At 68.7% G+C, this 225,141-nt stretch carries 215 protein-coding genes, 5 tRNA genes and 1 pseudogene (1 of these 221 only partly in view); 118 read left to right on the top strand and 103 right to left on the bottom strand.

What is annotated here, in order from left to right; genetic code table 11:
• On the top strand, positions 1–760 hold the 3' portion of the coding sequence (locus ABZ420_RS10540; RefSeq protein WP_357119908.1) for a DUF58 domain-containing protein. The gene continues 515 nt to the left of window position 1, outside the view; only the last 760 of its 1,275 coding nucleotides appear in the window; its start codon lies off the left edge, out of view; its stop codon occupies positions 758–760.
• Positions 757–1,218: a hypothetical protein gene (locus tag ABZ420_RS10535; protein WP_357119905.1), complete on the top strand. Its 462-nt coding sequence runs from the start codon at positions 757–759 to the stop codon at positions 1,216–1,218. Before ABZ420_RS10540 ends, ABZ420_RS10535 begins: the two co-directional genes overlap by 4 nt.
• A gap of 99 nt (positions 1,219–1,317) precedes the next feature.
• Here the strand turns inward: ABZ420_RS10535 and ABZ420_RS10530 are convergent, their stop codons facing one another.
• Both ABZ420_RS10530 and kstD read right to left on the bottom strand, forming a co-directional pair.
• On the bottom strand, positions 1,318–2,184 hold the full coding sequence (locus tag ABZ420_RS10530; RefSeq protein ID WP_357119901.1) for a MaoC/PaaZ C-terminal domain-containing protein: 867 nt from the start codon (positions 2,182–2,184) through the stop codon (positions 1,318–1,320).
• 242 nt (positions 2,185–2,426) lie between these two features.
• Positions 2,427–4,133: a 3-oxosteroid 1-dehydrogenase gene (kstD, locus tag ABZ420_RS10525; RefSeq protein ID WP_357119898.1), complete on the bottom strand. Its 1,707-nt coding sequence runs from the start codon at positions 4,131–4,133 to the stop codon at positions 2,427–2,429.
• Between the two features lie 105 nt (positions 4,134–4,238).
• Here kstD and ABZ420_RS10520 point away from each other — a divergent pair, with 105 nt between their 5' ends.
• The 4 genes from ABZ420_RS10520 to dmpG are packed head-to-tail and all read left to right on the top strand — an operon-like array spanning position 4,239 to position 8,617.
• The gene (locus ABZ420_RS10520) at positions 4,239–5,861 is read left to right on the top strand and encodes an FAD-binding protein (protein WP_357119895.1); all 1,623 of its coding nucleotides are present in this window, start codon (positions 4,239–4,241) and stop codon (positions 5,859–5,861) included.
• 1 nt (position 5,862) lies between these two features.
• Entirely contained in the window at positions 5,863–6,648 is a 786-nt protein-coding gene (locus ABZ420_RS10515) for a 2-keto-4-pentenoate hydratase (RefSeq protein WP_357119892.1), read from the top strand.
• 10 nt (positions 6,649–6,658) lie between these two features.
• Positions 6,659–7,567 carry an acetaldehyde dehydrogenase (acetylating) gene (locus ABZ420_RS10510; RefSeq protein ID WP_357038259.1) on the top strand — a complete coding sequence of 303 codons (909 nt, stop codon included), beginning with the start codon at positions 6,659–6,661 and terminating at the stop codon, positions 7,565–7,567.
• Positions 7,568–7,579: 12 nt separating this feature from the next.
• Positions 7,580–8,617 carry a 4-hydroxy-2-oxovalerate aldolase gene (gene dmpG, locus ABZ420_RS10505; protein WP_040864579.1) on the top strand — a complete coding sequence of 346 codons (1,038 nt, stop codon included), beginning with the start codon at positions 7,580–7,582 and terminating at the stop codon, positions 8,615–8,617.
• 160 nt (positions 8,618–8,777) lie between these two features.
• Here dmpG and ABZ420_RS10500 read toward each other — a convergent pair whose 3' ends face one another.
• Positions 8,778–9,341, bottom strand: a complete 564-nt coding sequence (locus ABZ420_RS10500; protein ID WP_357119889.1) for a YdeI/OmpD-associated family protein — start codon at positions 9,339–9,341, stop codon at positions 8,778–8,780.
• Between the two features lie 279 nt (positions 9,342–9,620).
• On the opposite strand from ABZ420_RS10500, the gene ABZ420_RS10495 reads away from it, so the two are divergent.
• Positions 9,621–10,478, top strand: a complete 858-nt coding sequence (locus ABZ420_RS10495; RefSeq protein ID WP_357119886.1) for a 3-hydroxyacyl-CoA dehydrogenase — start codon at positions 9,621–9,623, stop codon at positions 10,476–10,478.
• A gap of 63 nt (positions 10,479–10,541) precedes the next feature.
• Here ABZ420_RS10495 and ABZ420_RS10490 read toward each other — a convergent pair whose 3' ends face one another.
• The 6 genes from ABZ420_RS10490 to hsaA form a co-directional block, all read right to left on the bottom strand.
• Complete coding sequence (locus ABZ420_RS10490) at positions 10,542–10,946, bottom strand: type II toxin-antitoxin system VapC family toxin (protein ID WP_357119883.1); 405 nt, start codon at positions 10,944–10,946, stop codon at positions 10,542–10,544.
• A complete protein-coding gene (locus ABZ420_RS10485) occupies positions 10,943–11,218 on the bottom strand; it encodes a type II toxin-antitoxin system prevent-host-death family antitoxin (protein ID WP_357119880.1) in 276 nt (91 codons plus the stop codon). The genes ABZ420_RS10490 and ABZ420_RS10485 overlap by 4 nt, the downstream gene beginning before the upstream one ends.
• Positions 11,219–11,293: 75 nt before the next feature.
• On the bottom strand, positions 11,294–11,866 hold the full coding sequence (gene hsaB / locus ABZ420_RS10480; RefSeq protein WP_040864689.1) for a 3-hydroxy-9,10-secoandrosta-1,3,5(10)-triene-9,17-dione monooxygenase reductase subunit: 573 nt from the start codon (positions 11,864–11,866) through the stop codon (positions 11,294–11,296).
• Between the two features lie 20 nt (positions 11,867–11,886).
• Positions 11,887–12,792, bottom strand: a complete 906-nt coding sequence (hsaC, locus tag ABZ420_RS10475) for an iron-dependent extradiol dioxygenase HsaC (protein ID WP_357119877.1) — start codon at positions 12,790–12,792, stop codon at positions 11,887–11,889.
• Positions 12,792–13,670 (bottom strand): 4,5:9,10-diseco-3-hydroxy-5,9,17-trioxoandrosta-1(10),2-diene-4-oate hydrolase, encoded by an 879-nt coding sequence (gene hsaD / locus ABZ420_RS10470; RefSeq protein WP_062968805.1) that lies wholly within the window; start codon positions 13,668–13,670, stop codon positions 12,792–12,794. The genes hsaC and hsaD overlap by 1 nt, the downstream gene beginning before the upstream one ends.
• Positions 13,671–13,679: 9 nt before the next feature.
• Complete coding sequence (gene hsaA, locus ABZ420_RS10465; RefSeq protein WP_040864585.1) at positions 13,680–14,843, bottom strand: 3-hydroxy-9,10-secoandrosta-1,3,5(10)-triene-9,17-dione monooxygenase oxygenase subunit; 1,164 nt, start codon at positions 14,841–14,843, stop codon at positions 13,680–13,682.
• A gap of 198 nt (positions 14,844–15,041) precedes the next feature.
• On the opposite strand from hsaA, the gene ABZ420_RS10460 reads away from it, so the two are divergent.
• The 3 genes from ABZ420_RS10460 to ABZ420_RS10450 all read left to right on the top strand — a co-directional run bounded on the left by ABZ420_RS10460 (position 15,042) and on the right by ABZ420_RS10450 (position 17,633).
• Entirely contained in the window at positions 15,042–16,313 is a 1,272-nt protein-coding gene (locus tag ABZ420_RS10460; RefSeq protein WP_357119874.1) for a Rieske 2Fe-2S domain-containing protein, read from the top strand.
• Positions 16,313–16,645: a hypothetical protein gene (locus tag ABZ420_RS10455; protein ID WP_040864587.1), complete on the top strand. Its 333-nt coding sequence runs from the start codon at positions 16,313–16,315 to the stop codon at positions 16,643–16,645. The genes ABZ420_RS10460 and ABZ420_RS10455 overlap by 1 nt, the downstream gene beginning before the upstream one ends.
• A 169-nt stretch (positions 16,646–16,814) precedes the next feature.
• Entirely contained in the window at positions 16,815–17,633 is an 819-nt protein-coding gene (locus ABZ420_RS10450) for an MBL fold metallo-hydrolase (protein WP_357119871.1), read from the top strand.
• Positions 17,634–17,639: 6 nt separating this feature from the next.
• Here the strand turns inward: ABZ420_RS10450 and ABZ420_RS10445 are convergent, their stop codons facing one another.
• Entirely contained in the window at positions 17,640–18,050 is a 411-nt protein-coding gene (locus ABZ420_RS10445; protein WP_357119868.1) for a cupin domain-containing protein, read from the bottom strand.
• Between the two features lie 7 nt (positions 18,051–18,057).
• Positions 18,058–19,128: a saccharopine dehydrogenase NADP-binding domain-containing protein gene (locus tag ABZ420_RS10440; protein WP_357119865.1), complete on the bottom strand. Its 1,071-nt coding sequence runs from the start codon at positions 19,126–19,128 to the stop codon at positions 18,058–18,060.
• 96 nt (positions 19,129–19,224) lie between these two features.
• On the opposite strand from ABZ420_RS10440, the gene ABZ420_RS10435 reads away from it, so the two are divergent.
• A complete protein-coding gene (locus tag ABZ420_RS10435) occupies positions 19,225–20,142 on the top strand; it encodes an AraC family transcriptional regulator (protein WP_357119862.1) in 918 nt (305 codons plus the stop codon).
• Positions 20,143–20,196: 54 nt separating this feature from the next.
• On the opposite strand, the gene ABZ420_RS10430 is transcribed toward ABZ420_RS10435, so the two are convergent.
• The 4 genes from ABZ420_RS10430 to ABZ420_RS10415 form a co-directional block, all read right to left on the bottom strand.
• Positions 20,197–20,949 (bottom strand): DUF427 domain-containing protein, encoded by a 753-nt coding sequence (locus ABZ420_RS10430; RefSeq protein ID WP_357119859.1) that lies wholly within the window; start codon positions 20,947–20,949, stop codon positions 20,197–20,199.
• Positions 20,950–21,041: 92 nt separating this feature from the next.
• Positions 21,042–22,289 carry an MFS transporter gene (locus tag ABZ420_RS10425; RefSeq protein WP_357119856.1) on the bottom strand — a complete coding sequence of 416 codons (1,248 nt, stop codon included), beginning with the start codon at positions 22,287–22,289 and terminating at the stop codon, positions 21,042–21,044.
• Positions 22,289–22,744 carry a MarR family transcriptional regulator gene (locus ABZ420_RS10420; protein ID WP_357119853.1) on the bottom strand — a complete coding sequence of 152 codons (456 nt, stop codon included), beginning with the start codon at positions 22,742–22,744 and terminating at the stop codon, positions 22,289–22,291. Before ABZ420_RS10420 ends, ABZ420_RS10425 begins: the two co-directional genes overlap by 1 nt.
• A gap of 172 nt (positions 22,745–22,916) precedes the next feature.
• Positions 22,917–23,381, bottom strand: coding sequence for a cupin domain-containing protein (locus ABZ420_RS10415; protein WP_357119850.1), 465 nt, complete (start codon positions 23,379–23,381; stop codon positions 22,917–22,919).
• Between the two features lie 77 nt (positions 23,382–23,458).
• Here ABZ420_RS10415 and ABZ420_RS10410 point away from each other — a divergent pair, with 77 nt between their 5' ends.
• Positions 23,459–24,052 carry a helix-turn-helix domain-containing protein gene (locus tag ABZ420_RS10410; RefSeq protein WP_357119847.1) on the top strand — a complete coding sequence of 198 codons (594 nt, stop codon included), beginning with the start codon at positions 23,459–23,461 and terminating at the stop codon, positions 24,050–24,052.
• A 1-nt stretch (position 24,053) separates the two neighbouring features.
• Here ABZ420_RS10410 and ABZ420_RS10405 read toward each other — a convergent pair whose 3' ends face one another.
• The 6 genes from ABZ420_RS10405 to ABZ420_RS10380 form a co-directional block, all read right to left on the bottom strand.
• Positions 24,054–25,451: an FAD-binding oxidoreductase gene (locus ABZ420_RS10405; RefSeq protein WP_357119844.1), complete on the bottom strand. Its 1,398-nt coding sequence runs from the start codon at positions 25,449–25,451 to the stop codon at positions 24,054–24,056.
• A 212-nt stretch (positions 25,452–25,663) separates the two neighbouring features.
• Positions 25,664–26,719, bottom strand: coding sequence for an acyl-CoA dehydrogenase family protein (locus tag ABZ420_RS10400; protein ID WP_357119841.1), 1,056 nt, complete (start codon positions 26,717–26,719; stop codon positions 25,664–25,666).
• 220 nt (positions 26,720–26,939) lie between these two features.
• Positions 26,940–27,968: an acyl-CoA dehydrogenase family protein gene (locus ABZ420_RS10395; protein WP_357119838.1), complete on the bottom strand. Its 1,029-nt coding sequence runs from the start codon at positions 27,966–27,968 to the stop codon at positions 26,940–26,942.
• A complete protein-coding gene (locus ABZ420_RS10390) occupies positions 27,965–29,107 on the bottom strand; it encodes an acyl-CoA dehydrogenase family protein (protein ID WP_357119835.1) in 1,143 nt (380 codons plus the stop codon). Before ABZ420_RS10390 ends, ABZ420_RS10395 begins: the two co-directional genes overlap by 4 nt.
• Positions 29,107–30,012: an enoyl-CoA hydratase gene (locus tag ABZ420_RS10385; RefSeq protein ID WP_051174824.1), complete on the bottom strand. Its 906-nt coding sequence runs from the start codon at positions 30,010–30,012 to the stop codon at positions 29,107–29,109. The genes ABZ420_RS10390 and ABZ420_RS10385 overlap by 1 nt, the downstream gene beginning before the upstream one ends.
• Complete coding sequence (locus tag ABZ420_RS10380) at positions 30,012–31,565, bottom strand: FadD3 family acyl-CoA ligase (RefSeq protein WP_357119830.1); 1,554 nt, start codon at positions 31,563–31,565, stop codon at positions 30,012–30,014. The genes ABZ420_RS10385 and ABZ420_RS10380 overlap by 1 nt, the downstream gene beginning before the upstream one ends.
• A gap of 75 nt (positions 31,566–31,640) precedes the next feature.
• Here ABZ420_RS10380 and ABZ420_RS10375 point away from each other — a divergent pair, with 75 nt between their 5' ends.
• The 5 genes from ABZ420_RS10375 to ABZ420_RS10355 all read left to right on the top strand — a co-directional run bounded on the left by ABZ420_RS10375 (position 31,641) and on the right by ABZ420_RS10355 (position 36,475).
• On the top strand, positions 31,641–32,858 hold the full coding sequence (locus ABZ420_RS10375; protein ID WP_357119827.1) for an acyl-CoA dehydrogenase family protein: 1,218 nt from the start codon (positions 31,641–31,643) through the stop codon (positions 32,856–32,858).
• Positions 32,855–33,652, top strand: coding sequence for an SDR family oxidoreductase (locus ABZ420_RS10370; RefSeq protein ID WP_357119824.1), 798 nt, complete (start codon positions 32,855–32,857; stop codon positions 33,650–33,652). Before ABZ420_RS10375 ends, ABZ420_RS10370 begins: the two co-directional genes overlap by 4 nt.
• Positions 33,653–33,851: 199 nt before the next feature.
• Entirely contained in the window at positions 33,852–34,625 is a 774-nt protein-coding gene (locus tag ABZ420_RS10365; RefSeq protein ID WP_357119821.1) for a hypothetical protein, read from the top strand.
• 37 nt (positions 34,626–34,662) lie between these two features.
• Positions 34,663–35,271, top strand: a complete 609-nt coding sequence (locus ABZ420_RS10360) for a TetR/AcrR family transcriptional regulator (RefSeq protein ID WP_040864602.1) — start codon at positions 34,663–34,665, stop codon at positions 35,269–35,271.
• Between the two features lie 49 nt (positions 35,272–35,320).
• A complete protein-coding gene (locus ABZ420_RS10355; RefSeq protein WP_040864694.1) occupies positions 35,321–36,475 on the top strand; it encodes an acetyl-CoA C-acetyltransferase in 1,155 nt (384 codons plus the stop codon).
• A 77-nt stretch (positions 36,476–36,552) separates the two neighbouring features.
• On the opposite strand, the gene ABZ420_RS10350 is transcribed toward ABZ420_RS10355, so the two are convergent.
• The 7 genes from ABZ420_RS10350 to ABZ420_RS10320 form a co-directional block, all read right to left on the bottom strand.
• Positions 36,553–36,969: a hypothetical protein gene (locus tag ABZ420_RS10350; protein ID WP_357119817.1), complete on the bottom strand. Its 417-nt coding sequence runs from the start codon at positions 36,967–36,969 to the stop codon at positions 36,553–36,555.
• 152 nt (positions 36,970–37,121) lie between these two features.
• Complete coding sequence (locus ABZ420_RS10345) at positions 37,122–37,901, bottom strand: ESX secretion-associated protein EspG (protein WP_357119814.1); 780 nt, start codon at positions 37,899–37,901, stop codon at positions 37,122–37,124.
• A complete protein-coding gene (locus ABZ420_RS10340) occupies positions 37,894–39,192 on the bottom strand; it encodes a hypothetical protein (RefSeq protein WP_357119811.1) in 1,299 nt (432 codons plus the stop codon). Before ABZ420_RS10340 ends, ABZ420_RS10345 begins: the two co-directional genes overlap by 8 nt.
• The gene (locus ABZ420_RS10335; RefSeq protein WP_357119808.1) at positions 39,189–39,569 is read right to left on the bottom strand and encodes a hypothetical protein; all 381 of its coding nucleotides are present in this window, start codon (positions 39,567–39,569) and stop codon (positions 39,189–39,191) included. The genes ABZ420_RS10340 and ABZ420_RS10335 overlap by 4 nt, the downstream gene beginning before the upstream one ends.
• A 9-nt stretch (positions 39,570–39,578) precedes the next feature.
• Entirely contained in the window at positions 39,579–40,190 is a 612-nt protein-coding gene (locus tag ABZ420_RS10330; protein WP_357119805.1) for a DUF3558 domain-containing protein, read from the bottom strand.
• 332 nt (positions 40,191–40,522) lie between these two features.
• Positions 40,523–40,873, bottom strand: a complete 351-nt coding sequence (locus ABZ420_RS10325; protein WP_245676341.1) for a DUF4254 domain-containing protein — start codon at positions 40,871–40,873, stop codon at positions 40,523–40,525.
• A gap of 139 nt (positions 40,874–41,012) precedes the next feature.
• A complete protein-coding gene (locus ABZ420_RS10320) occupies positions 41,013–41,534 on the bottom strand; it encodes a DNA-directed RNA polymerase subunit beta (protein WP_357119801.1) in 522 nt (173 codons plus the stop codon).
• 255 nt (positions 41,535–41,789) lie between these two features.
• Here ABZ420_RS10320 and ABZ420_RS10315 point away from each other — a divergent pair, with 255 nt between their 5' ends.
• The 4 genes from ABZ420_RS10315 to ABZ420_RS10300 all read left to right on the top strand — a co-directional run bounded on the left by ABZ420_RS10315 (position 41,790) and on the right by ABZ420_RS10300 (position 44,323).
• Positions 41,790–42,671: a helix-turn-helix transcriptional regulator gene (locus ABZ420_RS10315; protein ID WP_357119798.1), complete on the top strand. Its 882-nt coding sequence runs from the start codon at positions 41,790–41,792 to the stop codon at positions 42,669–42,671.
• Complete coding sequence (locus ABZ420_RS10310; protein WP_357119795.1) at positions 42,668–42,874, top strand: DUF397 domain-containing protein; 207 nt, start codon at positions 42,668–42,670, stop codon at positions 42,872–42,874. Before ABZ420_RS10315 ends, ABZ420_RS10310 begins: the two co-directional genes overlap by 4 nt.
• A 48-nt stretch (positions 42,875–42,922) precedes the next feature.
• Positions 42,923–43,114 carry a DUF397 domain-containing protein gene (locus tag ABZ420_RS10305; RefSeq protein ID WP_357119991.1) on the top strand — a complete coding sequence of 64 codons (192 nt, stop codon included), beginning with the start codon at positions 42,923–42,925 and terminating at the stop codon, positions 43,112–43,114.
• 390 nt (positions 43,115–43,504) lie between these two features.
• A complete protein-coding gene (locus ABZ420_RS10300; protein ID WP_357119792.1) occupies positions 43,505–44,323 on the top strand; it encodes an alpha/beta hydrolase in 819 nt (272 codons plus the stop codon).
• 453 nt (positions 44,324–44,776) lie between these two features.
• On the opposite strand, the gene ABZ420_RS10295 is transcribed toward ABZ420_RS10300, so the two are convergent.
• From ABZ420_RS10295 to ABZ420_RS10275, 5 genes are all read right to left on the bottom strand, one after another.
• Positions 44,777–45,241, bottom strand: coding sequence for a YbhB/YbcL family Raf kinase inhibitor-like protein (locus ABZ420_RS10295; protein WP_357119789.1), 465 nt, complete (start codon positions 45,239–45,241; stop codon positions 44,777–44,779).
• A 391-nt stretch (positions 45,242–45,632) separates the two neighbouring features.
• Entirely contained in the window at positions 45,633–46,727 is a 1,095-nt protein-coding gene (locus ABZ420_RS10290; protein ID WP_357119786.1) for a nitronate monooxygenase, read from the bottom strand.
• Positions 46,724–47,482, bottom strand: coding sequence for a CoA-transferase (locus tag ABZ420_RS10285; RefSeq protein ID WP_357119783.1), 759 nt, complete (start codon positions 47,480–47,482; stop codon positions 46,724–46,726). Before ABZ420_RS10285 ends, ABZ420_RS10290 begins: the two co-directional genes overlap by 4 nt.
• On the bottom strand, positions 47,482–48,357 hold the full coding sequence (locus ABZ420_RS10280; protein WP_357119780.1) for a CoA-transferase: 876 nt from the start codon (positions 48,355–48,357) through the stop codon (positions 47,482–47,484). Before ABZ420_RS10280 ends, ABZ420_RS10285 begins: the two co-directional genes overlap by 1 nt.
• A gap of 12 nt (positions 48,358–48,369) precedes the next feature.
• Positions 48,370–49,134 carry an enoyl-CoA hydratase family protein gene (locus ABZ420_RS10275; RefSeq protein WP_039794869.1) on the bottom strand — a complete coding sequence of 255 codons (765 nt, stop codon included), beginning with the start codon at positions 49,132–49,134 and terminating at the stop codon, positions 48,370–48,372.
• Between the two features lie 62 nt (positions 49,135–49,196).
• Between ABZ420_RS10275 and ABZ420_RS10270 the strand changes: the two genes are divergently transcribed.
• The 5 genes from ABZ420_RS10270 to ABZ420_RS10250 all read left to right on the top strand — a co-directional run bounded on the left by ABZ420_RS10270 (position 49,197) and on the right by ABZ420_RS10250 (position 54,016).
• A complete protein-coding gene (locus ABZ420_RS10270) occupies positions 49,197–49,979 on the top strand; it encodes an SDR family oxidoreductase (protein WP_357119777.1) in 783 nt (260 codons plus the stop codon).
• Between the two features lie 239 nt (positions 49,980–50,218).
• Complete coding sequence (locus ABZ420_RS10265; protein WP_357119774.1) at positions 50,219–51,130, top strand: SDR family oxidoreductase; 912 nt, start codon at positions 50,219–50,221, stop codon at positions 51,128–51,130.
• A gap of 133 nt (positions 51,131–51,263) precedes the next feature.
• Positions 51,264–52,484, top strand: coding sequence for a hypothetical protein (locus ABZ420_RS10260; protein WP_357119771.1), 1,221 nt, complete (start codon positions 51,264–51,266; stop codon positions 52,482–52,484).
• Positions 52,485–52,493: 9 nt separating this feature from the next.
• A complete protein-coding gene (locus tag ABZ420_RS10255) occupies positions 52,494–53,009 on the top strand; it encodes an ImmA/IrrE family metallo-endopeptidase (protein WP_357119768.1) in 516 nt (171 codons plus the stop codon).
• Positions 53,006–54,016, top strand: a complete 1,011-nt coding sequence (locus ABZ420_RS10250) for a hypothetical protein (protein ID WP_357119766.1) — start codon at positions 53,006–53,008, stop codon at positions 54,014–54,016. Before ABZ420_RS10255 ends, ABZ420_RS10250 begins: the two co-directional genes overlap by 4 nt.
• Positions 54,017–54,308: 292 nt before the next feature.
• Here ABZ420_RS10250 and ABZ420_RS10245 read toward each other — a convergent pair whose 3' ends face one another.
• Both ABZ420_RS10245 and ABZ420_RS10240 read right to left on the bottom strand, forming a co-directional pair.
• On the bottom strand, positions 54,309–54,725 hold the full coding sequence (locus ABZ420_RS10245; RefSeq protein WP_011207048.1) for a helix-turn-helix domain-containing protein: 417 nt from the start codon (positions 54,723–54,725) through the stop codon (positions 54,309–54,311).
• Positions 54,726–55,084: 359 nt separating this feature from the next.
• Positions 55,085–56,248, bottom strand: coding sequence for a steroid 3-ketoacyl-CoA thiolase (locus ABZ420_RS10240; protein ID WP_357119763.1), 1,164 nt, complete (start codon positions 56,246–56,248; stop codon positions 55,085–55,087).
• Positions 56,249–56,350: 102 nt separating this feature from the next.
• Here ABZ420_RS10240 and ABZ420_RS10235 point away from each other — a divergent pair, with 102 nt between their 5' ends.
• The gene (locus tag ABZ420_RS10235) at positions 56,351–57,652 is read left to right on the top strand and encodes a cytochrome P450 (RefSeq protein ID WP_357119760.1); all 1,302 of its coding nucleotides are present in this window, start codon (positions 56,351–56,353) and stop codon (positions 57,650–57,652) included.
• Positions 57,653–57,706: 54 nt separating this feature from the next.
• Here the strand turns inward: ABZ420_RS10235 and ABZ420_RS10230 are convergent, their stop codons facing one another.
• From ABZ420_RS10230 to ABZ420_RS10210, 5 genes are read right to left on the bottom strand one after another with little or no spacing between them, the layout of a single operon-like run.
• Positions 57,707–58,126 (bottom strand): nuclear transport factor 2 family protein, encoded by a 420-nt coding sequence (locus ABZ420_RS10230; RefSeq protein WP_357119757.1) that lies wholly within the window; start codon positions 58,124–58,126, stop codon positions 57,707–57,709.
• Between the two features lie 25 nt (positions 58,127–58,151).
• Entirely contained in the window at positions 58,152–59,036 is an 885-nt protein-coding gene (locus ABZ420_RS10225; protein WP_357119988.1) for a TIGR03619 family F420-dependent LLM class oxidoreductase, read from the bottom strand.
• A gap of 5 nt (positions 59,037–59,041) precedes the next feature.
• Positions 59,042–60,208, bottom strand: coding sequence for a thiolase domain-containing protein (locus tag ABZ420_RS10220; protein ID WP_062968724.1), 1,167 nt, complete (start codon positions 60,206–60,208; stop codon positions 59,042–59,044).
• Complete coding sequence (locus tag ABZ420_RS10215) at positions 60,205–61,236, bottom strand: thiolase domain-containing protein (protein ID WP_062968722.1); 1,032 nt, start codon at positions 61,234–61,236, stop codon at positions 60,205–60,207. Before ABZ420_RS10215 ends, ABZ420_RS10220 begins: the two co-directional genes overlap by 4 nt.
• Positions 61,237–61,248: 12 nt before the next feature.
• Positions 61,249–62,199 carry an OB-fold domain-containing protein gene (locus tag ABZ420_RS10210; RefSeq protein ID WP_357119753.1) on the bottom strand — a complete coding sequence of 317 codons (951 nt, stop codon included), beginning with the start codon at positions 62,197–62,199 and terminating at the stop codon, positions 61,249–61,251.
• 130 nt (positions 62,200–62,329) lie between these two features.
• Here ABZ420_RS10210 and ABZ420_RS10205 point away from each other — a divergent pair, with 130 nt between their 5' ends.
• Both ABZ420_RS10205 and ABZ420_RS10200 read left to right on the top strand, forming a co-directional pair.
• The gene (locus ABZ420_RS10205; protein ID WP_357119750.1) at positions 62,330–63,367 is read left to right on the top strand and encodes an LLM class F420-dependent oxidoreductase; all 1,038 of its coding nucleotides are present in this window, start codon (positions 62,330–62,332) and stop codon (positions 63,365–63,367) included.
• Between the two features lie 82 nt (positions 63,368–63,449).
• Positions 63,450–64,988, top strand: coding sequence for an acyl-CoA synthetase (locus ABZ420_RS10200; protein WP_357119747.1), 1,539 nt, complete (start codon positions 63,450–63,452; stop codon positions 64,986–64,988).
• Positions 64,989–65,095: 107 nt separating this feature from the next.
• On the opposite strand, the gene ABZ420_RS10195 is transcribed toward ABZ420_RS10200, so the two are convergent.
• On the bottom strand, positions 65,096–66,094 hold the full coding sequence (locus tag ABZ420_RS10195; protein WP_357119744.1) for a sigma-70 family RNA polymerase sigma factor: 999 nt from the start codon (positions 66,092–66,094) through the stop codon (positions 65,096–65,098).
• A 184-nt stretch (positions 66,095–66,278) separates the two neighbouring features.
• Here ABZ420_RS10195 and ABZ420_RS10190 point away from each other — a divergent pair, with 184 nt between their 5' ends.
• The gene (locus ABZ420_RS10190; protein ID WP_357119741.1) at positions 66,279–66,698 is read left to right on the top strand and encodes a VOC family protein; all 420 of its coding nucleotides are present in this window, start codon (positions 66,279–66,281) and stop codon (positions 66,696–66,698) included.
• A gap of 64 nt (positions 66,699–66,762) precedes the next feature.
• Here ABZ420_RS10190 and ABZ420_RS10185 read toward each other — a convergent pair whose 3' ends face one another.
• Positions 66,763–67,545, bottom strand: a complete 783-nt coding sequence (locus ABZ420_RS10185; RefSeq protein WP_062968700.1) for a crotonase/enoyl-CoA hydratase family protein — start codon at positions 67,543–67,545, stop codon at positions 66,763–66,765.
• Positions 67,546–67,605: 60 nt separating this feature from the next.
• On the opposite strand from ABZ420_RS10185, the gene ABZ420_RS10180 reads away from it, so the two are divergent.
• On the top strand, positions 67,606–69,255 hold the full coding sequence (locus tag ABZ420_RS10180) for an acyl-CoA synthetase (RefSeq protein ID WP_357119738.1): 1,650 nt from the start codon (positions 67,606–67,608) through the stop codon (positions 69,253–69,255).
• A 68-nt stretch (positions 69,256–69,323) separates the two neighbouring features.
• Here the strand turns inward: ABZ420_RS10180 and ABZ420_RS10175 are convergent, their stop codons facing one another.
• The 3 genes from ABZ420_RS10175 to ABZ420_RS10165 all read right to left on the bottom strand — a co-directional run bounded on the left by ABZ420_RS10175 (position 69,324) and on the right by ABZ420_RS10165 (position 71,436).
• A complete protein-coding gene (locus tag ABZ420_RS10175; protein ID WP_357119735.1) occupies positions 69,324–69,677 on the bottom strand; it encodes a hypothetical protein in 354 nt (117 codons plus the stop codon).
• Positions 69,674–70,138, bottom strand: a complete 465-nt coding sequence (locus tag ABZ420_RS10170; RefSeq protein WP_357119732.1) for a hypothetical protein — start codon at positions 70,136–70,138, stop codon at positions 69,674–69,676. Before ABZ420_RS10170 ends, ABZ420_RS10175 begins: the two co-directional genes overlap by 4 nt.
• A gap of 110 nt (positions 70,139–70,248) precedes the next feature.
• Complete coding sequence (locus ABZ420_RS10165; protein ID WP_357119730.1) at positions 70,249–71,436, bottom strand: FAD-dependent monooxygenase; 1,188 nt, start codon at positions 71,434–71,436, stop codon at positions 70,249–70,251.
• Positions 71,437–71,537: 101 nt separating this feature from the next.
• Between ABZ420_RS10165 and ABZ420_RS10160 the strand changes: the two genes are divergently transcribed.
• Together ABZ420_RS10160 and ABZ420_RS10155 are read left to right on the top strand one after the other, a co-directional pair.
• Entirely contained in the window at positions 71,538–72,125 is a 588-nt protein-coding gene (locus tag ABZ420_RS10160) for a TetR family transcriptional regulator (RefSeq protein WP_357119727.1), read from the top strand.
• Positions 72,126–72,145: 20 nt separating this feature from the next.
• Positions 72,146–72,307 (top strand): hypothetical protein, encoded by a 162-nt coding sequence (locus ABZ420_RS10155; protein WP_357119724.1) that lies wholly within the window; start codon positions 72,146–72,148, stop codon positions 72,305–72,307.
• Positions 72,308–72,368: 61 nt separating this feature from the next.
• On the opposite strand, the gene ABZ420_RS10150 is transcribed toward ABZ420_RS10155, so the two are convergent.
• Both ABZ420_RS10150 and ABZ420_RS10145 read right to left on the bottom strand, forming a co-directional pair.
• Entirely contained in the window at positions 72,369–73,463 is a 1,095-nt protein-coding gene (locus ABZ420_RS10150; RefSeq protein ID WP_357119721.1) for an acyl-CoA dehydrogenase family protein, read from the bottom strand.
• Between the two features lie 19 nt (positions 73,464–73,482).
• Complete coding sequence (locus ABZ420_RS10145) at positions 73,483–74,676, bottom strand: acyl-CoA dehydrogenase family protein (protein ID WP_357119718.1); 1,194 nt, start codon at positions 74,674–74,676, stop codon at positions 73,483–73,485.
• A gap of 175 nt (positions 74,677–74,851) precedes the next feature.
• Here ABZ420_RS10145 and ABZ420_RS10140 point away from each other — a divergent pair, with 175 nt between their 5' ends.
• The 12 genes from ABZ420_RS10140 to ABZ420_RS10085 all read left to right on the top strand — a co-directional run bounded on the left by ABZ420_RS10140 (position 74,852) and on the right by ABZ420_RS10085 (position 86,752).
• Complete coding sequence (locus tag ABZ420_RS10140; protein WP_040864641.1) at positions 74,852–75,040, top strand: ferredoxin; 189 nt, start codon at positions 74,852–74,854, stop codon at positions 75,038–75,040.
• Positions 75,041–75,083: 43 nt separating this feature from the next.
• Positions 75,084–75,986, top strand: a complete 903-nt coding sequence (locus ABZ420_RS10135) for a 3-oxoacyl-ACP reductase (RefSeq protein WP_062968685.1) — start codon at positions 75,084–75,086, stop codon at positions 75,984–75,986.
• A gap of 290 nt (positions 75,987–76,276) precedes the next feature.
• Complete coding sequence (locus tag ABZ420_RS10130; protein ID WP_357119715.1) at positions 76,277–77,041, top strand: ABC transporter permease; 765 nt, start codon at positions 76,277–76,279, stop codon at positions 77,039–77,041.
• A 4-nt stretch (positions 77,042–77,045) separates the two neighbouring features.
• A complete protein-coding gene (locus tag ABZ420_RS10125; protein WP_357119712.1) occupies positions 77,046–77,897 on the top strand; it encodes an ABC transporter permease in 852 nt (283 codons plus the stop codon).
• Positions 77,898–77,901: 4 nt separating this feature from the next.
• Positions 77,902–79,116 (top strand): MCE family protein, encoded by a 1,215-nt coding sequence (locus tag ABZ420_RS10120; RefSeq protein ID WP_357119709.1) that lies wholly within the window; start codon positions 77,902–77,904, stop codon positions 79,114–79,116.
• Positions 79,113–80,141, top strand: a complete 1,029-nt coding sequence (locus ABZ420_RS10115) for an MCE family protein (RefSeq protein ID WP_084498718.1) — start codon at positions 79,113–79,115, stop codon at positions 80,139–80,141. Before ABZ420_RS10120 ends, ABZ420_RS10115 begins: the two co-directional genes overlap by 4 nt.
• Positions 80,138–81,199 carry an MCE family protein gene (locus ABZ420_RS10110; RefSeq protein ID WP_357119706.1) on the top strand — a complete coding sequence of 354 codons (1,062 nt, stop codon included), beginning with the start codon at positions 80,138–80,140 and terminating at the stop codon, positions 81,197–81,199. Before ABZ420_RS10115 ends, ABZ420_RS10110 begins: the two co-directional genes overlap by 4 nt.
• 79 nt (positions 81,200–81,278) lie before the next feature.
• Positions 81,279–82,550, top strand: coding sequence for an MCE family protein (locus ABZ420_RS10105; protein ID WP_357119703.1), 1,272 nt, complete (start codon positions 81,279–81,281; stop codon positions 82,548–82,550).
• The gene (locus tag ABZ420_RS10100) at positions 82,547–83,800 is read left to right on the top strand and encodes an MCE family protein (RefSeq protein ID WP_357119700.1); all 1,254 of its coding nucleotides are present in this window, start codon (positions 82,547–82,549) and stop codon (positions 83,798–83,800) included. Before ABZ420_RS10105 ends, ABZ420_RS10100 begins: the two co-directional genes overlap by 4 nt.
• Complete coding sequence (locus ABZ420_RS10095; protein WP_357119697.1) at positions 83,797–85,221, top strand: MlaD family protein; 1,425 nt, start codon at positions 83,797–83,799, stop codon at positions 85,219–85,221. Before ABZ420_RS10100 ends, ABZ420_RS10095 begins: the two co-directional genes overlap by 4 nt.
• Positions 85,218–86,249, top strand: coding sequence for a hypothetical protein (locus ABZ420_RS10090; RefSeq protein WP_357119695.1), 1,032 nt, complete (start codon positions 85,218–85,220; stop codon positions 86,247–86,249). The genes ABZ420_RS10095 and ABZ420_RS10090 overlap by 4 nt, the downstream gene beginning before the upstream one ends.
• A complete protein-coding gene (locus ABZ420_RS10085) occupies positions 86,246–86,752 on the top strand; it encodes a h domain protein (RefSeq protein ID WP_357119692.1) in 507 nt (168 codons plus the stop codon). The genes ABZ420_RS10090 and ABZ420_RS10085 overlap by 4 nt, the downstream gene beginning before the upstream one ends.
• A gap of 20 nt (positions 86,753–86,772) precedes the next feature.
• Here ABZ420_RS10085 and ABZ420_RS10080 read toward each other — a convergent pair whose 3' ends face one another.
• The 4 genes from ABZ420_RS10080 to ABZ420_RS10065 form a co-directional block, all read right to left on the bottom strand.
• Positions 86,773–88,230 carry a HAMP domain-containing sensor histidine kinase gene (locus ABZ420_RS10080; protein ID WP_357119689.1) on the bottom strand — a complete coding sequence of 486 codons (1,458 nt, stop codon included), beginning with the start codon at positions 88,228–88,230 and terminating at the stop codon, positions 86,773–86,775.
• Positions 88,227–88,958: a response regulator transcription factor gene (locus ABZ420_RS10075; RefSeq protein ID WP_357119686.1), complete on the bottom strand. Its 732-nt coding sequence runs from the start codon at positions 88,956–88,958 to the stop codon at positions 88,227–88,229. The genes ABZ420_RS10080 and ABZ420_RS10075 overlap by 4 nt, the downstream gene beginning before the upstream one ends.
• A gap of 67 nt (positions 88,959–89,025) precedes the next feature.
• The gene (locus ABZ420_RS10070; RefSeq protein ID WP_357119985.1) at positions 89,026–90,576 is read right to left on the bottom strand and encodes a trehalose-6-phosphate synthase; all 1,551 of its coding nucleotides are present in this window, start codon (positions 90,574–90,576) and stop codon (positions 89,026–89,028) included.
• Positions 90,577–90,660: 84 nt separating this feature from the next.
• Entirely contained in the window at positions 90,661–90,831 is a 171-nt protein-coding gene (locus ABZ420_RS10065) for a hypothetical protein (RefSeq protein WP_168434172.1), read from the bottom strand.
• 189 nt (positions 90,832–91,020) lie between these two features.
• Between ABZ420_RS10065 and ABZ420_RS10060 the strand changes: the two genes are divergently transcribed.
• The 3 genes from ABZ420_RS10060 to ABZ420_RS10050 all read left to right on the top strand — a co-directional run bounded on the left by ABZ420_RS10060 (position 91,021) and on the right by ABZ420_RS10050 (position 92,509).
• Positions 91,021–91,839, top strand: a complete 819-nt coding sequence (locus ABZ420_RS10060; protein WP_062968666.1) for an alpha/beta hydrolase — start codon at positions 91,021–91,023, stop codon at positions 91,837–91,839.
• Between the two features lie 169 nt (positions 91,840–92,008).
• Positions 92,009–92,251 (top strand): MbtH family protein, encoded by a 243-nt coding sequence (locus ABZ420_RS10055; RefSeq protein ID WP_011207082.1) that lies wholly within the window; start codon positions 92,009–92,011, stop codon positions 92,249–92,251.
• Between the two features lie 183 nt (positions 92,252–92,434).
• Positions 92,435–92,509, top strand: a tRNA-Thr gene (locus ABZ420_RS10050).
• 186 nt (positions 92,510–92,695) lie between these two features.
• Here ABZ420_RS10050 and ABZ420_RS10045 read toward each other — a convergent pair.
• Complete coding sequence (locus ABZ420_RS10045) at positions 92,696–92,860, bottom strand: hypothetical protein (protein WP_157106552.1); 165 nt, start codon at positions 92,858–92,860, stop codon at positions 92,696–92,698.
• A gap of 145 nt (positions 92,861–93,005) precedes the next feature.
• Here ABZ420_RS10045 and ABZ420_RS10040 point away from each other — a divergent pair, with 145 nt between their 5' ends.
• Both ABZ420_RS10040 and ABZ420_RS10035 read left to right on the top strand, forming a co-directional pair.
• Complete coding sequence (locus tag ABZ420_RS10040; protein ID WP_357119683.1) at positions 93,006–94,193, top strand: helix-turn-helix transcriptional regulator; 1,188 nt, start codon at positions 93,006–93,008, stop codon at positions 94,191–94,193.
• A 507-nt stretch (positions 94,194–94,700) separates the two neighbouring features.
• Positions 94,701–96,410, top strand: a complete 1,710-nt coding sequence (locus ABZ420_RS10035; protein ID WP_357119680.1) for a glycoside hydrolase domain-containing protein — start codon at positions 94,701–94,703, stop codon at positions 96,408–96,410.
• A 29-nt stretch (positions 96,411–96,439) separates the two neighbouring features.
• Here the strand turns inward: ABZ420_RS10035 and ABZ420_RS10030 are convergent, their stop codons facing one another.
• On the bottom strand, positions 96,440–96,865 hold the full coding sequence (locus ABZ420_RS10030; protein WP_357119677.1) for an HIT family protein: 426 nt from the start codon (positions 96,863–96,865) through the stop codon (positions 96,440–96,442).
• Positions 96,866–96,915: 50 nt separating this feature from the next.
• Complete coding sequence (locus ABZ420_RS10025; protein WP_040864711.1) at positions 96,916–97,293, bottom strand: PH domain-containing protein; 378 nt, start codon at positions 97,291–97,293, stop codon at positions 96,916–96,918.
• Positions 97,294–97,424: 131 nt separating this feature from the next.
• On the opposite strand from ABZ420_RS10025, the gene purD reads away from it, so the two are divergent.
• Positions 97,425–98,696, top strand: coding sequence for a phosphoribosylamine--glycine ligase (purD, locus tag ABZ420_RS10020; RefSeq protein WP_357119674.1), 1,272 nt, complete (start codon positions 97,425–97,427; stop codon positions 98,694–98,696).
• A gap of 203 nt (positions 98,697–98,899) precedes the next feature.
• Here the strand turns inward: purD and ABZ420_RS10015 are convergent, their stop codons facing one another.
• Positions 98,900–99,886 carry a M23 family metallopeptidase gene (locus ABZ420_RS10015; RefSeq protein WP_357119671.1) on the bottom strand — a complete coding sequence of 329 codons (987 nt, stop codon included), beginning with the start codon at positions 99,884–99,886 and terminating at the stop codon, positions 98,900–98,902.
• A 54-nt stretch (positions 99,887–99,940) separates the two neighbouring features.
• Here ABZ420_RS10015 and ABZ420_RS10010 point away from each other — a divergent pair, with 54 nt between their 5' ends.
• The 4 genes from ABZ420_RS10010 to ABZ420_RS09995 all read left to right on the top strand — a co-directional run bounded on the left by ABZ420_RS10010 (position 99,941) and on the right by ABZ420_RS09995 (position 104,099).
• Positions 99,941–101,110 (top strand): pyridoxal phosphate-dependent aminotransferase, encoded by a 1,170-nt coding sequence (locus ABZ420_RS10010; RefSeq protein ID WP_357119668.1) that lies wholly within the window; start codon positions 99,941–99,943, stop codon positions 101,108–101,110.
• A 127-nt stretch (positions 101,111–101,237) separates the two neighbouring features.
• Positions 101,238–101,936: a TetR family transcriptional regulator gene (locus ABZ420_RS10005; RefSeq protein ID WP_245548814.1), complete on the top strand. Its 699-nt coding sequence runs from the start codon at positions 101,238–101,240 to the stop codon at positions 101,934–101,936.
• Between the two features lie 6 nt (positions 101,937–101,942).
• On the top strand, positions 101,943–103,364 hold the full coding sequence (purB, locus tag ABZ420_RS10000; protein ID WP_357119665.1) for an adenylosuccinate lyase: 1,422 nt from the start codon (positions 101,943–101,945) through the stop codon (positions 103,362–103,364).
• A 312-nt stretch (positions 103,365–103,676) separates the two neighbouring features.
• On the top strand, positions 103,677–104,099 hold the full coding sequence (locus ABZ420_RS09995; protein ID WP_040864716.1) for an HIT family protein: 423 nt from the start codon (positions 103,677–103,679) through the stop codon (positions 104,097–104,099).
• A gap of 38 nt (positions 104,100–104,137) precedes the next feature.
• Here the strand turns inward: ABZ420_RS09995 and ABZ420_RS09990 are convergent, their stop codons facing one another.
• A complete protein-coding gene (locus ABZ420_RS09990; RefSeq protein ID WP_357119662.1) occupies positions 104,138–105,226 on the bottom strand; it encodes an alkene reductase in 1,089 nt (362 codons plus the stop codon).
• A gap of 46 nt (positions 105,227–105,272) precedes the next feature.
• On the opposite strand from ABZ420_RS09990, the gene ABZ420_RS09985 reads away from it, so the two are divergent.
• The 3 genes from ABZ420_RS09985 (at position 105,273) to ABZ420_RS09975 (ending at position 108,670) form a co-directional block, all read left to right on the top strand.
• Positions 105,273–105,644 carry a MerR family transcriptional regulator gene (locus ABZ420_RS09985; RefSeq protein ID WP_357119659.1) on the top strand — a complete coding sequence of 124 codons (372 nt, stop codon included), beginning with the start codon at positions 105,273–105,275 and terminating at the stop codon, positions 105,642–105,644.
• Positions 105,645–105,654: 10 nt separating this feature from the next.
• Positions 105,655–107,826: a S9 family peptidase gene (locus ABZ420_RS09980; protein WP_357119656.1), complete on the top strand. Its 2,172-nt coding sequence runs from the start codon at positions 105,655–105,657 to the stop codon at positions 107,824–107,826.
• A gap of 142 nt (positions 107,827–107,968) precedes the next feature.
• On the top strand, positions 107,969–108,670 hold the full coding sequence (locus tag ABZ420_RS09975; RefSeq protein ID WP_357119653.1) for a DUF2334 domain-containing protein: 702 nt from the start codon (positions 107,969–107,971) through the stop codon (positions 108,668–108,670).
• A gap of 120 nt (positions 108,671–108,790) precedes the next feature.
• Here the strand turns inward: ABZ420_RS09975 and ABZ420_RS09970 are convergent, their stop codons facing one another.
• Entirely contained in the window at positions 108,791–110,182 is a 1,392-nt protein-coding gene (locus ABZ420_RS09970) for a glutamate decarboxylase (protein WP_357119651.1), read from the bottom strand.
• A gap of 204 nt (positions 110,183–110,386) precedes the next feature.
• Between ABZ420_RS09970 and ABZ420_RS09965 the strand changes: the two genes are divergently transcribed.
• A complete protein-coding gene (locus tag ABZ420_RS09965; RefSeq protein ID WP_357119648.1) occupies positions 110,387–111,742 on the top strand; it encodes a dipeptidase in 1,356 nt (451 codons plus the stop codon).
• 2 nt (positions 111,743–111,744) lie between these two features.
• Here the strand turns inward: ABZ420_RS09965 and ABZ420_RS09960 are convergent, their stop codons facing one another.
• A complete protein-coding gene (locus ABZ420_RS09960) occupies positions 111,745–112,389 on the bottom strand; it encodes an MBL fold metallo-hydrolase (protein WP_062968640.1) in 645 nt (214 codons plus the stop codon).
• A gap of 131 nt (positions 112,390–112,520) precedes the next feature.
• Here ABZ420_RS09960 and purS point away from each other — a divergent pair, with 131 nt between their 5' ends.
• Positions 112,521–112,757, top strand: coding sequence for a phosphoribosylformylglycinamidine synthase subunit PurS (gene purS, locus ABZ420_RS09955; RefSeq protein ID WP_040864762.1), 237 nt, complete (start codon positions 112,521–112,523; stop codon positions 112,755–112,757).
• Positions 112,754–113,431 (top strand): phosphoribosylformylglycinamidine synthase subunit PurQ, encoded by a 678-nt coding sequence (purQ, locus tag ABZ420_RS09950; RefSeq protein WP_040864722.1) that lies wholly within the window; start codon positions 112,754–112,756, stop codon positions 113,429–113,431. The genes purS and purQ overlap by 4 nt, the downstream gene beginning before the upstream one ends.
• 196 nt (positions 113,432–113,627) lie before the next feature.
• Here purQ and ABZ420_RS09945 read toward each other — a convergent pair whose 3' ends face one another.
• Entirely contained in the window at positions 113,628–113,804 is a 177-nt protein-coding gene (locus ABZ420_RS09945; protein ID WP_357119644.1) for a hypothetical protein, read from the bottom strand.
• A 507-nt stretch (positions 113,805–114,311) separates the two neighbouring features.
• On the opposite strand from ABZ420_RS09945, the gene ABZ420_RS09940 reads away from it, so the two are divergent.
• The gene (locus ABZ420_RS09940) at positions 114,312–114,743 is read left to right on the top strand and encodes a MarR family transcriptional regulator (RefSeq protein ID WP_063049273.1); all 432 of its coding nucleotides are present in this window, start codon (positions 114,312–114,314) and stop codon (positions 114,741–114,743) included.
• Between the two features lie 237 nt (positions 114,744–114,980).
• Positions 114,981–116,279: a M18 family aminopeptidase gene (locus ABZ420_RS09935; RefSeq protein ID WP_357119639.1), complete on the top strand. Its 1,299-nt coding sequence runs from the start codon at positions 114,981–114,983 to the stop codon at positions 116,277–116,279.
• On the opposite strand, the gene ABZ420_RS09930 is transcribed toward ABZ420_RS09935, so the two are convergent.
• A complete protein-coding gene (locus ABZ420_RS09930) occupies positions 116,228–117,541 on the bottom strand; it encodes a glycosyltransferase 87 family protein (RefSeq protein WP_357119636.1) in 1,314 nt (437 codons plus the stop codon). The two genes, ABZ420_RS09935 and ABZ420_RS09930, sit on opposite strands and share 52 nt — an antisense overlap.
• Before the next feature lie 129 nt (positions 117,542–117,670).
• On the opposite strand from ABZ420_RS09930, the gene purL reads away from it, so the two are divergent.
• Positions 117,671–119,965, top strand: coding sequence for a phosphoribosylformylglycinamidine synthase subunit PurL (gene purL / locus ABZ420_RS09925; RefSeq protein ID WP_357119633.1), 2,295 nt, complete (start codon positions 117,671–117,673; stop codon positions 119,963–119,965).
• Positions 119,966–120,026: 61 nt separating this feature from the next.
• Here the strand turns inward: purL and ABZ420_RS09920 are convergent, their stop codons facing one another.
• Positions 120,027–120,323, bottom strand: coding sequence for a YiaA/YiaB family inner membrane protein (locus tag ABZ420_RS09920; protein WP_357119631.1), 297 nt, complete (start codon positions 120,321–120,323; stop codon positions 120,027–120,029).
• A gap of 184 nt (positions 120,324–120,507) precedes the next feature.
• Here ABZ420_RS09920 and ABZ420_RS09915 point away from each other — a divergent pair, with 184 nt between their 5' ends.
• The 3 genes from ABZ420_RS09915 to ABZ420_RS09905 are packed head-to-tail and all read left to right on the top strand — an operon-like array spanning position 120,508 to position 123,336.
• Complete coding sequence (locus ABZ420_RS09915; protein WP_357119628.1) at positions 120,508–122,241, top strand: alpha/beta hydrolase; 1,734 nt, start codon at positions 120,508–120,510, stop codon at positions 122,239–122,241.
• Between the two features lie 44 nt (positions 122,242–122,285).
• Complete coding sequence (locus tag ABZ420_RS09910; RefSeq protein WP_357119625.1) at positions 122,286–122,894, top strand: CPBP family intramembrane glutamic endopeptidase; 609 nt, start codon at positions 122,286–122,288, stop codon at positions 122,892–122,894.
• A 49-nt stretch (positions 122,895–122,943) separates the two neighbouring features.
• Positions 122,944–123,336 (top strand): sterol carrier family protein, encoded by a 393-nt coding sequence (locus ABZ420_RS09905; protein ID WP_357119622.1) that lies wholly within the window; start codon positions 122,944–122,946, stop codon positions 123,334–123,336.
• A gap of 181 nt (positions 123,337–123,517) precedes the next feature.
• Here ABZ420_RS09905 and ABZ420_RS09900 read toward each other — a convergent pair whose 3' ends face one another.
• Positions 123,518–124,786 carry an ABC transporter permease gene (locus ABZ420_RS09900; protein ID WP_357119982.1) on the bottom strand — a complete coding sequence of 423 codons (1,269 nt, stop codon included), beginning with the start codon at positions 124,784–124,786 and terminating at the stop codon, positions 123,518–123,520.
• A 216-nt stretch (positions 124,787–125,002) separates the two neighbouring features.
• On the opposite strand from ABZ420_RS09900, the gene purF reads away from it, so the two are divergent.
• The 6 genes from purF (at position 125,003) to purM (ending at position 133,616) form a co-directional block, all read left to right on the top strand.
• Entirely contained in the window at positions 125,003–126,595 is a 1,593-nt protein-coding gene (purF, locus tag ABZ420_RS09895) for an amidophosphoribosyltransferase (protein ID WP_357119620.1), read from the top strand.
• Between the two features lie 451 nt (positions 126,596–127,046).
• Positions 127,047–128,582 carry an ABC transporter substrate-binding protein gene (locus tag ABZ420_RS09890; protein ID WP_357119979.1) on the top strand — a complete coding sequence of 512 codons (1,536 nt, stop codon included), beginning with the start codon at positions 127,047–127,049 and terminating at the stop codon, positions 128,580–128,582.
• A gap of 122 nt (positions 128,583–128,704) precedes the next feature.
• A complete protein-coding gene (locus tag ABZ420_RS09885; protein WP_357119976.1) occupies positions 128,705–129,718 on the top strand; it encodes an ABC transporter permease in 1,014 nt (337 codons plus the stop codon).
• Positions 129,719–129,753: 35 nt separating this feature from the next.
• Positions 129,754–130,728 (top strand): ABC transporter permease, encoded by a 975-nt coding sequence (locus ABZ420_RS09880; RefSeq protein ID WP_245659803.1) that lies wholly within the window; start codon positions 129,754–129,756, stop codon positions 130,726–130,728.
• Positions 130,721–132,409, top strand: coding sequence for an ABC transporter ATP-binding protein (locus tag ABZ420_RS09875; RefSeq protein ID WP_357119617.1), 1,689 nt, complete (start codon positions 130,721–130,723; stop codon positions 132,407–132,409). The genes ABZ420_RS09880 and ABZ420_RS09875 overlap by 8 nt, the downstream gene beginning before the upstream one ends.
• A gap of 130 nt (positions 132,410–132,539) precedes the next feature.
• Positions 132,540–133,616 (top strand): phosphoribosylformylglycinamidine cyclo-ligase, encoded by a 1,077-nt coding sequence (gene purM / locus ABZ420_RS09870; protein ID WP_040864733.1) that lies wholly within the window; start codon positions 132,540–132,542, stop codon positions 133,614–133,616.
• Between the two features lie 148 nt (positions 133,617–133,764).
• Here purM and ABZ420_RS09865 read toward each other — a convergent pair whose 3' ends face one another.
• From ABZ420_RS09865 to ABZ420_RS09850, 4 genes are all read right to left on the bottom strand, one after another.
• A complete protein-coding gene (locus ABZ420_RS09865; protein WP_062968610.1) occupies positions 133,765–133,971 on the bottom strand; it encodes a DUF3073 domain-containing protein in 207 nt (68 codons plus the stop codon).
• Positions 133,972–134,146: 175 nt separating this feature from the next.
• Positions 134,147–135,100, bottom strand: a complete 954-nt coding sequence (locus ABZ420_RS09860; RefSeq protein WP_357119614.1) for an asparaginase — start codon at positions 135,098–135,100, stop codon at positions 134,147–134,149.
• Positions 135,097–135,816: an MOSC domain-containing protein gene (locus tag ABZ420_RS09855; protein ID WP_357119611.1), complete on the bottom strand. Its 720-nt coding sequence runs from the start codon at positions 135,814–135,816 to the stop codon at positions 135,097–135,099. Before ABZ420_RS09855 ends, ABZ420_RS09860 begins: the two co-directional genes overlap by 4 nt.
• A 101-nt stretch (positions 135,817–135,917) precedes the next feature.
• The gene (locus ABZ420_RS09850) at positions 135,918–137,081 is read right to left on the bottom strand and encodes a folate-binding protein (RefSeq protein WP_357119972.1); all 1,164 of its coding nucleotides are present in this window, start codon (positions 137,079–137,081) and stop codon (positions 135,918–135,920) included.
• A 134-nt stretch (positions 137,082–137,215) separates the two neighbouring features.
• Here ABZ420_RS09850 and ABZ420_RS09845 point away from each other — a divergent pair, with 134 nt between their 5' ends.
• The 5 genes from ABZ420_RS09845 (at position 137,216) to cydC (ending at position 144,536) form a co-directional block, all read left to right on the top strand.
• Entirely contained in the window at positions 137,216–138,136 is a 921-nt protein-coding gene (locus ABZ420_RS09845; protein ID WP_357119608.1) for an aminodeoxychorismate lyase, read from the top strand.
• 239 nt (positions 138,137–138,375) lie between these two features.
• Positions 138,376–139,869, top strand: coding sequence for a cytochrome ubiquinol oxidase subunit I (locus ABZ420_RS09840; RefSeq protein ID WP_357119606.1), 1,494 nt, complete (start codon positions 138,376–138,378; stop codon positions 139,867–139,869).
• Between the two features lie 9 nt (positions 139,870–139,878).
• Positions 139,879–140,910, top strand: coding sequence for a cytochrome d ubiquinol oxidase subunit II (cydB, locus tag ABZ420_RS09835; RefSeq protein WP_357119603.1), 1,032 nt, complete (start codon positions 139,879–139,881; stop codon positions 140,908–140,910).
• A gap of 4 nt (positions 140,911–140,914) precedes the next feature.
• Positions 140,915–142,675, top strand: a complete 1,761-nt coding sequence (gene cydD, locus ABZ420_RS09830; protein ID WP_357119600.1) for a thiol reductant ABC exporter subunit CydD — start codon at positions 140,915–140,917, stop codon at positions 142,673–142,675.
• Between the two features lie 76 nt (positions 142,676–142,751).
• Positions 142,752–144,536 (top strand): thiol reductant ABC exporter subunit CydC, encoded by a 1,785-nt coding sequence (gene cydC, locus ABZ420_RS09825; RefSeq protein WP_357119597.1) that lies wholly within the window; start codon positions 142,752–142,754, stop codon positions 144,534–144,536.
• A gap of 364 nt (positions 144,537–144,900) precedes the next feature.
• Here the strand turns inward: cydC and ABZ420_RS09820 are convergent, their stop codons facing one another.
• From ABZ420_RS09820 to ABZ420_RS09795, 6 genes are all read right to left on the bottom strand, one after another.
• Entirely contained in the window at positions 144,901–145,608 is a 708-nt protein-coding gene (locus tag ABZ420_RS09820) for an FABP family protein (RefSeq protein WP_062968593.1), read from the bottom strand.
• A gap of 189 nt (positions 145,609–145,797) precedes the next feature.
• On the bottom strand, positions 145,798–146,103 hold the full coding sequence (locus ABZ420_RS09815) for a DUF1416 domain-containing protein (protein ID WP_357119593.1): 306 nt from the start codon (positions 146,101–146,103) through the stop codon (positions 145,798–145,800).
• Between the two features lie 5 nt (positions 146,104–146,108).
• Positions 146,109–146,942, bottom strand: a complete 834-nt coding sequence (locus ABZ420_RS09810; protein WP_357038626.1) for a sulfurtransferase — start codon at positions 146,940–146,942, stop codon at positions 146,109–146,111.
• A gap of 29 nt (positions 146,943–146,971) precedes the next feature.
• Complete coding sequence (locus ABZ420_RS09805) at positions 146,972–147,466, bottom strand: DUF4395 domain-containing protein (RefSeq protein WP_357119590.1); 495 nt, start codon at positions 147,464–147,466, stop codon at positions 146,972–146,974.
• Between the two features lie 287 nt (positions 147,467–147,753).
• Complete coding sequence (locus tag ABZ420_RS09800) at positions 147,754–148,191, bottom strand: thioredoxin family protein (protein WP_357119587.1); 438 nt, start codon at positions 148,189–148,191, stop codon at positions 147,754–147,756.
• A complete protein-coding gene (locus ABZ420_RS09795; RefSeq protein WP_357119584.1) occupies positions 148,188–148,988 on the bottom strand; it encodes an LmeA family phospholipid-binding protein in 801 nt (266 codons plus the stop codon). Before ABZ420_RS09795 ends, ABZ420_RS09800 begins: the two co-directional genes overlap by 4 nt.
• Positions 148,989–149,282: 294 nt before the next feature.
• Between ABZ420_RS09795 and ABZ420_RS09790 the strand changes: the two genes are divergently transcribed.
• The 6 genes from ABZ420_RS09790 (at position 149,283) to pstB (ending at position 155,191) form a co-directional block, all read left to right on the top strand.
• On the top strand, positions 149,283–150,047 hold the full coding sequence (locus ABZ420_RS09790) for a response regulator transcription factor (protein WP_040864770.1): 765 nt from the start codon (positions 149,283–149,285) through the stop codon (positions 150,045–150,047).
• A 103-nt stretch (positions 150,048–150,150) separates the two neighbouring features.
• Positions 150,151–151,071 carry a mycothiol synthase gene (gene mshD / locus ABZ420_RS09785; protein ID WP_357119581.1) on the top strand — a complete coding sequence of 307 codons (921 nt, stop codon included), beginning with the start codon at positions 150,151–150,153 and terminating at the stop codon, positions 151,069–151,071.
• A 241-nt stretch (positions 151,072–151,312) separates the two neighbouring features.
• Entirely contained in the window at positions 151,313–152,425 is a 1,113-nt protein-coding gene (gene pstS, locus ABZ420_RS09780; RefSeq protein ID WP_357119578.1) for a phosphate ABC transporter substrate-binding protein PstS, read from the top strand.
• Positions 152,426–152,516: 91 nt separating this feature from the next.
• Entirely contained in the window at positions 152,517–153,491 is a 975-nt protein-coding gene (gene pstC / locus ABZ420_RS09775) for a phosphate ABC transporter permease subunit PstC (protein ID WP_062968580.1), read from the top strand.
• Positions 153,491–154,393 (top strand): phosphate ABC transporter permease PstA, encoded by a 903-nt coding sequence (gene pstA / locus ABZ420_RS09770; RefSeq protein WP_062968578.1) that lies wholly within the window; start codon positions 153,491–153,493, stop codon positions 154,391–154,393. Before pstC ends, pstA begins: the two co-directional genes overlap by 1 nt.
• Before the next feature lie 21 nt (positions 154,394–154,414).
• Positions 154,415–155,191, top strand: a complete 777-nt coding sequence (gene pstB, locus ABZ420_RS09765) for a phosphate ABC transporter ATP-binding protein PstB (RefSeq protein WP_195078185.1) — start codon at positions 154,415–154,417, stop codon at positions 155,189–155,191.
• A gap of 863 nt (positions 155,192–156,054) precedes the next feature.
• Here the strand turns inward: pstB and ABZ420_RS09760 are convergent.
• The 8 genes from ABZ420_RS09760 to ABZ420_RS09725 all read right to left on the bottom strand — a co-directional run bounded on the left by ABZ420_RS09760 (position 156,055) and on the right by ABZ420_RS09725 (position 165,233).
• The gene (locus ABZ420_RS09760) at positions 156,055–157,455 is read right to left on the bottom strand and encodes a hypothetical protein (protein ID WP_357119574.1); all 1,401 of its coding nucleotides are present in this window, start codon (positions 157,453–157,455) and stop codon (positions 156,055–156,057) included.
• 125 nt (positions 157,456–157,580) lie between these two features.
• Positions 157,581–157,874 carry a type VII secretion target gene (locus tag ABZ420_RS09755; protein WP_357119571.1) on the bottom strand — a complete coding sequence of 98 codons (294 nt, stop codon included), beginning with the start codon at positions 157,872–157,874 and terminating at the stop codon, positions 157,581–157,583.
• 119 nt (positions 157,875–157,993) lie between these two features.
• Positions 157,994–158,656 (bottom strand): phosphate signaling complex protein PhoU, encoded by a 663-nt coding sequence (phoU, locus tag ABZ420_RS09750; RefSeq protein ID WP_040864752.1) that lies wholly within the window; start codon positions 158,654–158,656, stop codon positions 157,994–157,996.
• Between the two features lie 313 nt (positions 158,657–158,969).
• Positions 158,970–159,224: a hypothetical protein gene (locus ABZ420_RS09745; RefSeq protein ID WP_357119568.1), complete on the bottom strand. Its 255-nt coding sequence runs from the start codon at positions 159,222–159,224 to the stop codon at positions 158,970–158,972.
• Positions 159,225–159,332: 108 nt separating this feature from the next.
• Positions 159,333–161,654: an LCP family protein gene (locus ABZ420_RS09740; RefSeq protein ID WP_357119565.1), complete on the bottom strand. Its 2,322-nt coding sequence runs from the start codon at positions 161,652–161,654 to the stop codon at positions 159,333–159,335.
• A gap of 161 nt (positions 161,655–161,815) precedes the next feature.
• Positions 161,816–162,943 carry a tRNA dihydrouridine synthase DusB gene (gene dusB, locus ABZ420_RS09735; RefSeq protein WP_357038998.1) on the bottom strand — a complete coding sequence of 376 codons (1,128 nt, stop codon included), beginning with the start codon at positions 162,941–162,943 and terminating at the stop codon, positions 161,816–161,818.
• A gap of 148 nt (positions 162,944–163,091) precedes the next feature.
• The gene (locus ABZ420_RS09730) at positions 163,092–164,063 is read right to left on the bottom strand and encodes an acyl-ACP desaturase (protein ID WP_357119562.1); all 972 of its coding nucleotides are present in this window, start codon (positions 164,061–164,063) and stop codon (positions 163,092–163,094) included.
• Between the two features lie 1,097 nt (positions 164,064–165,160).
• Positions 165,161–165,233 (bottom strand) — tRNA-Lys (locus ABZ420_RS09725).
• 854 nt (positions 165,234–166,087) lie between these two features.
• Here ABZ420_RS09725 and ABZ420_RS09720 point away from each other — a divergent pair.
• From ABZ420_RS09720 to ABZ420_RS09690, 7 genes are all read left to right on the top strand, one after another.
• On the top strand, positions 166,088–166,753 hold the full coding sequence (locus tag ABZ420_RS09720) for a TetR family transcriptional regulator (protein WP_357119559.1): 666 nt from the start codon (positions 166,088–166,090) through the stop codon (positions 166,751–166,753).
• A 94-nt stretch (positions 166,754–166,847) separates the two neighbouring features.
• Positions 166,848–166,920 (top strand) — tRNA-Glu (locus ABZ420_RS09715).
• A 29-nt stretch (positions 166,921–166,949) separates the two neighbouring features.
• Positions 166,950–167,023, top strand: a tRNA-Asp gene (locus ABZ420_RS09710).
• Between the two features lie 58 nt (positions 167,024–167,081).
• Positions 167,082–167,155, top strand: a tRNA-Phe gene (locus tag ABZ420_RS09705).
• A gap of 426 nt (positions 167,156–167,581) precedes the next feature.
• The gene (locus ABZ420_RS09700) at positions 167,582–168,262 is read left to right on the top strand and encodes a GAP family protein (RefSeq protein ID WP_357119556.1); all 681 of its coding nucleotides are present in this window, start codon (positions 167,582–167,584) and stop codon (positions 168,260–168,262) included.
• Between the two features lie 74 nt (positions 168,263–168,336).
• Entirely contained in the window at positions 168,337–168,519 is a 183-nt protein-coding gene (locus tag ABZ420_RS09695) for a hypothetical protein (protein ID WP_040864775.1), read from the top strand.
• 213 nt (positions 168,520–168,732) lie between these two features.
• On the top strand, positions 168,733–169,452 hold the full coding sequence (locus ABZ420_RS09690) for a polyprenol monophosphomannose synthase (protein WP_357038667.1): 720 nt from the start codon (positions 168,733–168,735) through the stop codon (positions 169,450–169,452).
• Positions 169,453–169,686: 234 nt separating this feature from the next.
• Here the strand turns inward: ABZ420_RS09690 and ABZ420_RS09685 are convergent, their stop codons facing one another.
• Positions 169,687–171,099: an HAD-IB family hydrolase gene (locus ABZ420_RS09685; protein WP_357119553.1), complete on the bottom strand. Its 1,413-nt coding sequence runs from the start codon at positions 171,097–171,099 to the stop codon at positions 169,687–169,689.
• 39 nt (positions 171,100–171,138) lie between these two features.
• Positions 171,139–173,607, bottom strand: coding sequence for a glycerol-3-phosphate 1-O-acyltransferase (locus ABZ420_RS09680; RefSeq protein WP_357119550.1), 2,469 nt, complete (start codon positions 173,605–173,607; stop codon positions 171,139–171,141).
• 281 nt (positions 173,608–173,888) lie between these two features.
• Between ABZ420_RS09680 and nbtS the strand changes: the two genes are divergently transcribed.
• Positions 173,889–175,199: a nocobactin biosynthesis salicylate synthase NbtS gene (nbtS, locus tag ABZ420_RS09675; RefSeq protein ID WP_357119547.1), complete on the top strand. Its 1,311-nt coding sequence runs from the start codon at positions 173,889–173,891 to the stop codon at positions 175,197–175,199.
• A gap of 54 nt (positions 175,200–175,253) precedes the next feature.
• Here nbtS and ABZ420_RS09670 read toward each other — a convergent pair whose 3' ends face one another.
• Entirely contained in the window at positions 175,254–176,870 is a 1,617-nt protein-coding gene (locus ABZ420_RS09670; protein WP_357119544.1) for an AMP-binding protein, read from the bottom strand.
• A 134-nt stretch (positions 176,871–177,004) separates the two neighbouring features.
• Between ABZ420_RS09670 and ABZ420_RS09665 the strand changes: the two genes are divergently transcribed.
• From ABZ420_RS09665 to ABZ420_RS09655, 3 genes are all read left to right on the top strand, one after another.
• The gene (locus tag ABZ420_RS09665; RefSeq protein ID WP_357119542.1) at positions 177,005–177,883 is read left to right on the top strand and encodes an oxidoreductase; all 879 of its coding nucleotides are present in this window, start codon (positions 177,005–177,007) and stop codon (positions 177,881–177,883) included.
• Between the two features lie 114 nt (positions 177,884–177,997).
• Complete coding sequence (locus tag ABZ420_RS09660; RefSeq protein WP_062968555.1) at positions 177,998–178,468, top strand: carboxymuconolactone decarboxylase family protein; 471 nt, start codon at positions 177,998–178,000, stop codon at positions 178,466–178,468.
• A 235-nt stretch (positions 178,469–178,703) separates the two neighbouring features.
• The gene (locus ABZ420_RS09655) at positions 178,704–179,795 is read left to right on the top strand and encodes a 3-deoxy-7-phosphoheptulonate synthase (protein WP_062968553.1); all 1,092 of its coding nucleotides are present in this window, start codon (positions 178,704–178,706) and stop codon (positions 179,793–179,795) included.
• 72 nt (positions 179,796–179,867) lie between these two features.
• Here the strand turns inward: ABZ420_RS09655 and ABZ420_RS09650 are convergent, their stop codons facing one another.
• On the bottom strand, positions 179,868–180,479 hold the full coding sequence (locus tag ABZ420_RS09650) for a GNAT family N-acetyltransferase (protein WP_357119538.1): 612 nt from the start codon (positions 180,477–180,479) through the stop codon (positions 179,868–179,870).
• Between the two features lie 100 nt (positions 180,480–180,579).
• Between ABZ420_RS09650 and ABZ420_RS09645 the strand changes: the two genes are divergently transcribed.
• The 3 genes from ABZ420_RS09645 (at position 180,580) to ABZ420_RS09635 (ending at position 183,361) form a co-directional block, all read left to right on the top strand.
• Positions 180,580–181,491, top strand: coding sequence for a sigma-70 family RNA polymerase sigma factor (locus tag ABZ420_RS09645; RefSeq protein ID WP_357119536.1), 912 nt, complete (start codon positions 180,580–180,582; stop codon positions 181,489–181,491).
• Between the two features lie 79 nt (positions 181,492–181,570).
• Positions 181,571–182,737, top strand: a complete 1,167-nt coding sequence (locus ABZ420_RS09640) for a pyridoxal phosphate-dependent aminotransferase (RefSeq protein WP_357119533.1) — start codon at positions 181,571–181,573, stop codon at positions 182,735–182,737.
• A 51-nt stretch (positions 182,738–182,788) separates the two neighbouring features.
• Positions 182,789–183,361: a dihydrofolate reductase family protein gene (locus ABZ420_RS09635; protein ID WP_357119530.1), complete on the top strand. Its 573-nt coding sequence runs from the start codon at positions 182,789–182,791 to the stop codon at positions 183,359–183,361.
• 35 nt (positions 183,362–183,396) lie between these two features.
• Here ABZ420_RS09635 and ABZ420_RS09630 read toward each other — a convergent pair whose 3' ends face one another.
• Positions 183,397–184,041 (bottom strand): LysE family translocator, encoded by a 645-nt coding sequence (locus tag ABZ420_RS09630; RefSeq protein WP_040864787.1) that lies wholly within the window; start codon positions 184,039–184,041, stop codon positions 183,397–183,399.
• Positions 184,042–184,639: 598 nt separating this feature from the next.
• On the opposite strand from ABZ420_RS09630, the gene ABZ420_RS09625 reads away from it, so the two are divergent.
• From ABZ420_RS09625 to ABZ420_RS09605, 5 genes are all read left to right on the top strand, one after another.
• On the top strand, positions 184,640–186,706 hold the full coding sequence (locus ABZ420_RS09625) for an acyltransferase family protein (RefSeq protein WP_357119969.1): 2,067 nt from the start codon (positions 184,640–184,642) through the stop codon (positions 186,704–186,706).
• A gap of 154 nt (positions 186,707–186,860) precedes the next feature.
• A complete protein-coding gene (locus ABZ420_RS09620) occupies positions 186,861–188,519 on the top strand; it encodes a DNA repair helicase XPB (RefSeq protein WP_357119527.1) in 1,659 nt (552 codons plus the stop codon).
• 41 nt (positions 188,520–188,560) lie between these two features.
• Entirely contained in the window at positions 188,561–189,229 is a 669-nt protein-coding gene (locus ABZ420_RS09615; RefSeq protein ID WP_357119524.1) for a DUF3239 domain-containing protein, read from the top strand.
• A gap of 53 nt (positions 189,230–189,282) precedes the next feature.
• Positions 189,283–189,921, top strand: coding sequence for a LysE family translocator (locus tag ABZ420_RS09610; RefSeq protein ID WP_357119521.1), 639 nt, complete (start codon positions 189,283–189,285; stop codon positions 189,919–189,921).
• A gap of 73 nt (positions 189,922–189,994) precedes the next feature.
• Complete coding sequence (locus ABZ420_RS09605; RefSeq protein WP_357119518.1) at positions 189,995–191,404, top strand: M1 family metallopeptidase; 1,410 nt, start codon at positions 189,995–189,997, stop codon at positions 191,402–191,404.
• Between the two features lie 4 nt (positions 191,405–191,408).
• Here the strand turns inward: ABZ420_RS09605 and ABZ420_RS09600 are convergent, their stop codons facing one another.
• Positions 191,409–192,236 (bottom strand): hypothetical protein, encoded by an 828-nt coding sequence (locus ABZ420_RS09600; RefSeq protein WP_357119515.1) that lies wholly within the window; start codon positions 192,234–192,236, stop codon positions 191,409–191,411.
• 293 nt (positions 192,237–192,529) lie between these two features.
• On the opposite strand from ABZ420_RS09600, the gene ABZ420_RS09595 reads away from it, so the two are divergent.
• Positions 192,530–193,054, top strand: a complete 525-nt coding sequence (locus tag ABZ420_RS09595) for a hypothetical protein (RefSeq protein WP_357119512.1) — start codon at positions 192,530–192,532, stop codon at positions 193,052–193,054.
• A gap of 6 nt (positions 193,055–193,060) precedes the next feature.
• Here the strand turns inward: ABZ420_RS09595 and ABZ420_RS09590 are convergent, their stop codons facing one another.
• Positions 193,061–195,355: a helicase-associated domain-containing protein gene (locus tag ABZ420_RS09590; protein ID WP_357119510.1), complete on the bottom strand. Its 2,295-nt coding sequence runs from the start codon at positions 195,353–195,355 to the stop codon at positions 193,061–193,063.
• A 95-nt stretch (positions 195,356–195,450) separates the two neighbouring features.
• On the opposite strand from ABZ420_RS09590, the gene ABZ420_RS09585 reads away from it, so the two are divergent.
• Positions 195,451–195,639: a hypothetical protein gene (locus ABZ420_RS09585; protein WP_040864798.1), complete on the top strand. Its 189-nt coding sequence runs from the start codon at positions 195,451–195,453 to the stop codon at positions 195,637–195,639.
• An 83-nt stretch (positions 195,640–195,722) separates the two neighbouring features.
• Here ABZ420_RS09585 and ABZ420_RS09580 read toward each other — a convergent pair whose 3' ends face one another.
• Complete coding sequence (locus ABZ420_RS09580; RefSeq protein WP_357119508.1) at positions 195,723–196,352, bottom strand: resuscitation-promoting factor Rpf1 domain-containing protein; 630 nt, start codon at positions 196,350–196,352, stop codon at positions 195,723–195,725.
• Between the two features lie 410 nt (positions 196,353–196,762).
• A complete protein-coding gene (locus ABZ420_RS09575) occupies positions 196,763–197,005 on the bottom strand; it encodes a hypothetical protein (protein ID WP_357119506.1) in 243 nt (80 codons plus the stop codon).
• Positions 197,006–197,189: 184 nt separating this feature from the next.
• Here ABZ420_RS09575 and ABZ420_RS09570 point away from each other — a divergent pair, with 184 nt between their 5' ends.
• Both ABZ420_RS09570 and ABZ420_RS09565 read left to right on the top strand, forming a co-directional pair.
• Positions 197,190–197,609: a cold-shock protein gene (locus ABZ420_RS09570; RefSeq protein WP_357119966.1), complete on the top strand. Its 420-nt coding sequence runs from the start codon at positions 197,190–197,192 to the stop codon at positions 197,607–197,609.
• Between the two features lie 243 nt (positions 197,610–197,852).
• A complete protein-coding gene (locus ABZ420_RS09565; protein ID WP_357119504.1) occupies positions 197,853–198,080 on the top strand; it encodes a hypothetical protein in 228 nt (75 codons plus the stop codon).
• Between the two features lie 111 nt (positions 198,081–198,191).
• Here ABZ420_RS09565 and ABZ420_RS09560 read toward each other — a convergent pair whose 3' ends face one another.
• The 3 genes from ABZ420_RS09560 to ABZ420_RS09550 all read right to left on the bottom strand — a co-directional run bounded on the left by ABZ420_RS09560 (position 198,192) and on the right by ABZ420_RS09550 (position 201,550).
• The gene (locus ABZ420_RS09560) at positions 198,192–198,773 is read right to left on the bottom strand and encodes a DUF2771 domain-containing protein (RefSeq protein WP_357119502.1); all 582 of its coding nucleotides are present in this window, start codon (positions 198,771–198,773) and stop codon (positions 198,192–198,194) included.
• Positions 198,770–200,683: an MFS transporter gene (locus ABZ420_RS09555; protein WP_357119500.1), complete on the bottom strand. Its 1,914-nt coding sequence runs from the start codon at positions 200,681–200,683 to the stop codon at positions 198,770–198,772. The genes ABZ420_RS09560 and ABZ420_RS09555 overlap by 4 nt, the downstream gene beginning before the upstream one ends.
• Positions 200,684–200,776: 93 nt before the next feature.
• On the bottom strand, positions 200,777–201,550 hold the full coding sequence (locus ABZ420_RS09550) for a glutaminyl-peptide cyclotransferase (RefSeq protein WP_357119498.1): 774 nt from the start codon (positions 201,548–201,550) through the stop codon (positions 200,777–200,779).
• Between the two features lie 47 nt (positions 201,551–201,597).
• Between ABZ420_RS09550 and ABZ420_RS09545 the strand changes: the two are divergent.
• Together ABZ420_RS09545 and ABZ420_RS09540 are read left to right on the top strand one after the other, a co-directional pair.
• Positions 201,598–202,308: pseudogene (locus tag ABZ420_RS09545) on the top strand (DUF3027 domain-containing protein); the annotation flags it as partial.
• An 878-nt stretch (positions 202,309–203,186) separates the two neighbouring features.
• A complete protein-coding gene (locus ABZ420_RS09540; RefSeq protein WP_357119496.1) occupies positions 203,187–206,306 on the top strand; it encodes an ATP-binding protein in 3,120 nt (1,039 codons plus the stop codon).
• 8 nt (positions 206,307–206,314) lie between these two features.
• On the opposite strand, the gene ABZ420_RS09535 is transcribed toward ABZ420_RS09540, so the two are convergent.
• The gene (locus ABZ420_RS09535; RefSeq protein WP_210749991.1) at positions 206,315–206,932 is read right to left on the bottom strand and encodes a TetR/AcrR family transcriptional regulator; all 618 of its coding nucleotides are present in this window, start codon (positions 206,930–206,932) and stop codon (positions 206,315–206,317) included.
• Positions 206,933–207,058: 126 nt separating this feature from the next.
• Between ABZ420_RS09535 and ABZ420_RS09530 the strand changes: the two genes are divergently transcribed.
• On the top strand, positions 207,059–209,119 hold the full coding sequence (locus ABZ420_RS09530) for a neutral/alkaline ceramidase (RefSeq protein ID WP_357119494.1): 2,061 nt from the start codon (positions 207,059–207,061) through the stop codon (positions 209,117–209,119).
• Between the two features lie 9 nt (positions 209,120–209,128).
• Here ABZ420_RS09530 and ABZ420_RS09525 read toward each other — a convergent pair whose 3' ends face one another.
• Positions 209,129–209,368 carry a DUF2530 domain-containing protein gene (locus ABZ420_RS09525; protein ID WP_357119491.1) on the bottom strand — a complete coding sequence of 80 codons (240 nt, stop codon included), beginning with the start codon at positions 209,366–209,368 and terminating at the stop codon, positions 209,129–209,131.
• A gap of 115 nt (positions 209,369–209,483) precedes the next feature.
• Between ABZ420_RS09525 and ABZ420_RS09520 the strand changes: the two genes are divergently transcribed.
• Entirely contained in the window at positions 209,484–209,921 is a 438-nt protein-coding gene (locus ABZ420_RS09520) for a MarR family transcriptional regulator (RefSeq protein ID WP_357119488.1), read from the top strand.
• 41 nt (positions 209,922–209,962) lie between these two features.
• On the opposite strand, the gene ABZ420_RS09515 is transcribed toward ABZ420_RS09520, so the two are convergent.
• The 3 genes from ABZ420_RS09515 to ABZ420_RS09505 all read right to left on the bottom strand — a co-directional run bounded on the left by ABZ420_RS09515 (position 209,963) and on the right by ABZ420_RS09505 (position 212,015).
• A complete protein-coding gene (locus ABZ420_RS09515; RefSeq protein ID WP_157172645.1) occupies positions 209,963–210,202 on the bottom strand; it encodes a hypothetical protein in 240 nt (79 codons plus the stop codon).
• Positions 210,203–210,367: 165 nt separating this feature from the next.
• Complete coding sequence (locus ABZ420_RS09510; protein ID WP_357119484.1) at positions 210,368–210,769, bottom strand: YccF domain-containing protein; 402 nt, start codon at positions 210,767–210,769, stop codon at positions 210,368–210,370.
• A gap of 43 nt (positions 210,770–210,812) precedes the next feature.
• Positions 210,813–212,015 carry a GNAT family N-acetyltransferase gene (locus tag ABZ420_RS09505; protein WP_357119481.1) on the bottom strand — a complete coding sequence of 401 codons (1,203 nt, stop codon included), beginning with the start codon at positions 212,013–212,015 and terminating at the stop codon, positions 210,813–210,815.
• A gap of 113 nt (positions 212,016–212,128) precedes the next feature.
• Here ABZ420_RS09505 and ABZ420_RS09500 point away from each other — a divergent pair, with 113 nt between their 5' ends.
• Both ABZ420_RS09500 and ABZ420_RS09495 read left to right on the top strand, forming a co-directional pair.
• The gene (locus ABZ420_RS09500; protein WP_357119478.1) at positions 212,129–212,932 is read left to right on the top strand and encodes an RNA methyltransferase; all 804 of its coding nucleotides are present in this window, start codon (positions 212,129–212,131) and stop codon (positions 212,930–212,932) included.
• Positions 212,929–213,219 (top strand): DUF2537 domain-containing protein, encoded by a 291-nt coding sequence (locus ABZ420_RS09495; protein WP_357119476.1) that lies wholly within the window; start codon positions 212,929–212,931, stop codon positions 213,217–213,219. Before ABZ420_RS09500 ends, ABZ420_RS09495 begins: the two co-directional genes overlap by 4 nt.
• Here ABZ420_RS09495 and ABZ420_RS09490 read toward each other — a convergent pair.
• The 3 genes from ABZ420_RS09490 to serC form a co-directional block, all read right to left on the bottom strand.
• Positions 213,216–213,959 (bottom strand): hypothetical protein, encoded by a 744-nt coding sequence (locus ABZ420_RS09490; protein WP_357119473.1) that lies wholly within the window; start codon positions 213,957–213,959, stop codon positions 213,216–213,218. The two genes, ABZ420_RS09495 and ABZ420_RS09490, sit on opposite strands and share 4 nt — an antisense overlap.
• Before the next feature lie 293 nt (positions 213,960–214,252).
• Complete coding sequence (gene sepH / locus ABZ420_RS09485; RefSeq protein ID WP_357119470.1) at positions 214,253–215,293, bottom strand: septation protein SepH; 1,041 nt, start codon at positions 215,291–215,293, stop codon at positions 214,253–214,255.
• Positions 215,294–215,503: 210 nt separating this feature from the next.
• Entirely contained in the window at positions 215,504–216,628 is a 1,125-nt protein-coding gene (gene serC / locus ABZ420_RS09480) for a phosphoserine transaminase (protein WP_357038769.1), read from the bottom strand.
• A gap of 64 nt (positions 216,629–216,692) precedes the next feature.
• Here serC and ABZ420_RS09475 point away from each other — a divergent pair, with 64 nt between their 5' ends.
• On the top strand, positions 216,693–217,331 hold the full coding sequence (locus ABZ420_RS09475; RefSeq protein ID WP_357119466.1) for a hypothetical protein: 639 nt from the start codon (positions 216,693–216,695) through the stop codon (positions 217,329–217,331).
• Between the two features lie 24 nt (positions 217,332–217,355).
• Here the strand turns inward: ABZ420_RS09475 and ABZ420_RS09470 are convergent, their stop codons facing one another.
• Positions 217,356–218,228 (bottom strand): polysaccharide deacetylase family protein, encoded by an 873-nt coding sequence (locus tag ABZ420_RS09470; RefSeq protein ID WP_357119460.1) that lies wholly within the window; start codon positions 218,226–218,228, stop codon positions 217,356–217,358.
• Between the two features lie 104 nt (positions 218,229–218,332).
• Positions 218,333–219,481 (bottom strand): citrate synthase 2, encoded by a 1,149-nt coding sequence (locus tag ABZ420_RS09465; protein WP_357119457.1) that lies wholly within the window; start codon positions 219,479–219,481, stop codon positions 218,333–218,335.
• Positions 219,482–219,602: 121 nt separating this feature from the next.
• On the opposite strand from ABZ420_RS09465, the gene pdxH reads away from it, so the two are divergent.
• The 4 genes from pdxH (at position 219,603) to ABZ420_RS09445 (ending at position 223,536) form a co-directional block, all read left to right on the top strand.
• Positions 219,603–220,295 (top strand): pyridoxamine 5'-phosphate oxidase, encoded by a 693-nt coding sequence (pdxH, locus tag ABZ420_RS09460; RefSeq protein WP_357119454.1) that lies wholly within the window; start codon positions 219,603–219,605, stop codon positions 220,293–220,295.
• A 68-nt stretch (positions 220,296–220,363) separates the two neighbouring features.
• Positions 220,364–221,644, top strand: a complete 1,281-nt coding sequence (locus ABZ420_RS09455) for an MFS transporter (protein WP_357119451.1) — start codon at positions 220,364–220,366, stop codon at positions 221,642–221,644.
• 181 nt (positions 221,645–221,825) lie between these two features.
• Entirely contained in the window at positions 221,826–223,139 is a 1,314-nt protein-coding gene (locus ABZ420_RS09450) for a citrate synthase (protein WP_083864068.1), read from the top strand.
• 37 nt (positions 223,140–223,176) lie between these two features.
• Positions 223,177–223,536 carry an FKBP-type peptidyl-prolyl cis-trans isomerase gene (locus ABZ420_RS09445; protein WP_357119448.1) on the top strand — a complete coding sequence of 120 codons (360 nt, stop codon included), beginning with the start codon at positions 223,177–223,179 and terminating at the stop codon, positions 223,534–223,536.
• Positions 223,537–223,624: 88 nt separating this feature from the next.
• On the opposite strand, the gene ABZ420_RS09440 is transcribed toward ABZ420_RS09445, so the two are convergent.
• On the bottom strand, positions 223,625–224,794 hold the full coding sequence (locus ABZ420_RS09440) for a hypothetical protein (RefSeq protein WP_357119445.1): 1,170 nt from the start codon (positions 224,792–224,794) through the stop codon (positions 223,625–223,627).
• Positions 224,795–225,141 lie beyond the last annotated feature (347 nt).

Here is a 225,141-nt window from a genome sequence, read left to right as displayed (position 1 = left end):
GCGGATGCGCCTGCCGCGCACCGAACTTCCCGAGCGGCTCGGCACCCACCTGACCCGCAGGCACGGGCCCGGCGTGGAGTACGCCGACATCCGCGCCTACGCGCCCGGCGACCAGTTGCGCATCGTGAACTGGCCGGTGAGCGCGCGGCGTGGTCGGCTGTACGTCACCGAACGGCTGACCAACCGTTCCGCGGACGTCGTGGTGCTGGTGGACACCTCACAGCAGGCGCCGGGACCGGCCACCGACTCGCTGGAGCTGTCGGTGCGCGGCGCGGCGCAGGTGGTGCAGTCGACCTTGCAGGCCGGCGACCGGACCGCGGTGGTCTGCCTCGGACAGGCGCCGCGCTGGCTGCGCCCGGACATCGGACGCCGTCAGTTCTACCGCATCGTCGACACCGTGCTCGACGTCGGCGACGAGCACATTCCGACCACCGGCACCCTCGCGCCGCACGCGGCCGTGCCGCTCGGTGCGATCGTGGTGGCCTTCTCCACGCTGCTGGACACCCAGTTCGCGCTCGCGCTGATCGACCTGCGCAAGCGCGGACACGTGGTGGTCGTGGTGGACGTGCTGCGCGGCACGCCGTTCCGGGACGATCTCGACCCGATCCTGGCCAAGATGTGGCAGCTCGAGCGCGCGGCCATGTACCGGGACATGGGCACCGTCGGCGTCGATATCGTGGCCTGGCCGGAAGACGCGCGCCTGGACCAGATCGTGCGGGCGCTTCCCGAGCACCGCAGGACCGTGCGGGTGCGCCGATGACCAAATTCCTCGCCGTTCTCTCCGGCGTGCTGCTGGCGACGTCGGTGGCGCTGCTGGAGCCGTGGGTCGGCGTTCCCGCCCTCGTCGTCGTCGGGCTCGGCTGGTGGCTGCGGCCGCTGGCGGTCTGCGCGGTGCTGCTCGCGCTCGGCGTGCTGGTCATCGCCGACGCGGGTGTGCTCGCCTCCGCCGCGACGGGATTGGTGGCCACGACCTACCTGCTCAACGCCGCCACGGTAACCGCGCCGCACGGCGTGGTGCCCACCACGATCCCGTCGGTGGCCGGGGCGGTCGGCTTCACGGCGGCCGCTGTCCTCGCCGCCCTCGTCCCCCTGCGCCTGGCCTGGGCGCCGCTGGCCGCGCCGGTACTCGTGCTGGTGCTGTACGCCCTGGTGATCCAGGGCGTCGCCGCCCGCCGCGGGCGTGGCGATCGGGAACTACCGGCGTCGGGCGAAGTCTGACGCGCCGACCGACCGTACTGGGTCGGACCTGCCGTCGGCCGTGCGAATACTCTCGCAGCGCCGAGACACCGCGGCCAGAGGTTCCGGCGGAACTCCGCGTCAGGCGGACCGGAACCGCAGCTTGACATCACCGAGCACGGGGGCGTCGTCGCGTTCCACCACGGTCGCGGCGATGGTCAATTCGTCGTCCTGCCGCCAGATCCGGGTGCGGATCGTCTCGCCCGGGTAGAGCACGCCTGCGAACCGGGCGCGGAATCCGATGACGCGGCTGGCGTCGGAGTCGAGCACGGTGTCGGTCGCGGTCTTGCAGACGATGCCGTAGCTGCACAATCCGTGCAGGATGGGCGCGGGAAACCCGGCCGCGCGGGCGAATTCCGGGTCGGAGTGCAGCGGGTTGCGGTCGCCGGACATCCGGTAGAGCAGCGCCTGCTGCGGCAGCGTCGGCGTGGTGACGTCGAAATCCGGTGCCCGGTCGGGCAATTCCGACTTGGTGCTGGGTCCGCGCTCGCCGCCGAAACCACCCTCACCCTTGGCGAAGATCGAGGAGCGCTCGGTCCACAGCGGCGCTCCGTCGGAACCGGTGACCGTGTGCTCCTGGACGATGACCGCCGCCGAGCCCTTGTCCCAGACCTCGGCGATCCGGCTGACCTTGGTCGCCTTGCCCGCGGCCGGGATCGGCCGGTGTACTTCGACCTCCTGGTGACCGTGCACCACCTTCGCCAGGTCGATCTCGATGCCGGGGAAGCTCACCCGCGGCGGCTCGGTCTCGTGCACCGTCGCCGCCACGGTGGCGAAGGTCGGCAGCACCTGCGGTTCCCGATCGTCGAGATAGCGCAGCTCGGCGGGGTCGGTCCAGCGCGTGCCCGCACCGAGGCCCAGCTGGTAGAGCTGCACGTCCGAGGGGGTCCAGGCGAACTCCCGGCTCGGCAGCTGCGCGCCGAGCGCGATCTTCGGGTCGATGGGCATCAGTTCTCCTTGTGCATGATTGTGGATGGATCCGGCCCGCCCGCGCGGCGAACGGTGCCGCGCCGGAACTCGGCGGCGCCCGGGGCCGATCCTGCGCTCCCGGACACCGGCCCGCCAGTGCGTCGTCCGTTCCGCGGGACCGTTCAGCGGCTACGCATCGGCCTGTGGATGGATCGCGGGGCGGGCCGAGCGCATTCCGGCGGGCACTGCCTGTGAGCCGTGGTTCGTACCGCGTTCTCGTCTCACGCCCCCGCGGTGGCGGCGGGCTGGTCCTTCTTGCGCTCGACGATATCCAGCACGGCGAGGTAGCCGAAGGCGATCGCGGGGCCGATGGTGGCGCCGGGCCCGGCGTAGGTGTGGCCCATCACCGGTGTGGAGCAGTTGCCGGAGGCGTACAACCCCTCGATGGCGCTGCCGTCCTCGCGCAGCACCCGCCCGGCGGTGTCGGCCACCAGCCCGCCCTTGGTGCCGAGATCGCCCGGCACGATCTTGGCGGCGTAGTACGGGCCCTCCACCAGTGCCGCCAGGCACGGGTTGGGCCGCACGGTCGGATCGCCGTAGTACCGGTCGTAGTGGCTGTCGCCACGGCCGAAATCCTCGTCCTTTCCGGTCTCGGCGAAGCCGTTGAACCGTGTGACGGTCGCGGCCAACCGGTCGGCGGGCACGCCGATCTTGCCCGCCAGTTCCTCGATGCTGTCGGCCTTGACGATGAAGTCGTTTTCCATCCACCGGGATGGAAAACGCTGACCGGGCTGTAGCCCGGCGAAGATGTAGCGGTTCCGGTAGCGCTGGTCGAACACCAGCCACGCGGGGATGTTCTCGCCCGGTCCCTCACCCTGCCCGTACTCGCCGCCGTACATGGTGTGCACTGCCTCGACGTAAGGAGCGGACTCATTCCCGAATCGCTTGCCGTCGGCGTTCACCATGATGCTGCCGGGCAGATTCCGTTCGGCCAGCGCGAACCACGGTTTGCCGCCCTTGAAGATGGTCGGCCCCCACCAAGCGTCCTCCATGAAACCGATGGCCGCGCCCGCCGCCATGCCCGCTTGGATGCCGTCGCCGGTATTGGCGGCCGCGCCGGTGGTCCACTCGGTGGTGATGGGCTGGCGCTGGTATTTGGTGCGCATTTCCGCGTTGTGCTCGAAACCGCCGCTGCCGAGGACGACGCCGTAGCGGGCGGTGAAGGTGACCGGCTCGCCTTCGTGCAGCGCGTGGACGCCGGTGACGACGCCATCGGTCACGACGAGGTCGGTCATCGGGGTGTTCAGCAGAAGCGGCACGTTCGCGTCCATGAGCCCCTTGCGCATGCCCGCGATGATGGCCTGCCCCATGCCGACGATGTGCTTGCGGGTGAACTTGGCCCAGTAGGTGCGCGCGCCGACGCGCATCGCCCGGAGCATGCCCTTCGGATGACGCCGGATCAGATTGAGCCGGACGAAGTCGGCCTGCATGACCACTACGTTCAGCGGAGCCTTCGCGTACGGCGGCTCCAGGTTGAACCGCTCGTCGCCCAGGATCTTCGTGTCGAACGGCCTGGGCTCGCACGAGCGGCCCTCGGGCCGCCCGCCCGGCGCCTCCGGATGGTAGTCGGAGTAGCCGGGCACCCAAGTCATCTTCAGCGGCGAGTGATCGAGCACGAAGTCCAGCGCTTCGGCGCCGCGATCGATGTAGGTGTCGATCCGTTCGGAGGGCACGACGTCGCCGATGATGCTGTGCAGGTAGGTGCGTGCGTCCTCGCGGTCGTCGGGCCGACCGGACGCGCGCAGCGCCTTGTTGCCCGGGATCCACACGCCGCCGCCGGAGCGCGCGGTCGACCCGCCGTAGTGCGCGGCCTTTTCGATGACCACCACGCTCAGGCCGTTGTGGGCCGCGGTGAGGGCGGCGGTCATGCCGGCGGCGCCGCTGCCGACCACCACCACGTCGTATTCCCGATCAGTCATGTAGAACACGTTATAGAATGGACGCGCCATTGGTCTATGTTGTGTGGCAGAAGACTTGCTCGACGTTCCGTTTGTCGAGGAAACTTGTTTCAGTTTCAGACCGGAGTTAAGAACATGGGCCTCGAATGGGACCTGGCCACCGACGTTGTGGTGGTCGGATACGGCGCCGCGGGTGCGGCGGCCGCGCTGGAAGCGACCGCGGCGGGCGCGCAGGTGCTCGTGCTCGAGCGGTTCGCCGGAGGTGGGACGTCGGCGCTGTCCGGCGGCATCATCTACGCGGGCGGCGGCACCTCGGTGCAGCGGGAGGCGGGGGTCGAAGACACCCCGGAGGCGATGTACGCCTACCTCGAGCGCGAGGTCGGCGACGCGGTGACCCAGGAGACGCTGCGCAAGTTCGTCGACGAGAGTCCGCAACTGATCGAGTGGCTGAAGTCGCACGGCGTCCCGTTCGAAGCCTCGCTGTGCCCGTACAAGACCTCCTACCCCAACGACCGCTACTACCTCTACTACTCCGGCAGCGAGATCTCCGGCGCGTTCCGGGACATCCCGGCCGCCCAGCGCGGCCATCGGGTGAAGGGCAGAGGCACCTCGGGCAAGAAGCTCACCGGACCGCTCGCCGCCGCGGCGTCCCGCGCCGGCGTCCGGGTGGAAACCCTCACCCGGGTGACCCGATTGATCACCGACGCGGCGGGCGCGGTGATCGGCGTCGAGTGCAACACGCTGCGTGACGCGCCCGGCCGGGTCCGCGACCGCTACACCCGCATGGCGAAGGTCGCGGCCAAGCCGGGCATCTACTACCCGCCGCTGCGGCGAGCGCTGGAACAGCGGATGGACCGGCTGGAACGCCGCTACGGCAGCACCATTCGCGTTCTCGCGCGGCGCGGGGTGGTGCTCAGCGCGGGCGGATTCATCGCCAATCGCGACATGGTGCGGCAGTACGCGCCCGCCTTCCACGGTGGTCTCGCCCTCGGCACCACCGCCGACGACGGCAGCGGCATCCTGATGGCCCAGCAGGCCGGCGCGGCGGTGGACCACATGGACAACGTCTCCGCCTGGCGCTTCCTGCTCCCGCCCAGTGCCTTCACCGGCGCGCTGCTGGTGGACGCCGCCGGTCGCCGGGTGATCGACGAGACGCGCTACGGCGCCGCGGTGGGCAACGCGCTGATCACCGAGCACGACGGCAAGGGCTGGCTGCTGGCCGACGACCCGCTGATGCGCACCGCGATCGGGCAGATCGGCAAGCAGGGCGCCTGGTTCCAGCGCGGACAGTTCGAGACGATGCGGCGCACCGCGATTCGCGGCGCCACCTTGGAAGAGGCCGCCGCGAAGGCGGGCATCGACCCCGCCGGGCTGCGCGCGACGGTCGAGGCGCACAACACCGCGATCGAGACCGGAGCCCCCGATCCGGTCGGCAAGCCCGCGGAGTTCACCGAACCGGTCCGCACCGGCCCGTTCTGGCTGTTGGATGTGGGCATCAAACCGAGCCTGACCAACCCGTGCCCCATGCTCACCCTCGGCGGCGTCGTCGTGGACGAGCGCACCGGCGCGGTCAAGACGGCCGAGGGCGACGACATCCCAGGACTTTTCGCGGCCGGACGCACCGCGATCGGTGTCTGCTCCAGGTCCTACGTCAGCGGGCTGTCGCTGTCGGACTGCATCTTCTCCGGCCGCAGGGCAGGCCGGTCCGCCGCGGGCGAGCAGGTCTCGGCGCTCGAAAAAGCAACGGAAGGGAACTAGCGTGCTGTCCGACGCGGTACGAACCGAACTGGCCGATGAACTCGAGCGCGCCGAGCGCGAACGGGTGGCGATCGATCCGCTGATCGCCCGCCACCCCGATATCGATGTGGTCGACGCCTACGAGATCCAGCTGATCAACATCCGGCGCAGGCTCGACGCGGGCGCGCGCGTGGTCGGGCACAAAGTGGGCCTGTCCTCGAAGGCCATGCAGCAGATGATGGGCGTGGACGAACCCGATTACGGGCATCTTCTCGCGGAAATGGAAGTCTACGAAGACGTTCCGGTCGAGGCGGGCCGCTACCTGTTTCCGCGGGTGGAGGTGGAGGTCGGGTTCGTGCTCGGCGCCGACCTGCCCGGCGCGGAATGCACCGAAGCGGACGTGCTCGCCGCCACGGTCGCCTTCGCACCCGCGATCGAACTGATCGACTCGCGGATCAAGGACTGGAACATCGGCTTGGCCGACACCATCTCCGACAACGCGTCCTCCGCCGGTTTCGTGCTCGGCGCCGAGCGCGTCGCGCCGGAGGACATCGACATCAAGGCCATCGACGCGGTGCTCACCCGCAACGGCGAGGTGGTCGCCGAGGGCCGCAGCGACGCCGTACTCGGCGACCCGGTGATCGCGGTGGCCTGGCTGGCGCGCAAGGTCGCGAGCTTCGGCGTCCGGTTGAAGGCCGGTGACATCGTGCTGCCCGGCTCGTGCACGCGCGCGATCGACGCCCGTCCGGGCGAGGAGTTCCACGCCGAGTTCGCCGGACTCGGCTCTGTCCGTCTGCAATTCACCTAGGGAGGCTGTCGTGTCCAACGGGACCGTCACCGCCGCGATCGTCGGGTCCGGCAACATCAGCACCGATCTGCTCTACAAACTGCTGCGCTCGGAGAAGATCCAGCCGCGCTGGATGATCGGAATCGACCCGGACAGCGAGGGTCTGAAGCGGGCGCGCGGGCTCGGGCTGGAAACCTCGCACGAGGGCGTGGACTGGCTGCTCGGGCAATCCGAGCTGCCCGATCTGATCTTCGAGGCGACCTCGGCGTACGTGCATCGCGCCGCCGCCCCGCGCTACGCCGAAGCCGGGATCCGCGCCGTCGACCTCACTCCCGCCGCCGTCGGCCCCGCCGTCGTGCCGCCGGTGAACCTGGGCGCGAATCTCGACGCGCCGAACGTCAACATGATCACCTGCGGCGGCCAGGCGACGATCCCGATCGTCGCCGCGGTGTCGCGCGTCGTCCCGGTGCCGTACGCGGAGATCGTCGCGTCGGTGTCGTCGGTCTCCGCGGGGCCCGGCACGCGGGCGAACATCGATGAGTTCACCAAGACCACCAGCCGCGGTGTCGAGACCATCGGCGGAGCGCAGCGCGGCAAGGCCATCATCATCCTGAATCCGGCCGAGCCGCCGATGATCATGCGCGACACCATCTTCTGCGCCATCCCCGACGACGCCGACACCGACGCGGTCGCCGACTCTATCCACCGGATGGTCGCCGACATCCAGCAGTACGTCCCCGGCTACCGGCTGCTCAACGAGCCGCAGTTCGACGAGCCCTCGGTGGTCTCCGGCGGGATGGCCAAGGTGTCGGTGTTCGTCGAGGTGGAGGGCGCGGGCGACTTCCTGCCCCCGTACGCGGGCAACCTCGACATCATGACCGCCGCCGCGACGCAGGTCGGCGAGGTCATCGCCGAACAGATCGTCACGGCCCGGGTGTAAGGAGCTTTCGACATGGCCTACTCAGCAGAACTCGACATCCGCGTCACCGACACCTCGCTGCGCGACGGATCCCACCACAAGCGCCACCAGTTCACCGCCACCGAGGTCCGTGACATCGTGGCCGCGCTCGACGGCGCGGGCGTCCCGGTCATCGAGGTGACCCACGGCGACGGCCTCGGCGGCTCGTCGTTCAACTACGGCTTCTCCAAGACGCCGGAGCAGGAACTGGTCACCATCGCGGCCGAGACGGCGAAGCGGGCGAAGATCGCCGTGCTGATGCTGCCCGGCGTCGGGGTGAAGGAAGACATCAAGATCTCGCAGGACAACGGCGCGTCCATCTGCCGCATCGCCACCCACTGCACCGAAGCCGACGTGTCGATCCAGCACTTCGGCCTGGCGCGCGAACTCGGGCTGGAGACCGTCGGGTTCCTGATGATGTCGCACACCCAGCCGCCGGAGGTGCTGGCCAAGCAGGCACGCATCATGGCCGACGCCGGATGCCAGTGCGTCTACATCGTCGATTCGGCCGGAGCGCTTGTGCTGGAACAGGTTTCCGACCGGGTCGCGGCCGTGGTCACCGAACTCGGCGACGACGCGCAGGTCGGCTTCCACGGCCACGAGAACCTCGACCTGGCCGTCGCCAACTCGGTCTACGCCATTCGCGCGGGCGCCACCCAGATCGACGGCAGCGCACGCCGTTTCGGCGCGGGTGCGGGCAACACGCCGGTCGAGGCGCTGGTCGGGGTGTGCGACAAGCTGGGCGTCAAGACCGGCATCGATTTCTTCGCGATCGCCGACGCCGCCGAAGACGTCGTCCGCCCCGCCATGCCGCAGGAATGCCTGCTCGACCGCCAGGCCTTGATGATGGGCTACGCGGGCGTCTATTCCAGCTTCCTCAAGCACGCCGAACGCCAAGCCGAGCGCTACGGCGTCTCGGCCGCCGAAATGCTCGTCCGCGCGGGCAAGCGCAAGCTCGTCGGCGGCCAAGAGGATCAGCTCATCGATATCGCGCTGGAATTGCAGCGTGAGAAGGCGACCGTCTCCGCCTGACCGGTTGGACAACGCGGGCCGCGAACGGGAACTACCGTTCGCGGCCCGGGAAATCGTGCGAACTGACCACGGCCCCGGTTCCGCTGTTCTGGCGGCGCTCCGACGGCCTCGGCGGCATGCGCGGTCGTCTCCGCCGTGGCGCGCGTCGCGGCGAGGGCGGTTATCCGCTCAGCTCCGCCACGATCCGGCGCAGTTGGGTGGCGCGCTCGGCGGACGTCCGCGCCTTCATCAGCCGCAGGAACACCGCGTACCGCGCAGTGCGGTCGAGCTGATCGAAACGGGCGCGTGCGCGGGTGTTCTCGGTGAGAACGGCGGTCAGATCGCCGGGGCAGGTGGCGGTGCGCTGGGGCGCGTAGGCGGCCTGCCAGCGGCCATCGGACCGGGCGGCGGCGATGGCGGCCAACCCGGATGAACGCATGCGTCCGGCGGCGATCAGCGTTTCGGCCTTCGCGACGTTGACTTGCGACCAAGGGCTCTTCGAACGCCGCGGCGAGTATCGCTGAAGGTAGTGGTCGGCGTCGAGGCCGCGGCGGTGACTGTCGATCCAGCCGAAGCAGAGCGCGCCGTCGAGCGCCTCGCCATTGCTGATCGTCCTGTCCGCCGCCCCCTTCTTGGCGATCTTCAACCAGACGTCGGCCGCCCGGTGGTGATTGGCTGCGAGCCACTCCTCCCATTGCGCGATGTCGGCGCAAACCAGGATTCCTGCTTCATCCAACTGACCCACGGGGCCCTCCCAAGATGCGGTGCTGTCGTTACACCTCATCCTCCAACCCGAAGTGCTCATCAATTGAGCACTTCTCAGCGGCGAAATGATCGATTATGCGGCGAAACCCGCCCTCGAGCAGTTGCCCAGCGCCAGGGTGAGCGGTTGCGAAGGCGTCGCGCCGTAGCAAGTCTTCGATCACGCCGAGATCACCGCCGGTACGTTGAACCCGTGGTGGCGGTGATCGTGAGGTCGCCCAGATCGTCGCGCCTTCTTCGCGACAGTCGAGAGGAGAAACGAATGACCATCGATATCGGCAAGGTGACCGTGCTCGGCACCGGGGTACTGGGCTCTCAGATCGCCTTTCAGATCGCCTTTCGCGGTTTCGAGGTGACCGCCTACGACATCGACGACAAGGCGCTGGCAGCGGCTCGGGAGCGACTCGACAAGCTCGCGGCGGTCTACCGCGAGCAGGTGACAGGCGGCGGGGGCGGCAAGGCGGAGCAGACGGCGGCAGGCATCGCGCTGACTTCCGATCTGGCTCGGGCGGTGCAGGACGCAGACCTGGTCATCGAGGCCATTCCCGAGGTGCTGAGCATCAAGCAGCAGACGTATGAGGAGCTCGGCCGGGTCGCGCCGGAGCGCACCATCTTCGCCACCAACTCCTCCACATTGCTGCCCAGCGCCATGAAAGACTTCACCGGCCGCCCGGACCGGTTCCTCGCGCTGCACTTCGCGAATCAGGTGTGGCACTTCAACACGGCCGAAATCATGGGCACGGCCGACACCGACCCGACGGTGTACCGAGCCGTGGTCGACTTCGCCTCGAAGATCGGCATGGTGCCGATCGAAATCCACAAGGAGAAGGCCGGTTACGTCCTGAACTCGCTACTGGTGCCGTTGCTCAACGCGGGCATGAACTTGGCGGCGGGCGGCTACGCCGATCCCGAAGCGGTGGACAAGACCTGGCAGATCGGCACCGGCGCACCGGCCGGGCCGTTCCGCATCCTCGACATCATCGGTTTGACCACGCCGTACAACATCCTGGTGAACAACGAGGACGAGGACTCCCAGCGGCTGGCCCAGTGGTTGAAGGAGAACTACATCGACAAGGGCAAGCTCGGCATCGCCACCGGCGAGGGCTTCTACAAGTACTGACCGGCGAGGACGACTGCGCCACCCAGCTCGGTCGGCCTCGTGGCCGATCGAGCACTTCACGTGCTAGACCGCGACGATCTCGAGCATGCTCTCCAGCCCGCGGAAATCTGCGCTGTTGCGGGTGTACAGCGGTAGCCCACGTGCTGACGCGATCGCCGCTATGAGCAAATCCATCCGGCGGGGCCGTGGGTCACGTTTCGCGGCAAGAGTGAGTGCGACCAGGGTGCCGTAGCGTGTCGCGGCGTCTTCATCGAAGGGCAATGGATCGAAATCCACGATGGCGGCACCGAGTTGCTCGGATCGTGCGGCCCGGGTTGCGGCGTCTTTCGCCATGGCAACGCCCTGGTGCAATTCGGCCAGCGTGATCGCCGTGATCTCGGGTAACTCCGGCAAAGAAGCAGGATCGAGCGCATACAGGTCGATGTAGGTGCAGGTGTCCAATACCCCCGATGCGTGCCGCTCGGTCATGAACGTGAGCCCCAAGCATCGTCGTCGCCGACTCGATCTTCCGTTCCGAAGAAGTCGTCGGCTTCCTGTCGCATTCGGGTGTAATCGACCCGCGGCAGTTTGCGATGCCGTTCGACGAGTTCTTCGGCGGTACGGCGGCGCTGTCGGCCGACCGGCCGGACCTCGGCAACCTCGACGCCATTGCGGGTTACGCGGAAGGTTTCCCCGGCCTCGACCGCATTCATCACCGCCGCTGAATTATTGCGGAACTCGCGCTGCGTGATCACCTTCATAACGACATTGTAGCCACGAGTAGCACATGGGGCTACGCACTGTGGCCGGTGACCGCAGGCTCCTGATGGCTGCTACTACAACCAGGTGTCCAACGTCGTCGTCGTGAGGAAGTGCTCCAAGTCCGCGCGCCACGGGGCCGGGGTGGTCTTCTCCGGTTCGATGGCGGTGTACTGGCCGCGGTAGAACAGCAGGGGGCGGCCGGTGGTGGTCGTTTCGGAGAGGGCCTGGACCCGGCCGATCACGATGTAGTGGTCGCCGCCGTCCACCACGCTGTCGACGGTGCACTCGATGGTGGCGAGGGCCTCGTCCAGGACCGGGAGGTCGCGGTCGGAGGTGTGCCACGCCGCGCCGGCGAACTTGTCGGGTTCGCGGGAGCCGAAGCGTGCGCACAGTTCGCGCTGCTGTTCGGCCAGGACGTTCACGCAGAAACGCCCGGTTTTCTCGATCGCCGCCCAGGACCGGGACGCCTTGGTGGGGCAGAACAGCACCAGGGGCGGTTCGAGGGAGAGGGCGGCGAACGATTGGCAGGCGAAGCCGACCGGGGCCTGATCGCCGTCGAAGGTGGTGATCACGGTGATCCCGGTGCAGAACTGCCCCAGCACATTCCGGAACTGCCGTGGATCGATACCGGATCCGTCCGCGGTCATCGTTTCGCTCGCCCTCTCGGTCACTGCTGCCGCTGTCCGACGGTGAAGTCGTGGCCCCACAGGCTCACCGCGGTGGATTCCCGCGCGATCCAGTCGTGGTCGTCCACTTCCAGGCCCTCACAACCGAATTCGACGTCGAACCCGCCAGGCGTCTTCATGTAGAAGGAGAGCATCTTGTCGTTGACGTGCCGTCCGAGCGTCGCCGACATCTTGACCTTCTTGCGCAGCGCGCGGTCCAAGGCCAGCCCCACGTCGTCGGCGTTCTCCACCTCGATCATCAGGTGCACGATGCCGCTCGGCGTCGGCATCGGCAGGAAGGCCAGCGAGTGGTGGCGCGGGTTGCAGCCGAAGAAACGCAGCCAGGCCGGCTCGCCGTCGGCCGGGCGCCCGACCATCTGCGGTGGCAGCCGCATCGAGTCGCGCAGCCGGAAGCCGAGCACATCGCGGTAGAACTCCAGCGCCGCCTTGTCGTCCTTGGTGCTGAGCACCACGTGCCCGAGCCCTTGCTCCTCGGTGACGAACTTGTGCCCGTAGGGGCTGACCACCCGGCGATGCTCCAGCGCCGCGCCGTGGAAGGCCTCCAATGTGTTGCCGGAGGGGTCGTCGAACCGGATCAGCTCGTACACCCGGCGATCGGCCAGTTCGGCGGCGGTGCCCTCCTTGAAGGGCACGCCCGCCGCGTCCAGCCGGTTGCGGATGTCTTGCAGCTCTTCGGCATTGGCGGTTTCCCAGCCCGAGATCTGCAACCGGTCCTTCTCGCCGGGCACGATCACCAGCCGGGCCGGGAACTCGTCCATGCGCAAGTACAGCGCGCCGGGGTGGGCGCCTTTGCCCTCGACCATGCCGAGGACCTTCAGGCCGTACTCCCGCCAGGCGGCCATGTCGGTCGCCTCGATGCGCAGATATCCCAGTGAACGGATGCCCATCACTTCTCCTTGACGCCCGCGAGGAAATCGATCGCGAGCCGGTTGAATTCGTGGAACTTCTCCAGCTGTGCCCAGTGTCCGCATCCGCCGAAAACATGCAACTGCGCCCTGGGGATCACCTTGGTCGCCACCAGCGCCCCGTCGAGCGGGTTGACCCGGTCTTCGCGACCCCAGATCAGCAACACCGGCTGGCGCAGCTTGTAGGCGTCGCGCCAGAGCATGCCCTTCTCGAAGTCCGCGCTCGCGAACGATTTGCCCATCGCCCGGGTCGCGGCCAGCGCTTCGGGCGTGCTCGCCGAGGCGAACCGCTCGTCGATCAACTCCTCGGTGATCAGCGACTGGTCGAAGACCATGATGCGCAGGAACGCCTCCAGGTTCTGCCTGGTCGGCTCGTAATTGAACTTGGAAAGCAGCTTCACGCCCTCGGTCGGGTCGGGCGCGAACAGATTGGTGCTCAGCCCGCCCGGACCCATCAGGATCAGCTTGCCTGCCCGATCCGGGTAGTCCAGCGCGAACCGGACCGCCGCGCCGCCGCCGAGCGAGTTGCCCAGCAGGTGCACCCGCGTGGTGATCTCCAGGTGGTCGAGCAGATCCTTCAGGGCCGAGGCGCTGTGCACGAAGTACTGCGGATGCTCGGTCGGCTTGTCCGAGCGGCCGTAGCCGGGCTGGTCCACCGCGATCACGTGGAAGTGCTCGGCCAGTACGGGGATGTTGCGCGCGAAGTTCGACCACGAGGACGCGCCGGGCCCGCCGCCGTGCAGCAGGACGATCGTCGGCCCGTTGCCCACGCCCGCTTCGTGATAGTGCAGCCGCAGGTCGGGCCGCACCTGCGCGTAGCGCGAGGTCGATTCGGCGGTGAGTTCCGCGGTAGAGGTCACGCCGTCCTCCTAGACCATGCCGTCGGTGACGGGCAGGCCGAATTCGTGGGTGCCGTACATCAGGTACGCGCGCTCGGGATCGTTGGCCGCGTGCACCCGGCCCGCGTGCGCGTCGCGCCAGAACCGTTGCAACGGAGTGCCGTTCGACAGCGCGGTGGCCCCGGAGCTCTCGAACAGCTTGTCGATCGCCGCGATCGAACGACCGGTCGCGCGTACCTGGTCGCGCCTGGCCCGCACGCGCAGGTCGAACGGAATCTCCTCGCCCGCCACCAGCAGCGCGTACTCGTCGGCGACGTTGCCCGACAGCTGCCGCCACGCGGCGTCGATATCGCTGGCCGCCTCCGCGATGCGCACCTTGGCGAACGGATCCTCCTTGGCCTTCTCGCCCGCGTAGGCCGCGCGCACCCGCTTGCCCTGGTGCTCGACGTGCGCCGCGTAGGCCCCGTAGGCCATGCCGACGATCGGGGTGGAGATGGTGGTGGGATGGATGGTGCCCCAAGGCATTTTGTAGACCGGGTCCGGATTCTGTTCCAGGCCGGGCGACTTCAGCTCGCTCATGGCACGGAAGCTGAGGAACCGGTGCGACGGCACGAAGACGTCCTTCACCACGACGGTGTTGGAACCGGTGCCGCGCAGGCCGACGACGTTCCACACGTCATCGATGCGGTAGTCGTCGCGCGGGATGAGGAAGCTGCCGAAATCCACCGGCTTGCCGTCCTTGATCACCGGGCCGCCGAGCACCGCCCAGGTGGCGTGATCGCAGCCCGACGACCAGGCCCACGCGCCGTTGACCAGGTAGCCGCCGTCGACGACCGTGCCCGCGCCCATCGGTGCGTAGGAGGAGGAGATCCGCACTTCGGTGTCCTCGCCCCAGACGTCTTCCTGCGCCTGCTGCGCGAACAGCGCGAGGTGCCAGTTGTGCACGCCCACAATGCCCGCCACCCAGCCGGTGGACCCGCACGCACTGGCGATCTTGCGCACGGTGTCGTAGAAGACCACCGGATCGGCGGCGTGACCGCCCCACTGCTTGGGCTGGAGCAACCGGAAGAAGCCGGTCTCCTGCAACGCCTTCATGCTTTCGTCGGGGATGCGCCGCAGGTCCTCGGCCTCCTGTGCGCGTTCGCGCAACGTCGGCAACAGCGCTTCGACCCGTTCGGTCACTTCTTGCGTCATCTCGGGACCTGCTCCTGCCTGGTCGGTTGATGTCCGAAATCTCATTTGCCTCTGAGACTAGAACAGGTTCCTATTTATGTCGAGAACCGGTGTTCACCCCCACCCGGACATGCGCTCATGCAGGAAGTGAGGTGAATCGCTGGCGTCGAGGGCGTCAGTTTTGTAACGTGTTCTAGTACAGAAGGAGGAGGAATCGCGATGGCAGTTACCCCACCGCCGCCGAGCGACGGGCCCGGAGGCGGCAGCGTGCGTCACCACGGAGGGACCCGGGAGGCGGCTCAATCGACGCGGAGCGGTGCGAAGGTCCGGGAGCTGGATGTCGGCACCGCACCGACCCGGTATGCGCGGGGATGGCATTGCCTGGGTCTGGCCAAGACGTACCGGGACGGCAAGCCGCACGCGGTGAACGTCTTCGGCACCAAGCTCGTCGTCTGGGCCGACAGCAACGGTGAACTGCGGGTGCTCGACGCCTACTGCAGGCACATGGGCGGCGACCTGAGCATGGGCGAGGTCAAGGGCGACGACATCGCCTGTCCGTTCCACGACTGGCGCTGGTCGGGCACCAACGGCAAGTGCACCGCGATTCCGTACGCGCGCCGGGTGCCACCGCTGGCGCGCACCAGGAAGTGGACCACGCTGGAGCGCAACGGGCAGCTGTTCGTCTGGCACGACCACGAGGGCAGCCAGCCGCCGCCGGAGATCACGATTCCGCACATCGAGGGCCCTTACACCGACGCGGACGGCAACCCCACCGAGCAGCTCGACAGCGGGTGGACCGACTGGACCTGGAACTCGATGCTGATCGAGGGCGCCAACTGCCGCGAGATCATCGACAACGTGGTCGACATGGCCCACTTTTTCTACATCCATTTCGCCTTCCCGACGTACTTCAAGAACGTCTTCGAGGGCCACATCGCCACCCAGTTCCTGGAGACCAAAGGCAGGCCGGACATCGGCATGGCCTCCAAGTACGGGGGTGACACGCTGCTCAAGTCCGAGGCTTCCTACTTCGGACCCTCATACATGATCAACCCGCTGATCAACATCTACAGCGGTTACGAGGTGAAGAGCGTCCTGATCAACTGCCACTACCCGGTCACCCAGGACTCCTTCGTCCTGCAATGGGGCATCACGCTGGAGAAGCCCAAGGGCGTCGAGGGTGAGATGGCGACCAAGCTGGCGGAGAAGATGACCGAGGGCATCAGCGTCGGCTTCCTGCAGGACGTCGAGATCTGGAAGCACAAGTCCAAGGTCGAGAATCCGCTGCTGTGCGAGGAGGACGGGCCGGTCTACCAGCTGCGACGCTGGTACGACCAGTTCTACGTCGACCTGGCCGACGTCACCGAGAAGATGACCCAGCGTTTCGAGTTCGAGGTGGACACCACCAAGGCGAACGAGGCATGGGAGGCCGAGGTCGCCGAGAACCTGCGGCGCAAGCGCGAGTCCGAGGAAGCCGAGGCAAGCGTCTGATGTCGGCCACCTGGGCGAAGGCACCCGATTTCGCCGACCAGCCCGCTCGGCGAGCCGAAGTGCGCGCCCAGACGGTGGTCGACCAGCAGCGTTACCTGGAGGACGGCCTGACCCCGCTGCGGTGTCAGGCCTGCCGGAGTCAGGTGCTGGTGCGCAAGAGCAGCCCGCACCAGACCTCGGTGCAGTGGACCGGCGATCCGGCCGAGCGCTGCCCGGTTTTCGCCGAACTCAGTGCGAGCGGTCACGGGCCGGGCCGCCCCGACTCGTGTCCGAACCTCGAGCGCACCATCGCCTGGGCCGTGGACGAGGGCGTGCTCGAAATCCCCGAGTAGGCGGGGTATTCCGGGGCGGTCGGCGCGGATCGGTTTGCCGCCGATCGCCGTGGCGGTGACCGTGCTGTCGCGGGCGAGTCGTGCTCGGGCTACGTTGACGGGAACAAAAAGGACCTTCGTGCCGGAACGGACCGCGTCCGATCCGGCGCCGTAGGAGGGAGTTTCCGCGATGCTGGTACGGCATCTGGACTGCGCGACCATGTGCCCGGTCGGCGGGCGCGCGCTGCTGGGCAGCGGTGGGCTGCTGACCGGTGGGCTGGTCGGCCATTGCCTGCTCGTCGAATCCGATGACGGTCTGGTGCTGGTGGACACCGGATTCGGCATGGCCGACGTGCTCGACCGCGGCCGGCTCGGTGCAGGCACCGCGCAATTGCTGCGACCCCGGCTGCGTCCGGAACTAACCGCGCTGCACCAGATCCGCGGGCTCGGCTATCGGCGCGAGGATGTCCGGCACATCGTGCTGACCCATCTCGATATCGATCACGCCGGCGGGCTGTCCGACTTCCCCGGCGCGACGGTGCACGTCTTCGCCGACGAACTCGACGCGGCGATCCAGCGACCCACCCTCGGGGAGAAACTGCGTTACCAGCCGCGCCAGTGGGAGCACGGCCCGCGCTGGCTGGCCCACGAAACCGGCGCGGACACCTGGTTCGGCTTCACCGCCGTCCCGGTGCTCGAGGACATCATGTTGATTCCGCTGGTCGGGCACACCCGCGGGCACAGCGGCGTCGCGGTCCGGCAGAGCGACGGCTGGTTGCTGCACTGTGGTGACGCCTATTTCCACCACCGGCAGCTGGCGGCGGGAAGGTCGCGCCCGCCGGTCGGGCTCGGCGTCTTCGAGATCCTCGCGAGCACGCTGGGCCGCGAGCGGGTGGAGAATCTGGAGCGGCTGCGCACGCTGCGCGCCGACCACGGTGACCGGGTGCGGATGTTCAGTGCCCACGACCCGCACGAACTCGCCCAATTCGCCACCGTGCCGGTGCGCTGAACCCGCTCAGTCCAGCCGGAAGTCCGCGAAGTCGAATCCCGGCGCGACGATGCAGCTGACCAGCACGTATTCCGCGCCGGCCGGTCGCGCCGACTGACTGACGCCACCCGGCACCACGGCCTGGAGCGCCTGGCCGCGCTCCAGGTCGGGGCCGAGGATCACCACCTCGCCGCCGATATCCAGCGCCAGCGGCCCGCCGCGATGCCAGAGCCACAGCTCGTCGGAGCGCACGGTGTGCGGGGCCGACTGCTCGCCCGGCAGCAGCAGGAAATGGATCGCCGTGGCGGCGGCGCGCGGGCCCGGGTAGCCCTCCGGTGTGAATTCCACCGGGCTGCGCCAGGTTTCGCGATACCAGCCGCCCTCCGGGTGCGGCGCGAGATCGAGTGCGACGGCGAGCGGCGGCCGGTTGTCGGTCATCGTTCGACTATGCCCGATCACCGGCGCGATCGGTTTCCTCGATACGCCAGGTGATGCCGAAAGGAGCGAGCGCGTCGAGGAAATCGGTCGCGTCGAACGCCTCGGCGGCCGCGAGCGCCCCCGGTGCGGCGGCGCCCTCGGTCAGCCGGACGGCTGTCTCCACCGCCATCAGCGCCGAATCGCGGTAGGAGTCGACGCCGCTGAGCACGCCCCGGACGCGATTTCCGTCCGCGCCGAACGCGTCGACGACGAGGTCGTAGCGCAGGTCCACGCTGGGCGAGTCGGGTAGCGCGTCGATGAGTTCGGCGGTGAACCCGCTGAGCGTGTCGAGGATCGAGGTGGCGAGGACGCCTTCGACGTAGGAGACGTCCGAGTGCCGGGGGATGGTGAGGACGGGGGGCTGCGGGAATTTCGCGACCGCGGTCGGCTCGGTGTGGCCGGGGAAGGTGATTTTGTCGTGGCGTGCGGTAGCGCCGGTGCGCAGTTCGCCATCGGCGTAGTGCCAGCCGCCGCCGCGGAACCAGTCCAAGCTGGCGAAGACCGTCTTGGCGCTGCCTTTCGAACCGTTGCCGCCGCTGTTGCTCAGGTGGCTCAGCACCACCTCGGCCGGGCCGGTCACCCGGCGCGTGGTGAGGTGGGCGAGCAGATCGCCAGGCAGATTGCTGTCGGTGATGCCGGACACCACGGTGACGCCCGCCGCCGCCGCGCGCGGGCCGAACTCGTCGAAGACCCGCTTCAGGAACAGTTGCTCGCCGGACATGTCGGTGTAGTGGGCACCGGCCTCGATGGCCGCGGCGAGCACCGCCGAGCCGTGCTCCACGTAGGCGGGCAAGCTGCTGATCACCACGTCGGCTCCGGTGAACGCGGCGACGAGGGCCGCATGGTCGGTCAGATCGGCCACCCGGACATCGGCGCCGGGCGGATTCACCGCATCGGCGGCGGCGCGGATGCGATCGGCATCCCGGCCGACCAGGATCGGAGCGAGGTCGCGGCGGCGCAGTTCCTCGAGCAGGTAGCCGCCGGTGTGTCCGGTGACGCCGTAGACGGCGATGACGGGGGAGGCTTTGGTCGATGTCATGAGAACGAATCTATTGCCATCAGTCGAGTAGACCAATGCTTATAAAGCGCAATAAAATGTCTGAAACACTCACAATAAGAGTGTTACGGTTTACAAATGGACATCCTCAGCGAAGCCATCGCGGCCATCCGCACCGGCAGCCCCACCTCCGGCCTGTTCATCCGGCACGCGCCGTGGGGCCGCCGGTATCCCGTGGTGCCCGGCGCGGGTTTCCATGTGGTCTTGCAGGGCTCCTGCTGGGTGGTGCCGACCGACGGCGAGCCGATGGCGCTCGGTGCAGGGGACGTGTTGTTCATGCCGCGCGGGGCCGACCACGACCTGGTGGACAGCTTGGACAGCCCGGTCACCGAGACCGCGCTGCCCGGCGAGCCCAGGGAGATCGTGGGGCCCGGCGTCCGGACCGCGCTGCTGTGCGGCGCCTATGAGCTCGGACGCGGGCGCAGCCACCCCATCCTCGACGAGCTGCCCGAGTTCATTCATCTGCCCGCGCGTCCGGGGCGTCATCCGGCGCTGCGCGGCGCCGTCGACCTGCTGGCCGCGGAGATCGCCGAGCCGCGTCCGGGCAGCGACGCGGCCGTGCCCGCGATCCTCGAGACGTTGCTGCTGTTCATTCTGCGCGCCTGGTTCGACGAGCAGGCCGACGTGCGATCGTCCGGCTGGGCAGGCGCTTTCGCCGACCCCGCGGTGGCCGCGGTGCTGCGCGCCGTGCACGAGCAGCCCGCGCGAGCATGGACCGTGACGGATCTCGGTGACATCGCTGGCGTCTCCCGCGCGACCCTCGCTCGCCGCTTCACCGCGACGGTCGGCGAACCGCCGTTGGCCTACGTCACCCGCTGGCGCATGCTCACCGCCGCCCGTCTGCTCCGCGACACCGACAGCAGTCTCGGCGCCGTGGCTCGCCGGGTCGGTTACACCTCGGAGTTCGCCTTCGCGAAGGCTTTCAAGCGCGAATACGGCGTGGCCCCGGGTCAGTACCGCCGCGCGGGCGACAACACGCCACTGGTCGCGGTCTGATCCGGCGCGCATGCCCCGCAGGGCGCGAACGAGCCGGGTGGGCTGTCGCCGAACTCAGCTGAACGGCGAGCGGGGGCGTTCCTGGAGTTCGCCGTCCACGTAGATGTCGACCTTCTCGTTGTAGAAGCAGACCAGTCCGGCGACCTTCTGGCTCTCCGGAAGCGGCGTGCGGTAGCCCCACACGTAGTCGGGATACTCCTTGCCCTCGACGCGGACGGTCCAGTAGTCGGCGGTGCCCTTGTACGGGCAGCTGGTGTGGGTGGCCGACGGGTACAGCAAGTCCATGCGGACATCGGTCATCGGCAGGTAATACCGCGCGGGCAAACCGGTTTCGAAGAGGATGCGCGGCGCACGGGAGTCGGCGACGGTGACGCCGTCGATCTCCACCCGCACATGCCGTGAGCCGGCCAGGATGTCGACGCGCGAGTACGGGTTGCGCGGATGGACGTAGATCGGCTCGTCCTCCTCGAACCACTCGTCCATCGCGTTCCACTCCAACCGCACCAGATCGCGCAATTCGGTGAGCGGCGAGTCGTGATATCGCAGCGCAGCGCCGCCCGCCGTGGTGCCGTCGACCATGACGTCGTAGACGGTCGCGTCGCCGCGGCTGGCGGAGTGCTGGGTATGCCCGTTCGGTTCCAGCTTCGCGCGCAGATCCGCGACCGGCAGATAGTAGGCGGGATAGTGCGGGTTCTCCCACACGAGCACCGGCCGCGCGCTGTCGGCCACGAGATGACCGCCCAGATAGACGCGCACCCGCTTCTGACTGGTCTCGACGCTGACGCGGCCCCGCTTCGCTTCGGTCATATTTCTCGACCGTACTCCTCACACCGGCAGGCGCCAGGGGTGGAAACGCCGGAGGCAGCCACGCTGGTGGCTGCCTCCGGCGGGGTATCGGGTCAGTCGTCGCCGACCGTGATGGCCTGGGCTTCCTCGACGCTGTGCGGTGCGGGATCGTGGTCGTCGAGGTGGGCCAAGGCGGTGCGCCCTGCCATCAGCACGACCACCGCGGCGGCGGTACATGCCGCGCCCACCCAGAACGGCAGTGCGATGCTGTGCTCGCCGAGCTTGCCCGCGAGGTAGGGCGCGGCGGCGCCGCCCGCGAAGCGGACGAAGCTGTAGGCCGCCGAAGCGGTGGACCGCTCGACCGGCGCCGAGATCATCACGGCCTCGGTGATCAGCGTGTTGTTCACGCCGAGGAACAGGCCCGCCAGCACGGTGCCGATGATCAGCACCGGCTTGTGCTCGGCGAAGACGGCCATCATCGCCAGATCCGCCGCGAACAACCCCAGCGAGAGTCCCATCATCGGCAGCGAACCGAACCGGCGCTGCAACCGGGGAGCCAGGAACACCGACGCGATCGCCAGCAGCACTCCCCAGCCGCAGAAGATGAAGCCGATCGCGTAGGTGCCCATGTCCAGCGGGAACGGGGTGTAGGCGAGCAGCGTGAAGAAGCCGAAGTTGTACAGCAGGGCGGTGATGCTCACGATCAGCAGACCGCGGTGACGCAACGCGCGGAACGGCGCGGCGATCGAGGTGCGGTGCGCAGGCTTGGGGCCTTCCGGCAGCAGGACGACGATGCTGACCAGCGCGACGGCCATCAGCGCCGAGACGCCGAAGAACGGTCCGCGCCAGCTGATTCCGCCGAGCACGCCGCCGACCAGGGGGCCGGTCGCGATGCCGATGCCCAGCGCCGCCTCGTACAGGATGATCGCGCGGGCCACGCCGCCGCTGGCCGCGCCGACGATGGTGGCCAGCGCCGTGGCGATGAACAGCGCGTTGCCCAGACCCCAGCCCGCGCGGAAGCCGACGATCTGCGCCACCGTGTCGGACATGCCGGCCAGCGCGGCGAACACGATGATGATCGCCAGGCCCGCCAGCAGCGTCTTCTTGGCGCCGAAGCGACTGGACACCACGCCGGTGATCAGCATGGCCACGCCCGTGACCAGCATGTAGCTGGTGAACAGCAGCGACACCTGGGAAGGTGAGGCGTGCAGTTGTTCGCCGATCGGTTTGAGAATGGGATCGACCAGGCCGATGCCCATGAACGCGATCACGCTCGCGAACGCGACCGCCCAGACGGCTTTCGGTTGCTTGGTGTCGCCCGCGGTAGGTGCCGCGGCGCGGGTGGGAGCCAAAGTGCTCATCAATGTCCCCTCGAGATCGGATCGTGCTGTCGCGTAGCCGTTTTCAAGGCCTCCAGCAAGTCGTGTAATTCGGTGTCCAGCCGCGCCAGGCGTTCGGCGTCGAAGCCGGGAAGATGTCCGCCGATCGCGACGGCGAATGCTCGGCGGAATTCGGCCAGACGGGCCCGCCCGGCCGGGGTGAGTTCGACGATCACGGCCCGGAAGTCCTCCGGGTCCTTGCGCCGGCTCGCGAAACCTTCCGCGACCAGCTTGCCGATCAGCGCCGTTGCCGCCGGCTGTGAACATCGGTCGATCCTGGCGAATTCGCTGACCCGCAGCGCTCCGTGTTCGTCGAGCACCGCCAGTGCCCGCAACATCGCGCGCGGCAGGTCGTCGCCGCTGATCACCCCGGCCAGCCGAGTGAGCCTGCCCGCGGTGACGAGAAGGTCGACGACGATGTCATCCGCTGCGTTCACCTGAGCTTGCTGCACAGGAAATATTATTACATAGGCTAACTATCTATTGGCGGTGAAGTCGGCCACATGATCCGAAGCGGGGCCCCGGTGGAGCGACCGGCTCCATCGGGGGCTATCGCACGCGAGCCGGACTGGGGTCAAAGCTGTTGTCCGACAGGCCCGATCGACCGGATCAATCCGTTTCCTCGTAGCGGATGTCGTATTTCGCCGCGATCGGATTGATCTTCACCGGGTCCAGCGCTCCATTGGTCAGCGCCGACGCACCGGCTTCGAAGAGGTCTTCCAGGTAGCACTCCCAGCCGCCGGGTGAGGAGATCTGGAGTACCCGTGGCGGTGGCTGTGACCCGCAGCGCAGGGCGTGGGGCACGCCGTGCGGCAGCAGTACGAACATGCCTCGGGTCGCGGAGAGCGTCCGATCGTCGAATTCGACGTCGAGTGTGCCTTCGAGTACATAGATGCACTCGTCGGCGACGTGGTGGGTGTGTCGGGGGATGTCGCGCGCGAGGGTCACCTCCAGCAAGGAGAACCTGCCTTCGGTGTCGGCGGTGGTGGCTTTCACCGCGAAGGCGGGCGGCAACGGCGCCCGGCCGGCCCGTGCCTCGCCTGGGTTCAGGACGCGGAAACGATTGTGGGACATGAACTGCTACCCTTCGATGAGATGAAACGGAATCGGATTCCGCTTCCGGTTGAAGGGTAAACATGAAGGGATCGCCGGTGTCAAGGCCACCATCGCCCCGTCCGCGGCGCGCGGACGCCGCGCTCAACCGCGCCCGCATCCTGGCCGCGGCTCGCACGCTGTTCGCCGAGCGCGGCAGTGCGGTGCAACTGCCCGAGATCGCTCGCGCCGCTGAGGTCGGTATCGGTACCGTCTACCGTCATTTCCCCACCCAGGCCGACCTCATCGAGGCAGCGGCCGCGCAGCGCTTCGCCGAGATCGAGGAATTCGCCCGCACCGAATGCCTGCGTGCCGAGCCGGGCGAAGGGCTCGCCCGCTACCTGCGCCACGTAGGCGAGGTGCTGACCGCCGACCGGGGCTTGTCGGCGGCCATCGAGGCGGCGCGGCAGTCGGCGGGCAGCGCGCCGCGCGGCGAATCGCGCAGCAGGCTCGAGGAGGTGATCGGCGAACTCGTCGAGCGGGATCGGGCGGCCGGGATGGTGCGCGACGACTGCACGGTGACGGACGTCTACATGATCGTCGGCGCGATGTCCGCGACCATCGGCAGCGGTAGCGGTGATTGGCGGCGGCTCGTGGAGATCGTTCTGGACGGCCTGCGCCCCGGGGCGGCCGGTAGACGCTCGAACGAGTGAGTCAGCCGGGGGCTATGTTGGCGTTGCGGTGGAAGACGTTGCCCGGGTCGTAGGCGGCCTTGATGCGGGCCAGCTTCGCGTATTTGACGCTTCCGTAGGATTCCCGGACCCGGTCGCGGTCCGTGTCAGCCATGAAGTTCACATACCCGCCGCGGTTGGAAGCCATCGGGCGCAACGCTTCCCACGTTCTGCGCACCCAGTCCCGGTCGAGGGCCAGCGTCTCGGCGTCGGGAGCCATCGCGGTGATATTGCACCCGTAGTGCGGGGTGCGCGCGCCGCCGAATGCCGTGTCGTCCTCGCCGACGGTGCTGAACGCGCCGCTGAGCGGAAAGATCGGCATGAACGACAGCGGCGCGGTCTTCTCGACGGCGTTCGCGGTCAGGACCGCGATCACGTCGTTCGAGAAATCGCCGAGGTCGAGTGCCTTCTCGTACCCACGCAAGCCCCACGGCGCCGCGCCGTCGAGCATCCGTTGCAGCCCGGCGTACGGGACGGGGCCGAGGAATTCGAACAGCGGCGGCAGTGCTTCGCGGATCGGCGCCACCGCGGCGGTGTGCTCCTCGGCTGTGCCGAAACCCGCGACGATCAGGGCGTGTCCCGCTCGGCCGTGGTATCGCTCCGGAACGAAAGGCGCAGGCGGCGCCGACATCGCCAGCGCTATCAACGCGCCCGACCGACGCGGCAGAGTGGGGATGAACTCCCGGATCAGGCGCAGAGCATCCGTCCCGTCCGGCATGTCCCAGAAGAGCAGGCCGAGGTGCACTTCCGGCCCGACGTGATGCAGGCGGTATTCGAATTCGGTGACGACGCCGAAATTGCCGCCGCCCCCGCGCAATGCCCAGAACAAATCCGCGTTCTCGTTCTCGGACGCCCGCAGCACCTGGCCGTCGGCGATAACCACCTGCGCCGAGACGAGGTTGTCGATGGCCAGTCCGGCCATGCGGGTCAGCCAGCCCATGCCGCCGCCGAGGGTGAGGCCGCCGACGCCGGTGTCGCTGACCACCCCGCCGGTCACCGCCAGCCCGTATGCCTGGGTCGCGGCGTCCAGATCCGCCATCGTCGCTCCGCCGCCGACCCGGGCGCGCTCGGCCTCCGGATTCACCACGACGCCCTTCAGCGCGCTGAGGTTGATCATCAGGCCGCCCTCGCCGACCGCGGTCCCGCTGTAGGAGTGGGCGCCGCCGCGAACGGAGATCTCCAGCCCGCGCTCCCGGCCGAAGGCCAGCGCCGCGGCCACGTCACCGGGCGACACGCACTGGGCTATCACCGCGGGGTGCCGGTCGATGTCGGCGTTCCAGATGGCGCGAGCCCGGTCGTACCCGGTATCGCCGGGGCCGAACACCGGCCCGTCCATCGTGGAACGTAGTGCCTCGAGATCGGAATTCACTGTTCGCGTCATGGCATCCTCCCAGCTGGTGGGCCCCGACGACTTGTTGGGTGACGAGTCGGCAGTTCGACTCGTGACGGCACCGATCCCGATCCGCGGTGCCACTGGAAAACGCATCCCCGCCTATGCGCGTGTGGCGCGTGTCACATCTTAGTTCATCGGCTCAGCCGCCGACAGCCACTCGGGACAGGGCGCGCCGTCGACCCGGCGCGCCCTGTCCCGGCTCAGGCGAGCTGCTCCACCGGACGGTGCGCGGCGCCGAACAGTTGCGCGTCCCCGTGGGCACGCTTGAAGAACAGATGCGCGTCGTGTTCCCAGGTGATCGCGATGCCGCCGTGCAGTTGGACGGTCTCGGCCGCGATCGCGGTGAGCGCCTCCGAGCAGTGCACGCGGGCGGCCCAGACGTCTTCGGCGGCCGACGGGCTGTCCGCCGCCACCGCCGCGGTCGCCGCGATGGACGCGGACCGGGCCGATTCCAGCAGCACGTACATGTCCGCCATCCGGTGCTTGAGGGCCTGGAAGCTGCCGATCACCCGGCCGAACTGCACCCTGGACTTGGCGTATTCCACCGTCATCTCGAGGCAGCGGTCGGCGGCCCCGACCTGCTCGGCGGTCAGCGCCGCCCACGCGACACGGCGCAGCCGGGCGACGGCCGCCGCCTGGTCGCCCGAGCCGAGCCGTCGGGCGGGCACGTCGGCGAAATCGACTTCGGCCAGCTTGCGGGTGGGGTCCATGGTGGGCGCGGATCGCCGGGTGACACCCGGCGCGGCGGGCTCGACCTCGAACAGGCCGGTCCGGGTGACGACGACGAGGGTGTCCGCCGACATCCCGTCGAGCACGTAGTGCGCGGTCCCGGTGAGGACGCCGCCCGTCTCACGCACGCCCGGTTCGTCCCAGCCGCGCTCGTCCGCCCAGCAGACCGCGATCGTGCGCGTGCCCTCCGCCGCCTCGGGCAGTAGCCGCGCGCAGGCTTCGGCGTCGCCCGACAGCAGCACGGCCTGCGCGCCGAGCACGGCCGAGCCGAGCATCGGCACGCCGGCGAGCGTGCGCCCCAATTCGCCCACCACCAGCGAGGATTCGACCAAACCCGCGCCGAAGCCGCCGAACTCCTCGGGGATCGCCAGCGCGGCGACGCCGATCTGCTCGCACAGCAGCCGCCACAGGGCCGGGTCGTAGCCGAGTTCGGTGTCCATCGCGGCGCGCACCGCCGCCGACCCGGCGTGCTTGGTCAGCAGCGCCCGCACCGAGGCGAGGAATTCCTGGTGTTCGGCGGTGCTCATCGGTGTCCTTTCGCGCATGAGCGGGAGCCCTGCGTGGTGACGCTTCGCTGCCTCCTCCGGGCCTGACCGCTCATGCTGTGGTTGTCGGTCGCATGAGCGGGGCCCTGCGTGGTTACGCTGCGCTGCCTCCTCCGGGCCTGACCGCTCATGCTGTGGTTGTTGGTCGCATGAGCGGGGCCCTGCGTGGTTACGCTGCGCTGCCGCCTCCGGGCCTGACCGCTCATGCGATGCCTCGCGCGGCGCGATCGAAGTCGGTGTCCTCCCGCAGCGCCCGTGCGATCCGGGCACGGTGCAGATCCGGTGTGCCCCAGGCCGAACGCAGGGCGGTCACCTTGGTCAGCCACAGGGAGAGGTCGTACTCGGCGGTGTAACCGATCGCGCCGTGCACCTGGAGGGCGGCGCGAGCCGCGCGGTAGGCGGCATCGCCGCAGGCGATCACGGCGGCCGACACGTCCCGGCTCCGGGTGGTTCCGGCCATGGTCAGCGCGGCCCGGTGGAGCAGTGGTTCGGCCAAGTCCAGCGCGATCAGCACGTCCGCGAGTTTCTGCTTCACGGCCTGGAACTCGCCGATCGGCTTACCGAACTGCTTGCGTTGCTTGGCGTATTCGGTCGACGCGTGCAGCAGCGCCTTTCCGGCGCCGAGCAGCTGAGCCGCGCAGGCCAGCGCGCCGGTGTCGAAGCCCGTGGCGGCGGCCGCGCGGACCTGATCGCCCTCGGCGACGGTCTCGGCCGCGGCGACCGTGAACAAGCGGCGGGCGGGATCGACCGATCGCACCAGGCCGGTGCGGTTCCCGGTGGACAGCTGATTCTCGCCGGCCAGCAGGACCACCTCGGCGGTGTCGGCGTCCAGGGCGACGCCGGGGCCCGGCGGCGCGAAGGCGACGGTGCCGAGCGCCGCGCCCTCGGCGAAGCCGGGCAACCACCGTGCCGCCAGATCCTGGTCGGGAAGCGCTTGCAGCAGGGCCGGAATCGCCGCGGCGGTCTCCACCAGCGGTCCGGGCACGGCTGCGCGCCCGAGTTCCTGGAAAGCCACGACCAGATCGATCGGCTCGGCGCCGATGCCGCCGTGCTGCTCCGCGACGGCCAGTCCGAGCACACCGGCATCGGCCAGCTGCCGGATCAGCGCGCGACCCGGCCCGCTGTCGCCCGATGCCCACGCGCGCACGGCGGAGGGCGCGCGGCCCGCATCCAGCAGTTTTCGCAGGCTGGCACCGAAATCGAGTTGTTCGGGGCTGAGCGCGAATCTCATCGGCTGCTTCCTCTCGGTAGTCCGAGCAGCCGCTCGGCGATGATGTTGCGCTGGATCTCATTGGTGCCCGCGTAGATCGGGCCGGACAGCGCGAACAGATATCCGTCGGTCCACGGCCCGGAACGTTCCGCGGACGCGCCGAGCACGTCGAGCGCGGTTTCGTGCATGGCGATGTCCAGCTCGGACCAGAAGACCTTCGTGATCGAGGATTCCGCGCCCAGCTTGCCGCCCTCGTCGAGGCGGGTGACCGTGCCGAAGGTGTGCAGCCGGTAGGCCTCGCTGCCGATCCAGGCGTCCACCACGGCGTCACGTTGCGCGGTGTTGCCCTCGTCGCCCGCCTCGCGCCACAGATCGATCAGCCGCTGGGCGGTGGCGCTGAACCGGCCGGGGCTGCGCAGCGAGAGGCCGCGTTCGTTGCTGGAGGTGCTCATCGCCACCCGCCAGCCCTCGCCGGGTGCGCCGATCACGTCGCGGTCGGGCACGAACACGTCGTCGAGGAAGATCTCCGCGAAGCCGGGTTCACCGTCCAGCTGCGGGATCGGGCGCACCGAGACGCCGTCGGCGGTCAGCGGGAACATCACGTAGGTGAGTCCCTTGTGCCGCTCGGCCTCGGGATCGCTGCGGAACAGCCCGAACGCCCAGTCCGCGAAGGAGGCGCGCGAACTCCAGGTCTTCTGGCCGCTCAGCAGCCAGCCGCCGCTGGTGCGCCGGGCCGTCGAGCGGATACCGGCCAGGTCGCTGCCCGCTTCCGGCTCCGACCAGGCCTGCGCCCAGATGTCGTCGCCGCGCGCCATCCGCGGCATGATCCGCTCCAGCTGTTCGGGCGTGCCGTGTTCGAACAGCGTCGGGGCCAGCAGGAATATGCCGTTCTGGCTGACCCGCCCCGGCGCGCCCGCCGCGTAGTACTCCTGCTCGAACAGCACCCATTCCAGCAGCGAGGCGTCGCGCCCGCCGAACTCCTCCGGCCAGGCGACCACCGAGAGCCGGGCGTCGGCGAGGGTGCGCTCCCAGGCGCGGTGCGCCTCGAATCCGGCCTTCGTGTCCATCGAGGCCAGCGGTTTCGCGGGTTTGTTCGCGGCGAGGAATTCGCGGACCTCCCGCTGGAATTCCTGGGTCGCCTGGTCGAGATCCAGATCCACTACGTCGTTCCGTTCTGTTCTGCGGTGCCCGCCGACGCCTTCATCGACTTGGCGTTCATGCCGCCGAGGGAGTCGGCGCCGACCTCGGCGTTGTGCGCGTGCGCGAAGTGGTGCAGCCCGAAGACCGAGTCCATGCCCGACCGCATGCCCATCAGGTCCTCGGCCTGGTTGACCGCCTTCTTCGTGAGCGCGAGACCGAACTGCGGCATGGTGGCGATCTTCTCGGCCAGCGCCAGCGTCTCGGTCTCCAGCTCGGCGCGGGGCACCACCCGGTTGACCATGCCCCATTCCTTGGCCTGCGCGGCGCCGAACCGGTCGCCGGTGAACAGGAATTCCTTGGCCGCGCGTGGACCCATCACCCACGGGTGCGCGAAGTACTCGACGCCCGGAATGCCCATGCGGACCACGGGATCGGAGAAGAACGCGTCGTCGGAGGCGATGATCAGATCGCACACCCAGGCCAGCATGAGCCCGCCCGCGATGCAGGCGCCCTGCACCATGGCGATGGTCGGCTTCGGAATCTCCCGCCAGCGCCTGCACATGCCGAGGTAGACCTCGAGCTCCCGGGCGAAGCGCTGATCGCCACCGGCGCGGTCCACGTGGTCCCACCACAGCGCCGCTTTGTTCTGGTACCGCACATGGTGATCGCGGCCCGGCGTGCCGATGTCGTGGCCGGCGCTGAAGTGTTTCCCGTTGCCCGCCAGCACGATCACGCCGACCTCGGGGTCCTCGACGGCGCGCTCGAAGGCGGCGTCGATGGCATATGTCATCACCGAGTTCTGCGCGTTGCGGTAGTCCGGCCGGTTCAGCGTGACGATCGCGACGCGACCGCGCCGCTCATAGGTGACGACTTCACCTTCGTCCGGGATCGCCGGACCCTCGTTCGGGGTTGCCGGTTCCGACATTACGACTTCTCCTCACGTAGTTGACGCTTGAGCACTTTCCCGGCGGCGCTGTAGGGCAGCTGGTCGCGGAATTCGACGACTCGCGGCACCTTGAAGTTGGCCAGCACGGTCGCCGCGTGGGCGCGCACCTGCTCCTCGGTGAGCGCCGAGCCGGGTTTGCGCACCACGTACGCCTTGCCCACCTCGCCCATCCTCGTGTCGGGCACGCCCACCACCGCCGACTCGGCCACGCCGTCCAGCCGGGCCAGCGCCTGTTCGACCTCGGCGGGATAGACGTTGAAGCCGCCGGAGATGTACATGTCCTTGAGCCGGTCGGTGATCTTCAGGTACCCGCGCTCGTCGATCGTGCCGATGTCGCCGGTGTGCAGCCAGCCGTCGGCGTCGATCGTCTGCGCGGTGCTGTCCGGGTCGTCCAGGTAACCGAGCATCACGTTCGGCCCGCGCAGCAGGACCTCGCCCGCCTCGCCGAGGCGCAGCTCGAAATCCGCGATCGGCCTGCCGCAGGTGTTCGCGATGGTCTCGGCGTCGTCATCGACCCGGCACATGGTGCCGAAGCCGGCGCTCTCGGACAGGCCGTAGGCGGTGATGACGACGTCGAAGGCCAGCTCCGAGCGCATCCGCTCGATCAGCACCACCGGCACCGTCGCCGCGCCGGTGACGGCCACCCGCAGCGAACTCAGGTCGAATTCGGCGCGGCGCGGGAAATCCAGGATCGTCTGGTAGATCGTCGGCGGGCCGGGCAGCACGGTGACCCGCTCCGCGCCGATCAGCCGCATCGTCTCCGGTACGTCGAAGGTGGCCTGCGGAATGATCGTGGCCCCCGTGACCAAGCAGGCGAGAATGCCCGCCTTGTATCCGAAGTTGTGGAAGAACGGGTTCACCACCAGATACCGGTCGTCGCCGCGCAAGGTGGCGCATTCGGCCCAGGCCCGCACCACCGACAGCGCCTGCCGGTGGGCGACCAGGGTGCCCTTGCTGCGGCCGGTGGTGCCGGAGGTGAACAGGATGTCGGAGATGTCGTCGGGACGCACCGACTCGGCGCGCTGCTCGGCTTCGGCCACCGTCACCGGCGCGGCGACGGTCGCGAGTTCCGACCAGTCCAGCGCGGCGATGTCGGTGTTCTCGGTGCCCGGCTCGACCGGGATCACCACCACGGTATCGATGGCCAGGTCGGGCGCGGTCGCGCGCAGTTCGGCGAGCCGGTCGCGGCCGAGGAACGGCCCCGCGATGAACAGCGCCTTCGCGTCCACTCGTCCGAGCACGTCGGCGGCCTCGTCGGCCACGTAGCGGGTGTTCAGGGGTACCAGCGCCGCTCCGGCGTAGTGCGCTGCCAGCGCGGCGACCACCCAGTGGTGCGTATTGGGCGCCCACATGGCCACGCGGTCGCCCACCCGCACGCCACGCGCGATCAGCGCCCGCGCCACTTCCTGGACCGCCTCCAGCAATTGGGTCCAGTCCAGCCGGACCTCGCCGTCGGCGATCGCCGGGGCGTCGCCGAAGGTCCGAGCGGCGTGGTGCAGTGCCATCGGTGTCGTCTGTGCAGGGGTTGTCACGGTTGTCCTCACCGTCCGCGAGTCACTTATGCGAGTGCTCTACAAAGCAAGTGCTTGGTAGGTTATCCTACCGGCGTGGGTGCGATCCAGACCTCAGAATCCGACACCGCCGCTGCGGACGGGCGGTTTTCCGCTGCGCAGGACGAGCGATTCGCCGCCGAAGTGCGCGAGTGGCTGGAGGAGAACCTCAACGGAGACTTCCGCGAGCTGCGCGGCCTCGGCGGTCCCGGCCGCGAACACGAGGCGTTCGACGAACGCCTCGCCTGGGACCGGCACCTGGCCGCGGCCGGGTGGACCTGCCTGGGCTGGCCGAAGGAGTACGGCGGCCGCGAGGCCACGGTGCGCCAGCAGGTGATCTTCCACGAGGAGTACGCCAAGGCGAACGCGCCCGCGCGGGTGTCGCACGTCGGCGAGGAACTGCTCGGCCCGACCCTGCTCGCGTTCGGCACCCAGGCGCAGAAGGACCGGTTCCTACCGGGCATCCGCAATGTCAGCGAACTGTGGTGCCAGGGCTATTCGGAACCGGGCGCGGGCTCCGACCTGGCCGCGATCACCACCGCCGCGCACCTGGACGGCGACGAGTGGTCGATCAACGGGCAGAAGATCTGGACCTCGCTCGCGCACGTCGCGGACTGGTGCTTCGTCGTCGCCCGCACCGAGCGCGGGTCCGCCAGGCACAAGGGCCTGTCCTACCTGCTGGTCCCGATGAAGCAGCCGGGCATCGACGTGCGCCCGATCATCCAGCTGACCGGCACGTCGGAATTCAACGAAGTCTTCTTCGACAACGCCCGCACCGCGGCCGACCTGGTGGTCGGCGAGCCGGGTGACGGGTGGCGCATCGCCATGGGCACGCTCACCTTCGAGCGCGGCATCTCCACCTTGGGCCAGCAGATCCGGTTCGCCCGGGAGCTGGCCGACATCGAGGCATTGGCCCGCCGCACCGGCGCGGCCGACGACCCGCTGATCGCCGACCGGATCGATCGCGCCTGGGTCGGGCTGCGAGTGCTGCGCGCGCACGCCATGCGCACGATGGAAGGCGCGGGCGTGGACGACGGCGCGGGCCAGGCCTCGGTGGCGAAACTGCTCTGGGCCAATTGGCATCGCGGGCTCGGCGAGCTGGCGATGGCCGTGCTCGGCGCCCGCGGCCTGGTGGCGGGCGAGGACGATCTCAACGAATGGCAGCGGCTGTATCTGTTCACCCGCGCCGACACCATCTACGGAGGTTCGAACGAAGTGCAGCGCAACATCATCGCCGAGCGCGTGCTCGGCCTACCCCGCGAGGCGCGCCCATGAGCGGCCCGCTGTCGGTCGCCCCCGCGCCCGTCGCCGGGCACGGCCTGCTGACCGGGCGCGCCGCCGTGATCACCGCGGCCGCGGGCACCGGCATCGGCTCGGCCACCGCGCGCAGGCTGCTGGCCGAGGGCGCGGACGTGGTGGTCTCCGACTGGCACGAGCGGCGTCTGACGGAGACCGCGACCGAGCTGGCCGGCGAGTTCCCGGACCGGCGGGTCGCCTCGATCCCGTGCGACGTGCAGAGTACCGAACAGGTGAACGCGCTGGTCCGCGGTGCCGCCGAAGCGCTCGGCCGGATCGACGTCATGGTCAACAACGCCGGGCTCGGCGGGGAGACGCCCGTGGTCGACATGACCGACGAGCAGTGGGACCGAGTCCTCGACATCACCCTCAACGGCACCTTTCGCTGCACCCGCGCCGCGCTCGGCTACTTCCGCGACGCGGGTCACGGCGGCGTCATCGTGAACAACGCCAGCGTGCTGGGCTGGCGCGCGCAGCACGGTCAGGCGCACTACGCCGCGGCGAAAGCGGGCGTCATGGCGTTGACCCGATGCAGCGCGATCGAGGCCGCCGAACTCGGCGTGCGGATCAACGCGGTGGCCCCGAGCATCGCCAGGCACGCTTTCCTGGACAAGGTCAGCTCCACCGAGCTGCTCGACCACCTGTCGGAGCGGGAGGCGTTCGGCCGCGCGGCCGAGCCGTGGGAGGTCGCCGCGACGATCGCCATGCTGGCCAGCGACTACACCACCTACCTGACCGGCGAGGTGGTCTCGATCAGCAGCCAACGCGCCTGAGCCGCAGCGATTCCCGGGCTCGTCCGCGCCGCGCCGGGCGGACGAGCCGGCCCGGCGACCACCGAGCAGCCGGTCTCCCGCCGTCGCGGGCGAGTCCTCCCGCGCCGTATTGCGATCGCCTTCTCGCATCGCGCACGCCACCCGAAATGAGCGGCTGATCAGGTAGAAAAGGGCAAGCCGCGAGGGGTCGGGGTGTGCCATGCTGGATGAGATCGGATCCGCGCTCGACAAGGGGGCGATGGCTATGGGCCTGGATCGCCCACCTGCCCGCGAACAACTGGAACTCGATGTGGTGCGCGAAGTCGTGCTGGCCAGGCGACGGCTCGACAGCCTCGTCCTCTCGGCGCTCACCCTCGGCGCCGAACTCATCGAGCACACTTCCGCGAGGGCCGTCGCCACGGCCGCCATGCGCATTCTCGCGCAGCACGCCGTCGACGAGGGGGAGGTCGCCCGCGACCCGCGCCGCGCCTTGCGCGCCGATCTGGCGCGCGATCGCGAGCGTGCCCGGCGCATCGGCCTCAGCGCCGACGGTACGGAGACCGAGCAGGAGCGGCGCAGGCAGCGCCAGACCGCCCTGCTGTGCGAGGTGCGCTCGGATCTGCTCGCGGTGGTCGCGAAATGCCGGAAATTCCGCTTCGACCAGGTGACTTTCGCCGACGAGATCGCGCAGGGCCTGTGCGCGGCCACCGACAAGCTGGTGGTCGAGGCCGATATGGACGCCTACCACGCCTGGCAGCGCGGCATGGTGCTCAAGCTGAGCGAGGAACCCGTGCGCGGCGGCCCGCCACGGGTGATGGCCACGGTGGACGCCGGTCCGGATCGCGGTCAGCTCACCGTGGAATGGGACAGTTGCGAACGCCGTCTCGCGCTCGTCGCGCGAATGGCGCGGGCGGGCGTCTCGCCCGTGACCATCTGCGATCGCCTGCTGGCCGATCTGTCGGTCTCCTCGCCACTGCGCTACTCGGAGCGGTGAGCTCGACCAAGCAAATGCTTGGTTGTATGATGGCCGTGTGCCCGCAACAGACGCCTCTAAATCAGCTCGGCGCAGTGAGTTGCTCGCCCTGGCGGCCGAATTGTTCGCCGAGCGGGGATTGCGCGCCACCACGGTGCGCGACATCGCCGACGCGGCCGGAATCCTCTCGGGGAGCCTCTATCACCACTTCGATTCCAAAGAGTCGATGGTGGACGAGATCCTGCGCGGGTTCCTCGACGAGCTGTTCGGCCGCTATCGCGAGATCGTCGCCTCCGGCCTGAGCGCGCGAGACACCTTGGAAGCCTTGGTGCTCGCCTCCTACGAGTCGTTCGACCGCTGGCACGCCGCGGTGGCGATCTACCAGACCGAGGCGAAGCGACTGCGCGACTCGGAGCGGTTCACCTACATCGCCGACTACAACCGCGAATTCCGCGAGCTGTGGCACCGGGTGCTCACCAACGGTGTGCGGGACGGCGCCTTCCGGCCGGAACTCGACGTCGAACTGGCCTACCGCTTCCTGCGTGACACGGTCTGGGTCGCGGTGCGGTGGTACCGGCCGGGTGGGCCGATCACCGTCGAAAACCTCGCAAAGCAGTACCTGACCATCGTGCTCGACGGACTCACCGTCCCCGAGCGCACCACGTAGGAGTCCTTACATGTCAGCACCTTCCGCGTCCCGTCGTCCGTATGCCCCGCTGCGGGACGCCTACGTGATCGATGCGGTACGCACCCCCGTCGGCAAGCGCGGTGGCGCGCTGGCGAGCGTGCATCCGGCCGATCTGGGTGCGGCCGCGCTGCGCGGCCTGCTGGACCGCACCCCGATCGACCCGGGCGTCGTGGACGACGTCATCGTCGGTTGCGTCGACAATGTCGGCCCGCAGGCGGGCAATATCGGCCGCACCATGTGGTTGGCCGCCGGATATCCCGAAGAGGTTCCCGGCGTCACCGTGGACCGGCAGTGCGGATCCAGCCAGCAGGCCATCAATTTCGGCGCGCAGGCCATCATGAGCGGTACCGCCGAGGTGATCGTCGCCGGCGGCGTGCAGAACATGAGCGCGATCCCGATCTCCGCGGCCATGCTGGCGGGCAAGGAGTACGGCTTCGACACCCCGTTCGTCGGCGCGCAGGGCTGGGACCACCGCTACGGCACCGGTGAGGTGACACAGTTCCGCGCCGCCCAGCTGATCGCCGAGAAGTGGGGCATCAGCAGGGAAGAGATGGAGCGCTGGGCGCTGCGCAGCCACGAGCGGGCCCGCGACGCGATCAAGAACGGCCGCTTCGACAACGAGATCGTGCCGGTCGGCGACTTCTGGATCGACCAGGGTCCGCGCGAGACCAGCCTGGAGAAGATGGCTTCGCTGCCGCCCCTGGCCGAGGGCAGCCCGCTCACCGCCGCGGTGGCCAGCCAGATCTCCGACGGCGCCAGCGCCACCCTGCTCGCTTCGGAGTGGGCGGTGCAGGAGTACGGCTTGACCCCGCGAGCGCGCATCCACCATGTGAGCGCGCGCGGCGCGGACCCGATCTTCATGCTCACCGCCCCGATTCCGGCGACCAAGTGGGCGCTGGAGAAGACCGGCCTCACCATCGACGACATCGACGTGATCGAGATCAACGAGGCGTTCGCGCCGGTGGTGCTGTCCTGGCTGAAGGAGACCGGCGCGGACCCCGAGAAGGTGAACGTCAACGGCGGCGCCATCGCGCTGGGCCACCCGCTCGGTGCGACCGGTGCGAAACTGTTCGCCACGCTGCTCAACGAACTCGAGCGGATCGAGGGCCGTTACGGCCTGCTCACCATTTGTGAGGGCGGCGGCACCGCCAACGCGACCATCATCGAGCGCCTGCCCCGCTGACCGTCACCGAGCGGCACGTCGGCGAATTCGTGACGCCCGACGTGCCGCTCGGCATGCGCATCGTGGGTGCCGGGGGCTCAGTCGGATTGCACCTCATGGTCCGAGTGTCCTTGTGACGAAACGTCATTGATCACGCTCTGGCTCGCGGGGCCTCCGGTGGATTCGCTCCCTTCGTCTCCGCGGGCGTCCGGTTTCGCGTACGAGTCGGTCTCGTCGCCGCGGGCGGTCGGCTTGCCCTCGCTGCCCTTACCCTTGCCTTTTCCCTTGCCCTTCCCCTCGGACTTCCCTTTCCCTTTGCCCTTTCCCTTGCCTTCGCCTTCGTCGGCGCCACTCGCGTCGGAGGGTTGACCCTGCTCTTCGTCCTGCGCCAGGTAGGCGACCGGATCGCCGCCGATCGTCTCGCTCGTCGCGGGCTGCGCGACAAAACCCATCGTCAACGTGCCCGCGGCGACCGCCGCTGCCGTCACGATGGCCCGAACGGTTGTCTTTCCCACTGCCAAACCTCCCTGGTGATCGGTTTCGTCGGTGGAGCAGCGCGAAGTTAGCACCGGGAATGAGCCGCGCTTCCGGGCTCGCCGCGCCCGAATGCCCTCGTGACGAGGCCGACATCCCGCTGTGACGAATGCCGAGATGTCCGGACAATCCGCTATCGCTGCGACCGCAGGTATTCGTCGTGTTCGCGATCTTCGCGGTAGTAGCGCTGGGTCAGAGTGGTGAGCCGGTTGATCTCGGCCGCCATCGCGGAAGGTTCCAGCGGTTTGGCGACGATGGGGTCGCCGGTCTTGACGTAGTAGCGACCGTCCGCGTAATCCATCCACCAGAAGCCGCGTCCGAAGCTCGGGCGCGCGTCGAGGGCCGGACCAGCGAGCACCGTGATCTCACCGAGGCCGAGGCGTTCGCGTTTGAAGATTCGGTCCAGTTGCGCGACGACGCCGACCTCATACGGCTTGCGCACCGGCCGATCCCGGTCGGCGCTCACTTCTTCCCGCCGCGCTTCGATCGGCGGATGTGTGCCCGCAGGCATCTTGGGCAGCGCGGCCACCGCTTTCGCGGCCACTCGTTGCGCGGCGCAGAAACTCACGATCACGTCACCGCCGGTGTCCGGCGCGGTACCGGGAAGCTGGACCAGGGTGGCGCCGACCTGCCCGCGTACGGCCCCGTGGAAACGGAAGACGATCGACATGTCCGGGCCGCCTATCCCTTTGGACTCGACGCGCGCCTCCGGTTCCAGCAATACGTCGAGCGCCCGTTCCAGTTCGACGGCGTATCGCCCGAGTAGCGCGTCCACCGCCTCCTCGCGCTGACGCTTCAGATCGGCGAAATCCATCTCCTCCGGCCGGTATTGCAGCGGGTAGGGCAGGCGGTCGCGACCGTAGGCTGCCCAGAGGATTTCGAATTCCTGCCCGGTGAAGCGCCAGTCAGCCATTCGGGTTGTCTCCGATGACCGGAGGGACGGACTTCGGCAAGGAGTCCAGACCGATGAGTTCCTCGCCGTTGTTCTGGTTGATCAGGTAGTCCTTGACGCCGGAGGTCTCCCGCTCGTCGTCCTTGCCGCGAGTCCCCATTCCGGGGGCCATGCCGGTCGTGCCGGCCGCGCCGGATCGAGCCGCCTGGCTGCCGGTTGCCGTGGCGGCCGGAAGGGCGTTCGGCTGCTGTGGACCGGCGGGAACGTTGCGGCCCGGCACCGGCGCGGCGGTGGAATTCGGCGTACCGGGACTGCTCGGGCTGCCGGATCGCCGGGGAGTGCTCGGGCTCGTGGTGCCGGGTCGGCCCGGTGCGGCGGTAGTGATGTTCGGGCTCGGTGTGGTGGTGCTGCTCGGCGTCGTCGACGGGGTGGTCGAGGTAGTCGGTTGCACGCTGGTCGGCTGGTCCAACCCAGCCGGGGTGACCGACTGAGGCGTGGTGTCTGCGGGGTCGGTCCGGGGCGAATCCTGCGGGTCACCCTCGGACGGTTCGGTGGACTCCGGCTCCGCGCCTGCGGGATCGACCGAGTCGGAAGACTCTTGTGGCGCGGTGGAATTCGAGCTACCAGGTGACGACGGACCTGGCTGCCCGCTATCCGCCACGATCTGCGGAGCGGTCGGCAGGACAGGCACGCCGTGGTCGGTTTGAGTGGCGACCTGCCCGTACACCGTGCGAAGGATCCGCCGCGCTTCCTGCGTGGCCTCCTCCTCGGTGTAATCACCCGCCTTCATGACGCCGTCCTGCGGCAACGTCTTACCCATCAGGTCCGGGCGTTCGGTGGCCTGCGGCATCAGCGCCTGCGTCTGCTCGAGACCGGTATGCATCTCCGACAGCTTGAAACTCACCAGACAAGCGGCATCGGCCAGGTTCCCCGACTGATTGCGGTAGTTCGTGACCGCCTCGGCCGCCGCCTTGCCGGATTGCCCCGTCCACCCCGGATTCGTGCCGTCACCGGTCACGGTGCGGCTGAACTGCTCGTTGAACGCCTGAATCGCCCCGGTCAGGTTCATCCCGATGTTCAGCCAAGCCTCGGACGCCTCCCGCACCGTCCCCGGCCGCATCGCGTTCACGGCATCGACCATCTGCGCCAACGTCATACTGTCGTAGTTGTCTGGCCCGGGAATCCGCGGCGGCTCGTATTCCCCCTGAAACGACGTGCCCAACCGACCGGTGAAGTCGTAGATCGTGTCGCGCTCCCGATTCCACTGCTCCTGCGCGGTGATGATCCGGTTCCGGTACTCGTCGTAGGTCATGGTTGGGCGTCCAGACCGGTGAGCTGGTCGGCCCTGGACTGATCCAGCTCCACGAAGTTCGCGATTGCTTTGGCGACAACCTCTTTCACGATCTTCACCGCGTCGATGTGCTGCATGAGGACGGCGTCCAGAGATTGTTCCGTACCGCTCGACTTCAGCCTGAACTTCTCTTGTAGCGCAACCCCGGACGGGAACGGGCCGAACCCGGTGACATCGATGAGCCGGTCAGCCATCCGCATGATTCCGTCGAGGCGGTCGAGGTAGTTATCACACGCTGTATCCAAACCTTTGCCGACATCAGGATGCAGCATCAACTCGCCCGCGTTCGCCTGGTCCAGTAGTCCGCGCCATTCCGCCGGATCGACCCCTATGGCCATCACCCCTCCTCAGTTCGCGGGCAGGTACCGCACCAGGTCGTCGGCGTGACGACCAGCCTCCTGGCAAGGCTCGCCTTGCTTTCCGATCGAATAGCGCGTCGTAACCTTGAAAATGACTGTTCCGTGCGCATTTTCGACCGCGACACTGCATTTGAGTCGCTTGCTGTCACCGACGTCCAGGTATTGCAGGGCGCGGTGCGAGCCCACCGTCAAGGGCGTGAACGATTCCTTGTCCTGGCGTTGGCGAACTTCGTCCAGAGCGAAGGCTCCGGACAGTACGCCGAGGTCATACCAGCGTGCTGCTGCCTGCCAGCCACAAACCTTCCACCCGGTGAAGTCCACTCCGGCGACATCTTTCTCTCTGGTCGCTTGATTGAGACCGGTGCCGGAAATGGCTGATTCAGGCAACGTGCACGGATCCCACAGAGCCGCGTCGGGGTCACCGGTCTTCGACGTCGACGTCGAGGCGGCGGCCACGGGGGTGGTTGCCGTTGGCGTGGGTATGTCCGTGGCGTCATTGCATCCCACGGCAACAAGAGTGGCACCGAGCGCGAGCGCGGCACCACGCAGAAACTTCCCCCAGCTCGTCATCGGTTCCTCACCGCCGGTGCCGTAACGCATCGACGGGGGCCGGACCGGCTTATCCGCCCCCTGCAAGCTGGGATCGACGCTACTGGCCGGTCCCCACGGGTGCAACCAGGTCGGTGCTGATTCACGCCATCGCAATTGTGAAGTTGTGCAACGCACCTCACCAGCCGCGATCGCGTGGAACGGTGAGAGACTCATGCCCTCAGCGCGGTCTACGACTTGGCCGGGCAACCGTCTCCGATGCGGGTATCGCAGCAGGCGGCATCAGCTCCAACCTGCGCGATAGGCGAGTTCCCCGATACGACTCCGCGTGAGTTCGGTGGTTTGTGTCCGGGCTCGGCCGACCAGCTGGGAGCCGTACCGTGCTACGGCCCGCCCGGCAGGCGGCGTTGTCCCGTCCCCACTTCGTCCTTCAAGTCTTCGTAGCCGACCGCCAGTTCGGCCAGGCGTTCCCATGCGTCGCCGAGGACCCAATTCGAGCTGCTTGCCAACGCCGCGTAAGCGAGTGCGGTGTACTCGGCGAGGCGGTCTACCACCGAGCCGACCGTCTCGGTGTGGACGCGGGCCGCGCCGAGAGAGGGTCGTAGCTGGGCAGTGACCCAGCGGTCGATGTCGCGGACCAGTCGGGCGCGGCATTGATCGATCGACTCGGCTTGCGCCAGTCCGGCGGAGAGGCGGCTTTCGTGTAGTGCGGTGAGGTCTCGAGCTGCGGTCAAGAGGGGATGGTCGTCTCGAGCGTCGCCGCGACAGGCGGCCAACAGGCGGTGTTTGGGGGGTAGAGGTTCCGGTGTCATCGCGCGCCGCCGGGGGAGGGCCGGTCCATCCGCGGATGGGCGATATGGCGAAGCGAGAAGGTCACGCGCTCAAACCCTTTCCGGATTCGCCGTTCGCCACCGTGTGCCGGTTTCGCGGGTGTCGAGTGGACGCTCCGAGTGCCAGCCGCCGGATCGACGCCAGGACCAACTGGCCGGACGGACGGTACGCGGAGCGCGGAGGTTCGATCCAATGGCGGAACAAGGCACATCGGTCGGTGGGGGAAGGGAGCGCGATCTCACCGCCCGCACGCACTATCGAGACGTCGAGGCGGAACATTTCCGCGAACAGGCTGTCGTCGTTCGGCAGATCGGGACGCACCAAGTAACTCCACCGTTGGGAACGCGGATGGGACATGATCGGGCCGATATCGTGCCCACGGCGCTGTAAGTCGATCTTCACGAGTTGCCCCAGGTGGGCGGGCGTCATCAGCGCCCAGACGATTCCGGCCCGAATCACGATGCGGCCCAACTCGGGTGGGTCGACGATCGCGGGCAGGCCGCACACCTGCCGGTAATACCGGCAGCGGGACACAGGCGTGTCCCCGAACTCCGATTGGTTCATTTCCAGACCTCTGCGCGAGTCGGTGAGCTAGGGTGCGCCCAGCCCTGGAAGTCGGCAGAACCCAGGGGCGGGGGCGTGGTGGGAGATCGGGGTGGCCCCCTACTGGGCGCGAAGTCAGCAAAACACCTTTGACCTGCGCGGAGTTCGAAGTCTGGGTTTCCCAGCCGAACTCGGCCGAAGGTCCAGAGCAAATCCCGTGCCGGGTCGTAGTCGTCACCCGGTACGGGTCGAATTCGCATGAGGAAGGGGACCACTGTGACCGATACCGGCTCGACCCTGCCGAGGCGCCAGTTGGGGCGTTATCTGCGGGAGGCGCGGACGGAGCTGGACATGTCGCTCGAACGAATGGCGGATCTGACAGATCTGAGTTCGTCAGGGCTGCAACGACTCGAAACCGGCCAACCGACGCGGATGAAAGTGCGTGACTTGCATGCGATTTGCGAAGTGCTCGGCCTGTCCGAAGAGATGGCCGCAGCGATGATCGGACTATTGCGGCAGAGTGCGGAGCCGAACTGGTGGCACGAATACGGCAATCTGATTCCCGCAACCTTTGATGTATATGTCGGACTCGAGACGGCAGCACAGAAGTTGACCACCTACCAGCCCTCCCTAGTGCCGGGTCTGCTTCAGACAGCTGATTACGCCGCAGCGCTGATCCAGGCTGGTACGCCAGAAGAAAGCCGCGCCGAACTGAGGCGGCGCGTGGAACTGCGGATGAAACGCCAGACGATCGTCACAAGGAAACGGCGGCCGATCGTGCTGGAGGTCCTGCTGCATGAGTGCGCTCTTCGAAGCACCGTCGGGGACCACCGTGTCATGGCGGCGCAGCTTCATTACCTGGCCGAGATCGGAAAGATGCTGAACGTGACCATACGAGTGCTGCCGTTCGGCGCGGGTGCACCGGTAGGTCATCCCGTAGGGCAATACGCGATCCTCGAGTTCGGGGACGCTTCAGATGGCAGGTCGGTGGAACCTCCGGTTGTGTACTTGGAGACCTTCACCGGTTGCATGTATCTCGAAAAGCCAGAAGACATCCGGCGGTACGATCGAGTGCACGATTGTCTCCGGCGGGCCTCGTTGGACGAGGCTTCTAGTAGAAGCCTGCTCCGGCAGGTGGCGAAGGAGTTACAGGCATGACTGCTGACCTATCCAAGGCCGATTGGTTCAAGAGCAGCCACAGTGCGACTCAAGCGGATTGTGTCGAGGTCGCCTTCCTCGCAGACGGTCTCGTCGGGGTGCGGGATTCGAAGAACACAGCCGGCCCGGCGCTTGTGTTCCCGCCTCGCGCATGGGACACGTTCACCGAGAGCTTCGTCTCTGGTGAGACTGGCCGGCGCTAGGCGTCACTTTCCTGTCAGTGAACGAAGGGGTCGAGTGTGAAAGCGGAGATGGTCGAGGCCCGGTGGTTCAAGAGCAGCCACAGCGGCACCCATTCTGATTGCGTCGAAGTCGCTTTCCTGGTTAGACACCAGATTGGCGTGCGGGACTCCAAGAATCCGACCGGACCCGCGCTCGTCTTCGGGACCAACGATTGGGATGCCTTCACTGCGGCGGTCCGGTCTGGGGAGTTCGCTTCATAGCAAGCTTGAACGGATAGACCTGGACGGACTTCGGTCAGCGGAGCGATGCCTCAGAATCCGGGCGGTTCTGGGGCATCGGCTTCTGCGGGCGCGGTAGCGCGGCTCACGGCACGGCAGTTGACGACTCCTAGCGGTGTCCGTTGGGGTCGCGCATGTAGGCCCCTCGTCCCCTCGGGAATGTGATCCGTCGACGTCTGCCGTTTGAGGCCGTTCGCGGCGAAGTACCGAGTCCTTCCGCGCGTTCCGGCGGCGGGTGCACGGATCTTCGCGCTCGCATGGGCAGTGCGTTCCGATGCCCACTTTGTCCCTGCGACCAGGACGAACATCATGTCAGTGGCCGTGTCAGGTCAGTATCAGTCCGGTATCAGCCGGTCTGGCGACAGTACTCACATGAACAGCGCAGCGAACATCAGCAGCACAGCGAACGACTCGACCTGGACCGGCAGGGTGCCGGTGGACGACACGGCCCTTGCCGTGACCGACACCGGCGGCCCCGGCCGTCCCATCGTCTACCTGAACGGCGCCTACGCCAGCCAGCAGCCCTGGCGGCCCGTGATCGCCGAACTCGGCAGCGGCTACCGGCACATCACCTTCGACGAGCGGGCTCGCGGCAAGTCGAAGCGGTCGGCGGATTACTCCTTCGAGGCGTCCCTGCGGGATGTCGATGCCGTGCTCGCGGCGCGGGGCGTGGACCGGCCGCTGCTCGTGGGCTGGTCCTACGGCGGAATCCTCGCGTGGCACTGGGCCGACCGGAACCCGGATCGCATCCTGGGTGTGGTGACCGTGGACTCCGCGCCATACGGCTTGACCGGCGAGGAGGGCCGGGAACGGATCCGGAAGCTCTTCCACAAGATGCGGTTCGTGCTGCCGCTGGCGCGCCCGTTCGGCTTGGCCGCGCGGATGACCGCGGCCCAGCACGCCGAGGTCGGCATCGATGCCAACGAGGTCGCCGCCGCCAGCGTGCCGGTTCTCGAGCGCCTGACCTGCCCGGTGCGCTTCGTCCTGGCCACGGGCAACAGCCTCGGGAGCGAGGACGGGGAGATGGAACAGGTGCGGGCCTCACTCGATCCGGTGCTCGCGCACAACCCGAACGTGAAGGTGAGTGCGAAGGTCGCGAGCAACCACTCGCACATTCTGCGCAAGGACTTCCGAGCCGTCGCCGAAGCCGTACGGGAGACCGCGGCCGCCCACATTCAGCAGGTCCATTGAGCCATGACTGCCGAGCGTACGATCCGGCCGGGCGGCGGCGTCGAGCCGCAGCCCGCCACCATCCATCCGCCGATCGACAATTTCGACAGGCGTCACGCGAGCCGGATGCAGACGAACCGCGGGATCGCCGCCTGCTGTAGCGGCGGCCTCGTTGCCATCCCGGTCGAGTGGCCCGACCTGCTCACCGGAGGCCGCTCCATCGACACGGTGACCTGTTCGAGGCGCGGGGTGATTTCAACGAAACCGAAACCTGGTACCACCCCGCCCTCGACACCGACCGTGCATACATCCTGGGCAGATTCGACCCCTTGCTCGAGAAACGCGGGGACCTCGATGACGCCGAATTCGAAGTTCTACGTATCCGGAAATATTCGTAACATTCGACTGTTCTTCGAAAGCGCTCCGTGTCAAGGGTTCGACGGCCAATGGGTGTCGGAACCGGGATGTGGGCTGCTACCCGTCGACGGTGTAGGTGCCGATGAGTCGGCCGTCTCCCATGCTGGCGTCGACGATGGCGGATCTGGCGTCGGCCGGTGCGGTCTGGGAGTCGACCCGTACGGGGTGGGAGAGGGCGTACACGATGAAGCGGTAGTGGTGGGTGCCGGTTCCCGCGGGTGGGCACGGGCCGAAGTATTCGGCTCGGTCGGCGCTGTTCAAGCTGACCACCCCGCCCGCGGGCGTCTGCCCCTCTTCTGTGGACGTGGTGGCCGGTGGGATATTGCTGACCACCCAGTGGGTGAACAGGCCGCTGGGGGCGTCGGGATCGTCCACGATGAGGGCGAGACCGGCGGCCTGCTGGGGAGCTGTCCAGGCCAGCGGGGGCGATTCGTTTCTGCCCTCGCAGGTGTAGACCGCCGGGATCGGATCGCCGTGGTTGAAAGCGGTACTACGCACCGAGATCTCGGTCTTCGCGGGCATCGCGGCCTCCGCTCGGGTCGAGGATGGGAGTCGAGTCCTGCGATTCGCCTGTCCCGGTCCGTGTGGACGAGTCCGGCGCGCTACGGCGGCGGATACCAGGCGAACCCGGTATGTCGTTGTCAGTCCAGCGTAAGCCGACGAGGCCCGACCGACCAGGCTCGGCCGCAAACACGCCGTTACCGGCGGGCGGACTTCCGGCGAGGCCGTCTTCCATGCTCTCGCGCCGGATCGATCGCCCTGCTCGAACTCAGTACTCGTTCCGCGTGAGCATGAATCGCCCGGGTGGCTGCCGTTCGCAAGGTCGAGGCACGCGCCGTTGTTTCCGGTCGGTTCGAGATGAGTCGTCAGGCGGATAGCAGATGACGGCGGCCGCCATCGCGGCCGCCGTTCATCAGTCCGACCCCGTCGCCGCCGCATGTTTCGTTCCGGCGAGCGCCGCGATCGTCTCGATCCGCCCCACCGCGTCGGTGACGATCCTGTCGATCAACTCCTTGCACGTCGGCAGGTCGTCGATGATCCCGGTCACCTGACCCGCGGCGAGCACGCCCGCCTGGGTATTGCCCTCGACCAATCCGGCGCGCAACAGCATCGGCGTGTTCGCGGCCATCACGACCTGGGACCAGCTGAGGTCTTTGGTCTTTCGCATGGCCAGGCCGTCGCGAATCATGGTCGACCACTTCATGCCGGTCATGCTCTTGAACCGGGCCGCGTTGCCCACGGCGGCGGTGAGCCCGCGCCAGCGGCCCGAATGCTCCAGCCGCTGCACCAATTCGGTGTTCAGCACGCGGTGCGGCATGCCGTCGACCTTGAGTGACACCACCGTGTCCTGGAGCTGTCGCCGCAGGTACTCCTGCTTGACCGCGTCGGGAACGGTGCTCTCCTGGGTGAGCAGGAACCGGGTGCCCATCGCGACACCCGCCGCGCCGTAGGCCAGGGCGGCGGCCAGGCCGCGCCCGTCGAAGAACCCGCCCGCCGCGACGACGGGGATGTCCACCGCGTCCAGCACGGAGGGCAGCAGCAGGGTGGTGGCGACCGGGCCGGTGTGCCCGCCGCCCTCTCCACCCTGCACGATCACCGCGTCCGCGCCCCAGGACGCCACTTTGACCGCGTGCTTGGCCGCGCCGATGGACGGGATGACCACCACGCCCGCGTCTTTCAACTTCGCGATCAGATCCTGCTTGGGCGCGAGCGCGAATGACGCGACCGCCACCTTCTCCCGGATCAGCAGATCGATCCGCTCGGGCGCGTCCGCCGCGTCGGCGCGGATATTCACGCCGAACGGCTTCGCGGTGTGCGATTTGGTCTTCGCGATGGCCGCCTCGAGCTCGGCGAAGGTCATGGTGGCGGAGGCGAGGATGCCGAGCCCGCCCGCTTCGGCGGTGGCCGACACCAGGCTCGGGCCCGCGACCCAGCCCATGCCGGTCTGCACGATCGGGTGTTCGATGCCGACCAGATCGGTCAGCGCGGTGCGCAGGCGCGGGCTCATGACGGGACCTCGGTTTCGCGAATCTTCTCGGGGTCGAGCACCTCCCGGATCAGCCGCAGCTCCTCGGCGCTGGGCTGCCTGGTCTCGCCCGCCTCGGCGAGACCGGCGATCTCGAACGAGGTGTTCTCGGCGACCTCGTCGGCGGTGACGCCGGGATGCAGGCTGCGGGCGCGCATGGTGTGGCCGGGGCCCTCGAAATCGAAGACGCCCAGATTGGTCACCACGCGGTGCAGGTGGTGGAAGCGGTACGCCGGGTTGGCGGCGTCGACCTTGTCGTAGCCCACACCGGAGACGATGTCGACACTGTCTGTGAAGACGCGATTCGTGTGCCGCGCGACCCAGTAGCTGGTGGCGTGGTTGATCGTGTTGCCCGGCGCGCCGCGCACACCGAACATCTGCCGGGTCGGCTGCTGGAGCGAGCCGAACGCCGAAAGGTTCTGGTTGCCGAACCGGTCGATCTGGTTGGCGCCCATCACCACGTGCCGCCGGCCGGAGGCCACCACGTCGAAGACCCTACGGAACGGAATCCAGCCTTCGATCGGTGCCTTTCCACCCAGCGGGGGCGTGTCGGCGAACAGCAGCGCCTCGCCGTCGGACAGCAGCAGATCCGGTTCGGTGGTGAGTTTGGCCAGGCGCGCGCCGATGATCGACATCGGCGACATCGGGCTGGCCATGATCTCCCCTGCGCCGCTGAAGATCTCGGCGCAGGCGACGGCGCAGATCTCGGCGCGGGTGACGGTTTCGGTGCTGGTCATCACGCCTCCTCGGCGAATCGGCGGACGGCGGCCTGGTACTGCTCCTCGGAGCCGGCCAGGTAGGTGTCGACGAACCGCTGCCACGCCTCCGGCGTCTTCGCGGATTCGACATAGTGCTTCTGGAACTTCTCGTCCCGGCCGTAGTCGTCTCCGGCCAGGGTGAAGTGCGCGCCACCCGGCGCCTCGACAACGCCGTCCACCATCATGCGGTTGAGCAGCAGCGCTTGCAGCGGAACGGTTTTCACCAGCTCATCGGTCTCCACCACGCGCTCGACCGAGACGTAGCGGCGCTGCGCGGCCAGGCAGAACAGGTCGTCGAAATACGGGTCGACGCCGGTGTAGGCGGCGTTGCCGTGCGCGTCGCCCAGGTTCAGGTGCACCAGCGCGGCATCGAGATTCAGCGCGGGCATGGCGATCAGAGTCTCGGGCGCGCCGTCGACGGGGTAGGGCGATTCGACCGTCTTCAGCTCGCCCTCCCAGAAGTTCGGCACATCGGAGCCGAGTCCGGCGCGGATCGGCAGGAACGGCAGTCGCGCCGCGGCCGCCTCCAGCCCGCACTTGAGCATGCCCTCGTCCATCTCGCGGGCGGTCAACGCGCCGGAGGTGCGCGCCTTGGCGAACCACGGGTCGTAGAACGGCGGCGAATCCAGCGACACGAAGCCGTAGTACGCCTTGCGAACCTTCCCCGCCGAGCACAGCAGCCCGAGGTCGGGCCCGCCATAGCCGACCACGGTCAGATCCGTGATGTCCGAACGCAGGATGGCTCGCACCAGCGCCATCGGCTTGCGCCGTGACCCCCAGCCGCCGATGCCGATGGTCATCCCGCTGCGCAGCTCGCCGACGACCTCGTCGAGCGACATCCGCTTGTCTCGCATGGAAATTCCTCTCTACTGCCCGCTCTTGCGCGCCGCGAGATCGTCGTCGAACCGGGCGCGGATCTCGTCGGCGACGCCGGCGAGGTTGAGTTCGAAGGTGAATCCCTGCTCGTATCGGTAACTGCGGTGCACGTCCTGCACGTCGATGCCGTTCAGGGCCCGCTTTGCCGCCCGGATCACCCGGCCGTCCTTGGCCGCGATGTTCTTGGCCAGCTCCAAGGCGGCGGCGTCGAGTTCGGCGCGCGGCACCACCTGGTAGACCGAGCCGTAGTGGTGCAACTGCTGTGCGGTGATGGTGCTCGCGGTATAGAACAGCGCCCGCATCAGGTGCTGGGGTACCAGCCGTGCGAGGTGGGTCGCCGCGCCGAGGGCGCCGCGGTCGACCTCGGGCAGCCCGAAGGTGGCGTCGTCGGAGGCGATCACCACATCCGCGTTGCCCACCAGTCCGATGCCGCCGCCGAGGCAGAAGCCCTGGACCACCGCGATCACCGGCACCTGGCACTCGTACACCGCGGCGAACGCCTCGAAGCAGCCGTGATTGGCGTCGATCAGCGCCTGGTGGCCCGGCTTGCTCTGGATCTCCTTGATGTCCACGCCCGCGTTGAACCCGCGGTTCTCCGCGCGCAGCACCACCACCTTGGTGTCCGGATCCCGCCCCGCCGCGCGCACTTCGTCGGCGATGGCGAACCAGCCGTCGGTAGGGATGGCGTTGACCGGCGGATAGTCCACCGTGACCACGCTGATGCCGGTCGATTCGGAGTGGCGGTTGATCCCCATGGCACTTCCCGTCGTGTGTGAACGCATTGGCAAAGCAAGCAGTTGCTTGGTAGGTTAGCACGGTGGCACTCGAAATCGATCTGGCCGAGCGCGTCGTTCTGGTGACCGGCGGCGTGCGCGGCGTCGGCGCGGGCGTGAGCAAGGCGTTCCTGGCCGCGGGCGCGACCGTCGTGGCGTGTGCGCGGCGACCGGCGGACGCGCCCGTCGAAGTCGACGGGCGTGCGATCGAGTACATGCCTTGCGATGTGCGGGACGCGGACGCGGTGCGCGCGCTGGTCGAGGGGATCGTCGAGCGCCACGGCCGCCTCGACCATCTGGTCAACAACGCGGGTGGCGCTCCCTTCGCGCTCGCCGCCGACGCGAGCAAGAACTTCCACACCAAGATCGTCGAGCTGAACCTGATCGCTCCGCTGCTGATGGCGCAGGCCGCCAACGCGGTGATGCAGCGGCAGGACGAGGGCGGCTCGATCGTGAACGTGTCGAGCGTCAGCGGGCACCGTCCGTCGCCGGGCACCGCGGCCTACGGCGCGGCCAAGGCGGGCATGGACAGCCTCACCGGCTCGCTCGCCGTCGAGTGGGCCCCGAAAGTACGGGTGAACTCGCTGGTGGTGGGCCCGGTGAACACCGAACTGAGTCAGCTGCACTACGGCGATCAGGACGGCGTCGACGCGGTGGGCCGAACCATCCCGCTGGGCCGCATGGCCCGCCCCGACGACGTCGGCCGCTGCGCGGTGTTCCTGGCCTCGCCGCTGGCCGCCTACGTCAGCGGCGCGACTCTGCTGGTGCACGGCGGGGGTGAGCGGCCCGCCTTCCTCGCCGCCTCCACCGCCGACCAGCAGTCCTGAACACACCGGAGGGGGAGCAGTCATGAGCGGTCGGTCGCGGCAGCGGAGCGGGACGATGGAGAGCCCCGCTCATAGCGGAAAGGGTCACCGAGCGCGAGCGGCCGGGCCGGGAGCCGGGAGCGGAGCGTAACCACGGAGGGCCCCGCTCATGCCGAAATCGGAAGCAGCATGAGCGGTCAGGCCCATCGGCAGCGGAGCTGACCACGAGGAGCCCCGCTCACATCGGAAAGGGACACAGTATGGACACCGAGCAGATCTGCGCGGGGCGCGTCGTCATCGTCACCGGCGCGGGCCGGGGCATCGGCCGGGCGCACGCCCTCGCCTTCGCCGCGGCGGGCGCCCGCGTGGTGGTCAACGACATCGGTTCGACGCTGGACGGTGCGGCCACCGCGGAAACACCCGCCGCTCAGGTGGTCGCGGAGATCGAGGCGCTCGGCGGCCAGGCCGTGGCCAACGGAGACGACGTCGCCGACTGGGAAGGCGCCCGCAATCTCGTCCGCCAGGCCGTCGACACCTTCGGCAGGCTGGATGTGCTGGTCAACAACGCCGGTTTCGTGCGCGACCGGATGTTGGTCAACCTGAGCGAGGACGAGTGGGACGCGGTGGTCCGCGTGCACTTGAAGGGGCATTTCGCTACCATGCGGCACGCGATCGAGTACTGGCGCGCGGAGGCCAAGGCGGGCCGTCCGGTCGAGGGCCGGATCATCAACACCAGCTCCGGAGCGGGCCTGCAAGGCAGTGTCGGGCAGAGCAATTACGGCGCCGCCAAGGCGGGCATCGCGGGCCTGACGCTGACCGCGGCGGCCGAATTCGCGCGCTATGGCGTGACGGTGAACGCCATCGCCCCGTCCGCGCGCACCAGGATGACCGAGACGGTTTTCGCGGACATGATGGCCAGACCGGAGGACGGCTTCGACGCGATGGCGCCGGAGAACGTGTCTCCGCTGGTGGTGTGGCTGGGCAGCACCCAGTCGGCGGCGGTGACGGGACGGGTCTTCGAGGTCGAGGGCGGCAAGGTGGCGCTGGCCGACGGCTGGCGGCACGGGGTGGCCGTGGACCGCGGCGCGCGCTGGGATCCTGCCGAACTCGGCCCCGTCGTGGCCGATCTGATCATCAAAGCGACTCCGCCGGAGCCGGTGTACGGGGCCTGATCGGCTTTGCCCTTCCGAGGCGCGTTCGCGGAACGGGGTCTAATATGGGCACCCATCCGTTCGGAAAGTCCCGTGTGAGAGTGGCGACCGGGCACAGAACTGCGCTTCGACTGATGAGGGGAAGGCTCGGCGCATGGCAGGAGGTCGCGCATTCCGTGCGCTGGCAGCAGCCTGCGCCGTCGCGGGTTGCGCGCTGCTCGGCAGCCCGGCCGTCGCCGCCGCGCAGCCTTCCTGCGCCTCGTGCGTCGCGGACCCCGCCCCGCCGCCCTATGACAGCGGTGGTCCCTGGTATTCGCTGACCGTGCCCGGGCAGGAGGCGGAGATCAGCGCGGCTCCCGCCCAGCCGACCGCTGAAATCGGTTCGGCCACAGCGGGTTCGGCGGCGGCTGGTGTCGCCGCCGGTTCCGCCGGGTTGGGTGTGGTGCTGGGTTCCGGCTCGGCCGGTCTGGGGGTGGTGCTGGGTTCTGGTTCCGCCGGTCTCGCGCTCGCCCTGGGTTCCGGTTCGGCCGGTCTCGGCGTAGTGCTCGGCACCGGGTCGGCGGCTCTCGGTTCCGCTGCGGCCGGTTCCGGCTCATCGGTCCTCGGTACCGGTTCGGCCGCACTGGCGACGGGCTCCGCCGCACTGGGTGCCGGTTCTGTCTTGCTGGGCGGTACGGGCTCCGCCGCATTGGGTGCGGGCTCGGCGGTTGTGGGTGGTACCGGTTCGGCTGTGTTGGGTACAGGTTCTGCCGCGTTGGGTGCGGGCTCGGCGGTTGTGGGTGGTACCGGTTCGGCTGTGTTGGGTACGGGTTCCGCCGCGTTGGGTACGGGTTCCGCCGTCCTCGGCGGCACCGGTTCCGCCGCGGTCGGCTCGGCAGGGCTCGGATCCGCAGGTGTCGGTTCCGCCGCGACCGGTTCGGCCGCAACGGGTTCCGCCGCGTTGGGTTCGGCTGCCGTCGGATCCGCGAGTCCCCTACTGCTGTTGTTGATTCCGCTCCCGCAGGCGACCGCTCCGCCCGCCCCCGCTCTGCCGCCGGTGACCGTTCCTCCGGCGCCCGCCTCGGTGACACCGGGGACTTCGCCGATTCCGATTGGCGTGTCAACACTTCCGCCGCTCGCCGCGCGGCCACCCGATCTCGCCGCCCCGGCGCTCGATCTCGCCGCGCCTCCGCAGGCGCAGCAGCCCGCGACTCCGGCGGTCCTCCCGACCGGCTCCACCGACGCCCTTCCCGCGACGAAACTGCTGCCGGTGATCGGCGGCCTGATCGCGCTCGGCCTCGCGGGAGCGGGCTCCGGCGTGATCAGTTTCCAGAGCGCGGCGGCCGCGCAGGCCAGGATCGACGCCGCCCGTGCCCAGTTCTTCCCGAGGCCGTGAGGGCAGCCCATGAGCGTGAGCCGCATACGGGGTGACCTGCGGTCCTACCGCCGAGTCGCCGCCGCCGTCGACGCGGTGTGCGCGGTGGCGGCCGACTTCGACGCGACCACCCTCGACGAAGTCGTTCACGCGATCGCGGGCGAGCGGCGTCGTGAGATCGAAATCGCCAGTGCTCGATTGGGTCCCGGCGTCTGCGGGCAGCGCCGTCTCTATCCGGACCGCGACGTGATCGTGCTCGCCGAGACACTGCCGAGCCGCGAGCACACCCTCGCGCACGAACTTGGTCACATCGTCTTCGACCATGAAGGCGCGCCCGCGCCGGAAGTGACGCTGGAGGCCGGCGACGACCTGATCGCCTACATGCTCAGCGAGCGCGCGCATCAGCGGATCGTCGACGACGGCGCCGACGAACTCGCCGAATGGGAGGCCGAGACGTTCGCCGCCATGCTGATGACCCGATTGCGCGTGTTCAACAGCCGGGGCGCGGGCGTCTCGGTTCTCCGATTCGACGAGGCGCTCGGATGACCCTGTGGTCGACGGCTCTGCTGGTCTGGATGGCCGCCGGCGCTCGGGTGGGTCGCGTTCTGGTCAAGCCCGCGACCACGGCCCGGGTGGCCATCGTCGTCGCGGTCGCCGCTGTCGCGCTCGCCGCGACCGTCGCGGTGCCCGAGATCGCTGTCGCGCTGGACAATCTCGCCCCGGGCGGCGTGCCCGCGGGCCGACTGTCGGACGGCGTCGTCACCGCGAGCTGGATCGCCTTCACCACGGCCACCTCGATGGTCGCCTCGGCCGCCTGGCCGGTGGTGTCGCGGCGCAACCTGCGGAAGGTCGCCCTGGTCGTCTACGGCGTCGGCCTTTCCGCGGTGATGGTCACGCTGACCTGGTCTTACACCTTCGGGTGGTCGGCGGTGGCCGCGGGGAGCGTGTTCGTCGTCGTCACCGGTCTGCGCACTCTGGACTGGACCGCGCTGGGTCGCGGTATCGCGCTCTACACCGCGGGCACGGCGGTGGTCGCGCTGCTCGCGGCAGGTCGGGTCCTGCGCGCGTTCCAGCACGCACCCCCGGCCGCGCCCGGTACTCCCGCCTGGGCATGGCCGCTCTGGGGCCTCGCGAGCCTGCTCATCGCGCTCGGCGCGGTGTGGATCGTGGTGGAACTCTGGGTACGCGCGCGGGTGCTGCTGCGCAGGATCCGCGCGCTGCACCGGACCATGGTCGGACGCTTCCCCGAGGTGGTCGCCCACGAACAGAGCGGATTCTCCACGCAGCTCAAAGCTTCCGACCAGGTGGCGCAGATCATCGACGCGTTGTACCTACAGTCCGGCGGCGGTCTCGTGCTGGCGGAACTGGCGTCGCCGCCTGCCTCGGTGGCGGACCGGGCCGCCCGGGTCGCGCGGTGGGCGCACGACCCGGCGGGGGAGACCCTTGTAGACGCACGGTGGATTGCTCCGCCCGAAGGCATTAGTCCCCGCGGCTGGGTCCAGGCCGTAGCACGGGCCTATCGGGTGAGCGCATCCGCACCCGCGCGAAATTGATCGACTTCACGCGAATCCGATCAATCTGACGCAAATGAGCGCGACCGATCGGACTATTCGGACAGACCGGTTGGATCGGAAATCTCCTTCAGGGCGAAGCGCGGCCGACGAACCACCCCCGAATGTACTTATCCGACGCCCGATCCGAACCGCAGCACTAACCGACGCGCGTCCGTGCCCCAATTTCTCGGGGCACGGACGCGCGCCGGTTGTGTGCTGTGCCCGCTTTACGCGCGCATAACACAGCACAGTGCGACCCTGAGGGTCGCACTGTGCTGCCGTGCAAGAGAACCTATTCGGTGCCGTCCGGAGGAATTTCGGGCAAGCCCTCGCTTGCCCGCAACTTCTCCGCCATAGACGTGAGCAGATTCTGTGATTCTTCGGACAAGTCGAACGCTCTACTCGACAGCCGTCGCAGTCCATAGCCCTGCAGCTGGGACAGCAGCTCCAGATCGTGATCGATCTTGGCGGCATAGATGTCGTTGAAGAAGTAGTCCGGCTTGACTTTGAAGAACTTCGCCAGGGCGGCCACCGTCTCATCCGACGGGTTCGTCCGTTGTCCCGACCGCAACTGCGACAGGTACGGTTTCGAGATCGGATGTCCGGAGGCCGTCAGCGCCGCCGCCACCTCCGCGTTGGTGTGCGGCTTACGCCCCGGGGGATGCACGGTTTCGAACAGCTTGTTCAGCCGCGCCGCGAAATCAGCCATTGTGAGCCGCCCAATTCCCTTCGCTGTACTAACAGTCGTTATCTCGGATACGTATCATTGATATTAGCGGCTCAGTAACTGAAAACCTACGCCTGATTCCGGATTTCCTTGAAGCTTCTAGGTCGGATGGCGGCGAAGGGGCTGGGACGGTCGGGTTTGCGGGTCACCCCAAGGCCTCTCGAGAACCCGCGGTACGAACCGGTTCTGGCCCGTCGCTGCGGTCTCGGGAGAGGGGGTCTTGATAGCCGCAAGATAGCTGACATCTCATGAACTGGGCGGTACATGGGTTTGTGTGGCGTACGACACGTTTGCGCCCGTGGGGGATGAACGTTCAACCAACGCACGCGAAATGGTTGAAGTCACAAACGTTCGATGATCGTTCCTGTCGCGAGTGCGCCACCGGCACACATGAGAACCATTGCGGTACTGCGATCGGAGCGCTCCAGTTCGTGCAAAGCCGTTGTGATGAGACGCGATCCGGTGGAGCCCACCGGATGTCCGAGGGCGATGGCACCGCCGTTGACATTAACCCGGTCCATGTCGGGCTGGTGTACAGAGGCCCACGAAAGTGCGACCGACGCGAACGCTTCATTGATCTCGAAAAGGTCGATGTCGCCGATATTCATGCCGGACCGCTCCAGCAGCCTGCTGCACGCCTGGACCGGGCCGTCGAGGTGGAACTCCGGCTCCGCGCCGACCACCGCTTGGGTGACGATCCGCGCTCGCGGCCGCAATCCGGCTCGCTGCGCGGCCTTTTCGTCCATCAGCAGCACGGCGGCGGCGCCGTCGGAGATCTGCGAGGACGATCCGGCGGTGTGCACGCCGCCCTCCAGCACCGGCTTCAGCTTCGCCAGGCCCTCGACGGTGGTCTCGCGCAGGCCCTGATCTCGCGACACGTCGAGCTTTTCGCCGGTGGGATTGCCTTCCTTGTCGACGGCGGGCGCGGTGACGGTGAGCACCTCGCGATCGAACCGGCCTTCCGCCCATGCCTGCCGGGCCAGGCGCTGCGAGCGCGCGCCGAACGCGTCCACATCCGCGCGAGTGATACCGCGCCGCTTGGCGATTCGTTCGGCTGCCTCGAACTGATTGGGCAGGTCGATGTTCCACGACGCGGGCCTGCGCGGCCCGGCGTTCTCGCCGACGTTGGCGCCCAGCGGAACCCGGCTCATCGCCTCCACGCCGCAGGCCATGCCGATCTCGATGGCGTCGGCCGCGATCAGGCCCGCGATCAGATGGTTGGCCTGCTGGGCCGATCCGCACTGGGTGTCGATCGTGGTGGCGCCGACCTGCCACGGCAGGCCCGCGTGCAGCCAGGCGACCCGGGTGACGTTGTTGGACTGCTCGCCGGCCTGGGTGACGCAGCCGCCGATGACCTGTTCGACCAGTGCCGGGTCCAGATGTGCGCGCTCGAGCAGCCCACGCTGGGCCGCGCCCAGCAGTTCGGCCGCGTGCAGCCCTGACAGCCAGCCGCCGCGCTTGCCGATCGGGGTGCGTGCGGCCTCGACGATCACGGGTGTGCCCATGTCCAACCTCTCTTTATGGGACAGAAAACTGAAACGCGTTCATAGCACTTGCCAGGGGCGGATCTGTCCGGTTTCTTTCCTCATTCTCGCGCCTGTGCTTCAATGATTATAGAACGTGTTTCAGTTTGTCGAAGGAGACATCTGGTGGTAGACACTCGGAACGCCCGGCCGAATCTCCCGGACGGGTTCGACGTCACGGACCCGGACATCTACGCCGAGCGTGTTCCGGTCCAAGAGTTCGCCGAGCTGCGCCGGACGGCGCCGATCTGGTGGAACCCGCAGTCGCCGGACGTCAGCGGCTTCCACGACGAGGGCTTCTGGGTGGTGAGCAAGCACGCCGACGTCAAGGAGGTCTCGCGGCGCAGCGATGTGTTCTCCAGCTACGAGAACACCGCGATCCCGCGGTTCAACGACGACATCGCCCGGGAGCAGATCGAACTGCAGCGGATCGTCCTGTTGAACATGGACGCGCCCGAGCACACCAAGCTGCGCAAGATCATCTCGCGCGGCTTCACCCCGCGCGCCATCAACGGCCTGCGCGCGGAGCTGTCGGCTCGCGCGGAATCCATCGTGAAGGCGGCGGCCGAGGCGGGCTCCGGTGACTTCGTCACCCAGATCGCGTGCGAACTGCCGCTGCAGGCCATCGCCGAGTTGATCGGCGTCCCGCAGGAAGACCGGATGAAGGTCTTCACCTGGTCGAACGACATGACCGGCTACGACGACCCGGAGAGCACCGCCGACCCGGTCGCGGCGTCCGCCGAGATCCTGGGTTACGCCTACCAGATGGCGGCCTCCCGCAAGCAGTGCCCGGCCGACGACCTCGTCACCACGCTGATCGAGGCCGATGTCGACGGTGACAAGCTCAGCGAGGAGGAATTCGGCTTCTTCGTGATCATGCTCGCGGTCGCGGGCAACGAGACCACCCGCAACGCCATCTCGCACGGCATGATGGCGTTCCTGGAGAACCCGGACCAGTGGGAGCTGTTCAAGAAGGAGCGCCCGGCCACGGCCGCAGACGAGATCATCCGGTGGGCCACGCCGGTCACCTCGTTCCAGCGGACCGCGCTGGAGGACACCGAACTCGGCGGCGTGCAGATCAAGAAGGGCCAGCGGGTGGTCATGCTCTACCGCTCGGCCAACTTCGACGAGGACGTCTTCGACCACCCGGAGAAGTTCGACATCATGCGCACGGACAACCCGCACCTCGCCTTCGGCGGCACCGGCGCGCACTTCTGCATCGGGGCGAACCTCGCCCGGCTGGAGATCGATCTGATCTTCAACGCCATCGCCGATCACCTGCCCGACATCAGCAAGGTCGCCGACGGGAAGCGGCTGCGTTCGGGCTGGCTGAACGGGATCAAGGAGTTCCCGGTCGACTACAAGACCTGCCCGGTCGCGCACTGAGACACGCGAAAGGACCCTCGCACCAGCACGGTGCGAGGGCCCTTTCGTATGACCTCAGCCGACCGGACGCGCGGTCTTCATGGCGCGATCGACCTCCCAGAACGCGCGCAGCGCGGTGATCTTGCCGTCGTCGTCGACACGGTAGGTGAATACGCCGTCGGCGTCGATCAGGTGACCGCCGATGGTGCTGCGGATGGTGCCGGTGAAGGCGACTTCGTTGCCGCAGGCGAACGAGTCGCCGAACAGGAACTCGATCAGCTCGGTCTTCGCGATCGCCATATCCCAGAACGCGGCGATGGCGTCGGTGCCGCGGTGGCCCCTGCCCTCCGGATCGAAGCCGGACGGGCCGATCGGGTCCTCCACGATGCCGTCGGCGGCGAACAGCGCGACCCAGGCCTGCTTGTCCCGCGCTCGCACGGCGGCCTGTGAGGCCAGGCCGGCAGCCCTGGCCGGATGCTCGGTTGCGGTGGTCATACGGCCTCCCTCGGCCAGCGGGTCGTCATCGTTCGGTGAGGACGGGTTCGGCGATGTACTGTTCGGCGAATTTGCGCAGCGAGTCCTGCTTGGCGGACAGTTCACCGTCGAATCCGATGCCGTCGGCCAGCCAGGGCACCACGATCGCGTCGGTGACGCCCGCGTCGGCCAGGTCCTGATAGCCGGAGCGGCCGAACCGGTCGACGCACACCGCCTGGATCTCGAACGGCTCGCCGGATCGGCCGAACTCGACGCGCAGCGCGTCGAGCTTGCCGATGGTGCCGCGCAGCTCCTCGTAGGTCATCATCGCCGAGGTCCAGCCGTCGCCCACCCGCGCAGCGCGCCGCAGTGCCGCGTCGGTGTGCCCGCCGATGTAGAACGGCACCGGCTCGCTCGGCGCCGGGCTGATCTGCAACGGATCGAAGTCGAAGAACTCGCCGTGGAACTCGGCCATGCCACCGGCCAGTACCAGTTTGATGACCTCGATCATCTCGTCCACCCGGGCGCCGCGCCGCGCGAAGGGCACCCCGCACCACTCGAATTCCTCTGGTGCCCAGCCGATTCCGACTCCGAAGCCGAAGCGGTTACCCGACAGGTTGGCCACCGAGCCGACCTGCCGGGCCAGCAGCAGCGGATTGCGGGAACCCAGCTTGAGCACGTTCGTGTAGAAGCGGATACGGCTGGTGACGGCCGCCATGGCGGTCGCGCCGATGAGCGGGTCGACCCACGGCGTGTCCGGGCCCCAGAATCTGCTGCCGTCGGCGGTGTAGGGGTACTTCGCCGCCGCCGACTTCATGTAGAACAGCGAGTCCGGCAGCGCGATCGACGAGAACCCGCACTCTTCTGCGGTTTTCGCGAGTTCGGTCAGCTGGTCCAGTGGACTCAGCGCGATGCCGACGGTGAACTTCAGGGGCGTCACCGCCGCTCCGATCCGACCACCCACATCGAGAAGTACTGCGACCCGCCGCCGTAGGCGTGGCCGAGCGCTTTACGCGCGCCCTCGACCTGATAGTCCCCGGCCCGCTGCATGACCTGCTTGGCGGCCTCGGCGAACCGGATCAGCCCGGAGGCGCCGATCGGGTTGGACGAGAGCACGCCGCCGGACGGATTGACCGGAAGAGCGCCGCCGATCTCGGTCTCGCCCTTGTCGGTGAGCTTCCACCCGTCGCCCTGCGGCGCGAAGCCGAGGTTCTCCAGCCACATCGGCTCGAACCAGGAGAACGGGACGTAGATCTCGGCCACGTCGATCTCTTCGAGCGGGTTGGTGATACCCGCCGTCTCCCACAGCGCGGCGGCCGCGTCCCGGCCCGCCTGGGGATTGACCTGGTCGCGCCCGGCGAAGGTGGTCGGCTCGGTGCGCATCGCGGTGGCGTGCACCCAGGCGACCTTGCGGCCGGTGGCCTCGACCGCTTCGGCGGCCTCCGCGTCACCGAGCACGATCGCGCACGCGCCGTCGGAGGAGGGGCAGGTCTCGTCGAAGCGGATCGGATCCCACAGCATCTGCGAGGCGAGCACCGATTCCATCGTGATGTCGGGCTGCTTCAGATGCGCGAGCGGATTCTTGGCGCCGTTGCGGCGATCCTTCGCCGCGACCATGGCGCCGATATGGCCCGGTGCGTTGGAGCGCCGGATGTAGGAGCGCACGTGCGGAGCGAAATACCCGCCCGCACCCGCGCCGACCGGCATGGTGAACGGGACCGGAATCGACAACGCCCACATGGCGTTCGACTCCGACTGCTTCTCCCACGCCACCGCGAGTACGCGCTTGTGCACGCCCGCCTGCACCAGATTGGTCGCGACGATGCCGGTGGAGCCGCCCACCGAACCGGCGGTGTGCACCCGCAGCAGCGGCTTTCCGGTGGCGCCGAGCGCGTCCGCCATGAACAGCTCGGGCATCATGACGCCCTCGAAGCCGTCCGGCGCCTTGCCGACCACGACCGCGTCGATATCGGCGATGGTGAGACCGGCGTCGGCGAGCGCACGATCGATGGCCTCGCGGCACATCCCCGCCATGGACACGTCGGTCCGTTTCGTCACGTGATGGGTTTGTCCGGTGCCGAGCACCGCCGTTGGCAAGGTCATCGGGTCTCCAAGACGGTCACAAGGTTCTGCTGAAGCGCGGGGCCGCTGGTGGCATGGGCCAACGCGCGATTCGCCGAGCCCGCGATGATCGCCTCGGCCGCGAAGCCGATGCGCTCCAGGCCCGCGGCGAACATCGGGTGGGCCGCGAGCGCGCCGCCGGACGGATTCACCTTCGTGCCGTTCTTCAGCCCGATCGCCTCGGCGAGGATCAGCTGCTGATGACTGAACGGCGCGTGCAACTCGGCGATGTCGAAATCGCTGACGTCACCGCCGGTGACCGCCTTGGCCGCGGCCGCCGTCGACGGCGAGACGGTGAGGTCGCGCGCACCGAGCACGGGAGTATCGATTCGATGCGCCATGCCGGTGATCCACGCGGGGCGCTCGCACAGTTCGCGAGCGCGGTCGCCGACGGCGAGCACGATCGCGGCCGCGCCGTCGGTGATCGGCGCGATGTCGTGCGCGCGCAGCGGATCGGCGACATAGGGCTGGTCGAGCAGGCTGTCCGCGTCACCGGACGCCCCGGCGGCCACGGCCGCCATGTCCCGTTCGGTCCAGCGTCCCGCGTCAAGGCCGGCGCGCGCTTGCAGGCCCGCGATGGACCATGCGTCCGGCCACAGCGGCGCGACGACGTACGGGTCCAGCTGCATGGTGAGCACCTGGCGCAGCGTGCCCGCGGAGGACTTGCCGAAGCCGTACACCAGCGCTGTCTTCGCCTGTCCCGAGCGCAGTTTCACCCACGCCTCGTACAGCGCCCAGGCCGCGTCCATCTCCACGTGCGATTCGTTGATCGGCGGCACCGCGCCGATGGCGTCGATCGCGGAGATGAACGAGAAGGCCCGTCCGGCAAGGTAATCGGACGAGCCCGAGCACCAGAAGTCGATATCGGACTTGGTGATGCCGAGCCGGTCGTAGAGCTGCTGGAAGCAGGGCACCAGCATCTCGACACCGTTGGTGGTGCCGAAGGTCTCCGGCACGTGCGGCGCGTGGGCGAAACCCACGACCGCGATGTCGGTGGCGTTGTCAGTCAACGTGCGCCTCTCTCAGAGGTGATGGGAGTAGGTCTCGTATTCGGCGTCCGGCTCGCCGGTGGGACGGAAGTGGTCCACGTTCTCCAGGCCGTAGCCCCACTCCTCGCGCGGCTTCCAGACCGCCTCCACCCGCATGCCCATACGCACCTCGCTCGCGTCGCAGCCGAGCACCAGGTGCAGCACCGGGATGTCCGCGCCGTCCAGCAGCACATAGGCCGCGACGTACGGCGGCTTGATCCGCTGCCCGAGGAACGGCACGTTGACGATGCAGAAGGTGGTCACCGTGCCGCGGTCGGACAACTCGATGTACTCGTCGGTCGGCCTGCCGTCGGTCGGGTTCGCGCCGCGCGGCGGGAAGTAGACCTTGCCCTCGGCGTCGGTGCGCGCGCCGATCAGCTTGCCTTCGGCGAGTCCGCGCAGGTAGACGGTCTCCTGCGGCGAGGCGGTGTGCTTGTAGGACAGATCGACCGGCGTGACGAGCATGGTGACCGGATCGGCCCCGGCGGACGCGACCGGCGCTGCGGGCTTCTCGCCCGGCTCGAAGCAGACGATGTCGCGAATGCTGCCCTCGGTCTGCTCGGCCCACCGGGCGGTGACCCGCAAGCCTTTCCGAATGTCCTCGGGCCCGGCCACGTCGACCGCGTGCAGCAGCGTCGTGTCCGCGCCGTCCAATCGGATCAGCGCCCAGGCGAAGGGGCGGTCGAACGGCTGGCCGGGCAGCGGCTCGCGCACCCAGGTCCAGGATTCGACGGTGCCGGTGTCGGCGACGTCGACGAATTCGGTCAGCGGTTCGGCGGTGATCGGATCGTATTCCGGCGGTGGCACGATCACCCGTCCGTCCGAGCCGCGCGCGCCGACGATCTTGTGATCGCGCAACCGGGTCAAGAATGTCCCGATGGTGGAGCCGACGGAGCGGGTGTAGTCGAAACGCACCCGTAGGGGCGCGCTGAGTACATCGGGCACGGCCGCTGTGTTCAACGCCGTGCCGCTACCACCAGCGATTGCCGTGGATGCAGTATTCCCCTGAGTCACGATATCGAGTAGAACAGGTTCTAACTCTGGTGGCAAGCAGTTGACTGGAAAGGGGTCCGGCGTGAAGTTCGGATTGCAACTCGGGTACTGGATGGCCCAGCCGCCCGCGAACGCGGGGGAGTTGGTGGCGGCGGCCGAGGAAGCCGGGTTCGACGCCGTGTTCGCCGCCGAATCGTGGGGGTCGGACGCCTTCGGCCCGCTCACCTGGTGGGGCTCGTCGACGCGGCGGGTGCGCCTCGGCACGTCGGTGGTGCAGATGTCGGCGCGTACGCCCGCGGCGACGGCCATGCACGCGCTCACCCTCGATCACCTCAGCGGTGGCCGCGCAATTCTTGGCCTGGGCGTCTCGGGTCCGCAAGTGGTGGAAGGCTGGTACGGCCAGCCGTTCGCCAAGCCGTTGCAGCGCACCCGCGAGTACGTCGGGATCGTGCGTCAGGTGCTGGCCAGGCAGGCGCCGGTCACCAGCGACGGCCCGCACTACCCGCTGCCCTATACCGGGCCGGGCTCGATCGGGCTCGGTAAGCCGCTGAAGCCGATCGTGCATCCGCTACGTGCGGATCTGCCGATCTGGCTGGGCGCCGAGGGGCCGAAGAACGTCGCGCTCACCGCCGAGATCGCCGACGGCTGGCTGGCCATCTATTACGCGCCACGGCTGGCCGGGATGTACAACGACTGGCTCGACGAGGGCTTCGCGCGGGCGGGGGCGCGGCGTAACCGGGACGATTTCGAGATCGCCGCCAGTTGTCAGGTGGTGATCACCGACGACCCGGCGAGTGAGCTGGAGCGGATGCGCTGGATCATGGCGCTCTACATCGGCGGCATGGGCGCGCCCGAGCTGAACTTCCACGCCCAGGTGTACCGGCGGATGGGATACGAGCGCGAGGTCGACGAGATCGGCAGGCTGTTCCAGTCCGGCAAGAAGGCCGAGGCGGCGGCGGTGGTGCCGGACGAGCTGATTCTGGACACCGCGATCATCGGCGACGAGGAGCATGTCCGCAAGCAGCTGCGGGTCTGGGAGTCCGCGGGCGTCACCATGATGCTGGTGTCGGTTCCCGATGTCGCGCAATTGCATCGGCTCGCCCCCCTTGTCGAACAGTAGAACACGTTCTAGATTCAATGGGGTGACTGCCTCACCCGCCCCGTCGGCTCCGCCTCCTCACCAATCCCCCGCGCAGGAGTCAGTGAAAATTCTCGGTCTGTGGAACATCGCCGAAGCCGAGCCCGATCGGATCGCGATGGTCGATCCCTTGGGTCGGGAGGTGACGTATCGCGAATTGGCCACGCTCGCCAATCGCTACGCCACCGGCCTGCGTGGGCTCGGCCTGCAAACCGGTGACGTGCTGGTGAGCATGGTGCACAACTGCGTGGAGGCGATCGCGGCGTATTTCGCGGCCTACCAGTCCGATTTGTACATCGTCGCGGTGAACTGGCATCTCACCGGTCCGGAGGTCGCCTACATCCTGGCCGACAGCGAGGCGAAGGCGTTCATCGCCAGCGATCGCTTCGCCGCCGCCGCCCAGGCCGCCGCCGACGAGGCGGGGCTGCCCGCGACGGCGCGCTTCGCGGTGGGCGAGATCGAGGGTTTCAAGTCGGTGGCCTGGCTCGGCGCCGCGGACACCGGGCGTCCGTCCGACCGCAGCACGGGCGCGCCCATGCTCTACACCTCCGGAACCACCGGGCGGCCCAAGGGAGTACGGCGGCCGCTCACCGGCGCGGACCCCGATGTCGTCCCGCCGCACACCACCGCGTTCTTCGGCCTGTTCGAGCTCGCGCCCTACGACGACCACGTGCACATCTGCGGCTCGCCGCTGTACCACACGGCGGTACTGAACTTCGCCACCATCTCGATCCAGCTGGGCCACAAGCTCGTTCTGATGGATCGCTGGGACGCCGAGGACATGCTGCGGCTGATCGACAAGCACCGGGTGACGCACAGCCACATGGTGCCCACCCAGTTCCACCGCCTGCTGGCCCTGCCGGAGGAGGTGCGCGCCAAGTACGACGTGTCCTCGCTGCGCAGCATGGTGCACGGCGCGGCGCCCTGCCCGCAGGAGACCAAGCGGCAGATGCTCGAGTGGTGGGGTCCGACGGTCACCGAGTACTACGCGGCCACCGAGGGCGGCGGTACGGTGATCAACGGCGCCGAGTGGCTGCGCAAGCCGGGCTCGGTCGGCAAGGCGTGGCCGTGGTCGGTGATCAAGGTGCTCAGCGAGGAAGACGGCTCCGAGGTGCCTGCGGGCGAGACCGGCCTGGTCTACATGCGGATGGGCGCTTCGAGTTTCGAATACCACCACGACAAGGCCAAGACCGACGACTCGCGCGTCGGTGACCTGTTCACCGTCGGGGATATCGGGCACCTCGACGAGGACGGCTACCTCTACCTGCACGACCGGCGCTCGGACCTCATCCTGTCCGGCGGCGTGAACATCTACCCGGCGGAGGTCGAGAACGTCTTGATCACCCACCCGAAGGTCGTCGACGTGGCGGTTTTCGGTGTGCCGCATCCGGATTGGGGTCAGGAGGTGAAGGCGGTCGTGCAGCCGGCCGCCGGAGCGGAGGGCGGCGACGCGCTCACCGAGGAACTGCTGGCCTTCGCCGCTACGCAATTGGCGAAGTACAAGATGCCCAAGTCGATCGACTATCTGCCCGAACTGCCGCGCGACCCGAACGGGAAGCTCTACAAGCGCAAACTGCGTGAACGGTACATCCCCGCGTCCTGAGGAGATGAGGCGGCCGTGTAGCCGGTCCGCTGGGGCTGCGGCCCGGCCGCGCGACGACGCCGAAAGCGAATGCGCCCTTCACGAAGGGCGCATTCGCGCGTTCGGGGTCAGATATTCTCGCGCAGTTCGGGTGCGAGGCCGAAGAGCGGGAACAGCTTCTCGGTATCGAGGAAGAAATTCAGCCCCGCGATGGTGTCGCCGTCGAGTTCCAGCACGGTGATCGACCACGGCACCCACACGCCCGGCTCGTCGCCGGGCTTGTAGTGGCCGAAGGCGGGCAAGCCGTTGGCGCCTTCCAGGCGGACCAGTCGCGAATCGCGGCAAGCGCTTCCGTGGCCGAGCATGAACGCGGCCACGTTCTCCGGACCCGAGATCCACAGCTCGATCGGCGGCATGGACAGTGCCACATCCGCTTTCAACAGGGTGGTGAGGGTGTCCATGTCGTAGGACTCGAACGCCTTGACGAAGTTGTCCACCAGCCTGCGCTGATCCTCGTCGGACTCGTCGAAGGTGTCGGTGGCCGCGGGCTGGACCTTGGACATGGTCGCGCGCGCCCGTTGCAGCGCGCTGTTGACCGACGCGGGCGACATGGTGAGCGCCTCGGCGGTCTCGTTGGCGGAGAAACGCAACACCTCGCGCATGATCAGGATCGCGCGCTGGGTGGCGGGCAGATGCTGGCAGGCCGCGACGAAGGCCAGGCGCAGGGTGTCCTTCGCGCTGGCGTGGTCGGCCGGATCGGCGCCGAAGGCCAGCGCGTTCGGGATGGGCTCGATCCACACGTAGTCCGGCTGCGGTGCGGGCAGCGGTGAATCCGGCCGCGACGGGCCGGACAGGTCCATCGGCCTGGCCCGGCGCTGCGGCCCGTCGAGCATGTCGAGGCAGACGTTCGTGGTGATCTTGTACAGCCAGGAGCGGAGGCTGGCGCGGCCCTCGAACGAGTCGTAGGACCTCCACGCCCTGGTCAGGGTCTCCTGCACCGCGTCCTCCGCTTCGAAGGAGGAACCGAGCATGCGGTAGGCGTACGCGCACAGCTCTCTGCGATGGGTCTCGAACGCGGCGAGCACCTCGGGAGCGAGGCCGGCGGAGGAGCCGGGCGAGTCGTTCATGGGTGTCACCATGCCACAGGCCACCGACACAGAACAGGACCGCGAACTCGAGGGCAGCGCCGATCAAGATCGATAAACCTGTCCGGCGTGTGGGATGCGACACGGACGCTTCCGCGATGAGTTCGCCGTCCGGGGCACGTCCTATCCAATGACACGAAATGGACTTGCTCGAGAGGAAGAGGCCATGAGCAGCAAGATGATCTTCATCAATCTCCCCGTCACCGATCTACGCCGGTCGACGGCGTTCTACGAGGCGCTGGGCTGGAAGGTCAACCAGGAGTTCACCGATGACAACGCGGCCTGCATCGTGATCGATGACAACATCTGCCTGATGCTGCTCATCGAGGACTTCTTCACCACGTTCAGCAAGCGGCCGGTGGCCGACACCAAGGCGGCGATCGGCGCCGCGTACGCGCTGGCACTCGGGAGCGCCGCGGAGGTCGACAGCCTGACCGAAGCCGCTGTCGCGGCGGGCGCGACCGAAGAGGTGAACGAGGACAAGCGGGCGCAGGAGGCGCAGGTAGGCATGCACGGCCGCACCTTCATCGACCCGGACGGCCACCAGTGGGAGCCGTTCTGGATGGACTACCCGGGCGGCAACTGAGCCCGGCGAGGGGTCGCCCCCGGATGCGGGTGCGCATCCGGGGGTGTGGGCTCCGCCGGGATTCTCAGTTTCCGGTGAAAGAGGGCTTGCGCTTCTCCGCGAACGCCCGCGGCCCTTCCTTGGCATCCGCCGAGCGGAACACCGACATGCCGAGCTCGGCGTCGATCTCGAAGGCGTCCTCTTCCGGCATGGCCTCCGTCTCCCGGATGGTGCGCAGGATGGCCTGCACGGCGAGGGGCCCGTTGGCGGCGATCTGCCCCGCGATCTCCAGTGCCTTGTCCAGTGCGGTGCCGTCCGGGACGACGTGCCCGATCAGGCCGATCTCCTTGGCCTCGGCGGCGGTGAGGTGCCGGCCGGTGAGCAGGATTTCCGCGGCGACGGTGTAGGGGATCTGGCGGACCAGCCGCACCGCCGAGCCGCCCAGCGGGAACAGGCCCCACCGTGCCTCGGACACACCGAATTTCGCGCTCTCCCCGGCCACCCGGATGTCGGTGCCCTGCAGGATCTCGGTACCGCCCGCGATGGCCGGGCCCTCGACCGCCGCGATCAGCGGCTTGGTCAGCCTGCGGCCCTTGAGCAGCGCCTCCAGCTTGGCCGGATTCCAGCCGCCGCCCTCGATGGTGTCGCCGGGGTGCTCGGAGGTCATGCCCTTGAGATCGGCGCCCGCGCAGAACGCCCCGCCCGCGCCGGTCAGGATCGCGACCCGGATCTCCGGATCCTCGTCCACCTGATTCCAGGCGTCTTTCATGATCGCCATCATCTCCCCCGACAGCGCGTTGCGCGCCTCGGGCCGGTTCATGGTGACGATGAGGACATGGTCGCGCTTCTCGACGAGACAGTGCGGCATCGCTGATTCTCCTGACTTCTAGCCTTGTCAGAAACAGTAACACGTTCTATTTTTATGGCTGTGAGCCACAACATAGCGGACCTTGTCGAACATGCCGTCGACCTGATGCCCGACCGCGTCGCGCTGGCCGACGACGGCCGCGAGGTCACCTACGCCCAGTTGGAGGAGCGGGCCAATAAACTCGCTCACTACCTGCAAGAACAGGGAGTCCGGCCGGGTGACAAGGTGGGTATCTACTCACGCAACACGATCGAGGCCGTCGAGGCCATGGTCGCGATCTTCAAGGCGCGGGCCGTGATGATCAACGTGAACTTCCGATATGTCGAGAACGAGTTGCAATACATCTTCGACAACTCGGACATGGTCGCGCTGATCCATGAGCGGCGCTACAGCGACAAGGTCGCTGCCGTCCGGGCGAAGACGCCGCAACTGCGCACGGTCGTCGTCGTCGACGACGATACGACCGGCACGATCGCCACCGCAGCCGATTCGGTGGATTACGAGACGGTGCTCGCGCAGTCATCGGGCGAGCGCGACTTCGGCGAACGTTCCCCGGACGACCTGTACATGGTCTACACCGGCGGAACCACCGGCATGCCCAAAGGCGTGATGTGGCGTCAGGAGGACGTCTGGCGCGTGCTCGGCGCGGGCATCAACTTCATCACCGGCGAATACGTCCAGGACGAGTGGGAATTGGCGAAGGTCGGCGCGGGCAGCCCGCCGATGGTGCGGTTCCCGATCCCGCCGATGATCCACGGCGGCGCGCAGTGGGCCACGTTCCACAGCCTGTTCGGCGGCGGTAAAGCCGTGATGATCCCGGAGTTCTCCGGGCACGGCGTGTGGCGGGCGATCGACAAGCACAAGATCAACCTGATCTTCATCACCGGTGACGCGATGGCGCGCCCGATGCTCGACGCGCTCATCGAAGGCAACCCGGAGACCGGTCAGCCCTACGACCTTTCCAGCCTGTACGTGATGGCCAGCAGCGCGGCGCTGTTCTCGCCCTCGCTCAAGGACCAGTTCCTCGAGTTGCTGCCCAACCGGATGATCTCCGATTCGATCGGCTCCTCGGAGACCGGTTTCGGCGGTATCGCCATCGTGGCCAAGGGCGCGACGCACACCGGTGGGCCGCGGGTGAAGATCGACGCTTCCACCGATGTGCTCGACGAGAACGGCAATCCGGTGCGGCCGGGCTCCGGCGAGGTCGGCATCCTGGCCCGCCGCGGGCACATCCCGCTCGGCTACTACAAGGACGAGGCGAAGACCGCCGCGACCTTCAAGGAGTTCAACGGGATCCGCTACGCCATCCCCGGCGACTACGCGCGCGTCGAGGAGGACGGCACGGTCACCATGCTCGGCCGCGGCTCGGTCAGCATCAACAGCGGCGGCGAGAAGATCTACCCCGAGGAGGTCGAGGGCGCGCTCAAGACGCACCCCGAGATCTTCGACGCGCTGGTGGTGGGCATCGAGGACGAGCGCTGGGGCCAGCGGGTGGTCGCGGTCGTGCAATGCCGCGGCGCGTCCCGTCCCACCCTGGAGGAGCTGCGCCCGATGCTCACCCAGGAGATCGCGCCCTACAAACAGCCCCGCAGCCTGTGGTTCGTCGACGAGATCAAGCGCTCCCCGGCGGGCAAGCCCGACTACCGCTGGGCCAAGGAGCAAACCCAGTCCCGCCCCGCCGACGACCACGCGGTGGCGAGCGCGAAGTAGGAACCCGGCCTCATGGTCGGCCACCGTTCCTGGGACGGTGGCCGACCATGTAGGCATCCGCCCGGCTATCAGCGCCGCCGATCGGTCTGCCGGGGATGCCCGGTACCGGCGAGTGTCAGGTACGGCGTCCGGTTGGCGTCATCGATCGCGTACCAGATCCGGCCGCCTCCGGTGATCTCGTACTGCCATTGCTCCAATTCCGCGCCACCGAGTTTGACCGATTTGAGCTCATATTTCAGGCGGTGCTGCCGGGACGGATTCGCCGTGCTGCGAGGGTCGCTGGTGATATCGACCCACGCGCGGTCGAGATTTCCGGGTGCCTGAGCGAGTAGCTCGGCCCACCCTCGCGCGGCATTCAGGCTGTGCACGACCACGCGCCAGGGATTGGGTCGCGGTATCTCATCGCCACGGTGCAGCTTCATCCCGCTGTTCCGGGCCGGGAGACCTCGGTGAATTCCTCCGGGTCGAACGGCCCGGCCAGTCGGCGCGCGAGTTCCGGCTGGGCGTAGATCTCGGCGGTACTGCGCCAGGCGATCAGATCGCGGGCGAACGGGATGAACAGTCCGGTATCGGCCCCTGCGATCAACTGATCCAGCAGTTCGGTCACTGCCTCGGTGCGACCGGTCTCGGGCAACCATTTCAGCCACGGGAGTTCTTCGGCGAAGACCTCCTCCGCGAGAGATCGGTTCGACCGGGCGATGATGGCGAGGGTGCGGGCGAGCAGTCGCGTCGCCGTCTCCTTGGCCTCGAATCGCTCGGAGCGGGACAGCACCAGATTCTCCGCGTCCCGGCGCTCCAGGATGACGTCGGCGTCGTCCAACGCGGGAAACACCGACGTCTGTTTACGGATCAAGTCGCTGAACGGAAAGCTTTTCGAGGTCACGGGGACCATCCTACGCCGAGTTCTGAATTAGTTCAGTTGTCCCGGACCTGATGGCCGGTACGCATTCCTGTGCGACTGTCGGAGCGGCGGCCGATTCGGCTCGCGGGACCTCAGCGGTTGGCGAGTTCGGCCAGCTGGTAGGCGAGGCGGTGGCGGAAGGTGGGGATGTGGGACAGGGTGGTGAGGATCAGGTTGCGCGCGGTGCGGGCGGGGCGGCGGCGCAGGGTCGCCATCTTGGTCATGCGGTCGGTGAACGAGACGACGCCGAGGGCCACGGGGCGGCGGGTGGTCTCGTACTCGTTCAGTAGGGTGTCGGGCTCGCCCGCGAGGACTCGCGCCAGCAACGGGCCGAGGGTGGCGGCGTCCTGGATGCCGGTGTTCATGCCCTGCCCCCCTGCCGGGCTGTGCACGTGGGCGGCGTCGCCCGCGAGCAGGATGCGGCCGCTGCGGTAGTGGTCGGCGACCCGGTGGTGCACGCGGAAGCGTGAGCTCCACAGCACCTCGCGAACCCGCACCGCGCCGCCGGGGCCGCGGGCGTCCAGGAGGGCCTGGATCTGTGCCGCGGTCGAGTGCTCGGGGGCGGTTTCCAGGGTGGCGACCACGCGGTAGCGGTTCGGCTCGGCCTCGTCGGGCAGCGGCGCGACCACGGTGACACCCTCCGGTGAAAGGTGCAGAGCCACCTCGTCGCGCGCGATCGGCCAGTCCATCCGCACATCGGCGAGAACGAAGGACTCCGGGTACGACGCGCCGGTGAATCCGATGCCCGCTTGCTCGCGGACGACGCTGTGCATGCCGTCGGTGCCGACGACGTAGTCGGCGCGGATGCTGCCCGCGGTGCCCGCGGTGTCGGTGTATTCGACCGTGACGCCGTCGCCATCCTGGGCGACCCGGCTGACCTGGTATGGCCGCCGCACGTCACCGCCCGCCTTCCGTAGCCGCTTCAGCAGCACCGCCTCGGTGGTGTCCTGCGGCGTCATCAGGGTGTAGGGGTAGCGCGTCGGGAGACCGTCGAAGTCGATGGTGGCCAAGGTCTTGCCGCCGTCGTGGACGGTGAAGCGCGCGACGATGTCGCCCGTCGCGACCAACTCGTCGGCGATGCCGAGTTCCTCGAGCACCTCGAGCGTTCTGGCGTGCACGACCGCCGCGCGGGAGGTGTTCGCGCCTTCGCTCTGCCGGTCGAGCAGGACGAAATCCACACCCGCGTCGGCCAGCGTGATGGCGGCGGTCAGCCCGGCGGGTCCCGCGCCGACGATCACGACGGAAGTGGTGGCGGGCAACGGGTTCGGTGTGGCGTTCATCGGAACTCCTCATGTCAACGTTTGTAGGCCAACGTTTGTTGGCATAACCGTAGCCCCGCTCGGGCTAGGAAGTCAACAGTTGTTGGCCTACACTTGTTGGCATGACCGTAGAGCCTGATCAAGCACCCATTCGCCGCTCGGACGCGACGCGTGCGGCGATTCTGGACGCGGCCCGCGCACGGTTCGCCGCCGAGGGATTCCGCAAGGCGACCATTCGCGCCATCGCCGCCGAAGCGGATATCGACCCATCGATGGTCATGCGGTACTTCGGCAGCAAAGACGGACTCTTCGCGGCCGCTGTCGACGTCAGGTTGGACCTGCCCGACCTCGGCTCCGCGGAGCCCGACAGCCTGGGCGAGCTGCTGGTGCGCCGCTTCTTCGAGATCTGGGAAGAGCAGCCGAACAAGGAGGTGCTGCTGACGCTGCTGCGCTCATCGATCACCGACGAGGCGGTGGCCGACCGCGTCCGCGCCATCTTCGCCGAGCAGATCTTGCCCGCCGTCCTGCGTTTCGGCGATCCCGCCGACGCCCCCCGCCGTGGGGGCCTGATCGTCACCCAGATGCTCGGCCTCGCCCTGTGCCGCTACGTCCTGCGCCTTCCCCCGGTCGTCGCCCTGACCCGCGACCAGATCATCGCCGAGGTGGGCCCCACCCTCCAGCGCTACCTGACGTCGATCCCGGCCGGCTGAAAGCGCGGTACGTTCGACTCATGGCCGACCTCGATCCCCGCTACTCCGCGCCGCGGCGAGACGGCTACGCCCGCGTTCAGGACACCGGCACGAATGCGATCGACCCGCGCCGCGCAGCTTTCGAAGACGCGGCCGAGCGTGTGTTGCGGGTCAGCGGCGAGCTGAACCGGCGACTGGTCTGAGCGCAACGCGATTCGGCCCGCAGGGCATGGTGCCGTGCGGGCCGAATGCGCTCGGGCGCGGTTACGTGGCCAGCAGCGCGCCGAGGGCGCGCAGGTGGTCGGTGCTCGCGCCGAGGGCGAACTCGTTGTGTTTGGCGGCGGTGAAGTAGTTGTGCGCGATGTGGTCGCGGTCGATGCCGACGCCGCCGTGCACGTGGACAACGGTGTGGGCGACGCGGTGGCCCGCGTCGGCGGCCCAGAACTTGGCGATGTGCACCGCCTCGGCGGCGGGCAGGTCCTCCGACAGCAACCACGCCGCCTGGGTGACCGCCAGGCGCAGGCCCTGCACGTCGATGTAGGCGTCGGCGAGCCGCTGGGCGACGGCCTGGAAGCTACCGACCGCCTTGCCGAACTGCTCCCGCTCCCTCGCGTACTCGGCGACCAGCTCGAGCGCCCGTTCCAGGGTGCCGAGCTGTAGTGTGCTCAGGCCGAGCCAGGCACGGGTGAGGATCCAGTCCAGGATCTCCGCGCCGTCGGCGAGGGCGCCGATCAGTTCGGCGGGCGTATCGGTGAACTCGACCGCGAACTCCGGGCTGCGGTCGACCACCTGTTGCGCGCTCACCGTCGCCGCCGCGGGATCGACCAGGAACACCGCGGTGGTTCCGGAGACCGTGGCGGGCACCAGGATCCGCTCGGCCCGGTTCGCGAAGGGCACGGTGGTCTTGGCGCCGGTCAGCCGCCAGCCGTCGGGGGTCTCGACCGCGCTGGTGGTCGGCGCGGCGGGTTCCCAGTTGCGCTCCTCGGCCAGCGCCACCGTGAGGATGACGCTGCCCGCGCCCGCCCGCGTGGCCAGATCCTGTTGCGCCGCATCGCCGAACCGTGCCAGCGCACCCGCGCCGAGCACGATCGACCACAGGTACGGCACGGCCGCGAGGTGCTTGCCCAGCTCGCGCAGGACGGCGGTCTGCTCGAGTGAGCCGAGGTCGCTGCCGCCGACCGATTCGGGCAGCGCCGCCGCGAGCACACCGGTCTCGGCCAGCGAACTCCACAGCGGCCGGTCGAATCGCTCTTCGGCAGTATCGAGTTCGCGCAACCGGTCCGCGGTGACCAGTTTCCCGCACACCTCGCCGGTCAGCCGGCCGAGATCGAGTTGGGCTTCGGTGGGGGTGAAATCCATGGTGGTCTCTCAGCTTTCGTCAGCGCGCGGCGGCAGGCTGCTTCAGGGCGGTCATGGCGATGATGTCGCGCTGCACCTCGTTGGTGCCGCCGCCGAAGGTGAGGATGAGCGCGGCGCGGTGCATCCGCTCCAGGCGGCCGCGCAATTGCGCGCCGGGGGAGTCCTGGCGCAGGTAGGCCTGCGGGCCGAGCACCTCCATGAGCGACCGGTAGGCCTCGGTGGCCAGCTCGGTGCCGTACACCTTGCAGGCGGAGGCGTCCCACGGGCGCGGAGCCGCGTCGCCGCCCGCGTCGGCCCGGCTGGCGATCTCCCAGTTCAGCAGCTTGAGGTATTCCACCTTGGCGTGCACCTTGGCCAGGATGAGCTGCACCCATTCGCGGTCGATCACGCGGGAGCCGTCGCTCGCCTTGGTCTCGCGCGCCCATTCGACGGTCTGGCGCAGCGCCAGCGCCAGCGGCGCGGCCGAGGTGAGCGCGACGCGCTCGTGGTTGAGCTGGTTGGTGATCAGCGCCCAGCCGCCGTTCTCCTGGCCCACCAGCGCGCTCGCGGGCACGCGAACGTCCTGGTAGTAGGTGGCGCTGGTGTCCGGCCCCGCCATGGTGTGCACCGGCGTCCACGAGAAGCCCTCGGCGGTGGTCGGCACGATGAGCATGCTGATGCCCTTGTGCTTCTTGGCGGTCGGATCGGTGCGCACGGCCAGCCAGACATAGTCGGCGTAGGCGATCAGGCTGGTCCACATCTTCTGGCCGTTGATCACGTAGTCGTCGCCGTCGCGCACCGCGGTGGTGCGCAGGCTGGCCAGGTCGGTGCCCGCGCCCGGCTCGGAGTAGCCGATGGAGAAGTGCAGTTCACCGGCCGCGATCTTGGGCAGGAAGAACTTCTTCTGTTCCGCACTGCCGTAGTGCATGATCGTGGGCGCGACGGAGTTGATGGTCAGGAACGGCACCGGCGCGCCCGCGATCGCCGCCTCGTCGGTGAAGATCAGCTGGTCCATGGTGGGGCGGTCCTGGCCGCCGTATTCCTCGGGCCAGCCCAGCGCCAGCCAGCCGTCGTGGCCCATCTGCTGTACGACCTCGCGGTACACATTGCCCTGCCCGTACTCGCCGGTCTGCGCGCTCAGGGCCTCCCTGCGCTCAGGGGTGATGAGTCGCGCGAAGTAGTCGCGCAACTCCGCGCGCAGCTGCTCCTGTTGCGGCGTGTACGCAATGCGCATGGCGAAACCTCTCGGCGGGGTGGGTTAGGACGAGCCTTCGTCGGATCGGGTTTCCCCGATCATTGCATATGGACTGAAACATGTTCCAGTATTGATACCGAATCCCCCCGATGACGCCCCGGTGGAGCGGATCGGCTTGTTAGGCTTCGGCCAGAGTGGTGGTAAAGGAGTTGTCATGAAGATCAGTGTCGATCCAGACCAGTGCGAAGCGAATGGAATCTGTGTCGGAATCGCCCCCGACGTGTTCGAACTCGATGACGAGGACGTCCTGCACATCGCGAACGCGGACGTGCCCCCCGATCGGCTCGCCGACGTCGAGGACGCCGTCGCGCAATGTCCGAAGGCGGCGTTGCGGTTGCAGTGAGCGATGCTTGCCGTAAGTTGGAACACGTTCTAGAGTCGGCCGCGTGAGCAATGATCTGAGCCTTGCGGGCCGTGTAGCGATCGTGACCGGCGGCGGCGCCGGACTTGGGCGGGCCGAAGCGCTCGCGCTGGCCGGAGCCGGTGCGTCGGTGGTGGTCAACGACCTCGCGGAGTCGGAGGCGGTCGCGAGCACGCTCGGTGAGATCCGGGCGCTGGGCGCCAAGGCGGAGTTCGTCGCGGGCAGTATCGCCGAACGCGCGACCGCCGACGCGCTGATCCGCACCGCCGAGGAGTCGTTCGGATCGGTCGACATCGTGGTCAACAACGCGGGCATCACCCGCGACCGGATGCTGTTCAACATGTCCGACGAGGACTTCGACGCGGTGCTCGCGGTGCATCTGCGCGGCCATTTCCTGCTCTCGCGCAACGCCGCCGCCTATTGGCGCGGCAAGTCGAAGCAGGCGGGCGCGCCGGTCTACGGCAGGCTGATCAACACCTCCTCGGAGGCCGGATTGCTCGGCCCGGAGGGGCAGGCCAACTACGGGGCCGCGAAGGCGGGCATCACCGCGCTGACCCTCTCGGCCGCGCGGGCCCTGTCTCGCTTCGGTGTGCGCGCCAACGCGATCGCGCCGCGGGCGCGCACCGCGATGACGGAGGCGGTGTTCAGCCCCGCCCCGGAGGGCGAGGCCGACCCGCTGTCGCCCGATCACGTGGCCCGGCTGGTCGCCTACCTGGCCTCGCCTGCGGCCGAGGCGGTCAACGGACAGCTGTTCGTCGTCTACGGGGGAATGGTGGCGCTCATGGCGGCGCCGGTTGTCGAACGCCGGTTCGACGCGGCCGCGGGGGAGTGGTCGGCCCAGGATCTGGCCGACACGCTGGGCGGCTACTTCGCCGATCGCCCGGATGGGCGCACCTTCTCGGCGTCTTCGCTGGCAGAGCTGGGGTGAGCCGCGGCGGCTCGCCGCGGACCCACTACTGATCAGCTGTCCAACTGTTGATCATGGGATCGGCGCTTGGTAGACATAGGGACGGGTTATGTCCTACCTCACAAAGGTGGGATCATCACCCGATGACACCGGTTCCAAATTTATATGCCGAATTTTCGGGAAATTGCACTTCAAAAGTATGAAAAGTGCTACCGGCAACACGGTGAACGTGTTCTAATCGTTCCGGCGGTGCGGCCACGGTGGATTCGCGCCGTGGGCTGTGTACGCCGGTTGAGCAAGGAGGATCGCGGATGAACGAGGTCCTTGCCGTGCCGTTGCGGGCCGTCGGTGGATTCTTCGAACTCACCGCCGATGTCGCACGCGCCAGCGTGCGCAGGCCCTTTCAATGGCGGGAGTTCATCGACCAGTCCTGGTTCATCGCGCGAGTTTCGATCGTGCCGACATTGCTGGTGGCCATTCCGTTCACCGTTCTTGTCAGCTTCACGTTGAACATTCTGTTGCGGGAGATCGGCGCGGCCGACCTCAGCGGGGCGGGCGCGGCATTCGGGGCGGTGACCCAGGTGGGGCCGATCGTCACCGTGCTCATCGTCGCGGGGGCGGGCGCCACCGCGATCTGCGCCGATCTGGGCGCGCGCACCATTCGCGAGGAAATCGACGCCATGCGGGTGCTGGGCATCAATCCGGTACAGCGCTTGGTGGTGCCGCGGGTGCTCGCGTCGATGTTCGTAGCGCTGATGCTCAACAGCCTGGTGTGCACCATCGGCATCGTCGGCGGATTTCTGTTCTCGGTGTATCTGCAAGATGTGAACCCCGGCGCGTTCGTCAATGGCATCACGCTGCTCACCCATCTGCCCGAGCTGATCATTTCGGAGGTGAAAGCCGGATTGTTCGGGCTGATCGCCGGCCTGGTCGCCTGCTATCTGGGCTTGAATGTCAAAGGCGGACCCAAGAGTGTCGGTGATGCGGTGAATCAGACCGTAGTCTTCGCTTTTATGGCCCTGTTCGTCGTGAACGTGGTGGTCACCGCCGTCGGCATCAAGTTCACGGTGCGGTGACGCGATGGCCTTCGTAATCGAATCCCGCTTTCCCCGCACGGTCCGGCGAATGCGCAGGGTGTCGGACTCGCTCGATTCGGTCGGCAAGCACGCGGTGTTCTATGCCCAGGCGCTCGGGTCCCTGCCGCGCGCGCTGGTGCACTATCGCACCGAGACCATCCGGCTGATCGCCGAGATCAGCATGGGTACCGGCGCGCTGGCGGTGATCGGCGGCACGGTGGTGATCGTCGGGTTCCTCACCCTGTTCGCGGGCGGCACCATCGCCGTGCAGGGCTACAGCTCCCTGGGCAATATCGGCGTCGAGGCGCTGACCGGCTTCTTCGCGGCGTTCATCAACGTCCGCATCGCGGCGCCGGTGATCTCCGGTATCGGCCTCGCGGCCACCATCGGGGCGGGCTCGACCGCGCAACTGGGCGCGATGCGGGTCGCCGAGGAGATCGACGCGCTGGAGTCGATGGCGATCCGGCCGGTGCCCTACCTGGTCGGCACCCGCGTGCTGGCCGGGATGATCGCGATCGTCCCGCTCTACGCGCTCGCGGTGATCGCGTCGTTCCTGGCCAGCCGGTTCGCCACGGTCGTCATCTACGGCCAGTCGGCGGGTGTCTACGACCACTACTTCTCCACGTTCCTCATCCCGACCGACATCCTGTGGTCGTTCGCCCAGGCGATTCTCATGTCGTTGGCGATCATGATGATCCACACCTACTACGGCTACAACGCCGCGGGCGGCCCGGTCGGCGTGGGTGTCGCGGTGGGCAACGCGGTGCGGACCTCACTGGTCGCGGTCGTCACGGTGACCCTGCTGGTCTCGCTGGCCATCTACGGCACCTCCGGCAACTTCCACCTCTCCGGATAGCGACATGGCGGAATCGAAGCAAACGGAAAGCCGCCTGGGGCGGGCGCTGCGCGGCGGGCTCGGCCTGAAGCTGGCCGGTATCACGATGGTGCTCGCGCTGGTCGCGGTCGTCGCGGTCGCGATGATCATGTTCGTCGGCGGGTTCACGCCCACGGCCACCGTGACGGTGGACGCGCCGCGCAGCGGCCTGGTCCTGGACCCGGACGCCAAGGTGAAGGTGCGCGGGGTGGAGATCGGCCGCGTCGCGTCCGTCGACCACACCACCGAGGGCGCGAGGCTGAAACTGGCCCTCGACCCGGACCTGTTGAAACTGGTCCCCTCCAACGCGGACGTCGACATCCGGTCGACCACGGTGTTCGGCGCGAAGTACATCAACTTCATCGTTCCGCGGCAGCCGTCGTCCACCCCGCTGCGGCCGGGCGCGACCGTGACCGCGCAGCGGGTGACCGTCGAGTTCAACACCCTGTTCCAGCACCTCTCGGACGTGCTGGCCAAGATCGAGCCGGAGAAGCTGAACGCGACGCTGTCCGCGCTCGGCACGGCGCTGCAGGGCCGTGGGCAGAAACTCGGCGAACTGCTCACGCAGAGCGACGCCTACCTGCGCGACATCAACCCGTATCTGCCGACGCTGCAACAGGATCTGGCGAAGACCGGCGAGGTCACCGACCTGTACGCGGACACGGTGAACGACCTGCTGCGCACGGTGGACAACTTCACGGTCACCAGCACGACCCTGGCCCAGGAGCAGGACAGCCTGGACAACGTTCTGGTGAACCTCACCGGTCTGGCGGACACCACCGGATCGGTGTTGCGCGAGAACGAGAATCAGCTCGGCACCGCGCTGGATCTGCTGCGCCCGACCACCGGGCTGCTCGACGAGTACGCACCCGCGCTGTACTGCCTGATCGGCGGCCTCGGCAAGGCGCTGCCCATGGGTGAGGCGGTCTTCGGCGGGTTGCAGGAAGGCGTCGCGCTGAACACCGGCTTCATGTACGGCGCGAAGCCGTACACCTACCCGGAGGATCTGCCCAAGGTGAACGCGACCGGCGGCCCGCGATGCGGCGGCCTGCTGGACCGGGTGCCGGGCAGCCACTCGGACTATGTCGTCACCGATACCTCGGAAGGCCACGTGTACACACCGTCGACGACGCTGAGTGTGAATCCGCCGAAGATCTTCCAGCTCCTGTTCGCCGGACTACCGGGGGTGCCGCGCCCGTGAGGAATACCGCGACCACCGTCAAACTGGCGATCTTCACGCTGGTCATGGCGCTGATCTTCGCCGGTCTGGCGGTTGTGTTCAGCCAGATGCGGTTCGCCAGGGAGAACGGCTACCACGCCGTGTTCACCAGTTCCTCGGGCGTGTTGCCCGGAGCGAAGGTGCGCATCGCCGGCGTGCCGGTCGGCTCGGTCACCTCGGTGAAGGTGGGCAAGGACTACCTGGCGCACGTCGAGTTCGACGTCGACCGCAAGTACCGGCTGCTCACCAGCACCCGGGCGGCGATCAAGTACGAGAACCTGGTCGGCGACCGCTATCTCGAGCTGACCGAGGGGCCCGGCTCGAACCGCGTCCTGCAGCCCGGCGGCACCATCGTCAAGGAACAGACCGCGCCCGCACTCGATCTGGACATGCTGCTCGGCGGTTTCCGGCCGCTGCTGCGCGGTCTCGACCCCGGCCAGGTGAACGACCTGACCAACGCGCTGCTGCAGATCTTCCAGGGCCAGGGCGGCACGCTGGTGTCCCTGCTCAACAGCGGCGGTTCGTTCGCCAAGACGCTCGCCGACCGGGACGCGCTGATCGGCAGCGTGATCAACAACCTGAACGCGGTGCTGCAGACCATCGATCAGCGTGGCGACCAGTTCGCCACCACGATCGCCGAACTACAGCGCCTGATCAGCGGACTGGCGGCCGACAAGGACCAGATCGGTGACGCGATCCCGCGAATCGCCGGGGCCACCGGCGACCTGACCGACCTGCTCGCCCAGGCCCGCCCCGATCTGCGCGGCACCATCGAGCAGACCGGACGACTGGCCACGAACCTCGACGCCGGGTCGGACACGGTGCAGTGGGTCCTGGAACGGCTGCCGTCGACCTATCGCCAGCTGATCCGCATCGGCTCCTACGGCTCCTTCCTCCAGCTCTACGTCTGCTCGACGAACTTCCTGGTGGACGGCCCGAACGGACAGACGATGAAGATCAACATGCCCGGGGCGCAGACGACCGGAAGGTGTGCGGACAACCGATGAAAGAGCAGCGATCATCCGCCATCACCATCGGCATCGTCGGCCTCGTGCTCGCGGTGGCGGTTGCGCTGTCGGCATTGCAATTCGACCGCCTGCCGTTCATACGTTCCGGCGCGACCTACACCGCCTACTTCGCCGACGCGGGCGGCCTGCTCCCCGGTGACGCGGTGCAGGTCGCGGGCGTGCGGTCCGGACGGGTGGAGGAGGTCGGCCTCGACGGCGCGAAAGTGCTCGTCCGGTTCACCCTCTCCGAGTCGATCGTGCTGGGCGAGAAGACCTCGGCGGCGATCAAGACCAACACGGTGCTCGGACGCAAATCGCTGGAGGTGACGCCGTCCGGCCCCGGCGCGCTGCACACCGACGACACCATCCCGCTGGAGCGCACCACATCGCCGTACTCGCTCAACGAGGCGCTGAGCGACCTGGCGGGAACAGTGCACGACTTGGACCTGGACCGGGTCGACCAGACCCTCGACGCGCTCTCGGCGACCTTCGCCGACACCCCCGCGCCGTTGCGCTCGGCGCTCGACGGCGTCACCGCGCTGTCCCGCAGCATCAACGCGCGCGACCAGGCGCTGACCGACCTGCTGAAGCGGGCGCAGAACGTGACGAAGATCCTCGCCGACCGCGGCAACCAGATCAACGCGCTGATCCTGGACGGCAACGAGCTGCTCGGCGAGCTGGATCGGCGACGCACCGCGCTCGGGCAGCTGATCGTCTACGTCAACGGACTCGCGCAGCAGCTGTCCGGCCTGGTCGCCGACAACGAGGCACAGCTGAAACCGGCCCTCGACAAACTCAATTCGGTGCTGGCGCTGTTGCAGCGCAACAAACAGAACCTCGCCGACGCGCTGGACGGTCTCGGCCCGTTCGCCGCCGCACTCGGTGAGCAGGTCGGCAGCGGCCCTTACTTCCAGGCGTACGTGATCAATGCCGCGAGCAAGACGCTGCAACCGCTGGTGGACGCGCTGGTGTGGCCGCAGCACCTGCCGAACGATCTGCAGAGCTACCTCACGCCGTCCCCGTCGATCGAACCCGCGATTCAGGAGCCGCCGCGATGAGTGGGCACTACCCGTCCATCCTGTACCCGTCTCGAGCCGTCGATGGCTCGGCACCGGCGGGGGAGTCGCGTCCGGGGGGATGCGCATGCTGAACGTCGTACGGAAACTGCCTCGCTGGGCGCTGGTGCTGGCCGGAGTGGTCGTCGCGGCGCTCGTGGTCGCGGTCGCGTGGACCGGCATAACCAGGATCGGAACCACCAAGGTCACCGCGTATTTCCCGTCCACCTCGGGCCTGTACGCGGGTGACGACGTGCGGGTGCTCGGCGTCAAGGTCGGCAGGATCGACTCGATCGAGCCCGGCGCCGACCGGGTGAAGGTGACCATGACCCTCGATCGCGGAATCGACGTCCCCGCCGACCCGAAGGCGGTGATCATCTCGCCGTCGCTGGTCTCGGCGCGTTTCATCCAGATCGCGCCCGCCTACACCGGCGGCCCGAAGCTGAAGGACGGCAGCGTGATCCCGATCGAGCACACCGCGGTGCCGGTCGAGTGGGACGACATCAAGGCCGAGCTGTCCAAGCTGGCCACCGCCCTCGGTCCGGTCGGTGACGACAAACAGGGGTCCTTCGGCCGCTTCGTCGACACCGCCGCCGACAACCTCGACGGCAACGGGCAGCGGTTCCGCGACACCCTGCGGGAACTGTCGGCCACTTTGAGCACGCTCTCCGACGGGCGCACCGACCTGTTCGGCACGGTGCGCAACCTGCAGAAGTTCGTCGATCTGCTGTCGGCGAGCAACGAGCAGATCGTGCAGTTCGGCGGACGGCTGGCGTCGGTGTCCTCGGTGCTGGCCGGGGTCTCGGCCGATCTCGGCGCGGGACTGGACAATCTGGACGCCGCGATCGTCGACGTGCGCCGGTTCATCGACGGCAGCGGCGCCGAACTCACCGAAGGCGTCCAACGGCTGGCCGACGCCACCCAGGTGCTGGTCGACAAACGGCCCGAACTGGAACGCGTACTGCACTCCGGCCCGACCGCGCTGGTGAACTTCTACCAGATCTACAAGCCGGCCCAAGGCACCCTGACCGGCGCGATCGCGCTGAACAACCCGGCCGACCCGCTCGGGTTCCTGTGCGGCTCGGTCCGCGCGCTGGAGACCAACGACGCCGACCGCAGCGCCGACCTCTGCGCGCAGTACCTCGCGCCGGTGATCAACAGCCTGAGCATGAACTACGTGCCGATCATGACGAACCCGGCCAGCGGCGTGACCGCGTTCCCCGACCAGCTGGTCTACACCGATCCCAGCCTGGCCGATCGGGTGCGGAGCCAGACTCCCGCGCAGCCGCAGCCCGCTCCGGTGAGCGTGCCCAGCGGTCTCGCCGGACTGGCCATTCCGGGAGGAGTGCGATGACGCCGACGCGGCGATTGCACCGCACCGCCACGGTCGCGGTGGGGCTGGCGGTGGCGCTCGGCGTCTCCGGCTGTGAGTGGGACGGACTGAATTCGCTGCCGATGCCCGGCACCGAGGGCACCGCGCCCGGTTCCTACGAAGTGCGTGTCCAGATGCCGAACGTGACCACGCTGACCCGGAATTCCCCCGTCCGGGTGCACGACGTGGCGGTCGGCACGGTGTCGAAGATCGAGGTGGAGGACTGGCACGCGCTGGTCACCGTCAAGTTGAACCCGGACGTGCAGCTGCCCGCGAACGCCGTCGCCAAGATCGGGCAGACCAGTTTGCTCGGGTCCAACCATCTCGAGCTCGCCGAGCCGACGGATCAGGCTCCCGAAGGCCGGTTGCGGGCGGGCGATGTCATCCCGCTGGCGCGGGCCGGGACCTACCCGACCACCGAGCAGGTGCTGTCCTCGCTGTCGGTGGTGCTCAACGGCGGCGGCGTCGCGCAGCTGGAGACCATCACCCACGAACTCAATTCGGCGCTCACCGGGCGCGAGGAGGCCATCCGGGACCTGCTGCCGCAGCTGAACGAGCTCACCACGAACCTGGACCGCCAGACCGGCGACATCATCGCGGCGATGAGCGGGCTGGACCGGCTCGGCGGTCAGCTCGCCGAGCAGCGTGACGTGGTGGCGGCGGCCATCGAGCAGATCCATCCGGCGTTGACCGTGCTCGCCGACCGCCGCGCGAACATCACCAGGGCGCTCACCGCGCTCGGCGAGCTGAGCGACGTCGTCCGGCGCATCGTCGACGCCAGCGGCGAGGACCTGAAGGCCAACCTGCGCAGCCTCGTTCCCGCGCTGAAATCGCTGTCGGACACCGGCGGTGACCTGACCGAGGCGCTGAAGATCCTGGCCACCTTCCCGTTCCCGATGAAGAACCTGGACCACGCCATCAAGGGCGACTACCTGAACCTGTTCATGACCGTGGACATCACCGGCAAGCGGCTGGATTCGAACTTCCTCACCGGCACCCCGCTGGGCGGACGGTTCGGCGGCGTGGAAGGCGCTCTCGGCAGCTTCGCGCCGGGCACGGCCGCGCAGAACGGCGACCCGGCCACCGGGCCGTTGCAGGCGCCGCCGCCCGCCGCGAGCCAGCCCGCCCCGACCATCCCGGGACTGCCGCCGATCCCCGGCCTGCCCGCCATTCCCGGATTGACCGTGCCCATGCCGGGCAACTCCGCGCCGCAAGGGGGTCCGGGCCAGTGACGCTCACCCGGTTCGTCCGTACCCAGCTGATCATCTTCTCCGTGCTGACGGTGATCGGCCTGGTGGTCATGGGCGGCACATACGTGAAGGTGCCCGCGATGTTCGGCATCGGGCGCTACGAGGTCACGGTGAAACTGGCCGCGACCGGCGGCCTCTACCCGACGGCCAATGTCGCCTATCGCGGCACGAACGTCGGCGTGGTGAAGGAGGTGCGGCTCACACCGGTCGGGGTGGACGCGAAACTGTCCATCGCCAGCGACTACAAGATTCCCTCCGACGTCGACGCGTGGGTCCGCAGTGTCTCCGCGGTCGGCGAACAGTACGTGGACCTGGTCCCCGTCGAGCACCGCACGGGCGGGAACCTGCGTGACGGCAGCGTGATACCGGTGGAGCGCACCAAGCTGCCGCAAGAGGTCGGCGCGCTGCTGGACCAGGCCGACCGGTTGCTGTCGAGCGTGGCGGACACCCGGCTGCGGCAGGTCATCGATGAGGCGTTCCTCGCCTTCAACGGCGCCGGACCGGACCTGCAACGATTCATCGACTCCGCGTCGCTGCTGGTGCAGGAGGCGCAGGCGAACGCCGAACCGACGAAGCAGTTGCTCGACCAGATCGGGCCGCTGCTGGACACCCAGACCCGTTCGGACACGGCGATCCGTTCCTGGACCGCCGATCTGGCGACCGTCACCGACCAGCTGCGCGGTCACGACCCCGCGCTGCGCGGTGTCTTGCGCGAGGGCCCGTCCGCGATGCAGCGGGTGACCAACCTGTTCGAGGATCTGCGTCCGACGCTGCCGCTGCTGCTGTCGAACCTGGTCAGCGTCGGCCAGGTCGCGGTCACCTACCACGCGGGACTCGAGCAGATCCTGGTGGTTTACCCGCCGCTGGTCGCCGCGCTGCTCACCGCGGTACGCGGCCCGCTCGAATACGGAGCCCTGGTCGACTTCATGGCGTTGGTCAACGACCCGCCCGCCTGCACGACCGGCTTCCTCCCGCCCGACCAGCGCCGCTCGCCGAGCGAACTCGACACCCCGCCCACGCCTTCCGGCCTGTACTGCAAGGTGCCGCAGGACGCTCCCGAAGCGGTGCGCGGCATCCGGAACACACCGTGCGCCGAAGTGCCCGGTGTGCGCGCCCCGACGCCGGAGATGTGCCGGACCGGGTACGTTCCGTTGGGTGACAACCCGCCGTTCGGGCCGCCGCGGCCGGTCGCGCCCGCGGCAGCGCCCGCCGATGAGCCGCCCGTCGTGGCGCCGGCGAGTTACGGCGGCGGCACACCGGCCGCCGCCCGAGCGTACGACCCGGACAGCGGCGTCTACATCGGCCCCGACGGGCGGACATACCGACAGGGCGATATCGGACCGAGCGGTTCGGGCACGGTACCGTCGAGCTGGCAGGCGATGCTCGAGGAGCAGCAACGATGAGTGAGAGCAACGGAGAAGGTCACCGCACGCGGCGTCGTGCGGTGCGCTCGGCCGGGCCGCCGGTCGAGGAGAACGCGACCCCCACCGACGCGACGACCGCGACCGATGCAGAGACCTCGACCGCGACCAACGCGAAGACCGAGGCCGCCACCGACGTGCAGACCAGGGCTGCCACCGACGTGAAGGCCACGGCCGCCGACGACGTGAAGGCCACGGCCGCCGACGACGTGAAGGCCACGGCCGCCGACGACGCGAAAGCCGCTCCCGACGCCGACGCGAAGACTGTGTCTGCCACCGACGCGAAAGCCACAAGCGCCGCCGACCGGAAGGCCCCGCCCGCCGGAGTCTCCGCCGGCCCGTCGGCCGGAACCGCCGTCGCGGAGAACGAGCCGAGTACGGTCGACGCCGACTCCAGCGCCCCGAGCGCACCGGTACCGGCCACCGGCGACTCGACCGCCGACGCGGACAAGGCGACGGTCACCATGACGAAAGCCGCTGCCGAGTCGCCGTCCACCGAGCAGCAGCCCACCTCGGGCAAGAACCGCGGCCTCCCGCGCATTCTCGCGATGGCCGCCGCCGCCCTGCTCGTCGTCGCGCTCGTCTGCGGCGCGACCCTCTCGGTGCTCGCGATGCGCTCGGCGCACGAACGCGACGAGCGCCGCGCCGAATACGTGGAAACCGCCCGGCAGGCGATCGTCAATCTGACCACCATCCGCGCCGATTCCGCCAAGCAGGACATCGACCGGATCCTGTCGCTGGCCTCGGGTGAGTTCAAGACCGAGTTCGACGGGCGGGTCGACCCGTTCACCAGCATCGTGCAGCAGGCCAAAGTGGTATCCAGCGGCGAGATCGTGGAGGCCGCGCTGGAGAGCGACGACGATCGCTCCGGGCGGGTGCTGGTCGCCGCCAAGCAGACGCTCACCAACGCGGGCCAGGCCGAGCCGCAGACCAGGTATTACCGGTTCCGGGTCACCGTGTCCCGCGGCGATTCCGGGCTGACCGTTTCCAATGTGGAGTTCGTGGCATGACCGGTGGACGCAGCATGAACGGAATTCGGGCCAAGATCCTGTTCGCGGTACTCGGTGTCGTGGTCGCCGCGGCCGCGGTGATCGGCGGCGTCAACGGTTACCGCTACTGGGACGACCGGCAGGCCGAGCAGTCGCGCGAGGACGCGGTCGCGACGGCGGGACGCACCCTCGAGGCCATGTTCACCTACAACCCGCAGACCGTGGACACCGAACTGCGCAAGTCCGCCGACAACCTGACCGGTGACTTCCGCGACGACTATCTGACGCTGATCGACAAGCAGATCGCGCCGGGAGCCAAGGAGAAGCAGCTCACCGTCACCGCGACCACCCAGGCGGGCGGTGTCATCTCCGCGGACCGTTCGCACGCGCAGGTGCTGTTGTTCCTCAATCAGGTGATGACGAGCAAGGACACCCCGCAGGGCACCACCACCGGCAGTCGCGTGCGCGTCACTTTGACGAAGTCGGACTCGCACTGGTTGGTCTCGGCGGTCACCCCCGTCTGAGACCGGCGAATTCACCAGGGTCACTCCGGCAGTCGGCGCGGCAGCCGCACGGTGAACGTCGTGCCCGCCTCGGGCGAACTGCGCACGCCGACCTCGCCGCCGTGCGCGGTCACCAGCGCCTGCACGATGGACAAGCCGAGCCCGGTGCCGCCGCTGGTTCGCGCGCGGGAGGTATCGGTGCGGTAGAAGCGCTCGAAGACGCGTTCGGCCTCCTCCTGGGGCAGGCCGGGCCCCGTATCGGCCACCTCCAGCCGCACGTCGTCGGCGCCGGGAGCCAGCCGCACGGTCACCTTCGCGTCGGGCGCGGTGTGCGTGACGGCGTTGTTCAGCAGGTTGCCCAAGACCTGGCGCAGCCGCGCCTCGTCGCCGATCACCTCGAGCGTTCCCTCGCCCGGTTCGATCTTCAGTTCGATGGTGCGGACGGGACCGTCGGCATGCCCGGCGGCGACCACGGCGCGTGCGTTGTGCACGGCGTCGCTGGCGACGGCGAGCAGGTCCACCGGGCCGAGTTCCAGCGGGCGCTGGGCATCCAGCCGCGCGAGCATCAGCAGGTCTTCCACCAGCACCCCCATCCGCTGGGATTCGCGCTCGATGCGGTCCATGAACGCGGCGGGATCGTCGGTGGCGCCCTGGCGATACAGTTCGGCGAACCCGCGGATGGTCGTCAACGGCGTGCGCAGCTCGTGGCTGGCGTCGGCGATGAAACGGCGCATGCGCTCCTCGGACTTGCGTGCCGCTTCCTCGGACGCGGCGGTCGCGGTGAACGCGCGCTGGATCTGCGCCAGCATGCCGTTCAGCGACCTGGACAGCCGGTCGACCTCGGTGTTGGTATCGCGCACCGGCACGCGGCGGTGCAGGTCACCGCGGGCGATGGCCGCGGCGGTGCTCTCCACCCGGCGCAGCGGACGCAGGCTGCGCCGCACCAGGAAATACGCGAGCATCGCCAGCACGGCCAGGACTATCGCCCCGACGATCAGCTCGAGCATCACGAGCCGGTGCACGGTGTCGGTGTTCTGGGTGAGCGGCAGCGCGACCGTTGTCGTGCCCTCCGGTGTGCTCAGCGTCAGCACACGCCACCGGATCGGCCCTCCGTTGACGGAGCCGACGGTGTACGGGCCGGACGGTGGGGTCGCGGGCAGGTCGGGTTCGGAGTCGACGGCGAACGCCGGGACGAGGAACAGGCGCCCGTCGGTGCGCATCGAGCGCACGTAGAACTGGCTCGGGGCGTGGCGCGGCTCGGGCGGCAGCACCGGTGGCGGAGGCGGGCGCCTGGACCATTCCATCGCGCCCGCGCGCAACTGCTGGTCGGTCCGGTTGGTCAACTGGCCTTCCAGGGCCGAGGTGACCACCATGCCGGAGACCAGCAGGCCGAGCCCGGCGGTGAGCACCAGCAGGATCGTCAAGGTCCCGCGCAAGGGAATCGCGGATAAGAAGCCGGAGACCTTCGCACGCACCACGACGATCCGGCTCGGGCTCATGAACCGCTCTTGCGATGGGGCGCGCGCATCACGTAACCGACGCCGCGCAAGGTGTGGATCAGCCGCGTATTGCCGGTGTCGACCTTCTTGCGCAGGTAGGAAACGTAGGTCTCCACCACGCCGACCTCGCCGCCGAAGTCGTAGCGCCAGACGTGGTCGAGGATGCGCGGCTTGCTCAGCACGGTGCCCGCGTTGACCATGAAGTAACGCAGCAGCGTGAACTCGGTGGGCGACAGCGCGACCGGTTCACCCGCCTTCCACACCTCATGGGTGTCGTCGTCGAGCTCGATGTCCTCGAAGCGCAGACGCGAACTCTCCCGCTGCGGGGCCGCGTGACCCGCGCGACGCAGGATGACGCGCAGCCGGGCCACCACTTCTTCCAGGCTGAACGGCTTGGTGACGTAGTCGTCGGCGCCGAGGGTGAGGCCGGTGATCTTGTCCTGCACGTCGTCGCGCGCGGTCAGGAACAGCACGGGCGCGTCGACCCCGTCGGCGCGCAGCCTGCGCAGCAGACCGAAGCCGTCCATGCCGGGCATCATCACGTCCACGATGAGGGCCTGGGGACGGAAGGAGCGCGCCTTGTCCAGCGCTTGGGCGCCGTCGGCCGCGCTGTCCACTTCGAAGCCCTGGTAGCGCAGGCTCACCGCGAGCAGTTCGACGATCATCGGCTCGTCGTCGACCACCAGGACCCTGGCCTCGGGTGTCTGCTGCACGGGGGCACCACTCATGGCTAAATGGTCCGGGATCCGGCTGCGAAGTTCCTGGACCGAAGCTGGGTGATTCCTGTGAACGGTCTCAGCGCGGGTCGCGGTCCTCGGGGTAGACGTCGTCGTCGGTCAGCAGCGCGCTGCCCGCGACCTGGTCCTGGGCCAAGGCGTCGAGGAAGGCGCGCGCCCAGCGATCCACGTCGTGGGCGAGCACCTGCCTGCGCATCGAACGCATCCGCCTGCGCTTGACGTCGCGCTCGTCCTCGACAGCCGCGACGATGGCGTCCTTCACGTCGTCGAGATCGTGCGGGTTGCACAGGTACGCCTGCCGCAGCTCGGCCGCCGCGCCGGTGAACTCGCTCAGCACCAGGGCGCCGTTGAGCCCGCTGTGGCACGCGACGTACTCCTTGGCGACCAGGTTCATGCCGTCGCGCAGCGGCGTCACCAGCATCACGTCGGCGGCCACGAAGAACGCGACCAGCTCGTCGCGCGGGATCGGACGGTGCAGGTAGTGCACCACCGGGTAGCCGACCCGGGCGAACTCGCCGTTGATCCGGCCGACCTGGCGTTCGATGTCGCCGCGCATCTGGATGTAGCTCTCGACCCGTTCGCGACTGGGTGTGGCCAGCTGGATCATGACCGTGTCGGCGGGGTTGATCCGGCCCTCGATGAGCAGCTCCTCGAGCGCGTTGAGGCGGATGTCGATGCCCTTGGTGTAGTCCAGCCGGTCCACGCCGAGCAGGATGGTCTTCGGGTTGCCCAGCTCGGCCCGGATCTTGGCGGCGCGTTCGCGCACCGACCTGCGCCTGGAATGCTCGTCAAGTTCGGCGGAGGCGATCGAGATGGGGAACGCGCCCACCCGCACCGTGCGGAACCCCACCTGGACGACGCCGAGCTTGGAGCGCACGCCGATCGAGCCGCGCGAGGTCGGCTGTCCGGCCAGCCTGCGGGCCAGATAGAGGAAGTTCTGCGCGCCGCCGGGCAGGTGGAAGCCGATGAGGTCGGCGCCGAGCAGGCCCTCCACGATCTCCGTGCGCCACGGCATCTGCATGAACAGCTCGACCGGCGGGAACGGAATGTGCAGGAAGAATCCGATGGTCAGATCCGGGCGCAGCATGCGCAGCATCTTGGGCACCAGCTGGAGCTGGTAGTCCTGCACCCACACGGTCGCGCCCTCGGCGGCGACCTTGGCGGTGGCCTCGGCGAAGCGCCGGTTCACGGTGACATAGGCGCTCCACCATTTGCGGTCGTAGACCGGCCGCACGATCACGTCGTGGTAGAGCGGCCACAGCGTGCCGTTGGAGAAGCCCTCGTAGTAGTCGGCCACCTCGTCCGCCGACAGCGGGACCGGATGCAGTTCGAGGCCGTCCTCGATGATCGGCTCCACGTCGACATTGGGGACCCCCGCCCAGCCGACCCACGCCCCCTTGTTGTTGCGCAGGACCGATTCGAGCGCGGTCACCAGACCGCCCGGGCTGCGCTTCCATCGGGTGCTGCCGTCGGGCAGTCGTTCGAGGTCGACAGGGAGACGGTTGGCGACGACGACGAAACCGGAGCCCGCCCCGGAGCTGTTGTTCTCCCTCGCGGCGTCAGCAGTCGAAGTGTCTCTGACTTGCTCGGAGTCGTCGGACGGTTTCATCTGGTCCACTCACGCATCCTTTGCGCGTTGCTTCATCCCGCTGGAGTTGTGTAGTCGACGTCGCCGTTGGCGTCGAGAACGAGACTATTCGCCTCGCGCGTTCGGTCCAATACCCAACATGGACAACAACATCCGGCACTCATCGGCGTCCTCGGCGTAGGCCGCGACCACCCGCTGCGCCTGACGCGCGGTTTCGTCGGCGAGCGGTTCCAGATCGTCGTCCGCAATGTCGTTCGCGCTGCCCTTCACGGCCATCGTCAAGTCCTCCCGGCTCAGTGCGCTCTTACCCTGCGAAAAGCCAATGGTATGCGACGCTGGAGGGTGCGTCCGCCGGGGCGCTGACCGAAAGGCGGCACGCGCCGCCGGGGCACCCCGGTCGACGCGTCCGCCCCGCCGGTCCCTATACCGTGGGAACCAGCACCAACTCTCCACGAAAGGGTCGACATGCCGCTGGCCACGGTGAACGGGATTTCCCTCAACTATCAGGTGAAGGGTGACCGCGCCAAGGGCTCCGCGCCGCTCGTGGTCATGATCATGGGCACCGGCAGTCCCGGCCGAGTGTGGGAGCTGCACCAGGTTCCCGCCCTGGTCGCGGCCGGTTACCGGGTGTGCACGTTCGACAATCGCGGGATCGCGCCGTCGTTCGAGGCCGCCTCGGGCATGACCATCGACGAGCTGGTCGCCGACACCGCCGCCCTGATCGAATTCCTGGACGAGGGCCCGGCGCTGGTGGTGGGCACATCGATGGGGGCGCGCGTGGCGCAGGAGCTGGCGCTGGCCCGCCCCGACCTGGTGCGCAAGGCGGTGTTCATGGCCGGGCACGGGCGGCTGGACCAGTTCCAGAAGACGCTTTCGCTCGGCGAACACGAACTCGACGCCGCCGGGGTGAAACTGCCGCCGAAATATGAGGCGGCGATCACCGCGGTCATGAATCTCTCGCCCGCGACCATGGCCGACACGAACGCCGCGCGCGACTGGCTCGACCTGTTCGAGTTCACCGGAGGGCCGGTCACGCCCGGCATTCGCGCCCAGCGCAGGATGGACCACGATTTCGACCGAGTGCAGGCCTACCGGGCGATCCGCGTGCCTTGTCTTTCGGTCGGATTCGCCGACGACCGGATGATTCCGCCGTATCTGTCCAGGGAGATCGCCGCCGTGATTCCGGGTGCGCGGTACCAGGAGGTACCGGACGCGGGGCATTTCGGGTATTTGGAGCGGCCCGAGGCGGTCAACAAGATTCTCTTGGACTTCTTCGCGGGCTGATTGTGAGTCGGCCGGGGTGGCGGCCTAGGTAACCGCCCAGGCGTAACGTCTTGCTTGCTAGTGTCGAAACAACGCTCGGGGTCTCTCGGTGTCAGGGGTTCACAGCAGCCCGGCACCGGGTGAACCAGGAGCGATCCCGTACATAGCGCCAGTATCCAGTGAGGTGAAATTGAGCACCAACCCCTTCGATGATGAAGACGGCCGCTTCTTCGTCCTGGTCAACGACGAGGAACAGCATTCCCTGTGGCCGGCCTTCGCAGAGGTTCCAGCCGGATGGCGAGTCGTGTTCGGCGAGGACAGCCGCGCCGCTTGTGTCGAGTACGTGGAGAAGAACTGGACCGACATGCGTCCGAAGAGCCTGCGCGACGCCATGGCCGCCGACGACGCGGCTCGTCAGGGCGCCCAGTCCTGATCGGTCCTCCGAGTGCCGCGCTCCCGGCGCGGCAGGTTCGTGGTCCCGTCATGTCTCGCGTCCGAGCGACCGCCGCCGACTCCGTCGTGGGCGGGGCGGTCGCTCGGGCCTGAGCGGGGTCGCGAACGAGCAATGCTCGATCTCGCTTCACTCGAAAGCGGTTATGATGACAACCGCTTTCCCGCCTCCTTAGCTCAGTGGTAGAGCACTCGCCTTGTAAGCGAGCGGTCGTCAGTTCAATCCTGACAGGGGGCTCCATGTCGCAGCTGCTGCGCGTCTGAGCTCAGTAGAGGCCGTGCTCGCGGAGATAGCGCTCCGCGCTCAGCTTCCGCGGACACGGCGGTGTGCAACTCGCGTGCAGTTTCATCAGCCCTCGCGCGTGCTCGCCATCGGCAGGCCTATTGCCGTCTTCGCAGTAGTCCTCCACCCAGGAACGCCGCGCCGTCATCGCTGCTCGTCCTCCAGCCGCGCGAAGATCTCACGCGCCGAGACCGACTCGTCCGGCTCGCCGCCGAGGTCGAGTAGCCAGGGCAACACCCAGAAGACGAGTATCAGCAGTCCGCCGACGGCGGCCATGACGATCAGGGTGACTGCGAGCTCTGCGGGCATTGGCTATATCCCCTCTGTTTGTGGTCTCGTTTGGTGAGCGCCCGGCGCCGAGGAGCTCGAGCGCTCAACCCGACGCCGGGGCCTGCGGATACCTTGTCCTGAGTGACACCCTGCGAAGCGGCACATCGTGTGTCACCGTGGAGGCATGGACGATGCCGGGGTCGGGGAACGGACCGCCAGGGCGCGCAAGCTGGTTCGGCTCACACAGCTACAGCTTGCGTTGAAGGCGAACGTCTCGGTGTCGCTGCTGCGTAAGGTCGAGCGAGGCGCCCGGCCCGCCTCGCCCGCGTTCATCGCAGCCGTGGCAGCCGCTCTGGGCGTGAACATCGAGGACCTGACCGGGCAGCCCTACACTCCGGCGGGCGACGATGCCGGAGCACATGCCACCATTCGCGAGTTGCGCCGGAAGATCCTGGCATTCGACGACGAACCTCTGAGCGCGCCGAGCACGCTGAAAGAGCTGACGGCCGCACTGCGCCGGATTCAGGAGAGCAGGGGTCGAGGTCGGTACGGAGATCACACTGCCGAACTGCCAGACGTGATCCACGGTTTGCATGTGCTCGCGAGCGACGAGCCTTCCGGGCGTCGTCTGGAGTCGATCTATTCGACGCTCGCCTATGCCTACAACAGTGCGTCGTCGGTCGCCTACCGGTACGGCTACCTCGACCTCGCCGGACTGGCCGCCGAGCGCTGCGTGTGGGCCGCTGAGCGCAGTGGTGACCCGGTGTGGCCGATCGCGGCGGAATACCATCGCGCGTTGATCCTGCTGTACTCCGGCTCGTACGCCGGTGGGCTGCGGGTCGTCGAGCGCGCGCACGCCGCCGGCGAGCGACTGCCCACGACACCGGAACTCCTCGCCGTGCGGGGCGCGTTGCACCTGCGCGGGTCGATATTGTCGGCCCGTGCGCTGGACGCCGACACCGCCGACATGCATCTTCGGGAAGCGCGCCGGATCGGCGAGGCGATCAACGCCGACCGGTATCAGGAGTACGGCACGGGGTTCCAGTTGCCGAACGTCGAGATCCACTCCGTCGCTGTTCCCGTCGAGTTGTCCGATGGCACGACCGCGGTGAGCCGCGCCGTGCGGATTCGGCTACCGGCATCGGTCACACCGTCCCGGGTGGGGCATCACTGGATCGACGTGTCGCGCGCGTGGTTGCTCCACGGGGACAAGCAGCGCGCCCTCGCCAGCCTCGACCAAGCGCGCCGGATCGCACCGGGGCTGACGCGCAACCATCCCCAAGTCCACGAGACCGTGCGCGTGCTCGCCCACGCCCGCCGCAGCACCGATTCCCTGGCCCGGTTCGCGAAGTGGGCCAACGTCAAGATCTGAGCTGAAAGACCGGTTTCCCGGTTGCCCTGGGAGACGCGGTCTCTTGCGGGCGGTGAGACCACGCCGACCGAGTTCGGTCGGGCCTTCCTCATGGTGAAGGTCGGTTGTGAGTGGTTCCGGGTGTCGCCGAACGTGTCCGGTCCGAATTCGGCCGAAAGCGTCGGGCGATTCGTCGTCGGATCCGGCCGAAATGGCCGAGCGAAGCGGACGACGAGTATGACGGTCGGTAGCGAACATCCAGCAGATCTGATTACCGACTGACGAGCATGTTTTCGGCTACGAGTCTGTTTGTAGTCTGGTGTGCGCAAACATCTCTCGCGATGAGCCTATTCAGGTCACGGGCAAACACCAGATGAGCTACAAACGGGACATGGCGGCATACTTCGCGCACATTGGGGTGAACCTAGCTGTATCGGGTTCTTCATCTGCCGAAAGTTGCTGAGATGTACGAATACAACGCGTTGCTGCCGACCGATGCGCGGGCTCGTACGAGCACGGGGGTGCGTGATGACTGAGCTGATCGACTTCTCCGCCGCACTCATCGATCCGCAAGCGATCAAGGACGCCGGATACGCGGGTGTCATCGGTTACTTCAGTGATTCCCGTCCGGGCATGAATTTCGGTGCGAAGCCGCTGCGGCGGGAATACTGCGACCGATTGCGCGCCATCGGGCTCGAGATAGTGAGCAATTACCAGTACGGCAAGGGGGAGACCTCGGACTGGAAAGGCGGTTACGACGCGGGCGTGCGTCATGCACGGATCGCGCTGGATTACCACCTCGCGGCCGGCGGGCCCCGTTTCCGTCCGTTGTATGCCCCCGTCGACGCGAATCCGTCTTTGGCGGAGTGGAATTCGCTGATCGCTCCGTTTCTACGGGGCTGGGCATCGGTGGTCGGATGGGAATGGACCGGTATGTACGGCAATGCCCGGTGCATCGACTGGGCACTCGAGGACGGTGTCGCCTGCTGGTTCTGGCAACACAACTGGTCCGGCGATTCCTCGATCAACGGCGACCATCCCGCCGCGCACCTCCATCAGATCCGCATCGACAGGGACCGGGTCGCAGGCGTCGGGGTGGATGTGAACAAAGTCCTCGCCGACGACTACGGCCAGTGGTCGAAGGCCATCTCGAATCCAGGGGGAGCCATGCGGAAGCCGGATTACGTCGAATTGGACCGAATGGGCGACTCCGCCTCCAGCAGGCACGGGGCGCGCGTCGAGAACTTCCTGCTGCACACTCAGGAGGGCAACGGAACGGCCGAGAGCCTGGCCAACTACCTGAACAACCCGGCGAATGGGGTGAGCTACCACTACACCGTGCGCGATCGCGTGGTGGTAGACGTGGTCGACACCGATCTGGCCAGTTGGTCGGTGCTGGACGCGAACTCCTTCACGATCAACCTCTGCTTCGCGGGCAGCCGCGCCGCGTGGAGCCGCAACGACTGGCTGAGCATCCGCGACGACATCCGGATCGCGGCCTGGCTCGCGGTACAGGACGCGCGCAAATACGGGTTCGACACGTATGTCATCGCGCCGCCTTATCAGCGGCGCCAGGGCATCTCCGACCACAAGTACGTCACCGAGTGTCTCGGCATCGGCACGCACACCGATGTGGGACCGAATTTCCCCTGGGACGTGTTCGCCGACGACGTGCGCGGTTTCGCCACCGGCGAGCCGACCGGGTCGGAACCGAACGCGATCAACGATTGCGCGGCCGCGAATCCATGGCTGGGCGCCCGGATCACGCAGGGTGAGATCGCGACGCCCGACGGCGCGGGCCGCTTCGCCCAGTTCGAGCACGGGTACATCTATTGGCATCCGGATACCGGTGCGCACGCCATCCCGGAGACGCTGTGGGGAAAGTTCGAACAGTTGGGCTGGGAGGCGGGCCCGCTCGGCTACCCGATCACCGACCGGGCCGTCCTGTCCGGGCCGGACGGCCAGACGGCGGGTGAGGTGCAAGGCTTCCAGGGCGGGGCGCTCTACCGGCGGCAATCCAGCGGCAGCGTCTACTGGGTGCACGGCGCGATCCGCGACCGCTGGAACCGCGCGGGTTACGAGAACGGGCCGCTGGGCTGGCCGGCGAGCGACGAGATCCCTTGGGACACCGGCACCTATCAGGATTTCGAGCACGGCCGGATCTATTGGACACCGGCTCAGACGCTCGCGACGGTGGCGGTCGGAGGGGTGGATACTCCGCTGCACGACGTGGGTTGACGGATCGAAGCGGAAGGTCCGAACGCGATTCAGTCGGGGACGTTGGCGCCGTGGCCGAGGTCGCGCAGCGCCTGCTTGATCTTGGTCTGGGCCTCGTCCAGGGACTCGGGGCTCGGATTCGGGTCGGCGCCGGAGATGTCGAAGTTGCCCATCGAGAAGGCGGGGAACACATGGACGTGCAGGTGCGGCACCTCCAAGCCCGCGATCAGCAGACCGGCGCGCGGTGCGTCCCATGCGGCACGGACGGCCTGGCCGATCTTCTGGGCGACGGCGGTGATCCGGGCGAAGGTGTCGGCGTCGAGGTCCTGCCACTGGTCGATCTCCTTGCGGGGCACCACGAGGGTGTGACCAGGGGTTACCGGGGCGATGGTGAGGAAGCCGACGAACTCGTCGTCCGCCCAGACGAAACGGCCCGGGAGCTGACCGTCGATGATCGCGCTGAAGACAGAAGCCATGTCCCGCAGCGTAGACCGGGCGGTGCGCCGGGGCGCCGGGGCGGTCCGCGCTATACCGCGACGAAATGCGACAGGATGCCCTGCACCTCGTAGATGTCCACCTGCCGGTTGAACCGCTTCAGCAGCGGTTCGGCGGTGCCCGCGATCCAGATGGCCAGCTCGGCGTCCAGATCGAAGGTGCCCGCGGTCTCCACCGAGAAATGGGTGATCGCGCGATACGGCACGCTGTGGTAGCTCACCTTGCGGCCGGTGACGCCCTGCTTGTCGATAAGGATCAGGCGGCGGTTCGTGAACAGCATCGCATCCCGAACCAGCAGGTAGGCGGCATAGACCTGCTCGCCGCTGCCGAGGAGCTTGCCGTACTCCTGTTGCGCCTGCGCGGGATCGATCCGGCCGGCGTTGCCCATCAGTCCGTCGATCAGACCCATTCTCAGCACTTCCTTCGGGTGCTCCGGTGGCAGGAGCGGTCAGGCCCCACATCCGTTGTCCCTATTCATCATCCCCTTCGCGCGCACCGGCAGCGGCGAAGACGGCGAACGGCTCGTTTAGGCTGTCTGCCGTGCGTGTACTCGTCATCGGTTCCGGAGCCCGTGAACATGCCCTCGTCCTGGCCCTGCGCCGGGACCCCGCGGTGACCGCGCTCTTCGCCGCCCCCGGCAACGCGGGCATCGCCCAGCACGCGCAGGTCCGCCCGGTCGACCCCTGCGCCGCGGAGGACGTCGTCGCGCTGGCCACCGAGGTGGACGCCGACCTGGTGGTGATCGGTCCCGAGGTCCCGCTGGTCCTCGGCGTCGCCGACGCGCTGCGAGTCGCGGGCATCCCGTGCTTCGGCCCCTCGGCCGCGGCCGCCCGGATCGAGGGCTCCAAGGCATTCGCCAAGGATGTGATGTCCGCGGCGGGCGTGCGCACCGCGCACAGCGAGGTGGTGGACAACCCGGCCGAGCTGGACGACGCGCTCGACCGCTTCGGTCCCACCTGGGTGGTGAAGGACGACGGACTCGCCGCGGGCAAGGGCGTGGTGGTGACCGCCGACCGCTCCGCCGCGCGTGAGCACGGGGCCGAACTGCTCGAGCAGGGCCATCCGGTGCTGCTGGAATCGTTCCTGGACGGACCGGAAGTCTCGCTGTTCTGCCTGGTCGACGGGGAGACGGTGGTCCCGTTGCTGCCCGCGCAGGACCACAAGCGCGTCGGTGACGGTGACACCGGGCCCAATACCGGCGGCATGGGCGCTTACACGCCGCTGCCCTGGCTGCCCGAATCGGCCGTCACCGCCATCGTCGAGGACGTGGTGAAACCCGTTGCGGCCGAATTGGTGCGGCGTGGCAGCGGGTTCTCCGGCCTGCTGTACGCCGGGCTGGCGATCGGCGCGGCCGGTCCCGCCGTGGTCGAATTCAATTGCCGCTTCGGCGATCCCGAGACGCAAGCGGTGCTCGCACTGCTGGACAGCCCGCTCGGCGAGCTGCTGTACGCCACCGCCACCGGCACGCTGGCGCGGGTCGCCCCGCCGCGCTGGCGCGACGGCTCGGCGATCACCGTGGTGCTCGCCGCGGAGAACTACCCGGGCCACCCGCGCCTCGGCGACGCGATCTCGGGGGCGGGCGAGGGCGCGCTCGACGAGAACGCGACGGTGCTGCACGCGGGCACCACGCAGCGCGAGGACGGCGCTCTGATCTCCGCGGGCGGACGGGTGCTGAACGTGGTTGGCGTCGGCGCCGACCTCGCCGAGGCCCGCACCCGCGCCTACGACCGCATCGCCGCCATCAAACTGCCGGGCAGCCACTACCGCACGGACATCGGTTTGGCCGCCGTCGAAGGTCGCATCGAGGTCTGAGTCCGCGGCTCGGCGGACTACGCACCGACGGTCGGATCGCTGATCCTGCGCTCGGTCGGCAGCCGGTTCGACAGCGCGGGCGCGATCCGCTGCGGCCATATGACCGAACCCGTGGCCGACCGTCGTCGGCCACGACTCGCCGCGGGCCGATCCTCGGGTGCGCGGAGTCGTTTCCGATGCCGCTGACCGGACACGTGCGTTCCTCAGCCGAACGTGAGCCCGCGCACCGCCAGCCACTGCTGCGGGTCCACGTGCTGCCCGCCGACGATCACCTCGAAGTGCAGGTGCGGGCCGGTGGAGTCGCCGCGGTTGCCCATGCGGGCGATCTGCATTCCCGCGGGCACCCGCTCGCCGACCGAGACGAAGAAGTCGTACATGTGCCCGTAGACGGTGATGCTGCCGTCGTCGTGGCGGATGCGTACCCAGAGCCCGAAGCCCTGCGCCGGTCCCGCGTCGATGACCGTGCCGTCGGCGACCGCGTAGATCGGGGTGCCGATCGGGCCCGCGATGTCGATACCGGCGTGGAAGGTGCCCCAGCGCGACCCGAAGCCCGAGGTGAAGACGCCGTGCGCGGGCAGCGCGAAGCCTCGGCCGCTCGGCGGCATCGCCCCTGGCTGCACCGGCGCGGTCGCGGTCATCCACGGCTGACGCTCACCGGCGACGGCGGCGGCCGCCTCGGCCTTCGCGCGTTCCAGCGTCGCGCGCGCGGCGGCCGCGACCACCGCCTGTTCGCGCAGCCGCTCACCATTGGCGATCGCGTTCAGCAGCCGCGTCACCGACGGTGGGGTGCTCTGCATCTGCGGCGGGTACGCCACGGCCACGCGCTGGCCGCGATCCGGCGCGGGAGTGCGACCGGTGACCGTCCCGGCGAACGACGTGTCGCCCGCGGCGAAAACCGCGGTCGCGACGAGCCCGGCCAGCAGCACCTGGTGCTTGCGCGCCAGTGCGAGCAACTCCGCGCCGGTCGGTTTGCGCCGCCACAGGTCGCGTGGGTCCGGTTTGCGCTCCCACCAGGCTCGCAGGTGGTGGCGGCGGCCCCACAGGGCGCGGGGATCGAGCTTGCCGCCACCCCCGATGAGCCGCCTGCCGGATCGTCGCGGCGAGCGCGCGCGCCAATCGCGCGGAATGACGCCGACACCGGCCACTCCGCGCACTCGGTCGAGCCCGCCTCGTCGAGACTTATCGAGCATCAGGGGAGACCATAACCGCGGCCGCGCGGTAATAGGTGCTCTACCGTCTGTCGAGTGTCCAGAGAATCTCGCCGGTCGACCATTCCACCTTTCTACGTGATGGATGTCTGGAAAGCCGCCGCGGAACGCGCGCGGACCCACGGCGATGTGCTCGTGCTCGCCGCCGGGCAGCCGTCGACGCCCGCGCCCGCGCCGGTCCTGCGCGCGACCGAACTGGCCATTCGGTCCGAATTGCTCGGTTACACCGAGACTTTCGGCATCCTGGCGATCCGGGAAGCGATCGCCGAACACCATCGAGACACCTATGGTTACCGGGTCGATCCGGACGACGTGGTGGTGACGACCGGCTCGTCCGGCGCGTTCTCGCTGATCTTCCTCGCCGCGTTCGACCCGGGCGACACCGTCGTGGTCGCGCGTCCCGGTTATCCGGCCTATCGCAACACCCTCGCCGCGCTCGGCTGCCGGGTGCTCGAACTCGACTGCGGCGCGCAGACCAGATTCCAGCCCACCGTCGCCATGCTCGAGGCGCTCCCGGAGCCGCCCGCCGGTCTCGTGGTGGCCAGCCCCGCCAACCCCACCGGCACCATGATCGCGCCCGCCGAACTCGCCGCGCTGGCCCGCTGGTGCGAGGAGCACGGCACCCTGCTGATCTCCGACGAGATCTACCACGGCATCACCTACGACAGCGTTGGCGCCGACAACGCGACCTCGTCGGCCTGGGAGACCTCGCGGGAAGCGGTGGTGATCGGCTCGGTGTCCAAATACTTCTCCATGACCGGCTGGCGGCTGGGCTGGATGCTGGCCCCGAGCGGGCTGCGCCCCGCGTTGCAGCGGCTGGCCTCGAACCTGACCGTGTGCCCGCCCGCCATCTCCCAGTACGCGGCGCTGCACGCCTTCGGCGCCGAGGCCAAGGAGGAACTCGACGGGCACGTCCGGCGGTACGCGGTGAACCGGCGGTTGCTGCTGGACGGGCTGCCGAAACTGGGCATCACCGACCTCGCTCCCGCCGACGGCGCCTTCTACGCCTACGCCGACATCGGTCACCTCACCGACGACTCCCGCGCCTGGTGCGCCGACGTGCTGAACCACACGGGCGTCGCGCTCGCGCCGGGGGTGGATTTCGACACCGTCAACGGACACCGCACGGTTCGTTTCTCGTTCGCCGGAGCCACCGCCGACATCGAGGCGGCGCTGCTGCGTCTAGGGCACTATCTAGGTGGGTGATGCCCTGCCCGGCAAGAACTTTCCGCAGTTCGGCACCCTGGCCGCGCGGATGCGGTAAAACAACCTTGGTTGCTTTTCCTCGCCGATTTCCCCTGGAAGAACTGATGACGACTGGCACGATGGCACGGTGATCACCGCGACGACCCCGAAAGGCGAACGGCGTCGCCAGGCTTTGATAGCCGCCGCCGCCGAACTCCTGCTCGAAGGCGGGTTCGAGGCGGTGCGGCACCGTTCGGTTGCGACGCGCGCTGATCTGCCCCTGGCGTCGACCACCTACTACTTCGAATCCCTGGACGACCTCATCGCCCGGGCGGTCGAGTTCAGCGGCAATGCCGAGCTGGACGCGATGCGCAGGCGGGTCGGCGAGGTCAGCCACCGCCGCCGCGGCGCCGAGGCCACCGTCGACCTGGTGCTCGACCTGCTGGTGGGCAGCGACGGCCCCGACGAGGGCGCGCGCGGGCAGCTGATCGCCCGCTACGAGCGTTCGGTCGCCTCGGCGCGGCACCCGGAGCTGCGCGAAGTCCAGCTCCGGTTGCGCGCTCAGCTGGACGAGCTGCTGGCCGACGTGCTGCGCCGCTCCGACCGGATGGTGCGGCCGGAACAACTGCGCAGGCTGGTCGCGGTGGTGGACGGCGCGGTCGTCGCCGCGCTCACCGAGATCGACCCCGAACCGCGGCGGATGGCCCGCGGCGCGCTGCTGGAAGTCATCGACATCGTCGCGCCTCCTGCGCGGGCGGCCACCCCCGAACCGGCGGCCTACGCCAGCGCGGACGGCCCCGTGCGAGCCACGCCCCAGCAAGTGGATCGTTACCGCGCACTAGACTGACCGGACGTGAGCATCGTCCCCAATGTCCTCGCCACCCGTTACGCCAGCCCAGAGCTGGTGCACCTGTGGTCGCCGGAGCACAAGATCGTCCTCGAGCGGCGGCTGTGGCTGGAGGTGCTGCGGGCACAGGCGGAGCTGGGCGTCGACGTGCCCGACGGGGTCATCGCGGACTACGAGCGGGTGCTCGACGAGGTCGACCTCGCCTCCATCGCCGAACGGGAGCGGGTCACCCGGCACGACGTGAAGGCGCGCATCGAGGAGTTCAACGCGCTGGCCGGGCACGAGCACGTGCACAAGGGCATGACCAGCCGCGACCTCACCGAGAACGTGGAGCAGCTGCAGATCCGGCTCTCGCTCGAGCACGTGCACGCCCACGGCGTCGCCATCGCCGCGCGACTGGCCGAGCGCGCCGCGGAATACCAGGCGCTGGTGATGGCGGGTCGTTCGCACAACGTCGCCGCGCAGGCCACCACGCTGGGTAAACGGTTCGCCTCCGCCGCCGACGAATTGCTGATCGCGCTGACCAGGCTGCGCGAGTTGATCGACCGTTATCCGCTGCGCGGGATCAAGGGCCCGATGGGCACCGCGCAGGACATGCTCGACCTGCTCGGCGGCGACCCGGCCAAGCTCGCCCGGCTGGAGCAGCAGGTGGCCCGGCACCTGGGTTTCGCGACCGTGTTCACCAGCGTCGGCCAGGTCTACCCGCGCTCGCTGGATCACGACGTGCTCTCCGCGCTGGTGCAGGTGGGCGCGGGCCCGTCCTCGTTCGCGCACACCATCCGGCTGATGGCCGGGCACGAGCTGGTCACCGAGGGTTTCCAGCCCGGGCAGGTGGGCAGCTCGGCGATGCCGCACAAGATGAACACCCGCTCCTGCGAACGCGTCAACGGCTTGCAGGTGGTGCTGCGCGGTTACGCCTCGATGGCGGCCGAGCTGGCGGGCGCGCAGTGGAACGAGGGCGACGTGTTCTGCTCGGTGGTCCGCCGCGTCGCACTGCCGGACGCGTTCTTCGCCATCGACGGCATGATGGAAACCTTCCTCACCGTGCTGGCCGAGTTCGGCGCCTACCCCGCGGTGCTCGCCCGCGAACTGGACCGTTACCTCCCCTTCCTGGCCACCACCCGCATGCTCATGGCCGCCGTCCGCGCCGGTGTCGGTCGCGAAACCGCGCACGAGGTCATCAAGGAGCACGCCGTAGCGGTCGCCCTGGCCATGCGCGAGCAGGGCCGCGAACCCGACCTGCTGGACCGCCTCGCCGCCGACCCGCGCTTCCCCCTCGATCGCCCCGCCCTCGACGCGGCGCTGTCCGACAAGTCCGCTTTCGTCGGCGCGGCCGAAGCGCAGGTCGCCGACGTCGTCGGGCAAGTGCAGAAACTGGTCGACCGGTACCCGGACGCGGCGCGGTATTCGCCGTCGCCGATCCTGTAGCGGGACTACGCCTTTCGCGACGAATCAGCTCGTCGGCCGGACCGGCGGCCGGTATCGTCCCTCGGTGCCCATCCACGCCTCCTGATGTCATCGCCTGGGAAAGCAATGGTCAGGCCACTGGTGCGGACAGTGATCGCGATCGGCGCTGCCCCCTGAATAGCGCGAAACCCGACTGCCCACCGTCCGGTGAAGAGTCGGGTCCACTTCTCCCAGCTACTGCCAGGAGCTGATTCGATGGTACCGCACCTGTTGTGTTCGAGCTATGCGATTGCGTAGCACGAACACAACAGATGACCGCATAGGCTGCGGGTCGTGAATCCCTACACGATTTTCGCCGATATCGTTGCCGGGCGGGCGCCGTCGAGCAAGGTCTACGAGGACGACGATGTGGTGGCGTTCATGGATATTCGGCCGATGACGCCGGGGCATCTGCTGGTGGTGCCGAAGGTGGCGGCGCGCAGTCTGGCGGAGCTCGATCCGGTGGTCGGGGGAAAGTTGTTCCAGGTGGGGCAGCGGCTCGCGGCGGCGATGCGGGCAAGCGAGGTGGGGTGCGACGGGGTCAATTTCTTTCTGGCGGACGGGGTGACGGCGGGGCAGGAGGTCTTCCATGTGCATCTGCACGTCATCCCGCGCACCCCGGGGGACGGGTTCGGTTTGCGTGGTCGCCCGACCAGTCCGCGGCGGGAGGATCTGGATTACCTCGCCGCCTCGATCCGGGGTGCGCTGGGGAACTGAGTTCGCCGACTCGGCCGCCGCTTTTACGGAGCGACGGGTCAGTCGCGCACCAATTCGGCTGCCGTCCAGTTCGGATAGTCGCTGTAGCCCTCGGCGGTGCGGCCGTACAGGAATTCCTCGCGAATGGGAGCCAGGGGCAGGTCGTAGCGGATGCGGTGCACGAGATCGGGATTGGAGATGAACGATCTGCCGAACGAGACCAAGTCGGCGAGGCCTGCGCGCAGCACCTGTTCGGCGCCGGCCGCCGTGGTCGGTTCGCGGTTCTCGCCGATGTTCGCGATGAGCGTGCCGTGCCAGCGCGGCCGCAGGTCACGCAGCGCGGGGTAGCGGTCGTCGTCGGTGAGGTGCAGGTACGCCAGGCCGCGCCGGTCGAGTTCGGCGACGAGTGCGCGGTAGAGCGGGCCCGGGTCGGCCTCGGACATGTTGAACTGCGGATTGCCCGGCGAGAGCCGGATGGCGGTGCGTTCCGCGCCGATCGCTCCGGTCACCGCGTCCACCACCGCGAGGGGCAGCCGCATGCGGTTGACGATGGAACCGCCGTATTCGTCGTCGCGCAGGTTGGTGTTGTCGGCCAGGAACTGGTGCAACAAATAGCTGTTCGCGCCGTGGATCTCGACACCGTCGAAGCCCGCGTCCATCGCATTGCGCGCGGCGGCGGCGTAGTGCTCCACGGCTGCCGCGATACCGGCGCGATCGAGGGCGACCGGCGTGATCGGATCGGCCTTGCCGCCGTCGATCAGGTGCACCCGGTCGTCGTCCAGCACCGCCGACGGTCCGGCGGGCCAGGACCCATCGATGCGGGCGAGCGGGTGGCCTTTGCGTCCCCCGTGCATCAGTTGCGCGAAGATCCGGCCGCCGCGCGTGTGTACCGCCTCGGTGACCCGGCGCCACGCCGCGACATGCGCGGGGGTCTGCAAGCCGGGCACCCAGGCTTCGCTCTGGCCGGTCGAATGCGGCCAGATGCCCTCGGTGACGATGAGCCCGGCCGTCGCGCGCTGGGCGTAGTAGTCGGCGACATCGCCGGTCGGCGAGCCGTCGGGCAGCGAGCGCAGCCGAGTCATCGGCGACATGACGATCCGGTTGGGCAGGTCGAGCGGATGGTTGCGGTATTCGGTCAACAGCAGCATGGCTGTACCGTAAAACCTGACATTGATGTTAGGTCAAGGAGCGAAAGTGCGGATCGGTGAACTGGCCGAGCGGACCGGCGTGAGCGTCCGGTCGCTGCGGTACTACGAGACCAGAGGTCTGCTGGCCGCGCAGCGGACCTCCGGTGGGCAGCGGGAGTATCCGGAGTCGGCGGTCGACCGGGTGCGGCGCATCCAGGAGATGTTCGCCGCGGGCCTGCACAGCGACACCATCGGCGAACTGCTGCCGTGTATCCACGACGTCGACGGCACACCCAATGCCACGGCGACGCCGTTCCTGGTGGAGAAGCTCACCGAGGAGCGCGCCAGAATCGATCAGGCGATGCGCGATCTGCGCCGGACGAGCCACGTGCTCGACGGCATCATCCGTGCGGCGGGTGGCGAGGCATCCGGACAGTAGGGTGGACGCCATGGCTCTCGACAGCGGAACGATCTCCGAACCCGGTAGCGGCGCGGTGGCGCCGCCGGTCGCCGAGACGGTGCCCACCCGGCGGGTGCACCACGGCGACGTGTTCGTCGACGAGTACGAGTGGCTGCGGGACAAGGAGAATCCCGACGTCATCGCCTATCTGGAGGCGGAGAACGCCTACACCGAGGCGCAGACCGAGCACCTGAGCACGTTGCGCGAGACGATCTTCGACGAGATCAAGGCGCGCACCCAGGAGACCGACCTCTCGGTGCCCACCCGGCTGGGCGACTACTGGTACTACTCGCGCAGCTTCGAGGGCAAGCAGTACGGCGTGCACTGCCGGTGCCCGATCGCCGCGGGCGCTCGAGGCATCGACGAGTGGACCCCGCCCCAGCTGAGCGCGGAGACCGAGGTCCCGGGCGAAGAGGTGCTGCTCGACAGCAACGAGCTGGCCGAAGGGTACGACTTCTTCGCCCTCGGCGCGTTCTCGATCAGCCATGACGGCACGCTGCTCGCCTACTCGGTGGACAACGTCGGTGACGAGCGGTACGTGCTGCGGTTCAAGGATCTGCGCACCGGCGAGCTGCTCGGCGACGAGATCGCGGGCACGGCACCGGGTGCGACCTGGTCGCTGGACGGCAGCCACGTCTTCTATCAGACCGTCGACGAGTCCTGGCGGCCCGACACGGTGTGGCGCCACCGGCTCGGCAGCACCGATCCGGACGTCAAGGTGTTCCACGAGCCCGACGAGCGCTACTGGGTGAGCATCGGCGCCAGCCGCTCGGAGAAATACCTGATGATCTGGGTCGGTTCCAAGATCACCAGCGAGGGCTGGGTGCTGGAGTCCGACGACCCCGAGGGCGAGTTCCGCGTGCTGCTGCCGCGCCGCGAGGGTGTCGAGTACTCCGCCGAGCACGCGGTGATCGGCGGCGAAGACCGCTTCCTGATCCTGCACAACGACGTGGTGGACGGCGTCAAGGCGGAGAACTTCGTGCTGGCCGAGGCGCCGGTCGACGACCCGTCGAACCTGACGCCACTGATCGGGCATCGCGAGGACGTGCGGCTCGAGGACATCGACGCGTTCCGCGACCACCTGGTGCTCAGCTACCGGCGCGAGGCGCTCACCCGGATCGCGGTGTGGCCGCTGACCGCCGAGGGTTACGGCGAGCGGCGCGAACTCGACTTCGATCTGGAACTCTTCGCGGTCGGCGTCGGCGCCAACCCGGAGTGGGCCCAGCCGACCCTCCGCATCGGACTGACCTCGTTCATCACGCCGATGCAGGTGTTCGACTACGTCCCGGCCACCGGCGAGCTGCTGTTGCGCAAGGAACAGCCCGTGCTCGGTGGCTACGACGCGAACGACTACGAACAGCACCGGCAATGGGCGGTCGCCGAGGACGGCACCCGGATTCCGATCTCGCTGGTGCGGAAGAAGACCACCGCGGCCGACGAGCCCAAACCGTTGCTGCTCTACGGCTACGGCTCCTACGAGGCGAGCATCGACCCGTCGTTCTCGGTCGCCCGCCTGTCGCTGCTGGATCGCGGCATGGTCTTCGCGGTCGCGCACGTGCGCGGCGGCGGCGAGATGGGGAGGCTCTGGTACGAGCACGGCAAGACGCTCACCAAGAAGAACACCTTCACCGACTTCGTGGCCTGCGCCCGGCATCTCGTCGACGCGGGAGTCACCGCCCCGGACCGGATGGTCGCCGACGGCGGCAGCGCGGGCGGCCTGCTGGTCGGCGCGGTGGCGAACCTGGCCCCCGAACTGTTCGCGGGCATCCTGGCGAACGTGCCGTTCGTCGATCCGCTCACCTCCATCCTCGACCCGTCGCTGCCGCTCACCGTGATCGAGTGGGATGAGTGGGGCAACCCGCTGGCCGACAAGGACGTCTACGAGTACATGAAGTCCTACTCGCCGTATGAGAACGTCGAGGCCAAGGACTATCCGGCGATCCTGGCGATCACCAGCCTGAACGACACCCGCGTGCTCTACGTGGAGCCCGCGAAGTGGATCGCCAAGCTGCGCGCCACCGCCACCGGCGACGCGCCGCTGCTGCTGAAGACGGAGATGAGCGCGGGCCACGGCGGCGTCAGCGGGCGCTACGAGAAGTGGCGGGAAGTGGCCTTCGAACACGCCTGGCTGCTCGATACGGTCGGTCTCGCCGACGCGTAGCGCACCGCCCGATCGCCGTGCGCACCGGTGAAAGCGGCGCGCCGATCGCGGGGCGAGCGGCCGACGCAGGCGTGACGGAATGTTCGCCACCTGGTCATATAGCCTGCACGTCGCGGACACGTGCGGCTGGCACCGTGGGTTCATGAACGCTGAGCTGGTCGTATCGGTTTCCGGGATCAGGGACACCACCCGGGACACGGCGATGGGGTTCGCCGAGGAAATGGATCGGCGCGGCGTGCCTCTCTCGCTGCTGGTGGCTCCGCGGCTGAAAGGCAAATACCGGTTGCTCGACGACCCGGCGACGCAGGCCTGGCTGCGCGGCCGCCGGGCCGGCGGCGACGCCATCGTGCTGCACGGCTACGACCAGGCGGCCACCAAGCGGCGGCGCGCCGAGTTCGCCGCGCTGCCCCGGCACGAGGCCCGATTGCGGCTGACCGCCGCGGATCGCGTGCTGGAGCAGGCCGACCTGCGTACCCGGCTGTTCGCGGCCCCGCGCTGGGATGCCTCGACGGGCGCGCTGGACGCGCTGCCCGAGGTCGGTTTCCGGCTGGCGCTCGGGTTGACCTCGATCATCGACCTGGAGCGCAATATGGCGCAGAAGTCCAGGGTGTACGGCATCGGCGAGGGGTTCCGCGCCGAGCCCTGGTGGTGCCGAGCCCTGGTCATGGGCGCCGCGCGCACCGCCCGTCGCGGCGGCGTGCTGCGACTGGCCGTTTCCGCCGCGCAGCTGACGCGTTCCGGCCCCCGCCAAGCCGTGCTCGACGCCGTCGACCTGGCGCTGTTCCACGGTGCGGCTGCAACGACCTACCGGTGGGAGCCCTTCCCGGCCGTTCGAGCCGCATAACTGACGCCGCGGGCGGCGGCGGGTCGGCCCCATCGCCCGCGGCCGGTCGGGACCGCCGTGGCGCGACCGATCGGCGCCGTCGCCCGCGAATGGCGTAGCCGGGCGGCGGCGCTGTCACGATCAGGACGGAGCGATCGTCGTCTCCGCAACGGCAGCCGTCGCGTCGTGCGTGAAGCCGCCGGCCTCCTCGCGCGTGAGCGAGGTCGAGAACGGCCGCTGCCGCAGCTGTCGCACGCAGCGCCCGAGATCGGCGATCAGCATGTCGGCCATGTCGACGGTGAAGCCGTGGCGCAGCACAGCGCGCATCACCGTCTCGTCGTTCCGGTCCGCGGGTAGCGGATAGGCCGCGATCAGCCAGCCTCTGGAGCGCAGCCGGTCGGACAAGTCGTAGAGGTTGAAGCCGGGATCGCCGGTCAGGCGCCAGCACACCGCGGTGATGCCGCGCTGCGGATCGCCGTCGTGGATCAGCTCGAAGATCCCGAGGCCGCGCACTCCCGCGGCCAAGTGCTGCGCCACCCGGTAGATCGCGGACTGCACCCTGGCGTAGCCGGACCGTCCCAAGCGGATGAACTGGTAGTACTGCGTGATCGCCTGCCCGCCCGGCCGGGAGAAGTTCAGGTTGAAGGTGGCCATGCTGCCGCCGAGGTAGTCGACGTCGAAGATCAGCTCCTCCGGCAGGTCACCGGCTTCGCGCCAGATCGCCCAACCCGCGCCGAGCGGGGCCAGGCCGGTCTTGTGGCCGGAGGCGTTGATCGACTTCACCCTGGGCAGCCGGAAATCCCAGACCAGATCCGGTGCGGCGAAGGGGGCGAGGAAACCGCCACTGGCCGCGTCGACGTGGATCGGGATGTCCCAGCCCTTCTCGCGCTCGAGCGCGTCGAGCGCCGCGCTCGTCCCGGCGACGTCTTCGAACAGGCCGGTGTAGGTCTGCCCGAAGGTCGGGACGACCATCATGGTGTTCGCGTCGCAGTACTCGGCGAGGTCGTCGGGATGCATGGTGAGCCGATCGCCGCGCAGCGGGATCTGGCGGATCTCGACGTCGAAGTACCGCGCGAACTTCTCCCAGCACACCTGGACGGGGCCGCAGACGAAGTTCGGTGTCCCGGTGCCGCCACCCTTGCGCCAGCGGAACTTCGCCGCGAGCCCGCCCAGCATGGCCGCCTCGCTGGAGCCGATGGTCGAGGTGCCGTGCGTACCGGCAGGGTCGGGTGCGTGCCACAGATCGGCGACCATCCGCACAGCCCGGCGCTCCAACTCGGCCGTCTGCGGGTATTCGTCCTTGTCGACGATGTTCTTGTCCAGGCATTCGGACATCAGCCTGCGCGCCTGGTCCTCCACCCAGGTGGTGCAGAACGTGGCCAAGTTCATCCTCGAGACGCCGTCGAGCATCAGTTCGTCGTGCACGATCTCGTAAGCGACCTGCGGGAACATCTCGTGCGGGGGAAATCCGGCTCGCGGCGCGGACCGGCTGAGCCCCGGCAGGGCGAACAGGTCATCGGCTGCTTCGGACATGCGGGCCTCCCGGTCGGCAGGGTGCGGGTGTGCCTCATCTCTCGCGGAGGATGCCCTGCGATAGCTGACATCTTCCCTCGCTCACCTTGACACACCGCGGCCGTCCCGCGGAGGTACTTCGCCTTCTCTCCGGAGACGTCTCGTGCGCGGACACCCGCCCAGCTGTGCGAACTTCACCCGAAAGGCCGGGGATAGGGTTGGGGGATGACAGACGATGTGCGTGTCGCGGCGCTGCGCAGCGCGGTGACGGAGTTGATGAAACAGGCGAAAACTGATCTGGCTCAGCTCGTTTCGTTCAAGTCGGTAGCCGATCCCCGGCAGTTCCCTCCCGAGGAGTGCGATGCGGCGGCGCAGTGGGTGGCCGACGCGTTCGCCGCGGCGGGGCTCACCACGGTCGGCCTGCACGAAACGCCGGACGGCACCAAGGCGGTCGTCGCCTCACGGCCCGCTCCCGATGGTGCGCCGACGGTGTTGCTCTACTGTCACTACGACGTCCAGCCCCCGATGGACGAGGCCGCGTGGCGCACCCCGCCGTGGGAGCTGACCGAGCGCGACGGGCGCTGGTACGGGCGCGGCAGCGCCGACTGCAAGGGCAACATCGTCATGCACCTGACGGCTCTGCGCGCGCTCGGGGCGGATCTGCCGGTGGGGGTCATCGTGGTGGCGGAAGGCTCCGAGGAACAGAGCACCGGGGGACTGGAGCGGTTCGTCGAGGCCGAGCCGGAACTGCTGCGCGCGGACGCGATCGTCGTCGGCGACTGCGGTAACTTCGCCGCGGGCGTGCCGACCCTGACGCAGACGCTGCGCGGTGGAGTGAACGTGGTGGTCACGGTCGAAACCCTCGCCAGCCCCTTGCATTCCGGCATGTTCGGCGGCCCGGCTCCCGACGCGCTCGCCGCGCTGATCCGCCTGCTCGCCTCGCTGCGCGACGAGCGGGGCAACACCACCATCGACGGGTTGCCGAACGATCAGGTCTGGCCGGGCGTCCAATATCCGAGCGAGCAGTTCCACGCCGACGCGCGCGTCCTGCGCGATGTGGAACTCATCGGCGACGGCACCGTCGCCGACCTGCTCTGGGCGCGGCCGGCGCTGACCGTGCTCGGCATCGACGCGCCTCCGGTGGTCGGCTCCGCCGCCGCCATCCCCGCGATCGCGCGCGCCCGCCTGAACCTGCGCATTCCGCCGGGCACCGACCCGGATCAGGCGCACCGGGCGCTCGTCGCGCACCTCGAGGCCCACACGCCGTGGCGCGCCAGGCTGACCGTCGAGCTGGAAGGCGCCGGAGCGCCGTTCCGGTCCCCGACCGGCGGGCCGGCGCGCGCCGCGATGGAAGCTGCGCTCGCCGCGTCCTACGGTCGTCCGGCGACCACCCAGGGGCAGGGCGGCTCGATCCCGCTGTGCAATGTCTTCGCCACCACCTACCCGGACGCGGAGATCATGCTGCTGGGGGTCGAGGAACCGAAAGCCCTGATCCACGCGCCCAACGAGAGCGTGGATCCGAAGGAGATCGAGCATATGGCCCTGGCCGAGGCGATCTTCCTGGCGACCTACGCCGGATAGCGCTACAGGTCGGTGTCGTTCTCCGGGGCGAGCACCCGGAATTCGGTTCCGGCGGGAGCCATTTCGGACAGCCTGCCGAAGTAGATGCCCTGCGCCTCCTCGCGGATGATGCCGTAGTGGATGGGCAGCGCGACGCGCGGAGCGACCGCGCGCAGGTAGTCGACGGCTTCGCTGACCCGCATCCAGGGCGCCGCGGCAGGCGCGGCCAGCACGCCGACCGGGACCGGCGGCACCCACAGCGAGTCGCCGGGGTGCACGAGCTGCGCCGGGTCGTCGGCGGTGCCCAGTTGGAAGACGGTGTTGTCGATCACGGGGATCTCCGGATGGATCACGGCGTGCCTGCCCCCGCCGCCGGTGATCCGGAGATCGCCGAGGGTGAGCACGTTGCCCGCGTGCACCGCCTCCCACCGCTCGCCGCGCTGCTGGGCGGTCTGCGGATCCGACAGCAACCGCGCGCCGGGGTTCGCCTCGACCAGCGCCTCGATCCGGTTCGGGTCGATGTGGTCGGGATGCTGGTGGGTGACCGCGATCGCGTCCAGGCCGGTGAGGCCCTCGAAGCCGTGCGAGAACGTGCCCGGGTCGAACAGGATCTTCTTGCCGTGCAGCTCGACGAGGAGACAGGAGTGACCGAAGTGGGCTATGCGCATGCCGCCATGCTAGCCACGCCGGGTGTGTTCTCCACGACATCGCGGGTGTCTCGGCGCACCCCGCGGATGCCGCGCTCGACCAGCACAACTACGCTGCTGAGGTAACCCCCCAACCACATGAGGAGCAACGCGTGGCACGAGTCGTGGTCGAGGTGATGCCGAAGGCCGAGATCCTGGATCCGCAGGGGCAGGCGATCGTCGGCGCACTCCCGCGCCTGGGATTCGAGGGCATCTCGGACGTGCGCCAGGGCAAGCGATTCGAACTCGACGTCGATGACAGCATCGACGACGCGGCGCTCGAGCAGATCGCCGAATCGCTGTTGTGCAACACCGTGATCGAGGAGTGGAAGGTGGTTCGCCTCTCATGAGCGCGCGCATCGGGGTCATCACCTTTCCCGGCACGCTCGACGATGTGGACGCGGCACGGGCGGTGCGCCTGGCCGGCGCCGAGGCGGTCAGCCTGTGGCATGCCGACGCCGACCTCAAGAGCGTCGACGCGGTGATCGTGCCCGGCGGCTTCTCCTACGGCGACTACCTGCGCGCGGGCGCCATCGCCCGGTTCGCGCCCGTCATGGGTGAGGTCGTGCGTGCCGCGGGCGCCGGACTGCCGGTGCTGGGCATCTGCAACGGCTTCCAGGTGCTGTGCGAGGCCGGGTTGCTGCCCGGCGCGCTGACCCGCAACGAAGGGCTGCACTTCATCTGCCGCGACGAGTGGCTGACCGTGGAGTCGGTGTCGACGGCGTGGACCTCCCGCTTCGAGCCGGGCGCTCAGATCCTCGTCCCGCTCAAGTCCGGTGAGGGGCGCTACCAGGCCTCGGAAGCCGTGCTGGACCAGCTCGAGGGTGAGGGCCGCGTGGTCTTCCGCTACGCGAGCGGCAACCCGAACGGCTCACAGCGCGGTATCGCGGGCATCGCCTCGGCGAACGGTCGCGTCGTCGGTTTGATGCCGCACCCCGAACACGCCACCGAGCCGCTGACCGGCCCCAGTGACGACGGTCTCGGCCTGTTCCTCTCGGTACTGGACTCGCTGGTAGGGGTGTAGTCCTCCAGCGTTGGTATTCGTCTTCCGCTGCTGCGGTCGATGATCTCGAAGCCGACTCGATCCGCGCGGACGATGTATTCGCGCTGGATCGCCTGGTCGCCTCGCAAACCCTGGACGCCGCAAAAGGTTTCGAGAAGCAGGCCTTGGTCGAGGGCGTCGAGTATCTCGGGCACTTCCAGCGATCCGGCCGTCCGCTCTAGCGCGCCCGGTGTGGGACGGCTTTGTAGGTGACGTTGTCGAAGCTGGTGAGCGCGGGGGCGGTCATCCGGTCCCGGCTGTCGGGTGTTCGGTCGTCCAGGAAGAAGCTGGACGACGTGTGGTCCGCTTCCGGGCCTACCGCCAGCAGCACGTTGCCATCGGCGGCTGCGCTCACCCACAGTTGGCTCACCGCGCGGCCGGTGGCCGCGTACCCGCCGTGGGCATCGTCTGCCCGGCCGGGTGCTCGCTGAACGCAGCACACTGACTGGGTAACTCGTCGGTCAGGCCGTCGTGGCTGGTGGCGTATGAGTAGGGCAGCCGCCCGCGCAGGCCCCGCCACCGCCCGCCGAACCGCGGAGACCCCCGCCACGGCCTGCCGGACCGCGGAGGTGCGCCGCCCGGTGACGGCGCGCGGCATGCCGGTGGACAGCGGAGACCTCGGACGGCGTCCGTCCTCACGATATTCGTAGTACGAATTTCGCGCCCCAGAATTCCCGCACTCCGGTCGATTTCATCGGCCGCGACGGATATCGCGGCGTCGCAGGGCTGCGCGTTTGATACCGCTCGGTCCCCGTCGCGGAACTATGTCGAGGACCTCGATCGTCTCGCTGGGCTCTCGAACGACGTCGACATTCGGTACTCTTCTTCTCGTTCGAGCGAAATTCACGGCAGGCGGGAAATAATGACGTCCATTGTAAGCGGAAATTCGACGCTACATGGCGCGCTGCGTGCCGCGGAGCGCGGTTGGGTGCGGCATCTGGACGCGGCGTTGTGCGCCAGGCAGCTCTCGCCGGATCAGTGGTCGATGCTGTCGAATCTGTGCGGCGACGCGGGGATCACCATGACCGAACTGGCGGCCAGATCGCAGCTGGCGCCGTCCTCGGCCACCAGGCACGCCGACTATCTGGCCGAGCGCGGCCTGATCTTCCGGCTCGCCGCGCAGGACGATCGCCGCCGCATCCTCATCGGCCTCAGCAGGCTCGGCGCCGACCTGGTCGCCGAGGTGCGCGCGGAGGAGGCGCGTGCCGAACAAGAGTTGCGCGGGCGCATCGGCGCGCGCCGATATACCGAACTCATGCGATTGCTCGACCTGGTTTCCATCGCCTCGGAGTAATACTCCGAAGTACCGACATTCATCCGATGAATGCCGCGAACGCCCGATTCGTGATCGGATGCCGGACCATTCTCACCCTTATGTTCCGGGGCGAATCGACTCGTGCCGAGTAGTGATTCAGCGGGCCGATTTCTCGCGATTACCGCATCGGCCACGTCGTATTCGACCGGGTATTCGCCACACTCGCCGATCGACCGGGACACACCGGTCACGGCCCGCTTGCCTAGGATCGCAGGCATGCCCGTCTCCACCACCGCAGCCACGGCCGCTGGGCTGTGCGCGTTCATCGATGCTTCTCCGTCGCCGTTCCACGTCTGCCGCACGGTCGCCGCGGAATTGGACGCGCGGGGATTCACCAGGCTCGCCGAGTCGCAGACCTGGCCGTCGGACGGCACGGGCAGGCACTACGTGGTGCGCGGTGGGTCGCTGGTGGCCTGGGCCGCAGGGGACACGGCGGGCGCGACCCCGTTCCGTGTGGTCGGGGCGCACACCGACAGCCCGAACCTGCGCGTCAAGCAGCATCCCGACCTGACATCGGCGGGCTGGCAGCTCGTGGGGCTGGAACCGTACGGCGGCGCGTGGCTGAACTCGTGGCTGGATCGCGAACTCGGCGTCTCCGGGCGGTTGAGCGTGCGCGACGGAAACACGGTGGGCGAGCGCCTGGTTCGCATCGATGAGCCGATCCTGCGGGTGCCGCAGCTGGCCATCCACCTGTCCGAGGACCGCAGGGGCGTCACGCTGGACCCGCAGCGGCACGTCAACGCGGTGTGGGGCGCGGGGTACGAGGCGGCGTCGTTCATCGATTTCGTGGCCGATCGGGTGGCGGTCGATCCCGAGGACGTGCTCGGCTGGGAGCTGATGACCCACGACCTGACGCCGAGCAGGCTGATCGGGCGGGATCAGGACTTGGTCAGCGCGCCCCGCCTGGACAACCAGGGCACCTGCTTCGCGGGCCTCCAAGCGTTCCTCGCCGCGATCGACACGCCGGGGGCGGCGATCCCGGTGCTGGCCATGTTCGACCACGAGGAGGTCGGCAGCCAGTCCGACCGCGGCGCGCAGTCGGATCTGCTGCCCACGGTGCTGGAACGCATCGTGCTCGCGCGCGGCGGCGGGCGCGCCGATTACCTTGCCGCGCTGGCCGGTTCGGTGTGCGCGTCCGGCGACATGGCGCACGCGACGCACCCGAACTATCCGGAGCGCCACGAGCCCGCGCACCGCATCGAGGTCAACGGCGGCCCGGTGCTGAAGGTCAACCAGAATTTGCGCTACGCCACCGACGCCACCGGCGCGGGAGCGTTCGCGCTGGCCTGCGCGCAGGCCGCGGTCCCGTTGCAGCGCTACGTGCATCGCGCCGACCTGCCCTGCGGTTCCACGATCGGGCCGATGACCGCGGCGCGCACCGGCATGCCGACCGTCGACGTGGGCGCGCCGCAGCTGGCGATGCATTCCGCGCGCGAGCTGATGGGCGTGTTCGACGTCCCGGCCTACGCCGCGGCGCTGGCCGCCTTCCTCACGCCGGAGGCCATCGGGCGGTAGGTGAACACCGCGACGAGGAACACCGCGAACGTGGCCAGCACGTAACTGCTTCCGATGATCTGCTGCCACCACGCCCACTCCAGCTCGCGGTCGCGCGAGTGCGGCAGCAACCAATGCGGGCCGATCAGGAACAGCACGGCGCCCGCCGCGACAACGCCGATCACCCGGGGGCTGCGCGTGCCGCGCACCAGGAGGTCGGCGGTGAGCACCAGCGCGGGCGCGATCCACACCCAGTGATGCGACCAGGACACCGGCGAGACCAGCAGCACGGCCGCGGCGTTCACCAGCAGCGCCGCCGCGGTCGCGCCCGCTTCGAGCAGCCTGCGCATCCACACCGCGGCCAGCGCCACCGCCAGCACCGACAGCGTGATCCACAGCAGAGTGGCCGCCGTGTCATCGATGCCCAACCGGAAGGCCATGCCCTTGATGGACTGGTTGCCCGCGAAGTAGGGCGGTCCGATCCGGCCGGTGTCGGCGAGGGTATGGAACCAGTAGTCCACAGAATCATCGGGGAACAGCAGGAATCCGAGACCGACCGCCGCGATCGCGGACACCACCAGTGTGCCGGCGGCCTTCCAGTCCTTGCGCAGCAGGAAGTACAGCAGGTATCCGGCCGGTATCAGTTTCACCGACACCGCGATGCCGATCAGCATGCCGCGCGGCCAGAACGGCTTGCGCGCCAGGCAGTCCAGGGTGATCGCGGCCATCAGCACCAGGTTGATCTGGCCGAAGCCGAAGGTCTGACGGACCGGTTCGAAGAACTGCGCCACCGCGACCGCGCCGACGACCAGGGCGAGCACGGCCGGACGGGATAGGTCGGGACGCAACCGAGCCAGCACCAGCCACAGCGAGATGGCCAGGGCGGCTACGGAGGTGACGACCACCACCACCTCGGCGATCACCAGCGGCATCAGCGCCAGCGGCGCGAAGAACAACGCGGCCAAGGGCGGATAGGTGAACGGCAGCCCGATCCCTTCGACCGGTGGCATCGGGCCGTACAGATCGCCGCCGTCCAACCAGACCCGGGCGCCGTTGCGATAGACCTGCAGGTCGATGTAACCGTGCCACCAGTGCGCCAGCAGCGAGACGAGCACCGACACCGCGAACAACGCGGCAGCAGCAATCAGCCAGCGCACTTGCGGTGTCCCGGGGTTCGGCGACGCGTCACCGGGTGCGGCTCCCGATTCCCCGCTCCGGGCCGACACGGCGTCCGAGGCGATCGATCGCTCACCCGGATTCGCGACCCCCGATCCTTCGTTCACCGGCTCAGACTAGCCGGTGCGGATGGCCCGTACCCACTGCCTCTAGACTTACACCCAGGCATCTCGCCGCCCCCCCAGTGACAATGCTCGTCGCTTCACAATGCCCGGCCGAAAGGACCCTGGTACTCCGTGACTCCGCAGGTCGACACCGTCAGCGCAGCCGCAGCAAACCCCGACGTGCCGCAACCCTACAAAGAACTCGGGCTCAAAGACGACGAGTACGCCCGGATCAAGGAGATCCTCGGCCGCAGGCCGACGGACGCCGAACTGGCGATGTACTCGGTGATGTGGAGCGAACACTGCTCCTACAAGTCCTCGAAGGTGCATCTGCGCTACTTCGGCCAGACCACCACCGACGCGATGCGCGAGTCCATGCTCGCGGGCATCGGTGAGAACGCGGGCGTCGTCGACGTCGGCGACGGCTGGGCGGTCACCTTCAAGGTGGAAAGTCACAACCACCCCTCCTACGTCGAGCCGTACCAGGGTGCGGCCACCGGCGTCGGCGGCATCGTGCGCGACATCATGGCGATGGGCGCGCGCCCGATCGCGGTGATGGACCAACTGCGCTTCGGCGCCGCGGACGCGGCCGACACCCGACGCGTGGTGGACGGCGTGGTGCGCGGTGTCGGCGGGTACGGCAACTCGCTCGGCCTGCCGAACGTCGGCGGCGAGACCGTGTTCGACGCCTCCTACCAGGGCAACCCGCTGGTGAACGCGCTGTGCGCCGGGGTGATGCGGGTCGAGGACCTGCACCTGGCCTTCGCCTCCGGCGCGGGCAACAAGATCGTGCTGTTCGGCGCGCGCACCGGCCTCGACGGCATCGGCGGCGTCTCGGTGCTGGCCTCGGACACCTTCTCCGGTGACGAGTCCGGCTCCGGCCGCAAGAAGCTGCCCTCGGTGCAGGTCGGCGACCCGTTCACCGAGAAGGTGCTCATCGAGTGCTGTCTCGAGCTGTACGCGGCGAAGCTGGTGGTCGGCATCCAGGACCTCGGCGGCGCCGGGTTGTCCTGCGCCACTTCCGAGCTCGCGGCGGCCGGTGACGGCGGCATGCACATCGAGCTGGACAAGGTGCCGCTGCGCGCGACCGGCATGACGCCCGCCGAGGTGCTCTCCAGCGAGTCGCAGGAGCGCATGTGCGCGGTCGTCACCCCGGAGAACGTGGACGCGTTCATGGCCGTGTGCCGCAAGTGGGACGTGCTGGCCACGGTGATCGGCGAGGTCACCGACGGTGACCGGCTGGTGGTCACCTGGCACGGCGACACCGTGGTGGACGTGCCGCCGCGCACCGTCGCGCACGAGGGCCCGGTCTACGAGCGCCCGCTCGCGCGGCCCGACGAGCAGGACGCGCTGATCGCCGACACCCCGGACCGGCTCGCCAGGCCGCAGACCGCCGACGAACTGCGCGCCACGCTGCTGCGGATGATCTCCAGCCCGCAGCTGTGCAGCCGCAAATGGATCACCGAGCAATACGACCGCTACGTGCGCGGCAACACCGTGCTCGCCGACCAGGCCGACGCGGGCGTCATCCGGATCGACGAGCGGACCGGCCGCGGCATCGCGCTGGCCACCGACGCCTCCGGCCGCTACACCAAGCTGGACCCCTACGCCGGTGCGCAGCTGGCGCTGGCCGAGGCCTACCGCAACGTGGCCACCACCGGCGCGACTCCGAAGGCCGTCACCAACTGCCTGAACTTCGGTTCACCGGAGGACCCCGGCGTGATGTGGCAGTTCCAGCAGGCCGTGCGCGGCTTGGCGGACGGCTGCGTGTCGCTCGGCATCCCGGTCACCGGCGGCAACGTCAGCTTCTACAACCAGACCGGCCAGACCGCGATCCTGCCGACCCCGGTGGTCGGCGTGCTCGGCGTGATCGATGACGTGCACCGTCGCATCCCGACCGGCCTCGGGCTGGAGCCGGGCGAGACGCTGATCCTGCTCGGCGAGACCCGCGACGAGTTCGGCGGGTCGATCTGGTCCCAGGTGGAGCACGATCATCTGGGCGGCGTGCCGCCGAAGGTCGACTTCGCTCGCGAACAGCTGCTCGCGGAGGTGCTGACCGCCGGTTCGCGCGACGGCATGATCAGCGCCGCGCACGACCTCTCCGAGGGCGGTCTCGCCCAGGCCGTCGTCGAAGCCGTGCTCGCCGGTGAAACCGGTTGCCGCATCCTGCTTCCCGAGGGCGAGGACCCGTTCGTCACGCTGTTCTCCGAGTCGGCGGGGCGCGTGCTGGTCGCCGTGCCGCGCTCGGAGGAGACCAGGTTCACCCGGATGTGCACCGCGCGCGAACTGCCGTGGGTGCGTATCGGTGTGGTCGATCAGGGCTCGGATTCGCTCGAGGTGCAGGGCCAGTTCTCGATCCCCATGGACGAGTTGCGGACCGCGCACGAGGGCACGCTGCCGAAGCTGTTCGGCGCGGGCACCGTCTGACGGAACGCCCACCTGGGCGGGCCTGAACCCCTCGTTACCGGGCCCGCCCAGGTGCGCGTACTCAGGCGACGGAATTGAACGGATCGTGCTCGGAGAGCAGCTTCTCCATCCGCGCCTGATCGATGCGACCGTTTATGGTCGCCGCCTCGTGCTGGTCACGGACCACCTTCGCCAGCGTGAAGGTGCTCGTGACCAGGAAGAGCATGGACATCCCCAGGAATCCGCGCTGCCAGACATCCAGTGGCAGCGCGTAGATGCCGATGCCGATGCCGATGCCGACGAAGCTGATGCCGAAGGCGAGCGAGGCCTGCGCGACGTATGCGGCACTGGCTTTCGTCCGCGTGGTCGTTGTGCTCATGGATAAGAGTTTCCGGACGGCGCCGCCCGAGCACCCCTGTACAACTACTCGAGCGGAATGGGTAGTTGCCATTCGGAAAAGCCGTCCGTTCAGGGGTCCGCGGGCGGTGTGATCCGCGCCCGGTGCGCCCGCGTCGCGGTGGGCGACGCGCCGGGCCGTCGGTGCCGACCGCCATACTGATCGAATGCTGGAGACCGCCGGGACCATGCGAAAGCTGCGTACGCGCGCGGTCGCGATGACCCGGCACGCCGAGGACGTCATCGATCTCAACTACGTCGGCCTGGTCGTGGCCACCGTGTTCTTCGCGCTGTCGGTGACGCCGTCGCTGCTGCCGCGCGACTGGTTGTTCCAGGGCTTGATCAGCGGGATCAACGCCGCCATCGGCTACGGTGCCGGCTGTTTGCTGGAGTGGCTGTTCCGGTTGTGGGGGCGGCCACGGTTGAAGATCTCGCCGCCGCCGACGTGGGCGCGTTACGCGATCAAGTCCGCCGTGCTGCTCACCGCCGCGTTGAGCGCCGCGCTGATGCTGATCCAGTCGGCTCGGTGGCAGCGTGAGATCACGGCGTTGATGGGCATGGAAGGCACCACCACGCCCGCCTACCTGCGCACCGGTCTGCTCAGCCTGGCGGTCGGCGTCGCGGCCGTCTCGGCCTATCGGACGCTGCGGGAGATCATCCTGTTCCTGGCCCGCCTGCTCAATCGGTGGGTGCGGATCCCACGCGAACTCGCGCCCGCCGCCGGGTTCCTGGTGCTGGTGGTACTGGCGGTGACGATCTTCAACGGTGTGGCCACCCAGGCGTTCTTCGCGGTGGCCAACTCGGCCTTCAGCGTGCAGAACGACCACACCTCGGTGAACGCGGTGCAACCGCAGCAGCCGGAACGCTCCGGCAGCCCGACCTCGATGGCGAAGTGGGAGACCCTCGGCTTCGAAGGGCGCTGGTTCGTCTCGCACGGCCCCACGGCCAGCCGCATCACCTCGGTCACCGGCCGTCCGGCCAAGGAACCCATCCGGGCCTACGTCGGCTTGGAGTCGGGCGAACGCGACGAGGAACCGGCCGAGCTGGCGGTGGCGGAGCTGGAGCGAACCGGAGCGTTCGACCGGAAGGCGCTCGTGGTGGTCACCACCACCGGAACCGGGTGGGTGAACTCGCTGGCCGCCGGGGCGATCGAGTACATGTACGACGGTGACACCGCGATGGTCGCCACGCAGTACTCGTACCTGCCCAGCGTGCTGTCGTTCCTGGCCGACCGCAACAAGGCCGCCGCGGCGGGCAGGGACGTGTTCGACGCGGTGTACCAGCACTGGTCCGCGCGGCCGCCGCAGGTTCGCCCCAAGCTGCTGGTGTACGGGGAGAGCCTGGGTTCGCAAGGTTCCGAGGCGGCATTCGACGGTCTGGCCGATCTGCGGGCCAAGGTCGACGGCGCACTCTGGGTCGGCCCGCCCAATTCCAACCGGCTGTGGCAGCAGTTCGTCGCCCGCCGCGATCCGGGGTCCCGGGAGGTCCAGCCGCTGTACGCGGACGGGTTGGTGGTCCGGTTCGCCAGCGACAGCGCCGATCTGGCGCGGCCCTCGACGGAGTGGCGGCCGCCGCGCATCGCGTATCTCCAGCACGCGTCCGACCCGATCGTCTGGTGGTCGCCGGACCTGATCTTCTCGCGCCCGGATTGGCTGTCCGAGCCGCGCGGCTCGGACGTCTCCTCCCAGATGCGCTGGTGGCCGTTCGTCACCTTCTGGCAGGTGGCCGCCGACCTCACCAACGCCCAGGGCGTCACCGACGGGCACGGACACCGCTACGGCAGCCTGGTGCTGGACGGCTGGGCGGCCATCGCCGCGCCGCCGGACTGGACCGCGGAGCGTTCCGAACGGATCAGGGCCGAAGTCGAGGCCGCCGAGGATTACGAGCGGACGACCAAGTGAGACGGAGGCTGCCCGCGAGAATCATTGCGGCCGTAGCATTTCCGTTGATCTGGAGCAACGTGGTCCTGCCCCGCCTCGGTCTCGGCATACGCGGGCGAACCGCGGCCAACGCCGGTTTCGCCACCGTGTACGCGCTCGCGTCGCGCGCCGAGCCGGGCCCGGGCTCGTGGCGTGGCGTGCGCAGCGGGCTGCTCGCCGTCTCGGGCGTCGTGGCCGGTTACGTCGCGGCCCTTGCCGCTCCATCGCTGCGATGGCGACTGGCCGAACTCGCCGAACGTGAGCAGGACGTGTCGACGGCGGAGTGGGCGGTCGTGCACATTCCCCTCGGGACCGTCTACAGCGAGGAACTGGTTTTCCGCGGCACGCTGGATCCCCTGCTGGACCACGTCTTCGGCCCGCGCACGGGTGCGTTGCTCGGCGCGGCGACTTTCGGGCTCTGGCACATCGCTCCCGCGCGGGCCGTGGGCGACAGCGTTCCCGCCACCGTGGCCGTCACCGCGGCGGGCGGCCTCGTGTTCGGCCTGCTGCGCCGCCGCACCGCGGGCACCGTCGCCCCGGCGCTGTTGCATCTCGCCATGAACGCGGGCGGGGCGATCGCGCCGCGCTTGGCCCGCCGCATCGAGGCTTCCTCGCGCGGATCCCGGCCTGCGTAGTGCGGCTTGGGGACAACTGTGGATGAATTCGGGAAGTAGGGTCGCGAAGGTGGCAGGACGAGGGACGGTCGACCCGGCGCAAACGAGGGCAGCGGTGGCGGTGGTGAGCGAGTGGTTGCGTGACGAGTCGGTCGGCGCGCCCGCGCGCGCCGAACTCGCGGCGGCGGTGCGGACCACGGCGCGCTCGCTGGCGGCCTCCGCTCCGGGACATTCGGTGGAGGTGCGGGTGCCGCCGTTCGTCGCGGTGCAGTGCGTCGAGGGGCCGCGGCACACCAGGGGCACCCCGCCGAACGTCGTCGAGACGGACCCGCGCACCTGGCTGCTGTTGGCCACCGGCCTGCTCGAGTTCGACGACGCCGTCGCCGCCGGCGCGGTCACCGCCTCCGGCACCCGCGCGGCCGAGATCGCTCATTGGCTCCCGATCGTCCGGGCCACCGCCTGAGGTCCGCCCGCATGCGGCGCTGATGGAACGTCAGGGGGTGCCTGTCAACCGCCGCCGCGAAGCGTGTTTCGCTGCCGTGCCGTGACCGCCGACGAGGTCGGCTCGGCGGTGCCATCCGCCGGGATCTCCTCGGCGCATGACGGACCTCCGCGCCGGTGACCGATAATCCCGCGCGTACGTGTCACGCCTGGACGATGTTGCGGCGCTCCAGCCCCTTACGGTCGTAGAAGCGGGTGACCACCGCGCCCAGCACCAGCCCGATCGCCAGCCCCAGGACGGCCATCCACACTCCCCGCGTGAGTCCCGCCTCGAAATTCGCGTCGAAGTACAGGATCGACCGCACCCCGAGGAACACCTGGTGCATGGGCTCGAAGGAAGCGAGCGAGCCGAAGTATCGCGGCGTCGCCTCGATCGGCACGGTGCCGCCGGAGGACGGCAGACCGAGGATGACGAACAGGATCAGGTTCACCAGCAGGCCCGCCGATCCGATCGCCGCCAGCGTGGACAGCCCGGTGACGCCCACGGCGGTGAGGGCCAGCACGCTGTAGAGATACAGGGCGAGCGGATTGCCGATCGGCATGTCCAGCAGCTTGCCGACGATCAGGAACACCGCGGAGACGATGCTCGCCGCCAGCACGAACACGCCCCACTTGATCAGCAGCGTCCTGAACCGCGAGATCGGCGTGGACGGGTAGTGCACGTACCAGGGGCCGTACTCGGTGGGCACGAAGCCGAGCTGCGCGTCGATCATGGTGTGGATCACCATCGCGCCGACCACACCGGCCAGCAGCAGCAACAGGGCGTAGAAGAACGCGGTCAGCCCCTGCCCGCTACCGTGCGGCAGCGGGTGGTACTGCTGCGTGACCACCTCGATCGGTGACGCCAGCGCGACCTTGGTCGCCCCGGTCAACTCGGGCGCGGGCGGACCGCCGGGCGGCGGGGCGAGCTGCGCGGTGACCTGATCGAGCAGCTGCTTGCCGACCTGCTTGTTCACCTCGGTGAGCGCCTCGTCGCCGACCCGGAGCACGATCTGGGTGCCGAACGCGCCGGTGCGCGGATTCGTCTGCAACGTGATGGTCGGCCGCTGGATGTCGCCCGGTATGACACTGCCCACACCCAGATTCCCGAGCCGCTTGCTGAAATCGCTCGGGATGATGATCGCGCCGTAGACCTGTCCGGACTGCATCTGCCGCTCGGATTCGTTGATGCTGATCACCCGCAGGTCGACCTTGTCGGACGGCACCCCATCGGACAGCGCCTGGGTGATCTGGTCGCCGAAATTCACCTTCCGCGCGGTGCTCCCGTTGCCGATGGTGTCGCCGACGTCCTGGTTGACCAGGGCGATCGGGAAATCGTGCAGGTTCTTCTCCGGATCGACGACGTAGTCGAGGTACATGATGCCCAGCAGTGCGGTGAGCAGGCTCAGCACCGCGAGGGGGAAGAGCACCATCCGAGGCCATGGCCTGCGCGCGGGGGCCGCACCCGACTCCGTCGTGCTCGCGTCGTCCGTAGTCGTCACGGTGCGCACCGTAACAGCTGCCCGCGTCGTACCGGCCGCGCTTCGGGCAGTCCGGATTGCTGCTCGGATGCGGCGGCGGTGTCGGTGCGCCACCGAGCACCCGTAGAATGAAATCTGCCCCCAGCCCGCCCGAACAGGGAGCAAACGGTGACCAACGCCGAACTGCCGGTCCAGAGCATTTCCGCCCCCTCCAGTCCCGCCCCGGACGTCAACGAGAACGAGCCGCGCGAGGAGTGCGGAGTCTTCGGAGTCTGGGCGCCGAGCGAAGAAGTGGCGAAGCTCACGTATTACGGGCTTTATGCGCTGCAACACCGCGGACAGGAGGCGGCGGGCATCGCGGTGTCGGACGGCTCGCAGATCCTGGTCTTCAAGGATCTGGGTCTGGTCAGCCAGGTGTTCGACGAGCAGACGCTGGCGGCCATGCCGGGTCACATCGCCGTCGGGCACTGCCGCTACTCCACCACGGGCGGGGTGACCTGGGAGAACGCGCAGCCCATCTTCCGCACCACCGCCGTCGGTTCCGGACTTGCCCTGGGGCACAACGGAAATCTGGTCAACACCGCCGAATTGGCCGGTCGCGCACGCGAACTCGGCTTGCTCGGCGCTTCCGTCCGGGGCGGTCGTCCGCAGCCCGCCGCGGCGACGTCCGACTCCGACGTGGTCACCGCGCTGCTCGCGCACGCTTCCGCCGACTCGAGCATCGAGCAGGCCGCGATGGAACTGCTGCCCACCTTGAAGGGCGCGTTCTGCTTGACCTTCATGGACGAGCACACCCTTTACGCCGCGCGCGACCCGCACGGCGTCCGCCCGCTGTGCCTGGGCAGGCTGGAGCGTGGCTGGGTCGTTGCCAGCGAGACGGCCGCGCTGGACATCGTCGGCGCCGCGTTCGTTCGCGAGATCGAACCCGGCGAATTGCTGGCGATCGACGCCGAAGGCGTGCGCTCGATGCGCTTCGCCAACCCCGAACCCAAGGGCTGCGTCTTCGAGTACGTGTACCTGGCCCGGCCGGACAGCACCATCGCGGGCCGGTCGGTGCACGCCACCCGGGTGGAGATCGGCCGGCGCCTCGCGAAGGAACACCCGGTAGAGGCCGATCTGGTGATCCCGGTCCCCGAATCCGGCACGCCGGCCGCCGTCGGCTACGCGCAGGGATCGGGAGTGCCCTACGGTCAGGGTCTGATGAAGAACGCCTACGTCGGGCGCACGTTCATCCAGCCCAGCCAGACCATCCGGCAGCTGGGCATCCGGCTCAAGCTCAATCCGCTGCGCGAGGTGATCCGGGGCAAGCGCCTGATCGTCGTCGACGACTCGATCGTGCGCGGCAACACCCAGCGCGCGCTGATCCGGATGCTGCGCGAGGCGGGCGCGGTGGAGATCCACGTGCGCATCGCTTCGCCGCCGGTGAAATGGCCGTGCTTCTACGGCATCGACTTCGCCTCGCGGGCGGAATTGATCGCCAACGGCGCGGGGACCGAAGGCGACGTCGCCGACATGGTCGAGGGCGTCCGCCGGTCGATCGGCGCCGACACCCTCGGCTACATCTCGCTCGACGGCATGGTCGCCGCGACCGAACAGCCGCGCTCGCGGCTGTGCTGCGCGTGCTTCGACGGCACCTATCCGATTCCGCTGCCGACCGAGGCGGCCATCGGGAAGAACGTGCTCGAGGGCATGCTCACCGGGCAGTCCGAGGCCGCGCTGCTGAGCGATAACGCGAATGCGAGCGCGCTGAGCCGTCCGTGAGCGGCCGCTGATCGCCTGTGCCGGTGGGTCGCCCGCTCCGGGCGTCCGCCGGAAATACTTCGCCGCGGCGCGTGATGATTTCGCCGCGAGCGTTCGCCGATACCGTCATGTCCTGTCGCGCAGCGCCGCGTGGCGTGCTCGAGACATGACGCCCCGCTCTACGCCGCCATCCTGGACATACGACCGGTTCTACCGGCGGCCGTAGACGCTGCGCATAACACCTGCTGACGGGCTCGCGGATTTTCTTCGAAAACGTAACGTGCCGAAAATGCTTCGTAGGTACGGTGCCGATCAGACCGGAAATTCACCCGCGTCCGCACCGGGCCCGCGATCCACGCCGAGCGCGGTGCGGCGCTCGAGAAGTGGGGCCGTGATGAGGAATTCGTGGTTGGGGCGACGGATCGGGACGCGAACCATCGCGGCCGTCGGCTTGCTGGGGTTGGCGGCGTCGATGCTGGCGGGCTGCGGTTCCGGGCGAACCGGCGAGGACGACGACGGCGGCGGCCTGGTGGCAGGCACCACCGACAAGATCTTCTCGCTCGATCCGGCGGCCGCCTACGACAACGGCTCGCTCGTCGCCGAGACCCAGATCTACCAGTACCTGCTGAACTTCGCGCCCGGCGACGCGACGCCTCGGCCCGATGCCGCGCAGAAGTGCGAGTTCACCGCGCCCACGGTGTACACCTGCACGCTGAAGGACGGCCTGAGATTCGCCAACGGCAACCCGCTGACCGCCACCAGCGTGAAGTTCTCCTTCGACCGGATGCTGCGGATCAACGATCCGAACGGGCCCGCGGCACTGCTCGGCAACCTGGAGAAGACCGACGTGGTGGACGCGCGCACCGTCGCGTTCACGCTGAAGGTGGCCAACGATCAGACCTTCCCCGCGATCCTGCCCACCCAAGCAGGACCGATCGTCGACGAGAAGGTGTACGCGCCGGACCGGGTGCTGCCGGACGAGGATGTGGTGCGGGGCAAGGGTTACTCCGGCCCGTACACCATCGCCGGTTACGACAAGAACAAACTGGTCGAGTACCGGGCGTTCGCCGACTACAACGGCATCCTCGGCACACCGAGAACCAAGACGGTGTCGACGAAGTACTACGCCACCACCGACAACATGAAACTCGACCTCCAGAACGGTTCGCTCGACGTCGGATATCGGTCGCTGACGCCCACCGACATCGAGTCGCTGCGCAACGACAGCAAGGTCACCGTGCACGAGGGCCCGGGCGGTGAATTGCGCTACCTGGTGTTCAACCTGAACACCATGCCGGGCGGTACGCCCGCGCAGAAACTGGCCGTGCGCAAGGCCGTCGCGTCCACCGTCGACCGAACCGCGCTGGCCGATGGCGTCTACAAGAAGACGTACCTGCCCGCGTATTCGTCCGTGCCGCAGGGCGTGCCGGGCGCGGCGGAGCCGTTCGAGGACATCTACGGCGCCCGGCCGAACAAGGATCAGGCGGCGAGATTCCTGGCCGACGCCGGGGTGCCGACACCGGTCGAGCTGAATCTCCAATACAACCCGGACCATTACGGCTCCAGCAGCTCCGAGGAGTACGCGGCGATCAAGTCGCAGTTGGAGGCCACCGGTTTGTTCTCGGTCAACCTGCAATCCACCGAATGGGTCACCTACCAGCGTGAACGGGCCCGCGACGGCTACCCGCTCTACCAGTTCGGCTGGTTCCCGGACTTCCCGGACCCGGACAACTACCTCTCTCCGTTCTTCGGCCCGAACAACTTCCTGCAATCGCACTTCGAGGATCCGGGCATCTCCGCGCAGCTGATCGCGCAGGCCACCCAGCCCGACAAGGACAAGCGGCTCGCGCAGATCCAGCAGGTGCAGCGCGACCTCGCGCAGAACTTCCTGCCGATCGTCCCGCTGCTGTCCGGCAAGCAGATCGCGGTCTCGGCCGCAGGCGTGCAAGGCGTGGAGCAGACGCTCGACGCGTCGTTCAAGTTCCGCTATACGGTGCTGAGCAAGTGAGTTCCGGCGAGACGGCCGGGCCCGAGGCGACGATATCGGCGGACAGCGCGCCGACAACGGTCCGGGCCCGGCCCTGGGGCCTGCGTCGAACAGGCAGGGGCGGCGACGATTCCCGGCACCGCATGTTGTCGCGCTACCTCGGCGTCCGCCTGCTGCTGATCCCGGTCACCGCGTGGATCCTGGTCACGGTCGTGTTCTTCCTGATGCGTGTGGTCGGCGACCCGATCAGCGCGGCGATGGGCGGACGCATGACCCAGGAGCAGATCGAGGCGCGCAAGGAGGCGGCCGGGCTGAACCGGCCGATCCTGGCCCAGTACCGGGACTATCTGTCCGGGCTCCTGCACGGGGATCTCGGCCGCTCGCAGGACAACCGGGAGATCAGCGAGGTGGTGCTCACCTACGGCGCGGCCTCGCTGGAGCTGGTGTGCTGGGCGCTGATCGTCGCGTTCGCGATCGGCGTCCCGCTGGGCAGATACGCCGCCACCCACCGGGATTCGGCTGCCGACACCACGCTGCGTCTGCTTGCGATCCTCTTCTACGCCGCGCCGGTGTTCTTCGTCGGCCTGCTGCTCAAGCTGGTGTTCGCGGTGCGGCTGGGCTGGCTGCCGGTGGCGGGACGGGCGAGCACCAACGTGGAACTGCGGTTGCAGCACGTCTCGCCGAAGACCAACATCATGGTGATCGACGCGATCCTCTACGGCGACTCCGGCTACCTGCTCGACGTGCTGAGACACGCCGTGCTGCCCGCCGTCGCGCTGGGCCTGCTCACCGCGGGCATCTTCCTGCGGCTGGTGCGGATCAACCTGATCCAGACCCTGCGCGCCGACTACGTGGACGCCGCACGGGCGCGCGGTCTGTCCCGCCGCGTGGTGACCGGCAGGCATGCCTTCCGCAACGCGATGATCCCGATCGTCACGGTGATGGGCATGCAGATCGCCATGATGCTCGGCGCGTCGGTGCTCACCGAGACCACGTTCGAGTGGAAGGGTCTCGGCTACCAGTTCGCGCAGTACCTGTCGGCGCGCGATTTCATCGCGGTGCAGGGCATCGTCGCGTTCATCGCGCTCATCGTGGCGGTGCTGAGCTTCGTGGTGGACGTCCTGGTCGCGCTGATCGATCCGAGGGTGAGGTTCTGATGACCGCTCCGGAACTACTGAACGAACCTCCGGTCATGCCGTCCGCGCCGCGAAGGGGCGTACCCGGCCTGCGGTTGTTCGCGATGACCGCGGGGTTGCAGCGCGCGACGCTGATCCTCGGGCTCGCGTTGGTCGGCGTCTTCGTGGTGGCCGCCGTTCTCGCTCCGCTGATCGCGCCGTACGGGTTCGCCCAGAGCGCCGCCGACGGTGTCGAGTTCGCCCGCCAGCAGGCGCCGTCGGCCGAACACTGGTTCGGCACCTCGGTGCGTGGCGAGGACGTGTTCTCCCGGGTGATCTATGGCGCGCGCACCGCACTGTGGGTGATCGCGATCTCGCTGGTGCTCTCGCTACTGATCGGGGTGCCGCTGGGGCTGCTGTCCGGCTATGCCGGGCGGTGGCCGGACCGGTTGCTGGTGCTATTCATGGACGCGATGTACGCGTTTCCGACGCTGCTGCTGGCGATCGTGGTGTCCATCGTGGTCGCGGGCGGCCGCTCGACCAGCCTGGGCGGTGTGCTGTCCGCGGCGGTGGCCATCACCGCGGTCTTCGTGCCGCAGTACTTCCGCGTGGTGCGCAACGCGACCGTGGCCGTGAAACAGGAGCCGTACGTCGACGCGGCCCGGGTGACCGGTGCGTCGACCACGCGAATCCTGTTCCGGCACATCCTCGCGAACGTCACCCAATCGCTGCCGGTGATCGTCACGCTCAACGGATCGGAGGCCATCCTCACCCTGGCCGGGCTCGGCTTCCTCGGTTTCGGCATCGAACCGACCCAGGCCGCGGAGTGGGGCTTCGACCTGAACAAAGCGCTGTCGGACGTCTCCAACGGCATCTGGTGGACCGGTGTCTTCCCCGGCGTCGCCATCGTGCTCGTCGTGCTCGGCATGACCTTGGTGGGCGAGAGCCTCAACGAAGTGCTCAACCCCATCCTGCGCACTCGTCGCGCGGCGGCGGTGGCGAGCGCACCCGGCGTCGCGCCGGGCGGAGGAAAGGACGTGACCGATGCCTGAGTCTTCCGCGGCCGACCGGGGCCGCCCCGCCCTGTCCGTCGAATCGCTGTCGGTCACCTTCGCCACCGACGCGGGGCCCGTGCACGCGGTCACCGACGTCTCCTACCAGGTCTATCCGGGCGAAGTGCTGGCCGTCGTCGGGGAATCCGGTTCGGGCAAGTCGGTGAGCTCGCGCACCGCGATGGGGTTGCTGCCCGCGACCGCCACCGTGGCCGGCCTGGTCACCCTGGGCACCGAGCAGGTCACCGCGATGAGCGAGAAGCAACTCACCGCATTGCGCGGCGGTGCGATCTCGATGGTGTTTCAGGAACCCGGACTGGCGCTGGACCCGTTGTTCACCGTCGGTTTCCAGATCGGCGAGGCGCTGCGGGCGCACACCGAGATGACCAAGAAGGCCGCGAAGGCACGCGCGGTGGAGCTGCTGCGCCTGGTGGGGCTGCCCGACCCCGAGCACCGGGTGGACTACTACCCGCACCAGCTCTCCGGCGGACAGAAACAACGGGTGATGATCGCCATCGCCATCGCCTGCGAGCCGAAGGTGATCATCGCCGACGAGCCGACGACGGCGCTGGACGTCACGGTGCAGGCCGAGATCCTCGCCCTGCTGCGGGACCTGCGCGACCGGATCGGCAGCGCGATCGTGCTGATCACCCACAACATGGGCGTGGTCGCCGACATCGCCGACCGCGTTGTGGTGATGCGCGACGGCGCGGTGGTCGAGCAGGCGCCGGTGGACGAGCTGTTCGCCCGGCCCACGGCCGAGTACACCCGCGCCCTGCTGGCCGCGGTGCCACACCTGGGCGCCGGACAGATCGAACACGGGCCATCCGACCGCACCGGAACCGCGACCGATCCGGTGCTCGACGTCCGCGACCTGGTGGTCGAATTCCCCGGCTCGTTCGGCAGGCCGCGGTTCCGGGCCGTGGACGGGGTGAGCCTGCGCATCGCGCCCGGCGAGACGCTGGGCTTGGTCGGTGAATCCGGATCGGGCAAGTCGACCATCGGCCGCTGCGTGGCGGCGCTGCAACGGCCGACCTCCGGGACGGTGCGGGTACGCGGGCAGGACATCGCGGGGCTGTCGCAGCGCAAGCTGCGGCCGATCCGGCGGCGCTTCGGATTCGTCTTCCAGGACCCGGCCAGTTCGCTGAACCCCCGGCTCACCGTGGGGGAGTGCGTGGCGGAGCCGTTGCTGGTGCACAAGGCCGGAAGCTCCGCGCAGATCCGAGCCAGGGTGCGCAGACTGCTCGACGATGTGCGTTTGCCCGCGGGTGTCGAAGGTCGCTACCCGCACGAGTTGTCGGGCGGGCAGCGTCAGCGCGCGAGCCTGGCCCGCGCTCTGGTACTCGACCCGGACCTGCTGGTGGCCGACGAGCCGACCAGCGCGCTGGACGTCTCGGTGCAGGCGGCGGTGCTGGAGCTGTTCGGCAGGCTACAGCGCGAATGCGGCTGGGCGTGCCTGTTCATCAGCCATGACCTGGCGGTGGTGGATCAGCTCGCCGACCGGATCGTGGTATTGCGCGACGGTGCGGTGGTCGAGGAGGGTGATCGCGATCGCATCCTGCGCGCGCCGCGGGAGGAGTACACCCGGCGCTTGGTCGCCGCGGTGCCGGTGCCCGACCCGGTGCGGCAACGCCGCCGCCGGGAGCAGGCCGGGCGGCTCGACGGGAACGAGACGGACTGATCGTCCGCTTTACGGTTGGTTCTGCCCTATTGTCAAGAGGGCGAGCCAACACCGGTGCGGGGTCGTTATCCGGCTCCGGTAGCGTGAGCAGGCATCTATCCGCCGATTCGGTTTGGAGCTTTCCCCGAAGATGACTGAACAGACCCCCAGTGGTGGTGCCTCATACGCCGCGGCAGGCGTGGACATCGAGGCAGGTGACCGCGCAGTCGAGTTGTTCGGGCCATTGGCGAAGAAGGCGACCCGGCCCGAGGTCCAAGGCGGCCTCGGTGGTTTCGCCGGGCTGTTCGCGTTGAAGGGCGGCTACCGGGAACCGCTGCTGGCGGCCTCCACCGACGGCGTCGGCACCAAGATCGCGGTCGCCCAGGCGATGGACAAGCACGACACCGTCGGCCTCGACCTGGTCGCCATGGTGGTGGACGATCTCGTGGTCTGCGGCGCGGAGCCGCTGTTCCTGCAGGACTACATCGCCATCGGCAAGGTCGTCCCGGAGAAGGTGGCCGAACTGGTCTCCGGTATCGCGGAGGGTTGTGTGCGGGCCGGTTGCGCGCTGCTGGGAGGCGAGACCGCCGAGCATCCCGGGCTGATGGACCCGGACGACTACGACTTGTCCGCCACCGGCATCGGCGTGGTCGAGGCCGACGCGGTGCTCGGTCCCGACCGGGTCCGTCCCGGCGACGTGGTGATCGCCATGGGGTCCTCGGGGCTGCATTCCAACGGCTACAGCCTGGCCCGCAAGGTGCTGCTCGACATCGACCGCATGTCGCTCACCGGCCACGTCGAGGAATTCGGCCGCACCTTGGGCGAGGAGCTACTCGAGCCGACCCGGATCTACGCCAAGGACTGCCTGGCGCTGATCGCCGAGACCGATGTGCGCACCTTCGCCCACGTCACCGGCGGCGGCCTGACGGCGAACCTGGCCCGGGTGCTGCCCGCGGGCATGGTGGCCGAACTGGATCGCGGCACCTGGAACCCGGCGCCGGTGTTCAAGATGATCGCCCAGCGCGGCCGGGTGGAGCGGGCCGAGATGGAGAAGACGTTCAACATGGGCGTCGGCATGGTCGCCGTCGTCGCCCCGGAGGACGTGGACCGGGCACTGGCGGTGCTGACCGCGCGGCACATCGAGTGCTGGACGCTCGGCACGGTCAAGAAGGCCAAGGACGCCGACGCCGTGCGCGCCGTCCTGGTCGGGGAGCATCCGCGGTTCTGATCGCGGCGAAGACACGTCAGAGTCCCGCATGATCGTTCGATGCGGGACTCTGTTGTGTTGCAAGCCTTTTCGGCGCCTGTGACGTCAACCCGCGACAACGATCGAAGGGGGAGGCCCGCCGGCCTCCCCCTTCAGACGTAAATCCGAGTCAGCGGCGCCAGTCGTCGTAGTCGTCCTCGTCCCATCGGGACAAAGAGTCGTCCGCGTCGTGCTCATCGGACAGCACACCACTCCGCTGGGAGGTGGGGCTTCCCGAAAGCTCGCGCTGAAGGCTCGCGAAGTCGGTCGGCGTCGAGCTGTACTTCAGCTCGCGCGCGACCTTGGTCTGCTTTGCCTTAGCCCGGCCACGGCCCATGGCTGACCCCCTCGCGTCACAGCGGGGCGGCCTGGGGTTTGGTGGCGGCCCCGTTCGAATTAATACTCTTCCTGACAGACACTTTAGCGTGTGTCCGGCGGTCTCGCTTCCAGGAGTGGGTGAAGAACTCCGGAACCGGTGCCGTTTGCCCGCTTGTCGCCCCGCCGTGGAATTCCTAGACCACGCCGGGTATCGCGCGAATCACACCGACTCGGGCGCCCCCGCCGAGCACCGCGGGCGCCGCGAGCTCCGCGTGCGCATCGGTCCACTCGATCCCCATCCGATGCAGAATCGCCAGCGTCAGCGGCATTCGCGCCCGATCGTGACCGTCTTCGATCTTGTACGCGAAAGCCGATCCGTCCGGCAACGCGCCTGCGTGCACACCGTCCGCGCCGATCTTGCACACCAGTCCCGGGGTGGCCTGCATGGCCAGCAGGTCGGCCCCGTTCGTGCCGGAAATCACTCGCGGATGCGCGCGCACCGCGTCGGCGACCCGGCGTTCCGGGGTGCCGGGATCGGCCGTCGCCATGGTCGCGAACACCCGCGCGAGGTTGACCAGCGAGACCGGGATGATCGGCAGTCCGCAGCCGTCGATGCCCAGATCGGCTTCCGGCTCGCCGGTCAGGTCGGCCACCGTCGCGATCACCGCGCGCTGGAGCGGATGCGTCCGGTCCTGGTAGCCCTCGGTGGGCCAGCCGTTGATCGCACAGGTCGCGAGCATCGCCGCGTGCTTGCCGGAGCAGTTCATGTAGATCGGATGGGGCTGTTGCCCGCCGGCGAGCGCCGCGGCGCGGGCGCGTTCGTCGTACGGCAGATCGGGCGGGCACGCCAGGGCCGAGTCGGGCAGCCCGATGCGGTCCAGCAGCCTTCGCACCAGCGTGACATGGTCCGGTTCGCCGAAGTGCGAGGCGGTGGCGATGGCCAGTTCGGCGTCGTCGAGCGGCTGGAACCCATTGCGCAGGAGGGTGATCGCCTGCATCGGCTTGTTCGTCGAACGCGGGAAGATCGGCAGATGCACTTCGCCGAGCTCGAGGGTGGGCTCGCCCGCCGCGTCGAGCACGACTACGGAGCCGCGATGCACGCATTCGCGGAAGCCCGAGCGGACGACTTCGACCAGTTCCACACTCACAGTTGCGCTCCCGTGCCGATGTCGTCGGTGCGGCCTGCCGCCGCGTGCCGGTGCGCCGCGGCCCGTGCGGCGTTGGTATGCCTGCGCGCGTGCCGTTCGACCTGCATGCGCACGTCGTCGGAGATGGTCGGCTCATCGGCGAGCAGGATCGTCAACAGGTCGAGATCGGCGCCGGTGAACAGGTCGCGGACGGTGATGCGGTGCTCGGGGACGTGCACCACCGAGATCCGATCCCCCGCCGCGATCGTTCCCTCTTCGAGCACCCGCAGGTAGGCGCCGGTGTCGCTGCGCAGGGCGAACCGTTTGACCCACTGCGGCTCGCCGCTCCAGTGCTGGAACGTCGCGCACGGCACGCGCGGAGCGCTGACCTCCAGCAGAGTGTCGCCGACCGACCAGCGCGCGCCGATCACCGAGTCGCTGACCGGAAGTCCACCCACCCGGAGGTTTTCGCCGAACCACCCGGCGGGCAGGGTGCGGCCGAGTTCCGTGCCCCAGCGACGGGCGTCCTCGTCGGCATAGGCGTAGACGGCCTGATGCACGCCACCGTGATGCTTGGTGTCGCAGACGTGGTCGCCGTCCAAGCCGAGCGCGCGCACCGCGACCCGCCCCGCCACCGGTCGCTTGTCGATAGCGGTTCGACCCACCCGGGTCGGCACCTCGAGGTCGGCGTGCACGACACAGGCGGCGAGCACCTCGCCGGTATCACCGACGCGCATGGGCAGCGCTCCTCTCGTCACGGATGTGGAGGCTCGGCGCTGAGCAGGGGTGTGGGTGCCGGCTGGAAAAGTCCCACGCCGAACGGTGTTTCGTCAACGGATCAACGCCCGCGCAGCCGGTCGACCGCGAGCCTGCCCGCCTGCGGCTCGTCGTCGGAGGGCATCGAATCGGGATCGATGGACGCGGCCACCGGGCCGGCGGCCAGCGCGGCATCGGCCGGAACGGCGCGCTTGACCAGGGCGAGGGCGATGGGGCCGAGCTCGTAGTGGTCGACGACCGTGCCGAGCCTGCCGACCGTGCGGCCACCGGCGGTGACGTCGTCGCCGATAACCGGGCGCTCGTCCGCCGAGCCGTCCAGGTGCAACAACAGCAGGTGCCGTGGCGGCTTGCCGAGGTTGTGCACCCTGGCCACGGTCTCCTGGCCGCGATAGCAGCCCTTGTCCAGGTGAACCGCTCCGTGCTCGGGGACGCCGCCGATCCAGCGGGCCTCGTGCGGGATGGTGCGCTCGTCGGTGTCCAGGCCGATGCGCGGGCGAACGGCCGCGACGCGCAGCGCCTCGAAGGCCCACATCCCGGCGGGGGTGGCGCCGGCCGCGGTGAGCCGGGTCCAGAGGTCGGTCAGCCGGTCGCGGGGGATGATCAGGTCGAAGGAGTCCGCCGTCGGCCACGGCATCCGGCGCAGGAAGCCGCCGCCGGGCAGCGGCGCCGCCTCGTACATGCCGGGCAGAGCCGGGATCCCGAGCGCTTCGGTCAGGCCGGCGACTCCCGGTCCGAGCAGGCTCAGCACCGAGTGATCGGCGGCTTCGACCGGCTTGGCGTCGGCCCAGAAGACCATTTTCTGCAGGAACGCGAGCAGGTCGGGACCGCGCTCGGCCTCGGTATCGATCCAGACGGTGCCGTCCAGCTCGGTGAGCACGAAGTGATGCTGCACCCGGCCGTTCAGATCCAGGTCGAGGTTCTCGGCGGACTGCCCGTCGCCGAGGGCGGCGACATGCTGACTGGTGATGGTGTGCAACCAGGTCAGCCGCTCCGCGCCGGTGATGCGCAGGACGAATCGGTGCGAGCGGTCGACGATCGCGGCGCGCTCCACCGCTGCGCGCTGTTCGCCGAACGGATCGCCGTAGTGCCAGGCGACGGCGGCGTCGGGCGAACCCGCCGCTCCCGCGACGGCTCCCGACACACTGAGCAGGGGGCTGGGCGCAACGACCACGGACACCTTCTCCACTCTAGGCGGGTCCGCCCGGCGGTGCGCGAACCGGGCCATGGCGCCGCGGTCCGGCATAGCCGATCGGCATTGTCCGAGCATTACGGCGGGCGCTGTGGTGCGGCTGCACAAAAGGTCTGGCAAAAGCGGCCGTGACATAGGCATTGGCCGCTCACACCGCCTACGCTCGTCGCATGGTGGATCGAGTTCTGGTAACTCTCGATGGTGCGGTCCGAGATATGGATGCGCCGTTGTTGTTCGCGGACGATATCGGCGTATTGCGTGGCGACGGTGTGTTCGAAACGGTGCTCGTGCGCGCGGGTGTCGCGTGCGCGATCGAATTTCATCTAGGCAGACTGCGCCGCTCCGCGCAGGCGCTCGATTTGCCCGAGCCCGAACTGGGCAAATGGCGCGAGGCGGTGGAGATCGCCGCCAAGGAATGGGGCAGCGAACGCGAAGGTGTGCTGCGGCTGGTGCTGACCCGAGGCCGCGACTCCGAGCTGGCGGGCACGCCCGACAAGGTCACGACCGGCGATCTCGCCGCCGCCGTGCCGGTGCCGACGGCTTTCGTGCTCGTCGTGCCGGTGCCCGAGCGCGTGGAGAAGGCCCGCACCGAAGGCATCGCCGTGGTGAGCCTCTCGCGCGGCATCTCGGTCGACCTCGCGCAGGCGGCGCCCTGGCAGTTGCTCGGGGCCAAGACGCTGTCGTACGCCACCAACATGGCCGCCCTGCGGTTCGCCGCGCGGATGGGAGCGGACGACGTGATCTTCACCAGCACGGAGAATCGGGTGCTGGAGGGGCCGCGCTCCACCGTGGTGATCGCCCGCGACAAGCAGTTGATCACCCCGCCCGCGAAGAACGGCGTGCTGCCCGGCGTCACCCAGCGCGCGCTGTTCGCCGAAGCCGAGAAGGCCGGCTGGCGCTGCCGCTACGACTCGCTGTTCACCGCCGACCTGCTCACCTGCGACAGCGTCTGGATGCTGTCGAGCATCTCGCTTGCGGCACGGGTCAATTCGCTGGACGGGCTGCGGATGTCCGCGCCGGACAACGCCCAGGAGATCATCGATCTGGTCGATCGCGGCATCGAGCGCGCGGGAGCCATCGGCGACTGGTGACGGGTGTTCCGCCCGCGAAATCGGTTGTCGCGTCGGCCGGGCACGAAGGGCGGCGCTGTCGTGGCGACGCGCCGCTCCGTGATCTCCGTCCTACTCGGGCGGGCACGGGGTGGCGATGAGCACGGAAAACAGGCGAAATGGGCGGCAATAGCGCTGGTGGCGTGGCCTAGGACTCATTGTTCCCCGTTGTCTCCGACGTAGTCTTACTACGACACGTCGTAGATACGCAGGAGGCCGGCTTGAACGCCTTGGACATCTCCCGATGGCAGTTCGGCATCACCACGGTCTATCACTTCCTTCTGGTGCCGTTGACCATCGGTCTCGCGCCGCTGGTGGCAGCCATGCAGACCGCCTGGGTCGTCACCGGCAAGCAGCACTGGCTGCGACTGACCAAGTTCTTCGGCAAGCTGTTCCTGATCAACTTCGCGCTCGGCGTGGCGACCGGCATCGTGCAGGAGTTCCAGTTCGGCATGAACTGGAGCGAGTACTCCCGGTTCGTCGGTGACGTATTCGGCGCCCCGCTCGCGCTGGAAGGCCTGATCGCCTTCTTCATGGAGTCGACCTTCCTCGGGCTGTGGATCTTCGGCTGGACCCGGTTGCCCAAACTGCTGCATCTGGGCGCGATCTGGATGGTCGCGATCGGCGTGAACGCCTCGGCGTACTTCATCGTCGCGGCCAACTCGTTCATGCAGCATCCGGTCGGCGCCCGCTACAACCCGGAAACCGGTCGCGCGGAGCTACAGAGCATCGTGGAGGTGCTCACCAACAACACCTTGCTGGCCGCTTTCCCGCATGTGGTCGCCGGATCCTTCTTGACGGCGGGCACTTTCGTCGCGGGCATCGCGGGATGGTGGATGGTGCGCAACGCCCGCGGCGGTGACGAGGCGAAACTCGCCGAGGCGCGAGCGATGTGGCGGCCCGCGGCGCGGGCGGGCATCGCGGTGCTGATCGTGTCGCTGGCGGCGCTGGTCTACACCGGTGACGTGCAGGGCAAGCTGATGTTCCAACAGCAGCCGATGAAGATGGCCTCGGCGGAATCGCTGTGCCACACCGCGCTCGACCCGGACTTCTCCGTGCTCACCGTCGGCACGCACAACAACTGCGACAGCGTCACGCACGTGCTCGAAGTGCCGTACGTGCTGCCCTGGCTGGCGGAGGGCGAGTTCACCGGCGTGACCTTGGACGGGGTCGTCGACCTGCAGAAGGCCTACAACGAGAAGTTCGGCGTCGGCGACTACCGCCCGAACCTGTTCGTCACCTACTGGTCGTTCCGCGCCATGATCGGTCTGTCGGCGGGTTCGGCGCTGCTCGCGCTGGCCGGGCTGTGGCTCACTCGCCGCGGCCGGGTACCCGACCAGCGCTGGTTCTCCTGGCTGAGCCTGCTGGTCATCCCGACGCCGTTCCTGGGCAACAGCGCCGGATGGGTGTTCACCGAGATGGGGCGCCAGCCCTGGGTGGTCGTGCCCAACCCCACCGGCGACCCGAACCTGCGCCTCACCGTGCAGCAGGGCGTCTCGGACCACTCGCCCGGTGTCGTCCTGTTCTCCCTGATCACCTTCACGCTGCTGTACGGCGCGCTCGCGGTCGTGTGGTTCTACCTGATGCGCCGGTACGTGATCCACGGACCCGATCCGGCCGCATCCGCCGCGTCCGAGCCGCACGGCACGGACCCGACCTCGGGCGGCCGCACGGCCGAAGAACCCGCCGTCGAACACCTTTCGTTCGCCTACTAGGAGCCGGCGATGAGTCTGCAAGAGTTCTGGTTCGTCCTGATCGGCGCGCTGTTCACCGGCTACTTCGTGCTGGAGGGCTTCGACTTCGGCGTCGGCATGCTCATGCCGATCCTGGGCAAGGGGTCCGACCGGCGCAGGCGCGCGGTGCTCAACACCATCGGGCCGGTGTGGGACGCCAACGAGGTCTGGCTGATCACCGCGGGCGCCGCGATGTTCGCCGCGTTCCCCGAGTGGTACGCCAGCCTGTTCTCCGGCTTCTACCTGGCTCTGCTGCTGGTGCTCGTCGCGCTGATCCTGCGGATCTGCGCCATCGAGTACCGCGGCAAGATCGACGACCCGCGCTGGCGGGCCCGCTGCGACATCGGCATCGGCATCGGTTCCTGGGTTCCGGCGCTGGCCTGGGGCTGGGTGTTCGCCAATGTCGTGCACGGTGTTCCGCTGAACGAGAAGAAGCAGTTCGCGGGCTCGGTAGCCGACTTGTTCGGGCCCTACGCCCTGCTCGGCGGATTGGCGACCGGGCTGCTGTTCGCGCTGCACGGCGCGATGTTCCTGGTGCTCAAGACGGCCGGCGAGGTACGCGACGACGCCCGGCGCACCGCCCGGCTGCTGCTGGCCCCGACGGTGGTCGTGGTCGGCGGATTCGGATTGTGGACCCAGCTGTCCTACGGGACCGGCTGGACCTGGATCCCGCTGGCGCTGGCGGTACTCGGCTTGGTCGTCGCGGCGGCCGCCGACTTCGCCCAGCGTGACGGGTGGGCGTTCACCGGCACCACGGTGACCGTCGCGGCGGCGACCGCGCTGCTGTTCGGTTCACTGTTCCCGAATGTGCTTCCGTCGACGATCGACGCGGCATTCGACCTGACGATCCACAACGCGTCCTCGACGCCGTACACGCTGAGGGTGATGAGCTGGGCGGCGGCACTGGCCACCCCGGTCGTGCTGGTGTACCAGGGCTGGACCTACTGGGTGTTCCGCAAGCGGATCACCGTCGAGCAGATCCCGCCCCCGGTCGGCCTGCCCATGCCGCGCGTGCGGGACTGACGCCATGGCCCGCCCGCCGATCGACCCGCGCCTGTGGCGGTACGCCCGCTCGGCGCGCGGCTACCTGGCGCTGAGCGTCGCGCTGTCACTGGTCGTCACCGCGGCGATCGTGGTGGCGGCGCTGCTGATCGGGCGAGTGCTGGCCGGGGTGGTCACCGATCCGGGTTCGCGCACGCTCGGCGCGTGGACGGTCGAACTGGTCGTGCTCGCGCTCGTGATCGCGGGCCGGGTGCTCGCCACGTGGTCGCAGTCCCGGCTGGCGCACCGAGCGGGCGCGAGCGTGGTGGCGGAGTTGGAGGGCGCGGTGCTCGCGGCGGGCGCACGGCTGTCGCCTCGCGAACTCGACACGCGCCGAACGGAGTTGGCCGTGGTCGTCGGCACGGGTCTGTCCGGGCTGCGCGGCTATCTCGTCGGCTACGTACCCGCTCTGCTGCTGGCGGTGCTGGTGCCGCCGATAGTGCTCGCGGTCATCGCGGCCCACGATCCGACCTCCGGGGTGATCGCGGTGATCACCTTGCCGCTCATCCCGATCTTCATGATCCTCATCGGCCTGCTGACCCAGGGAAGGGCCGAAGCCACCCTCGCGGCCACCACCCGGTTGTCGGACCAATTGCTCGACCTGTTCGCGGGCATGCCGACGTTGCGCGCGCTCGGCCGCGAGACGGGCCACGCGGAATCCGAACCGGACGCCGCCGCACACACCATGCGGCACCGCGTCCGCGAACTCGGTGACGCGCTGCGGCAACGCACCATGCGGGCGCTGCGCATGGCTTTCCTGTCCTCGATGGTGCTGGAGATGCTCGCGACCCTCAGCGTGGCCCTGATCGCGGTCTCGATCGGGCTGCGGCTGGTATTCGGCGAGATGAGTCTCTACGCGGGCTTGGTGGTGCTGGTGCTCGCCCCCGAGGTGTACCTGCCACTGCGCATGGTGGGCGAACGTTTCCACGCCGCCCAGGACGGCATGGCGGCCGCGGACAAAGCGTTCGCGATTCTCGAGTCCACGCCTGCCGCGCACGTCGACGGCGGGCACGTCACGGCCCCGGCCCTTGACGGTGTGGTGGGTGCGGCAGCCCCCGGCACGGTCGAACTCCGCGATCTCTCGGTGCGGGCCCGCGACGGGTACGCACCCGCGGGTCTGTCGGCGGTCTTGCGGCCCGGCTCCCTCACTGTGCTCGCCGGTCCCAACGGCAGCGGCAAATCGACCGCGGTGCAGGCGATCCTGGGCTTGATCACGCCTGACAGTGGCGTCGTGACCGTCGACGGTGTCGACATCCGTGAACTCGACCCGGACCGATGGTGGGCGCGCGTGGCGTGGCTGCCACAGCGGCCGGTGCTGGTGCCCGGCACGCTGCGGGACAACCTCGAACTGCTCGGCGCGCGAACGGCGGACCGCGCCGCCCGCGGCCCGGCGCGCGTCATCGACGATCTCGAAGCCGCCTGCCTGGCCACCGGTTTCGACGCCGTGCTGGCGGATTTGCCGGACGGTTGGAACACCGTGGTCGGCCCCGGCGGCAGCGGCCTGTCACTCGGCCAGCGCCAACGCCTCGCGCTGACCAGGGTGCTGGCCACCGATCGCCCGATCCTGCTGCTCGACGAGCCGACCGCGCACCTCGACGCCGCCGCCGAAGCCACCGTGCTGGCCGCCCTCCAGGTCCGGGCCCGCGCGGGCGCGACGGTCGTCGTCATCGGCCACCGCCCGACCGTGCTGACCGCCGCCGATCACGTCGTCCAGGTACGCGCCGACCGAGCGGAGATCCTGCGGTGAACGCGCGAAGCATCATCGACTCGCATGGCCGCGGTTCGCGAGCCGACGCGAGGGACGGGCGAGAGGGGCGATCGCGATGACGCGGGCCGTTTCACGCGACACCACGACGTTCGGTGATCTGCGCCGGATGTGGACGCTGCTCGAATTGTCCCGCGGGCGGGTCGCGGTGGCGATCGGGTGGGGCGTGCTGGCGCTGGGCAGCGGGCTCGGTCTCGCGGCGCTGGCGGCCTGGCTGATCGCGCGAGCATGGCAGATGCCGCCGGTGCTCGACCTGAGCATCGCCGTCGTCGCGGTGCGCGCGCTGGGCATCTCGCGCGGCCTGTGCCGGTACCTGGAACGTCTCGCCACGCACGATGTGGCCCTGCGCGCCATGACGACCGCGCGCACCACGGTCTACCGCGCGCTGGCTCGCTCGGATTTCTGGCTGCGCCGGCCCGAGGTCCCGCGGACCGGGCACGACCGGTCGGATGCGCCCGCCGGGGAGACGAAGCCGCCGCGCCGTGGTGATCTCCTGGTCCGCGTCGGCCGTGACATCGACGACCTGGGCGCCGTGGTGGTCCGCGTGTTCGTGCCGGTCGCGGTCGCCCTCGTCCTCTCGGTCGCGGCCGTCGCGCTCCTGGCCACCATTTCCCCGCCCGCTGCCGGGATCCTGGCGGGTGCGCTGGCCCTGTCGGGCATCGTCGCGCCGTGGTTGTCGGCCGCGGCGGCGTCGGAGGCGGAACGCGCCATCCGCGCCGACCGGGCGGAGTTCACCGCGCAGGCTCTGACAGTCCTCGACCACGCGGCCGAATTGCGCGTCGCCGGTCGTCTCGACGCGGCTCTCGACGCGGCCGTAGCGGCGTCACGCCGAGCCGTCGCCGCGGAGGACCGGGCCGCCCGGCGCAGCGCCTGGGCCGCCGCCGCCACGCCGCTCTCGATCGGCGCCGCCGTGCTGGGCGCCTTGCTGATCGGCATCACCCTCTACGGCCCCGATGGTGGTGCCGCGGGCGCGATGACACCAATGGCGCTGGTCGTCCTGGTTCTCTTGCCCCTCTCGGCCTTCGAAGCGGTCGGCCCGCTGCCCGCAGCGGCGCAGGCCCTGACGACCGCCCGTGCCGCGCTGCATCGCCTGGACGGATTCGAATCCGGTTCGCCCACCGGCACGGCGACGGACCCCTGTGACTCCCGGCCCGGGTACGACTCGGAGCCGGAAGGACGGCGGACGAGGCTCGCCCCCTCGGCCCGGTTACACGACGCGCGTGTGCCGGAACTGCCTCGGGGCAGGCGGATCGCGGTGGTCGGCCCCAGCGGCGCGGGCAAGACGACTCTGCTGATGAAGTGGGCGGGGTTGTTCGACACCCCGCGCCCCGGCATCACCTTCTTCGCCGAGGACGCGCACCTGTTCGGCACCTCGGTTCTGGAGAATCTGCGGGTAGCGCGTGGCGATCTGACCGCCGAAGACGCTGAGAAGGCGTTGCGGACGGTCGGTCTCGGCGACTGGCTGGACGGGCTGCCGGAGGGGGTGCACACCGGCCTGGCCGGGGGAGCGGCCGCTGTGTCGGGCGGACAGCGTCGCCGGATACTGCTCGCGCGGGCGCTCGTGTCACCGGCGCGGGTGTTGCTGCTCGACGAACCGACGGAGCACCTGGAGGCCGAGCCCGGGGCGCAGCTGCTGCGCGACCTGCTGGACGTCGACAGCGGCATCGTGGAACCCGATCGCATCGTGGTCGTCGTCACACATCAACTGCCGGAGGACCATCAGGCCGACACGGTGCTCCGGATCACCGCATCGGGCCTGGTCACAATGGAATTCGCGGCCCGAGCGACAGCGTGTGACGCCCCCGATTCCGCCCACCGAGAAATTCCGTTGCCGAGCCGCTGACACGCCGCTAGATTCGTTCGTACACGAGGAAGGAGGTGGTTCGACGAATGGATATTCATAGGACACGTGAGGTGGCTGTCCGCTAGCGCCACCGCTGCAGGTGGATTTCGCCCGCGCGAGCGCTGAGCGAATTCCAGGCAGTCACCCGGCCCCCGAGCCCCGGTCTGTCCGACCGGACCTGTGCGATGAGAGTCGCACCGGTATGGCTCGGGGGCTGTTCTGCGCTAGCCCGCCTCTCCGGGTATCCAGGCCATACAAGTCGGGGGCGCTCGGGTTGGTCACAGGTGCCGCGTCCGGGCGTGGGAAGTCTTGGGCGTACCCGGTGAGTTACCCGTGTTCTTTCGAAACCAGCTGTCGCGTCGGCTCAGCCGATGTAGCGCTGGAGGCGGGCCGAGAGGCGTGGTTCGAGGGGGCCGTCGGCTACGACGCGTTCCTCGACGTAGGCCAGATCGCCGCCTTCGACGATGCCGTAGAGGCGCTTGGCGCCGCCCACGACGATGCCGGACTGACTGCGGATCACCACATCGGTGGCCAGTTCCCAGGACGACTGGGTCAGCGCCTGGCCGTAGAACAGCTCGACGATGCCGCTGCTGTGCGACAGCAGCAATTCGATGACCTCGTCGTTGCCGTCGATGCCGACCCGCCAGAAGCCGCTCTCCCGCAGGTCGGGGCCGCCGTAGTTGCCGTCGGCCTCGATCACCCAGGACCGGGATTCCCAGGCCAGGTAGTCGCCACCGTCGTGCGAGACGACGATCTGCTGGCCGAACCGGTAGTCCCCGCGCTCGGGGTCGTTGCCTTCGCCCTCGCCGCGCCACACGCCCACCAGCGGGAGCAGCGCGAGCATCGAGGCGCTCAGATCCGGGCCGAGGCGCAGATTGGCCGTGTCCTCGGGCAGCGGAAGATCCGGTAGGACCGGGATATTTCGCGCGCCGGTCGATCTCGCCCTTTCGGCGGCGTCGGCCACGGCCTGGTCACCGCTGCGGCGACCGGCGGAATCGGCCGGAGCGGTTCCGTTCAGTTGTTCACTCGCTCGCTCGGCCGGGTTGGAACCTTCGCTCGCGAGTTCGCTCATGATTCGGTGAACAGCCGGTAGAAGACGTAGAGGCCGAACCAGCCGATCAGAACGGCCACGGCCACCAGCAGAATCTCGAAGAAGAGGACCACGATCCGAGTCTAACGACCCCCTTGTCACGGCACGCAAACGGCCCCGGTGCTTCCGCGGAGCGGAAAGCGACCGGGGCCGTTCGACCGGTATGGCGTCTTACTTGGCGACCGCGACGTCGACCGAGTGGATGCCCGCGCCGTCGGGGCGCACCTCGGCCGAGCCGTTGCCCGCCGAGGAGAGCGCACGGACGGTCCACGAGCCGGGAGCCGCGAAGAACCGGAAGTCACCGGTGCCCGACGCGACGACTTCGGCGGTGAAATCACCGTTGCCGTCGAGCAGGCGCACGAACGCCCCGCCCACCGGCTGGCCGTCGGCGCTCAGGACACGGCCGGTGATGACCGTTTCCTTCTCCACGTCGACACCGGCCGGGATGGCCTGACCCTGAGTAGGTGCTGCACACATATCTCTTACTCTCCCAACTCGATCGGAGCGCCGACGAGCGAGCCGTACTCGGTCCAGCTCCCGTCGTAGTTCTTGACGTTCTGGTGGCCGAGCAGTTCCTGCAGCACGAACCAGGTGTGCGAGGAGCGCTCGCCGATCCGGCAGTAGGCGATGGTCTCCTTCTCGCCGTCCAGGCCGGCTTCCTTGTAGATCTCGGTCAGGTCGGCGTCGGACTTGAAGGTGCCGTCCTCGTTCGCGGCCTTGCTCCACGGCACGTTGATGGCGCCGGGGATGTGGCCGGGACGCTGGCTCTGCTCCTGCGGGAGGTGGGCGGGCGCCAGGATCTTGCCGGTGAACTCGTCGGGCGAACGCACGTCGACCAGGTTCTTGGTGCCGATGGCCGCGATGACCTCGTCGCGGAAGGCGCGGATGGACAGGTCGGGCGCCGACGCCTTGTACTGGGTGGCGGGCCGGTTCACCGCCTCGGTGGACAGCGGACGGCCGTCGAGCTCCCACTTCTTACGGCCACCGTCGAGCAGCTTGACGTTGTTGTGGCCGTACAGCTTGAAGTACCAGTAGGCGTACGCGGCGAACCAGTTGTTGTTGCCGCCGTAGAGGATGACCTCGTCGTCGTTCGAGATGCCGCGGGCCGAGAGCAGATCGGAGAACTGCTCCTGGTTCACGAAGTCGCGACGAACCTGATCCTGCAGGTCCTTCTTCCAGTCGAGCCGGACGGCACCTTCGATGTGCCCGCCGTCGTAGGCGGAGGTGTCCTCGTCGACCTCGACGAAGACGACGCCGGGGGCGTTGAGGTTCTCTTCGGCCCAGTCAACGGAGACCAGGACATCGGAGCGAGCCATTGTTTTCCTTTCAGAGATGACGAGCAGGGTCAGTTCGATGCCGGTGACGGGCTCCGGCGGAGACGGGCGACCAGCGGGTAGATCTGGCAACCCAGGCAGATCCCGAACGCCGCGTTCAGGAACGCCGCGAACAGGGCAAAGCCGGCGAACACCGCGCCGACGATTGTGGAGCCGAGCGCGAAGCCCAGCAGGCTGACGGCCGCGAAGACGAAACCGAGCAGCTGCGCGAACCGCAGCGGCGCCGTCGGCTCGGTCGCACTGGTCGGCGCCAGGCGCGGCGCGACGAAGGCTGCGTAGATCCGGCCATACGGATGCCGGCGCGGGCCGAGGGCCGCGCCGATCGCGAAGACGACCGCCTGCAGGGCGATCAGGACCGCGGCCGCGCCGGGCGAGAACGCGGCGGCGAGCAGGACGACCACGAGGACGCCGGTGGTCACCCATGCGGCGAAGCGCGGGCCGCGAACATCGACCTGGTCTGCGGTAGTGGGTAGCGTTCCGGAACTGTTACGGATCTGGGTGGACATTGTGCGTACTCCTGCGCTGAGAAAGTCCGATGACTGAAGATTTGCCAATTCGCCGGGGGATCGTGAGATCACTCGCGCGGCGGACAGGGGTCGGCGTCAGGAAATCCGGGGAAGCCGACCGATCAGCGGCACAGGCAGCAACAACCACCGAGCCGACACAGATCCACTGTGCGACGTCGGGTGAGCATCAGCTCGTGGTTGGAAAGCACGTCAGCAGTTTACCCAATTCGGCGGGGGAATTGGACCCGGGGTGGATCACATCCGTCGAGGGGACTTGTCGTCGCAGCTCAGGCCGCTGCGGTCAGCGGCTCCAGCGCGGACTGCAGATCGGTGGCCTTGGGCACGCCGGAGATGCGGAATCGTTCCCTGCCCGCGGTGTCGAAGACGAACGTGGTGGGCAGCGACAGCACGTTCAACTCCCGCGCGAGCGCGGGCTCGGCGTCGATGTCCACCTCGATGTCCTGGGGCGGCTGCGGCGATCCCGCGAGCTGGTCGGTGACATTGGCAACCACCCGGCGAACCGCGTCGCACGGTCCGCACCATTCGGCGGAGAAATGTAGGACCGCGGGACCGTCGCCGGTCACCCCGACGGCCGCCAGCAGATCCGCGCGGTCGGACAGGTCGATGCCGTCGGCCGCGCGGACCTTGCCTTCGCGGCGGCGCAGCAGGATGCCCACCGCCAGCGCGGTGAGCAGTACGACTGCCAGGATGGTGAGTTGGATCATGGTCGCTGCAATCGGTCGAGGTCGATCGTGACGTTCACGCCCTTGCCCTCCACGACGATCTGACCGCCCTGGGCGGAGACCTTGGTGGGCCGGACGCCGAACGGCAACTCCTTGGTATCGATGGTACGGGTGAACCGGGCGAGCACCGCTGGACGATCGGCCTCGGTGATCACCGCCACAGGCATGGTCTCGGTGCCGGGCGGGCCGCGATAGAAACCCGTCGCCACGATCTTCACCTGATCGCCGTCGAGCGACAGATCGGCCTGCACGCTCACTTTTTCGCCGCTGTACTGCGCACCGGGCGTCTCGGGCAGTGTGCCGGTGAGCACCAGCGCGCCCGTGGTGGTCATGCCGGAACCACCCGATCCGCCGGTCCCGTCGGACTTGTCCGCGGGCCGCGAATGCACCTGCAGATCGGGGATGGTGAACAGCCTGCCGAGTTCGGTCGGCTCCACCCGCAACCTGCTGTCCACTCGCTCCACCGGGACGCCGCGCAGGCTGCCGTCGACGAGTTCGCCGACCGGGAGCCGCACTCCCGTCAGCGTCGCCTCCAGCGCGGTTTCGCCGGGGATGTCCGCACGCTTCGCGCGCGCCCGGATCTCCACGTGGTCGTAGCGGCTGTCCCAGGCCTGGCCGAGGAAGGGGAAACCGTGAATCGTCACCTCGGGATCGGCGGTGAGATCGGCGCCGTCGCGCAACGCGCGGGAGACGCGATATTCCGAATAGGCCGCGGTGCTGAAGTCGACGACGACGGCGAAACCCGCCAGACACAGCAGGCCGATGATCAGCTTGCGCATGCTCCCCCGTCTCTCCGGGTCTCGGGCCGCTGCGGCCGGTAGCCGCGCGGCGCGCGTTCGGCTGCCGTGCCGGGCGCCCCGCCGGTGGCGGGCCTGCCCGGTACGTAACCCATGTACGCACCATATCGGTTGGCCCGAGCGGGGCTCGCGGGTGTCCTCCGCTGCGGTCGTGGACCCCGGAATGCGTGGTCATGCCTTGTTACGCGCTAATCTTGCATCCGATTACCTGTGATTAGCGACGCGGCCGCGGCGGTGCTGCCGCATCCGCGTGGCTACGAGATGGGAGGAGGGCCTGTGGAGCTGCTCCTGCTTACCTCCGACCCCAACCCCGAGTCGGTGTTGCCCTCGCTTGCGTTGCTCGCGCACAACGTGCGCCCCGCGCCGACGGAAGTGGCGTCACTGCTCGAGGCAGGCACCGCGGACGTCGCGTTGGTGGACGCGAGAACCGACTTGGCCGCGGCCCGTGGCCTGTGCCGCTTGCTCGGCAGCACCGGGTCCTCGGTGCCGGTCGTCGCGGTGCTCACCGAGGGCGGCCTTGTCGCGGTGAACGCGGACTGGGGGCTCGACGACATCCTGCTGCCCGGTACCGGCCCCGCCGAACTCGACGCCAGATTGCGGCTGCTGGTCGGGCGCAACGGCGGCGTGGCAAGCCCGGAGAACACCGGCAAGATCACTCTCGGCGAGCTGGTGATCGATGAGGGCACCTACACCGCGCGGTTGCGTGGCCGCCCGCTCGACCTCACCTACAAGGAGTTCGAGCTGCTGAAGTATCTCGCGCAGCACGCGGGCCGGGTGTTCACCCGCGCTCAGCTGTTGCAGGAGGTGTGGGGCTACGACTTCTTCGGCGGCACCCGCACCGTGGACGTGCACGTGCGGCGATTGCGCGCCAAACTCGGCACCGAATACGAATCGCTGATCGGTACGGTGCGCAATGTCGGTTACAAGGCCGTGCGCCCGTCGCGCGCGGCGGCCAAGGGTGAGCAGGTGAGCTTCCCGGACGAGGACAACGAGGGCACCGACGACTCCCCGCTCACGCCGGTCAACGGCTCCGCGCAGTAATTACGGCGGCTCGCGCATCGGACTCCGAAATGCCGCCCGCACCTACGACGTTGCCAAGGGCGGACTCCGAGCGGAGTCCGCTGGGCTCGATGAACGGAGGCCGATGAGCGGCGTGACAACACAGTGGACCGATCGTCTCGATGCGGACACCGCGCAAACGATCACCGATCTGCTGGCGCGCGCGACCGCGGCCGACGGGGTCGCCCCGGTCTCGGAACAGGCCGTGCTGTCGCTCACCTCGGGCGACCACACCGGAGCACGCCATCTGCTCGCTCGGCGCGACGGCGCGATCGCGGGCTACGCGAATCTCGTTCCCGCGCACGGTGACCATCCCGCGATGGCCGAGGCCGCGGTCGATCCATCCCAGCGCGGCCACGGCGTCGGCGCCGCTCTGGTCGAGGACGCTCTGGCCGAGGGTGGTCCCGGCGCGCGGGTCTGGGCGCACGGTGACCGGCCTGCGGCCAAAGCCGTCGCTGCGCGGCTCGGATTGCGGACCGCGCGTGAGCTCTGGCAGATGCGACGGTCGCTGGCGAGTCCTGAGCTACCGGAATTGAGTGTGCCGGACGACATCGTGTTGCGCACCTACGCGGGCCCCGCCGACGACGCGGAATTGCTGCGAGTGAACAGTGCGGCCTTCGCCTGGCATCCCGAACAGGGCGGGTGGACCCGGCGTGACATCGAACTCCGCCGCGCCGAGTCGTGGTTCGATCCGGCGGGCCTGTTCCTGGCATTCGACCCGGCCGCCCCCGGCCGTTTGCTCGGATTCCACTGGACCAAGGTGCATCACGCGGAGAGTCCGCCGCTCGGTGAGGTCTACGTGGTCGGTATCGATCCGGCGGCGCAGGGGCGTGGGCTCGGTCGTCTGCTCACTCTCGCCGGTTTGCGTCACCTGCGGGACCGCGGGTTGGCCGAGGTGTTGCTCTACACCGAGGCCGACAACGCGGCCGCGGTGCGCACTTATACCCGGCTCGGATTCGCCCCCGCGCACGTCGACGTCGCCTACGCCGCGGCGGATGCTGAATAACAGGCGGCAGAACGGGTGTCCGCGAGTAAAACTGGGGCAAACGTCACATCTACCAGGTGCAATCGCGCCGGGCTGTTCACTCTCCGTTCACTCAGGTCGGTCCAACTGTCAACCACGTGACTTTAGGTTGAGTGAGGGCAGCACACTGTTGCCTGGTGCGCAAGTTCCCCGCGAACAGCACCACAGCACCCGTCCGGGCCGGTGAGGGACCGGACGAGTTGGACGCCATTCCGGAGGAATAGTGAATCTCAAGCGCAGCAGCGCCCTCGTCGGTGTGCTGGCCGTCGGCGCCATGACGTTGGCCGCCTGTGGCAGCGACGACAACACCGCGACCGACTCGAGCAACGTGGCGAAGGTCGACGTCGCCTGCGGCGGGAAGGAGGCCCTCAAGGCCAGCGGTTCCTCGGCGCAGAAGAACGCGATGGAGCGCTTCATCGCCGCGTACGAGAAGAACTGCGACGGTTCCACGCTCAACTACACCTCCAGCGGCTCCGGTGCCGGTGTGAGCGAATTCCTCGGCGGTCAGACCGATTTCGGTGGCTCCGACTCCCCGCTGAGCCCGAAGAAGGACGAGCCGAAGAAGGCCGCCGACCGCTGCGCCTCGCCTGCGTGGAACCTGCCGACCGTGTTCGGCCCGGTCGCGATCACCTACAACATCGACGGCGTCGCCGATCTCACGCTGGACGGCCCGACCGCCGCCAAGATCTTCAACGGCTCGGTGACCACCTGGGATGCCCCGGAGATCAAGGCGCTGAACCCGAACGCCAAGCTGCCGTCCGAGCCGATCGCCGTGATCTTCCGCAGCGACGAGTCGGGCACCACCGACAACTTCCAGCTCTACCTGGACTCCGCCTCCGACGGCGCCTGGGGCAAGGGCGCGGGCAAGGCCTTCAACGGTGGCGTCGGCGCGGGCTCGAAGGGCAACGAGGGCACCTCGGGCGCGGTGAAGACCACCAAGAACTCGATCACCTACAACGAGTGGTCCTTCGCGAAGGCGCAGAACCTGTCGATCGCGCGCATCATCACCTCGGCGAGCAAGGACCCGGTGACGCTGAGCGTCGCGTCGGCGGGCAAGGCGATCGAGTCCGCGAAGGTCTCCGGCCAGGGCAACGACCTGGTCATCGACACTTCCTCGTTCTACAAGCCGTCGGTGGCGGGCGCGTACCCGATCGTCATGCCGACCTACGAGATCGTGTGCTCGAAGTACTCCGACGCCGCCACGTCGAAGGCGGTCAAGGCCTTCCTCACCTCGGCGGTCACCAACGGCCAGCAGGGCTTGGACGAGGCCGGGTACATCCCGATCCCGGAGCAGTTCAAGACCAAGCTGACCACCGCCATCAACGCCATCTCCTGATAGCAGTCCCCACATGACCGTGCACGACGAGGTTGCCGCCGCTGGTCCGTCGGATTCGACCGACCAGCGAGCAGGCGGAGATACTGCGCTCATGCCGAGCAAGCCGAGCAACGATCCGGCCGCGAAGAGGGCCCGTCCGCAGCACAGTCAGCGAGCGGAGATCATCTTCCGCTCCCTGGCGACCGCGGCCGGTGCGATCATCGTCGCCGCCATCGCGCTGATCGCACTGTTCCTGCTCATCCGAGCGGTGCCGTCGGTGCTGGCGAACGAGGCGAACTTCTTCACCAGCACCGACTTCAACACCTCGGACGCCAACCACCTGCGGTTCGGCATCCGGGACCTGTTCATGGTCACGGTGCTGAGTTCGATCTTCGCGCTGGTGCTCGCCGTTCCGATCGGCATCGGCATCGCGCTGTTTCTGACGCACTACGCGCCGAAGACGCTGGCGCGGCCGTTCTCGGTGGTCGTCGATCTGCTCGCGGCGGTGCCCTCGATCGTGTTCGGTCTCTGGGGAATCCTGGTGCTCGCTCCGCAACTGGAGCCGATCCAGACCTTCCTGAACGACAACCTGGGATGGCTGTTCCTGTTCTCGGACGGCAACATCCCGCTGGCCAGCGGCGGCACGATCTTCACCGCGGGCGTCGTGCTCGCGGTGATGATCCTGCCGATCATCACGTCGGTCAGCCGTGAGGTGTTCAACCTCACTCCGCGCGCCCACATCGAGGCGGCGCAGGCACTCGGCGCGACGAAATGGGAAGTCGTGCGGATGACGGTGCTGCCGTACGGCCGCAGCGGCATGATCGCGGGCGCCATGCTCGGCCTCGGCCGTGCGCTCGGCGAGACGATCGCGGTGCTGATCGTGCTGAAGACGGCCGCGCAGCCGGGACAGTGGTCGGTGTTCGACGGCGGCTACACCTTCGCCTCCAAAATCGCCTCGGCCGCGGCGGAGTTCAGTGCTCCGCTGCCGACCGGCGCGTACATCGCGGCGGGCTTCGTCCTGTTCGCGCTGACCTTCGTCGTGAATGCGCTGGCTCGACTCGCCGCGGGCGGAAGGGTGAACGGGTGATGACCACCTCGACTCTGGACCGGCCGATCAAGCCGCCCACCTTCCGGGACGTGAGCCTGTCGCGCCGGATACGCAACAACCTCGCGACCGGGTTGGTCTGGCTGGCGTTCGGCATCGCGCTCGTGCCACTGGCGTGGGTGCTGATCATGGTGATCACCAAGGGCTTCAGCGCCGTGGTCCGGGCAAACTGGTGGCAGAACTCGCTCAAGGGTGTGCTGCCCAACCAGGTCGCGGGCGGCGTCTACCACGCCATCTACGGCACCATCGCCCAGTCGCTGGTCGCGACGATCATCGCGGTGCCGCTCGGCATCATGGCCGCGGTGTACCTGGTCGAGTACGGCCGTGGCGTGCTGGCCAAGACCACGACCTTCATGGTCGACATCCTGGCCGGCGTGCCGTCGATCGTCGCGGCGCTGTTCATCTTCGCGCTGTGGATCGCGACGCTCGGGTTCCCGCAGAGCTCGCTCGCGGTGTCGCTGGCGTTGGTGCTGCTGATGCTGCCGGTGGTTGTCCGCAGCACCGAGGAAATGCTCAAACTGGTGCCGGACGAACTACGCGAAGCGTCCTACGCGCTGGGTATCCCCAAGTGGAAGACCATCGTGCGGATCGTGGTGCCGACCGCGCTGCCCGGCATGATCAGCGGCATCCTGCTCGCCATCGCCAGGGTGATGGGCGAGACCGCTCCCGTGCTGGTGCTGGTCGGCTACAGCAAGTCGATCAACACGAACATCTTCGACGGCAACATGGCGTCGCTGCCGCTGTTGATCTACCAGGAGCTGGCCAACCCCGAAGCCGCCGGACGCGAGCGAGTCTGGGGCGCGGCTTTGACCCTCATCATCATCATCGCCTTCCTGTACCTCGCGGCTGCGGTCCTCAACCGCCTGCTCACCCGGAACCGATAGAAGCGGAACGGATTACCGACAATGGCCAAGCGGATCGACGTCAAAGATCTGAACATCTACTACGGCAAGTTCCATGCCGTGTCCGATGTCTCGCTGACCGTGCTGCCGCGCAGCGTGACCGCCTTCATCGGTCCCTCGGGTTGCGGCAAGTCCACCGTGCTGCGTTCGCTCAACCGCATGCACGAGGTAACCCCGAACGCCAGGGTCGAGGGCGCGGTGCTGCTCGACGGTGAGGACATCTACGGCACCCAGGTCGACCCGGTGGGCGTGCGCCGCACGATCGGCATGGTCTTCCAGCGGCCCAACCCGTTCCCCACCATGTCCATCAAGGACAACGTGGTCGCGGGCCTGAAGCTGCAAGGCGTGCGCAGCAAGAAGGAACTCGACGAGGTGGCCGAGCGCTCGCTGCGCGGCGCCAATTTGTGGAACGAGGTGAAGGACCGCCTGGACAAGCCGGGCGGCGGCCTCTCCGGCGGTCAGCAGCAGCGTCTGTGCATCGCGCGCGCCATCGCCGTGTCGCCCGATGTGCTGCTCATGGACGAGCCCTGCTCGGCGCTCGACCCGATCTCCACCCTGGCGATCGAGGACCTGATCACCGAGCTGAAGAAGGAATTCACCATCGTCATCGTCACCCACAACATGCAGCAGGCCGCGCGTGTGAGTGACCAGACCGGCTTCTTCAACCTGGAAGCCCAGGGCAAGCCGGGCAAATTGATCGAGATCGACGACACCGAGAAGATCTTCTCCAACCCGTCGCAGAAGGCCACGGAAGACTACATCTCCGGTCGTTTCGGCTGATCCGGCCGCCGAGCGGCTGTGCACCGAGGCTGCGACAGGCAAAGTGAAAGGCCCTGGGTATGCCAGGGCCTTTCTGCGTTCCGGCCAGTAACAAGTGCCGCATCAGGCAACGTTGGCCCATTTGGCCCGCCTCAGCGCGGTCACGGCTCCTCACCGCCGCGCTGAACGCGTCGCGCTCGCTGATCACCACCAGCCCGGAAACCCCTGGCGGCCAACTGCCTTCACTGTCTCGCGTCAAGCTGATCACTACCTGCGCCGCATTCGACCCCAATCCCGCCGTCGCGCCCGAAACAATGCAGGTATTGGCCCTTGGGTGTGCTTGGGTCATTGTTTCCTTCAGCATGGTTCGGTAAGCTGCGAAACAGGGGGGTTCGAATGGCGCAACCTCTGTGTAATCCATTGAAGCGAAAGAGGTTTCGTGATGGCAGTACGATTGCTTTCTGGTGCGTTGGTCGGTGTGGCCACGATCTTGTCCGCGGCGATGCTTGCCCCGCAAGCAGAGGCTGCGCCTACAGCGCCTTGCAATGCGTATACCGTTGGCAACGTTCACTATGAGGGCCCGACGAAGTGGGTGTGTTACTCATACGGCGGGGGCTCGTACGGGTGGATCATTGCCGGATAGTGATACCGGCTCCTGTTGTAATTTACGCCGTCGACAACTGGCAAGCCGTCGGCGCATAAACCAACAGTCGAACGATCGGCCCCGCCCGCTACCAGCGGTCGGGGCCGATTTCGCCGTTGCATCTCCGGCCGTTTCGCTGATCCGGCCGCCTAGCGGCTTCGATCGGCGCGGGCAGAGGAAAGGCCCCGGGTAGCAAGTCGGCTATCCAGGGCCTTTCTCATTCGGAACAGGAAATGTTGATCTACTGGTCTGGGGGCGTCTCGAAAAGCGGCGTCTGCGCCGCTTCTACTCGACGGGTGTGTTCCGAATCCGATTGCCGATTCGCCATGTGTCCTCCGAGCAAACCGGTACTGGCGGGCGCGGTCGACGGCGAGCTGGGCGCGGAAGTGCTGCTGGGCGCGGTGGATTCGGTACCGGTGTAGCTCGCCTGCCGGACGGAGGCAGGCTGTTGTTCCGGCTTCGTTTCCGTGCCCTGCGCCGGACTCGGATTTCCGGTCTTGCTGTCGTCGGCCTTCGAAGTCGGGTCATCCGCCTTCGGATCGGTGGCTTTGGCGTTCGGATCGGCTTTCGAGGGCTGGTCGGTCGTGGAATCGTCGGAGGCTTTGTCCGCTGCCGGTGTGCCGTCTTTGGCGGGCTCACCCGTGGACGGCGAATCCGCGGGCGTGCCGTCGGCCGCCTGGTCGACGCTGGTGATCACCGTATCGGCGGCCTTCGCGAAGTTCTCCGCGGCCGAGCCTGCGGAGTCGATCAGGCCCTTTCCCGCCTCTCCGCCCGCTTTGATGATGTCGTCGAGATCGTCGTCGAGCTTGCCGACGGACTCGATCAACGTCGGCACATCTCCGGTGATCCCGCCCACCGCGTTGATAAGACTCGTCACATCCGAGGGGGTCCAGGAATTCGGGTCGCTGGCGGGACCGGTGGAACCGGACGACTTGGAGCCGTCACTCTTATCGCTCTTGTCCTCGCCGGTGCTCTTGTCTTCGCCGGTGCTCTTGTCCTCGCCGGTGCTCTTGTCTTCGCCGGTGCTCTTGTCTTCGCCGGTGCTCTTGTCCTCACCCGACTTCGACATATCGGTCTCGTCTTCACGGGTGGACTGTTCCGCGGCGATCGGATTCGCCTTCGGCGTGCCCGCGGGAGTGGTGGAAGGGTCGGTCGGGTCCTCGTCGGTGTTCGCGCTGTCGGACTGCCGGCTGTACACCGCGAGCGTCGGATCCGTCTGCTCGCCGCTGTCGAGCGGGTCACCGTCGCCGAGCTGGTCACTGCGGGCACGCACATTCCCGCTGGCCTGCTCGATCTTGGTGGCGATGTCCGATTGGGTGCCGAGCAGCTCGTTCAGCGCCGTGGTGACGGCGGTCTGGTGGGTGTACTGCGAGTCGCCGTCGTCGTCCGCGACGTCCGGCCCGGGAGTGACCTGCCAGTCCTCGGAGACGGTGAATCCGGCCGCGACGGCCTGGTCGACCTTGTCCAGCAAAGCTTGGCGGAACCCGGCCAGACTGGTGCCGCTATCGATCAACGTCTGCGCGAGTTCCTCGGTATCCAGCGCCACTTTGTTCGCCGCGTCGCGATCGCCGGCTATCCGGTCGTAGGCCGCGTAATAGGCATCGCCACTCCAATGTGCGCCTGCCGCACGAATCTGTGTCACCGTTTCATCGATCAGCGATACGAATTCGCCATTGCGAGTCCGTATTTCCGTTCCGGCTTCGCCCAGTTTCCACGGTTGCCATTCCGACCGCACCTGACTCAGCGTGGGCATCGAATTCGTCGTCCTCACAGCTGCGCGCCCATCGCCTCGAGGCCATCACGAAACTGCTGGTCGGACACCTCGTAGTTCGCGGCGCCGCCTTTGGCGATGTTGGAAATCCGTTTACACCGCATGGCCATTCGCTGCCAGGCGTCTTCGACATTCGCACCCGCCGCCGAGCACACTTCGCTCAATGCCGAACCGGGCAGCACATTACCGAGCGCGTCCGTGGTGGTACGCACCGTCAAGCCGCCGATATTGCCGCCGATTTGATCCATCGACGCGGCCAACGCGCGCAGCTCTGCTGGATCGACGTTCATGACGCCCCCCTTCATACCGGATCCCCGCCGGCGTAACGCTATACCGGAGCAATCCCGCCCCGCGCGGCTAAATCTATCATTCACCGCCCGCGAAACGTCAAGCCCGGCAAACCTTTCGGTTACCCCTCGGCATCCGGGTCAGGGGGGAGGACGCCGGTCACCAGGAAGATGACCCGCCGGCCGATTTCGACGGCGTGGTCGGCGAAGCGCTCGTAGTAGCGGCCGAGCAGTGTGACGTCGACGGCGGCGGCTACGCCGTACTTCCACTCCCGGTCCATGAGGAGCGTGAAGAGGTGACGATGCAGGTCGTCCATCGCTTCGTCGTCCTCGTTGAGCTGCGCCGCGCGCTCGGGGTCGCGGGTCTCCAGCACCTCTCGCGCACCGGCGCCCATGTTCACCGCGATGCGGCCCATCTCGGCGAAGTAGCCGTTGACGGCTTCCGGTAGCGCGTGGTTCGGATGACGCCTGCGTGCGACCTTGGCTACGTGCAGTGCGAGCGCGCCCATCCGATTCACATCGGCGACGATCTGGATCGTGCTCACCACTTGCCGCAGGTCGCCTGCCACCGGCGCCTGCAACGCGAGCAAGGCGAAGGCCTTCTCCTCGGCGTCTTGGATCAGCTCCGCGATCCGGTCGGATTCACTGATCACCTGCTCCGCCAGGGCGAGGTCCGCCTGGAGCAGGGCCTGGGTCGCCCGCTCCATGGCCGAGCCGGCAACGCCGGCCATCTCACCCAGCAGGTGGGCGAGCTCGGCCATTTGCTCGTTGTAGATGACACGCATGGAACCTGACCCTAGTTCGCCACGCTGACCAAGTCACGAACAGGGAGTGAATGACCGGTGTGCATCATTAGCGCGCGGGTTGCCGTTGACGGGTCAACAACCGAATGCCGCCGCCCTCGCGGCCTCAAACGACGACATCACGACATTTTGTGATCTGCATCGCATTCGTCCTGTAATGTGCGCCGGGGCTATCGCAGATCTTCTCAGCGGCGGCGTCGATGTGCTCCGGATTGGAGGGCGGGGTGCCCCCACCCTCCGAGAACTCCGATGGTGACCGAGTGCTCGCGCAGTCACCATCGGAGTTCGGCCAGAATTAGCTGTAAATGTGGAACCCCCAGGCGTCGCCGTCGCCGAACGCGCTGCCGTTGCGCTTGAACTCGCATCCGCTTACGCGGCTTCCCATGTCTACAAACTGCTGTCGGGCGTGCTCACATTCCTGTGCCGTGCTGTACTGCCACCACCCGTCTGCCTGGGCAGGACCTGCGAACAATGCCAAGGCGGCCGCCGCTGCGGATGCTCCGAAGATTAGTTTGCGTACCACTGAAACCCCCTCCATGTTGATGGTCACGTTCTCTACAGTAGCAACCACTGAACCAGAGCCGAAGCGAATATTGTTGCGGTAGAACGTGACTCGACACACCCACCCTGCGGGTGACGCTGTGGTGCACTGGGTCGCCTACTTGCAGATGTCCTCGGCCGCGTTGACGTGTTCCAGGTCCGAGGGCAGTACGGTCGGCGTCGAATCCTTCGGGGTGCTCGTCACCACGTTGGTGATCTCGTCACCGACCGGAGTCGGCGCCTTCACGATGACACCGTTCGCCGAGTCGCCTCCGATGACGACCTCGACGATGCCGCCGAGATCGTCGGCGGCCTCGATGGTCGCGCCGGGAATGGAGCTGGCCACGGTGGCTGCCTCGGCTTCCAGGCCCGCGGCGTACCGGACCTTCGTCGTCGCCGAAGTGCCGTTGGCGTAATTTCCGGTGTTGTAGATCGTGAAGCCCTGGTTGCCGAGCTTGGTGGCGGCCGTGCGCGCCAGCCCTTCGACTCCGGAGCCGTTGGACACCAGCAGCGAGACGGTGGAGGGATCCACCGCCCGGTGCTTGGTCGGTGTCGCCGCGGCCTGGGTGGGGACGGGCGCGTTCGCCTGGACGGTCGGCTTCTCGCCCGGCAGCGGCTGGTCGTCGCGGATCGCCTTGAAGATCGCCTTGATGTCGGATTCCCGGGGGATCTCGTTGCCGTAGGTGGTGGTGCCCGCGGTCGGGACTGTGATGAAGGTGACCGCGCCGGCATCGATTTTTTGCAGTGAACGTCCCAGCATCAGTAGATCGGCTGTTTCGACCTTGTTGACCCAGGTGTGCTCACGAAGCGCAGTGATGAAGCCGTTCAGTTTCCCCGGATTGAACAGCACCTTGCTGGATAGCGTGCCGCGCAGCAGCGAAGCGAGGAAGCGTTGCTGCCGGTTGATGCGGTCGTAATCGCTGCGCTCCTCGCCGTAGACATGCCTGGCACGCACGTACTTCAGCGCGGTTTGGCCGTCGATGCGCTGTTTGCCCGGGTGCTCGAGGATGGTGCCGAGCACGTCGTCGACGAGCGGCTTGGACGCGCAGACCTCGACGCCATCAATTTGGTTGACCATCGACTCGAAACCGGCGAAGTCGATGCCGATGAAGTGATTGATCGAAGCGCCGGTGAGGCGCTGAATCGTGGAGACGAGGCACATCGGGCCGCCGAGGTTGTAGACGGCGTTGAGCTTGTCGCCCATGGCCGACGGGAACTTCTCGTCGGAGTATGCGTTTTTTTCGTTGTCCCACCCATTGCACTGGGGTCTGGTCACGTCCAGGTCACGCGGGAAGGACACTACGACGACCCGACTCCGGTCCTTCGGGATGTGGACCAGCATGGTGGTGTCCGCGCGGGCGCCTTCGGCGTCGTCCAAAGTGCCCGCGCCGAGCTGACCGTTGGCCCCTGCGCGGGTGTCGGTGCCGACGAGCAGGTAGTTCTCGTCGCCGAGCTGTGCGTTGGAATCGACGATGTCCTCTGAGTTCTCGTCGAGGGCGTTGACTTGGGTGAAGCCGTCTGTCGTCGACCGCAGGTAGCTCCAGCCGCCGCCGGTGACCAGCAATGCGAGGACGGCGCACACGGCTCCCCCCGCCCGTCCCGTGGCCCGCAGACGCTTGTTGCGGCGCTCCCGGGAGGCCTGCAGGCGGGTCTGCGCGGAGGTGCCGACCGTCTTCGGCTTGGCGTCCTTGCCCTCCTTGGTGGGCCAGCCCACGCCTTTGCGCTTGGCGCGCGTCTGCTCTTCGAGCGGGGGAAGGACGTCGGTGACCTCTTCGGCCTGCTCCGGTTCCGGACGCGCGACCGGCGCTACAGGAGCGGAGCGCTCGGCCGGGCGGCGGTTCGCGGGCCGGGCGGCCGGTGTGGCGCCCGTGATGTCCTGGACCACCGGCGAGCTGCCGGTCTGGCGCGGCGGCGCATCGGGGGCGCGCCGGGGACCGGCTGCGGCACCTCGGCCGTTGGCGGCGGGGGGCCGGTTCGCGGCCGGATCGGCCGGGTGCCGGGGAGCTTCCTGCGGCGGCTCGGCGCGGGCGCCCCGTTGCGGCGGGGGGCCCTGCGGCGGTACCGGCTCGGGACGGCGCGTCCGGTTCTGCGGGGCACCTACACCGGGTGGGGCGGGCTCGGCCCGGCGTCCTCGGCCGGGCGCGGCGGCCGGGTCGGGCGGGGTGGGTTCCGCGCGGCGTCCTCGGCTGGGTGCGGCGCCCGGGTCCGGCGGTGCGGGCTCGGCGCGACGGCCTCGGCGGCCACTGCGTTCGTTGTCGACCCGCTGGACCAGATCCTGGACCGTCAGGGGGGCGGAACTCTGGTCCGGAGTGGCGTCGGTATGGCGCGAACGACGAGACGTGCGTGCGGCGTCTCCTTCGGAGCTGTCCGCCGCGGGATACCGCTCCCACGGGGCGCGACCTCCGGGCCGTGGCGAACGCCCGTGCCGATCGTCACCCACCAACGAACCTCGCTTTTCGTCCCGCTTTTCCGCTCAGGTCACACTCGACCGGCGGCACCGATTCCGCAATGATAACGATTCCGCCACGGGGGGCCACCCCACCGAGAAATCGAACAGGTCACAGCTGTCTCGGCGACGTCGTTCGCTGAGCGGTTGCCCGATCAGCCGCCACTGTGCATCACATCGGCCGCGCGTGGCACCGCGGGATCGTCCGGGTCGTCGAGCCAGCCGTGCGGCAGCGCGACCTTGCCCGGCGAGCCCTGACGCCCGCGCGGACCCTCCGCGTCCTTCGGGAAGGGCGCGGTCGGATCGAGCTGCCCGACAAGATCTTCCAGCCGAGCGAGGCTGTCCACGGTGGCGAATGCGCGACGCAGGTCGGCGCCGACCGGGAAGCCCATCAAATACCAGGCCATGTGCTTGCGCAGGTCACGCATGGCCTTGTCCTCTCCGAGGTGCTCGGACAGCAGCGCGCCGTGCCGGTACAGCACGGCGCCGACCCGGCCCAGATCGGGCGCGGCGGGCAGCGGCTCCCCGCGCAGCGCCGCCTGCAGTTCGGCGAACAGCCACGGCCTGCCCAGGCAGCCACGGCCGACGACCACGCCGTCACACCCGGTCTCGTCCATCATGCGAACCGCGTCATCCGCCGAGAAGATGTCGCCGTTGCCGAGGACCGGGATGGAGGTGACGGCCTCTTTGAGCCGGGCGATCGCGGTCCAGTCGGCCTCACCGGAGTAGCGCTGCGCAGCCGTGCGGGCGTGCAACGCGACCGCCCGCGCGCCTTCGGCTTCCGCGATGCGTCCCGCGTCCAGATAGGTGCGGTGGTCGTCATCGATGCCGATGCGAAACTTCAGGGTGATCGGGACCCCCGCCGGTTCCGCCGCCCTCACCATGGCGCGCACGATGTGCCGGAACAGCGTCCGCTTGTACGGCAGGGCGGCGCCGCCGCCGAGCCGGGTGACCTTGGGCACGGGGCACCCGAGGTTGAGGTCGATGTGGTCGGCCCAGCCCTCGCCGACGATGATGCGCACCGCTTCGCCGAGCGTGTCCGGATCCACGCCGTAGAGCTGCATCGAGCGGGGATGCTCGTCGGCATCGAAGGACATCATGTGCAGCGTCTTCTCGTTGCGCTCGACCACTGCTCGCGCGGTGATCATCTCGCACACGTAGATCGAGGTAGGGCTGCCGAATTCCCGGCACAGCTTGCGGAACGCCAGATTCGTGATGCCCGCCATCGGCGCGAGCACGACCGGCGGATCGACCGGATACGGCCCGATCCGCAGCTTCGTCATCGCCTCGGTAGTCATCGTCACGCCGACCAGTGTCTCATTTCCGCACGTAAGTCGGCCGGAGCGGGTCGCAGCGCGGCGCGGCACCGCGCCGTTCATACAACTGCCGCCGCCCCGGACTCCGGGGCGGCGGCGTGCTGTAGCCGGGCGCTCAGCCTACGGAGCTGCCCGCCATCTGACGGTCGCGCTTGGCGGCCTCGCGGGCCAGCATCCGGTCCCGCTGTTCCTCGAACTTGATGACGTCCTTGCTCAGCTTGTCCAGGAAAAGGCCGAGGCGCTCACGGACCGCCTCGCCGCGGGCGGTGAAGTCGCTGCGCTCGAAGATGTTCCACTTCTTCAGCACCGGCTGGACGACGTCCTCCAGGTGCTGGCGCAGATCGTAGATGCCGTGCTTGGCCATCAGCACGCCGTTGCGGCGGAAGTTGGGCATGCCGGCGCCCGGCATCTGGAAGTTCTCCAGGATCAGGGTGATCGCCTCGAGGGCCTGGTCGGGGGCCAGGTCGAGGGCGGCGCCGCACATGTTGCGGTAGAAGATCATGTGCAAGTTCTCGTCGGCGGCGACACGCTGCAACATGCGGTCGGCGATCGGGTCGTCACAGACCTTGCCGGTGTTGCGGTGGCTGACCCGGGTGGCGAGTTCCTGGAAGGTGACGTACGCGACGGAGTGCAGGAAGCCCGCGTCGGCTTCGGCAGGGGAGGCGAAGCCGTTGGTCATGTGGACCATCCTGGCTTCCTCGAGGGCGACCGGATCGACGCCGCGGGTCACTACCAGGTAGTCCCGCATCACGATGCCGTGGCGGTTCTCCTCGGCGGTCCAGCGGCCCACCCAGGTGCCCCACGCGCCATCCTGAGAGAAATTCTCGGCGATCTCCCGGTGATAGGAGGGCAGGTTGTCCTCGGTGAGCAGGTTGGTGACCATGGCCGCCTTCGCGACCTCGTTGAGCCGGGACTGCTCCGGATCCCAGTCCACCCCACCGAGTGCCGCGAAATTGCGGCCGTCGTCCCACGGGACGTAGTCGTGCGGATGCCATTCCTTTGCCATGGAGAGGTGCCGGTTGACGTTTTCTTCGGCAACCGGCTCCAACTCCGTCAGAAGCTCGAGTTGAGTCAGATCCCTTGCCATGTATGAACCCTTCAGTGTGTGCTTCCGGTCGTGCAGGTCATCCCAAGGTAGACCGATACCGTTGCGGCCATACCTTACGGCACCGTAGGTGTGATGCGAAACGCATCCGTTAGACGATCGATGCCCTGGTGATCCACCACATACGACGTCTTCGCCGTTCAGTGATCCACACGAGTGTATGGGTTCTTCCTGTGAACGAGAGGACTATCGACGCGGGGTTCGCGTCGTTAGCGGGAGGTGGGGAATCGCACAATCCGCCACCGCGCCGACAATGAATCGAGTACCCAACGCTCGCGCGTGTCGAACACGGCGCGCCGAACCAAACTGCCTGCGCCCGGGTGAGCCGGTCTCCTGGAAGGCAACGGGTCAGGAGCCCGCGTCGCATGGTCCGGTGACCGCCTCGATCGGGCACGAGTGAGTCGCGGTGGCCGAAACCGGCGTGCGTCGCCTCAGTGCCACCCATCCCTGTCTCATGGACGCGGACGCCTGTCCTGTCCGGTCCCGCCACGATCAGGTCGGCGTACTTCGGGGCACGGTCTGTGGTGGAAAGCGCGTTCTCGGACGGACCCTTACTTCTGTAGACGCAGCGCCTCGGGCGGCACATATGGACTTCGGAAATCCGCCGTACCAGACCGGCTTCCCGGCGTCGCCGGGTCATCCACCGCGATCGACCACGTGGCCGCACAGGGCGGCGGGCTCGCCGAGATGCGAGTAGTGATTTGCGTGATCGGCACCGGCCCCCGGAATTGACTATGTCCTTTGTCACAATCCGACCGGTCGCACTGGGCGTCTCGTGGTCCACGTCGTGGGCAGGCCTCTGACTCCGTCTCGTCGTATCCGCTCTCCAGCCGAGGCGTCCGCAATCCCGCGCATGGCGGTCCACTATCTCCGCCGCATAGGGACAGTAAGGAATAGAGCCGTCGAACGGCTTGCCGGCTGAGGCGCCGAGTTCGGCTCCGATGACCGGGAAGCATTGTGTGCGACTTCGGAGAGCGGAGCCTCGACGCGGCGTGCCCTGGCCGGATAACCAGTGCTTCACCGCATAGAACTCCGCGAAACAGGTCGGGCGCCCGGAGTGCCCGGGCGCCCGACCGCTGTGCCCCCAGTAGGGCTCGAACCTACGACCTGCGGATTAAAAGTCCGTAGCTCTACCAACTGAGCTATAGGGGCGCGGAGGAACAGTGTAGTGGGATCGGGGGCGGATGCCCCAATCGGGGGAGTTCGTGTCGGCGGGCGGGTTGGATGGGTGGGGTCCGTGCGGCGGGCGGGTGCGTCGCGGGGCGGCGTGGCGGTGGGTAACACGACGTGCGCGGAGGGCGATGCAGGCGGTAAACACTTGGCACCCAGCTTTGTTCATCTTAGCTGGATCTGGATATCATTCAATCGTGTTGGCTGGCAATGTCTTTGGATTTGCAGGGGGTGAACGGCTCTGTCCGGGCGAGGCTCGTGGGGCGGGTTGGCGGGCGAAACGTGGGCGGCGGCCGGTTGTCCGGCTTGCCGGTCGGCTCGCGTGAACAATCCTGGGCCGCTGGCGAATTCGCGCACCCACCGTAGGGGCCGTTTGGGTTGCCGAATATTTGCCGTAACAGAAAGCGGAATCGGATGGCCACCTGACTCCTCGGTTTGCCGCGTGTCGGATCGGGATTCCGGGTACGGTGACGCCTTGGTGAATTCCGAAAGAATCGTCGACTCGATCGGCGCCCCGGAATTCGGATTGTCGTTTCCGTGTCCGAAGGCGCCGCGGCCGGTCCGGCCGGCCACGGCTCGACGGAACTCTATGCCGCAGGAGGAGGCACGTTCAGGACGAAGAAATGCCCGGATGCGCACCCCCTGCGGCGCACCCGGGCAGGCAAACTATACCAGCTGGTGTGTTACAGGTTTTCCGCGAGTTTTCGTACCGAAGGTTTGAAATCGGACGAAAAACCGGGTTCGACGTATTGATAAAACTCATTAATTCGCGCCGAGGGTCCGTTCCTTCGGGGGTGGCTGATTGGCGGCGAGTAGGCTTCGGAGGCGTTTCGAGCATGGCACGGCAGCAAGAGCGGGCGCGCCGGACACGGGCGGCGATTATCAGGTCCGCCGCCGTTGAGTTCGGGAAGAGCGGCTATGCCGCTGCATCGCTCAACCGCATATTGGAAGGGTCGCGTGCCACCAAGGGCGCCATGTACTTCCATTTCGATTCGAAAGAAGATCTGGCACGCGCGGTGCTGGAGACCGCGGTGGAACGCTACCGCGCCTCCGCCGAGCGCTGGCTGGCCCGAACGGATCTCAGCCCGCTGGACATCCTGCACGGGGTGGTCGACGAGATCGCGCTGCGGCTCGAGCACGACATCATCGTGCAGGCCGAGTACCGGCTGATCATCGAGCCGGACTTCTACCGTGACGTGCAGGCCGGTGGCGGTCGCATCCTGGGCCGCACCACCAGGGTGCTCACCGTCCGTGCCATCGACCACGGGCAGCTGCGCGCCGACGCCGACCCCGACCGGTTCACCCGCACGCTCGCCGCCGCGCTGGCCGGTCAGCGGTACATGGTGGACCTGCTCGGCGGGCAGGTCGATCTGCGGGCACGGTTCGAGGAGGCGCTCGAGGTCGTGATGGAGGCGATGGCCACCCCGGAATGGCTGGAGAAGTTCCGCAGCGACGGCTGGCGCACCCATGCCCGCTTGGAGGAGCTCGGTTTGAGCCTCTGACCAGCCGGTTTGGGAATCGAGTCCGGTCTGTCATAAGCTATCCCAGCTCCCAACGGACAGCCGTTGAAAGCCGGTCCGGAGAAATCCGGGACGAGCCCCCTTCGTCTAGCGGCCTAGGACGCCGCCCTTTCAAGGCGGTAGCGCGGGTTCGAATCCCGTAGGGGGTACGATCTTCGGATCGTTGGTAGCAGAGCATGGCCCTGTGGCGCAGTTGGTTAGCGCGCCGCCCTGTCACGGCGGAGGTCGCGGGTTCGAGTCCCGTCAGGGTCGCAAGTAAGCGCCGGAGATATCCGGCGTTTCGCGTATGGCATTCACTTCGGGTGCCTGCGGCCAGGTAGCTCAGTTGGTACGAGCGTCCGCCTGAAAAGCGGAAGGTCGCCGGTTCGATCCCGGCCCTGGCCACTCCACTCGTAGGCGAGCCCTGTTCACGGAATGCGTGAACGGGGCTCGTTTCGTCATTTCTTGTGGGGGTGCAACCCCCACGCCCCGCCCGGCGGGCTTCGCCCCCGGACCCCATTCGTTGTCGTTGCGTGCGGGGTTGTCGTTCGGTTTGGTTCTCCGCTTGCCGAGTGGTGTCGTCTGGGGACTCGGTGAGGTTGTTCTGCGTGGTCTCCGGTCGTCGTCAGTTCGGCGCGTTGATGCCCGCTTGGTGAGGGAGATGCCGATTTGATTCCATTCGACGGCATCCGTCCGTCGACGTGGCGGGCGGGCTTGATCGTCGGCTCGCCGGGGCGTCGGCGGTGCGCGTGGTGTGGTGAATCACACGGTGCCGCATCCTGGTTCGGGATCGGGTGGTCACCCGGCCGCCGCGGGTAGGCTGGCGCGGCCATGTCGACCCTTCTCCTCGCCCTCGCGGGGTTCGCCTTCCTCGACTCGCTCGACCTGTTGCTGATCGGCGTCACCACGGCTGTGGTCTACGACAGCAGGTTGAGCCGTCGCTCGCCGCTGGTGGGCGGTCTGAGCTTGCTGGCGGGCGTCTTCGCCGTCACCACCGCCTTCGGGATCTGCACCATCCTGGGCATCGGCTTTCTGACCGATCTGATCGACTTCGAGATCACGCCGGCAATTCGATACCGGGGTGAACTCGCCGCCGGGGTGTTGTTGATCGTTCTCGCGAGCATTCGAATGACGGGAACGGCCGCCCCGCCGCGAGCGCCGGCATTGCGCCGCCGACCGTGGATACTCGCCGGCCTCGGCGTGGCGATCGGTATCGCACAGGCTCCGACAGCGGTGCCTTATCTCGCCGGACTCGCGATGATCTCCGCGCGGCACCCGCTGCCCGCGTTGTGGCCACTGATGGTCGTCGCGTATTGCGCGCTCGCATTGCTGCCGCCGCTGGTGATACTCGGCCTCGCGCTGCGGCGGACGACCGGAGCGCGGCGGATGTATCGAAAAGTTGTTCGCATAATCACCACATACGGCCCGATTTCGGTGCGCATACTGTTCGCGATCTTCGGCGTGGTCCTCCTGTGCGACGCGCTCATCCATTACCGACACCTCTGGTGGTGAATTGCGGTCGCCGAGTCCGGCAACGGATGGCGTAAATGCGGTTGAGGCGTGGTGTTCGGTGGGATGCTGGAGGTATGGCTGAGCGCTGGTATTACTGCTTGAAGCACAAACGAGCCGAGCAAGGTCGGCAGTGCTGGTTCCGCGACCGGATGGGGCCGTATCCGGACCAGGCGACCGCGGAACGTGCGCTCGAGATCGCGCAGGCGCGCAACACGCGCGAAGATGCCCGGGACCGGGCCTGGCGGGACGGCGACTGAGGCGGCGCGGGGGAATGGCTGGCGGAAAGACTTCCCCCGCACGGTGAAGTTGATCTTGAGCCGCAGGTCGGAGGCTCGGGCGGTGTGGCACCGGGTGCGGCCGCTCAGTTCGCGATCAGGTGTATCGAGTACGGTTCTCCAGAACTCGACGAATGCTCGGAGGTCCTGGCGTGGGCTGCGAGCGGAAACCAGGATCAGCAGGGAGGGCGACCCTTGAGGGTTACCGTTGTTGTGCCGACCTACAACGAGCGGGAGAATTTGCCGGTTGCGGTGGAGCGGCTGACCGCGCTGCCGGTGCCCGACCTGCACGTACTCGTGGTGGACGACAGCTCGCCGGACGGCACCGGTGAGGTGGCCGACAAGCTGGCCGCCGAACTGCCGAACGTGGTGGGTGTGCTGCACCGGACCGAGAAGGACGGGCTCGGGCGTGCGTACGTGGCGGGTATCACGCGCGCGCTGGACGAAGGCGCGGACGTGGTGATCCAGATGGACGCCGACCTGTCGCATCCCGCGGAAGTGATCCCGGCCATGCTGGAGAAGCTGACCACCACCGACGCGGGCGTGGTGCTCGGTTCCCGCTACGTCCCGGGCGGCTCGACCGCCTCGGAATGGAAGTGGTACCGCAAGGCGCTGTCGGCCTGGGCCAACTTCTACGTGAACCTGATCCTGCGGCTGGGCGTCAAGGACGCCACCGCGGGCTTCAAGGCGTGGAAAGCCGACACCTTGCGCGCCATCGACGTGGGCTCGATCCGCAGCAACGGATACTCCTTCCAGGTCGAGATGAACTACCGCACCATCAAGAAGGGTGTCGCGATCGCCGAGGTGCCGATCCGGTTCGAGGAACGGACACTCGGCGCGTCCAAGATGAGCCTCAAAGTGCAGCTCGAGTCGGCGCTCATGCCGTGGAAGCTGCTGTTCGGCCGCGCGGTCTGAGCACATGCCGGCGGGCCCCGCTTCCCGATGGAGCGGGCCCGTTGTGGTTGCGGTCAGCGGCTGACGAGCCGGTTGCCGATCGCCTCCGACTCGTCACGAGCACCAGGTGCATCGCCGACAGGGCGACCGGTACCGACAACGTCCGAGTGCGCGGCGACAATCGCGCCGCCGCCGACCACCCATGGCAGTACAGCGGCCGAACAGGGAAGAGCTGCGCGGCGTGCTCTCAGCTGATCAGCGGGGCCAATTCAGGAGTGTGTCGACGAACAACCGGCGTACCTCCGCCACTTTGTCGTCCAGATCGCCTGGATCCCACGCGCTGACGTCGATCGGATCGAGGATCGCCACATCGACCGTTCCGGGGCGGGCGACCATCGCGTTGCGCCGGCAGATCTCACCCGCGTTCCGGATGACGACCGGGATCACCGGCACCCCCGCCTGCATCGCGATGTGGAACGCGCCTTTCTTGAACGGCCCGACCTCGGGGGTGTAGGAACGAGTTCCTTCCGGAGCCACCGCGACCGACAAGCCGCCGCGCAGGGTCTCCACCACCGGGCGCAACGCCGCCCTGGCCAGCGCGCTGTTCGTGCGATCGATGAACGTCACGCCGACGAAGCGCATGAGCGGTCCGAAGACCGGATTCTTGGTCAGCTCCTTCTTGCCGATCGCCGTCACGCCGCCGCCGAGCACTTCGGGGACGATGATGATGTCGAACTGGCTCTGATGGTTGAACAGGAAGACCGCGGGCCGCGGCGATCTCGCGTTCTCGGCGCCGGTGACCCGCACCCGCACTCCCGCGATGCGCAGCGTGTTGCGCGCCGCGTGCGCCATCAACGCGTCGGCCATCTGTTGCCGGTCCTTGGTGGGCGCTTTCGACGCGACGCCGAACAGCGCGCCGCCGAGCAGCCCGGCGAACCCCGCGGCGGTACGCGCGTAGTCGCTCGGACGCGGCCTGGGACGCGGCCGGAAGACCAGCTCGCTCCAGCGCTGCCGGTCGGCGATGGCGTTCAGCGCGTCGTCGGGGTTCACCGCCACGGGACGCCCCACCAGCGACAGCATGGGCAGGTCGGCGATCGCGCCGGCATAGGCGTAGCTGCGGCTCAGATCCACCTCGTGCGTGGCGGCGAACTCGGCGACCGCCTCGGCCTTGCGGTTGCCCCACAGCGCCTTTCCGTCGGGATGCCCGGTAAGCACGCCCTCGTCGGTGGCCATGGGCGTGTAGAGCACGTGCTCGATGCCCAGTTGCGCGGCGGCGGGGGCGACTTGGAACCGGGTCAGCGAGCTGACCAGGACGATGGTGTGCCCGGCCGCTCGGTGCGTCCGGATCAGCTGCCACGCCTCGGGGTAGAGGTACTCGTAGACGGTGTGCTGGAACAGACGCCTGCCCAGTTCGTCGAGTTCCTCTTGGGAACGCCCGGCCAGCGCCTCGGACAGCTCCCGGAGGAACCGGCTGTATTCGCCGTCGGTCATGTGCTTACGGATGCCGCCGAGCAGCACGTCGGCGGGCTTGCGGCGCAGCCGGTGCCGCGGTCCGGGGCCGTCGACGACAGTGTCACCGAAATCGAAGACCGCGGCGATCGCGCGGCCCTGCGGTCCGGAGCGTATGGCGGCGAGCGCGGTGTCGAGATCAGCGCGCGCGTCGGTCATCGAACCTCCTGGATACCGCCATGCTTTCGCGTCGATCGGTCACCGTGCCTCCCGGTTGGACGGGTCGAGCGCGGCGGCCTGCGCGATGCGGGTCCCGATATCGCGCAAACGTTCGGCGAATTCGATTCTGCGCCGCAGCAATTCCGCGCGGCTCTGTTCCGGGTCGTCGTCGGCCACCGTCTCCAGCAGGCCGTAGTTGTCGGCGAGCTTCAGGGCGCTGGTGAACAACTCGGTGGAGACCGACTCCGGGCTGTGCAGTCGTTGCTGCAACTTCATCTGCTTGCCGACCGCCACGCATTCGGTGATGAACTCCTTGCGGTCGATCTCGTCGCTCGCGTCCCGGGCGGCGAGCCGTTCGGCCACCACCAGCTGCGCGTCGACGAAGGAGCGCAGCACGCGGTGGGCCATGGTGAAGCCGGAGGCGGTGAGCTTCGCCAGGATGTCCGAGCCGAAGGTGTCGCGCCGGGTGTGGCTGTACCAGTCCGGATCCACCAGGAGCATCTCCGCGACCATCTGATCGGCGAACTCGCCGCGCTCGGGGAAGAAGAACTCGAATTTCAGCAGATCGCGCAGGCGGAAAGCCTCGTCCCAGCCGGTGTCGAGGGCATCGGCCTCGTCGTCGTCGACCGCGGCCAGGATGGACAGCTCGAGGATGGCGCGGTTGACGAACCAGTGCACGGCGCTGTTGCGGTAGAAGGCGGCTTCGAGATGCGCACCCGGCTCGATCGAGTACACCGGCTCGATCCCGCCGCGATACACCGTCACCACCTTGGCAATCGAAAGCTGTTCCAGCACCACGGCCAGGCCCTGTTCGTCGCGCAGCGCGTCGAGTTCGCCGCGGGGCAGCTCGCGCTTGTCGATGTAGCCGAGCACCGGGTTGAGCACCGTGCGCACCTCGCCGAGGGTGAGGGCGCGCCCGTCCACTCCCAGCAGCGCCAGGGTGACCAGCGCGTTGACCGTGATCGGCGTGACCGCGTTGATGCCGACCGCGACTTCGAAAGCCAGCCGTTGCACGGCCTTCCGTTCCAGCTCGGCGACTTCCGGCGGATCGCTGTCGACGACGCCCGCTTCGGGGCGCGGCGGCGGAATCGGCTCGGTGTGGTGCAGCGGGATGGTCAGCGGCGGGGTCGTGAGCGGATCGCCGTACGCGGAAAGCCGATCGCGGGCCGACAGCGGCTCGCCGAAGCGGACGTAGACGTGCCCGGCGGAGTGTTGTTGACTGCGGATGTAGCGCGCCAGCCAGGTCAGCCCCTCGGGTTTCTTCTTGCCGCCTTCCTGCTCGGTGGCGATGGCGCCGAGTTCGTTGAGCCGCTCGTAGGTGATCGAGACGGGCACCAGCATGACGTCGTCGATGCGGTTCGAACGAACCGCCGCGGCAAGGTAGTTCAGCAAGCCGTAGCGCGGTGGCCGCAGCTTGCCGGTGCGGGTGCGGCCGCCTTCGAAGTACCACTCCAGGTTGAAGCGCTTGGCCAGCAGGTAGGCGAAGTACTCCTCCACGACGGCCTTGTAGACCTCGTCGTCGCCAAAACTGCGCCGGATGAACACCGTCCCGGTGCGCCGGGCGATCGGGCCCATCGGCCAGAAGCCCAGATTCGCGCCGCCGATCACGTGGTTCGGCGGGAAGTCGTTGCGGGCCAGTACGTCTCCCAGCACGAACGCGTCGACGTACGAGCGGTGCGAGGGCAGGAACACCAGCGGATAGCGGCGGTTGAGATCGCGCAACCCAGTGAGGCCGGACTCGTCGGGGTCCACCTTCCAGGTCGAGGCGTGCACCGGCCGCATGGCCTGGGTGAACAGGTCGGAGACCAGCCTGCTCTGGGCGGCGACCAGTTCGTTGAGCCCCTTCTCCGCGCGGCGGTACACCTCGTGCGGGCTCGCCCCGATCTGGTCGGCGATCAGCTCCAGCCTGCGCAGGAAGTCGGGGGAGTCGAGAATCTCCTCCGCGACCAGCTTGGGCACCTTGTACCGGTCGCCGATGATGGTGCGTTCGGCGCGTTCGAGCGCCACCACCGCCGCGCGCACGACGGCGCGGGCGAACGGCTCGGCGCTGCCCTTGTCGAACAGCGTCGAAGCCTCCGGGTTGTTCACACGCAGCTCGCTGAGCCGGGCGGGCGCGCCGGTCAGCACGACGTGCCGGTCCGGCGACTTGGCCAGCAGCCTGCGCTGCGCCAGCCGGTTGGGCTTGCGCGGGTTGGTCAGCAGGGCGAGATCGGCGAAGGTGACGCGGCGAACGCCGTCGCGTTCCGGGGGCAGCCACAGCACGCGGATCGGCACCACCAGCGGATCGTCGCGTCTGCCGACCAGCCGGGCGGCGATGGCGCCCGCGTCCAGGTCCAGCTGCGTGACCGGTGCGTCGGTGCCGAACTCCGCGCTGATCCCGCCGTCGGCAAGCCACTTGCCGACGAGTTCTCGTTCCACCCCCGAGGCGGCGTCGATCAGGGCCACCACCGATTGCGGTGCGGTCCCGGGCCGGACTGTCGCGGGTGAATCGCCGCGGTGATCGATCATCGATGTTCTTCCCTCCGCAGGTGACGCTCTCCACTATTCAATCCCGGCGGGTGCGTTCCCCGCAGGCAGTCGGCGCGTCGAGTTCGGTTCGGCGGGCACGGATGGCGTGATCGTCGAACGGGATGCGGGGCGAGCACGGCGAAAGTACTTGCGGTACGGGGACCTCCGCCTCCCGAGGGTCGTCGCCGTCCGGGCTGTGGCCGCGAGCACACCCGCATGGTGAAGGAGGTAATGCTAACCTTACCTGCATAAGTTAGGCCAGGGTTACCTTTGGAGGATCGTTGTCGACCACGGAACGCCTGCGGGTTGAGTATGTGACCGATCCGGCGGCAGCGATGTCCCGGCTGGCGGGGGCGGATCGGTTCGGCGAGTACGTGATGTACGAGCGTCCGGGGGAGTGGGTGTTCGCCGCCGATCCGATCGGCAGTGTCGAGCTGGACGTGCGGGAGCTGCGCGTCACCTGGGAGGGGCAGACCACGGCCGGCCGGTGGGAAGGCAATCCGGCGGGCGTGATCGACCGCGCGCTCGGCGCGCTTCCCCTCGACGGGCGCAACGCCTACGGATGGATCGGATTCGAGTTCTGCGCGTGGGCGCTCGACGCCACCGAGCACTTGGACCCGCGCACCGCGATCGCGCACCTGATGATTCCTCGAATCGAGGTGCGGGTGGGCGAATCCGGCGTGCGGATATCGGGTGCGACGCCGACGGAGACCGGCGACATCCACGACCTGATCGCGCAGTCGCAGAACACCGAACTGCCGCGGGCGCAGCCTGCCGACATCCGCATCGATCCGACCGGCTACCGGGACCGGGTGGCCGAGGCGGTCGGCGAGATCCGGGCCGGGCGGTATCAGAAGGTCATCCTGTCCAGGAAGGTCGATCTGCCGTTCACCGTGGACGTTCCGGCCACCTATCGCCTCGGGCGCGCGTACAACACGCCCGCGCGCTCGTTCCTGCTGCGGCTCGGCGGCCTGGAAGCGGCGGGCTTCAGCCCCGAACTGGTCGCGTCGGTGGACGACGACCGGGTGGTGACCACCGAACCGCTGGCGGGTACCCGGGCCTTCGGGCGTGGTTCCGCGGCCGATCTCGCCGCCAGGGCCGACCTGGTGACCGACCCGAAAGAGATCGTCGAGCACGCGATCTCGGTGCAGACCTCGTTCGCGGAGATCGCGGCCGTCGCGGACCCCGGCACGCCCGCGGTATCGGATTTCATGGCCGTGCGTGAGCGGGGCAGTGTGCAGCATCTGGCGTCCACGGTGCGTGGACGGCTGGCGGCCGACCGGTCCAGCTGGGACGCGCTGGAGGTGCTGTTCCCGTCGGTGACCGCCTCTGGGATTCCCAAGCGCGCGGGCGTCGACTCGGTGTTCCGGCTCGATCACGACCCGCGCGGGCTGTATTCCGGTGCGGTGGTGACCGTTTCGCCGACCGGCGCGATGGAGGCGACCCTCGTGTTGCGCGCGGTGTACCAGAACGCCGAGGGAGCTTGGCTGCGCGCGGGCGCGGGCATCGTCGGCCAGTCGCGGCCGGAGCGCGAGTTCGAGGAGACCTGCGAGAAGCTGGGCAGCATCGCGCCCTACGTCGTCAAGGCGTAGGGAAGGCGAACGGGCAGCACCGATGATGCGCTGCCGGTCGGTCTTCCGGCAGTGCTACAGCTCGGCGCGCAAGGCCTTCTTGTCGATCTTGCCCACCGCGGTGATCGGCAATTCGTCGCTGCGGCGCAGCACGTCCGGCAGCTTGTAGGTGGCCAGCCCGCGCGCGGTCAGGAAGGTCTTGATCTCGGCCAGCGTGGGCATCTCGCCGTCGACGACCAAGACGGCGCAGACTTTTTCGCCCAGCGCCGCGTCCGGCAGCCCGACGGCGGCGGCGTGCCGGACGGCGGGATGGGCGAGCAGGTGCTCCTCGAGTTCGTCGCAGGAGACGTTCTCGCCGCCGCGGTTGATCACGTCCTTGATCCGGCCGGACACCACGAGATGCCCGCTGGGCAGGCGGCGGACCAGGTCTCCGCTGCGATAGAAGCCGTCCGGGGTGAACGCGCGCGCGTTGTGCTCGGGTGCGCGGTAGTAGCCGCGGATCGTGTACGGACCCCTGGTCAGCAGTTCGCCCTCGGCGCCGGGCGCCACGTCGTTGCCGTCGCCGTCCACCACGCGGATCTCGTCGGCTGGGGAGAGCGGACGGCCCTGGCTGGTGTGCACCAGTTCGGCGGGATCGTCGAGCCGGGTGTAATTGAGCAGGCCCTCGGCCATGCCGAACACTTGCTGCAAGGTCGCGCCCAGCGCCGGGGTAACTTCCTTGGCGTTGACCTCGGCCAGTCGCGCGCCGCCCACTTGGAGCAGGCGCAGCGAAGTCAGGTCGGCCTCTTCCCATTCGGTGGCCGCGCACCAGAGCTGGGCCAGCGGCGGCACGACGGCGGTGACCGTGACCCGGTGCCGCTCGATCGCGGCGAACGCGTTCTCCGGGCTCGGGTCGCTGACGAAGGCGACTGCGCCACCGACCCCGACGGTGCCGAGGATCCCGGGGCAGGCCAGGGGGAAGTTGTGTGCGGCGGGCAGGGTAGCGAGGTACACGTCCCGCTCGCTGAGTTCGCACAGTTCGGCGCTGGCGGTGGCGTTGTAGAGATAGTCGTCGTGCGTGCGCGCGATCAGCTTCGGCAGGCCGGTGGTGCCGCCGGAGACCAGCATCAAGGCGATGTCACCCGGATCGATCTCGGGCAGTTCGCCGTCGGCACGCGGTATCGAGGCGAGGTCGGTGAACGGCCCGGGATCGCCGAGTACCAGGACGTGGCGCAGCGACGGCACCGCGTCTCGCACGGTCGCCGCCAGGTCCCGGTAATCGAAATCGCCCGCCCGGTCGGCGATGATGTAGCCGACCGCGTCGGAAGTCCGTGCCAGGTGCTCGATTTCGGCCCGTCGATGGGCGGGCAGGCTCAACACGGGAATGATCCCGGCGCGCAGCAGGCCGAACAGGACGGTCAGGAACTCGGGCACGTTCGGCAGCTGGACCACCACGCGGTCGCCGGGGGCGATGCCGAGCGCGAGCAGTCCGTGGGCCATCCGGTCCGCGGCGGCGTCGATGTCGGCGTAGCTGCGTGAGCCCTGCGCGTCGAGCAGCGCGGGACGCAGTGGATGCCGGAGCGCGGTCGCCCGCAAGAGGTCCCCGAGCGGGCGTCCGGCCCAGTAGCCCGCGGCTCGGTACTCCTCGGCCTCGGCCGCCGGGAAAGGTACGTAGCCGTCGCGATGCGCGGACTCGGTCGGTATGGAAGTCACGGTCTGCCTCACAAGAATCAAGCCAGGGTTCCCTGATGTAGGTTAGGCAACCCTACTTGAGATGGCGACGCTCCGACCGGCCCGGGCGTGTTCGACTCTGCCGCCCGGTGCCGCCGCGCACTAGACTTTCCGGCATGAGCAGGTGGGACACCTCGAACATCCCCGACCAGAGCGGTCGGAAGTTCATCGTGACAGGGGCCAACAGTGGCCTGGGAGCCGAGGCGGTGCGCGCGCTGGCCGCTGCGGGCGGCGAGGTGGTGCTCGCCTGCCGGAATGTGACCAAAGGGGAGCGCGTGGCCGCCGAGCTGGGTGACCGGGCGCAGGTACGCGAGCTGGATCTGGCCGATCTCGCGTCGGTCCGGGCGTTCGCTGAGGGCGTCGACGGGGCCGATGTCCTGATCAACAACGCGGGCGTGATGGCCGTGCCCGAAGGTCGCACCGCCGACGGATTCGAAAAGCAGGTCGGCACAAATCATCTCGGTCACTTCGCGCTCACCGGGCTACTGCTGGGCAAGATCTCGGACCGGATCGTCACCGTCTCCAGCGGTGCGCATCAGGTCGGCAAGATCGACCTGGACGATCTCAACTGGGAGCGGCGCAAGTATCAGCGGTGGGCCGCCTACGGGCAGGCGAAGCTCGCCAACCTGATGTTCGCTCGCGAGTTGCAGCGCAGATTGACCGCGGCGGGCTCGTCGAAGGTCTCGGTCGCCGCGCATCCCGGCTACGCGTCCACCGAGTTGCAGTCGCACACCGAGTCGTTCATGGACCGGGTGATGTCGCTGGGCAACCAGGTATTCGCGCAGAGCGCCGCGATGGGCGCGCTGCCGACGTTGTACGCCGCGACCACCGACGTCGAGCCCGGCGGCTACTACGGCCCGGTCGGATTCGGCGGGATGCGTGGATATCCGGGGCCTTCCGGATCGTCGAAAGCGTCCAAGGACGAGAAGGTCGCGGCCGACTTGTGGCAGCTGTCGGAGAAGCTGACCGGAGTCACCTACGCCTTCACCCGATAAGCGCCACCCAGCCTGCCGGGTGATGTGATCCAGGTCTCACCGTACGTTGTCACACTCCGCCGCGCCGCGCCGTCCTCTTGATGTACCCGCAAGGAACGACAAAGGACGGACATCATGGAACAGCGCTTCGAACTCTTCTCCAACCCGGTCGGCGGCAGCTTCATCAAGCGACTCACCATGGCCTCCAAGGTGATCAACGACTCGACCCTCGATGCCGCGACCTATGAATTGGTGAAGATTCGGGCCAGCCAGATCAACGGCTGCGGCTACTGCACCGACATGCACACCAAGGACGCCGCGCACGCGGGCGAGACCTCGGTGCGGCTCAATCTGATCGCCGCGTGGCACGAGGCCACCGTCTTCACCGACGCCGAGCGGGCCGCACTGGCGCTCACCGAGGAGGCCACCCGGATCGGCGACGGTCGCGCGGTCAGCGACGAGGTGTGGCAGGAAGTGCGCAAGCACTACGACGACGACCAGATCGCCGCACTCATCGCCGCCATCGCGATGATCAACGCCTGGAACCGGATGAACGTCATCGCGCGCACTCCGGCGGGGAGTTACGTACCGGGCCAGTGGGGGTGACTCCGCGCCGACCACCGACACCGTGGCATATCTAACAACCTCGTTCACCGATCGGTTGTCGGATGGTACTGTCCCGGACGTGCAGCACGTGTATTTCTGGTTTAGCAAGCCGGCCCCGGGTGGGCTGGTCTGCGGCAACCACATGCGCTGACGAACTTCCACCCCGAGCCGGACGATGGACCGGCTCGACGGGATTCTCGTCCGTGGGTCGGCCCCGAGAAAAGGAACCCACGACATGACAACCGCAGCCGACGTCGACGCACGGCATTCCGATCTGGATGATCAACGCACCCTGAACGTCAGCCCGCTGCGTTCGCCCGCGGAGGTGCGTCGCGTGCATCCGATCACCGATGCCCTCGCCGACACCGTTCGTGCTGGACGCAAAGCCACCGTCGACGTGCTGAACGGTGCGGATGATCGCTTGATGGTGATCGTCGGCCCGTGTTCCGTGCACGACCCCGCCGCCGCGCTCGACTACGCGCGCCGTCTCGCGGCGAAGGCCGCCGAACTCGGCGACCGGCTGCATGTGGTGATGCGGGTCTACTTCGAGAAGCCGCGCACCAGCCTGGGCTGGAAGGGCCTGATCAACGACCCGCATCTGGACGGCTCGTTCGATGTCAACACCGGACTCGGCTTCGGCCGCAAGCTGCTGGTCGACATCACCGCCCTCGGCCTTCCGGTGGCCTGTGAGTTCCTCGACCCGATCACCCCGCAGTACATCGCGGACCTGGTGTCCTACGGCGCGATCGGTGCGCGCACCGCGGCCAGCCAGGTGCACCGCCAGCTCAGCAGTGCGTTGTCGATGCCGGTCGGGATCAAGAACGGCACCGACGGCGACGTCCAGGTGGCGGTGGACGGTGTGCGCGCCGCGGCAGCCAGTCACGTCTTCCCCGGCACCGACCTCGACGGTCGTTCCGCGCTCATCCGCACCACCGGCAACCCGGACTGCCACGTGATCCTGCGCGGCGGCAGCAACGGACCGAACTACGACGCGGCTTCGGTCGCCGAGGCGTGCCTGCGGCTGGAGAAGGCGTCGTTGCCGGAGCGGATCGTGGTGGACGCCAGCCACGGCAACAGCAACAAGGACCACAACAAGCAGGTCGACGTGGTCACCGACATCGCGCGGCGGCTGGCGGCGGGCGAGACCGCGGTCGTCGGCGTCATGCTGGAGAGCTTCCTGGTCGCGGGACGCCAAGACCTCACCCTCGGCCACGCCGACGAGCTCGCCTACGGGCAGTCGATCACCGACGCCTGCCTGGACTGGGAAACCACCGCGAGCCAGCTGGACCGCCTGGCCGAGGCGGTGCGGCAGCGCCGCGAGAGCTGATTCGGCCCGAGCCGACGGGCCGCGCGCACGGCATGACCGGCGTGGACAGCCGAGGTTGCGCGCGGCGGTCGCTCACGCGGGGCCGGGTGCTTGCGCGATCGGCGTCGCGCCACGGGTGAACTCGGCGGGCCAGTCGCCCGCCGGACCGGGCGGGTCGGTGCGCAGCCGGGCGGCGAGCCAGTGGTCGCGGCGTCGTCCGCGTTGGATGCTGCCCAGCCGGCACATTCCCTCGTACCGGAATCCGGCGCGCCGGGCGACCGCGGCCGAAGCGTAGTTGCCCACGTACGCGCGCCAGGCGATCCGTTCCAGGGCCAAGCCGTCGGCGCGGAACCCGAACTGGCACACCAGCTCCACCGCCTGCGTCATCAGGCCGCGCGACCGCTGCGCCGGAGCGAGCCAGAAACCGATCTCCGCCGCGCTCTCGTCGACCGCGCCGAGACCGATCGTGCCGATCACCGGTCCGTCGGCACGCAGCCGCACCGCCCAGATCGGGCTGCGCGCCGCCCAACCGGGGACGACCATCTTCTCGATGAAGGTGACGGCGCTGTCCCGGACGTACGGCACCGGGATGGTCACCCACTCCGCGATGGCCGGATCTTGGCAGCACTCGGTGATCGTGTCGATATCGTCCGTCGTCGGGGGCGACAGCCAGATCGTCCCGTTCGACAGCGCATGGTGGTCCATCGCGTCATGCTGTCACGAAAGGTTCGGCGGATCACCCGGTTTACCTCGCCGCCGATGCCGTGCGGGAACGTTTCGAACCGGACCGTAGACTTCTTCCTCGATGGTTGCCGCGCTGCTTTCCGACCTGTTCGAGTCACATCGGGCGCATCTGCTCTCGGTCGCCTATCGACTGACGGGCAGCGTCGGCGATGCCGAGGACGCGGTCCAGGAGAGCTGGTTGCGCTTGGCGGGCGCGCACCAGTCCGAGATCGACGACCTGCGGGCTTGGCTGACCACCGTGGTGAGCCGTATCTGCCTGGACCGGCTGCGTAGCGCGGCGGCGCGGCGGGAGAGCTACGTGGGCCAGTGGCTGCCGGAACCGGTGGTCACCGCGCGCACGCCGTCGAGCGCGCCCGACCCGCTGGAAGCCGTGGTGCGCAAGCAGGAGTGCCGGTTCGCCGCGCTGATCGTGCTGGACACCCTGACGCCGCCGCAGCGCGTGGCCTTCGTGCTGCACGACGGGTTGTCGGTGCCGTTCGACGAGATCGCCGACATCCTCGGCATCTCAGCCGACGCCGCGCGGCAACTGGCGGTCCGTGCCCGCAAGGCGGTGACGCAGACGCCGCAGCCGGTGCCCGATGCCGAGCACGAGGCCGCTGTGCAGCGCTTTCTCCTCGCGCTGAGTTCCGGTGACGTGACCGCCGTGGCGGCGGCGCTGCATCCGGACGCGGTGATGATCGGCGATGCCAACGGCACCACCGCCACCGCGATCAACGTCCTGCGCGGCGCGGATCGCATCGCCCGTTTCTACCTGGGTCTGGTGCGCAAGTACGGGCTGGAGGACGCGTCGCCGGTCTATGAGTTCGTGTCGGTGAACGGGCAGTTGGGGCTGCGGGTCGCGGCTCGTCCGGCGTCCGAGGGCCGGGCCGGTTACCCCGCGCGGGTGGTCGGCTTCACGGTGCGTGACGGCGTGGTCTGGGGGGCCTACGATCTGGCGAATCCGGCCAAGTTGGGCGGCGTTCGGCTGGGTTGAGCCCGGCGCGATGGCCCCGGCCTGCCCGGCGGCCTCCGGCGTTCGAGATGGCGTCGAGATAGGGGGCTAGTCTCCGGTTATGCCCTCGCGACACCAGACCGTTGCCCGCCTGCGCCCCTTCGCGTCGACCATCTTCGCCGAGATGACCGAGCTCGCCGTCCGGCACGACGCGGTCAACCTGGGTCAGGGCTTCCCCGACAGCGACGGGCCCGCGAGCATGCTGGAAGTGGCGCGCCGTGCCATCGCCGACGGGCTCAACCAGTACCCGCCCGGGCGCGGCATGCCGGTGCTGCGCCGAGCCGTGGCCGACGACCGGGCCCGGCGCTACGGGACCGGCTACGACCCCGAGTCTCAAGTGTTGGTGACCGTGGGCGCGACGGAGGCGATCAGCGCCGCGGTGCTCGGCTTGGTGGAGCCGGGCGAAGAGGTAGTGCTGATCGAGCCGTACTACGACTCGTACGCGGCGGCCGTGGCGCTGGCCGGTGCCCGGCGGCGCACGGCGCGCTTGGTGGCCGACGGGGACCGGTTCGTGCTCGACCTGGACAGCCTGCGTGCCGCGATCACCCCCGCGACCCGGATGCTGATCGTCAACTCGCCGCACAATCCGACCGGCACCGTGCTCGGGCGCCCGGACTTGCAGGCGATCGCCGAAATCGCCTGCGAGCATGACATTCTGGTGTTGACCGACGAGGTCTACGAGCACCTGACCTACGACGGCGCCGAGCACATCAGCCTCGCGACTCTGCCGGGCATGGCCGAACGGACGATCGTGGTGTCCAGCGCGGCGAAGACCTTCAGCGTCACCGGGTGGAAGACCGGGTGGGCGTGCGGGCCCGCCGAGCTGATCGTCGGGGTGCTCGCGGCCAAACAGTTCCTGACCTTCGTAGCGGGCGGGCCGTTCCAGCCCGCGGTCGCGCATGCGATCGACCACGAGCTGGGCTGGGTGCGTGAGCTGCGGGAGGCGTTGTCCGAGAAGCGTCTTCGTCTGTCCGCCGCGCTCGCCGACATGGGGATGCGGGTGTACACGAGCGCGGGCGGCTACTTCGTCGTCGCCGATATCACCCCGCTGGGCATCGCCGATGGTGTGGCGTTCTGCCGTGAACTGCCGAAGCGTCAAGGGGTGGCGGCGGTACCGGTCAGCGTGTTCGCCGACGACACCGCCGCCTGGAACCACCTGGTGCGCTTCACCTTCTGCAAGCGCGACGAGACGCTGGACGAGGGGGTGCGGCGATTGCGTCGCGGATGATTCGCCGAACCCTGCCGTGAACTGTCAGGTTTCGCAGGCATCGTTCATGCCATGGCAACTCAGTACTACACGGCAACCAGCCTCGACGGGTACCTCGCCGATCCGGAAAACTCGCTCACCTGGCTTTTCGAGGTGGACGGAGCGGACGAGGCGCAGGCGGGCATCGCGGGCTTCCTCGCACAGGTCGGCGCGATGTGCATGGGGGCGACCACCTACGAGTGGATGGTGGCCAACGAGCCGCCGGAGAGCTGGCATGAGTACTACGGCGACCTTCCGTGCTGGGTCTTCACCCACCGCGATCTCCCCGCGATACCCGGCGCGAATCTCCGGTTCGTCTCGGAGGCGATCGAGGCGGTCCACCGGGAGATGACCGAGGCGGCCGGTGATCGCAATATCTGGATCGTCGGTGGCGGCGACCTCGCCGGACAATTCGCCGACGCCGGACTGCTCGACGAGATCATGGTGAGTGTGGCTCCGGTGACGTTGGGCGCGGGCGCACCGCTGCTGCCGCGGCGCCTGCTGTCCTCCCGGATGCGGCTCACCGGCGTCGAACGAGCCGGTCAATTCGCGGAACTGCACTATCGCTTGACGGACCCGGCCGACCAACGCCGAGTCGAGCGCTAGCCTCCGCTGATGAGCATGTCCCGCCCCGGTCCCGGTCAGGCCGGGGTGGGGCGGGCGCGGTCGGTGGCCAGCAGAGCGGCGATGGTGCCGAGCATGGTGCCGGTGACGTAGCGCTGGACGCGCAGCCACCTGGGGCGCCCGGTGAGGAACGTCGCGAGACCGCCCGCGCCCAGCACGATCAGGCCGTTCACACTGAGCGCCACCGCGATCTGCACCGCCCCCAGGCACAGGCTCTGCAACCACACCCGACCGTGCTCCGGCGTGACGAACTGCGGAATCAACGCCATGTACATGATCGCGATCTTCGGATTCAGCAAGTTGGTGACCAGCCCCATCGTGAACAGCCGTCGGGTGGGGTCCGCCGCCAGCGCCGTCGGCGCGAACACCGAAACGCCTCCCGGCCGCACCGCCTGCCACGCCAGCCACCCCAGATACGCGGCCCCCGCCAGCTTCACCGCCAGATACAGGCCCGGCACCACCGCGAACACCGCCGTGATCCCCGCGGTCGCCGCCGCCAGATACACGCCGAACCCGGCCGCCACCCCCGCCAATGACACCAGCCCGGCCCGCCGCCCCTGCGAAACCGTCCGTGACACCAGATACATCATGTTCGGCCCTGGCGTGAGCACCATCCCCAACGCCGCCACCGCGACCCCCACCACCGCCGCCATCTCGATCATGCCCCGATCCTCACCCGCCCCACCGCCCCCTGTCGCGGTCCACTTCACACCCGCTGGACGGGAGTCACCTCATGGAGCCGGCTGGAAATACCCGATGCTTCCCGGCGACTGCGGCGGCACCGGCTCGAGGCGCGTATCCGGACGCAACACATCGCCACTGCGGAAGCGGTGAAAGTACTCCCTGCTCGTATGGATTTCCCTTTTTCGACCGGCTCGACCAGTCGTATATATAAACAGGTTCTGTCGGCCCGGTGTGGTTTGGTAAGCGGATCATCATCCCGCGCTCTGGTGCCGTTGCGGCGATACCCGCGCGCCGCTATCGGATCGGGCAACTGCTTGCCGCGAGTGCGCGGGTATGGAACCTGCTGCAGGGGTTGTCGGCTCGTCGGCTGCGGCGGAGCTCAGCGGTCGGGAATTGCCGTGGTCGATCGAACATCCTGGTCAGGGTGTAGGTCGGCGGCGCGTCGGCGGGACTCGGTTCACGAAACCGATGACAATGCTGCCCATGGCGGCCACGGTCAGCGGGTTGGGAAATCGGCGGGTCGACCGGTTCGGCGGCGCGTTGCCGAGAGCGGGATTTCGGGGCGATATCGAGGGAATGCGGGCGGTCGCGGTGCTGGCCGTCGTCCTGTTTCATGCGGGTGTGCCGGGGATCGGCGGTGGATTCGTCGGTGTGGACGTATTTTTCGTCATTTCCGGATTTCTCATCACCGGAATGCTCTGCCGGGAAGCGGCCGAGACGGGCACGGTCGAATTGGTTCGGTTCTACGGCGCGCGTGCGCGCAGGCTGTTGCCCGCCGCGGGCATAGTGCTCGTCGCCACGGCTATCGCAGCGGCCGTGCTGTTGCCGCCGATGCAGGCTCGCGAAGCTCTCGGCGACGGGATCGCGAGCGCGCTGTATGCCGGGAACTATCGTTTGGCCGCGCACGGCACCGATTACCTGGCCGCTGACACGCTACCCTCGCCGTTCCAGCATTTCTGGTCACTCGGTGTGGAGGAGCAGTTCTATTTGCTGTGGCCCGCGCTCGTGATCGCGACGGCCTGGCTCGTCCGGCGGCGGCGAAACGGCCCGGCCGCACCGCTGCCGTATCTGATCGTCCTGGCGGTGGTCGCCGCGCTCTCCTTCGCGGTCTCGCTGAGCTGGACCCGGACGCTGCCACCGTGGGCGTTCTTCGCGCTGCCCGCGCGGGCCTGGGAACTGGCTGCCGGTGGCATGGTGGCCCTGTCGGTGGTCGTGTGGTCCCGGTTGCCGCCATGGGCGGCCGTGTCCGCGGGATGGGCCGGACTGGGGTTGATCGCGGCGGCCTGCGCTCGGCTGACCGAGAAGGCGCCATATCCCGGGACCGCTGCGCTGCTGCCCGTGCTGGGCGCGGTCCTGGTGATCGCATCCGGCTGCGCCGTGACGCGATTCGGGGTCGGCCGAGTCCTGGCCGTGCCGGAGCTGCGGGCGATCGGCAAAGTGTCCTATTCCTGGTACCTCTGGCACTGGCCGGTGCTGGTGATCGCGCCGCAGGCGCTCGGCCGCCCCCTCGGGCTGGTCGGCGCGCTGGGCGCGGTCGCCGTGGCCGGTGGACTCGCCATACTCACCCAGCGGCTGATCGAGGATCCGGTGCGCTTCACCGACCGGTTGACACGTTCGGGCAGGCTCAGTCTCGCGTGCGGCGGCGTGAGCACCGCGACGGCCATCTGTGTAGCGCTGGCGCTGCTCATGATCGTGCCCGCCCCGGTCGGCCGTGGCATGGCGGCGCGAAGTCTCACGCTGACCACACCGGCCGCGCCTGCCACCGCCACCGACCCCCACACCGAGGCGGTCGAGCAGTTGACGGCGCAGACCCGATCGGCGGTCGCCGCCTCGGCCGAGATTCGTGCTGTTCCGTCGAACCTCACCCCCTCCCTGGCGAGTGCGCGCGGCGATCGAGCGGAGGTGTTCGACAACGGTTGCTTCCGGTCCTGGCACGACGTGGGCCAGGGTGAGTGCGCGTCCGGCGCTACGGACGCGGCCACCACGGTGGCCCTGGTCGGCGATTCCCACGCGGCGATGTGGCAACCGGCGTTCGAGCAGATCGCCGTGTCACGCCACTGGCGGCTGGAGACCATGGCCAAGGTCACCTGTCCGCTGCTCGACCTGCCCATCACCAGCCCCTATCTGGGCCGCTCGTACTCCGAATGCGAGCAGTGGCGCGGGCAGATCATGACCCGGCTGCGCAACGAGCGGCCCCGGCTGATCGTGGTCGGCATGTCCCGGCGCTACGGTGGCGACTTCGGCTTCGTGTCCTACGACCAGGCGTGGATCGACAGCCTCGAGCGCCTGGTCGTCGAGCTGCGAGCCGCCGGATCGACCGTCCTCGTCCTCGGCGGAGTTCCCGATCCACACGCCACCGTGCCCGCGTGCGTGGCCGAGCACATCGATGACGCTTCGGCATGCGCCCCCGCCCGGCCGGTCGCGGTCGACGACGCGGGCATCGCGGCCGAGCACGCGGCGGTCACGGCGGGCGGCGGCCGATACGCCGACCTGACCTCGCTGTTCTGCACCGCGGCCCGCTGTCCCGTCATCGTCGGCAACAACCTCGTCTACCGGGACGACAACCACCTCACCAGCGGTTACGCCATGGCGCTCGCGCCGGTGATCGGCGCGCTCGCCGAACGCGCGCTCGCCGGCGGCTGAGCCGGCCGCGGGTGCGGTTCGCGGGAAGACATCGCGTCGTTCCCGCGTTGCACCCGGTCACTGCCGCACCCGCGCCTCGCGGGAAGGGCCGGTAACCTGCGGGGTTGTCGGAGGGGTCGGGGAGAATGGCGGGGAATCTAGCTGAGGAGGGACTGTGAACGACGGTCCGCTGATCGTGCAGAGCGACAAAACGCTGCTGCTGGAGGTCGACCACGAGTTGGCCGATGCGGCGCGGCAGGCGATCGCGCCGTTCGCCGAGCTGGAACGGGCGCCGGAGCACGTGCACACCTACCGGGTGACGCCGCTGGCGCTGTGGAACGCGCGGGCGGCCGGGCACGACGCCGAGCAGGTGGTGGACGCGCTGGTCAGCTTCTCCCGGTACGCGGTGCCGCAGCCGTTGCTGGTGGACGTGGTGGACACCATGGGCCGCTACGGCAGGTTGCAGCTGGTCAAGCATCCCGCGCACGGGTTGACGCTGATCAGCCTGGATCGCGCGGTGCTGGAGGAGGTACTCCGGCACAAGAAGATCGCGCCGATGCTCGGCGCGCGCATCGATGACGACACGGTGGTGGTGCACCCGTCCGAGCGCGGCCACATCAAGCAGATGCTGCTGAAGATCGGCTGGCCCGCCGAGGACCTCGCGGGCTACGTCGACGGCGAGGCGCACGAGATCGAACTCGACTACGCCACCGACGGCTGGCATCTGCGCGACTACCAGCAGATGGCCGCCGACTCGTTCTGGGCGGGCGGCTCCGGGGTGGTGGTGCTGCCCTGTGGCGCGGGCAAGACGATGGTCGGCGCCGCGGCCATGGCCAAGGCGAAGGCGACCACGCTGATCCTGGTCACCAACACGGTGGCGGGCAGGCAGTGGCGGCGTGAGCTGCTCGCGCGCACTTCACTCACCGAGGAGGAGATCGGCGAGTACTCCGGTGAGCGCAAGGAGATCCGCCCGGTCACCATCGCCACCTACCAGGTGATCACCCGCCGCACCAAAGGCGAGTACAAGCACCTGGAACTGTTCGACAGCCGCGACTGGGGCCTGGTCATCTACGACGAGGTGCACCTGCTGCCCGCGCCGGTCTTCCGGATGACCGCCGATCTCCAGTCCCGTCGCAGGCTCGGCCTGACCGCGACGCTGGTGCGCGAGGACGGCCGGGAGGGTGACGTGTTCTCGCTGATCGGCCCGAAGCGTTACGACGCGCCGTGGAAGGACATCGAGGCCCAAGGGTGGATCGCGCCCGCCGAGTGCATCGAGGTCAGGGTCACGCTCACCGACGCCGAGCGGATGTCCTACGCGACCGCCGAGCCGGAGGAGCGCTACAAGCTGTGCTCCACCGCGCACACCAAGATCGCTGTGGTCGAATCCATCCTGGCCCGGCATCAGGACGCGCCGAGCCTGGTGATCGGCGCCTATCTGGACCAGTTGGACGAACTCGGCGCCGCACTCGACGCCCCGGTGATCCAGGGTTCGACCAAGACCAAGGAGCGCGAGGAGCTCTTCGACGCGTTCCGGCGCGGCGAGATCCCGGTGCTCGTGGTGAGCAAGGTGGCGAACTTCTCCATCGATCTGCCGGAAGCGTCCGTGGCCGTGCAGGTTTCGGGTACCTTCGGTTCGCGACAGGAGGAGGCGCAGCGTCTCGGTAGGCTGCTGCGCCCGAAACACGACGGAGGCCAGGCGCATTTCTATTCGGTCGTGGCGCGCGACACTCTCGACGCCGAATACGCCGCACATCGGCAGCGTTTTCTCGCCGAACAGGGGTATGCCTATCGCATCACGGATGCCGACGACTTGCTCGGCCCCGCCATCGGATAAGCGGAGGCATTCCCTCCGCAAACTGTGCTAGGAATGAGGGCGTGCGACGCTTCGAATTCGCGGTGGACCGCAGGCACGCTCACGCGGTCAACGAAGTCTTCGCCGACCTTCGCCGCCTGCGCCTCTTGGCGATCGCCGCCGCGGTCGTCGCGGCGACCGGGACGGCGTTCCTGATCTGGTTGAACCACCCCTGGGCGTATCTGCTCGCGATCGCCTTCGCGCTCGGCGCGGTGACGGCGCTGTGGGTCGCCCTGTGGACGCCGTGGCATTCCAGCATCGACAAGCTCTACGCCGACGGCGAATTGATTCCGGCGGTGATCTCCGAGGCCCGGCCCTCCGGCGTGGTGCTGCTCGCCTTGGTCGACGTGTCCACTCCGGACACGAGCGACCCGCGTTTCGCCTTGGTGACCCGCAAGGTCCGTGCCCTCCCCGGCCATGAGGCCAAGGCGGGGGAGCGCGTGCCATCGGTCGCGGTGCGCACCGACCGGGCGCCGCGGCAGGTGGGCGAGCGCTGGCAGTCGGTGAGCGCCATGCCGATCGCCTGGGGCACCACCGACGACACCGTCATCGCCCGCGCCCGCGCCGCGATCAGCGAGGCCGAGTGGCGGTTGCTCACCGACAATCTCGCGCTCGCCGAGAAGGTGCGGCGCTCCGCGGCGAAACGCCTGCTGCTCGACCCGCACCAGCTACCGGGTGAACTCGGCTCCTGATCCGGCTGCGAAACCTACGCTTTCGCCGGGGCTCGGGCGCCTACACTCGAAACATGGTCCCAGCGTCCGATCTGCTGGCATTCGTCGCCGCCGCTTTCGTCATCATCGTCGTGCCGGGGCCCGGCGTGCTGTTCACTATCGGTCGCGCGCTCACGCTCGGGCGGCGCGCGGCGTTGCTCTCCGTGCTCGGGCACGCCGCGGGCGTCTACGTCGCGTTGGTCCTGGTCGCCATCGGGCTGGGAACCTTGCTCTCGGCGTCGGCGCTGGCGCTCACCGTGGTCAAGTTCGCGGGCGCGTTGTATCTGATGTACCTGGGAATCCAGGCGATTCGGCAGCGCTCGGCGTTGCGCGTGGCGATGGGCGCCACGATCGAACCGGCGCCCCACGCGCGCGTGCTGCGCCAGAGCGCGATCGTCGGGCTCACGAACCCCAAGGCGATCGTCTTCTTCTCCGCGGTCCTGCCGCACTTCGCCGATCCGGCGGCGGGCTCGCTGTCGTGGCAGTTCCTGCTGCTCGGCACCGTCTTCCTGGCCATCGCACTGGTGTCCGACAGTGCCTGGGCGCTGCTGGCCGCTTCGGCGAGGTCCTGGTTCGCCAGGTCGCCGCGCAGGCTGGAGGCGGTCGGTGGCGCGGGCGGGGTGATGATCTTCGGTGTCGGCGCGTCGGTGGCGCTGACCGGAAGTGGCGACTGAAGCCGTTACCATCCAGCGAAGTCGGTGCGCCGGTGCCGGCAAGAGGCGGGGTGGAGAGGGGTTGGTCGTTCGTATGAAGTTGTCCGGCCGGATGTGCGCCGCGGTCGCGTGCGTATTCGTCGCGGTGCCTTGGGTGCCCGCGCACGCGGACCCGTCCCCGGACCCGCTGGTCGGCGCGCCGGGCCTGGGCGATCCGTACTATCCGCTCGACGGCAACGGCGGCTACGACGTCCACCACTACGACGTCGGCATCGACTACGACCCGCCGAGCCGTGCACTGACCGGCACCGCCACCGTGACCGCGGTCGCCACCCAGCCCCTGCGCGTGTTCAACCTCGATTACGCGGGGCCTGAGGTGCGGATGGTGTCGGTGAACGGGCAGCCCGCCGGTTTCGAGCGCAACGGCGAGCACGAGTTGACCGTGACGCCGCTGCTCCCGCTGCTGCCCGGCCTGGCGTTCACCGTCACCGTCGACTACGCGGGCCCCGCGGCGAACACCGAGGGCGAAGGGTGGACCTTCGCGCGCAGCGGCGGCGCGTTCGTCGCCGGGGAGCCGCATTCGGCGACCAGCTGGTATCCGCTCAACGACACCCCGTTGGACAAGGCCACCTTCACCCTGACCGCCACCGTTCCCGCGGAGTGGGAAGTGGTCTCCAACGGGGTGCGGACCGAGAACGCGGTGCGCGGCGACAAGCGGACGGTGCGCTGGGTCAACGCCCAGCCGGTGCTCGGCTACCTCACCACCGTCGCGATCGACAAGTTCGACTACCTCGAGCAGCGCAGGGCCAACGGCACTCCGCTGGTCAGCGCGTTCGCGCCGAATACGCAGGATCGCCATCGTGAACTCGAGCTGCGCCTGCCGGAGATCCTCGACTTCTCCGAAAAGCTCTATGGGCCCTACCCGTTCGAGGCGGCGGGCGGCATCTACTTCGACGCCGACATCACCTTCTCGCTGGAGACCCAGACCCGCCCGCTCTACGCGCCGAGGACCGATCTGCAGACCGTCGTGCACGAGATCGCACACCAGTGGTGGGGCGACTGGGTGTCGGTGCGTCAGTGGTCGGACATCTGCCTGAACGAGTGCTTCGCCAGCTATACCGCCGACTACCTGTGGCCGGAGCGGGTGGAGGGCAAGAACGTCGACGACGACTACCGCGAGACCATCCGGAACTATCACGACAACGAGCGGTTCTGGAACATCCCGCTGGAGAACCCCGGCGCCGGGCGCGAGTTCACCTCCGTCTACTACCGCGGCCCGCTGTTCCTGCACGCGCTGCGCAGGCAGATCGGCGACGAGGTGTTCTTCACCGCCGTTCGGGACTTCCTCGCCGCGCACGCCTACGGCAACGCCTCGATACCGGAGTTCCGCGCCTTCGTGCAGTCCCGATCGCCCATGGATCTGACCGGTTTCTTCCACGCGTGGCTGAACACCACCGCGCCGCCGCCGCGGGAATACTTGTTCCCAGGCGCTCTGCTCAGCTGATCCGTCAAGCCTCCGCGCGCTGCCGGGCCTTCGCGACCCTGCGTTCGGCCCGCTCCAGCTGCCGTCGTGCGGCGTGGAGTTCGTCCTCGGCCGACCGCTCGGCCGACTTGCGGAACTGCCGCTGCTGTTCGGCGTGCTCGAGCTCGTCGCGCAACGCGGCGATGCGTTCCTCGACCGAGGACAGTTCACCGGTCGCGTCCTCGAGGGCGGAGCGGGCCGATTCCTCCGTGGCGCGGGCGGTTTCGAGCGCGTCCTGGGCGTCCGCCAGTTCACGGCGTGCGCTGTCGTCCTGTTTCTGCCGCGCTGCCGCTCGCCCCGGCCGGGCGGCCGGTTCGGGGACCGGGACCAGATCGGGTCCGCTCGGCCCGAAGCCTTCGTAACTCGCGGCCGTGACGAGCGTTCCCGCGCGCAGCCGCTCGGCCACCTCCGGCTCGGCGAGCGCCGCGGTCAACGTCTGGCCGACCTCCCGGACGACGCCATCGCCGACCGGATGCCCTTGTCCGGCGGCGAGCGCGCCCGCCTTCTCGGCGAGCGCGTTGACCAGTTGCTGTCGCTGCGCGGTCAGGTCACGCAACTCGTCGGCCGAGAGGTTGCGCTGAGCGGCGGCCAGGGCAGCGCCGAGGCGCAGCAAGGCGGCCACGTCGTCCGGCGCCGCCCGGGACAGCAGGTTCGCCGTCCAGGCGGTCAGGGTGGGTTTGCGCAGCTTGCCGATGGCGGCCGCGAGCCGCTTGTCGCCCGCCTGCTTCGCCGCGGCCGCCCGGTCGGTGCGCGCGGCGACGAACTGCGCGGGCGGCAGCCCGTACAGGTCGCGCGCGACGTCCTCGAGCGTCATACTGCCCAAGCGTAACGACCCGGTCTCGGGCGACGACACACTCCGCATACCGGACAAGGGTCCAGTTGCATCGAATACGCGAAAGGCGTTGCTAGTGAATTACTCTGCGTTCCTGCTGCTCGGCCGTCTGCTTCCCAGCATCCTCGGATACGCGCTCATGGGGCTCTACGGCACGCACAGCATCTAGCGCGCTGCTCGAGGTCCGCGGTGAGCTGATGCGGCCGTCCTGGTCGTGCGGGTATTCTCACCGCGTTCACGAGCCCGTGAACGTGTTCGGTGAGAGAGGTTTTCAGGTGAAGTTTCCAGGAGCGAGGCTGCTGGCACGGGTCGTGCTCGCCCTCGTCGCGGTGGCCGCCGTGGTGGTCACGGTGACCGGCTGTTCGTTGATCGGCGACGCGAGCAAGTCGGACACCGCCAAGGCCGAGGTCGGTGACTGCATCAACGTCATCGAGGGCTCCGCGGTCGATTCCAAGACCGAGCCGGTCGACTGCTCGTCGGACAAGGCCGTCTACAAGGTGGCGCAGTCCTACGACAAGAAGACCGACTGCGCCGCCGACTACACCTCCTACGAGGAGACCCTGGGCGGCGGCACCACCGCGTTCCTGTGCCTGGCGCCGAACTTCAAGGAAGGCAGCTGCTACAACGAGAGCAGCACGACCGGATACAAGCACGTCGACTGCGCGTCTTCGGACGCCACCTTCAAGGTGCTGAAGCGGATCGACGGCAAGGCCGACGAACTGCTCTGCGGCGAGGACGCCGACAGCTTCCGGCTCATCGAAACGGACCCCAAGGTCACCTTCTGCACGAGCAAGCCCTAGCACTGCTCATTCGAGCAGGGCGACCGACGCGATCCGGTGCAGTGTGAAGTGCCGGACCGCGCCGGTGACCGGGTCCAGCGCGTCCAGCTGCCCGTTGCCCACCTTCAACGGTTCCACCACCCGCTGGGTGGCGACCCCCTGGGCGTCGACGTAGCCGATGTTCACCGACCGCCGCACCCGCGCCGCGAGCTGGAGCAGGGCGAGGGTGGCGGCGGTGTTGGTCCGCGTGCCGTCCGGGCGCACCGCGTGACTGGAGCGGGCGCTGGCGGCGCGTTCGCCCGCGCGCAGCTCGGTGACGAGCGATTCCAGCTGTTCGGTGCTGGGCGGTGTCGGCCGATACGGCTGCCGCGCGGCGGGCCGCACCGAGATCCGGGCGCCCCGCGGGCGCAGATCCACGATCGCACCGGCCGAGTCCTCACCCGCGGGCGCGAAACCGGCCGCGCGCAGCTGCTCGAGCAGTTCGCCCAGCGGCGCTTGGGCGATGGCGACGGTCGGCGCGATGGATCGCAGTGCCAGCGTGCGCGCCACCGGTGCGGACAGCACCTGGGCCAGCAGCGCCGGGTCGTCGCTGCGGATGAACGACTGCGCCATGCCCGCGCGCAACTGACCGTGCCGCCGGGCCACGTCATCGATCAGATAGGTCAGTGCCTGCGGGATCGGTGTGCGGGAATGCTTGGCGAACAAGGCGTGCAGTTCGGCCGCCGTCAACCCGGCGTCAAGGGCGCGCCGCACCGAGGACTCGCCGATCCGGTACACCGTCGCCGCGCCCGCGGATTCGACGTCGGCGACCAGGGCGACGCGGTGTTGTAAATCGGTGGTCAGCGGCCCGGGCGCGATCACCGTCAGATCCGCCTGCACCAGCACGTGATCCACCGGCTCCGGCAGCGCCGCCTCCATCTCCGCCTCGGCGTCGGCCACGCTGGTCGGCGCCGCGTGCAGCAGCGCCCGCGCCGCCGAGCCGAGCGCGCCGCGACCGACGAAGCCCAGCGCCGCCGCCTCGGCCAGGGTCTGCTCGACCACCTCCGGCCGGAAGTTCCTGCGCCTGCGTGGCTGCTGCCAGGCCAGCATCCGGCCGATGTCCGCGGGGGTCAGTGCCGTGCCGGACGGGTATTCCGCGAGCAGGGCGAGGATCGCGAGCCGATCGCGCGGTGCGTTCGGGGTGCGCAGCTCCAGCGACAGCGCCGCGAGCGGCTTGTCGTTGGCGTCGCGCATGCCGATCATCCACGGCATGCGATCCAGATCGAGCCAGGTCAGTCCCAGCGCGGCCCAGCGCCGCGCGGGCGGCGATTCCAGCCAGGCGTCCACCAGCGGCGTCGGCGCCCAGAAGTCGTCGGTCGTATCGAAGTCGGGTGGAGGGTCCGGCAAACCCTTCTCGATCAGTTTCGCGGCCGCCAGCAGTTCGACCAGCAAACCCGCCCTCGGCTCGTCGACACCGGCCTGCTTGGCGATGCGCCGCAGCTCCCGCACGCCCAGGCCGCCCGCGCGCAAGGCGGGAGCGGGAACTCGGCCGAGCACGTCGAGCACGGCGGCGCAGTGCCGGAGCAACTCGCCGACCTCGCCCGCCGCGACCGCGTTCACGTCGGCGGGCGTGTGTTTGGCGGGCTCCGGGTGCGGCGATGTCAGCGCGTGCGGGTGGGTGACCGGTTCCCGGCGCAGCACCTGGCCGACGGTGACCGGAAGTTCGACGGTCTCGTCATCGACCCAGTGCAGCAGCCTGCGCGCCAGCAGTCGCTGGATCGGCCGGTCGGCCGGAGTGCCCGGCGCGGCGTCCCTGGTGCGGCCGCGCGGCCCCGTCGCGGCCAATTTGTCCAGCAGCGCCCGCTCGGCGGGTGCGAGTTCGGGAAGCGCGGCGACCACCTCGGGTTCGGTGAGGGCGTCGGGGATCTCGGTCGCGGTGCCGATCGGCCACGGCAACGCCTCGGCGGCCGCCGGGATCAGATGAAGCCCCTGCTCGGCGTCGAGCCAGACCAGCGCGCGGGCGGTCAGCCGCTCCAGCGCTTCGTCGATCGCGGCGGCCGATACCCGTTCGCTCAATTGCACATGCAGTTCGGCGCGCTGGAGCGGACCGCTGTCGGGATGCGTGGTGCCGTGTACGGCAAGGGTTTCCACGAGGGCGAATTCGAGGGTGTTCAAGTCCTCCGTGGCGCGCAGCACCGACGCGCGCTGTTCGGTGCGGGCGGCGAGCACGGCCATGGAGGAAGGCAGCGGCACGGCCAGGTCGGGCCGAAGCTGCAACAGCGTCACGAGCTGGGCATCGCTGCGGGCACCGAGCCATCCGGCAAGGGAGTCGGTCGCGGTCATCCGATCCAGCCTACGATGCTGGGCGATCGCCCGCCGGGGTCAGGCGGTGTGGGCCGCGGCGCATCCGCGCGGAGCGGTCGTGCCAAAATGGGTCCGTGGTGAACAAATCGAAGAAATCCTATGTCGACAACGGCTGGCCGAAGGTCGCCGACGGTGACCCCGCGGTCACCGAGCTCTCTTCGGCCCGCTCCGGTGGCCTCTCGCCCTACGGCGAGGACACCGAGTTCCCGGTCCCCGCTGAGCAGTTGCCCTACATGCACCCGAACACGGTGATCAACCGCTGAGCGCGCGACCGGAACGTTCTCGGCTACGAAGAAGGGCCCCGCATCCTTGGTGATGCGGGGCCCTTCTTGACGATGTGTGGCGATCAGGAGGGCAGCAGGCCCTTGTTCGCCTCGTAGAAGTTCACGATCGCGGGGTCGAGGGTGGCTCCGCTGGACTTGGCCGCGTTGAAGAAGTCGAGAGCTTCCTTGGGCACCTGGACGCCCTGGCTCTGCACCACCTCGAGGGCCCGGTCGACGGCCGAGAAGATCTGCTGCGAGCTGTCCGCCGGCGCGGCCTGTGCGGCCTGCGGCGCGGGGTTCCAGCGCGGGGTTTCGGCGGTGGCGGGCGCGGAGCGCTGGGAAGGCGCGCTGCTCAGGCCCAGCCTGGACGAGCAGGAGGGCCAAGCGCCCCAGCCCTGCGAGGCGAGCACCTTCTCGGCGACCGCGATCTGCTGCTCGCGGCTGGCCTGGTTGGCCGAGGCGGCGTACTCCTGGCCGCCGTGGGCGCGCCAGGTGCTGGGCGAGAACTGCAGCCCGCCCTGGAAACCGTTGCCCGTGTTGATGCCCCAGTTGCCGCCGGCCTCGCACTGAGCGAGTCGATCCCAGTCGGAGTCGGGTGCCGCGCTGGCGTTGCCTGCGAGAGCCACACCGGCGGTGCCGATGATGGCGCCGGTGACGGCAACCTTGGCTACCGTACGGCCGGTCGAGCTTGGCTTGCGATGGCGTCCACTCATATCGGGTTCGTCTTCCTCTCGACGCACCTGCGACGTCTTCGGTTCTGGTTCGGACTGAGAGGTCGTCCGTTCCGCCCTCGCCCCTACGTTTCCGTCGGGGGTTCCGGTACCCGCGGGGCGAGGCTCGGTGCGGCGGGCCGGTGGTCGCCGGGGTGTCCCGGCTGGATAAGACGGTACGACGAACCGCGGGAAAAATCACTATTTGGTAACCGGCGTGTACCAACGGGTCTCGACGCGGTATCGGATGGGTACGGCGCCTTCGCGCAGCTAGGAGTGGCCGCGGCCGCATGCGGCGCGCGTCGCCACCGGCCCGTGACCTACTCGTAATGTGACGAGGATCACACGTCCGAATGGGTAACGATCGCATCGGGTAACCGGTTCACGCCGGATCGGAGGCGTGTTCTCCGGTTCTACCGGGACCTGCGCCCCGAGCGCAGCGCGAACACGACCGCGAGCACGAACCCAAGCGGCGCGAGCATCGCCCCGAAGTAGAGCCACAGCCCGGGCTCGCCGTCGGTCAGCAACGGGATCGCGAAGATGACGACGATCGCCAGCAATCCCAGCGCGAACAGGGCGAGCGCGAGTCGCAGCAACCAGTCGCCGCGCCGCCGAGGGGCGCCGCCGGGCGGGGTCGGAGTGGATGGGTTCGTCACGGTTCGACGGTAAAACTGATGTGCTTGCGTTATTCGCACCGGGGTAGACTCGATGGCAATCGCGTCCTGCAATCGTGCTGGGCGCGTTCTTTTCGCACAGGAGGGCCGGTCGCGGGATCGGCCTGGTAGACAAATGTGCTCGGGCCGTTGGGGTCCGAGTTTCGATGACGAACGGGTGAGCGCAGTGCCGACCGGCAGGGTGAAGTGGTACGACGTCGAAAAGGGCTTCGGCTTCCTTTCCCAGGACGAGGGTGAGGACGTCTACGTCCGCTCGTCCGCGCTGCCCGAGGGTGTCGAGGGCCTCAAGCCCGGCCAGCGCGTCGAGTTCGGCATGGCCGCGGGCCGTCGCGGCCCCCAGGCGCTGAGCCTGAAGCTGCTCGAGGCCCCCCCGTCGGTCCGGCAGGGCCAGGAACGCAACGCGCGCAAGGAGCCTGCCGCGCGCAACCACACGCCGGACGAGTTGCACGGCATGGTCGAGGACATGATCACCTTGCTCGAGGCCAAGGTGCAGCCGGACCTGCGCAAGGGCAAGTACCCGGATCGCAAGACGGCGCAACGCATCTCGGAGGTCGTCCGCGCGGTGGCGCGCGAACTGGACCGGTAGTCCGCGCCGCCGCGCGACGCTTCCGGGTCGATGCCGGCCAGGGTGGGCACCAGATCGATGTGCGAAGTGAGTGCGGCAGTGCTGGTTCCGTACGTCGCGGGGTTGCTCGGATCGGCGATGACCAAAGGGACGCGGTAAATCAGGTCGTCAGCCGATTCGTGACGAGGATCGACTTCTACCCGCTGGTGTATCGAGTCCTCGCGGGCCACGAACCCGGGTTGCCCGTCCGGCTGGTCGACGGCGTTGTGCCGCATCGCATCCGGCAAGTGCTGGAGGCATCGCTGCGCGCCGGTCAGCAGTCCGGGGACATCGCCGCGGCTCGACCCGAGCGACACCGCGATCGCGCTGGAGGCCATCTTCACCGCGGTCATCATCACCGTGGTGCAAGTCGGCGGCAACGGTTCCTCCGAGCGCATCGATGCCGTCGCGCGCTTGGTGCGCACCGCGCTCACGGGGAAGCGTCCGACATGATCGTTCCGCGGCCGCCCGCCTGAACGGGGCACGCGCCGGGCCACGGGCGAACCGGCCGTCGGTGTAGCAATGGCGGTGGCCGATCGTCGAAATCGGCGCCTGGCATCGCCGCTACGCCGTGCTGATCGACCAGGTGGCGTGTGGCACGTAGAACTCCCGGCCGGTTTCGTCGCGGGCGAGGATCGGCAGCTGGAACTCGACGCCGATGAGGCGCAGATCGGGTTCCGGCTTGGAATCGATGGTCAGGGCCAGTGCGCGATCGGGGTAGTCGTTGCGGCTGATCACCTGGTCCACCTTCTCACCGTTCGGCAGGAGATAGACCAGCTGTGCGAGCCAGGGCGCGTCGGCGACCTTCTTCGGGAGCGACAGCTGCAACGGGTAACCGGCGGGCACTTCCAGCTCGGCGGTGCGGCCGCGGTGGCAGTCCGGCGTATCGGGGGCACAGTTCAGCGTCGTGAACACCGTGCCGGGCACGTTGTCCTCGGGCAGGATGCGGCAGTCCCGCATGGTCACCGCGCAGTAGCTGAACGGCCGCACGGTGACGGTCTTGCCGTGCGCGTAGGCGGTGAGGGTGACGTCGGGTTCGTCGGCGTTGCGGACCAGCACCGCCAGAACGCCCGCGAAGGCGACGGTGAGCACGAGCAGGGCGGCCGCGATCAGCGCGGCGATCGTGCGTGCGTTGAGCTTGCTCACCAGATCGGGTCTCCTTGCCCTCGTTGAAAGCGTGTCGTGTCGCCGCCGCGCGGAGCGGGACCCTGCGCGCGGGGTGCGCTCGCCGGGTATCCGTGCGGCCGGGACGGCACCTCTTGCTCCACGTGCTGGGGACGGTTGCCGCCGAGACCGGGCAGTAGCGAGTGGCCGCGGAAGCTGAGGAAAGTCTGCACCAAGCCCAGCACGAGTATCGCGGTGACCACCGCGAAGCCCTTCCAGTAATCCGTCGGCAGCAGCACCCCGGCCGCGCCGCCGATGACCCAGCTCAGCTGCAGCACGGTCTCCGACCGCCCGAAACCCGAGGCGATCGACTCCGGCGGCAGATCGTCCTGGATGGAGGCGTCCAGCGACACCTTCGCCAGCGCGCTCGTCGCGGACGCCACCAAGGCGGCGGCCGTCGCGCCGAGCAGATTGTTCGTGAACGTCGCGAACAGCGCCACCAGCGCGCACGCCGCCGTGCAGCCGAGCACGATCAGCGCGGGTCTGCCCAGTTTGAGCCTGGCGCCCGTGGCATTGCCCGTGAAATTGCCGATGGCCGCGGCCGCGCCGACCGTGCCGAGCATGAGGGCCTGCTGGACCGGCCGGTGCTCGGTCGCCTTGGCGACGAACGCGACGTAGAAGGTGAGGAACCCGGTCAGCACGCGGATGGCGCCGTTGCCCCAGAGCCCGGTCACCACGGAGCGGCCCAGCGGCTGCCTGCGTTTGCGCGGCGGGACCGGCGACTCGTTGCCGGAGGAGAGCACCTCGGTGTGCGCGTCGGCGCCGTGATAGCTCAACGTCGCGGGCACTTCGCCCTCGGTGACCTCGACCCAGGACGGGATGCGCAGGCTCAGATACGTTCCCGCGCAGGCGATCAGCGCGGCGAAGACCAGAGCGCCGTTCGAGCCCGCGATCGCCGCGGTCAGCCCGGCCAGCCCTCCGGCGCCCAAGGTGCCGCCGACCAGCCCGAACACCGTGAGACGGGAGTTGGTGCGGACCAGATCGATATCCGGCGGCAGAACCCGGGGCGTCACCGCGCTCTTGAGCACGGAGAACGATTTGCTGCCGATCATCATGCACAGCGCGAGCGGATACAGCGCCCAGCTGTCGAACTCGAAGATCAGCACCACCGCGACCACCGTGCGCACCGCGAACGAGGTTGCCAGCGCCAGGCGGCGACCGCGTTGCAGCCGATCGAGCATCGGGCCGATCAGCGGGGCGATCACCGCGAACGGCGCGATGGTGATCAGCAGGTACAGCGCGACCTTCGTCTTGCTCTCCGCGGTGGCGCTGGCGAAGAACAAGGTGTTGGCCAGCGCCACGGCGATGGCGGCGTCCAGGGCGAAATTCGCCATGGTCGCGTAGGTGAGGGCCGTCAGACCCGATTTGTCCGCGCCGTCGGCCTTGGCCGCGCGCTGGAAGGTCGCGATGCCCTTCTCGGTGAGTTCCCTGCCGCGCATGGCGGCCACCCGGGTGACCGTGAGTTTGCGCGGCATTCGTCGCTTCCCGGAGGGAGCCGGGCTTTCGGGGGGCTCGACCGGATCCTGGCCTGCGGTCGCGGGGTAGTCGGGTTCGGCCGGGCCCGGTGGTTCGGTGTGACGATGCGGCTCGGGGCGACGCGGGAAGACACGGCGGGGCGCGCGCTCGGAGGCCGTCGGTTGCTCGGGGTCACTTCCCAGTGGGAGGGGTTTGGTGCGCGGCGGCTGCGCGGGGCGGGGCGCCTCACGGCGCGGATTCGGCTGGTCGTGCCGCTCGGAGGCCCGTCCGGGCCGCAGCGGCGGCAGCGGCCCGCGCCGTCGCGGCGGGTCGGGCGGCGGGTACCGGTCGAAACCGGGATGCCGATCGAACAGTGGGGACTCCTCGCCTTCCCACCGATCACGGTCGGGACCGGAAGGTTCGCGGGGAGTAGTCACGACTCCAATTCTGGCGTACTTCCGTGCTGGGCGTTCACGCGCGCTCCGAGGCGGCGGCGGAAAGTGACCATCGTCGCGGACGCGCGAACGCGCTCAGGCGGGTGCGAAGCGGACCTCGAACATGGTCGGCCAGTTCTTGCCCGTGATCAGGAACCGGTCGGTGCCGGGCAGTTGCGCGATGCCGTTGAGGGCGTCGGCTTCGGCCCGCTCGGTCGCGGGAAGGAGACCGGCAGCGTCGGCGGTCCCGAGCACCGCGCCGGAGTCCGGGTCGATGCGCAGAATCGTGTCGGTGGGCCAGTCGTTGGCATAGACCGACCCGTCCGCCGCGCACTCGAGTTCGTTGAGGCGCGCGCCGTTGTGGCTGGTCAGCTCGATCGAGCCGGTCGGTGCGAAGGTTTCCGGATCACGGAAGGTGAGCCGGTCGGTGCCGTCGCTCATGATCAGCCGTCCGGCCCCGGCGCACAGACCCCAGCCCTCGCCGTCGTAGCTCACCCGGCCACGCTCGGCGAGCGTGGCGGGGTCCCGGGCGATGGCCACGCCGTCATGCCAGGTGAGCTGCCAGAGTGTCGTGCCGGCGAGGGTGATGCCCTCACCGAAGTACGGGGCGGGCAACTCCGTCCTGGCCAGTTCCGCGCCGGTCGCCAGCCGGGACGCGCGCACGCTCGACGCGCCCACCAGGCCGGTGCCCTCGTAGAGGATGTCGCCGTCGATCTCCAGGCCTTGGGTGAACGCCTTCGGATCGTGCGGTCGGGTGCCGAGCACCTCGATGTTCATCCTGGGTGTCGTCTCGTCGGCGGGGCCGCATCCACCCGCGACCAGCAGACCGACCAGCACACCGATGGCCAACGCACGCCGATTGCGCTTCATACGGCAAAATGTAGGCCGTGAGCGCAGTTTCTGTTTCGGAGTCCGGCGTGCGGCCGATTCTTGCCGATGCCGTCGACTTGGCCCGCCGTGCGCTCCTGGAGTTGGAGCCATCGGGTGTGGGCGCGCATCTCGGCGTGATCGCCGAGGACGAGAGCGCGGCGACCCACCGTTTCGCGGCCACGCTGCCCGGCTATCGCGGGTGGCAGTGGGCGGTCGTGGTGGCCGCCCCACCCGGCGCGGGCCACGCGACGGTCAGCGAGTCGGCGCTGCTGCCCGGGCCCGAAGCCTTGGTCGCGCCCGAGTTCGTGCCCTGGGAGCAGCGTGTTCGCCCCGGGGACCTCGCGCCGGGCGACCTGCTCGCCCCGCCCGCGGGCGATCCGCGCCTGGTGCCGGGCTATGTCGCGACCGGCGATCCGGTGGTCGACGAAGTGGCCTACGAAATCGGTCTCGGCCGCACCAAGGTGCTGAGCAGGGAAGGACGCGAAGAGGCCGCCGAGCGCTGGTACGCCGAGCACGGTCCCGACACGGAGATGGCCAAGGCCGCGCCCGCCACCTGCGGGAGCTGCGGCTTCTATCTGCCACTGGCCGGGGCGCTGCGCGCCGCGTTCGGTGTCTGCGGCAACGTCATGGGCGCGGACGGGCAGGTCGTCCACGTGGCCTACGGCTGCGGCGCGCACTCCGATACCGAGATCCCCACCGGCGGCGGGTCCCCGCTCTACGAGGCGTACGACGACGCGGCCATCGAGTTGATCTCGCTCGGGACGGAACGCTCTCGCGCTCAGCAGGATTCGGCCAAGGCGGCATCCACGCGCGGCGAGCGGCGCGGTGCGGTTGCCGAGCAGGCAGAGAAGGCGACGGAGATCACCGAGGGCCGTATGGACTCGGGAACAACCGAGGACGCCGCACCCGCCCGGGATACTGCGGTTGCCGGGGAGGCGGAAGTCGCCGAAGGCGCGGTGGGCGCTGAGGCCGCTGCGGTCAGCGAGACGCCTGCGGTTGCCGAGAATGTCGTAGTCGCCCAGGACGCTGCCCCCGCGCAGGACGCCACCGAGGTCCCCGCTGCCGAGCACGGCGTCGCGGAAGGACCTGCGACTGTCGAGAGTGGCAAGGACACCGCTGTAGCGGGGGGAAGCGCAACCGTCGAGGCCCCGAGTGCGCCTCCCGCCCAGCCCACCGACACGACGGCGACTACGCCCCCCGATGCGACCGGGGTCGAAGTCGGCGCCGGCGCGGTCGGCGACATCGATCCCACCGATTCGAGCGCCCGGTCCTCGGTGCGTGAGACGCCCGGCGCGGACGACATCGCCGAGCCGCCGACCGCTCATGCGGGACCGGTGGACACCGCTGAGAACGAGCCGAACGCGGCGAGGGGCGACCTCGACACCAGCCCGGCTCTCGGCACCGGCGATGAAGCGGACAGCGCTGCTGCCGCCGATGAAAGTGGTGCGGACATCGTCTCCGCCGACGCGCCCAGCCGCCCGGAGTCCAGCGCTGCGGACGCGCCGGTCGCCGAGCACGACAGCGGCGCGAGCACCGATGACGCGCCGGAGGCCGAGGCACGGCCGGAGATCCAGTCATCGCCGCGCAACTGAGCGAGGCCGCCGATCCGTTCGGCACTTCGGCGCTGCGCGCGGCCGTGCTCACCGCATGGCGTGATTCGCCGACGCGGTTGCGGGAGGACGCGGCCACCGAGAGCGACTTGGTGCGCGCGGGCTACCGCGACCGGGTGCTGACCGAGTTGGCGCAGAACGCCGCCGACGCCGCGCGCAAGGCGGGCGTGGCAGGCGCCGTCGTCGTCCGGCTCGACGGCCGTGACCTCCACATCGGCAATACCGGTGCGCCGCTGGACGTCTCCGGTGTGCACGCGCTCACCGCTCTGCGCGCGTCGGGGAAACACGGCGACGGTTCGGTCGGCCGGTTCGGCGTCGGTTTCACCGCGGTACTCGCGGTGAGCGAGGACATCGAGCTCCGGTCTTCCTCCGGATCGCTGCGGTTCTCCCGCACCGAGACCCGGGAAGCTCTGAAAGACAAAGAGATCCGGACACCCGCCGTCGACGCGGGTGAATTCGATCCTCCGGTGCTGCGGTTGGCCTGGCCGACCGAGGCGCGACCGGCGGCGGGTCTCGATACCGAGGTGGTGCTGCGGCTGCGCGCGGACGTCGACGCCGACGCCCTGCTGGCCGCGATGCGCGCCGAAGCCGTCGATCTGCTCCTGGAACTGCCCGCCCTGCACCGCATCCACGTCGGCGCGGACGAATTCGTCAGCAGCGCCGAGGACATGGGCGACGGCATGCACGAGGTCTACGTCGACGGCCCGGGCAGCGAGCAGCGAACGTGGTGGCAGTACCGCACCCCACGCGCTCGCTGGCTGCTGCCGGTGCGCGACGGCAGGCCGGTGGCGGCCGCCCCCGATGTGCTGCGGGCGCCGACCAGGTCCGACGAGGAACTCTCGCTGCCCGCGCTGCTCGTCGCCGACATTCCGATGCAGCCGGATCGCCGCAGGTTGCTCCCCGGCGCCCGGCTCGCCGATCTGGCCCGTGGCTACGCGGATTTCGCTCGTGCCCTGCCGCCACGCGACCGGCTCGTGCTCGTCCCCACACCTGGTTTCGCCCGCAGCGAGGCCGATGGTCTGCTGCGCGAAGCGCTCCTGCGCGAGTTGCAAACGCAGCCATGGCTGCCCGTAGTCGTCACCCACCGGCGTACGCCCGAAGACCTCGTCGACTCGGAGCCGCTCGCCGCCGACCTCCAGCCCCGCACCGCGGGCTTCGCCGGATCGAACACTCTCGCCTCGCACGAGGCGGACGACGCACTGCCGCACGACCAATCGCCCGCGTCGGCCGACCTAGAAGCACGGGGCATGCTCGATGGTGCGGGGTCGCATGCGGCGATCGACGCGTCAGATCTGCTCAGCACCGAGCCGGGCGGTATCCGGACTGCCGGAGCGGCTGATGCGCCCGGCGGTGGTCCGCATGCGGCGATGGAGTCGTCGGATCTGCTGAGCACCTGGACGGCCGAAGACCGGTCCGCCGGACCCAGCAGCACATCGGTGTCAGGCGAACCGATTCCGACCGGGTCGCCGTCGGCCGCCGTAGTGCCGCACCCACAGGACGTGGCCATCCCCACTCGCGCTTACGTCTTCACCGGTCTGACTCCGGAATTGGCCGCCCTGCTCGACGAGGTGGCCGGTCCGTTGGTGATCCCGGACCTCTCCGGGCGGACGCACGCGGAGGCCATGGGTGCGCTGGACGTGCACCGGCTGGGGTTGGCGCGGATCGCGGAATTGTCCGGGGGCCTGGAGCGGCCGCCGAGTTGGTGGCGGCAGTTCTATGCCGCACTGGAACCGTTCGTGGGGGATCCCCTCGCGGCGGAGGAACTGGGCGCGCTGGCGGTGCCGCTGGCCGACGGCAGGCTCGTCACCGGACCGCGCACCGTGGTGCTGGACGATCAGCTCGAGGTCGCGATCCCGGTGCACTGGGCCAGGCTGGCGCATCCCGAGGCGGCGCATCCCCTGCTGGCTCGGCTGGGCGCGCGGTCGGCCACCGCCGAGGATCTCCTGACCGACCCGGGCTTGCGCGCCGAGTTGGAGGATCACCCGGACGACCCCGACACCGCCGATGCCATCCTGCGTCTGGCCGCCCACGCGGCTCCGGAGGCACTGCCGTCCTGGCTGGGGCTGCTCGAACTGCCCGATACCGATGGTGAATCGCGACCGGCCGACGAACTGCTGCTGCCCGGCGCGCCGCTGCGCGATCTGCTCGTGCCCGACGCGCCGTTCGGCACGGTGGACCCGGAACTGGTCGAGCGCTACGGCGCGGACGCGTTGCGCGCCCTCGGCGTCGGCTGGGATTTCGGTGTGATCACCGAGGCCGATCCCACCGGTCCGGACCACGATCTGGACGACGAGGAACACTGGTGGTCCACGCTGCCGGACGATCCGCCGGAGCTGGTCGCCGTCCGCGACCTCGACCTGGTCGACGACGCAGCCTGGCCGGAAGCGTTGCGGCAGTTGGCCGCCGCGTCCCGCACCCGTCGCCTGCTGGCCGACGTCGACGGCTACACCGCGTGGTGGCTGCGCAGATACGCGCGGATCGACAGCACCCCGCTGGGACTGTTCCGTCATCCCGCCGACACCGAGTTCGACGGGCTGTTACCGGCATTCGCCGTCGCAGGCGTCGATCCGGACGCTTGCCGCGCGATCCTCGCCGACCCGGAGACGATCACCGACGAGCTGGCCGCCGCTCTGTTGGAGGCGCTCGCGGACCCATCGAGAACGCCATCACCGGAGGTGGTTTCGCGCACCTACGCCCGTCTGGCGGCTGCCGTCGCCGCGGGCTTGCTCGATCTCACCGACCTGCGACCACCCGATCGGGTGCGCGCGCTCACCGGCGCCGTGGTCGATCCGGCGGACGCGTTCGTCCTCGATCGCGCCTGGTTCGGTTTGGCGGTACCGCCGGATCGATTGGTGGCGGGCGACACCGAAACCGCCTCGGCCCTTGCGGCTCTGCTCGACCTGCCGCTGGTGTCCGAGGCCGTTACCGCCGAGGTGGCCGACACCGGCCGCCGCACGAGTTGGGCGGCGGAGCCGCTGGGCGTCGTGCTGCGGCAGCTGTTCGCTTTGCCCCCGCAAGCGGGTGAGCTGGTCGTGCACCATGAATTGACGGTGCGGCTGAGCGGCGCGATCGAGGCCACGGTCGCGGTGCCCTGGTGGCAGACCGGCTCGGCCGTGCACGTCCGCGCGCCGCATCTGCGCGGCTGAGCGGGCGGCTACTGGGCCGCGTTCTCGGTGAGCATCTCGCTCAGCAGATCGAGCTGTGCGCGCACGCTCTCGCTGTCGTTGTCCACCAGCCAGCGCAGTACCACGCCGTCGATGACGTTGAGCGTGAACCGGCTCAGCGTCTGCACCGGGACCGACCAGCGCGTGCCGGTCGCGTCGCGCGCGTGCTCGAGGATGTCGGCGACCGTGGAGTCGTTGAAGTTGTACTGCTCGCGCGCGATCGCGAGTTTCGCCGGAGTTTGCTCGCCTTCGCGCAACGCGTAGGTGGTTGTTTCGTAAGTGAGCAGCTGCCGTTCCGGAGTGGCTTCAATGTTGAGCCACATGAGTTCCAGTCCCGCGCGGATCAATTTTTGAAGGGCTTCTTTTCCACTTCCGACGTCCTGCCATACCGTTTCGTTTGCGTCGACAGAATCGCGTAATTCCATCGACAACGCTTTGACCAGCTCGGTCATCAGCGCGTCCTTGTTTTCGAAACAGTAATGCACCACACCGAGCGAGACACCGGCCGCCTGAGCGACATCGCGGGTGGTCACGCCCGCAACGCCCTTTTTCTCGGCAAGGCCGATCGCGGCCTCGATAAGGTGGGCCCGTCGTTCTTCGACGCTCAATCGGGAGGACACCCAAGGGAGTTAAGCGCCCAGCGCCCGCGCAGTCAATTCACGGGCCGGAAAAATTTTGACTGGACGAGTGACCAGTTGTGTGGTTCGCTGCTTCGGGACAGAAGGGAGACGGGTATGCCGGTATCGCGTAGAACTGTTCTGGCCCGGACCGCGATCGGTTCGGCCACGCTCGCGGCCGCGACGGTGCCCGGGATGACCGACGCGCTCGCCGTTCCGGCGGCCGCAGCGCCGGAATCCGGCGGTTACGAGATCGGCGTCGGACTCTCCGACATCACCGGCCCGGCCGCCGAATGCGGGATGATGGGCTACTCCCAGCTGGAACAGCAGACCGCGGGCATCCACCTGCGCCCCCGGGCGCGGGCGTTCGTCATCGGCAGCGCGGGGCGGCGGATCGTCTTCGTGGTCGCCGAGAACGGGATGATCTTCCAGTCCGTGCACCGCGGCGTGCTCGCCGAATTGGCCCGGCGCTTCGGCGATCTGTACACCGAGCAGAACGTCCTGCTCACCTCGACGCATTCGCACGCGACCTGTGGCGGCTCCAGCAACGACTACGCCTACAACCTGTCCATCCTCGGTTTCCAGCAGCAGGTGTACGACGCCGAGGTGAACGGGATCGTCGAGGCGATCGCCGCCGCGCACGCCGATCTCGGCCCCGGCTCGCTCGCGCTCGGCCGTGCCGAACTGCGCAACGCGAGCGTGAACCGCTCGCGGGTGGCTTGGGAACTCAATCCGCTTGCGGACAAACAACATTTCCCGGACGCCATCGACCCCGCCGTGACCACTCTCGTCCTGCGCAAGGGCGGGCGGATGGCGGGCTCCATCACCTGGTTCGCCACCCACAACACGTCGATGACCAACGCGAACCGGCTGATCAGCTCGGACAACAAGGGCTACGCCTCGTTCTCCGCCGAGCACATCGAGCACGGTGTGCGCTATCTGGACGGCGAGCCCGCGTTCGTCGCCGCCTTCGCGCAGACCAACGCCGGTGACATGTCCCCGAACCTGAATCTGCGCCAGGGCTCCGGGCCGACCGAGGACGAATTCGAGAACACCCGCATCCTGGGCGAGCGGCAGTACGCGGCGTCGAAAGACGCGGCGGCGCGGGCTCGGCAGATCTCCGGCCCGGTCGACGGGATGCTCTGCTACATCGATCTGGCGGACATCGCCGTGGACGGCCGTTTCACACCGGACGGCTTGCCGCGGCGCACCGCACCGGCCGCGGCGGGTGTCTCGCTGATCGCGGGCAGCGTCGAGGACGGTCCGGGCCTGCCCGGCGGCCCGATTCCGGAGGGTGTGCGCAATCCGTTTCTCGAGGCGCTCGGCGACCCCGCTCGGCCCGCGCCGGCCTGGCTGGCGGACGCGCAGGCGCCGAAAGCGATCGCGGTGCCGCTCGGCCTGCTGCCTCCGGTGGCCTGGGTGCCGAATGTGCTGCCGATCCAGATTATTCGCATCGGTGAGCTCTATTTGGCCGCCGCGGGAGGCGAATTCACCATCACGTCGGGGTTGCGCATTCGCCGCGCCGTCGCCGCGGCGCTGAACGTCCCGCTGGAGCAGGTGCTCATGCAGGGATACGCGAACGCCTACCACGAATACGTCACCACGCCCGAGGAATACGACTCCCAGCAGTACGAGGGCGCCTCGACGCTGTTCGGCCGCTACACCCTGTGCGCCTATCAGCAGGAGTTCACCCGGCTGGCCACGGCATTCGCCGCCCGCACGCCGGTGCCGCGCGGCCCGGCGCCCCGCGATGTGTCCCATCTGCAACCGAACTTCCAGCCGGGCGCCGGTCCGGACGCCGCCGTGCCGGGGCGCGGCTTCGGTGACGTACTGGTGCAGCCGCATCCGTCCTACGGCCCCGGCGACCGAGTGGTGGCCGAATTCGTCTCGGCGCACCCGAAGCACGACAACCGCCGCAACGGAACGTTCCTGGAAGTGCAGCGCAGGAATGCGTCCGGCGAATGGGTACGAGTGGCCAACGAGGGCGAGTGGGCGGTGAGATACCACTGGAGCAAGCGCGGCCTCGCCGAGTCGATAGCCCGATTCACCTGGGATATCCCCCTGGATGCCGAGCCCGGACGTCATCGCTTCCAGCACGACGCGACCCGTCTCGATCCCGGTGGCGCGCTCTATCCGATCACCGGCACGACCGACGAATTCGAGATCGGCCGACCGTAACCCGATCGGCTACAAACCGGTCTGCGCGCCTTTGTCCCCCCGCCGCGCGCCGCGCCGCTGAACCAGATAGATCACGAGCGCGAGCAGTCCGACCACCAGCCCCATCAGGCAGACCGGCCGGGCCGAGGCCCACCGGTCGCCGCCCGCCCACACCACCACGGTGGCGATCAGCCACAACACGCTGCCGACCGCGAGCACGGGGCGCGGATCGGTGAGGCGCGGTGGGAGTTGCGGGACTTTCTGCGTCACGAGTTCAGCCTAATCGGCCCGGTTGGATGAACTCCGCCGACCGCGCGGCGACGAGTGGTCCACCAGTGGCCGGAAGCCGCGACCGCCCGCCCGCGGTCCCGTATCGTTTGCCACTGTGACAACGCCATCGGATGTCAGAGCCCTTGCTGGTGAGCTCTCGCTGGCGGTCGTTCGACTGACGCGACACCTGCGCGGCCGTCGTGCCGACTCGCAGATCTCGCTGACGCAGCTCTCCGCGCTCGCCACCCTCGCGCGCGAGGGGGCGATGACGCCGGGCGCGCTCGCCGCGAAGGAACGCGTGCAGCCCCCCTCGATGACCCGCGTGATCGCCTCGCTCACCGACCTCGATCTGGTGGAACGCAACCCGCATCCCACCGATGGCCGTCAGATCATCGTCTCGCTGTCCCAGGCGGGCCGCGCGCTCATCGCCGATGAAGCCAGCGCACGCGAGGAGTGGATGACCGAGCAGCTGTCGACGCTCACCGAGGAGCAGCTCGTCGTGCTGACCCGGGCGGTGGCGATCATGAAGCAGATCGTCGCGGAGTCCGAGTAGCGCAACGGAATTCATCGACCGGCCGCCGATGGCGGCCCGGATCAACGGTTTGTGCGGACGAGCCGCAGAATGATCCCGCCGCCCCACCACAGCAGGCTGCCCGCGATGGTCAGGCAGAGGACGAAGGCCGGATAGACCAGGACGCCGTAGTCGTCGGCCCACCGGGGCAGATGGGTGAGCCGGGCGCCCGCGCCGATGAGCAGCAGCAGTCCCAGGGTCACCGCGATCGGCGCGAGCGGCGCGGTCTCCGAGTCGGGCCTGCGGGCGGTGCGGTCGGTCATGGTGGAGCCCTCCTGTGCGGTCGGCTCGGCACCCGCTCGGGGCGCGATGGGCACTGGAAAAGATCAGTTACCTTCTAGCTAACATTCGCACGGAGATGTGATTTCGTTAACACTCTGTGATGCAGATCACACAAGTGTCGCGGGGAAACAGGGTGATGAGCGCGGCTACCGTTCCCCGAACGGACGGTCGCTGTCCACGATCTCCCGGCCCAGCGGGAACAGCGAAATCGGGATGAACTTCAGGTTGGCCCAGCCGAACGGGATACCGATGATCGAGACGAACAGCGGGATGCTGGTGAGCAGGTGGCCCAGCGCCAGCCACCAGCCCGCGACGATGAACCAGATGATGTTGCCGATCAGTGAGCCCGCGCCCGCACCCGGCTTCTCCACGGTGGTCCGCCCGAACGGCCACAGCACGTAGGCGGCGATCCGGAACGACGCGATGCCGAAGGGAATCGTGATGATCAGGATGAAGCAGATGACGCCCGCCACGATGTAGCCCAGCGCCAGCCAGAACCCGGCGAAGACCAGCCACAGGATGTTGAGCACCAGCTGAATCGGCTTCATGAGACCAGCATGCCAGTCTGCGGCGCCTGTGCGGCGCGGGTCGTCAGAAGAACCAGCCGAGCATCGCGTCGCGTTCCGCGCGGAAGGCGTCGTCGACTGCGCGGATGTGGGCGGAATCTTTGGCCCGCAACCGGTTCGCCGCCGCGAACACCCGCGCGGGATACGCGCCCAGATACATGCTGCCGAGCACGTCGATGCCGAGTTCGAGATCGGCCGCGCGATCGGTCGGTTCGCATTCCGCCTGTCCGTTCCGCACGCGCAGCGCGAACGTGCCGCTCGCGTTGCGGAACGGGTCGGTCACCGCCAGCGTCACATCCAGGTCGTCCGTGTAGCCGCGTGCCGTCAACGCCGCGGGGACGTCCATCAGGCGCAGCCACAGTCCGTCGTAGCGGGCGGTGGTGCGCACCAGCCGTGGATCGGTCAGCAGATAGGGCAGCGGGTCGTGGTCGGTGAGCACGGCATCCACCCGCCGTACCAGATCGAGGCCGAGCAGGGCCCGCCACAGAGCCGCGTGCGCTTCGGCGGTGACCGTCCGCAGTTCGGCGACTTCCACCGTCCGCGCCCTGCCGTCCGCGTGGTACCGGTAGAGCGCGTAGCCGTCGGCGTGCAGGAGTCCGAACAGCGTGCTGCCGCCCTCGCGGTAACGCTCGGGATCGTCGAACACGATGTCCCAGGCCGCCGCCGGGCGCACCTGCGCGCCGGGCACCAGCCTGCGCCAGCGGTCGTAGATCGCTTCCGCGGCCGCGCGCAGGTCGGCCGGCTGCCGCAGCGTGACACCGCCGGGATCGGGCGTCGACGGAAGGAACGCCGCGAACCGGCGGTCGATGCCGACCGCGTTCTCCCGCGTCGCGGTGCCGTAGCCGAACCGGCCGTAGATGCCGCCTTCGCTCGCCGTGAACATGGTCAGTGGCAGGCCTGCCGCCTCGACGCGCCGGTGCTGCTCGGTGTACATGGCGCGCAGGATGCCGCGCCGCCGGTGCGTCGGCGCCACTCCGACGCTCGCGATGCCGCACACCCGCACGGTCCGCTCGCCGGGCACCGTCACCGTCATGGTGGCGGACTGCGTGTGCCCGACGACCTCCCTTCCCTCGACCGCCACGATCGAGTTCTCCACCGGGAACAGCAGCGGTGTCCCTCGCATCTCGGCCGGGTCGTAGCGGGTGCCGAACGAGGTCTCGACCAGCGTCGTGATCGCGGGCGCGTCGTCCGCGGTGGCCGACCGAACCGTGATTCCCGAGGAGGTCATGCCTCGACGATCCCACGTTCGCGCACCCGCGCGCACCCGGATTATCCGTGGCTCGCGACCGCCGGGCGAACACCGATTCGGCCTGTGCCGCGACCGCCCGGCAGGATGGAGTGGTGGCCGAAGTGATGGATATCGATGACCCCGCGGACCCCAGGGTCGACGACTTCCGTGATCTCAAGTCGGTCGACCGCAGGCCCGATCTGCCCGGGCGCAAGGGGCTGGTGATCGCCGAGGGCGTCGTGGTGGTCCAGCGGATGCTCGATTCGCGCTTCGCGCCCACCGCTCTGCTCGGCGTGGAGCGCAGGCGAGCCGAACTCGCCGACGATCTGGCGGCCGTCGACGTGCCGTACTACCGCGCGACGGCCGAGGTGATGGCCGAGGTGGTCGGGTTCCACCTCAACCGCGGCGTGCTGGCCGTCGCCCGCCGCCCCGCCGGACTCGGCGTGGACGAGGTGCTCGAGAAGGCGCGCACCGTCGCGGTGCTCGAGGGCGTCAACGACCACGAGAACCTCGGCGCCATGTTCCGCAACGCGGCCGGACTGGGAGCCGACGCGATCCTGTTCGGCGACCGCTGTGCCGACCCGTTGTACCGCCGCGCCGTGCGGGTATCGATGGGGCATGTGCTGCGGGTTCCGTTCGCGTCCGTGCCGCAGTGGCCCGCCGGGCTGGATATACTGCGACGCAAGGGATTCCAGATCATCGCTCTTACTCCCGATCCGGCGGCGGCGAATCTGGCGGCGGCGATGACGGGGGAGCGGGTGGCGTTGTTGCTCGGGGCCGAAGGGCCAGGACTGACCGAGGAGGCCATGCGGGCCACCGATGTCCGCGCGCGCATTCCCATGACGCCCGGCACCGATTCGCTCAATGTCGCGACGGCGGCCGCGATGGCGTTCTACGAGCGGGTGCGGACGGCGTGACCGGACCGTATCGCCCGTATCCGTCCTACCAGGACCCGACGCCCTGGGGTGCGGGGCTGACCGTGGCGGTGATGGTGGCGCTGCTGGCCGCGGTCGCGGTGTATTCGTTCGGGGCCGCGCTGGCCGAAGTGCACCCCTTACTCGCGGTGGCGGTGAACCTGGTCGCGGTCGGCGGCGCCGCGCCCACCGCTTGGCGCTGGCGTTTCGCTCCGGTGACGCGGTGGGTGATCGGCGGCGGCGCGGCGGGTGTGCTGCTCGGATGGATCGTGCTGCTGTTCGGCGGCTAGCCGACGGGGTCGTGTCCGCGTAGCCAGCCGAACAGGCCGCGCCTGTGCGTGGGGTTGTGCGCCCCGCCATCGGCCGCGCTGTGCACCGGCGAATCGGGCATCGTGCCCTTGGGGTGCAGCGCGAACTTGCAGACGGGGATGTCGCCCGGCGCGAGCACGCCGGGCGCGGCCGGCTCGCGGTAGTGGAACCCGAGCCATTCGTCGTTGGCCGCGTCGGCGAAGTCCGGCGGATCGAACGGCAGCGCATGGGGGTCGGGCAGTTCGCCCGCGCGTCGGCGCACCGGATGCTCGCCTGCCCAGTACGGCCGCTCCCACACCAGCGGAAGACCCTCGTCCTCCAGGATGCGCACCCGGGTCGAGCTGAACGACCTGCGGAATTCGCCGCGCTCCCAATGGGCGAACGCGCCCCAGCCGTGCTCGACGTCGAACGACACCAAGTAGGTGTGCTCCGAGGCGAGCGGCCGCACCAGCAACTCCGGGATCTCGGTCGGGTGGATGCGCGCGGACTGGGCCGAGCACAGCACCGTCACGCCGGGAAAGCAGCCGATGCACACCTCATCGGCGGCCGGGCCCGCGCAACCCGCGAGTGTGCCGACCATGACCGGCCGCACATCGCGGTCCTCGTGCAGTTGCTTCGCCAGTGCCAGTGCGGCCGAGGGATCCGGATTGTGGTTCGCGCGCAGCACCGTACGGGGATCGGGTGCGTCGACGTACCAGAGCGACCAGGCCTTGGATAGCATTCCGGCACCTCCCGATAGTCGCACGAATCAACTCCGCGAACTTCGAGCAACGCCCGGAGGCGCCGACCGGCGCACCGCTGCGGTGACCTGCCCGGCGCCGACGCACGTCGTCGACCACACCGAAAATTTACTCGCCCCGCCCCGGTCGCGGTGCGGCTTCGCACCGCGAACATCGGTTCGTGATCACAGTTTTCGCTTGCGCACGGGCGCTTCACGGAAATATCCGGCACTCGAACGCGCTCGCGCGTCCGGGATCGGTACTACCCGGAAGACCGGGCGTGGCGGGGAAGGGCTCAGTGACCCGAGCTGCGCACCCCGAGCAGTACGTCCTCCCAGGACGGCATCGGAGCCTTGCCGCGCTTGGCGCGACTCGGCTTCGCCGGAGCCTTGGCCGCGGGCTTCGCGGGCTCTTCGGTGGCGGCGGGCGCGGGCGCGGTGGGTTCCGCCGTGGCGGTCGCGGTGGTCGCGGCGCCGTTGGCGGGCACCGCGTTACCGGCAGCGGCAGGGGTCGCGGTACCGGCCGCGGCGGGAGCGGCGTTGGTGGCCGCCGGGATCGCGGCGGCGGTGCCGCCGGCCGCGACGGCTCGGTGTTCGTAGTATTCGTCCAGCGTGGGCTGACTCTGCCTGCTCGCCGTCCGAGTGGGCGGCGCAGCCGGGGCGGGGGCGGGACGCGGTTCGACCACCGGTTCCGGCTGCGGCGGGGCCGGTTCGGGTTCGGGAGGCACGATCGTCGCCAGCCCGCGCAGCGCGCGCCCGAAATCCGGATCGATCAGATCGGAAGCCGGATCGTCGAGCGGTGAGACCGAGCCGCCGTGCGCGTCCGGCTGGTAACGCCAGTGCGCGGCGATCTCGGAACGCCCGTTCTGCCACTGCAACTGGGCGACCCAGTAACCCTTCTCGTCCTTCCAGGCGTCCCATTCGGCGCCCTCGATGTTGTGTCCGCGCGCGGTGAACGCGGCGGTGACCACATCGATGAGGGTGTCCACAGCGGGACCGTCGGGGCGGACCGGGTGTGCCTTCTGGGCGAGTTCGGCGGCGCGGGCTCGCTCCAGCAGGACCGGATAGGCGAATCGCTCGACGCGACTGGCCGGCATTCCGGATTCTTCGGTGACCTGTTCTACGGAGGCCCCTGCGCGAATACGGGCCTGGATATCGCGGGGACGCATAGTTGCTTCCATTTCGATCTCAATCTGGCCGAATCGGGCAAGGTCTCCGCGCGCGGCGGCTCGCAGTTTGTCGTCGGCGGGCAGCCGGAACTTTTGACCGGACTCGGTGTCGATACACACGATGTGCGTGGAGTCGGGCGTCACCCCGATCACTCGAAGTTCACGCACCGTTACCTCCTTATCGCGTCGACTCGCGACACCGCCCACTTTCCGAAACAGTAGTGCACATCTGAGATTCATGGGGCAGGACACGCGGCACGGAAATCTCCGGAGAGACGTCCGCGCCCCGCTAATCTGCTCTGTTTGCTCCGCCGCGCCTAATTCTGCGGCGTGTCGATCCCGGGCGTGTTGCGGCCGTCGGATCCGAATACGCGGCGCTCAGCCGAGATTCTGCACGACCCAGTCGATGGCGCGGGTCAGCTGGCTGACGTCGTCCGGATCGATCGCCGGGAACATGCCGATGCGCAGCTGGTTCCGGCCCAGTTTGCGGTACGGCTCGGTGTCCACGATGCCGTTGGCGCGCAGAATCTTCGCCACCGCTGCCGCGTCGACCGAATCGGCGAAATCGATGGTGCCCACCACCTGCGAGCGGTGCGCCGGGTCGGTGACGTACGGAGTGGCGTACTCGCTCGACTCGGCCCAGGAGTACAGCCGCGACGACGAGTCCAGCGTGCGCTTGACCGCCCAGTCCAGGCCGCCGTTGCCGTTGAGCCATTCGATCTGGTCGGCGAACAGCAGCAGGGTGCCGAGCGCGGGGGTGTTGTAGGTCTGGTCCTTGGTGCTGTTGTCGATCGCGATCGGCAGCGACAGGAAGTCGGGCGTCCAGCGGCCCGACGCCTTGATCTCCTCCACCCGGGCCAGCGCGGCCGGGCTCATCAGCGCGACCCACAGGCCACCGTCGGAGGCGAAGCACTTCTGCGGGGCGAAGTAGTAGACGTCGGCGTCGGTGATGGTCACCGGGAGGCCGCCCGCGCCGGAGGTGGCGTCGATGGCGATGAGCGCGTGGTCCGAGCCCGCCGGACGCCGGACCGGGATGGAGACACCGGTCGAGGTCTCGTTGTGCGCCCAGCCGATCAGGTCCGCCGACGGATCGGACACCGGCTCCGGCGCACTGCCGGGCTCGGACGAGACCACGATCGGATCGCCGATGAACGGGTTGCCCTTGGTCACCGCGGCGAACTTCGAGCTGAACTCACCGTTGGTCAGGTGCAGGGAACGCTCCCGGACCAGACCGAACGCGGCGGCGTCCCAGAACGCGGTGGTGCCGCCGTTGCCGAGCACGACCTCGTAGCCGTCCGGCAGGCCGAACAGCTCGCGCAAGCCCGAGCGCACGCGCGCCACCACGTCCTTGACCGGTTTCTGCCGATGCGAGGTTCCGAACACCGAGGCGCCGACGTTCACCAGCGACTGCAGCTGCTCCGGACGCACCTTGGAGGGGCCGCAACCGAACCGTCCGTCGGCGGGCTTGAGATCGTCGGGAATGGTCGGAAACGCAGAGGTCATGGCGAACAGGGTAGTCGGTGGTATCGCTGTGGCGACGCCCACACTCCGGCTAACGTAAGCGCCCATGAGCATGGCGTCAGCTAACTCGGGGTGGCGACTGCGCGAGCGGGCACGGAATTTCCGGCTGCGCGGTGCGACGGTCTCGGACGCGATGCGGCGGGAGTTGCTGATCCGGGGGGAGTCGGGGACCGCGACGATCCTCGGCGTGCGTCCGCGGCGCACCGAACCAGGGCACGTGTTCTGGGTGCGGGTGCAGATGGCGGGGGAGTTCCCCTACGAGAGCAGGGTGCGGCAACGGGTGGCCGAGGCGGATCTGGAATGGATGCGGGCGGGCGACGTCGTGTGCTGCCGGGTCGACCCGCGCGACCGTGATCGCCTCGTGCTGTACGTGCCCGACCTGGAGGAATCCGGCCGGGCGAGCATCGCGAAGATCCTCGCCGACGGCCGCCGCGCCGACGCGACCGTGCTCGCCGCCGCGCCGGTCGCGGCCGACTACTCCGGTCGTGACGACCCGGTGCTGCGTCTGGACCTCGAACTGCGCGCCTGGGACGAGACCAAACCGTGGCGGGTGCGGCTGGTCCAGCCGGTGCCGTTGAACGCCATCCGTCTCGTCGACCTGGGCCAGCATCTGGAGGTCGCCTTCTTCGAGGTCGACCACGGCGAAACGGTCGCCGTCGACTGGATCGCATCGCTCGAGGAGTGAACCGCGGGCGAATCGGCCGAGCGGCTACAGATGCACGAAGGTGAAACCCATCGCGCGGATCGTCGGCAGCGCGGCGGCCATGCCCGCCGCGGTTCCCGAATGCGGCCGGTGCATATGGGCCAGCGCAATAGCGCCCGGGGCGGCGGCATTCATCGCCGCTTGCACTTTGTGGGCCGGCGCGGTCGCGCCGAAATCGGCGTTGATACCGAAACCGACCGGAGTTTCGCCCAATTCGTTGACGATGGACACCGCGACATCGTCGTAATGCGCGGTGCCCGCGCGGAAGAATCGCGGCGGCGCGCCGGTCAGCGCGGTCAGCAACTCGTGGTTGGCCCACACTTCGTCGGCGGCCTCCCGCGCCGACCCGGTCCCCGCGATGCCATAGGCTGCGCGGCCGTTCACCGAGAGCGGTTTGTGCGCGACGCCGTGATTGGCCAGTTCGAACAGCGAATTCGCCGCCAACTGCGCGGCACGCGCACGATTGGCATCGATCCAGCGCTTGTTGAGGAACAGCGTCGCGGGAATCCGCTCGGTGATCAGGAAGTTCACCAGCGACTCATCGATGTCGTTGTTGCCCGGGCCGCCGCAGGCGTCGAACGTGAGCGCCATCTGTTTGCCGACGGCCGGGAAAGTGCTTGTGATTCCAGCCATATCGATGCCCCACCGCTGGGGCCGGATACCGGCGTATCTGGCGGCGACGGTGGCCGGCGGTCCGGCTGCCGGAGCTGCCGAGACCGGAGCGGCCCGCACCCCCGCGGCGGCGCTCGGCGCGGCCGACACGCGCGCCTGCGCGTAAGACGTGTTCTGCGGGGCGCCGCACCCGGTGGCGGCGAATACTGCGGCCAGCGCGGCGCCGACGCCGAGTACCCCCCGCCTCGATATTCCTTTGTCCTGCATCCCTCTGGTCCTCTGGCTCCCCGGATGCCACAGCCGGACGTGACAGCGGCACAACGTCGTCCGCGGTCACGCCCGGCTCGCGGCCGTGCGTGTGTGGCCTTCGGCTACGAGTGCGCGATCGTCGCCCAGCCCGCGACCTCTTCGGGCTTGCGGGGGCCCGGGCCGGTGTAGATGGCAGCCGGGCGCACCAGCTTGCCCAGCTGCTTCTGCTCGAGGATGTGCGCGCACCAGCCCGCGGTGCGGCCGCAGGTGAACATGGCGGGCATCATGTGCGCGGGCACCTCGGCGAAGTCCAGGATCACCGCGGCCCAGAACTCCACGTTGGTCTCGATGGCGCGGTCCGGACGACGCTCGCGCAGCTCCGCCAGGGCGGCCTGCTCGAGTGCGGCGGCGACCTCGTAGCGCGGCGCGGCCAGCCGCTTCGCGGTGGCGCGCAGGACGCGAGCGCGCGGGTCCTCGGCCCGGTAGACCCGGTGACCGAAGCCCATCAGCTTCTCCTTGCGGTCCAGGATGCCCTTGACCAGGGCTCGCGCGTCGCCGGTCCGCTCGACCTCCTCGATCATCGGCAGCACGCGCGCGGGCGCGCCGCCGTGCAGCGGACCGGACATGGCGCCGATCGCGCCGGACAGCGCGGCCGCGACGTCGGCGCCGGTCGAGGCGATCACCCGGGAGGTGAAGGTGGAGGCGTTCATGCCGTGCTCGGCGGCGGAGACCCAGTAGGCGTCGATGGCCTCGGTGTGGCGCGGGTCGGGGTCGCCCTTCCAGCGGGTCATGAAGCGCTCGGTGACCGTGGTGCACTCATCGATCTTCTGCTGCGGGACCGCGGGCTGGTAGATGCCGCGCGCGGACTGCGCGACGTAGGACAGCGCCATGACCGAGGCCCGGGCGAGGTTCTCGCGGGCGGTCTCGTCGTCGATATCCAGCAGGGGCTGGTAGCCCCAGATCGGCGCGAGCATGGCCAGCCCGGCCTGCACGTCGACGCGCACGTCGCCGGTGTGCACCGGGAGCGGGAAGGGTTCGGCGGGCGGCAGGCCGCGCCCGAACGATCCGTCGACCAGCAGCGCCCACACGTCACCGAAGGTCACCCGGCCTTCGACGAGGTCCTCGATGTCGACGCCGCGGTAGCGCAGCGCGCCGCCGTCCTTGTCGGGTTCGGCGATGTCGGTGGTGAACGCCACCACGCCCTCGAGGCCGCTGACGAAATCACTGGGGACGGTGGCCTGCCCACCGGAAACCGCGGGGCTGGTAGTCATGTCGCGACTCTCCTTGCACTTGGTTCACACGTTCTCGCCGATGGGAAGATGTCGGATTTGACGAGCACATGCCGATCATCAAAACCTTAGCTCGCTGCTACCGGGGAGTAACGTCTGGCCCATGCGTGACCTGGACACTTCAGCGGATCTGGCGGCCATGCGGGTCGACTACGGCGGCCTTCCGCACGGCGGCAACGACGACGTCGACCTGGACGAGACCTGGCTCGCCGGTGGCTGGGAGCCGCTGCTTCGGCACTGGATCGAACAGGCCACCGCCGTGGGCATCGCCGAACCCAACGCCATGGTGCTGGCCACGGTGTCGGTGGCCGACGGCACACCCCGGCCGGTCGCGCGGACCGTGCTGTGTAAAGGGCTCTCGCCGGAGGGTGTGATCTTCTACACCAATTACGAATCCGCCAAGGGCGCTCAGCTGACCGCCGTGCCGTACGCCGCGGTCACCTTCGTCTGGCCCGCGCTGGGCAGGCAGGTGCATCTGCGCGGCGCGGTCGAGCGCGTCCCCGCCGAGACGACGGCGGCGTACTGGCGTTCCAGGCCGCGGGACTCGCAGCTGGGCGCCTGGGCGTCGCGCCAGTCCCAGCCGATCGGCTCGCGGGCCGAACTGGATCGCACACTGGCCGAGGCGACCGCGCGGTTCGCCGATGTCGACGAGATCCCCGTACCGCCGCACTGGGGCGGCTTCCTGGTGCGTCCCGACGAGGTCGAGTTCTGGCAAGGGCGGCGCGGCAGGCTGCACAACCGCATCCGGGTGCGGATCGAGGACGGGACGACCACGGTCGAGCGCTTGCAACCCTGAGGTATTCCCAGCGCGCCCGTGACAATTCTCGCGTCGAACCGGTCGCGACGACTGCGTACGCTGCGGCGGTGAAACTGCTCGCCGACATCACTCCGCTGCGAAATCCGGACTACCGACGCCTGTGGAGTTCGGGCATCGTCACCATGATCGGCGCGCAACTGTCGGTGGTCGCGGTGCCGCAGCAGATCTTCCAGATCACCGGCAGTTCCGGCTACGTCGGACTGGCGGGGCTGTTCGGGTTGGTGCCGCTGATCGTGTTCGGCCTGTGGGGCGGCGCCCTCGCCGACGTACTGGACCGGCGCAGACTCCTGCTGATCACGAATTCGGGCACCGGGCTCACGGCGCTGGCCTTCTGGCTGCAAGCGGCGGCCGGGGTGCAGAACGTGTGGCTCGTGCTCGGCCTGTTCGCCGTGCAACAGGCGTTCTTCGCGGTGAACCAGCCCACCCGCAGCGCCACCATTCCCCGCCTGCTGCCGGAAGACCAACTGGCCGCCGCGAATTCGCTGAACATGACGGTGATGCAGTTCGGCGCCATCGCCGGGCCGGTGCTGGCCGGTGCGCTCATCCCCGCGGTCGGCCTCGCCACGCTCTACCTGATCGACGCCGTCGCGCTGCTGGCCACCCTGTGGGCGGTGTGGCGGCTGCCCGGGCTGCCGCCCACCGGAACGGCGCGCCGCGCCGGATTCCGCACGGTGCTCGACGGTTTCGGCTACCTCGCCACGCAGCGGGTGCTGCTCGCGTCGTTCGCGGTGGACGTGATCGCCATGGTGTTCGGCATGCCGCGTGCGCTGTTCCCGCAGATCGCGCACGACACCTTCGGTGACCCGGCGACCGGGGGTGTCGCACTCGGCCTGCTGTTCGCCTCGATGTCGGCGGGCGCGGTGCTCGGCGGGGTGTTCTCCGGCTGGATCCCGCGTATCCGCAGGCAGGGCCTCGCCGTGCTGGTGTGCATCGCGCTGTGGGGGCTGGCCATGGTCGGCTTCGGCCTCGCCGTCGGATTCACCGGCCACGGCCTCGCCCTCGGCGCGGGCTTGTGGATCGCGCTGGCCTGCGCGGCCTTCGGTGGCGCGGTGGACATGGTCTCGGCCGCGCTGCGGGTCACGATGCTGCAGACGGTGGCCACCGACGATCTGCGCGGGCGGTTGCAAGGGGTGTTCACCGTGGTCGTCGCGGGTGGCCCGCGCATCGGTGATGTTGCCCACGGTTTCGCGGCTGCGAGCCTGGGTACCGCTGTGGCCGCCGCCGGTGGAGGCACGCTCGTGGTGGTGGGCGTGGTGCTCGCGGCGGTCGCGTTTCCGGCTTTCACCCGTTACCGTGTCGGGCGCGCTCATGCCGAAATCGCCGTGTGACGTGCACCGCGACCGCTCCGCTCCGTGCCTGCGGGACCTCACCGCGCCGGGATGTGTTTGTGAGCCGCCGCAGGACTACCCTCCGGTATTGTCCGCGTCGGTGAACGGCTAGCGTTGAGGCAAGCGCATCGTGTGCCGACCGCGCCGGTGCCTGTGGTTCTAGCCTGAGAGGGATCCTTCCGTGCCCGCTGAGAACATCATCAACGTCGACGACGACGCCAAGCCGGTCCTTTCCTACCCCGGCGGCGAGTTCCCGATGACGGTCACCAGGGCCGCCGAGGGCAACGACGGGATCGAGCTGGGAAAGCTGCTGGCCAGCACCGGGTACGTGACATACGACCCGGGTTTCATGAACACCGCCCCGACCAAGTCGGCGATCACCTATATCGACGGTGAGGCGGGCATCCTGCGCTACCGCGGTTACCCGATCGACCAGCTCGCGGGTGCCTCGACCTTCATCGAGGTCAGCTACCTGCTGATCTACGGCGAACTGCCCACCCAGGCCCAGCTCGAGGACTTCACCGACCGCATCCGCAGGCACACCCTGCTGCACGAGGACCTGAAGCGGTTCTTCGACGGCTTCCCGCGCAACGCGCACCCGATGCCGGTGCTGTCCTCGGCGGTGAACGCGCTGTCGGCCTACTACCAGGACTCGCTGGACCCGCGCGACCCCGAACAGGTCGAGCTGTCCACCATCCGGCTGCTGGCCAAGCTGCCCACCATCGCGGCCTACTCCTACAAGAAGTCCGTGGGCCAGCCCTTCCTCTACCCGGACAACTCGCTGAGCCTGGTGGAGAACTTCCTGCGGATGACCTTCGGCTTCCCGGCCGAGCCCTACGAGGTGGACCCCGAGGTCGCCGCGGCGCTGGACATGCTGCTCATCCTGCACGCCGACCACGAGCAGAACTGCTCCACCTCGACCGTGCGCCTGGTCGGCTCGTCCGACGCCAACCTGTTCACCTCGGTGTCCGGCGGCATCAACGCGCTGTGGGGTCCGCTGCACGGCGGCGCGAACCAGGCCGTGCTGGAGATGCTCGACAGCATCAAGGCAGGCGGCAGCGACGTCAAGGAGTTCATCCGCAAGGTCAAGAACAAGGAAGACGGGGTGAAGCTCATGGGCTTCGGGCACCGCGTCTACCGCAACTACGACCCGCGCGCCTCGATCGCCAAGAAGCACGCCGACGCCATCCTCAGCAAGCTCGGCGGCCACGACGAGCTGTTCGACATCGCCCAGGCCCTGGAAGAGGCCGCGCTCACCGACGACTACTTCATCGAGCGCCGCCTGTACCCGAACGTCGACTTCTACACCGGCGTCATCTACAAGGCGATGGGCTTCCCGACCCGGATGTTCACCGTGCTGTTCGCCATGGGCCGGCTCCCCGGCTGGATCGCGCACTGGCGTGAGATGCACAGTGAACCGCTGAAGATCGGCCGTCCGCGGCAGATCTACACCGGCTACGGCGCCCGCGACTATCGCGAGATCACCAATCGTTGACGATATCCATCCATCACCTATCGAAGGGGATAGCCGAATGACCAAACCGGAGATCGAGTTCCAGGCAGGGCCCGCGCCCACCGAGCTGGTGATCAAGGACATCATCGAGGGCGAAGGCAAGGAAGCCGTGCCCGGTGGCACCGTGGAAGTGCACTACGTGGGCGTCGAATTCGAATCCGGCGAAGAGTTCGACTCCTCTTGGAACCGCGGTGAGTCCATCACCTTCCCGCTGCGCGGCCTGATCCAGGGCTGGCAGGACGGCATCCCCGGGATGAAGGTCGGCGGTCGTCGTCAGCTGACCATCCCGCCGGAGCTGGCCTACGGCGCAACCGGTGGCGGTCACCCCCTGTCGGGCAAGACCCTGGTCTTCGTGATCGACCTGCTGAACGCCAACTGATTCGGCGGCGCGGCACAGTGCCCGCCGGCGAACCGTGAGATGTATGGCCCGTGTTCCGCTGAGGAACACGGGCCATCGTCGCATCCGCCTATCGCCGGACGATCTCGACGGGGTCGGTGAGGGCGGAGGCCAGTGCGGATTGCTGGCTGCTGCTGCGCTGGGGGAGGACGGCTACGGCGTTGTCGGTCTGGGTGTTGAGGTTGTGGACAATGCTCTGCAACTGGTCCACGCCGCCGGTGAGCCGGCTGATGGCGTCGACAAGCTGGGCGCCCCCCTGTTCGGCGAGCTGGGGTAGGCCCTCGGCGAGCTTCGCCCCCTCCGACAGTTGCGCGCTCGCACCGGTCAGGCGGTCGACGACGGTGCGAAGCAGAGTACCGAGATCGGTATCCGGGTCGACCGCGCCGCCGACGAGCGAACCGAGGCCCGTCAGCTGAGAGCCCGCCTGCGCGGACACACTGCGCAGCGCGTCCAATTTCCCGATGATGTCGGCCAGCGCCGGATCGTTCGCGAACGGCAGCGCGCGCAACAGCGGCAGGATCTGGTCGAGTCCGCCGCTCACCGTGTTCGCCGTGCGTTCCACCTGCGCGATCGTGACGCCGGTCGAATCGAGGGCGGCGGCGAGCTGGTCGGCTTGCGCGGCGGCGCCGTCTACGGTGGAATTCAGCAGCGCGATGGCCGAAGTGAGCTGCGCCGAACCCGATTTGGCTGACTCGAGGAAGCCGAGCAGCTGGTCGGCGCCCGCACTGAACTGGTCGGCACCCGCGGCGGCCGCGCCGACGCCCGCGTCGAGCAGCTGGGCGGTGAACCGCACCTGTGACAGCTGGGTCCTGGCCTGGGTGACTGCGGTGAGGGCGGCGTCGACGCCCACCGCCCCGATCCGATGCGTCACCTCGGTCACCGCGCCGTGCACCAGGTCGGCGTCGGCGTCTTCGTTGGTGTCGACGGTGACCTCGGCCCGCTTCGGCTCGGGGCCGGCCAGGGTGCCCAGCGATTGCGTGAGATCGGCGGGCAGCGTGATGACCGCGGCGTAGTCGCCGGTGCTCGCCTCACCCGGCGCGGCGGCGGTCCACTCGTAACCACCCGCGTCCTGCAACGCCTTGACCACGCGCGCACCGGTGGGCCCGGTATCGGCGTTGACCAGAGCGATTCCCGTCGGCCCCCGATCATTCCCGGTACACGCGGTGATTCCGGCGCCGAGGGCACCGGCCGAGAGGAGCGCAACGGCGAGAATGCCCCAGCGGGCCCGTTTTTCGATCACGCCGCAGACCCTAAACGCGAGTTATGGCGCGCCCCTGGGCGTTTCTCTGAGGGTTGAGTAAGGGTCGATCAGTCCTTGCGCATCCAGGCGAGCACGATCCGTGTCTCGCGCAGCCGCCGGCCCGCGGGCGTGCGTACCACGGTGCAGGTCATGCGCTGATGGTCGAATTTGCCGAGCATCCACCCTGCGGCAGTGGTCGGCCACAGTGTCGGCGAAGTCGCCTCGGCCTACGTTCCCAGCTCGTCGGCTCAGCTCCCGGTTTCGAGCGAAGCGAGACCGAGCATGTTCCGTTCGCGGCCCGGCTCGCGTCCGAGTGGCCGCCGCGTCCGCGACGAAGTCGCCAGCGG

It is taken from the genome of Nocardia sp. NPDC005745, assembly GCF_040630775.1.
In the GTDB taxonomy this organism is placed as follows: domain Bacteria; phylum Actinomycetota; class Actinomycetes; order Mycobacteriales; family Mycobacteriaceae; genus Nocardia.
The sequence above is the reverse complement of the archived record's forward strand: the minus strand, read 5'-3'. Positions and strand labels throughout refer to the sequence as shown.

Coding starts and splice junctions, on each gene's coding strand:
- ABZ420_RS10415 (WP_357119850.1), bottom strand. CDS start 23,381: ATGTCCCACAATCGTTTCCGCGTCCTGAACCCAGGCGAGGCACGGGCC.
- ABZ420_RS10430 (WP_357119859.1), bottom strand. CDS start 20,949: ATGACCGAAGCGAAGCGGGGCCGCGTCAGCGTCGAGACCAGTCAGAAG.
- ABZ420_RS09470 (WP_357119460.1), bottom strand. CDS start 218,228: ATGCAGGACAAAGGAATATCGAGGCGGGGGGTACTCGGCGTCGGCGCC.
- ABZ420_RS10365 (WP_357119821.1), top strand. CDS start 33,852: ATGCTGGATGAGATCGGATCCGCGCTCGACAAGGGGGCGATGGCTATG.
- ABZ420_RS09990 (WP_357119662.1), bottom strand. CDS start 105,226: ATGCTGCTGTTGACCGAATACCGCAACCATCCGCTCGACCTGCCCAAC.
- ABZ420_RS09445 (WP_357119448.1), top strand. CDS start 223,177: ATGACCAAACCGGAGATCGAGTTCCAGGCAGGGCCCGCGCCCACCGAG.
- ABZ420_RS09845 (WP_357119608.1), top strand. CDS start 137,216: ATGGTGGATCGAGTTCTGGTAACTCTCGATGGTGCGGTCCGAGATATG.
- ABZ420_RS09660 (WP_062968555.1), top strand. CDS start 177,998: ATGGAACAGCGCTTCGAACTCTTCTCCAACCCGGTCGGCGGCAGCTTC.
- ABZ420_RS10300 (WP_357119792.1), top strand. CDS start 43,505: ATGAACAGCGCAGCGAACATCAGCAGCACAGCGAACGACTCGACCTGG.
- pstC (WP_062968580.1), top strand. CDS start 152,517: ATGCCGAGCAAGCCGAGCAACGATCCGGCCGCGAAGAGGGCCCGTCCG.
- ABZ420_RS10045 (WP_157106552.1), bottom strand. CDS start 92,860: ATGCCCGCAGAGCTCGCAGTCACCCTGATCGTCATGGCCGCCGTCGGC.
- hsaB (WP_040864689.1), bottom strand. CDS start 11,866: ATGACCGCGGACGGATCCGGTATCGATCCACGGCAGTTCCGGAATGTG.
- pstA (WP_062968578.1), top strand. CDS start 153,491: ATGACCACCTCGACTCTGGACCGGCCGATCAAGCCGCCCACCTTCCGG.
- ABZ420_RS10330 (WP_357119805.1), bottom strand. CDS start 40,190: ATGCGTTACGGCACCGGCGGTGAGGAACCGATGACGAGCTGGGGGAAG.
- ABZ420_RS09940 (WP_063049273.1), top strand. CDS start 114,312: ATGACGTCCATTGTAAGCGGAAATTCGACGCTACATGGCGCGCTGCGT.
- dusB (WP_357038998.1), bottom strand. CDS start 162,943: ATGACGAAGCTGCGGATCGGGCCGTATCCGGTCGATCCGCCGGTCGTG.
- ABZ420_RS09890 (WP_357119979.1), top strand. CDS start 127,047: ATGCTGGCGGGCTGCGGTTCCGGGCGAACCGGCGAGGACGACGACGGC.
- ABZ420_RS10255 (WP_357119768.1), top strand. CDS start 52,494: ATGAGCGTGAGCCGCATACGGGGTGACCTGCGGTCCTACCGCCGAGTC.
- ABZ420_RS10090 (WP_357119695.1), top strand. CDS start 85,218: ATGAGTGAGAGCAACGGAGAAGGTCACCGCACGCGGCGTCGTGCGGTG.
- ABZ420_RS10535 (WP_357119905.1), top strand. CDS start 757: ATGACCAAATTCCTCGCCGTTCTCTCCGGCGTGCTGCTGGCGACGTCG.
- ABZ420_RS09820 (WP_062968593.1), bottom strand. CDS start 145,608: ATGAGCGAACTCGCGAGCGAAGGTTCCAACCCGGCCGAGCGAGCGAGT.
- ABZ420_RS10435 (WP_357119862.1), top strand. CDS start 19,225: ATGGACATCCTCAGCGAAGCCATCGCGGCCATCCGCACCGGCAGCCCC.
- pstB (WP_195078185.1), top strand. CDS start 154,415: ATGGCCAAGCGGATCGACGTCAAAGATCTGAACATCTACTACGGCAAG.
- ABZ420_RS10455 (WP_040864587.1), top strand. CDS start 16,313: ATGTCGGCCACCTGGGCGAAGGCACCCGATTTCGCCGACCAGCCCGCT.
- purQ (WP_040864722.1), top strand. CDS start 112,754: ATGAGCGCGCGCATCGGGGTCATCACCTTTCCCGGCACGCTCGACGAT.
- hsaA (WP_040864585.1), bottom strand. CDS start 14,843: ATGACGCAAGAAGTGACCGAACGGGTCGAAGCGCTGTTGCCGACGTTG.
- ABZ420_RS09665 (WP_357119542.1), top strand. CDS start 177,005: ATGAGCAGGTGGGACACCTCGAACATCCCCGACCAGAGCGGTCGGAAG.
- ABZ420_RS09640 (WP_357119533.1), top strand. CDS start 181,571: ATGCCCTCGCGACACCAGACCGTTGCCCGCCTGCGCCCCTTCGCGTCG.
- ABZ420_RS09915 (WP_357119628.1), top strand. CDS start 120,508: ATGCTGGAGACCGCCGGGACCATGCGAAAGCTGCGTACGCGCGCGGTC.
- ABZ420_RS10085 (WP_357119692.1), top strand. CDS start 86,246: ATGACCGGTGGACGCAGCATGAACGGAATTCGGGCCAAGATCCTGTTC.
- ABZ420_RS10150 (WP_357119721.1), bottom strand. CDS start 73,463: ATGGATTTCACCCCCACCGAAGCCCAACTCGATCTCGGCCGGCTGACC.
- ABZ420_RS09550 (WP_357119498.1), bottom strand. CDS start 201,550: ATGAAGCGCAATCGGCGTGCGTTGGCCATCGGTGTGCTGGTCGGTCTG.
- ABZ420_RS10245 (WP_011207048.1), bottom strand. CDS start 54,725: ATGGCTGATTTCGCGGCGCGGCTGAACAAGCTGTTCGAAACCGTGCAT.
- ABZ420_RS10395 (WP_357119838.1), bottom strand. CDS start 27,968: ATGAGATTCGCGCTCAGCCCCGAACAACTCGATTTCGGTGCCAGCCTG.
- ABZ420_RS10230 (WP_357119757.1), bottom strand. CDS start 58,126: ATGACCACCGCAACCGAGCATCCGGCCAGGGCTGCCGGCCTGGCCTCA.
- ABZ420_RS10440 (WP_357119865.1), bottom strand. CDS start 19,128: ATGACATCGACCAAAGCCTCCCCCGTCATCGCCGTCTACGGCGTCACC.
- ABZ420_RS09805 (WP_357119590.1), bottom strand. CDS start 147,466: ATGTCCACCCAGATCCGTAACAGTTCCGGAACGCTACCCACTACCGCA.
- cydD (WP_357119600.1), top strand. CDS start 140,915: ATGGCCCGCCCGCCGATCGACCCGCGCCTGTGGCGGTACGCCCGCTCG.
- ABZ420_RS09515 (WP_157172645.1), bottom strand. CDS start 210,202: ATGACCGACCGCACCGCCCGCAGGCCCGACTCGGAGACCGCGCCGCTC.
- ABZ420_RS10185 (WP_062968700.1), bottom strand. CDS start 67,545: ATGCCGCACTGTCTCGTCGAGAAGCGCGACCATGTCCTCATCGTCACC.
- ABZ420_RS10340 (WP_357119811.1), bottom strand. CDS start 39,192: ATGACCTACGACGAGTACCGGAACCGGATCATCACCGCGCAGGAGCAG.
- ABZ420_RS10240 (WP_357119763.1), bottom strand. CDS start 56,248: ATGGGCACACCCGTGATCGTCGAGGCCGCACGCACCCCGATCGGCAAG.
- ABZ420_RS10485 (WP_357119880.1), bottom strand. CDS start 11,218: ATGAAGGTGATCACGCAGCGCGAGTTCCGCAATAATTCAGCGGCGGTG.
- ABZ420_RS10305 (WP_357119991.1), top strand. CDS start 42,923: ATGGTCGAGGCCCGGTGGTTCAAGAGCAGCCACAGCGGCACCCATTCT.
- ABZ420_RS10310 (WP_357119795.1), top strand. CDS start 42,668: ATGACTGCTGACCTATCCAAGGCCGATTGGTTCAAGAGCAGCCACAGT.
- ABZ420_RS09885 (WP_357119976.1), top strand. CDS start 128,705: ATGTTGTCGCGCTACCTCGGCGTCCGCCTGCTGCTGATCCCGGTCACC.
- ABZ420_RS10070 (WP_357119985.1), bottom strand. CDS start 90,576: ATGAAACCGTCCGACGACTCCGAGCAAGTCAGAGACACTTCGACTGCT.
- ABZ420_RS09610 (WP_357119521.1), top strand. CDS start 189,283: ATGGTCCCAGCGTCCGATCTGCTGGCATTCGTCGCCGCCGCTTTCGTC.
- ABZ420_RS09645 (WP_357119536.1), top strand. CDS start 180,580: ATGGTTGCCGCGCTGCTTTCCGACCTGTTCGAGTCACATCGGGCGCAT.
- ABZ420_RS09980 (WP_357119656.1), top strand. CDS start 105,655: ATGGCTCTCGACAGCGGAACGATCTCCGAACCCGGTAGCGGCGCGGTG.
- ABZ420_RS09465 (WP_357119457.1), bottom strand. CDS start 219,481: ATGACTACCAGCCCCGCGGTTTCCGGTGGGCAGGCCACCGTCCCCAGT.
- cydC (WP_357119597.1), top strand. CDS start 142,752: ATGACGCGGGCCGTTTCACGCGACACCACGACGTTCGGTGATCTGCGC.
- ABZ420_RS10425 (WP_357119856.1), bottom strand. CDS start 22,289: ATGAGCACTTTGGCTCCCACCCGCGCCGCGGCACCTACCGCGGGCGAC.
- ABZ420_RS10040 (WP_357119683.1), top strand. CDS start 93,006: ATGGACGATGCCGGGGTCGGGGAACGGACCGCCAGGGCGCGCAAGCTG.
- ABZ420_RS10290 (WP_357119786.1), bottom strand. CDS start 46,727: ATGAGCCCGCGCCTGCGCACCGCGCTGACCGATCTGGTCGGCATCGAA.
- ABZ420_RS09800 (WP_357119587.1), bottom strand. CDS start 148,191: ATGATCCAACTCACCATCCTGGCAGTCGTACTGCTCACCGCGCTGGCG.
- ABZ420_RS10295 (WP_357119789.1), bottom strand. CDS start 45,241: ATGCCCGCGAAGACCGAGATCTCGGTGCGTAGTACCGCTTTCAACCAC.
- ABZ420_RS10450 (WP_357119871.1), top strand. CDS start 16,815: ATGCTGGTACGGCATCTGGACTGCGCGACCATGTGCCCGGTCGGCGGG.
- hsaC (WP_357119877.1), bottom strand. CDS start 12,792: ATGGGCATCCGTTCACTGGGATATCTGCGCATCGAGGCGACCGACATG.
- ABZ420_RS10195 (WP_357119744.1), bottom strand. CDS start 66,094: ATGAACGACTCGCCCGGCTCCTCCGCCGGCCTCGCTCCCGAGGTGCTC.
- ABZ420_RS09695 (WP_040864775.1), top strand. CDS start 168,337: ATGGCTGAGCGCTGGTATTACTGCTTGAAGCACAAACGAGCCGAGCAA.
- ABZ420_RS10105 (WP_357119703.1), top strand. CDS start 81,279: ATGCGCATGCTGAACGTCGTACGGAAACTGCCTCGCTGGGCGCTGGTG.
- ABZ420_RS09685 (WP_357119553.1), bottom strand. CDS start 171,099: ATGACCGACGCGCGCGCTGATCTCGACACCGCGCTCGCCGCCATACGC.
- ABZ420_RS09655 (WP_062968553.1), top strand. CDS start 178,704: ATGACAACCGCAGCCGACGTCGACGCACGGCATTCCGATCTGGATGAT.
- ABZ420_RS10155 (WP_357119724.1), top strand. CDS start 72,146: ATGGCCGACCTCGATCCCCGCTACTCCGCGCCGCGGCGAGACGGCTAC.
- ABZ420_RS09530 (WP_357119494.1), top strand. CDS start 207,059: ATGCCGGTATCGCGTAGAACTGTTCTGGCCCGGACCGCGATCGGTTCG.
- ABZ420_RS09600 (WP_357119515.1), bottom strand. CDS start 192,236: ATGACGCTCGAGGACGTCGCGCGCGACCTGTACGGGCTGCCGCCCGCG.
- ABZ420_RS10065 (WP_168434172.1), bottom strand. CDS start 90,831: ATGGCCGTGAAGGGCAGCGCGAACGACATTGCGGACGACGATCTGGAA.
- ABZ420_RS09680 (WP_357119550.1), bottom strand. CDS start 173,607: ATGATCGATCACCGCGGCGATTCACCCGCGACAGTCCGGCCCGGGACC.
- ABZ420_RS09970 (WP_357119651.1), bottom strand. CDS start 110,182: ATGTCCGAAGCAGCCGATGACCTGTTCGCCCTGCCGGGGCTCAGCCGG.
- ABZ420_RS09605 (WP_357119518.1), top strand. CDS start 189,995: ATGAAGTTGTCCGGCCGGATGTGCGCCGCGGTCGCGTGCGTATTCGTC.
- mshD (WP_357119581.1), top strand. CDS start 150,151: ATGAGCGGCGTGACAACACAGTGGACCGATCGTCTCGATGCGGACACC.
- ABZ420_RS09755 (WP_357119571.1), bottom strand. CDS start 157,874: ATGAACGTCGATCCAGCAGAGCTGCGCGCGTTGGCCGCGTCGATGGAT.
- pdxH (WP_357119454.1), top strand. CDS start 219,603: ATGCGTGACCTGGACACTTCAGCGGATCTGGCGGCCATGCGGGTCGAC.
- ABZ420_RS10250 (WP_357119766.1), top strand. CDS start 53,006: ATGACCCTGTGGTCGACGGCTCTGCTGGTCTGGATGGCCGCCGGCGCT.
- ABZ420_RS09590 (WP_357119510.1), bottom strand. CDS start 195,355: ATGACCGCGACCGACTCCCTTGCCGGATGGCTCGGTGCCCGCAGCGAT.
- ABZ420_RS09635 (WP_357119530.1), top strand. CDS start 182,789: ATGGCAACTCAGTACTACACGGCAACCAGCCTCGACGGGTACCTCGCC.
- ABZ420_RS09810 (WP_357038626.1), bottom strand. CDS start 146,942: ATGGCTCGCTCCGATGTCCTGGTCTCCGTTGACTGGGCCGAAGAGAAC.
- ABZ420_RS10125 (WP_357119712.1), top strand. CDS start 77,046: ATGGCCTTCGTAATCGAATCCCGCTTTCCCCGCACGGTCCGGCGAATG.
- ABZ420_RS10110 (WP_357119706.1), top strand. CDS start 80,138: ATGAAAGAGCAGCGATCATCCGCCATCACCATCGGCATCGTCGGCCTC.
- ABZ420_RS09850 (WP_357119972.1), bottom strand. CDS start 137,081: ATGGCCCGGTTCGCGCACCGCCGGGCGGACCCGCCTAGAGTGGAGAAG.
- ABZ420_RS09475 (WP_357119466.1), top strand. CDS start 216,693: ATGAGCATGGCGTCAGCTAACTCGGGGTGGCGACTGCGCGAGCGGGCA.
- ABZ420_RS09865 (WP_062968610.1), bottom strand. CDS start 133,971: ATGGGCCGTGGCCGGGCTAAGGCAAAGCAGACCAAGGTCGCGCGCGAG.
- ABZ420_RS10075 (WP_357119686.1), bottom strand. CDS start 88,958: ATGAGTGGTGCCCCCGTGCAGCAGACACCCGAGGCCAGGGTCCTGGTG.
- ABZ420_RS10275 (WP_039794869.1), bottom strand. CDS start 49,134: ATGGGGATCAACCGCCACTCCGAATCGACCGGCATCAGCGTGGTCACG.
- ABZ420_RS09720 (WP_357119559.1), top strand. CDS start 166,088: ATGGCACGGCAGCAAGAGCGGGCGCGCCGGACACGGGCGGCGATTATC.
- ABZ420_RS09815 (WP_357119593.1), bottom strand. CDS start 146,103: ATGTGTGCAGCACCTACTCAGGGTCAGGCCATCCCGGCCGGTGTCGAC.
- phoU (WP_040864752.1), bottom strand. CDS start 158,656: ATGCGTGTCATCTACAACGAGCAAATGGCCGAGCTCGCCCACCTGCTG.
- ABZ420_RS09875 (WP_357119617.1), top strand. CDS start 130,721: ATGCCTGAGTCTTCCGCGGCCGACCGGGGCCGCCCCGCCCTGTCCGTC.
- ABZ420_RS10165 (WP_357119730.1), bottom strand. CDS start 71,436: ATGAACGCCACACCGAACCCGTTGCCCGCCACCACTTCCGTCGTGATC.
- ABZ420_RS10385 (WP_051174824.1), bottom strand. CDS start 30,012: ATGTCGGAACCGGCAACCCCGAACGAGGGTCCGGCGATCCCGGACGAA.
- serC (WP_357038769.1), bottom strand. CDS start 216,628: ATGACCTCTGCGTTTCCGACCATTCCCGACGATCTCAAGCCCGCCGAC.
- ABZ420_RS10405 (WP_357119844.1), bottom strand. CDS start 25,451: ATGACGCGAACAGTGAATTCCGATCTCGAGGCACTACGTTCCACGATG.
- ABZ420_RS09965 (WP_357119648.1), top strand. CDS start 110,387: ATGACAGACGATGTGCGTGTCGCGGCGCTGCGCAGCGCGGTGACGGAG.
- ABZ420_RS10140 (WP_040864641.1), top strand. CDS start 74,852: ATGAAGATCAGTGTCGATCCAGACCAGTGCGAAGCGAATGGAATCTGT.
- ABZ420_RS09795 (WP_357119584.1), bottom strand. CDS start 148,988: ATGCGCAAGCTGATCATCGGCCTGCTGTGTCTGGCGGGTTTCGCCGTC.
- ABZ420_RS10445 (WP_357119868.1), bottom strand. CDS start 18,050: ATGACCGACAACCGGCCGCCGCTCGCCGTCGCACTCGATCTCGCGCCG.
- ABZ420_RS10460 (WP_357119874.1), top strand. CDS start 15,042: ATGGCAGTTACCCCACCGCCGCCGAGCGACGGGCCCGGAGGCGGCAGC.
- ABZ420_RS09700 (WP_357119556.1), top strand. CDS start 167,582: ATGTCGACCCTTCTCCTCGCCCTCGCGGGGTTCGCCTTCCTCGACTCG.
- ABZ420_RS10280 (WP_357119780.1), bottom strand. CDS start 48,357: ATGCGAGACAAGCGGATGTCGCTCGACGAGGTCGTCGGCGAGCTGCGC.
- ABZ420_RS09920 (WP_357119631.1), bottom strand. CDS start 120,323: ATGAGCACAACGACCACGCGGACGAAAGCCAGTGCCGCATACGTCGCG.
- ABZ420_RS10220 (WP_062968724.1), bottom strand. CDS start 60,208: ATGACCTTGCCAACGGCGGTGCTCGGCACCGGACAAACCCATCACGTG.
- ABZ420_RS10175 (WP_357119735.1), bottom strand. CDS start 69,677: ATGAAGCTGCACCGTGGCGATGAGATACCGCGACCCAATCCCTGGCGC.
- ABZ420_RS10080 (WP_357119689.1), bottom strand. CDS start 88,230: ATGAGCCCGAGCCGGATCGTCGTGGTGCGTGCGAAGGTCTCCGGCTTC.
- ABZ420_RS10495 (WP_357119886.1), top strand. CDS start 9,621: ATGACCATCGATATCGGCAAGGTGACCGTGCTCGGCACCGGGGTACTG.
- ABZ420_RS10100 (WP_357119700.1), top strand. CDS start 82,547: ATGACGCCGACGCGGCGATTGCACCGCACCGCCACGGTCGCGGTGGGG.
- ABZ420_RS10400 (WP_357119841.1), bottom strand. CDS start 26,719: ATGAGCACCGCCGAACACCAGGAATTCCTCGCCTCGGTGCGGGCGCTG.
- ABZ420_RS09880 (WP_245659803.1), top strand. CDS start 129,754: ATGCCGTCCGCGCCGCGAAGGGGCGTACCCGGCCTGCGGTTGTTCGCG.
- ABZ420_RS09730 (WP_357119562.1), bottom strand. CDS start 164,063: ATGGCAAGGGATCTGACTCAACTCGAGCTTCTGACGGAGTTGGAGCCG.
- ABZ420_RS09975 (WP_357119653.1), top strand. CDS start 107,969: ATGAACGCTGAGCTGGTCGTATCGGTTTCCGGGATCAGGGACACCACC.
- ABZ420_RS09490 (WP_357119473.1), bottom strand. CDS start 213,959: ATGCTATCCAAGGCCTGGTCGCTCTGGTACGTCGACGCACCCGATCCC.
- ABZ420_RS10015 (WP_357119671.1), bottom strand. CDS start 99,886: ATGCTCGATAAGTCTCGACGAGGCGGGCTCGACCGAGTGCGCGGAGTG.
- ABZ420_RS09650 (WP_357119538.1), bottom strand. CDS start 180,479: ATGGACCACCATGCGCTGTCGAACGGGACGATCTGGCTGTCGCCCCCG.
- ABZ420_RS10035 (WP_357119680.1), top strand. CDS start 94,701: ATGACTGAGCTGATCGACTTCTCCGCCGCACTCATCGATCCGCAAGCG.
- purM (WP_040864733.1), top strand. CDS start 132,540: ATGACTGAACAGACCCCCAGTGGTGGTGCCTCATACGCCGCGGCAGGC.
- ABZ420_RS10285 (WP_357119783.1), bottom strand. CDS start 47,482: ATGACCAGCACCGAAACCGTCACCCGCGCCGAGATCTGCGCCGTCGCC.
- ABZ420_RS10320 (WP_357119801.1), bottom strand. CDS start 41,534: ATGAACCAATCGGAGTTCGGGGACACGCCTGTGTCCCGCTGCCGGTAT.
- ABZ420_RS10060 (WP_062968666.1), top strand. CDS start 91,021: ATGCCGCTGGCCACGGTGAACGGGATTTCCCTCAACTATCAGGTGAAG.
- ABZ420_RS10160 (WP_357119727.1), top strand. CDS start 71,538: ATGACCGTAGAGCCTGATCAAGCACCCATTCGCCGCTCGGACGCGACG.
- ABZ420_RS09510 (WP_357119484.1), bottom strand. CDS start 210,769: ATGAAGCCGATTCAGCTGGTGCTCAACATCCTGTGGCTGGTCTTCGCC.
- ABZ420_RS10025 (WP_040864711.1), bottom strand. CDS start 97,293: ATGGGTCTGATCGACGGACTGATGGGCAACGCCGGCCGGATCGATCCC.
- ABZ420_RS09580 (WP_357119508.1), bottom strand. CDS start 196,352: ATGAGTGGACGCCATCGCAAGCCAAGCTCGACCGGCCGTACGGTAGCC.
- ABZ420_RS10235 (WP_357119760.1), top strand. CDS start 56,351: ATGATTATAGAACGTGTTTCAGTTTGTCGAAGGAGACATCTGGTGGTA.
- ABZ420_RS10345 (WP_357119814.1), bottom strand. CDS start 37,901: ATGGCTGACTGGCGCTTCACCGGGCAGGAATTCGAAATCCTCTGGGCA.
- ABZ420_RS10120 (WP_357119709.1), top strand. CDS start 77,902: ATGGCGGAATCGAAGCAAACGGAAAGCCGCCTGGGGCGGGCGCTGCGC.
- ABZ420_RS09630 (WP_040864787.1), bottom strand. CDS start 184,041: ATGATCGAGATGGCGGCGGTGGTGGGGGTCGCGGTGGCGGCGTTGGGG.
- ABZ420_RS09900 (WP_357119982.1), bottom strand. CDS start 124,786: ATGGTGCTCTTCCCCCTCGCGGTGCTGAGCCTGCTCACCGCACTGCTG.
- ABZ420_RS10145 (WP_357119718.1), bottom strand. CDS start 74,676: ATGCGCATTGCGTACACGCCGCAACAGGAGCAGCTGCGCGCGGAGTTG.
- ABZ420_RS10370 (WP_357119824.1), top strand. CDS start 32,855: ATGAGCGGCCCGCTGTCGGTCGCCCCCGCGCCCGTCGCCGGGCACGGC.
- ABZ420_RS10190 (WP_357119741.1), top strand. CDS start 66,279: ATGAGCAGCAAGATGATCTTCATCAATCTCCCCGTCACCGATCTACGC.
- ABZ420_RS10490 (WP_357119883.1), bottom strand. CDS start 10,946: ATGACCGAGCGGCACGCATCGGGGGTATTGGACACCTGCACCTACATC.
- ABZ420_RS10265 (WP_357119774.1), top strand. CDS start 50,219: ATGGACACCGAGCAGATCTGCGCGGGGCGCGTCGTCATCGTCACCGGC.
- ABZ420_RS10030 (WP_357119677.1), bottom strand. CDS start 96,865: ATGGCTTCTGTCTTCAGCGCGATCATCGACGGTCAGCTCCCGGGCCGT.
- ABZ420_RS10530 (WP_357119901.1), bottom strand. CDS start 2,184: ATGCCCATCGACCCGAAGATCGCGCTCGGCGCGCAGCTGCCGAGCCGG.
- ABZ420_RS10130 (WP_357119715.1), top strand. CDS start 76,277: ATGAACGAGGTCCTTGCCGTGCCGTTGCGGGCCGTCGGTGGATTCTTC.
- ABZ420_RS09960 (WP_062968640.1), bottom strand. CDS start 112,389: ATGCGCATAGCCCACTTCGGTCACTCCTGTCTCCTCGTCGAGCTGCAC.
- ABZ420_RS10335 (WP_357119808.1), bottom strand. CDS start 39,569: ATGGCCATAGGGGTCGATCCGGCGGAATGGCGCGGACTACTGGACCAG.
- ABZ420_RS09625 (WP_357119969.1), top strand. CDS start 184,640: ATGCGGGCGGTCGCGGTGCTGGCCGTCGTCCTGTTTCATGCGGGTGTG.
- dmpG (WP_040864579.1), top strand. CDS start 7,580: ATGGCCTACTCAGCAGAACTCGACATCCGCGTCACCGACACCTCGCTG.
- ABZ420_RS09855 (WP_357119611.1), bottom strand. CDS start 135,816: ATGCGCGTCGGTGATACCGGCGAGGTGCTCGCCGCCTGTGTCGTGCAC.
- ABZ420_RS10520 (WP_357119895.1), top strand. CDS start 4,239: ATGGGCCTCGAATGGGACCTGGCCACCGACGTTGTGGTGGTCGGATAC.
- ABZ420_RS10260 (WP_357119771.1), top strand. CDS start 51,264: ATGGCAGGAGGTCGCGCATTCCGTGCGCTGGCAGCAGCCTGCGCCGTC.
- cydB (WP_357119603.1), top strand. CDS start 139,879: ATGAGTCTGCAAGAGTTCTGGTTCGTCCTGATCGGCGCGCTGTTCACC.
- ABZ420_RS09505 (WP_357119481.1), bottom strand. CDS start 212,015: ATGACCTCCTCGGGAATCACGGTTCGGTCGGCCACCGCGGACGACGCG.
- ABZ420_RS09935 (WP_357119639.1), top strand. CDS start 114,981: ATGCCCGTCTCCACCACCGCAGCCACGGCCGCTGGGCTGTGCGCGTTC.